Here is a 230,686-nt window from a genome sequence, read left to right on the forward strand (position 1 = left end):
AACAAGGTAACCGTAGGGGAACCTGCGGTTGGATCACCTCCTTACCTAAAATGGAACGACTGCAAGTGTTCACACAGATTGTTTGGTAGATTGTGTCAATGAAGAGACAAAAAACCGAAATCCTTTTGGGTCTGTAGCTCAGGTGGTTAGAGCGCACCCCTGATAAGGGTGAGGTCGGTGGTTCAAGTCCACTCAGACCCACCACTCAAGCGAAAGCAAAAGAGTGAAGCGAAAAGGGATGACGGCGCATTGTAATGATGTGAATGGGGATATAGCTCAGCTGGGAGAGCGCCTGCCTTGCACGCAGGAGGTCAGCGGTTCGATCCCGCTTATCTCCACCAAATCATCATTGCTAAGTGTTTTGTGTAAATGGCATTAGTCTGGATAGGTTAATGGTTTTTACATTAAGAATATTTAGCAATGATGAGCGAAAAATGGCGAAGCCATTTTGACTTGTCTTTATTGTTCTTTAAAAAATTGGAAACAAGCTGAAAAACTGAAGAGATTTTCGAAAGAAAGTCTGAGTAGAAAAAATCTTGCATGAAAAAAGGCATGCAAGTGTTTAGCGTTTAAACACAACATCAAGGTGATGAAACTTGATTAATGCATTAGCAAAGGTTAATGGATTAATTGAGATTAAGTAAGAATACTTGAGGTTGTATGGTTAAGTGACTAAGCGTACAGGGCGGATGCCTTGGCAATCAGAGGCGATGAAGGACGTGCTAATCTGCGAAAAGCTTGGATGAGTCGATAAGAGGCGTTTAATCCAAGATGTCCGAATGGGGAAACCCGATGGATGAAGAATCCATCATTTCATGGTGAATACATAGCGATGAAAGGCGAACCGGGAGAACTGAAACATCTAAGTACCCCGAGGAAAAGAAATCAACCGAGATTCTGTGAGTAGCGGCGAGCGAAAGCGGAAGAGCCAGTAAGTTTTAGCTAGCATATTAGAGGAATTGGCTGGGAAGCCAAATCAAAGAGGGTGATAATCCCGTACTCGAAAGTATGTTAGTGGAACTAAGCTTACGATAAGTAAGGCGGGACACGAGAAATCCTGTTTGAAGATGGGGGGACCATCCTCCAAGGCTAAATACTCCTGATTGACCGATAGTGAACCAGTACTGTGAAGGAAAGGCGAAAAGAACCCCGGTGAGGGGAGTGAAATAGAACCTGAAACCCTGTACGTACAAGCAGTAGGAGCGAGGGCAACCTTGTGACTGCGTACCTTTTGTATAATGGGTCAGCGACTTATATTTTGTAGCGAGGTTAACTGAATAAGGGAGCCGAAGGGAAACCGAGTCTTAACTGGGCGTTGAGTTGCAAGGTATAGACCCGAAACCCGGTGATCTAGCCATGGGCAGGTTGAAGGTTGGGTAACACTAACTGGAGGACCGAACCGACTAATGTTGAAAAATTAGCGGATGACTTGTGGCTGGGGGTGAAAGGCCAATCAAACCGGGAGATAGCTGGTTCTCCCCGAAATCTATTTAGGTAGAGCCTTGAGCGGACACCTTCGGGGGTAGAGCACTGTTTCGGCTAGGGGTCCATCCCGGATTACCAACCCGATGCAAACTGCGAATACCGAAGAGTGATACTCAGGAGACACACGGCGGGTGCTAACGTTCGTCGTGGAGAGGGAAACAACCCAGACCGCCAGCTAAGGTCCCGAAGTCTATATTAAGTGGGAAACGAAGTGGGAAGGCTTAGACAGCTAGGATGTTGGCTTAGAAGCAGCCATCATTTAAAGAAAGCGTAATAGCTCACTAGTCGAGTCGGCCTGCGCGGAAGATGTAACGGGGCTCAAATATAGCACCGAAGCTGCGGCATCAGAATTTATTCTGTTGGGTAGGGGAGCGTTGTGTAAGCGGATGAAGGTGGCTCGAGAGGGTTGCTGGACGTATCACAAGTGCGAATGCTGACATAAGTAACGATAAAACGAGTGAAAAACTCGTTCGCCGGAAGACCAAGGGTTCCTGTCCAACGTTAATCGGGGCAGGGTGAGTCGGCCCCTAAGGCGAGGCTGAAAAGCGTAGTCGATGGGAAACGGGTTAATATTCCCGTACTTGGATAAACTGCGATGTGGGGACGGAGAAGGTTAGGTTAGCAGACTGTTGGATGTCTGTTTAAGGTGGTAGGTGGAAGACTTAGGCAAATCCGGGTCTTTATAAACACTGAGAGCTGATGACGAGGTCTTAAGGGACTGAAGTAACTGATACCCTGCTTCCAGGAAAAGCCACTAAGCTTCAGGTTTATCTAAACCGTACTGAAAACCGACACAGGTGGTCAGGTAGAGAATACTCAGGCGCTTGAGAGAACTCGGGTGAAGGAACTAGGCAAAATAGCACCGTAACTTCGGGAGAAGGTGCGCTTACAGTAATTGTAGTCCCTCGCGGATGAAGGTGAAGTAAGTCGAAGATACCAGCTGGCTGCAACTGTTTATTAAAAACACAGCACTCTGCAAACACGAAAGTGGACGTATAGGGTGTGATGCCTGCCCGGTGCTGGAAGGTTAATTGATGGTGTTATCGAAAGAGAAGCTCCTGATCGAAGCCCCAGTAAACGGCGGCCGTAACTATAACGGTCCTAAGGTAGCGAAATTCCTTGTCGGGTAAGTTCCGACCTGCACGAATGGCATAATGATGGCCAGGCTGTCTCCACCCGAGACTCAGTGAAATTGAAATCGCCGTGAAGATGCGGTGTACCCGCGGCTAGACGGAAAGACCCCGTGAACCTTTACTATAGCTTGACACTGAACATTGAATTTTGATGTGTAGGATAGGTGGGAGCCTTTGAAGCAGTGACGCCAGTCATTGTGGAGGCGACCTTGAAATACCACCCTTTAACGTTTGATGTTCTAACGAAGTGCCTGAAACGGGTACTCGGACAGTGTCTGGTGGGTAGTTTGACTGGGGCGGTCTCCTCCCAAAGCGTAACGGAGGAGCACGAAGGTTTGCTAATGACGGTCGGACATCGTCAGGTTAGTGCAATGGTATAAGCAAGCTTAACTGCGAGACAGACAAGTCGAGCAGGTGCGAAAGCAGGTCATAGTGATCCGGTGGTTCTGAATGGAAGGGCCATCGCTCAACGGATAAAAGGTACTCCGGGGATAACAGGCTGATACCGCCCAAGAGTTCATATCGACGGCGGTGTTTGGCACCTCGATGTCGGCTCATCACATCCTGGGGCTGAAGTAGGTCCCAAGGGTATGGCTGTTCGCCATTTAAAGTGGTACGCGAGCTGGGTTTAGAACGTCGTGAGACAGTTCGGTCCCTATCTGCCGTGGGCGTTGGATGATTGATTGGGGCTGCTCCTAGTACGAGAGGACCGGAGTGGACGCATCACTGGTGTTCCAGTTGTCTCGCCAGAGGCATTGCTGGGTAGCTAAATGCGGAAGAGATAAGTGCTGAAAGCATCTAAGCACGAAACTTGCCAAGAGATGAGTCATCCCTGACTTTAAGTCAGTAAGGGTTGTTGTAGACTACGACGTAGATAGGTTGGGTGTGTAAGTGTAGTGATACATTGAGCTAACCAATACTAATTGCCCGAGAGGCTTAACCATACAACGCTCAAGTGTTTTTGGGTGTTGAGTGAGATGTTAGACGAAGACGAAGAAGAGAAAATTACTTTAGACAGCTTGTTTTTGATTAAAGTGCGAGAGTGAAGAAAGCACGAAGGAAGAACAGAAGAATAGAGAAGACATCAACCGAATATCTTGGCGGCGATAGTGCAGTGGACCCACCTAACTCCATGCCGAACTTAGAAGTGAAACGCTGTAACGCCGATGGTAGTGTGGGGCTTCCCCATGTGAGAGTAGGACACCGCCAGGTCTGAATGAGAAGAAACCTCAAGTAGAGATACTTGAGGTTTTTTTTGTGTTTGGAGAGAGTGGGGATATGGGGAGAGTGTCATTTGCATAAAAAGCATGGAAATGAGGAAAGCTCAGGGGCGCCATGCTGTGATTACATGCACGATGACCCATTGAGTGCTGCTAGATTTATTTTAGAATGTCATCAAGCTCAAAGCCTTTTGTCATCACACTTACACTTGGTGATGCTTCATATTGCCAAAGCATATCTGATGAAGCATTAGACAATTTCACTTCAATACTTTCCCCTTGTTTAAAGGTTATTCTTTTTAAAGAATGGCTATGATTAATTTTTATATGAAATGTTTAATACAATGATAGAACCAGTTTTTTAGCTCAGAATGAGTTTGATGGGATTCTCTTTCCGATTTATCATGACATAAAAAACATTGAATATTGACCGCACTTTAGGTAGTTAATGCGTTTGTATCTTGAATATTTCCTATCTAAATATTCTCGTTTGTTTCTTAGATTCTTTTGTTGTCATTAGAGTAAGCATAGTATGTGCTTATATGAAATGAAAAATAATGTGAATACAGCATGGCTACATCCCAAACTAAAGTGGAAAAGAGGAAAAAAAGACCAATAGAATTGGCGGTAAGATATTTGTTATAAAGCCAAAACTGATCGCCAATGGGACAACTTCAATCCCCCCTGCTTTTTGGATGATCGGTAATGTACAATCTAAAGCTGTCGCGCCTGAAATGCCGACTGCAGAAGAGCGGTGATTTTGCATTAAAAATGGGATGAGAAATAAGCTAACGATTTCACGTGAGAGGTCGTTAAAAAAGGCGATACTACCAAACATTGGTCCCCATGCATCGTTAATGAGGACACTGGACAGAGAGTACCAACCAAACCCAGACGCAATTGCCAGACCTTGGGTGAGGGGTAATTTTAATAGTATTGCAGCGAGTAGCCCACCCAGTAAGGATGTGATAATGAAAATTACCCCAGTTATCAATCCTCGCTTATTGAAAAGTACATCACGTAAAGCAATGCCATTATTCCTTAATTGGATGCCAACGGAAAAAATAAGACAAACTAAGACGTAAGTACTGGCGTGTTCAGGTAGACTGAATTTACCTTTTATTACATAACCGATGAAGGCACCAAGAAGTACCATCGCACAAAGTTTTCCTGAATCAAATAAGAGTTTCCAACGAGAGGGCATCTCACCTGTGACTTTTTTTAATGGTTTAGGGGAAAACCGATCATAAGCGATGAGTCCCACCAAATTGAATGATTGGATCAGAATGGCAAAAGTAGCGGCGGAAATCGCAATGACAGGTAACTTTTTTGCCAGATCATCTAATTGTCCTAATGAAAATCCCATGATGAATAAAATAATATAAAGTAGTATCATCAGGATGTGATTAATTGAGGTTAAGAGTATTTTGTTTTGTGTTTTTATGAGATAACCGACAAAAAGTGGACATAAAACAATGAGAAGCCCTTCGTACATATAAATTTTCCTTAACTAAAACGCTTTCTCCATTCTAGGTAAGGCAAGGAAAAAAACAAGAGGTGTTTATGCATTTACGGCAATTAGACGTGTTGGGATTTCGAGGTATTCACCGTTTATCTATCCATTTTAGTGCGGATATGGTGTTAATCGGTGAAAATATGTGGGGAAAATCCAGTTTACTCTCTGCATTAAGTTTGATTTTTAACCCAGAAAAAGCACTTTATCAATTTACATTGCGTGATTTTCATATTCCAGCTGAACAAACTGAGCCGGTACGCCACCTTATCTTATTATTTACTTTTGCGGAAAGTGAAAAAAACGAAGACAGTATGGAGTATCACTTACCTTATTTACAACATCATTTGCTCGTCGACCATCCAGATGGTTATCAACGTCTTTATTTACGGGTTGAAGGACAGATCAATGCAAACAATGAAGTGAATACGACTTATGCATTTCTTAATGAAAAGGGCGAGCCAATTGTGGTTGATGATATCAATAACTTGGTATTTTCATTAATTGCTCGTCATCCTGTTTATCGTTTCCGTGATGCTCGATTAAATCGCGCACATCATTCCTTCCGATTTATTCGTACTGAAATCCAAGATGAGACTCAAGATGAAATTCGTGCGGTTTCTGATCTGTTATGCTATTACTTCTTGAATCATAAAAATATGACGGAAATTAAACAGGATACGACGTTACTCTGGCATAAAGCGAAGTCACTGTGCACTAAATTAAAACAAGATGAAACGCATCGGCTACGCAAGAAGCTGTTTTTTTCGTTAGCCAGTTTATTTGTTCGCAATCAACGTATTCATTTCGGTCGTTTTACGCGTCCGATTATCCTCTTTGAAGATCCCGATGCGAGATTGCATCCAAGAATGGTAGCGATTATGTGGGAGCTTGTCAGTTATTTGCCGGTACAGCGGATTACAACCACGAATTCGGTTGAATTACTTTCACAAGTCAATTTAAATGCGATTTGCCGTTTAGTGCGTACACCAGAAAAAATCAATTGTTTTCAATTACGCCGAAAAGATCTAGGGAAAGAAGATTTTAGACGGTTAACTTTCCATATTCATCATAATCGCAGTTTAGCGTTATTTTCACGCATGTGGATTTTAGTTGAAGGAGAAAGTGAGGTTTGGATTTTATCCGAGTTAGCCAAATTATTAGAGATTAATCTTGAAATGGAGGGCATTCGGATTGTTGAATTTGCCCAAAGTGGTTTAAAACCGTTATTAAAATATGTACAAGCGATGGGCATTCAATGGTATGTGTTAACAGACGGTGACGAGGCGGGGAAAAAATACGGTGAAATCGTCGAAGATATGCTTGATGAAGAAATGGTCAGGGCAGATAGAATTACCATTTTACCCAAACGTGATATTGAACACTTTTTTTATGCTAATGGCTTTGCGGATGTCTTCATTCGCCTCGCACAGTGGCAAATTAAATCCCATTCCTATCCTATGAGTAAAATTATTCAACGCGCGATTCAACGTACCTCAAAGCCCGATCTGGCGATAGCATTATCTAATGAGATAAAAAAGCGTGGCAGTCAAGCTATTCCGTTGTTGTTTAAACGCTTGTTTTCCAAAGTATTAAGTTTAGCGCGAACGTAGCTGTTTATTTATACAGTATCTTGTGTTAAAGTGCGGTAAAATTTTAAGAAATTTAGCTGACTTGTGGATACGTTTGTTATGGCGCCGATTCGAAAGATCATTCATGTGGATATGGATTGTTTCTATGCCGCAATTGAGATGCGAGATAATCCAACTCTGATCGGAAAACCCATTGCCGTAGGAGGAGAGGCGAAACACCGTGGTGTTCTCGCCACTTGTAATTATGAGGCTCGCAAATTTGGCTTACATAGTGCCATGTCAACAGCACAAGCCTTTAAATTATGTCCTAATTTAATCTTATTACCAGTGAATATGCCTTTATATAAACAAGTATCACAGCAGATTCACCAGATTTTTCGACGCTATACCGATGTGATTGAACCGCTATCTTTAGATGAAGCCTATCTAGATGTGACAGATTCTACAGCCTGTTCAGGCTCAGCAACTTGGATAGCAACAGAAATTCGTCAGGCTATTTTTAATGAACTGGGTTTGACTGCATCTGCAGGCATTGCGCCATTAAAATTTTTGGCTAAAATTGCATCGGAACAGAATAAACCGAACGGTCAATTTGTGATTAAACCAGAACAAATTGAGCATTTTATTGCCAACTTGCCACTAAAAAAAATTCCCGGAGTGGGTAAAGTGACGGCACAGCGCTTAATGGCAATGGGGCTAAATACTTGTGCGGATATTCAGCACATGAATAAAGCGCGATTATTAGAACAATTTGGTAAACTTGGACAGCGGATTTGGGCTTTTAGTCATGGCGTTGATGAACGCCATGTTGAACCACATCGGATCTTGAAGTCGGTCGGCGTTGAGCGAACATTACAGCACAACATTGATGAATTAGCGCAAGCTTATGTCATTTTGGCTGAACTTTATGCATTGTTGATTCAGCGTCTTAAAACTCATTGTCCAACATTGTCTTTTTCTATGTTGCATAAAGTTGGTGTGAAACTGAAGTTTGCAGATTTTCATGTGACGACCTTAGAAAAACGTGGCATGCTGATTACACTTAACTCGTTTGAATTACTGCTTACACAAATTTGGCAACGTGCAGCGGGGAGAGAAATCCGTTTAATTGGTTTACATGTGAATTTGCCTGAAACAACGGAGTCTAAGACACAAGTACAGATGAGTTTGTGGTAAAATTTCTTCGGCTTGCTATTGAATTTAACGATTTTGTTACTATATTACAACACTGAATACTTAACCTAACGATAAGGATTTTACTTATGATGCGAATTTTGCTATTTCTTGCCACGAACATGGCAGTTTTAGTTGTTTTTAACATTATTTTAAGTTTGACGGGGATCCAAGCGCAAGATGCGACAGGGCTATTGCTCATGGCGGCATTATTTGGTTTTTCTGGTTCTTTAATTTCTCTGTTTTTATCTAAAACCATGGCTCTACGCGCTGTGGGGGCGGAAGTGATCAAACAGCCACGTAATGACATGGAACGTTGGTTAGTGAATACAGTTCGTTCGCAAGCTGAACGCGCGAATTTACCGATGCCTGATGTCGCAATTTATCACTCTGAAGATGTGAATGCGTTTGCGACAGGACCAAGTAAAAATAATTCCTTAGTGGCCGTGAGTACTGGCTTATTACGTGCCATGACACAAGATGAAGCAGAAGCAGTACTTGCGCATGAAGTGGCACATATTAAAAATGGTGATATGGTGACAATGACCTTATTACAAGGTGTATTGAACACTTTCGTGATTTTTGTGTCACGCATGATCGCGAAAGTCGTGTCAAGCAATCGAGATGGTGAAAGTAGCACAGGGATTTATTTTCTTGTGTCTATGGTCTTGGAAATCTTATTTGGTTTCTTAGCCAGTATGATCGCCATGTGGTTCTCTCGCTATCGAGAATTTCGTGCGGATGCAGGGTCTGCAGAGTTAGTCGGTAAACACAAAATGATTGCCGCGTTACAACGTTTGCAACGTTTACATGAACCACAAGAGTTAGAAGGGCAGCTTGCCGCTTTTGCGATTAACGGTAAACGTGGTGGTTTAGCCGCTTTATTTATGAGCCATCCGCCATTAGAAAAACGTATTGCGGCATTACAACAATTAGATAGTTTTAAATAACACTGGTAATTTATTGAAGAAAGAGGCATGATCTTGCCTCTTTTTCTTTTTTAAAGTGCGGTCAATTTTCAGAAACTTTTCAATTAGGGTATCTATGGAACATCAACTTTCCGATTTGATAGCGATTTTTAATCAATGTTTTGAACAAGAATATAATACGATTTTAGTTAAAGGTGGTGATGAACCGCTTTATGTCCCCGCAAATGAAAACTGCCCACACCATGTCATTTACTTTGCTCGAGGCTTTTACAGTAGTGGTTTACATGAAATTGCTCATTGGTTAGTGGCAGGGAAAGCGCGTCGTCAATTAGAAGATTTTGGTTATTGGTATGAACCAGATGGTAGAAGCACTGCACAACAGCGTTTATTTGAGCAAGTTGAGGTCAAACCACAAGCAATCGAATGGATTTTGTCCGATGCTGCTGGCTTTCGTTATTTTGCTAGTGTCGATAATTTAAGTGGTGAGCCTGGTGATACCCAACCGTTTAAACAAGCAGTATATGAGCAAGTCAAATGGTATGTTGAGAAAGGGTTGCCAAAACGAGCAGAAACACTACGTAGAGCCTTATGTGCATTTTATGGCACACCAGATCAAATTGATTTGGCAAGGTTTGATGTAAGCCGAATTTAGGACAGAATGAATCATGTTAGCATTAGAGATTAAGCAACTCCGTAAAGTATATAAAAATGGTGTAAAAGCATTACATGGCGTTGATCTGAGGGTGCAAGAAGGGGATTTTTATGCGTTGCTTGGTCACAATGGTGCAGGCAAATCAACCCTGATTGGCATCATCAGCTCGTTAGTAAATAAAAGCAGTGGTGAAGTCAACGTCTTTGGTTATGACTTAGATCGGGATTTAAGTGCGTTAAAACAATGTATTGGCTTAGTTCCTCAAGAGTTTAATTTTCATCAATTTGAGCGAGTCATTGATATTTTAGTCAATCAAGCTGGCTATTATGGTATCCCTCGCCATGAAGCAATAAAACGGGCAGAGATCTGGTTAAAAAAATTAGATTTGTGGGAGAAAAGAACACAGCAAGCCATTCGTTTATCTGGAGGGATGAAGCGCCGTTTAATGATTGCTCGCGCGTTAATGCATCGTCCACGGTTATTGATTTTGGATGAGCCAACAGCTGGCGTGGATATTGAATTACGCCGAACTATGTGGACGTTTTTACGTGAGCTAAACCAACAAGGTACAACCATTATTCTGACCACCCATTATTTAGAAGAGGCAGAAATGCTCTGTCGTCATATTGGGATTATTCAACAAGGTAAATTGGTGATTGATATGCCGATGAAAGCCTTGTTAGCGAAGTTAGAAACAGAAACCTTTGTTCTCGATCTGGCACCCAACTGTCCGCCGCCTCGCATTGAAGGCTATCAGGTGTTGAGCGTGACAGAGAATAGTTTAGAAGTAGAAATTCGACGTGAACAGGGACTAAATTCGCTTTTTGCACAATTATCTACACAAGGTATTCAAGTATTAAGTATGCGTAATAAAGCCAATCGTTTAGAAGAGCTTTTTGTATCGATGTCGTTAAATAAAGGAAAACAGTCTGAACAGGAAGGGGATAAATGAAATTAGCATGGGTTGCATTTCAGACGATTGTGATGAAAGAAATTCGCCGTTTTACGCGGATTTGGGTACAAACTTTGGTACTACCGGTGATCACTATGACTTTGTATTTTGTGATTTTTGGTCAATTAATCGGCAGTCGTATTGGGGAGATGGGCGGGGTCAGTTATATGCAATTTATTGTGCCCGGTTTAATTATGATGTCTTCACTCACCAATGCCTTTGCAAATGTGGCGTCGTCCTTTTATAGCACCAAATTTGCGAAAAATGTTGAAGAATTATTAATCTCACCAACTTCACCACATATTATCATTTTAGGTTATGTGACTGGAGGGATGGCTCGGGGCTTATGTGTTGGTATATTAGTCACTATGGTCGCCTTATCCTTTGTCGCCTTTGAGGTTCATTCTTGGTTTATTATTGTACTCACATTGTGTATGACGACGGCGACATTTGCGTTGGGGGGCTTGATTAATGCCGTATTTTCACGCTCTTTTGATGATATCAGTATTATCCCCACGTTTGTCTTAACACCACTGACCTATTTAGGGGGCGTTTTTTATTCGCTGACACTTTTACCGCCTTTTTGGCAGTGGGTATCAAAATTAAATCCCATTGTGTATATGATTAATGGCTTTCGTTATGGCTTTTTAGGCATCTCAGACGTCACAGTAGGCTATACATTTGGTGTGTTAATTGCTTTTATGGTCTGTTTATATACGCTCGCTTATTATTTAATTAGTCGCGGAATTGGCTTAAGAAGTTAAGATTGCTTTTTATACCACTTGTAGGATGTGATGTGTCACACAGATTTGACAGGCGGTAAAATAAATTGTTGCAAAAACGTAAAATCTTTGCTATTTGTAAGTCCGCTAACAGAAGTGAGTTTCTGGCAAACCAACAAAATCAATAAGGAAAATGACGCTATGAAAAAGTCTCTAAAGCTTTCAATCACTGCAGCATTAATGCTTTGCTCAAGCGCAGTCTTTGCTGCTGATAAAATTGTGACCATTGGTACCGGTGGTCAAACAGGGGTGTACTATGTTGTCGGTCAATCTGTTTGTCAATTAGTCAATCGTGATTCCGCGAAAACCGGCGTAAAATGTAATGCGCCATCAACAGGTGGTTCCGTTGCAAACCTTAACTCAATTGCAAGTCATCAGATGGAACTCGGTATTGCGCAATCAGACTGGCAATATCACGCTTATAATGGTTCAAGCTCGTTTGAAGGCAAAAAAAATGAGAGATTAAGAGCGGTATTTTCTATCCACCCAGAACCATTTACCTTAATGGCACGTACAGATGCAAATATTAAAGGATTTGATGATTTAAAAGGTAAACGTGTTAACGTCGGTGATCCAGGTTCTGGTACGCGTGCAACCATGAATGTGGTTCTAGGTGCAAAAGGTTGGGATGCCTCCGCTTTTAAAGTGGCGTCAGAATTAAAACCGGCTGAAATGGCGTCTGTTATGTGTGATAACAACTTAGATGCGATTACTTATAACGTAGGTCACCCAAATGGTGCATTAAAAGAAGCGGCAGCATCTTGTGATGCACATCTAGTGCCAATTACAGGACCTGAAATTGATAAATTAGTGGCAGAACACCCATATTATGCGAAAGCAACGATTCCAGGTGGTTTATATAAAGGTAGCGATAACCCAACAGAGACGTTTGGTGTATATGCGACTTTAGTAACCTCTTCTGATGTGGATGCTGACAGTGTTTATGCGATTGTGAAAGCAGTTTTCGATAACTTCGATCGTTTTAAACGTTTACACCCAGCATTCTCAAACTTAAAAGAAGAAGAAATGATTAAAAACGCACTTTCTGCTCCATTACATGATGGCGCGGTGCGTTACTATAAAGAAAGAGGTTGGTTGTAATCTTTTTACCTCTCCATTTTTAAGGCAGGCAAGTTTCCTGCCTTTTTCCGTTTTTTATTTTTAGATGACGAGGAGTTTTAGCGTGTCAACAAAAAATATCGATTATGATGATTTACAAGATATCGTCGCTTCAAGTGACACAGGAGGTCGTGATCCTGACGGTTTCCCGAAAAAATTAATTGCTGGTGTCGCGATCTTATGGTCACTTTTTCAACTGTATTATGCTTCTCCTGCGCCATTTTGGTTGCAAGAGTTTTTGCGTAGTATTGGGGTCAATATCAATGTCGTTTTCGATGATACAAAAGCCCGTTCTGTTCATCTTGCCTTTGCTTTATTTTTAGCTTATTTGTCTTACCCCGCCTTTAAATTTTCGCCGAAGCATCGTATCCCGTTAACAGATTGGATCTTTGCTACCGCGGGAGCGTTTTTAGGATCGTACTACTTGTTCTTTTATGACGGCTTAGTGACACGTTTTGGCGCCCCAAACTTACAAGATATTATTGCGGGTTGCATTGGCATTGTCTTATTACTTGAAGCGACACGCCGTAGCCTTGGTTTACCTCTAGTGATTATTGCGAGTATTTTTTTAACCTATAACTATTTTGGGCAATATTTACCAACAGATTGGATCATTAGTCATCGTACAGGTTCACTTTCTCATATTATTAATCAACAATGGATTACTACAGAAGGGGTGTTTGGTGTGGCATTAGGGGTGTCCACTAAATATGTGTTCCTGTTTGTTCTCTTTGGGGCGTTATTGGATAAAGCAGGTGCCGGAAATTACTTCATTAAAAGTGCGTTTGCTTATTTAGGGCATTTGCGTGGAGGTCCAGCAAAAGCTGCGGTGGTGGCATCTGGTTTAACCGGCTTAATTTCGGGTTCTTCTATTGCCAATGTGGTCACAACAGGTACATTCACCATTCCTATGATGAAACGCGTCGGTTTTTCCGCGGAGAAAGCGGGTGCGGTAGAAGTGGCCTCTTCAGTGAATGGGCAAATTATGCCGCCTGTTATGGGAGCTGCCGCCTTTTTAATGATTGAGTATGTCAACATGCCATATAGCCAGTTGATTACGCATGCTTTTTTACCAGCGGTGATTTCATATATTGCACTGGTTTATATTGTGCACCTTGAAGCCTGTAAGATGAATTTACAAGGATTACCACGTACGGATGAACCAAAACCTTTTTTAAACACCTTACTTCGTGCATTAGGTACCTTTATTTTTCTTTGTGTGCTGTATTTTGCGGTTGAGTTTGGGCTAGGCTGGTTAAAAGTCGTCACGCCACATTATGCATTCAGTATTGTGATTGCCTTACTGGCTGTCATTTATCTTTTATTATTGCGCCGTGTCGCGACATTCCCAGATCTTGAAATTGATGATCCGCATTCACCTGTGGTGAAATTGCCGTCTGTTAGACCAACGATTAATGCGGGCTTACATTTCTTATTACCTGTGATTATTTTGATCTGGTGTTTAATGGTAGAGCGCTTATCTCCGGGCTTATCGGCATTCTGGGGCGCCTTATTCCTTATTGTGATTTTATTAACACAACGCCCATTATTAGCCTATTTCAGAAAACAGACTACTTTCCGTCGAGAGTTTAAACTCGGTTGGAACGATTTGGTGGAGGGACTCGAAGCCGGTGCCAGAAATATGATCGGAATCGGGATCGCTACTGCAACGGCAGGGATTATTGTTGGAGTAGTGTCACTAACTGGTTTTGGTGTGCAGCTTGCAACGATTATTGAAACGCTTTCAATGGGTAACATTTTCTTAATGTTATTATTGGTCGCTGGTTTTAGTTTGATTCTGGGGATGGGCTTGCCAACCACAGCAAACTACATTGTGGTGTCTTCTTTAATGGCAGTCGTGATTATTGAGGTTGGACGCCAAAATGGCTTCATTGTGCCGTTAATTGCGGTGCATTTGTTTGTGTTCTATTTTGGTATTATGGCAGATGTCACGCCGCCTGTTGGTTTAGCTTCCTTTGCTGCATCGGCAGTATCAGGGGGAGATCCGATTAAAACGGGATTAACGGCTTTCTCTTATAGTTTACGTACTGCTATTTTACCGTTCTTGTTTATTTTTAATACTGACTTACTGTTAATTGATGTGAGTTTCTCGAAAGGCATTCTCGTCTTTATTACAGCCACGATTGGTATTCTCGCCTTTACAGCAGGGGCCGTCGGCTATTTCTTCCGTCGTAATAAATTATGGGAAAGCCTCGCTTTGTTTGTATTGGCTTTTGCTTTATTCCGTCCTGGTTTCTTCATGGAACATATTTCACCAACACAGCGTTATTTTGAACCAGCACAATTAACGCAAGAAGTACAACAAGCTTCGGTGGGTGATAATTTGACAATTAAAGTGTCGGGCTTAAATCCTTACGGCAAGCAAATTGAATTCTATGCGCAATTGCCAATTGCAGAAGGACAAAGCGGTGAGGAACGTTTACAAAAAATGGGCTTGACCTTATTTGAACAAGAAAAACCAGAAGGCAAACAATTACTGATTGATGCTGTGGAGATTGATTCAATTGCAGCAAAAGTAGGATTGAATTGGGATCAAGTGGTGTTAGAAGGTTCAGTACCTGTCAAAGATGCCCTTGCCAAAGAATGGTTATTTATTCCAACATTACTGTTATTGTTCATGTTAGCAATTTATCAACGTCGTCGTCAGCCAGCGTAAGGAAAAACTATGTTTAAGAAAATTTTAATTACTGCGGATTTAGGTCATTTAGAAGATGCAGAAAAGGCGGTGAAAACCGCCCTAGAAATGACACAAAATAATCCTGATACGGTGTATCGTGTGATGAGTGTGGTGCCACCTTTTGGTAGCAGTTTTGTGTCCTCTTTTTTGCCGAAAAACTTCGATCAAGATGTTCTGAGTGAAGCCAATAAAGCCTTACACGCGTTTACTAAAAAGCATTTTCCTGAAGGGGCGAAAGTCCAACATATTTTAGCGCACGGTCCTGTTTATGAGGAAATTATTCGGATTGCGAAAGAAAAAAATATTGATCTGATTATTATGATGGCAGTACGCGATAATAAAGAAGGATTGAGCTCGAATACTGTCAAAGTTGCGCGTTATAGTGACAAACCGGTGTTGATCTTACGCTAACGAGCCCTCAAAAGAAAATAGCTTGTTGAAAAACAAGCTATTTTTTTCTCAAAAGTGCGGTCTTTTTTTTGCTATTTGACTAATTCATAGCAAGGCACATAATCATTTCCGTCAGGTAATTTCATGCGATGTTGAACAATAAAATCTTGTAAAACCTGATCGATTTTATCCAAGAGTTCTGCATCCCCATGTAATTTAAATACCCCGTATTCTTCAATCGCATCTTGTGTTTCTGGTTTGATATTGCCTGCCACGATACCTGAGAAGGCGCGGCGTAAATTGGCGATCAGACCCAGTGTAGATTGATTACGGTGGAGATCAAGATTTGCCATATTTTCATGGGTAGGAATAAATGGTTGTTGGAAATCCGTTGGAATTTTCAGTGACCAATTAAAGCCATAAGCATCGCCGGTTTGATAGCGTTCCATTTTGACGTCATGCATCGTTTGGCTCATTTTTCTTGCCACTTTTACAGGGTCATCGATAATGATGTCATATAATGCTTGAGCTTCTTTACCTAATGTATCACCAATAAAGCGGTCAATCGTCGCGAAATAATCCGCACTTTCTTTTGGTCCCGTTAAAATTAAAGGTAATGTTTTGCCTTTATTTTCTTCTGCTAATTTGATGCCAAGAATATAAAGTAATTCCTCAAAAGTACCCGGTCCCCCTGGGAAAATCACAATGCCATGTCCCATACGCACGAATGCTTCAAGACGTTTTTCAATATCAGGCATAATAATTAATTCATTAACGATCGGATTAGGTGGCTCGGAAGCAATAATTGATGGCTCTGTAATCCCGATAAATCGGCTATGCTTATAGCGTTGGTTCGCATGACCAATTGCTGCCCCTTTCATCGGGGCTTCCATGACACCTGGTCCACAACCAGTGATAATATTCAATTCACGATGACCCAGTTCGGTGCCTACCGTACGACAATATTGATATTCCACTTGATTAATCGAATGCCCTCCCCAACACACGACAAGATTTGGATGTTCACCAATCGGTAAGGCTTTAGCGTTACGCAAGATAGCAAACACCAAATTTGTGATGTGTTTACTGTCTTGAATATTGTCAGGGTTTAAACGTTGGCTCATCACATTGACAAATAAAATGTCACGCAGTACAGCAAACAAATGATATTGAATACTTCGAATAATGCGATCATCAACAAATGCTTCTTTGGGAGGATTATGTAGCTCAAGGGAAACACCACGTTCTCTTGCCACCAGATGAATATCAAAATCAGGGTATTTATTGAGCAATGCACGGCTATCATCCGTCACGGCACCAGAGTTTAAGACCGCCAGTGAACAATTACGATAAAGGGTATAAAGTTGACTTTTGGCTTTTTTGGTGAGTAGCTCGACCTCTAAATGAGAGAGCTGATCCATGCTTCCGCGTGGATTCACATAATAAATATTTTTATCCATAATTTCTCCTATTGACGAGCCAAACGCTGATTGTCTGGAACCGCTTCAAAGTTAGAACGGAAAGGATTGATATCTAATCCCCCTCGTCGAGTATAACGTGCATAAACAGTGAGCTTGTCTGGTTTAGCAAATTGCATGAGATCACAAAAAATCCGTTCAACGCATTGTTCATGAAATTCATTATGTTGACGGAAAGAAATAATGTAACGTAATAGTTTCTCACGATCAATTTGTTTGCCTTCATAACGAATCTGGAGCGTGCCCCAATCCGGTTGATTGGTAATTAAACAGTTGGATTTCAGTAGGTGGCTGACGAGTGATTCTTTCACCATTTGATCATGAGTGCAATTTGTTAAGATCTCGGGATTAAACTGATAGTCGTTAATTTCAATGTCTTGTTGATCGATACATTCACCGGCTAATTCTACAATGGGTTCATGACAATACTTTGACAACGGGTGCAATTTGACGCTGACTTTCCCTTTAGCACAATTGCTGAGATCTTGCGTTAAATGCTGTTGTACTTCCTCGAATGTGGCAAATTTGCTTTGGTTGAAACTGTTTAAATACAATTTAAAGCTTTTTGATTCGATTAAGTTTTCACTCTGGAAATCAATCGCGACATCGGCAATGGCGACTTGTGGGAGCCCATTTAAGTTTAGCCAAGAAATTTCATAAGCCGTCCAAATATCGGCACCAAAATGAAAGGGCTGTGTATGCGTGATGCCGAGCGTATCCCGATTTAAGTGACGTGGGACGGGTTGTAATAAAGTGCGGTCATAATTTGAAGCATATTGTGTTTGTTGACCCAGTTTGAGTTTGTCTAAGCTATCGTGTTGATACTGCATCTTACCTTCCTTCATACGAATAATTGAGCGCTCATCATTTAATTCATTGCCAATGCCATGATAAATTGGAAACAAGGCGACAATCATCACATTTAAAATAAAACAAGTCAAAAAGTGGTTGGGCTAATTGCCATTTTTTCTGACATTGCGGACAACAACGTTGTTGTTCTTGCGCTAAGCTGTTGCCACCAATACGGTATAAATAATAGTAAGTCGGGATACCGGTATGCCGTTCGATTTCGTTGACCAAATAGCGTCCGTGTTTTGATAAGGTACTCTTAGGTTCTGAAATCTCTGCTAAAGCATATTGTTCTAATATACTGCCATTCATTTGCAGTTGATCACACGCCTGCCAATTCTCTTGCCATTTAATCACATCCATACTCAGATGCGGAATGTCTTTTAAAACACGATACAACGGGATTGGGCACATATCTTCACCGCTATGCAGTGGTGAGCAAGATTGTAAGTGGGTGGTATATAATACTTGCCAACTCACTTTTTCGTGTTGACTGGTTTGATCCGCGTTGAGATCGTCGGCAATCACTTGAAAACTATCGAAAAAGAGACCGCACTTGGTTGCGTGAGTAAGTGCATTTTCTACTGTTTGATTATTGTATTCCGGCAATAAGCTTTGCTGTTCAGGACAGATCAAGCGGATAGCCAAGCCCTGTTGCTCTTCTAGATTGGCAATATATAACGGAATTTCACGCCCAATAATCTGTCCGTTATAGCGCCATTGATCAATGAGTTGATTGAGCAAATAAACGGGATCTTGTGTGACATCATCTGTTGGGGTATAGCGAAAAAATGCTTCGATAAGGTACATAGTGGCATAGGATAATCATAAAAAGTGATTCATTTTAATCAATTTTTGTAAAATTGCCGCCTATTTTTTTACGTGATTGGCTTAAAAGAGGAAAATCCCCTAAAATAGCGGCTCATTTTTAAAGGAAGGAATGCACATGCATCAACAAACAAAAATGCATTTACAACAGCTACAGTTGAATATGCAGTCATTAGGTTTATGGCAAATGACACCACCACCAGAAAGCGCTTTTTTAAGTGAACAACCTTTTGCGCTAGACACCATGAGCCCAACAGAATGGTTACAATGGATCTTTATTCCTCGTATGTATGCGTTAATCGAAAGTGAGGCAGGGTTGCCAAATAAAATCTCAATTACGCCTTATCTTGAGGAGGCGCTGAAAGAAATGGATGGATTGGCTGATTTATTAAGTCCGATCAGCGAAATTGAAAAATTGCTGCAGAAATAAGTCATGACATTAGAGATTTTATATCAAGATCCATATTTGATTGCTGTAAATAAACCAGCAGGTATGCTAGTCCATCGTAGTTGGTTAGATCGGCATGAAACACAATTTGTCATGCAAACATTACGCGATCAAATAGGGCAGCATGTTTATCCTATTCACCGTTTAGATCGACCGACTTCAGGTGTTTTACTTTTCGCATTAAGTAGCGAAGTGGCAAATTTATTGTGTCTTCAGTTTGAAAATAAGCAAGTGCAAAAAAGTTATTTAGCGATTGTTCGAGGATATTTAGTCGGTGAGGGACGGATTGATTATCCACTGAAAGTACAATTAGACAAAATTGCGGATAAGTTTGCCCAAGATGACAAGGCGCCACAAGAAGCGGTGACAGATTATCTCGGGTTAGCTAAAGTTGAAATGCCGTATTGTGTGAAAAAGTACCCAACAACGCGTTATTCGCTTGTGCGTTTAATTCCGCATACGGGGCGAAAACATCAGCTGCGTCGTCACATGAAACACCTTTTTCATCCTATTTTGGGAGATACACAATATGGTGATTTACACCAAAATCGTGCATTAACCACTCATACGGGCGTGCAACGTTTAATGTTACATGCGGAACGATTGATTTTTACACACCCGATAACACAGCAGCAGATCACGATCTGTGCGGGTGTCGATCAACAATGGCTCGATTTGATTAATATTTTTGATTGGGATTTAAATTCCATACATTAAGTATGGGTAACTGAATTTGTTTTTTCTAGGTGAAATGAAATGTTAGATAATGCACTATTAGGTTTAACGCATGAGCAACAACAAGAGGCAGTTGAGAAAATACAACAGCTCATGGCTGAGGGGATGAGTTCAGGAGAAGCCATTGCATTTGTGGCACAAGAATTACGACAAAAACAACAAAAATTAAATAATACACATTCTTAACTCGTTATGATTAAGTGAGGCGAATTGAGAAAACGTTTCCAAAATGCAAAAATTTTGTGATCTCGGTTTGATTTTAAACTATTTTTAATTGCCAAAAAGAGAAAATTCCTAGAAGATTACTCTGAATAAAATTTGGGTGGTAAGACAATCTTGTCTTATTAAAATAAAAATAGTTAAAGTCGTTAGACGATTAGAGGTTTTAATTATGGAAGTTGGTGTAGTTAAATGGTTCAATAACGCGAAAGGATTTGGATTCATTTCTGCAGAAGGAACAGACGCAGATATTTTTGCGCATTACTCAGTCATCGAAATGGAAGGCTACCGTTCATTAAAAGCGGGTCAAAAAGTACAATTTGAAGTCGTACATGGCGATAAAGGATCACATGCGACGAAAATTATTCCAATCGTTGAATAAGGTTTTCTCTTAACATTTAGTCATCGTAACAAAAAAGACAAGGATGTAACCTTGTCTTTTTTTCTCGGTTCATTTTAATAAGTCTTTGAGCCCTGCTTTCATGGCAGAAATTTGGTGTTCATATTGGGCTTTGCTTTCTCGTTCATCGATCATGTAAGTAATGGTTTCAGAAAGCGTCATTTTCATTTTACGTGAATAACGTGAAAGTCTAAGCCAGACAGCATATTCTAAGTCAATGGATTTTTTCTTGGTGGATTGTTTTTCACCATTAAAGAAACGTTTACGACGTGCACGAATCGCTTGATCAAGTTTGATCATCAAGTGAGGCGATAGGTGGGCTTTGATCCAGTTCTCAATTGCTTGGGGCTGATTTTGCTGAGAGAGGAGTTGTTTTACCTTGTCTTCACTTAAACTGCGTTCTTCATAGCGCGTAATGTTTTCACCTTCACGGTGCTTTTTGATTAAATACAACCATTTCCAATGCGCTTCTTGATTCTCAAGTTTTTGATATTTCATGGTATGCTCTCACTTTGGCTTATTCGTGACGTGGTAACTCCGTCAATATACTCTGTTTTAGGCATTTTTTCTAGCAGATTTTTACTATTCAGGGAAATGTGAGATAATGCCGAGCGAATAAATTAAACGGTTTAAAACCACTTAAAATAACGAAGAGAATACGTGTGAATCCATCTTTTTTAGCTGAAAAAGCCCTTTCCTGGCAAGAACTACGCCCAGAACTTCAATTAACTGAATTACCCCATTCATCATTAGATTTCTTTGCTTTGCAGCAGCGAGCAAGTGCGGCTGTGAATCAATTTTTACACAATCCTCATCGCCACCTATGCGTGTTAAAAGCTGATGAGCAAGGGGAATATGCGCATTTACTGGAACAGTTTGTCGCCAGACAGCAACAACATGATGATAAAGTACATGGTGTGCAATACTTTGTTGAGCAAGGTGACTCTTTTTCATTTCCACGCATTTTTATGGAAGTTGCACAAAATCAGAATGATAATTTTGCCGCCAAAAGAAAGGTTGCGAGTGCGTTATACGTTGATCAATTTCAATTACTGGGATCAATACGTATTCATCCGAGTTCGCAAGAAATTCAGTTAAATCCCGGCTTAGTGCATCAACTCAATGGGGGAGTGTTAATTTTAGGTGTTGGTTCCCTTATCAACCAATTTGATTTGTGGATTCGTTTAAAACAACTGCTTTTAACACAGCGTTTTGATTGGTATTCCGCACATCCATTTAAAGCTTTACCTTGTGATATTCCAAGTTATCCTTTGTCATTAAAAGTGATTTTACTCGGTAACCGAGAAGAATTAGCGACATTGGCAGAATTGGATGCAGATTTGTATGATCTGGCAGATTATTCTGAAATTGAAAGCTATTATGCTATTGAAAGTGCTGAACAACGCATGAAATGGGCAGAATATGTGCAATCAATGGCGAGCTATCACCAATTACCCCAATTAACCTTAGACGGTCTGAACAAGCTTTATCAACTCTTAGTGCGTGAAAGCGAAGATCGCGCATTTGTTTCTATCTCTCCATTGAAATTAAAAGCCATTTTATCAGGTAGCGCGATTTTAAAACAAAAAGACACCAATGCGTTGTTAAGTGCGGTGGATTTTGAGCAATTTTTTCAACAGAAAGAAATGCAACAAAGCTTTTTAAAAGAACATACCTATTCGGATATTTTGCATGAACAAGTGTATGTTGCCACCGAAGGGGATATCGTAGGGCAAATTAATGGGCTTTCCGTAATTGAATATCCCGGTACACCAATGGCATTTGGTGAGCCTTCTCGTATTAGTTGTATTGTCCAATTTGGGGATGGTGAGGTGGTGGATGTTGAACGTAAAAGTGAATTGGCGGGCAATATTCACGGCAAAAGTATTATGATTGCACAAGCCTGTTTAGCACATACTTTGGGTTTCCCTTCTCAATTGCCTTTTTCTGCTTCTTTGGTCTTTGAGCAATCCTATGGCGAAATTGATGGCGATAGCGCATCTTTAGCAAGTTTTTGTGTTTTAGCCAGTGCATTAGCGGATTATCCATTACCCCAATCTATCGCTATTACAGGAGCGATCGATCAATTCGGGCTAGTCCATTCAGTAGGGGGCGTGAATGCCAAAATTGAAGGATTCTTCTCTATCTGCGCACGTCGTGGTTTAACTGGACAGCAAGGCGTGATGGTACCGAGCACGGTAATTCATCAACTGAGTTTAAGTGAAGACGTCGTCAATGCCGTGAGGGCTGGACAGTTCTTTATTTATCCTGTTGAAGATGTGTATCAAGCTTGTCATATTTTATTTCAACGGGATTTGGTTGAGGAAACGGGAAAAGTTTACAGCGAAGTGGACTTGCCGCTTTCTCGCTTGATCGCAATACGAATAGAACAACGAGCAGAGCAGCAATTGTATAAAACGAGTGTTTGGGATTGGTTGCTGCGTAAACGATAACTGCTCCGATAAGTTAAGCTTACAAGTGTTAGCTATTTTTATTTTTACTCGACTCTGTTAGAATGCCGACAAGCAGAATTTGCTTGTATATCCTAAAACTGAGGAGAGTTTAAAATAATGAACAGTTGTACACCAAATAAAAAGAGTAGCTACAGCTACGAAGATTTACTCGCATCGGGTCGTGGCGAATTATTTGGCGAAGACGGGCCGCAACTGCCAGCACCAACCATGCTGATGATGGATCGCATTGTCGAAATGAACGAAACTGGTGGGCAATTTAATAAAGGTTATATCGAAGCAGAACTCGATATTAAGCCGGATTTACCGTTTTTTGGCTGTCACTTTATAGGCGATCCTGTGATGCCAGGGTGTTTAGGTTTGGATGCTATGTGGCAACTGGTTGGCTTTTATCTCGGTTGGATTGGCGGCAAAGGCAAAGGTCGAGCGCTAGGGGTAGGAGAAGTGAAGTTCACAGGACAAATTTTGCCAAGTGCGAAAAAAGTGGTATATCGTATTCACATGAAACGTGTTATTAATCGTAAACTTGTGATGGGCATGGCGGATGGTGAAGTGGAAGTAGATGGTCGCGTGATTTATACCGCAACAGACCTCAAAGTCGGGCTATTTCAAGATACGAGCGCGTTCTAGTGATTTTATCGACTTAAATAGAAATAACAAAATTACCAGCTTATTAGGCTGGTAATCTTTTTTCAGGCTTATTCGTCCACAATATCCACAAATTCAGCATTGAGCAGTTTGGCTAAGTCTTGCGGTGCTAATTCCACACTCAAGCCTCGTTTTCCACCAGAAACAAAAATATGTTCAAAGGCTAGCGCAGACTGAGCAATCACGGTTTTTAAGACACGCTTTTGTCCTAATGGGCTGATTCCACCGACTAAATAACCGGTACTTTTCTGGGCAAATTCTTTATCTGCCATTTCCACTTTTTTCACAGCGATCGCTTTTGCGGCTTTCTTTAAATTCAGCATATTCGCAGTCGGTAACACAAAACAGGCTAATTTTTTCTGATCACCATTTTCTGCTACTAACAGTGTTTTAAACGACTGGTTGGGATCAATCCCTAATTTCTCCACAGCCTCATCACCAAAATGGGTGTTATTTGGATCATGATCATAATGATGTAGCACAAAGGCAATCTTATGTTTTTTCAGTAAATCAATTGCTGGTGTCATTGTCTTTTCTTCTTGTTCCAGTAAAATGAGCCCATTATTTTACTGCGGAGAGAAAAATGAACGCAACCTTAAATGTCGCTATTGCGGCAGAATTCGAATTAAGCGAGAAAATTGCTGAAACACTAGAACAAAGTCAATTAAATATTAGTCAATTATCAATTGTTGAAATTTATCCTTTCAATGAAGAACAAGGGATACGTTTTCATAATAAAAGTGTGGTACAACTTAAACCAGAAGAGGTGGAATGGTCATCAATCCATTATCTTTTCTTTGCTGGCGATATTCAGCAAGTCGCTCATCTCGCGAAAGCCGCAGAAATGGGTTGCGTGGTGATTGATATGAAAGGGATTTGTGCCAGCTTGCAAGACGTCCCTGTGGTGATACCGGGAGTAAATCAGGAAAAATTGGTAGATTTACGTCAGCGTAATATTGTGTCCTTAGCCGATCCACAAGTGACACAACTTGCATTAGTCATCGCCTCGTTGATGTCAAATCACGAAATCAAAGACATTGCCGTAACCTCGTTATTACCTGCATCTTATACTAACGGAGAAACGGTAGGTAAATTAGCGGGACAAACAGCGCGATTGTTAAATGGCATTCCACTTGATGAAGGCGAACAACGTTTAGCTTTTGATGTTTTCCCTACGCCTGCATCGCATTTAAATATGCAAATTCACAAGATCTTTCCACAATTAAATAATGTCGTATTTCATTCTATCCAAGTGCCTGTTTTCTACGGGATGGGGCAAATGGTGAGCGTATTATCGGATTATGCATTAGATCCTCAATCTTGCTTAGCGAGCTGGACTGACAATCCGTTGATGACTTATCATGCAGAAAAATATTGCACCCCAGTGACGAATGGCGAACAGGAAATGGCAGAAGAGCAAGCAGCAAAATTACATATAAGTGGGTTAAGTGCGGTGGAAAATGGTCTACAATTTTGGTCGGTTGCAGATGAACAGCGCTTTAATCTTGCTTTATTGAGTGTTACGCTTGCAGAGTTAATTTACTCGCAAGGTTATTAATTTAAATGTGTTTTTGCACGATATTTTTATCTTGAACTTTGAGAGCGCACTCGTTTTTGACGAGTGCGTTTTTGTTAAAACATTCGTTTGAAAGACAGTGAATGAATAGCGGAGTTATTGATAAGAATCAATTTATACAAAAGCAACTGAATGTTATTAATCGAGGCAATAAACCTATTGATAGTTTTAGTTGGCGCCATAATACATAAACTGTACTTAATAATATGCAATCAATACCTAGAAATATTCATGACGTAATCCAACATATCGGGGAGGGGATTTTAAGTGATGGTAGAAAAAACATTTAGAAATCTAAAAATATATGATGATTATGGTTCTGTCTCTCAGGAAATTATTTTTAATTTTGAAAAAGAGTTTGATATAAAACTCCCTTTATCCTATATCTCACTTGTGAAAAAGTATAATGGCGTTTGGTTTAAGGAAAGTGATTTTGAATATTTATCTCAAAATGGGAAAAGAATAATAAGCTCATTGAGTTTTGATAGTTTTGAGACAAAAGATAATATCGAACCAATGAATAATATATTAAGACAATATATTTATGATGATGAAATTTATGGATATAAGAATGTTTATTCCTTTGGTTACACTGGAAATGGTGACTTTGTCTGTTTTGATTATCGTGATGACCCAAAAGGTGATGAGCCCAAAATCTGTATCGTGATTCATGATGAATATGATGAAAAAACAGGCAAGCGTTTGTTATTGCCTGTGGCAGAAAATTTTGAGGCATTTTTAGATATGCTTTACGATTTTGATGAACGCTATCCGAATGGTTATGAATAGGTATTTGTTTAAATAATGTGTTGTATTTTTTAAGCATTATTTACAACTAACATTTTAAGTGCGGTCAATTTTGAAAAAGTTTTGGGCTTTGAGAATTGGGCGCATTTTTTTTGAAATATTCTTCAATGATGAGCACTAATTATGGATTAGATAATGGGAATTATCGAGATATGGATGGTAATAAAGGATGGAGGCTAGATTTTGATCCTGAGAAAGTTGTTCATGTAAATATTTTTGACTTTACTAAAGGTAAAGGACTAGGTAAAGCAGTTAAAAAGTCATTCTTTTTGATAGTACTGAACAAGAGTTTGAAAAATTTTAAAGCAATTAAATAAGGAAGATAAAATGACATTATTTGATGAATGTAAATTAGCTCTTAGAGACGATTTTAATCTAATTTGTGATGAAGAGAAGGATTGTGTAATGGATAAGTTTTATTTCTATTTCTTGGAAAAGAAAGAGGAATTTAATTTTCAAGATTATTCATTTGAAGAAATGTATATATTTTCAAAAATGGAACCTGTGTATGTTTTATGTGATAGCTCTAATATACCTTTGTTTAGGAGTAATTGGGAATTGATTATCAATAATATATATGATGTTGTCTGTTTATCTACAAAAGTATTTTTTCTAGATGATGAAAAGTTAATGATGGAATTATTTCCTGAAGATAAAGTAAGAGTCATCTATAAAAGATAATTACCCCTTGATCGCGCTCGTGTCAGCACGAGTTCGCTTTCATTAAAGCTCTCGTTAAAGACTAGCACTAGCAGTGAGGTTGATCGTAATCAATTTACTGAAGAACAGTTAATTAAAATTAATAAGAGGCTTGATAAAATAGAGGGATTTACATGGCATCATAACTCACAAAGTAGTCCCCAAAATATGTAGTTAATACCTACACCAATTCATAAGGCTGTTCAGCATATAGGTGAAGGCGCTTTAAGTGAAGGAAAGTGATAAAATGAAAAATTTTAGGAATATAAATATTTATAGTGATTATGGAAAGGTTGATAAGGAAATTATATTAGAATTCGAAAATGAATTTAATATAAAGCTTCCTTCTTTATACATAGATTTAATTACGGCGCATAATGCTCCGAAGAGTGAAGAGAATTGCTTTGAATATTACAATGAGCGTAATGAGCCCACGTTTTCTTCCTTTGGATTTGAAGGGTTTGAGACAGAGCGGTCTAGCGCCTCTCTTGAAAATATATATGCTCAGTATATTTATGATGATCCAATCTATGGTTATGAACATGTGTATTCTTTTGGTAGTACTGGCGAGGGACATTTTATCTGTTTTGATTATCGTGATGATCCAAAAGGTGATGAACCCAAAATCTGTATCGTGATTCACGATGAATATGATGAAAAAACAGGGAAAATGCGACTGTTTCCTATAGCAGAGAATTTTGAAGCGTTTTTAGATAGTTTGAAATCATTTGATGAAATGATAGAGAAGTATTCGTAATGTCTCCGTTCATATCTCATAGCGATGCTCTCTCCCCTGATTTTATGGAAATTTTGTTTAAATTAGGAGGGCACTAAAATGAAAAAATTTTATTTAATTTTTTTATTATTCCTAAGTGGATGTTTTTATCATGATGGATGTATCTATACTCCTCAGATGGTAAATTGTTTTGTTGATAAAGGAGATATATTTCCATCAATATCTCGGTATCAAAAGCCTTATAGTCTAGGAAAAACCAATTCAGAACAGCGTTGGAAGGATGTTATGTTTTGTGGAGGTAAATATGGTGATTATAAATTAGAGAATATAAAAACAGTGGAACAATCGGATAAATTACATCATTGTATGACCCAAAAAGGGTATATCCATTTAACTCCCGCAGAATGTGGATACCAAAATCCTAAATGGGATAAAGGCGTTTGTAATTTATAAGTGTTTTGGATTTTACTTTACGAATTTTTTTTGAAAAAAGTTACCGCAGGTATGTTTTTAATCAAAGCCCAGGTGGCGCTTGTTGGATGTGTTATTCGCATAGTAGTTATTATGCGGAAGTGCTAAATGAATTCATTATTAAAAATGGAATTAAAGAGCGTAATTAGCACCGTTTGCGGTGAGTGATTTAATTTCTCCTGATGTTATGGAAATATTATTTAAGTTAGGAGGTGATTAGGATGAAAAAGTTGTTATTGTTCAGTTTATTATTACTTTTAAATGGATGCCTATATTCTTTTGAAGAGGAGTGTTTTAGACCGTTAATTCAGGTGGGGTCATCTGCTTGTCATAAGAATAAAGGAGATATATTTCCATCAATAGCACGTTTCCAAAAAGTAGAGAACATCGGAAAAACTGATGCCAAGCAACGTTGGAAAGATGCGGTTGATTGTGGAAGTAAGTATGGCGATGAAGATTTAATATATATAAATGATAATAATTTATATAGCATTTTTCACTCCTGTATGGTTAAAAAAGGATATAAAAAGTTTCATCCCGCAGAATGTGGATACCAAAATCCTAAATGGGATAAGGGTATTTGTAATTTATAAGTGTTTTGAATTTTACTTTACAAACTTTTTTTGAAAAATGTTACCGCTGGTATGTCTGTTTTTAGGGATAAAGATTCGTTCATTTTCTTTAAATTTAGGCACGGTATAAAAGAGCTTGATTATCAAATAATAATATCGTGTTCGTGTCCACACGAGTAGGGTTTGATTAAAGTACTCCTCAAAAGCGAGTGCTAGCTGTGGGGTAAACGGTGGGAAAGAAAGTAAAGAGTATATAAACCAATTGACCGCATAACGTGCGGTCAATTTCTAAGATTTATGAGTTCCAGAAAAATAGACCGAAAAGTGCGGTAAAGGGGTAACGAAACACAAAAAATAAAAATATGACAGCAAGCTGTGTCATTAAACCCCAGAAAAAAACTTGACCGATTGTTGCACTGCTGAAAATGGCAAAAAGTAAGCCGATTTCATAGGGTAGCATTGCAATAAACCAGATTAATCCACTTGGATGATCACTTTTCATTACGGACTCCTTATTTATGGCTGATAACTTAACACTTGTATTGAAAATTAAAGCAGATTTAAACAATGCGTTGAGCGATTTTAAAGCGCTTAAAACGGAATTGCAACGCGCAGGCGTGGAGTCTATCAGTAAGTAACTCGCCAGTTTTTGCAATCATTTATCATATTCACAAAGCCGTAATGCATATTGGAGAAGGTTAAGTGTAAGTGAAGGAAGATAAAATGAAATTTAGACATTTTGGCATTTATTATGATTATGGCGTAGTTTCCCAAGAGATTATTTTAGATTTTGAGGAAACGTTTGGTATTAAATTACCAAAATTGTATATTGAGTTGATCACAAAACATAATTCCCCAAGATTGAATAGAGATCATTTCAATTATTATGATTTCTCTACGAGTGAGGAAGAAGGAACGGAATTTATATTCAAAGGATTTGAAACAGAAAGTAATAGGCATGCGCCGCCAGAAAATATTTATGCACAATATCTTTATGATGATGAAATATATGGTTATGAACATGTGTATTCTTTTGGCAGTACCGCTAGTGGTGACTTTGTCTGTTTTGATTACCGAGATAATCCGAAAGGCAGTGAACCTAAAATTTGTCTTGTGATTCATGATGAATATGATGAAGAAACAGGCAAGCATTTATTGTTTCCTGTGGCAGAAAATTTTGAGGTATTTTTAGATATGCTTTACGATTTTGATGAACGCTATCCGAATGGTTATGAATAGGTATTTAAATAATGTATTGTATTTTTTAAGCGTTATTTAATAACGTTTTAAGTGCGGTCAATTTCAAAAAAGTTTTGCTTTGAGGAATTGACCGTTTTTGTATCATGGATATGATGTGAGCAATTGATATCCTGTTTGTGTTAACTGGCATGTGGTAAAGCATTCGTCAAAGACGAGCTCTAGTGGTGAGGGACTAATCATGAATGAACTATTGGACTTTTATAGAAATATAACTTTTTTTGAAGAATATGATGAAAACTCATTCATAGGAAGATGGCTTGATTACTCGGAATGGAATGATAAAGAATATTGGAAATTAGAGAAAGATTTACTGAAAATTGCTCAAATGTATAGAACTACTAATGAAGTTTTTCCAGATATTTTAATAGGGGTTATGCGTATCATTGAATTATTAATGATACCTAACTGGAATAGTTTTATAATATCTAATTCAGAAAGTGTTGATATTTATGATAGATATGAACGATTTAAATATATAATTTCAATACTTTTCAATAATAAAGATGTTAGACTAGATGGCTTTTCATATACAGAAAAGAATGATGATGTATTTTATAATGAATAGAAAAATTAAAAGTAAGCTAATTTGTAGAAATAATAAAAGTCTCGCTTGTATTTTTTCTTTGAGATCGTGCTTGAGTCCACACGAGTGCTAGCTGTAGGCAGAGTGTCTTGGTGATTATAAAAAGTTAAGGATAGTATTGTTGATATGAAAGAAAAGACTAAATATTCAATGGGGAATCAAAGTGATAAAAAATAAATTTTATATTTCTTGGTTAGGATTTTCAATATCATTATATGTTTTGCTTTTATGTAGAGATTTGTTTTATTCTCTTTATATGTTTTTTATTATGATGTATTTGTCTTAAAATTTTCTTTTAAGGAGGCGTTTTTTACTATCTTTATTTTTATTGTGCTATGTTTCATTATTCATTATTCATTATTCATTATTTTATATATAAATATGGTAAAAGGTCTGAATGCCCAAAAAAGAAACCATTAAGTGAAAATGTAACATACAATAAAAGGTAGTAGGAATAAATAAAATATTAGGAATAACAGAATGATAAAATATTTAGAGGGAAATATTAACTCGTTTATATCGGCATTAGGTAAAAACGAAAGTAATAAAGATATTTTAAAATTAGTAGAAATAGTTTCTTCAGATTTTGAAGTGGATGAACTAAGTCATAAAGATGAACACGAGATATATTATTTGTTTTATAAGAGGGGTGTTGAATTTTGTTTTAAAAGAATAGATGAAGAGTATGTCTTATATTCGGTTTTCTTTTTCTTGGTAGAGGTTGATAATTATTTTTCATGCCCATTTATTCATGAATTAATATGTGATCTTAAACACGGATTCTCAATAGAGGATATTATAAGGTTTTTAGGGGAGCCAAATTTTAAAGGTAGTGGCTGGGTAAGATATTCTTATAATGGAAGAAATATTCATTTCGAATTTAATGAATCTAATGAATTATCCCAGATTAGCATTTTTATTTAATAATTTAGGATTGGGAACGCTCTCGTGTTCACACAAGTGCGGTTTGATTAAAGCACTTGTCAAAGGCGAGATCCAGCTGTGGGAGATTTGATAGAGAAATGGCTCTCAGGATTGACGTTAGTAGAGGGAGCATAAATCAAGAAAAAACATTTAAAATAGGAACATTAGGTGGTGAGTAATGGAAATCACTCGTTTTAAAATCCTACTTATTGCCTTGATTATATTAGGTAATGGGTATGTGTTTCTTGGTGGACCAGCTAAAAAACAATTCGCTATAGAAGCAGAAACAAGGCGGATTTATCGTACTTTAACGAAAGAAATTATTTTTATGAATGGAGAATATAAACAATTTGGAGGGCGAGTTATTCAAGGATTTACTTTAGTCATTTCTTTTTCTCATTCAAGTACAGAAAACCGCATTAAGATTTTAGAAAAAATTAAAGAGATGGGATTTGATTCAAAAAATAAAACATCAAAACCGAGTCTTCATCTTTTTTGTCAAGGAGAAAGTGGTTTTTTGATCGCAGAAAAACCTGAATTTAGAATAGATTATGAGAAAAAGATGACTTATTGTTTGGAGTAGCAAAGGAAGGCAATGATAAGTGTATTTTCTAATCAGATTTAATTTAAGTATTAAAGTGCGGTCAATTTTGAAAACGTTTTACTTTGAAAAATTGACCGTTTTTTTACATGAGAGAGTGAAAGTACACCACCTTAGGCAATGTGGTTGTGGATAAGGTGATTAAGGAATACCCAAATGGGGGTTATGAAGCGAGGGTGCTGATCCCTAACCCGAAAGCGAAAACCGATCCTGATGCGCCGAAATTTTTGGAGAAAAGGGGAAATGAAGGTGTATCCACAATGTTTCCAAGAACATGGACAGAGGATAGGTTGAAAGTGGAGTTAGAGCATGCGTTTAATAATAGAGTACCAATGGAAAAGTTTGAAAATAAATGGGAAGGTATAACAAAATCAGGCGTGAAAGTAGAATGGGTTCTGGATAGAAATGGTAAAGTGTTGACTGTTTATCCTTCTAGGAAACAAGGAGTTATAAAATGAAAGTAAAATTTGGTTATTATGCTTTGAATGGAGACTGGGATACTTATTGTAAAGTATATGAAAGTGATAATAAGTATGATGATAGTGTTGTTACTGACTATATTGGTACATTAGACGAGCTAAATTGGATAGATAACATATTACAAATGCTTAAAAATCCATCACTTGATAGAGGGTGGATTGATGCAGAGCCTTTTGAAGCTTTGATAGATCATGATCAAATAAAAGTGGGTTTCTATTTATTGGATGATATGGAAGAAGAGGACATCCCTGATGATGTTGACGAAAGAGATACCGATCCCCGTTTCATCCCCCGTAAAGAATTTGCCTATTTACTGGAAAAATGGATCGCTTTTTACCAAAGACCTATTACTGATATGAATTACCAAGAAATTATTGACACCAAGGAGGCGTATTTATGACTGTGATTGTGGGTGGATATTCCACCTTAGGCAAGGTGATAAAAGAATAATAAAATCAGGTGTTGAAGTGATATAACATTTTGATAAAATAATAATATTTCAACAGTTTATCCAGTAATAAATTGATGGAGATAATAAAATGAAAGTTCTTTTTAGTTATGGCACATATAATAATCGCCCACATAAAGCTTGCTGCGTTTATGAAAGTAATAATCGGGAAAATGATGAGGTGATTATTGATTATCTTAGCACGTTGGAACGTTTAAGTTGGATGAGTAAGGTATTAGAGATGCTTCGAGATTCAACGATTACTCGGGATTGGATTAGTTCGCAGTCATTTGATGCCTTGATAGATCATGATCAAATAAAAGTGGGTTTCTATCTGTTAGATGATATGGAAGAAGAGGACATCCCTGATGATGTTGATGAGAGAGATACCGCTCCCCGTTTCATTCCCCGTAAAGAATTTGCCTATTTGCTAGAAAAATGGCTGGATTTTTACCACAGACCTATTACTGATATGAATTACTAAGAAATTATCGATACTAAGGACGCATATTGATAATCAGCTTGAGAAAACATCCTCTGTTCTTTTATGCCTGATATTTAATTAAGCGAACAATAAGAGAGCGGAAACGTGATTTACTTTTCTTTCCAATAACCGAGCCATTCTTTTAACAGCAACATATTTTTGTTCAGGGCACCCGCTTGTGGGATAAAATACATCACATTAAGTCCATAACTTTGGGGTGAAATACCGTGCCCTACACTAGCAGGTAAAACCTCGAATCCTTGTTGTTCAAAAAGCAGTTTAGCACGTTGCATATGCCATTGGTTTGTTACGACAATAACGCGTTTAATGCCTTCTTTTTCGAGAATCTCACGACTAAACAAAGCATTCTCTTTGGTAGTTCTTGCCTTACCCTCCACCCATGTTGTTGGAACAGAAAAGAAAGTATTGAGTTCATTTGCCATGATTTGCGCTTCTGAAATTCCTTTTGGTGAACTACCTGTAATCAATAATGGAAGTTGGGTTTGCTTTTGTAAATAAGCAGCATAACGAACGCGCTCTAGCGGGATCGCACTCACCGTCAGCTTGTCGTATAACTCTTTGCTATCACGTAATCCGCCTCCAAGTAATACAATCGCCTGGGCTTGTTGATAATCAGCTAGGCTTAACTTGTCTTCAATGACTAAGCTATCTTCAATCTTATGTGAAGTATAAGGCAAACTAAAAATATAGAGGATCGTGAGACCTAGGAGTGCACATAAACGGCTGAGTTTTTTATAATGTAAGACAGAAAAGAGCAAAGACAGTAGCCAAAGAATCAGCACATTAAATGGCGGAAGAATAACGACAGTAATGAGTTTTGTGAGTCCGAACATGTTAAGTAAAGATAAGTAAAAGGTGTACTATTATTCATGATCTCCCCTTGGTTGTCTATTGTTTAAAATTGTATTGTTGTTAAAATGGCGCCTTAGTTATTTGACCTAGAGCACAGCATGAAAGCCATTAAAGACAGTGCAATTTATTTATTCGGAGAGTTGATTTCCAGATCGGTGCCTTTCCTTTTATTACCGTATTTGTCCCGTAAATTAGGGGTAGAGGGTTTTGGTGAACTGTCTTACTATCAAACTTATCTTGCCTTATTTCTGATTATAGTTGGGTTAAGCCAAGAAGGTGCCATTGCGCGTTTTTTTTACGTTTATGGTAAACGCGCCTTAAATTTAGTGGTAAATGCGGGATACGCTTATACCTTGTCTATTGGTAGCGTGATCTTAGCATTTTGCCTCTTCTTTAAGGCAGAGATGTTGGCGTATTTAGCACTTTCTGCGATTTTTCAATCTTTCTTGGCGGTCCAATTAAGTGTTCGGCAATGTCAGAAACAGGCTGTGGCGTATTCTGTCATCCAATTTCTTTCAGCAAGTTTATCCGCAGGTATCACCGTTTTCATGTTAGAAATGTATCAAACCGAGTTGGTAGAAAAGCGGATTTTGGCGATTTTATTCAGTAATTTGTTAGTTTTTCTGTTTGCTTATCTTTTATATCGCCAAAAAACACGGATAAAATCGTTTAATTTTCGTCAGTATAAGACCGCACTTTATTATCTATTGGGCTTTGGCTTGCCATTAATCTTTCATAATGTCAGTCTATTTTTACGTGGACAGTTAGATCGGATTTTTATTTATCATGCCTTTAGTGAAGCGGAACTGGGGCTGTACGCGATGGGCGCACAAATTGCAGCAATTGTGATGATTCTGATTCAAGTGTTAAATAAAGCCTTAGTCCCTTATTTTTTTGAGGGCTTAAAACAGCAACGTATCACATTAGTGCAGGTACAACGATGGGCAAGATACAGTTTGTTATTGGTGCCGATCCCTGCTTTGATCATGTGGTTTATTCCAGAGCCATTTGTTGTTTGGTTATTAGGGAACCAATTTGTTGGCACTAAATACTATATTGTGCTGTTTTTGATTGCCACGACCCTCGTGGTGCCTTATCTGATTTTAGTGAATTATCTGTTTTATCATGGTCAGAATAAGTCAATTTCGATTTGTTCTGTGTTAACCACATTGATTTATGTGATCAGCTTATTGGGTTTGACCCTCACCGAGATCCAGTTTGTGCCATTAGCCAGTATTATTGGTGCAATCAGCATTTTACCTGTGTTGTATTGGATGACGGCTAAAGTAGGAAAGTAAAATGAATTTGATTATTTGTTGTACACCGTTACAGGTGTTGATTGCAGAAAAAATTATCGCTAAATTTCCGCATACGTCATTTTATGGTGTCATGCTTTCAACAGTCAGTAATAAAAAATTTGATTTTTATGCAAAGCGGCTTGCGCAACAGTGCCAAGGTTTTTTTTCCATGGTGCAGCATAAGGATCGCTTCAATCTATTAAAAGAAATTCTGTATTTAAAACGAACGTTTTCGGGTAAGCACTTTGATCAGGTTTTTGTGGCAAACATTAATGACTTACAAATTCAGTTTTTATTAAGTGCCATTGACTTTAATCTGTTAAATACCTTTGATGACGGCACAATTAATATTGTACCGAATAGTCTTTTTTACCAAGATGACCCTGCCACGTTGCAGCGAAAACTGATTAATGTGCTGTTAGGTAATAAATACAGTATTCAATCATTACGCGCTTTATCCCATACACACTACACTATTTATAAAGGCTTCAAGAATATTATTGAACGGGTGGAGCCGATTGAATTGGTCGCAGCAGATAACAGTGAAAAAGTCACTTCAGCGGTGATTAACGTATTGCTTGGGCAACCCGTTTTTGCTGAAGATGAACGCAATATTGCCTTAGCGGAACGCGTGATCAAACAATTTAATATTCATTATTATTTGCCTCATCCACGCGAAAAGTATCGTTTAGCCCAAGTCAATTACATTGATACGGAATTGATCTTTGAAGATTATATTCTTCAGCAATGTCAAACCCACAAATACTGTGTTTATACATATTTTAGTAGCGCCATTATTAATATCATGAATAAAAGTGACAATATTGAAGTGGTAGCATTAAAAATTGACACAGAAAATCCCGCCTATGATGCTTGTTATGATTTGTTTGATGAGCTAGGCGTTAACGTTATTGATATAAGAGAGTAATATGCAGAAATGGCTTATTTCATTAGAAAAAGATCACGCGCGTCGTGAGCATTTTTTTGCTCAACCAGATACGGCGGACTTCACTGTCTTTTCTGCAATGAATACCATGCAGGAAAGTTGGGAAAATTTGACCGCACTTTTTGATCTTAACCGTTTTCAACAATATTATGGGCGAGCGGTGACTAAAGGGGAAGTGGGGTGTACGCTCAGTCATTTTGCGGTGTACCAACAGATCGTAGGCGATGCCACGATATCAGAAAATGACTATTGTTTAGTCTGTGAAGACGATGTGCTGTTTAATCAAGGTTTTCAGCGACATCTTGAGACGTTACTGACACAAAAACCGCAGGCAGATGTCATTTTAGTTGGACAATCAAAAATTGATCACTTTGAGGCAAGCGAGCTCGAAATTAATTATCCGACGACATTTGCGTGTTGTGCAAAGAAAATTGCCCATTCGTCATTTTATTACGCATATCCTTATAAAAATTACTTTGCAGGAACCGTGGCGTATTTGATTAAGAAATCTGCGGCTCGAGTATTTATTGAACAATCACAACAAGGACAACGTCCATTCTGGTTAGCGGATGATTTTATCTTATTTGGTCGCGATTTTTGCTTGGACATCATGGTCGTGCGCCCATTATTGGCGATTGAAAACCCCGCATTAGTCAGTAATTTAGAGGCGAGTCGAGGCTCGGTTTCACATCATTTATGGCAGAAATGGCTGAAATATCCGTTGAAAAAATGGTTAGCAATTCAACGTAATTTTCAGATTAAAGGTTAGGTACAGGGTATGTCAGCATTATTGAATTTCTTTTATTTGTACGATCCTTGGTTAGCGCATGTTTTTCGCATGGCCTTTTTTAGCGGTGTGATTGCCTGTGTGGTGTTAGCCTATCGGGTATATCAAAAACAGTTACCACAAGGTATTTTGCTTCCGCTAGACAGTATTGGCGTGATTCTTGCGTTGATTTTATTGAGCCTCATACCGACGCTGATAAACGGGACAAACGAGTTTGCTGTCGCCAAAATGTATGTCAAAACGTTGTTACTGTTTTTGTTTGGAGTGGCGATTTATCATGTATTTTATTGCCATCATCAAGGCAAAACACAGTTGATACGTGATTTAAAAATCGGGATTGTGGTACAAGCCGTCGTGGGTATCGTTGCACTTATGGGCGTGGCTTTTATGATTGATTTTGCGTTATCAACGAATACGCTATTACCTCGCTTTTATCAGTCAGAGCAAGAATACCGTTTATACAATCTCACTTCTTCCGCGTTTTTCCAGCTCAGTATTTTCTATTTGATGCTGTTACATTTTTTATTGGCCTATAATGCAAAAACGAATCAAATATCACCAATATTTGTGTTTTTATTGCTGTTTATTGGCTTAATTTCAGGCCGAACTTTCTTTATGTTGTCTGTTGTTAGTATTTTGATTTATTTTAAATGGCGTTATTTACCAGTCTTGTTCTTGTTTGCTGGTCTTGTGTTGTTCTTCGCCCTGAATTTCCCACAACATAAATATGTCGCACATGCGTTAGAACCGGTGATTAATTTACTGTCACATCAAGACGTAAGCAAGATCAGTTCATCAAGTGAGAATTTGATTAAAAATCAGTTGTTTATCCCAACGTTTAAACAATTTTTGATGGGGGATGGTTATTATTACACCGCCGAAGGGAAATATTATGGTGCTACCGATTCAGGGTTTCTTCGCCAAGTTTTGTATGGTGGGCTAGGTTATTTAGTAGTGTGTTTTTTGTTTACCTTCTATTTTGTCAAACGGGTAGCGGATAACTGGTTTGACGGTAGTTGGCGCTTTATGCTGTCCACAGTATTTATTTTAAGTGTATTACACGTCAAAGCTGACACCTATGCCTTTCCCGGTATTATGCTAGTTTTATTGATGTTCTTATCGTTATTTGGCACGACGGGAAAATACCGTATTTTCTGTCAAGCGCGAGAGGGGGCATAATGTTTAGTATTATTGTGCCGTCTTACAATCGACAAGCGGAAATCCCTGCGTTGTTGGAAAGTTTGCATCAGCAAACCGTAACGCATTTTGAAGTGATTATTGTCGATGATTGTTCCCGTGAACCGGTTGAGATCAATCAAGAATATGCTTTCCCTTGCACAGTCATCCGTAATCCGCAAAATTTAGGGGCAGCAGAAAGTCGTAATGTGGGGGCAAGACAAGCACGTTATGACTGGTTGCTTTTTTTAGATGATGATGATCGGTTTTTAGCAGAAAAATGTGCTGTTTTAGCTCAAGCTATCGTTCAGCATCCGGAAGTGAACTTTATCTATCATCCAGCATACTGTGTGATGGTTAATGAAGGGTTTACTTACCAGACTCACCCTTATGCAGACCCTACGTTATTAACCTTAGAGAATTTGCTCCGTGCCAATAAAATTGGTGGGATGCCGATGATTGCGGTGCAAAAATCGCTTTTTTTAAAGGTTGGCGGGTTATCTTCTTATTTAAGGGCATTGGAAGACTATGAATTTTTGTTAAAGCTGGTGTCTGATGAGGATTTCCAACCTTTATATGTGGAGCAAGCATTGACACGTTGTACTTTTCATACTAAACGTGCCAGTGTATCCACCAATACTTCACATACGGAACAGGCGATTGAAGAAATTAAAGCACGTTATGTTAAAACGACACAACAAGCACAAGCGTTTGAGTTAAATGCGTTATATATGCTGGCGTATCCCCATATGATGAATTTATCACGGGGCGCTGCACGTTATTACGCCGGCATGTTTCGCAAAAGCGGGCAACTTAAATATGGCATATTGGCGTTACTCACTTGTCTTTCGCCTAAATTGGTTATTCAGATGAAAAGGTTTATTTAATGAAATTTTCTGTTTTGATGTCTTTGTATGTGAAAGAAAATCCCTTGTATTTAAGGGAATGTTTCGAGAGCTTACAACAGCAAACTTTACCCGCAGATGAAATTGTATTGGTGTTTGATGGTCCGGTCAGTGAAGAATTAGAAGCGATTGTACAGCAGTTTGAAATGCGCTTACCGATTAAAACAGTGAAATTGGCACAAAATCGTGGCTTGGGTAAGGCGTTAAATGAAGGCTTATTGCATTGTTCTTACGATTGGGTATTTCGCATGGACACCGATGATATTTGTGTGCCGACCCGTTTTGAAAAACAGGTAGCCTATATCCAGCAACATCCCGATGTAATCATTGTGGGTGGACAAATTGCCGAATTTGGGCAGTCGCTTGATGAGATTGTCAGTTATCGAAACGTGCCACTTAGCAAAGCCGACATTGTGCAATTTACCCGAAAGCGCTGTCCATTTAATCATATGACAGTGGCTTATCAAAAACAGGCTGTCTTAGCTTGTGGTGGTTATGAAGATCTGCAAGAAGATTATTATTTGTGGATTAAATTAGTGGCAAGTGGTCACAATGTGGCGAACTTACCTGATATTTTGGTTTATGCTCGTGTCGGAAATGGCATGGTGGGGCGTCGCCGGGGGCTTGCTCAAGCACAAGCGGAATGGCGCTTATTTAAGTTGAAATATCGCGTAAAGTTACAGGGTATGTTATCAGGCTTATTCACCTTTTTATTACGGGCATTACCACGCTTATTGCCCACTTCATTGTTACGTATCATTTATCAATTTTTAAGAAAGTAGGACAGGTATTGTGTTAGTTAAATCATGGTTTCGCCTCAGTGCATTATTGATGAGCCTTATCTTAGTTGGTTGTGCAAATAAGCCGCCTATTACGCCATTAGCGGCAGGAAGCCAATTCCAAAAAGCGCGTCAGGTAGAAAACTTTTCAGATTATGTGCTCTTTTTAAAACGCAAAGCGCGTGCTGAAGGCGTCTCTGAGCAAACGCTCAATGATCATAATGATATCCAGTATATTTCCAGAGCGATTGAGCTTGATAGACAACAAGCAGGTCGTGTTCAAAAACGTGATCCTAATGCGCCCGTTCGTTCCAATCCACATGGCACAACGCATTATCTTGATCGGGTGTTAACACTACGTAAAGTGGATGTGGCGACCTCACGTTATTGGGAGCAACAAGCCCAATTAGAAAAGGCAAGTCAACGTTTTGGTGTGCAAAAAGAATACCTCATGTCTTTATGGGGTATGGAAAGCAGTTTTGGGCATTATCAAGGGCAATATGATGTACTGTCTGTATTGGCTACTTTAGCTTTTGAAGGACGCCGAGAAAGCTTGTTTAGCCGTGAATTTGTTTCTGCCATGAAAATGTTAGAACGTCGTGATATCCCTCGCCAGAAAATGTTAGGCTCATGGGCGGGAGCGATGGGACAAACTCAATTTATGCCAAGTTCTTATTTACGCTATGCCGCCGATGGTAATCATGACGGCGAAAAAGACATTTGGAAAAACCACGATGATGTGTTTGCCTCAATTGCCAGTTATTTGAGTACAGTTGGTTGGGATAAACAATTACCATGGGGGGTAGAAGTGCAGTTGACCAGACCTCTCGATATCGCCTTGTCTGGTATTGAGCATCAGAAAAAACGCCCCTTAACTGCTTGGCAACATTTAGGCGTCGCACTCAAGTCAAATAGCCTTCAAAATCAAGAAAAGCTGAGTGCACTTTCTGGTGCAGATTTATGGCTTGTGCAACCTGATCGTGAAGTAGGGCGCGCCTTTTTAGTGTCAAATAATTACCGCACATTACTCGATTGGAATCGCTCAAATTATTTTGCGGTGAGTATTGGCATGTTTGCTGATCGCATTAAATATCAGTTAGGTTTGTAACGCGATTGATGTAAAACGATTGCCTCCCCGTCATCATTTGCTTTGATGTGTTGATTTTTGAGTGAAAAAACAATGCATCAAGGCTTTTCTTTTGTTAGAATTCGGTGGAAAAACACCTCTCATTTTATCCTGTTTTTCAGCATTTCATTTTCATCATCACTTAGGAATCATAATGGAAAATCAATCTTTTCTTCATCGTTTTTTTAAATTGACTGAGAAAAAAACAACCTTAAAAACAGAAATTATTGCCGGTATCACCACCTTTTTTACTATGGTGTATATTGTTTTTGTTAACCCGTCTATTTTGGGCGACGCAGGCATGGATAAACAAGTCGTATTTGTCACGACCTGTTTAATTGCCGCATTGGGTACTATTGCTATGGGATTGTTTAGCAATCTTCCTATTGCACTCGCACCCGCCATGGGCTTAAATGCATTTTTTGCTTATGTCGTTGTGGGAAAATTAGGCTATTCTTGGCAAATTGGTATGGGTACTATTTTTTGGGGATCGCTCGGTCTATTGGTATTAACTATTTTCCAAATTCGTTATTGGCTCATGGCATCGATTCCGTTGGGATTGCGTGTGGGAATTGGTGCAGGAATTGGTTTATTCATTGCTCTGATTGGTTTTAAAAATATGGGACTGGTGATAGCTAACCCTGTCACATTAGTTGCATTAGGTCATTTACATGATCCTAAAGTCCTTCTCGGTATTTTAGGTTTCTTTATTATCGTGGTCTTAGCTGCACGTAATATTTATTCTGGTGTGTTAGTGTCGATTGCGGTTGTGACCGGTTTAGCCTTTTTTATTGACCCTAATGTGACATTTAATGGGATCATGTCTATGCCACCAAGTTTAAGTACGGTCGTTGGTAAAGTGGATATTGCGGGAGCATTAGATACAGCGTTACTGGGCATTATTTTCTCTTTCTTGCTGGTCAATTTATTTGACTCATCAGGCACATTACTCGGTGTAACCGATAAAGCGGGCTTTAGTGATGAACGTGGGCGTTTCCCTAAAATGAAACAAGCGCTTTATGTGGATAGTGTAAGTGCTGTAGCAGGGTCTTATATGGGGACTTCCGCCATCAGTACTTATATTGAAAGTGGCGCCGGTGTGTCAGTCGGAGGACGTACCGGATTAACTGCAATTACCGTTGGCGTATTATTCTTATTAACCATTTTCTTTTCGCCTTTAGCCAGTGTGGTGCCAGCTTATGCTACAGCAGGAGCATTGGTGTATGTTGGAATTTTAATGGCATCTAGCTTGATTCGTGTTAAATGGGAAGATTTAACAGAAGCGACGCCTGCTTTTATTACGGCTGCCATGATGCCATTTACCTATTCGATTACAGAAGGGATTGCATTTGGTTTTATTAGCTATTGTGTCATGAAAGCCTGTACCGGTCGTGTGAAAGAAATCAATGCGCCAGTTTGGGTGGTGTCTTTACTGTTTTTGATTAAATTTATTTGGGTAGGTTAATGATGAAAAAATTCCTTTTTATTATTAGTGCTGCCCCTTATGGTAATGAAAGTTTTTTTAGTGCCTTACGTTTAGCCTTACAGTTACAAGAGCAACACAAAAGTGCGGTTGAGATTAAATTATTTTTAATGTCCGATGCGGTAACTGGAGGTCTGGCAAAACAAAATCCAGCAGAAGGCTACCATTTACAACAAGCGTTGGAAATTCTCACAGCACAAGGTGCACAAGTGAAGTTGTGTAAAACTTGTACTAATGCGAGGGGGATCTCGGAACTCCCTTTAGCCGAAGGAGTAGAAATTGGTACCTTATCTGAGCTTGCAGATTGGACCTTTGCGGCGGATAACGTCTTAAACTTTTAAGTGAAAAAGTGCGGTAAACTAGACCGCACTTTTCTTATCTTTGATTGATAGCGAGAAAATATGATGGATACAGCTGTTCTCAACCCCGTAACTCTACCGTTAAATAAAGTGTGTTTGATTGAAGCCTCCGCAGGGACAGGGAAAACCTATACGATTGGTTCGCTTTATTTGCGCTTATTATTGCAAGCCGGGGAAAACAGCTTTTCCCAGCCGTTAACGGTTGAACAGATTTTAGTGGTCACTTTTACGGAAGCCGCGACAGAAGAACTGAAAGGGCGAATTCGAGAGCGTATTCATCAAGCCAAAAAAGCCTTGATCGCGTATCAAGAGCAAGGTGAACAAGCCTTGCAAGATGATCCTTTTTTGTTAGCATGTCTTGCTTCAATTTCCGATCTTGATCTGGCGATTCAACGTTTAACTATCGCAGAACAGACCATGGATCTTGCGGCGATTTATACGATTCATGGTTTTTGTCGTCGTATGTTGATGCAATATGCCTTTCATTCGCGAGTTCATTTCAATCTTACTTTAAACAAAGATGAAACAGCGTTACTTGAGCGTTTGTTTAAAGCGTTTTGGCGTGAACATTTTTATTCACAGCCGTTTTTGGTTGCCAATTATATTCACCAAACGCTAGGTTCCCCCCAAGCAGTATTTTCTGAGCTACGCCAATATATTGCACAAGATTTACAGGTTGAACCGGCATATCAAGCGTGGCTGGCGATGCCATTGCAAGATTTTTTACAACAACATATCGCACCACAACAACAAAATATCCAGCGATTAAAACAACAATGGCTTGCACAGGAAGCAGAAATTCAAGCATTGATATTGGCGGAGTTAGAGAAAACCTATCCGAAAGGGGAAAAGAAAAGACTCAAACGTACCACTTTTAAAAAGCCAAATGTCCTCAATTGGTTTAAAGTCATTCATGAGTGGGCAACCTCGCCATTGGTCAGTGGATTAAATGATAAGTTAAGTAAATATTTTAGCCAAAGTGCGTTAAATACTTACGCAGAAGAAGGGGCAACACCGTTGAGCCATCCTGTTTTTGCGTTAGTCGAAGAAGTCAATGCACAACTTGACGTTCAGCCTTTTTACGCAAAATTATTACGCTATTATTATTTACGTGGTGTGCAACAGACCTTGATTGCGTATAAAGCGCAGCATACAGAGAAAAATTTTGACGATTTATTGCGTTTGTTACGTGACGCACTTTATTCAGCGCAAGGCGAAGAACTTGCACAGTTTATTCGCGTGCAGTATCCCTTTGCGATGATCGATGAGTTCCAAGACACCGATGCTCAGCAATATCATATTTTCTCCAAGATTTACTTGCACCAACAAACCACAGAAAATGGTTTCATTATGATTGGCGATCCTAAGCAGGCCATTTACAAATTCCGTGGTGCGGATATTTTCACCTATTTTCAAGCGGCAGAACAAGCGGATGCTCGATTTACATTAGGCACGAACTGGCGTTCGGAACAACGTTTAGTGAATGCTGTCAACAGTTTATTTCAGTTTGAACAAGGCTTACCTTTTTTATATCCGCAAATTCAATTTCTGCCTGTCGCAGCTTGCCAAAATAAGCCAACATTCTGGTTAAATGGGCAACAAGAACCTCCATTCCGTTGTTATGTGGGGGATGTTGGGGTTGCCAAAAAAGCCAGTGGGAACCTGACTTCAGCCCAAAAGCAAACGTTAGCGACGATTTGTGCTCGTTCGATTCAACAGTGGTTACAAAGTGCGGTTCAACATAACGCAATTTTTTATTCTGCCGAGGCAAAACAAGAGGAAGAAAAAAGACAACCTTTGCGCGCGGAAAAAATTGCAGTGTTGGTAAAAGATTGGAAAGAAGCGTCATTTGTCAGCGAGGCGTTACAAAAAGTAGGTATTGCGTCGGTTTATTTATCGGATAAAAGTAACGTATTTGATTGCCATGAGGCGAAAGAATTAGCCTTGATTTTAACCGCATGTTTACATCCTTTTAGTGAGCGCAATATTTTAAACGCCATTGCGACGCGTATTTTTGCCTTAACCACACGTGAAATCAGTGAGATTAAACAAGATGAGCAACGTTGGACACAGGTCGTTGAGCGATTTGTGAATTACCAACGGATTTGGCAATGGCAAGGGATTTTAGTGATGTTGCATCGCCTTTTCCTAGATGAAAAAATCATGGAAAAATTGTTAAGTCAAGTAGGCGGTGAGCGTCAAACAACGGATTTATTGCATCTTGCTGAATTGTTGCAAGAAGCGAGTACTTTGAATGAAAGTGCGGCGAGTTTATTGCGCTGGTTTGAGAAGCAAATTCAAGGTGAAAATCGCCAAGAGGAGCAACAAATTCGCTTGGAAAGTGAGCGTCAGCTTGTCAAAATTGTGACGATCCATAAGTCGAAAGGGTTGGAATATGATTTAGTCTGGTTACCATTTATTGCGGATGCACCAAAACCGAATCGCGCGTTGCTTGATACTTATTACCATCACGAAAAACAGCAGGTACTTTGGGATCTCAACGAAACACATCAAACTGAGATTGAACAAGAACAACGTGCGGAAGCTATGCGTTTGTTTTATGTTGCCTTAACTCGCGCAAAATACCAAGTTGCTATGGCGCTACCTGAAACCTTTGTCAGTCATTGGAATTGCTTACAATATGTGTTAACCCAAGGCGCAATGACACAAACTGATGTCCGTGCGGCACTGACTGCATTCCAGCAACGTGTTGTCTATCCCGATGTTAAGATTCAGGTGGAGGAATTTGAGGCATTACCGATTCATCTGAGCACTAGCATAAAAGAGAATAGCGCGGATCAGGTGCTACAATGTGCAGAATTTCATGGCAATATTGAACGTAATTGGCAAGTGACTAGCTTTAGCGCGATCAGTGCATTGCATGAAAAAACAATGCAGTTACTCACACAGGCAGAGGAAGAAAAAACGCCGGATGTGTCATTCTTGCTCGATCATAAAGATTATGATGTTTCGTTAGGACGCAATGTTGCACTCGGACCTGTGGCGGAGATGGCGGGGTATAGCAAAGGCTATACGCCTTTTGATTTTCCAGCCGGTACAATGGTTGGTAAAGTACTGCACCGTTATTTTGAAAAATTCCCTTTAGATCAACCCGTGGACAGAGCAGCGGTGGCTCAAATGTGTCAGGCATTGCAATTAGAGGAAACATGGCTTGAACCCTTGCAGACATGGCTCACAACCATTTTAAACACGCCATTATTACGCGAACACCCAGTAACTTTATCTGCTCTCAGCGCACAGGATTGCATAAAAGAAATGGAATTTTATTTGAAATTTGAGCATGAATTTCAAGCACATAAATTTAATCAATTGTTACAAAAATACCGTTTTATTTCAGCACCATTACAATTACACACCCTTAAACAAGGTATAAAAGGGTTGTTGCGTGGCTTTATTGATCTGGTTTTCCGCTATGATGGACAGTATTATCTGTTGGATTATAAATCGAATAAATTGGGAACTTCTCCTTCGGACTATACACCCGCGCATTTACAGCAGGTCATGCTGGAACAACATTATGACTGGCAGTATTTATTTTATACTTTGGCGCTACATCGTTATTTAACCTTGCGTGATCCTCATTATCAGTATGCAACCCATTTTGGTGGTGTCTTGTACACCTTTTTACGTGGCATGAATGGAAAGGATCAACAGGGGATCTCTTTTCATAAGCCAGATGCTAATTTGATTCAAGAATTAGAGGAGCTTTTTTAATGCTTGCTACCTTAAAAGAATTAAAACAACACAAGGTGATCAGTGAAGGAGATTACTACTTTGCGCAATTGATCGCGGGTAAGCAACCAGATGAACTGTCGCGGGAACAGAAAAATTTAGCCATATTGCTTGCCGCACTTTGTAGTTACAGCTATCAACAAGGCAATACTTGCTTATTTCTAGAGAAAGGGCTGGAATCTAATTATTTTAATTTGGCTTATCGAACAGCAGAGCAGCATTATCTCCATATTATTCAAGAAAAAATTGCTTTTCTACCGATTGAATGTTGGCAATCAAGCTTGGCGGATCATATAGCGTTTACAGCAACGCCGCTGGAAAAAGTCGCCCCTTTAGTGTTTCAGTTTAATGCGCTTTATTTTTATCGTATCTGGCAAGATGAATACCGAGTTGCTCATTATCTTCAACGTGCAGTACAGCGGGGGGCTGAGACAGCGCCTATTGCTTATGAGCAAATCAACGCGATCTTAATGCACTATTTTCCTGCGGTACAGCAAATAGAAGGGGTGAATTGGCAAAAAGTAGCAGTAGCGACCGCGTTAAAACAACCATTTTGTTTGATTACAGGTGGTCCAGGAACAGGGAAAACCACTACTGTCGCACGTTTACTCTTGGCGTTACAGACACTTTCTGCGTGTCAGCTTAAGATTAAGTTAGTTGCACCTACAGGCAAAGCGGCAGCACGCTTGACGGAGTCAATTAATGGTGCGTTAACGCGTTTAGCACAAGAAAATATGGCGATCTGTGCCGATTTAATTGCCTCTATTCCGACTACAGCGCAGACCTTACATCGTTTATTGGGCATACGTTTTTTTGAAGAAACACCCACCTTTCATCCAAACAATCCATTGCCATTGGATGTATTGGTGGTCGATGAGGCGTCTATGATTGACTTGCCATTAATGGCGAAATTATTACAGGCACTCAAACCGAATACCAAATTAATTTTGCTTGGAGATGAAAATCAATTGTCTCCTGTGGAAGCAGGGGAAATGTTGGGAGCGTTGTCTGAATTTTCTCAACACGCCTATAGTCCTACGTTAACCCAGTATTTAAAAGCAGTGGCGGATATTGAGTTAATTTCGTCAGATCAAGGTTCCCCGTTGCGTGATCATTTATGCCGTTTGCATCATAGTCATCGTTTTTCGGGGGATTCTGGGATTGGACAATTAGCGCAGGCGATTAATCAAGGCAATGTTGAGGTAAGTTGGAACGCATTTACCCATTTTAATGATATCGAAATGGTGGATTTTGATCAGGTTGCCTTATTAAAAGGAGATAACCCGAGTTTATATAGCCAAGCGTGTGCAGCGTTAGTGGTAAAAAGTGCGGTTGAAAAATACACAGATTATTTAGTGAAACTGAAAGCATTACAACAACAGTCACCTATACTGAATGAACAACAAGTTGGAGAAATTTTTGTCTTGTTTAATGCGGTTCGTTTCTTAACAGCATTACGCGTTGGAGAGCTAGGGGTAGAACAGCTAAATCAGAAAATCGCGCAACGCTTACAACAAAAAGGCTTACTTGATTTTAAACACGAACGCGATTGGTATTTAGGTAAACCAATTATGATCCAGCAAAATGATCGCCATATTGGCTTATATAATGGCGACATTGGCTTATTTTTAGGACAAGGTAAAGTCTGGTTTGAGCAGGGACAAGGGCATTATAAAACTGTGCTCGCTAGCCGTGTGCCAAACTATGAGACCGCGTTTGTGATGACGGTACATAAATCACAAGGGTCTGAGTTTGCGCACACGTGTTTGGTATTACCGACCGAACCTAACCCGATTTTATCACGTGAATTGATTTATACAGGCGTGACACGTGCGAAACAGCAATTAACCGTTTTTTCAAGTGCCGAAATTTGGAAAAGTGCGGTGAAAAATCCAGTAAAAAGACAAAGTGGCTTGAACCAATTGTTAGTTGAATTATTTAACAAATCTGATTAGAGTAAACTATTTCATGTAAATTAAAAGGAGTAAAAAATGGAACTCTATGTTTATGATCATTGCCCTTATTGTGTCCGTGCGATGATGATTTTTGGCTTAAAGAACATACCCTTCAAAAAACATGTTCTGTTAAATGATGATGAAGAAACCCCAATTCGTTTAGTGGGAAAAAAAATGGTGCCTATTTTAGTGAAAGAAGACGGTACTGCCATGCCAGAAAGCTTAGATATTGTGAAATACATTGACGCACATTACGGGGAAGCGATTTTACAGACAGCGGTTCGTCCAGAAATTGAGGCATTGTTAGCGGAAATCACGAGTTATTCTAATTATTTATTGATGCCACGTTTCGTAAAACTGGACTTGGCGGAATTTGCTACGCAAAGTGCGATTGATTATTTCACCAAAAAGAAAACCGACTATGTGGGTGATTTTACGCAACATTTCAATAATACGCCGACTTATCTTGCACGTTTAACACAAGATCTTGAAAAATTATCTGCGCTCGTAATGGGGGAAACTTCATTAAATCAGCATTTGTCATTCGAAGATATTTTAGTTTTTCCGTTGCTGAGAAACTTAACTTGTGTCAAAGGACTTCGCTTTCCTGCGCGCCTAGAAAAGTATATCAAACGTTTGTCCGAATTGAGTAAAGTTGAACTCTACACTTCACAGGCAATTTAATTGGTTAAAAAGGTTGCAATTTTCGCCAAAAATTTTATTCTTGTTGATGAGAATTTCGTCTCATGGGAACTTTATAAGAAGGAGAACAATATGGCATTAGGTTGGTATGAACTGAAATTGGCAAAAGATGGTCAATTTATGTTTAATTTAAAAGCTGCAAATAGCCAAGTGATTTTAACTAGCGAACTTTATCGTTCACGCTCTGCCGCTGAAAATGGCATTGCATCGGTCCAAAAAAATGGTCTTGATGAAAAAAATTTTGAAGTCCGTGTTGCAAAAAACGATAAGCCTTATTTCGTTTTAAAAGCAAAAAATCATCAAGAAATTGGTCGTAGTCAATATTATTCCTCGTCCGTCTCTGCTAAAAAAGGGATTGTGTCAGTGACCAAAAATGCCGCTTCAACAGTCATTAAAGATTTGACAAGCGAAGCATAAGCCAATCAAACCGTTTGTGGTGAATCCGTAAGTCGCAGACGGTTTTCTTTTTTCCTTTCTCTTGCTTTTTCTGTGGCAAAATTTAACAAAAAGTAGTCGCTTTTCCTTTTTTTCTCGAGTATAATCTTGCGACCCTGTGAATGTACTGGATTTCCCACCAGACATTATTTTATCGAGATCACACTCGAAGGGGTGCTTGATTAAGATTCATGGTTGTGTTTATGGGTGAATAAACAACATAAACACTGGGTATTAATATTATTTTATTGGTAATTAATTAATGAAAACTTTTGTAGCAAAGCCAGAAACGGTTAAACGCGACTGGTATGTAGTAGATGCGACAGGTAAAACTTTAGGTCGTTTAGCGACTGAATTAGCACGTCGCCTTCGTGGTAAACATAAAGCGGAATACACGCCACACGTTGATACGGGTGATTACATCATCGTAATTAACGCAGAGAAAGTTGCTGTAACCGGTAACAAAGAAAGCGATAAACTTTACCACTGGCACACTGGCTATGTAGGTGGCATCAAACAAGCGACTTTCAAAGAAATGATCGCACGCCGTCCTGAAGCAGTGATTGAAATTGCGGTAAAAGGTATGTTGCCAAAAGGTCCATTAGGTCGCGCAATGTATCGTAAATTGAAAGTGTATGCAGGTTCTGAACATAACCACGCTGCACAGCAACCACAAGTTTTAGATATTTAATCACGAGGTTTAGGATATGGCAGAGAATCAAAACTACGGCACAGGTCGCCGCAAAAGCTCTTCAGCTCGTGTATTTATTAAACCGGGCAGTGGTAAAATCACTATCAACCAACGTGATTTAGACGTGTATTTCGGTCGTGAAACAGCACGTATGATCGTTCGTCAACCGTTAGAGTTGGTTGAAATGACTGAAAAATTAGACCTATACGTTACTGTTAAAGGTGGCGGTATTTCTGGTCAAGCGGGTGCAATCCGTCACGGTATCACTCGTGCATTAATCGAATATGATGAGAGTTTACGCTCTGTATTACGCGCAGCTGGTTTCGTTACTCGCGATGCACGTCAAGTTGAACGTAAAAAAGTGGGTTTACGCAAAGCGCGTCGTCGTCCACAATTCTCAAAACGTTAATTTTTCTTTTACGTTTTATATTCAGATTGCAAGCCCAAAAGGCTTGCAATTTTTTTATCTCAATAAAATTTACGATAATCTTTGGAAATCAGTGGGCGATTTGTGGTAGAATAAACGCCCATTTTTTATATAAAATCATGCCAGAATCAGGCAAAGTTTAATAAATTTTAATTCATTTTAGAGCTGTCGGAGGAATAGATGACAAGCGCTGCAAATAAACGTTCAATAATGACACTTTTTTCAGATAAAACAGATATTTATTGCCACCAAGTAAGGATTGTTTTGGCTGAAAAGGGTGTTGCTTATGAAACGGAAGTTGTAGATCCTCAAGTCGTATCAGAAGATTTAATGGAATTAAATCCGTATGGCACGTTGCCGACATTAGTTGATCGTGATTTAGTGTTATTTAATTCACGTATTATTATGGAATATCTTGATGAGCGTTTCCCTCATCCACCTTTGATGCCTGTTTATCCAGTGGCACGTGGGAAAAGCCGTTTATTAATGTTACGTATTGAGCAAGATTGGTACCCAGTATTAGCAAAAGCTGAAAAAGGCACGGACGCAGAACGTGCTGTCGCATTAAAACAATTAAGAGAAGAGATTTTAGCGATTGCGCCTATTTTCACGCAGATGCCTTATTTTATGAGCGAAGAGTTTAGTTTAGTAGATTGTTATATCGCCCCATTATTATGGCGTATGCAAGAACTGGGTGTGGATTTCAGTGGGGCGGGTAGCAAAGCAATTAAAGCTTACATGGCACGTGTTTTTGAACGCGATTCATTTATGCAATCTTTAGGCGTGTCGGCTCCGAAAAACTTAATGGATGAGAAATAATCAGTATGCTACATAAATCATCACCAAAGCGTCCTTACTTGTTAAGAGCGTATTATGATTGGTTAGTGGATAATGATTTCACCCCTTATTTAGTGGTGGACGCGACTTATGTTGGTGTGAAAGTCCCTGTGGAATATGTCAAAGATGGGCAAATTGTCCTCAATTTATCTGCGAATGCGACAGGTAATCTGGTACTAAGCAATGAAAGTATTCAGTTTAGCGCGCGTTTTCGTGGTATTTCACAAGATATTTTTATTCCTATGGGGGCTGCGTTAGCCATTTATGCTCGTGAAAATGGTGATGGTGTACTGTTTGAACCTGAAGCGATTTATGATGAGCTCGCAACACAAAATATTGGTATTGAGCAGCCACTGAGCTTTGTTGAGGCTGTCGATAAACCAAAAACCAGTGAGAATACTCAAAAAAGCACAAACAAAGACAAAACGACGGAAAAAAAAGCGACTTCTCATTTAAGAATTATTAAATAAAAGAGGTTTTCTTTCTTCATAAAAAAACACGCTTTTACGCGTGTTTTTTTGTTGCGGACAGTTTATTGTGCCATTTTTTTTGCGGCTTTTAAGAAGCCTTGCGCACTCGTGTAGATGTCACTTTTATTCTGTGCCGCTAAAATCATATCCGACATTTCACGAAAGGCCCCTTGTCCACCTTTCAGGCTTAGTACGTGATCAGCGTGCATTTTGATATAAGCCGGCGCATCTTGTACTGCAAAGGCAACACCACAGACGGCAAAAGCAGGCAGATCAACGCTGTCATCACCAATATAAGCCGTTTCTTGCGCACAGACATTGGCTTGTTGTATCAATTCAAGACAGGCGCTTTCTTTTTCCAATTTGCCGAGGAAAAAGTGTTGGATGCCTAGATCTGCAATACGTTTGCGTAGAATCGGGGAATCTCGCCCCGAGAGTACCGCGACTTGAATGCCAGATTCCATTAACATTCTGATCCCCAAGCCATCACGAACATGAAAGGTTTTGAAAGCTTCACCATGGGCATCGTAATGCAAAGAGCCGTCGGTCAGTACACCGTCGATATCTGTAATCACAAATTTAATTTTTTTGAGTTTTTCCGTTAACATTAGCTTGTAAACTCCACTAGGCCAACCACATTTTGTTGATCATTAATCACCACTAAAGAGTGGATTTTCTTCTCTTTCATAAAGGCTTCGGCTTCAGCTAAATAGGCATCTTGATGAATGGTTTTAGGGTTCGATGTCATTAAATCTTGTGCTGTTTTACGTAAGGTTTCTGCACTATTAGCCGTAAGCGCGCGACGAATATCCCCATCAGTGATGATCCCTTTTAATTGATTTTGTTCCATTACTAAAGCAACCCCCATTCGTCCTTCATTCATAATACTCAGACAGTCTGTAAAAGAGGTCTCTAAGCGTGTGACAGGCAGACGTGTCTGCATTTCATCTTTGACGCGACATAATAGACGCCGTCCAAGACTACCGCCTGGATGGAAGCGTGCGAAGTCAGCTGGTTTAAAATCACGCGCTTTAATTAAGGCAACCGCTAAGGCATCGCCTAATGCCATTGTGACCAGCACAGAGGTCGTAGGGGCAAGATTATTAGGGCAGACTTCACGTTCAACACTGATATCTAGGACATAATCAGAGTGTTTGGCGAGGGTTGAATTTGGGTTTCCCGTGAGGGCGATGATTTTATTGCCAAAATTTTTGAGACTAGGAATGAGTTTATTGACATCATCTGTTTCACCGCTATAAGAAATCAACATGACAATATCAATTGGTTTGAGCATACCTAAGTCACCGTGGAAGGCTTCTGTCGGGTGTAGGAAAAAACTGGGTGTTCCAGTAGAAGCAAAAGTAGCGACCATTTTTTTCCCCACTAACCCCGATTTCCCGATCCCGCCGATCACTAAGCGTCCTTGACACTGTAAAATTAACTCAACGATTTCGTTAAAGTGGGTATCAAGCCGCCGACCTAAACGTGCCAGTGCTTGTTCTTCGACCGCTAATGTTTCACGTGCGATTTGCAAATAATTCATTTCTGAGTCCTTTATCGACATAAAAACTGGGGGAATTATAACATAAGATTTTCGTTTGATTTTGAGTTTTCCATTTATTTGGAGTAAGAGAATGTTTTGTATCAAGAAAAGCTCAAAAGTGCGGTAGATTTTTGTGGCGTTTCAAATAAGTTCTGTCTTTTGGGGGAGAATTACGTTATACTGCGCGCCTGAGTTGGTCAGACAATCGCTGGTTTATTGAAGCCCTTAACCGTCTTTATGACGACCTAGTGGGACAAATAGACGAGAGGAAAGTCCGAGCTACACAGGGCAGAGTGCCAGGTAACGCCTGGGAGGCGCGAGCCTACGACAAGTGCAACAGAGAGCAGACCGCCAGTTTCGGCTGGTAAGGGTGAAAGGGTGCGGTAAGAGCGCACCGCATGGCTGGCAACAGTACATGGCAGGGTAAACTCCACTCGTAGCAAGACCAAATAGGAATCCAATGAGTGGCCCGCTCAGGATTCGGGTAGGTTGCTTGAGCGTATGTGCGAATGTACGCCTAGAGGAATGATTGTCCGCGACAGAACTCGGCTTATCGACCAACTCAGTACTTTTCTACACTGGTTTTAACTGCACGAATTGTAGCAAAATCCGTTCGCCAGATTTTTTGGTCATCTTCGCTATTTTCCCCCATTACAGCGTTCGCGTGATATGGCATTTCACTTAAACGATAACCTTTTCCAGATAAATGCAATTCGGTAATTCCCGTATTTTTCACTAATAAGGCGGCATTTTGTGCATTGATGCCGGCACCAGCCATAATACGAATACGGTTTGATGCCTGACTGACAAGCTGTTTGATTAACGGTTGTCCTTCTACTGCGCTGGCTTTTTGTCCAGAAGTCAATACGCGTTCGCAACCTAACTGAATTAATTGTTCTAAGCTCGTGACGGGATCGCGACAGAGATCAAAGGCACGATGAAAAGTGACGCCCAATCCTTCTGCTGCCTGTATTAATGTTTCGCAAACCGAAAGGTCAATGTCTGCATGTTTGGTCAATGCACCGATCACAATGCCTTGAGCGCCGAGCTCTTTAGCAAGGCGAATATCCTCGAGCATCATGTTGACTTCTTGCGTGCTGAACAAAAAATCTCCTGCTCTTGGTCGGATCATGACATAACAAGGAATGTTAGCAAAATCGACCGCACTTTTTATCAACGAATAGGAGGGCGTAACGCCGCCAACGGAGAGGCAAGCACAAAGTTCTAAACGATCGGCGCCAGCATTTTGTGCAATGTGTACCGATTCAATATTATCAATACAGACTTCGATTTTCATGAGAAGTTATCCAAGATTCTGGTTAATAAAAAAGAGGCAAGTTGCCTCTTTCTTGTTATTTTGCTGAGTAATACCCTGCCATGGCGCTATAAATAGTATTTTCTTGCTGAATAAGTTGATATTTTGCATTTAAAATCGCCAATTTCGCATCGTTCTCCGTATTGGCGGCACTTAACCAATCACGTAACGGTGATACGCCTGCATCATAGCGATTTTTGTAATACTGTGTAATGCGTTTGTTATAGGCATCTGCTTTTTGTAGATTCGCTAAATTCGCTTGTGATTGTTGATAGCTGAAATAATGGGTATCAATTTCATTTAATGCCGTGGTGATCGTTTGTTCATAGCTCACTTTGGCGAGTTCATAATTTGCTTCTGAAATTTTGACATTCCATTTTACCGTATTCCAACTGAGGAAAGGCAGATTAATACTGACGAGTCCACTAGCCATAGGGGTATCTAACGCGGTATCAACTTTCGCTCCTGCAGAGGCTAGGCTTGCGCCCAGTGTAATGGTTGGGAACCAACTCTTTTGAACAGCTTTAGCATCTTTGAAGGCGCTGCTTAAACGGTATTGTGCGCTTTTAATATCTGGTCGGTTCGCAATTATTGAGACAGGCACATTAGTATTCACTCCAAGCGTTTTCACATTTAAAATGCTTGGGAATTTGATATTTAATGCTTCATTTGGTTTTAAATTTAATAAATTACGTAAAGTTTGCTCTGCCACTTTTCGCTGCGTTTGGTAGGTGATCAGCTGGTTACGCGCTCTTAATACGGCTTGCTGTGCTTGATCAGAACTCGCACTGTCTGCTACACCGAGTTTAAAACGATTTTGCATGATAGTATTAATCTGCGTGTAATATTTAATTGTTCCTTCTGTCGCTTGTACCGCATCATTTAAGAAAGCAATTTGGTAATAGGTTGCGATGAGAGAATTGATGAGTGATAAACGGGCGGCTTCAAGATCTTGGGCGCTCGCTTTGTATGCCCACTCACCAGCCGAAGCCGCATCGGCTAAGCGTCGCCATAAATCCAATGTATAGCTGACATTGATTGAACCACTATGCTGAATCTTGGAAGGTTGACTGTGTTCTATGTTACGTGTTGCACTGGATTCGACTCTGCCACTAAAGGCTGGAACTAAATTTGCACCTAATAAATTGGCTTGATAAAGTGCTTTATTCACATTGATGGCGGCTTTAGCCAAATTTTTATTGTTGTCTAATCCTTGCGTAATCAATGCATTGAGCTGTGTATCATGATATAGCGCCCACCAACTTTCTTGCACAGAATATTGTTTTGTCACCTCTTCATACTGTTGAAAGTCTTGTTTGGCGAGTTGATAAGAATCATCCAGATTAGCACAACCAACCAAAGCGGTTGATAAGAGTAAAAAAGTGAGTGGGTTTCGTTTTAACATGATTACAATCCTTAGTTAAAAAATGCGAGTTGCCTTTACCATTTGCGAGAATGGATTATAGCAACTTTTCTCTTTACGTGCTAAAACCTTCATTGCAATTCTTGGTTTGCTCTCGTGTGAAAGAAAGTATGGCAATAATAGGAATTGCACAAAAATATGTTTATTAGCACAAGAGAACAATTGTTTTATGGGAGGGAAAGCGGCGGTTATTTCCTCCATGATATTTTGTTCACTGACTAAGTTTGGCGCTGTTTTTTATTTTTCCCTTCATTTATTCATGCGAGAAGTGGAAAGAAGCGCACGACAAATTTTTAAATCGCTATTGAGTGAATGAACGTTCGTTCATTTTATCATTAAAATGAAAAATAGGAAGACGAAAGCCACAAGAAAATGCGGCGTATTTTTGTATTCTGGTGGCAAACAGGGTAGAATAGTGAGTATTTTTATAACAAAACCATTATGGAATTCGAGGTCAGAATGAGTCATCCAGTTGAAAATGTTGTCGCAGCTGAAAATACAGAAAAACGTCCCACCAATTTTATTCGTCAAATCATTGATGAAGATTTAGCATCCGGCAAACATACCGGTGTCCAAACACGTTTTCCACCTGAACCCAATGGCTATTTGCATATTGGTCATGCCAAATCAATTTGCTTAAATTTTGGTATCGCTGAAGATTATCAAGGGTTGTGTAATTTACGTTTCGATGATACGAATCCCGTCAAAGAAGATGTGGAATATGTGGATTCGATTAAACAAGATGTAGAATGGTTAGGTTTCAAGTGGGAAGGAGAGCCTCGTTATGCCTCCGACTATTTTGATCAACTCTATGGCTATGCGATTGAGTTAATCGAAAAAGGGTTAGCTTATGTGGATGAACTTTCGCCAGAAGAAATGCGTGAATACCGTGGTACGTTAACGGAACCGGGTAAAAATAGCCCTTATCGTGATCGTTCTATTGAAGAAAACCTCGCGTTATTTGAGAAAATGAAGAACGGAGAAATTGCAGAAGGCAAAGCCTGTTTACGTGCGAAAATTGATATGGCGTCTCCGTTTATTGTCATGCGCGATCCAGTAATTTATCGGATTAAATTTGCGACCCATCACCAAACAGGTGATAAATGGTGCATTTACCCAATGTATGATTTTACTCATTGTATCTCTGATGCTATTGAGCGCATTACTCATTCGCTTTGTACATTGGAATTCCAAGACAATCGCCGTTTGTATGACTGGGTATTAGAAAATATTTCGATTGCGCGTCCATTGCCGCACCAGTATGAATTTTCGCGTTTAAATTTAGAATCGACCCTCACTTCTAAACGTAAATTATTACAACTGGTGAATGAAGGTATTGTCGATGGCTGGAATGACCCACGTATGCCAACGATTTCGGGCTTACGTCGTCGTGGTTATACGCCAGCTTCATTGCGTGAGTTTTGTCGTCGTATTGGCGTCACTAAACAAGATAATATGGTGGAATTCAGTGCACTAGAAGCTTGCATTCGTGAAGACTTAAATGAGAATGCGCCACGAGCAATGGCAGTGATTAATCCACTTAAAATTGTGATTGAGAATTTCAGTGGCAAAGAAATGCTGACTGCACCAAACCACCCTAATCGTGATGAACTAGGTGTACGCGAATTACCCTTTACGCGTGAACTATATATTGATGAAGCGGATTTCCGTGAAGAAGCAAATAAACAATATAAACGCTTAGTGCTTGGTAAAGAAGTGCGTTTACGTAATGCTTATGTGATTAAAGCCGAACGTGTTGAAAAAGATGCAGAGGGGAATATCACAACCGTTTATTGTACTTATGACCCTGACACGCTAGGGAAGAATCCAGTAGATGGACGTAAAGTGAAAGGCGTGATTCAATGGGTGTCTGCGGAAGATTATTTACCTGCTGAATTTCGTCAATATGGGCGTTTATTTACGGTGGCAAACCCAGGAGCCGCAGAGGATATTCACCAAGTACTGAACCCAGATTCATTGGTGATTAAACAAGGTGTGGTGGAGAAGAGTTTAGCCAATGCACAGCCAGAAAAAGCTTACCAATTTGAGCGTGAAGGTTATTATTGTGCAGACAGCAAAGATAGCAGTCCAGATCATTTGGTCTTCAATTTAACCGTGAGTTTAAAAGAAGGCTTCTAATTTTCTTGCCGTTTGAAGAGCGCTTTTTGAAGCGCTCTTTTTTATGGGCAATTTTTTGTTGATTAAAAAAATAGCATTTTGTTAGAAATTATCTAATTAATTTGTCTTTTTTTAATGAAAAGATAATAAAAATCCCCATTTTTCGTAAAAAAATAATAGAATACGGCTCTTTGTTAATTTTGCTTTTTAACTCAGGAGGAATAATGAGCATATTTTCTACTTTCGAAACAATAGTAGAACAGGCTTTAACGTGGTTTGTTGAAAAAGTAGATGGTCCATTATGGGACATTACGATAGTGACATTATTAGGTGTTGGTTTATTTTTTACAATCACAACAGGGTTAGTGCAATTACGTTTATTACCACGCAGTTTACGTGAAATGTGGTCAGGTCGAAGTGCAGAAGGCAATTCATTAACGCCATTTCAAGCATTCACGACCGGATTAGCCAGTCGTGTTGGCGTAGGAAATATCGGTGGTGTCGCAACAGCAATTGCGATTGGTGGTGAAGGTGCTGTGTTCTGGATGTGGATCACGGCGCTGATTGGCATGAGTAGTGCATTTGCTGAGTCATCCTTAGCCCAATTATTTAAAGTCAAAGAACCTTGTGGTTTGTACCGTGGCGGTCCAGCCTATTACATTACCAAAGGATTAAAAGCACCGCTCTTGGGAGCAGCATTTGCAGTCAGTTTAATTTTTACATTTGGTTTTGCTTTTAATGCAGTACAAGCGAATGCAATTGTCGAAGCAACCAATAATGCTTGGCATTGGAATGCACAATATGTTGGCTGGGTGTTAGTTGCAATTACAGCATTCATTATTTTCGGTGGCGTAAAACGCATTGGCGCAGTGAGTGCGAAATTAGTCCCCATGATGGCGTTATTTTATCTGATTATTGCCGTGATTATTTTAGGCATGAATATTCATGCGATTCCGATGGTCATTTCACGGATTGTGTCGAGTGCTTTTGATTTCAGTGCTATGGCGGGTGGTATGTTTGGTGCCATTTTTTCTAAAGCCATGCTAATGGGGGTGAAACGTGGATTATTTTCTAATGAAGCAGGGATGGGATCTGCGCCAAATTCCGCAGCCTCGGCGGATGTGAAACATCCTGCGAGTCAAGGCTTAATTCAAATGCTTGGTGTTTTTGTTGATACGATTATTGTATGTACTTGTACCGCAGTCATCATTTTACTTTCGGATAACTATGGTAATGAAACATTAAAAGGCATTTCTTTAACGCAGCACGCGTTACAATATCATGTCGGTGATTTTGGTTTACATTTCTTGGCAGCCATTTTATTTCTGTTTGCGTATTCATCCATTATTGGTAACTATGCGTATGCGGAAAGCAATATCCGTTTTCTGCGTAATAAGTCACTCTTTATTTTTATTTTCCGCTTGATGGTTCTCTTTTTTGTGTACTTTGGTGCCATTAATCATGCCAATATTGTGTGGAATTTTGCTGATACAGTCATGGCCATCATGGCGATGATTAACTTGGTGGCGATTGTATTATTATCACCTATCGTTTGGTTAATTCTGAGAGATTATCAACAGCAAATAAAAGCGGGCGTTGAACCGGTATTTAAACTCGAACAACATCCTACTTTGGCAAAGCGTGGTGTTGATAACGATATTTGGTCTTAATGACTTACACGTAAAATTCCTTTATGATTGACCGCACTTTTCAGCAGATGAATTTGAATGAAATTTGTGGTCAATAAATCAAATGAGTGGGAATGAAGTATGGTTAAGATCGTAGAATGTCAGCAACAGCATTTTCGTGCATTATCTTATTCATTATCGCCAGAACAAGCTAAATTTACTGCGCTTCCTTCGGTCTGGTTTGCCGATCTTAATGCAAAAAAGCCTTGGAAAGCCTTCAGCATATTATCCGATGATGAACCTGTTGGCTTTTTTGTGTTAGATCAGGGAGAGGATCGGCAAAAATATTCTGATAATCCTCAAGCTGTTTTATTACGCTCGATGTCAATTCACCCTGATTTTCAGGGACTCGGCATTGCAAAACAAGCCTTATCTCATCAGAGGCTCATGCCTTTATTATTGCACCATTTCCCTAGTAGTCATGAAATTGTACTGGGCGTTAATCATCTTAATCAGCGTGCCTATGCGTTTTATCTTGCTTGTGGTTTCAAACATACACAACGTGATCTAATGGGGATTCGAGGCAAGCAATATATTTTGTCTTTGGATTTTTCAATATGCAAACACTCTTAATTATCCGCGGGCATTCTGGTTCTGGAAAAAGTACCTTTGCCCTGAAAAAAATGGCTGAGTTTAAGCAAAATTTTACAGAGGGTGTGCTTTTTCATGTTGAAAATGATCATTTTTTGCGAGAGAACGGTGAATACCATTGGACAGTCGAGCGCTTTCAACAAGCTAAACAATTGGCACAACAACAATTAGCTGATGCGTTAAACTATTGTGTTGAAAACCCGCAGCACGATGTTTGTATTGTACTCAGTAACGTAGGTGGGAATGCCAAGGAGATTGAAAAGGTTGTTGCAAGGGCGACAAGTTATGGTTTACACACGGAAGTATATCGCTTACAAAATTTTTTTCCAAATACACATGGTGTTGATGCGCAAGTTGTCTATGAAATGTATTTACACTTATGTGATCAGCCTGTCCAAAACGAGATCTTACTTCCTCCCATTCAACCGATGACAAAAGCAATATGCCGTGAAATTAAGAAGTTACAGGCTCAAAAAAGAAAAAACCGCTACACCAAGAAGATGTAGCGGGAGGTCTTAACATAAGAAAGTTAAAAAGACGACTGCATTTGCAGTGCACTAGCATTATCTAAGACCGAGCATTTTTAAAATAGTTCAGAAAAAGTTTTATTTTTTATAAAAAATTTTTTATTTGTGTTTCGATACCGGCTTCGTCTAAATGTAAGTCCGCTAAAATTTCTTGTTGTGTCCCTTGTGGGATAAAGAAATCAGGTAAACCAAGTTGTAATAATTTTGTTTGATGTTGTTGAGAATGTAAGACTTCGGCAACGGCACTGCCAGCCCCACCTTGAATGACGTTTTCTTCTAAAGTCACAATCAGGTCATGTGTTTGTGCAATTTGATGGATACACTCAACATCAATAGGTTTAACAAAACGCATATCGATTACTGTCGCATTTAATTTTTCTGCCACGTTGATGGCGGTAGGTAATAAAGTGCCAAAATTTAAAATCGCAATTTTTTCGCCTTCACGAATCAGGTTGGATTTACCGAGTGCTAACATCGTTAATGGGGTGAGTTCAACACCAATGGCATTACCACGTGGATAACGTACGGCAGCAGGTTGATTGAGTTTGTAACCAGTATAAAGCATTTGACGACACTCATTTTCGTCGCTAGGTGTCATGATCACCATATTTGGGATACAGCGCAGAAAGCTAATATCAAAAGCGCCTTGATGAGTCTGACCATCTGCACCGACCACACCAGCCCGATCAATAGCAAATAAAACCGGCAGATTTTGAATAGCCACATCATGAATGAGTTGATCGTAGGCGCGCTGTAAAAAGGTGGAATAAATTGCTACTACGGGTTTATAACCCCCAATCGCCAAGCCAGCGGCAAACGTGACGGCATGTTGTTCAGCAATGGCAACATCAAAATATTGTTGTGGAAAACGGTTAGAAAACTCGACCATCCCTGAGCCTTCACGCATAGCCGGCGTAATGCCGATCAGTTTAGGATCGTTTTCTGCCATTTCACACAGCCAATCACCAAAAATTTTTGAATAAGTTGGCGTTGTATTTGATTTAGGTAATTGACCACTTAAATGATCAAATTTAGGTACACCATGAAAGCCAATTGGGTCTTTTTCTGCCGGAGCGTAGCCTTTCCCTTTTTTGGTCATGATATGTAAAAATTGGGGACCTTTTAAGGCGCGCATATTTTTCAATGTGCTGATAAGTTCTTCAATGTTATGACCATCAATCGGACCAATATAGTTGAACCCTAGTTGCTCGAACATGGTACCCACAGGGGAAACAAAGCCTTTCACATGTTCTTCAGTCTTTTTGACAAATTCTTTAATCGGTGGCATACCAGAGAGGATTTTTTTACCCCCTTCACGGATAGAAGAATAAAATGATCCCGTTAATAAGCGGGCGAGATGATTGTTTAGCGCCCCGACATTTTCTGAAATGGACATTTCGTTATCATTCAAAATCACCAGCATATCGGTATGCAAGGCACCAGCATGATTCATTGCTTCAAACGCCATTCCTGCGGTAATGGCGCCATCACCAATCACACAGACTGTTTTACGTCCCGCATTTTCACGTTGTGCGGCAACGGCAATGCCTAAGCCTGCACTAATTGAGGTAGAAGAATGCCCAACACTTAACACATCAAATTCGCTTTCTTCACGCCATGGAAAAGGATGAATACCATTTTTCTGACGAATGGTGGACATTTGATCACGACGACCTGTTAAGATTTTATGTGGATAGGCTTGATGACCAACATCCCAAATCAGTTGATCAAAGGGGGTTTTATAGACATAGTGTAAGGCAACAGTTAATTCTACTGTGCCCAAGCCTGATGCCAAATGTCCACTACTTTGACTAACAGACTCTAATAAATATGCACGTAATTCCTGACAGATTTGGGGAAGTTGTTCTTTACTTAATAAACGTAAATCTTCGGGTGAATTAATTAATGATAACAGAGGATAATTTTGCATAGTTGTTAGTCAATTCCAAAATAATTAAAAAACTGACCGCACTTTGATCTTGGTGTATTGTGCGGTTTAACTTTTTCTATTTACCACAAATTCAGCGATAGCACGAAGTGCACTGGTATCAAAAGGAATACTTTCTAATTCCGCGATTGCGCTTTGATACAGTTCTTGCGCTTTTTGTTTGGCACCCGCTAAGCCTAATAATTTGGGGTAGGTGCTTTTATCTGCTAATAAATCAGAACCCACGGTTTTACCAATAATGTCACTTTCGCCTTCAATATCTAAAATATCGTCTTGTACTTGAAAGGCTAAGCCAATGGCTTCCGAATACCGTTGTAATTGTTGTGCTAGCGTATCATTTTTAAAATGCGGAGAACAAATTCGCCCGAGCTGAATCGCAGCGGAAAGCATTGCCCCCGTTTTATTGCGGTGAATTTGTTCTAATTCGATTAAGCTAATGTGTTTTTGCTCAGAAATCAGATCGAGACTTTGCCCCAAACACATTCCTTTTACACCAGCCGCTTGACTTAGCGTTTGCACTAACGCAAGTTTTTGCTCTGCTTGCAGTGCAGGTGCTTGAGTTAATATTTCAAAAGCAAAGGCTTGCAACGCGTCACCGGCTAAAATCGCGGTGGCGTGATCAAAAGCAATATGGCAAGTTGGTTGTCCACGACGTAAATGATCATCATCCATCGCAGGGAGATCGTCGTGAATTAATGAATAGGCATGAACGGCTTCTACACTTGCCGCGGCATAATCGAGTTGGTTTAAGTCTGCGCCGAGCATTCGTCCTGTTGCATACACTAGGAAAGGACGGATACGTTTACCACCAAGGAGCACACCGTAACGCATGGCTTCGGCAAGAGGAGAGGGGCTGCTGTCCACATTCAATTGTTGCGCTAAAAAAGTATTAATACGTTGTTGGAGTTGGGGTAAATCTTGTGAAAGTTGGTACATAACATGCTCGTATTGTTGTTATTCTTCCGCTTGGTAATCGCTTAATTTCGCGCTATCACTTTTTTGTAATAAAATCTGAATGCGTTGTTCGGCTTGTTGTAAACGTTCTTGTCCCAAATGGGCAAGCTTAATGCCACGTTCAAATTCTTCTAAGGCGCTTTCCAAAGGAAGCTCACCACTTTCTAAACGTGTGACAATGGCTTCTAGCTGTTGTAGCGTATTTTCAAAATCTAATTCGGTTTTTTCTGTACTTTTTTTAGCCATTGTATATCCTTTTTACGAAAGCATTAAGGGCACCATTGTACTGTATTTTTGGGCATATGTTAAAATTATTTGCGGATTTTCAACCCACTTTCTTGCCCGCTCATAGGATAGCCAACAAGAAAGTGCGGTCGAATTGACCGCACTTTTGTTTTATTTCCTTAGCATTTCATGCCATTTTTATGCTTTCGCTTGTTTTGGTTGTTTAAATACCGTGATTTCTGGTGCTTCACCTGTGAATTTTTCTATTTGCACAATACAGGTATTTGGAGAGTTACCTTGTGCAAGTTTTGATGTACCAATGTCCATTGTCAAGACATTAGGGCAGCCATTTTTACATAGAGGTTTTTCGCTTACTCCTAAGTCTAATGGGTCATACCAAGCACCTTCACATAAACTGACAGTACCTTTGATGATATCAGGTGTGACAATTGCCCCTGCAAGGACTTGACCACGATTATTGAAAATACGCACAATATCACCGTCAGAAATCCCTCTAGTTTTTGCATCTTCTACATGGATCAGCACAGGTTCGCGATCGTTCACGACGTATTTTTGACGCAGTGAAGTATTTGCTAATTGACTGTGTAACCGATAGTAAGGATGCGGGGTGACTAGCGCTAATGGATGTTCCGTAGTGACATTACCAGCAAACTCTTCTGGTTCAAACCAAGAAGGATAGCCACGGCAATCATCATAGTTCATCTTCGCAATCGTATCGGAGTAGATTTCAATTTTACCAGAAGGTGTGCCCAGTGGATTCAATAATGGATCTTCACGGAATTCACCATAACGAACCCATTTTTTTGCTTTTTCACTGGCATTAAATGTAATAGGTTTATTTTCTTCCCAGAATTTTTCAAATTTAGGCATGAGGACACGATTTTTGCGTGCGGCATCAAAAGCGGATTGGTAAAAATATTTTAACCAATCCATTTCACTTTTGCCTTCTGTGAATTTATCTTCTACGCCCGCACGTTTAGCTAATTCAGCAAAGACATCATAGTCATTACGTGCCTCAAATTGCGGTTCAACCACTTGTTTCATCGGCAGAATGTGCATCATGGAATAATCACCACTCATGGTTAAATCATTTCGCTCATAACTTGTCGTGATCGGTAATACAATATCTGCCATTCTTGCTGTTGGCGTCCAGTTGATTTCATTCACAATGATTGTTTCGGGTTTTTGCCATGCCTTGACTAAAGTATTGGTGTCTTGATGATGGACAAATGGGTTACCGCCTGCCCAATAAATTAATTTAATGTCAGGATAAGTGATTTCGGTACCATTGTATTGGATGGTTTTCCCCGGATTGAGTAAGACATCTGCAATACGTGCAAGTGGGAAACTGATTTTCGCTGATTTAGATAACCAAGATTGACCCGTATTTGAGGTATCGTTATCCAATGTCGCCGACATAGAACCAATGACACCACCAGTTGTGGTTGGTACACCACCATTTGAATAGTGATAACTGAAACCGAAGCCACCGCCAGGTAAACCAATTTGCCCTAGCATTGAGGCAAGTGTGACCATCATCCAATGTGTTTGTTCACCGTGACGTTGGCGTTGCATCCCCCAGCCCCCCATCAGCATCGTGCGTTTTGATGAAAAGTCATTTGCAAGTTGCTTGATGACTTCTACAGGCACACCACTGATTTTACTTGCCCATTCGGCATCTTTTGCTTGTCCATCAATTTTTCCAAGCAAGTATTCTTCGAATTTTGCATAACCTGTAGTATATTTTTTCAAGAAAGCTTTATCATGTTTGTCTTGTGTCACTAAGGTATGCGCAATCCCTAACATTAACGGCACATCTGTTGCTGTATTGGTTGGAATCCATTCGGCATTCAGCATTTTACAGGTTTCATTTTTGATTGGGTCAATACAAATGATACGCTTACCAGTGGCTTGATATTTTTTGAAATATTCAATGCCTTTTTGGTCTGTCGCTGTCCAAGCAATACGCATTGTAGTCAGTGGGTTAGCAGACCAGAGCACGATGATATCAGTACTTTCTAAAATCGTTTCCCAACTGGTTTGTTGTTCGTAAACTTCAATAGTACCAAGTACATGAGGCATGATAACTTGTGCGGCACCAGTGGAGTAGTCACCTTTATGACCGACAAAACCACCTGTTGCATTCAGATAACGATGTAATAATGTACGACTTGAATGGAGTGAACCTGAGCTTTTCCAACCATAAGATCCACCAAAGATATTTTCAAAACCGCCTTCTGAGCGAACACGTTTAAATTCTTTATCAATTAAATCAAGAGCCTGATCCCAAGATACGCGCACCCATTCATCATGACCACGCAGAGTCGTGTCACTTTTTCCTGGATTCGTTAAATAGCCTTTACGAACCATAGGGTATTTGATTCGTGTTTCACTATAAAGTTGATCAGGTACGACGGATTGTAATTCATTTTCAATAGCAGGCAGGATTGCAGGACCAGATTTAACGGCTTTGCCATTTTCAACTACAACACCTAAAGGTCCCCAGTGGGCAGCAGTAACAATTGTTTTACTGTCAGCTGCAATTGCCTTTGGTGACACAAGTGCACCAACGACACCACCGCTTAACGATGCGCCAGCAATACCAAGAGAGGAGCTTTTTAAAAACGCTCTACGTTTAACATCTACTTTGTTCTCTTTTTTCATATAAGGCCTCGCTTATTTAAGTCGTTAATGTTTTGACACCTTTCTAAAGATGAGTGGACAATCAATTTCTTGTTTATCCATGGCATAAGCGAACTTATTGCAGGCTTGTTACCATATCTTTTGACTTAGGTTCACAAGCTCGGCGTCAGTGATGAATTTTTAATGACTAGCACCTGATATATCTTTACTGTTACGTTGTAAATAAATCGTGAGTGCTCTTACTTCTTCAGCCGTTAATGCAGTACGATCTTTCATTGAATTAACGACGCCAATCCATTGATTCGCAGTATAGTGATCTGCTTCAATCACCGCATGGCAGCCACTACAATGAGTTTGATTTAATCGATTACCAAGTTGGTTGAGCCCAACTAAATCGGCAGTTAATTTATCTTGTGGTACAGTGATGTTAAGCATCACTTCTTTCCATTCAGAATCGGTGACTTCATCTTGGATTGTTTTTGTAATCGTGAGCTGTTCTCTCGCTTCCTCTTCCAACAATGCCAAAATAATCCGCTTCCCAAGCGCCATATAGACAATGGATTCAGCGCCTACTTGTTGCCAGCCTTTGAGGGTTGCTGTAGTTTTTCCCTCGTCCGTTTTCCATTCAGTCAATGTGGCGTAAGGCATTAAACGTACTTCGCCTCCCTTTGTTGTTTGTGCGCTAGAAATCGTTTTTACATAGAGTGGTTGAGAATGATCTGTCGTTAAAACCGGTTTGTTTTCAGTTACTGTTGTTGGAGTGATTTCTTCGGGGATATCTGGTAAGAAATGGACAATGCCTTTATGACAATCAATACAGGTTTGTCCATCTGATTTAGCCAATTCATGCATGGTTTGTGCTGATTTTGATTGTAATGAAATTTCCATTGCATCTAAGCTATGGCAACTACGACAGGTTGCTGAATTTGTCGCTTTCATCTCATCCCAAACTTTTTTTGCCATTTCATAACGATGTTTTTCGAAAGCGTCTCTATCTGGTATTTTTCCCTTTAGCTCGTACCATACGTCTTTTAATGCGAAGACTTTGGCTTTGACATAATGCCACCCTTCGGGAGGAACATGGCAATCAGCACAATTTGCGCGGATACCTTTTTGATTGGAAAAATGAACACTTGTCTCCCATTCTTCCTGTGGAAATTGCATTGAATGACAACTTACACAGAATTCAGGTGAGCTAGTTTTATGCATCACATATTGCACTCCCAACAAAGTACCCGCACCCACAAGCATCAAAGCAAAAACTGTTAGGAGAGAATGTTTTTTTATTCTTGACATAAGCCACTCCATGAATGGTTATATATTTATTTATATAGCAAGATGTTATAAAAACAGCAAAATTACCTAAAAAGAGTTATCCTATTGTAGGTGCGTGGGCAGAATTATTTTTGATTTGAATCAAATAGTTGAAGGAAAATGTAGTAAAAGTGCTTTTTTACTGAGTAAAAAGGTTTATTTCTTATTGTTATATAAATTATTTTATAAAGCTTTGAGGTAGGTCGATGAAAGATTTTTGATTCTCGGGCAGATCTGATAGAATGCACCGCTTGTAACTTGAAGACAGAAAATAAATAAACTATGAAATTTGTGATTAAACTGTTTCCCGGAATTATGATTAAAAGTGAATCGGTACGTAAACGATTCGTCAAGATCTTAACTGGGAATATTCGTAATATTTTAACGAAACATGATGAGACCATTGCGGTGGTTCGTCATTGGGATTACATCGAAGTTCGTTCGAAAAAAGAAGAAAATCGACCGCACTTAATTGAATTATTAGGGCGTATTCCGGGCATTCATCACTTTTTAGAAGTAGATGAAAAGCCGTTTACAACGATGCACGATATTTTTGAACAGACTTTGCAAGATATTGGAACAAGTCTTGAGAACAAAACATTTTGTGTGCGGGTTAGACGAAAAGGCAAGCATACGTTTAATTCTTTGGATGTTGAACGTTATGTCGGTGGTGGCTTAAATCAACATATTCCGAGTGCCAAAGTACAACTGAGCAAACCAGATGTCACCGTGCGTATTGATATTGAAAATGACAACATGATGTTGATAAAAGCACGCCATGTTGGCATTGGCGGTTATCCGATTGGGACGCAAGAAGATGTATTATCACTGATTTCAGGTGGCTTTGATTCCGGTGTATCAAGTTACATGCTGATTCGACGTGGTTCACGTGTGCATTATTGCTTCTTTAATCTTGGCGGTGCGGCACATGAAATTGGTGTGAAACAAATGGCATACCATATTTGGCAACGTTATAGTGCATCACACAAAGTCCGTTTTGTGGCAATCAATTTTGAAGGCGTGGTCGGCGAAATTTTGGAAAAAGTCGATAACGGGCAGATGGGCGTTGTCTTAAAACGTATGATGGTGCGAGCGGCGAGCCGTATTGCCGAGCGTTTTGGGATTCAAGCGATCGTGACAGGCGAAGCACTTGGTCAAGTGTCGAGTCAAACCCTCACCAATTTACGCTTAATTGATGAGGCATCAGAGAGCTTAGTACTACGCCCATTAATCACCCACGATAAAGAACAGATTATCACAATGGCGAAAGAAATTGGAACGGATGATATTGCTAAATCGATGCCCGAGTTTTGTGGTGTGATTTCGAAAAATCCAACGGTGAAAGCAATTAAAGCGAAGATTGAGCAAGAAGAACGTCATTTTGATTTTGCTGTATTAGAAAGTGCGGTGCAAAATGCACAATATTTAGATATTCGTCAGATTGCCGAACAGACTGAAAAAGAAGTAGTTGCAGTAGATACGGTCGCTGTTTTGAGTGCGCAAGATGTGATTTTGGATATTCGTAGTCCAGAAGAAACGGATGAAAAGCCACTCAATATGGAAAATGTGCAATTAATGCCATTTTATAAATTATCTTCACAATTTGCCAATTTGGATCAGAGTAAGAATTACCTTTTATATTGTGAGCGTGGTGTAATGAGCAAATTACAAGCCCTATATCTAAAAGAACAAGGATTTTCTAATGTGAAGGTTTTCCGTCAATAGGGGAAAAAGGTGCCGAGCAGTTTACTCGGCATGTTTCACTTATTTTTTCCAAACGACGTGGAATTCACGATCTTCTTCACGATGAGAAATTAAGAATTTAGCAAAAATATCGTCCATTTCATCTTGTTCATTCACTAAGCCAATCCAGACTTCTGCATATTCTTCCGGATCAATTAAAACCCCAATTTCCATCTCCCAATCATCCGCGGTTTCGACAAACTCGACACCTCCGCGCTCTTCAAACTGGAGATTAAACAGCAAAATATCAGCAGGATCGAGGTGTTCTGGCGCCATTTCAAGGAAGATATCATAAGCAAGGTCAATGGCAACATCGGGATCTAATTTTGTTATCTCTGTCATTCTTTATTCCTTTAAGCATGTAATCAAAAATGCATCATAACATGAATTGGGATAAACATTAGGACAATTCAGCCAGTTTGTTGCTTTCTTTTTTCATGTGATTTTGTGTAAGAAGGTGAGTTTGATATCGTCTAATGGTCATATCCATTAAATTAAAAAAACAGAAAAAGAAAGACCGAATTACTTGTCTTTATTGGGGGAATACTATGCATAAATTAAACGAAAATGATGTCACACCGGAACATATCTTTTTCGAACGTCGTAAAATCATTCAAAGTATGGGATTAATGGGGGCGGCTTCATTATTGCCACGTTTCTCATTGGCTGCGGAGAAACAAGATTCTCGTCAAGCCTTACATTTTGCGAAAGATCAAAATCCGCAAAACTTGCTGTTGACGCCTGAAAATAAGGTGATCGGTTATAACAATTTTTATGAATTTGGGGTGGATAAAGCTTCTCCAGCCAAATATGCCTCTGCATTAAAAACGGAGCCTTGGACGTTGCGCATTGAAGGCGAAGTCGAAAAACCGATGACGTTTGATGTGCATCAGTTAATGCAGCAGCTACCATTGGAAGAGCGTATCTACCGTTTTCGTTGTGTTGAAGCCTGGTCGATGGTGATTCCTTGGATTGGTTTTGAACTGAATAAGTTATTGGCGTTAGTTCAGCCAACCAGTCAGGCGAAATATGTCGAATTTGAAACCTTGTATGATCCAGACAGTATGCCGGGACAAAAAAATCACTTTTTTGGTGGTGGCTTGATTTATCCTTATGTAGAAGGGTTAACAATGGCAGAAGCTATGCATCCTTTAACGTTATTATCAGTGGGACTGTATGGCAAAACGTTAGCCCCTCAGAATGGTGCCCCGATTCGTTTAGTCATCCCTTGGAAATATGGCTTTAAGAATATTAAATCCATCGTGAAGATTACGCTTAAATCTGAACAACCGATGACAACCTGGCATCACGCGGCTCCACATGAGTATGGTTTTTATGCTAATGTGAATCCCGAAGTGGATCATCCACGTTGGTCACAAGCAAGTGAGCGCGTGATTGGTTCTGGTGGCTTATTGAGCGTGAAACGTCAGCCAACATTGCTGTTTAATGGTTATGCTGAACAGGTAGCACATTTATATCAAGATTTGGATTTAAGGACTTATTTCTGATGTTAAGTTTGTTCAGAATTATCATTCATGTGTGTTGTTTAGGTCCACTTGCTTGGCTAGCTTGGGTTTTGCTCAGTGGTGATGAAAGCCAGCTCGGTGCAGACCCAATTAAAGAAATTCAACATTTTTTAGGCTTTAGTGCGCTCACTATTTTGTTGATCATGTTCATCTTGGGCAAGGTGTTCTATTTATTAAAACAGCCACAACTTCAAGTGCTACGTCGTGCATTAGGCTTATGGGCATGGTTTTATGTTGTCTTACATGTTTATGCTTATTTGGCGTTAGAGTTAGGCTATGACTTTTCCTTATTTGTGCAAGAGTTAGTAAACAGAGGTTATCTGATTATTGGGGCTATTGCCTTTTTGATTTTGACCTTGATGGCGCTCAGTTCATGGTCTTATTTAAAACTGAAAATGGGCAAATGGTGGTTTTACCTGCATCAATTAGGCTATTATGCGTTGCTTTTGGGGGCAATCCATTACGTTTGGTCGGTCAAAAATGTGACATTTTCTTCTATGTTATATTTGATTTTGTCTGTCATGATACTATGTGACGCCTTATACGGTTTGTTCATAAAAAGAAAAGGACGAGGCACAAGCGCTCATACTGGAAAAGATTGATCTACGAAATAAGTGCGGTAGAATATCGCACTTATTTTTTATGATCTGTTTTAGAGTGTGTCACGAATTGATGAAGTCGTCAATTGAACCTGATTTTTGGAAACATAAAACCTTACTTGAAATGACCGACGCAGAGTGGGAAGCACTCTGTGATGGTTGTGGTAAATGTTGTTATCGAAAATTCATTGAGGGGCATGGTAAACGTAAGAAACTGTATTACACTCGCATTGCATGTAATCTTTTAGACTTAGAAACGGGAAGATGCACTAATTATGCAAAACGTTTTCAGTTAGAAACTGATTGTACGAAACTAACTAAGAAAAATTTACCCGATTTTCATTGGCTTCCCCCGACGTGTGCTTATCGTTTATTAAATGAAAATAAACCGCTCTTTGACTGGCATCCGCTGATTTCTGGTGATCCTCATTCTGTAAAAAAAGCCAATATTTTGATTAAACAGGGTATTCATGAAAAAGATGTCATTGATTGGTTTGAGTTTGTCGTTGATGGACATTAAAACCTGTTTATTTCTATTCGCGATTATCGCCGGGAGAGTCAGGAGCTCAATAAGCAGACGAGCTAGAGATGGCGACTTATTAGAAAACCAGTAGATATAGGTTAGTCCAGTCACAAAATACGTTGATATGTCCTCTTGATGAGGGGATTTATTTTCCCTTATCGGCGTAAAATCACGTTATGTGATTAAAAAACGTGTCAATACCAAAAATATTTGCGCTGTATTTATCACCCTGTCACATTTGATTTTTGAACCATAACCTTTGCACTCAAACCCACTTTTCTGATGTGGATTTTTTATGCACAATTCGGTCCTCAAAATTAGCTTAACACCTTGCAAATCCTGAAAATAAATTATCTTGACGAAGATCACTAATTTAAATAAAAGTCATTGCCTTTGTAGGTTGCTTGGATAGAATAACTATTAATCATTAGTCTAGTTTAGGTTGTTATTAATGGATATTGCATACATCCGGCGGGAGGCTGAAAAGCAAGGCATTGCGCCCTCTCATTATGACATTAATGGGAATTTGATTTACGCCAGCCAAGAGACGTTAACTTATTTTACGGATTTATTGAAATCTTCGTCAGCCACATCAGAGGCACAATTACATTTTGATGATGTTGTCGTGTTTCTTGAAAATGAACCGATTCAGTATGCATTAACGCGTCTTCCTGTGGTTAACCAAACGCCACTGTCTTGCCAAATCATGGATGAAGCGGGTAAACATATTCTGACTCAATCCTGTATTGAGCGTGACGTTATCACCTTACCTGCACTTGAGTTTGGTTATTATCATCTGCGGATCACTTATGAAAATCACGCTTATTCTGTCCGTTTATTGATCAGTCCTAAAACAGCGTATCAACCCCCTGTGTTACAGCAAAGAAAAGCATGGGGATTGAACGTTCAATTATATAGCTTACGCTCGAAGCAGAATTGGGGAATTGGGGATTTTGCAGACCTAGCGTATTTAGTTGAACAGGCGACGAAGTATGGCGTGGATTTTATAGGCATTAATCCGTTGCATTTGATGTATAGTGCGGTACCAGAATGGGCGAGCCCTTATAGCTCATCTTCTCGTCGTTGGTTGAACCCTATTTATTTATCTGTGACCACATTGCCAGAATTTAAATGCTGTAAAAGCGTGCAGCATTGGTTTGCTTCCGACGAGATTCAAGACTTGCTTGAGCAGTTACAAGCAACAGAATTAGTGGATTATGCACAAGTTATGTGGTTAAAGCAGAATGCACTTGAACAATTGTTTGCTTTCTCAAAGCGCAGTCAATCGACTTCTATCATTCAACGCCGTCAAGCCTTTTTGCAATTCATGCAACAGCAAGGTGAACCGTTATTGTTACAAGGCTTATTTGAAGTATTAGACCGTCAATCGCACTCAAATATGCCAACAGAAAAAGAGATTGGCTGGCTAGGTTGGCGTCGTGAATGGCAACAGTTAAGCCCAGCAAAACGCCAAACGTTACTCAAAACGCATCAAGCAGAGATTGAGTTTTACGCTTGGTTACAATGGTTAGCGACAGAACAATTAACGGATATTCAAGCATTGTGTCATCGCCTCGGCATGAATTTGGGGATTTATGGTGATTTGGCAGTTAATAGTTCACGCGGTAGTGCGGATGTGTGGACTGATCCCGAATTGTACTTTGTGAATGCCTCCGTAGGGGCGCCGCCGGATCCTTTAGGACCCGTTGGGCAAAACTGGAACTTACCCCCTTATAATCCTGCGATCTTAACCCGCCGTGGTTTTCAACCTTTTATTGATATGTTGCGCAGTAATATGCAGCATTTTGGGATCTTGCGTATTGACCATGTGATGGGGTTATTCCGTTTATGGTTGATTCCCGAAGAAAAAAGCGCAGCCGATGGTGTGTATGTTCATTATCCCTTTGATGCGTTAATGGCGATTTTAACGATAGAAAGCCAACGCAATCGTTGCTTGATTGTAGGGGAAGACTTGGGCACTGTCCCAGATGAAGTGCGGTCAAAATTAAATCAGTTACACATTTTTTCTTACTTTGTCTTATATTTTGAGCAACGTAATCGTCAATATCCCGCAAGTGAACAATTTCCAGTGAAAGCTTTTGCTACCATTGGCACGCATGACGTACCGTCGTTACAAAGTTTCTGGCACTGTGTTGATTTACAACTTTTTAATCAACTCGGCATTCTAGACGGTGAGATCTTGCAACAAAAATATGAACAACGCGTGATTGATAAACAAGCATTATTGGACACGTTGCATCGTGATGGCTATTTGCCCCCTCATTATGAAGGAAATGCCTTATCAATGGCGATGCATGCTCATCTTAACTATGTGTTACACCAATATTTAGCCAGAAGTTGTACTCAATTGATTGGGGTACAACTGGAAAATGTATTAAGCCAAGAAATTTCATTTAATTTACCCGGTACTGATAGGGAATATCCAAACTGGCGTAAAAAGCTCGCATGTACACTTGAACAAATGTTTAGTGATAAGCATATCACCGCGTTTTTAAGCGCGATTGATCAAGCTCGTCATGCATGAATTTAGTTAAAGTCGAATTTGAGGATTTGTTATGGTTCAATTAGTTTCACCTTCCGTGATCAATCAATTTTTTGAAGGAACGCATGCAGACCCATTTTCTGTGTTAGGGATGCATGAAACAGAGAAAGGAATTGAAATTCGCGCATTATTGCCGGATGCGAGCCGTGTGGTTGTGATTGACAGGGAAACGCATAACGCCGTTTGCGAATTAGAGCACGTCGATGAACGCGGTTTCTTTGCCGCGGTCATACCGAAAACAAGAACGTTTTTTGCCTATCAGTTACAGGTTTTTTGGGGCGCTGAATCACAATTTATTGAAGATCCTTACCGTTTCCATCCGATGCTGGCAGATTTAGACAATTGGCTGTTGAGTGAAGGATCGCATTTACGTCCTTATGAAGTGCTTGGTGCGCATTTTATGGAATGTGATGGCGTGTCTGGGGTGAATTTCCGTTTATGGGCACCAAATGCAAAACGTGTTTCGATTGTGGGCGATTTTAACTATTGGGATGGGCGTCGCCACCCAATGCGTTTTCATCAAAAGAGCGGTGTGTGGGAACTGTTTTTACCGAAAGCCTCATTGGGTCAACTGTATAAATTTGAATTGATAGACTGTCATGGTCAGTTACGCTTAAAAGCGGATCCTTATGCCTTTAGTTCACAACTGCGTCCTGATACGGCCTCACAAATTAGCGCGTTACCCGAAATTGTGCCAATGACAGAACAACGTCGTAAAGCGAATCAATTTGATCAACCTATTTCGATTTATGAAGTCCACCTTGGTTCGTGGCGTCGCAATTTAGAAAATAATTTTTGGTTGGATTATGATCAAATTGCCGATGAGCTCATTCCTTATGTGAAAGAGATGGGCTTTACTCACATTGAATTTTTACCGATTTCTGAATTTCCATTTGATGGTTCTTGGGGCTATCAACCCTTGGGGCTGTACTCGCCAACTAGTCGGTTTGGTACGGCAGAAGGCTTTAAGCGTTTAATTGAAAAAGCACACCAAGCTGGGATCAATGTTATTTTAGACTGGGTACCCGGTCATTTCCCAAGTGATACTCACGGCTTAGCGGCATTTGATGGCACGGCGCTTTATGAACATGCTGATCCGCGTGAAGGCTACCACCAAGATTGGAATACCTTAATTTATAACTATGGACGTAATGAAGTGCGTAACTTTTTATCCAGCAATGCACTTTATTGGTTAGAACGTTTTGGCTTAGATGGTATTCGGGTGGATGCCGTTGCTTCGATGATTTATCGTGATTATAGCCGTGCCGAAGGAGAGTGGATTCCAAACCAATACGGTGGACGTGAAAATTTAGAAGCCATTGAATTTTTAAAACACACTAACTGGAAAATTGATTCTGAAGTACAAGGCGCGATTTCGATTGCTGAAGAATCGACATCTTTTGCAGGCGTTACCAAGCCGTCCACAGAAGGGGGGCTAGGATTCCACTTTAAATGGAATATGGGCTGGATGAATGACACCTTATCTTACATGCAAAAAGATCCGGTGTATCGTCAATATCACCACGATCAAATGACTTTTGGTATGGTGTATCAATACAGCGAAAATTTTGTGTTACCGCTATCCCACGATGAAGTGGTACACGGTAAATGTTCTTTACTCGGTAAAATGCCGGGCGATGCGTGGCAAAAATTTGCTAACTTGCGCGCTTATTATGGTTATATGTGGGGCTATCCGGGTAAAAAATTGCTCTTTATGGGCAATGAATTTGCGCAAGGGCGCGAATGGAATTATCAAGAAAGCCTCGATTGGTTTTTACTGGAAGAAGAACACGGTGGGCGATGGCATCAAGGCGTGCAATTGTTAGTGAAAGATCTCAATCATATTTATCAACAACATGCCTCGTTATTTGAACTCGACGGCTCGCCAGAAGGATTTGACTGGTTAGTGGTTGATGATCGTCAAAACTCGGTGTTTGCCTTTGAACGCCGCAGTAAAGACGGAGAGCGAATTATTGTCGTGAGTAACTTCACGCCAGTACCACGTCATGATTATCGTTTTGGCGTCAATATGGCGGGTAACTATGTGGAAATCTTAAACACAGATTCGGCATTTTATCAGGGGTCGAATGTTGGTAATTACGGTGAAGTAGGCAGTGAAGCGATTCCAAGCCATGCGCGAGCACAATCAATTTGTGTATCTATTCCGCCACTCGCCACGATTTATTTGAAATATCAAGGGGAATAACGGTGCGTGATAGGCTGTCCTATTCCATATATAAGCAGTCAAAATGTGTAGTCAAAGTGATAATGTTGTACAAATGAATACGATCAAAAGTGGGAAACCCTCTCCGTTGGGGTGTTCAAAACAAACGGAAGAAGGGCAAGACGGCTATAACTTCGCGCTTTTTTCTCAAGCTGCGCGACGAGTTGAGTTGTGTTTGTTCAGCGAAGGGCAAGAGCGACGGGTTGATTTACAACCAAGTGATGATGGGATTTGGCATATTTGGTTGAGCGATGTGTCTGTTGGGACAGAATATGCTTATCGAATTTCGGGTAAAACTGACCGCACTTTAGCGAACCCGAATAAGTTGATGCTTGATCCCTATGCTAAAGCGGTTGTGGGCAAACCGGATCTGAGTACAGCGGAAAAACGTGCTTGGTTTGATCTTAATGACCCTCGAGATAACGCACATCTTGCGCCGAAGGCAGTTATTATAGATGAGGCCTTTGATTGGCAAGGAGATAAACCACTACGAACCCCTTGGGCACAAACAGTGATTTATGAAATGCATGTCAAAGGCTTTAGCCAATTACGTGAAGATTTACCTGAAGCCTTGCGAGGGACTTATACGGGTTTAGCACATCCTAATATGATTGCGTATTTGCAAGACTTAGGCGTGACAGCAGTCGAGCTATTACCAGTTCAATATCAAGCGGATGAAGTGCATTTACAAGAAAAAGGTTTAGCCAATTATTGGGGGTATAACCCATTAGCGATGTTTGCGCTAGAACCTCGTTATAGCTCACAGCACAGCAGTATGGGCGCATTGAATGAGTTTAAAACGATGGTTAAAGCATTACATCAAGCGGGTATCGAAGTAATTTTGGATGTCGTGTTTAACCATACAGCTGAGTCAGAAAAGTATTTCCCGACGTTCAGTCAGCGTGGCATTGATGATGAAACTTACTATTGGCAAGACGCACAAGGACATTATCACAATTGGACGGGCTGCGGTAATACACTTAATTTGTCACAGCCGATCACGCGTCGTTGGGTGCTAGATTGTTTATGCTATTGGGTTGAGGCTTGCCATGTAGACGGTTTTCGTTTTGATTTAGGTTCAGTACTTGGGCGTGAGGGAGAAGGGGGCTTTAACCCACAAGCACAATTATTTGCCGATATTCAAGCAGAACCTCGCTTACAAGGCTGCAAATTGATTGCTGAACCTTGGGATATTGGTGATTTTGGCTATCAAATGGGTAACTTCCCCGCTTATTTTGCTGAATGGAATGATCGTTTTCGTGATGATGTGACGCGTTTTTGGTTGTGGAAGAGTGGTGAAAGTGGTGCATTTGCACAACGTTTAGCGGGGTCAAGTGATTTATTCCAACAAACCCGCCAAGTACACAATTCGATTAATTTCATTACCGCACATGATGGTTTTACTTTACGTGATTTAGTCAGTTATAACGAGAAACACAATTGGGCAAATGGTGAAAATAACCGAGATGGGCGTAATCACAATTACAGTTATAACCATGGTGTTGAAGGGATCGACAATGTGCCAAGTGCGGTAGAAAATGGGCGTCTTTTAAGTAGCATTGCCTTATTGATGAATTTACTCTTAGCAAATGGCACGCCGATGCTCCTTGCGGGGGACGAATTTGGCAATTCTCAGTTTGGTAATAATAATGCCTATTGCCAAGATAATGAAATTGCTTGGCTTAAATGGCAAGATTTTAATCCCGTATTATTTAATGCGACTAAGCAAACGATTGCATTGCGAAAACAAATAGCGAGTTTACAACAAGACTGTTGGTGGTCTGAGGTAAATGTGCAATGGCTCAATACAAAAGGGGAGCCAATGACAATCGCGGATTGGCATAATCAAGAAAGCAAAGCCTTACAAGTGCTTTTAGATAACAAATGGCTTTTTTTGATTAATGCGAAACAAAAATTACAAACTTTTTCGTTACCAGAAGGTGATTGGGAAGTTATGTATTGTGCAACAAACTTAACCACTCAAGGCGGTTTTATCGAGTTGGATGATGTCACTTTTGGTGTGTTGCAACAGTTAAATAAGTAGTAATTATATGTAAACAATAATAAGGGTTGTTGATATGAGGTTGTGCAACGTTACCCAATAATGGAGGTCATTATGAATAGTAGCATTGTAAAATTGCCTAATAAATATGAGTTAGTGAAAGATACGTTAGTCTTAATTCTGGCAGGGGGTCGGGGGTCTCGCCTGTATGAGTTGACGGATAAACGTGCAAAACCAGCACTGTATTTCGGGGGGAATCGTCGGATTATCGATTTTGCATTATCAAATTGCTTAAATTCAGGTTTAAACCGCATTGGTGTCGTGACACAATATGCGGCGCATTCTTTGCTACGTCATTTACAAAACGGTTGGTCATTCTTACCCGCTGAGCGCGGCGAATTTATTGATATGTTACCTGCGCGTCAGCAGATTGATGATTCAACGTGGTACCGTGGTACGGCCGATGCGGTTTATCAAAATATGGCGATCATTCGTGATCATTACTGCCCTAAATATATCCTGATTTTGGCTGGGGATCATATTTACAAACAAGATTATAGCCAAATGTTATTGGATCACATTCATAGTGGCGCAAAATGTACAGTCGGTTGTATTGAAGTTGAACGTGAAAAAGCCACGGAATTTGGTGTGATGGCAGTGAATGAAAACTTAAAAGTGAAGTCATTTGTGGAAAAACCAAAAGATCCACCAGCGATGGTCGGTAAACCAAACACTTCACTCGCCTCCATGGGGATTTATGTGTTTGATGCGGATTATCTTTATGATGTGTTAGAACGTGAAGTCAGTTCACCTTATACCTCACATGACTTTGGTAAAGATATTTTACCAAAAGCATTAGAAGAAGGCGTATTGTATGCGCATCCATTTAGCCGTTCGTGCATGGGACGCAATACTGAAGGGGAAATTTACTGGCGTGATGTGGGGACATTAGACAGTTTCTGGCAATCGAATATTGACTTAGTGTGTGAAAATCCACAGTTAGATATTTATGACCAAAGTTGGCCAATTCGTGGGAACCCAGTACAAACCTATCCATCAAAATTCTTCTATAAGAAAGAAAATGCGCGTCCAGTAGATAATTCCTTGATTTCTGGTGGTTGCGTGATTACAGATGCTTCTATTAGTTATTCCGTCTTATTTGACCGGATTAAAATTAATGAAGGTTCTCAAATTGATCACTGCGTCGTGTTACCACAAGTGACGATTGGTAAAAACTGTAAATTAAAACGTTGTATCATTGATCGCCATTCTGTGATTCCAGATGGCATGGAAATTGGCGTGGATTTAGAACTTGATCGTCAACGTTTTAGAGTCAGCTCTGGTGGTGTTGTATTGGTGACACCATCCATGTTAAAGAAGCTTAATGGTGAAGAAGTGGCGTCAGAAGCCCATCTTGATTAATTAAGTATGGCATCTAAGAAAATACGGTGTTTTGTCGTACGCCGTATTTTCTTTTGCAATATCTTCAAAGGAATAAAAAATGAAAGTATTACATGCTTGCTCGGAGTTATACCCCTTGTTAAAAACCGGTGGGTTGGCAGATGTGATGGGCGCATTACCTTTTGCACAAAAAGAGATTGGAATTGACGCACGTATTGTCTTACCGGCGTATCCTGCAATTAAGGCGGGCATTCCTGAGACGACTGTTGTCAGTGAATTTGATAATTTTGCAGGGCATATTGTGTTGCGTTATGGTGAATATAAAGGTCTTGGTGTGTATTTAATTGATGCGCCTCATTTATATCAACGTGAAGGCAATCCTTACCATGATCAATGGTATAACGATTATGCCGATAACTATAAACGTTTTGCATTATTAGGCTGGGTCGCAGCGGAATTAGCCACGGGATTAGACAGTTGGTGGCATGCGGATGTGGTGCATGCACATGACTGGCATGCCGGATTAGCCAGTGCTTATTTGTTTAATAAAGGTCGCCCTGCTAAATCTGTTTTCACGATTCATAATTTAGCCTATCAAGGACAATTTGCTTATCACCATTTAGTTGAAATTGGTTTACCTGCTGGCATGTTCCATGTGGATGGATTGGAATTACACGGTCAGATTTCTTACTTAAAAGCGGGACTTTATTATTCTGATGCGGTGACGGCAGTGAGCCCAACTTATGCAAAAGAAATCACCACCCCTGAATTTGGGTATGGCTTACAAGGGCTATTAACCACATTAAATTCACAAGGGAAATTAGTCGGGATTTTAAATGGTGTGGATGATCAAATCTGGCATCCAAATCATGATGCGTACATTGAGCATCATTACAAATTAAAAGCCATGACGGGTAAACGTAAAAACAAAGAGGCATTGCAAGCTTACTTTAACTTACCACAAGATCCGGACGCGTTATTATTTGTGATGGTGACACGTTTAACAGAGCAAAAGGGGGTGGATCTGTTAATTGACAGTGCCGAAGAAATTGTAAAACAGGGTGGGCAATTAACGATTTTAGGTTCAGGATCGCCGCATTTAGAAGCCGGTATCTTACATTTAGCCCAGCAATATCCACACCAAATTGCGGTGAAAATTGGCTATGATGAAGCCTTATCTCATTTAATGATTGCAGGTGGTGACGTCATTTTAGTGCCAAGTCGTTTTGAGCCTTGTGGCTTAACGCAGTTATACGGTTTGAAATATGGCACCTTACCGTTAGTCAGAGCCACCGGTGGTTTGGCGGATACCGTGGTAAATGCGACAGTAGAAAACATCAAGTCACGACTAGCGACAGGATTTGTATTTGAGCAAGCAAGCCGTGAGGCATTACGCCAAGCCTTAGTAAATGCCTTTGCGTTATGGCAAAAACAGCGCCTTTGGTTTACGGTGCGTAGCGTCGCGATGGAACAAGATTTTAGCTGGCAAATTTCAGCGACGGGTTATCATGCCCTATATCAACGTCTTTTATCGTTCAACTAGTATAGATTGAAGTGTGTAAATTTTTGGTCTGTTGTTATTTTTTTGATAAAAAATTGTTGCATTTTTAGTCAAAAATGACTAAATTGCACCGTTTTCTAAAATAATTAGGAGTGTAAAATAAATTATGATTATGGATAACTTTGATTCACCTTTTCTCTATAATCGCCCTGAAATTACCGTTGACTCGTTGAAAAAAAGTATTGTTTATAAATTGATTTTTTCAATTGGTCGATCACCGAAAGAAGCCAGTCAACGTGATTGGTTGAATGCCACTTTATATGCGGTACGTGATTTTGTGACAGAAGGTTGGATTACGACAGCACGTCAATCAAGAAGTGAAGAAACCCGTCGTGTTTATTATCTGTCAATGGAGTTTTTAATTGGTCGTACGTTGTCTAATGCGATGCTCGCAGAAGGCGTTTATGACGTCGCGAAGCAAGCCTTATCTGAACTTAACGTCAACTTAGAAGATGTATTAGAAAAAGAAGTTGATCCGGGTTTAGGTAATGGGGGATTAGGGCGTTTAGCGGCTTGTTTTATGGACTCTATCGCGACCCTAGCTTTACCTGGTGTAGGATACGGTATTCGTTATGAATACGGTATGTTTAAGCAAGAAATCGAAGATGGTCACCAAGTGGAAAAGCCGGATGCTTGGCTAGATAAAGGCGCCGCATGGGAGTTTATTCGTCCTTCGAAACGTCATACTGTTCGTTTTGGTGGCGGCATTCATTTTGAAGGTAAAAAATGTATTTGGACGAGCAAAGAAGAAGTTGAAGCCTTAGCGTATGACCAAATGATTCCAGGGTATGCGAATGATTCAGCCGCAACACTACGTTTATGGAGTGCTTATGCGGGGGATCGTTTTGATTTAGCAGATTTTAATAAAGGCGATTATTTTGCTGCAGTACAAGATCGCACATTAAGTAAAAATATCTCGCGCGTATTGTATCCTGATGATTCGACTTGGAGTGGACGTGAATTGCGTTTGCGTCAAGAATATTTCTTAGTTTCTGCTTCGTTACAAGACATTATCTATCGCCATAAGCGTATTCATAACACGATGGAAAACTTTGCAGACAAAGTGGCAATTCATTTAAATGATACTCACCCTGCCTTAGCCATTCCGGAATTAATGGTGATTTTAATTGACCAAGAAGGTTACGAATGGAAGAAAGCATGGGACATTACTCGTCGTGTGTTCTCTTATACGTGCCATACGTTAATGTCAGAAGCGTTGGAAACATGGCCAGTCGAAATGATGGCTCATATTTTACCTCGCCATTTACAAATGATTTTTGAGATCAATGACTACTTCCTAGAGTATGTCAGAACCTATGTTTCAACCGATGCGGAATTTATCCGTCGTGTCTCCTTAATTGAAGAAGGCGATCACCGTAAAGTGCGTATGGGCTGGTTATCTGTGGTAGGGTCGAATAAAGTGAATGGCGTGGCGGCAATTCACTCTGAATTAATGGTCACTTCAACCTTTGCGGATTTTGCGCGTATTTACCCAGAACGCTTTACTAACGTGACTAATGGGATTACACCACGTCGTTGGATTGGTGTCGCTAACCCAGAATTATCAGCATTATTTGATCGATACATTGGTAAAGAATGGCGCCGTGATTTAAGTCAATTAACCTTGTTAAAAGACAAAGTGCAAGATCCTGAACTGAAAAAATCCATTGCGCAAATCAAATATAATAACAAAGTCAAACTCGCCAATTACATCAAAAATGAGTTAGGTGTGGAAGTTGATCCAAATGCCTTATTTGATGTGCAAGTGAAACGTATTCATGAGTACAAACGTCAAATTTTAAACGTCTTGCATATTATTGCTCGTTATAACGCGATGTTAGAAAACCCAGAGAAAGATTGGGTACCTCGTGTCTTTATTTTAGCGGGGAAAGCGGCATCTGCGTATTATGCTGCAAAACAAACCATTAATTTAATCAATGACGTAGCGAATATCATTAATTACGATGAACGCTTACAAGGTCGTTTAAAAGTGGTGTTTATTCCTAATTATAGTGTCAGTTTGGCGGAATTGATTATTCCAGCGGCAGACATTTCAGAACAAATTTCATTAGCGGGTACTGAAGCGTCAGGGACAAGTAACATGAAATTTGCCTTAAATGGTGCACTCACGATTGGTACATTAGATGGGGCAAACGTTGAAATTTTAGATAATGTGGGTCAAGACCATATCTTTATCTTTGGTAATACGGTTGAACAAGTGGAATCGTTACGTCGTCACGGATACCGTCCATTTGACTATTATCAAAATGATGAAGAATTGCGTAAAGTGGTTGATCAAATTGTTTCAGGTCGTTTCTCACCAACGGATGCGAACCGTTATCACCAGTTGTTGCAGTCATTACAATACCATGATTACTATCAGGCATTTGCTGATTTCCGTAGTTATGTGGATATGCAACAAAACGTGGATGCGAAATACCAAGATCAAAACGCGTGGATTGACAGTACTTTGCAAAATATTGTCAATATGAGCTATTTCTCTTCAGACCGCACTATCTTGGAATATGCTGAAAAAATCTGGAAGATTAAGCCAGTGAAATAAAAAGCACTTGCTGACATAAAAGTGCGGTAAAAACTAAACGATTTTCACCGCACTTAGTTGAGAAAAGAAAAGTCACAGTAACAAGACTGTGGCTTTTTGTTTGACTTAACCCGTATTACGCATACCGGCTGCGACACCGGTAATGGTGATCATTAACGCTTGTTCCACATCTGGATTTGGATTGTCAGGATTACGTCTTAACCGGCGTAAAAGTTCCACTTGTAACAAATTGAGCGGATCAGTATACACATTACGTAATGCAATAGATTCTGCAATCCAAGGTAAATCGGACATTAATTGATCTTCGTGAGAAAGAGATAAGACCGTTTGAATGTCCTGTTTTAATTGCTCACGCAAAGATTCGCCTAAATACCAGAGTGCGGGGTCAACCAAGTGTTGATCATAATGTTCAGAAAGCCAAGTATCCGTTTTACTAAAGACCATTTCTAACATTCCAATACGCGTGGAGAAAAATGGCCACGTTTTACACATGTCTTCAATAACGGTTTTTTGTCCTTTTTCAATCGCTTGACGAAGAGAGGCGCCTGCCCCTAACCAAGCGGGTAACATCAAGCGGTTTTGCATCCAGGCGAAAATCCATGGAATAGCGCGTAAGCTTTCTACACCGCCATTTGGATTACGTTTAGCGGGGCGCGAGCCTAAAGGTAATTTGGATAATTCTTGTTCTGGCGTCGCTGCACGAAAATAAGGCACGAAATCTTTTTCACCCCGTACGACATCACGGTAAATCTGGCAAGAGATAGTGGACAGCTCATCCATCACTGTCCGCCATTGTGCTTTAGGTTCTGGTGGGGGAAGGAGATTGGCTTCTAAAATTGCACTGGCATATAAGCCCAAACTTTCTACGGCAACGGCGGGTAAACCTAATTTAAAACGAATCATTTCTCCTTGCTCTGTGACTCGTAATCCATTTTTTAATGAGCGAGGCGGCTGTGAAAGTAAGGCCGCATGGGCAGGTGCCCCACCGCGTCCAATGGTACCGCCACGACCATGGAATAAAGTGAGTTCAATATTGCATTTATCGCAGAGGTTGACCAAGGCTTCTTGTGCACAGTATTGTGCCCAAGAGGCCGCCATCATCCCCGCATCTTTGGCAGAATCCGAATAACCAATCATCACCATTTGTTTATTATTGATGACACCACGGTACCAACCAATATTGAAGAGTTCGGACATGACTTGTTCTGAGGCGCGAAGATCATCTAAGGTTTCAAACAACGGCACCACAGGGAGATGGTAAGGCACGCCAGATTCTTTCAGTAATAAATGTACAGCAAGCACATCTGAGGCCGTTTTTGCCATAGAAATAATGTAACAAGAAATTACCCCTTCAGGCTGTTCAGCAATGACACGACAGGTATCCAACACTTCTTGCGTTGCGGCAGAAGGTTGCCATTCTCTTGGTAATAATGGACGACGTGAACTCAGTTCTTTGATTAAAAAGGCTTGTTTATCACTCTCACTCCATTGCGCATAATCGCCTAAACCGATATAGCGTGTGATTTCCGCAATCGCTTCTGCATGACGGGTACTTTCTTGACGAATATCTAAGCGAGAAAGTGTTACGCCAAAGCAACGAATACGGCGTAAACAATCGAGTAATAATCCGTTAGCAATGATGCGCATGCCACAGGCTTGTAAAGATTGATAGCAATCATAAAGCGGTTCCCAAAGTTGCGCATCTTGCGTAATGATGTCTTCTTCAGCAACACGTGGTGTACGGTTAGCTAAGAGATCATCGTAATAGGCTAGTGTTGCAGTAAGCTTGCTCCGTAATGCTTTTACAACAGTGCGGTAAGGTTCCACATGTGAGCCGTATTTGGCTTGGAATTCAGGGGTACATTTTACTACCGAAAGTTCATCAGATAGGGCTTGAATGTCGGTTAAAAAGAGATCGGCAGCTTTCCAACGGGCTAAGCGCAATACTTGACGGGTTACTTCAGCGGTGACAAAAGGATTCCCGTCACGATCGCCTCCCATCCAAGAGGAAAAACGAATTGGATTGAGTTCAACGGGTAAATGAAAACCAAAATATTCGACCGCACTGGTATTTAAATGGCGCAGAAATTCAGGCACCGCCTGCCATAAACTGTTTTCTATGACGGCAAATCCCCATTTTGCTTCTTCAAAGGGGGTAGGACGTTGGGTACGAATTTCGTTGGTATGCCAAGCCTGTGCGATCAACTGTAATAAACGGCGTTCAATGGCTTTACGCTCAGCGTCGGTTAAATCAGTATGTTCTAATTTACTTAAACATTTATTAATTTCGACATGTTTATGGACTAGGGAACGACGCGTTACTTCAGTGGGATGGGCCGTTAAGACCAGTTCAATTAATAATTTTTGCACGGTTTCCATGACGTTTTCTTTGGGCACCTGTTGCGCTTTTAAGCGTTTAAAAAGGGCTGAAATAGAACGCTCAGAGGCAACATGATCGTGGTGGTGACGAGAAATCGTCTGATATTGTTCAGCAATATTGGTTAGATTGAGGAATTGGCTAAATGCGCGAGCCACAGGGATAATGTTCTCGTTAGAGATAGTCGCTAAGGTGTTTAATAACGCATTACGTGCTTGATCATCCCCATGGCGGGAGTTACGTGAAAGGACACGGATGTTTTCAATTAACTCCAGAATGTCACTACCTTGTGCATCACTAATGGTTTCGCCTAAAAAACGCCCTAACATACTGATATTATTACGCATAGTAGAATACTGCTGAATCATAAAAAGCCTCTCTGAATAATCCTCGATTTCAACGAATGAAAGGTAAAATACCTCGACTAAGCAAGATATAAACAAAAATACTTTGAAAGATCAATGATAATTAATTCATAAAATAAAAAAATGGAAATAAGTGGATTTCTTTTGTTTTTAATCAATTTTTTAGATTTTTTATTGAATATTTTTTAATGAATGGCGTTAAATATTAATGCCCTTATATTGTGAAAAAAATAAGGGCATTATGGACGTTAAAGGCGAGATTTGACTGATTTACGGATGACAAGTTCAGGATGCATTTCGATGACGGCACGCTCTTCAGATTTTTCATTAATGCGTTCGAATAATAAGGTCACCGCACGAGCACCTAAACGGGATTTTGATTGGTGTATGGTGGTTAAAGGTGGGGAGTAAAAGCGTGAAGCGTGAATATTATCATAACCAATAATTGAAATATCTTCTGGCACACGTAAACCTTTTTCACCGATTGCGGAAATTGCCCCTAACGCCATAACATCATTACAGCAAAAGACAGCCGTCGGGAGAGTGTCTTGTGCCAAGATTTTATTCATGCACTCATAACCATCCTCAGGCTCAAAGAATCCCTCCATCACCCAATCAGGATTAATCTTTAGCCCTGCTTCATTCATCGCTTTAATGAAACCTTCATAGCGTGTTTTGGCTGTCGTTTTCGTAAGCTCACCTGCAATAATACCGATATCTTTATGCCCGTGATCAATTAAATATTTTGTGGCAAGATAACCGCCCTCAAAACTGTGATCTTGAATGATATCAGTATGTTTATTATCTGGTCCCCAGTCCATCACGACCAGTGGCAAAGAGGTGAAATTCGCTAATAAATCGAGTGAATCTTGAGTATATTCTGCACACATGACTAAGATGCCATCGACGCGTTTTTTAATCAGCATTTCAAGGTGGTTTTTAATTTTTTCCACGTTATTTTGTGTATTACATAAAAACAGTGAGTAACCTTGGCGATAGCAATGTTCTTCCACCGCGTGAATGATTTCTGCAAAATAAGGGGCTTCACTACTGGTGACAATCATGCCAATCGATTTTGTCGTATTGACTTTTAAGCTACGTGCGACCGCACTAGGGGAATAGTTGAGTTCTTGAATTGCTTGCAATACCAGTTTTTCTGTTTCAGCTGCAACAAAGCGGGTTTTATTAATTACATGCGAAACTGTGGTGGTGGACACCCCAGCCATTTTTGCGACATCTTTAATTGTTGCCATAATTCTTTTTCTCCATACAAATGGATTTCATTATAAAGAGTGAATGACAATTGGTTAAGTAATAGATGAGAAATATTTGTCTAACATCACAATTTTCATTTTTAAATGTTGAAAGAGACTTCTATTTCATATCGGTTTATTGATAGAATGGAACTCTATTTGATTAATCCGTAGAGGTAACAATGAGTGAATTTGGTTATGCAATGATGACAGTTGCTTTGGCGCTAGGTTTAATTGTTGTATTGGCGTTCTCAATTTTTTAAGACTAAACAAAATAAAAATAACGAAAGATCGAGGCATAATCGCCTTGGTCTTTTTTATTTGAGTATTGCTTGAAGTGCGGATTTTAATTCAGGGTAATCAAAGACAAATCCTTGAGCGAGAAGTTTTTCGGGCACAATTTTTTGGCTATCTAAAAGTAACTGTGTGCGTTCGCCGAGGAAAAAGCGGAGAAGCAATTCAGGCACAGTGGCAAATGCAGGTCGCTTAAGGATGTTCGCTAAGGTGTTGTTGAATTCAACATGACGAACTGGATTAGGGGAAACCAAATTAAAGGCGCCCTGACATTGGTGATTTTCTAATAAAAATAAAATGCCCTTCACCATGTCGTCGAGTGCGATCCATGCCCAATATTGCTTGCCAGAACCTAACTTTCCCCCAAGCCCTAAACGATAGAGGGGGAGCATTTTCGCTAAAGCACCGCCTGTTTTACTCAGGACAATCCCTGTACGCAATAAACAAACTCGTGTTTTGGCGCATAACGCTTCTGATTCCCAACGTTGGCACAGTTGGCTTGGAAACGTATCTGTTGCTGGCGCGTTTTCCGTGATGATTTCTTCTGCTTTATGTCCATAATAACCAGTGGCTGAGCCTGAAATAAAGGTATGCGGTGGGGTGCGACTGGCATTGATTCGTTGTACTAACTGTGCCGTTAAATTGACGCGGCTTTCTACTAGACGTTGTTTTTGTTGGGCTGTCCAACGTTTTTCAAAAATAGGTTCGCCAGCGAGATTAATAACTGCATCGAAGGTATCTAGCGTTGTATATTGTGCAAGAGAAGAAATGAGTGTGACAGAAGCAGGTAACTTCTGTTTGGCGGCTTTAGGATCTCGAACCAATGCGGTGACCCCATGTGCGTGTTTGATGAGTTGCGAAGTTAGGTGGGAGCCAATTAATCCTGTTGCACCGGTAATTAAAATATTCATGTTAAGCCCCCACTATCATTGTGTTATATACTGCTTTCAAATAAATTTCGGATACTTTTGATTAAATCTGCAATATTGGCATCTAAAGTGGGGGTGACAAAAATCGTATCATCACCTGCGATTGTTCCTAAGATGCCGTCGGCTTTACCAATCGAGTCGAGCAGTCGCGCAATTAATTGGGCTGCACCAGGCGTCGTTCTTATTACGACAACAAAATGGTTGTGATCAATGTCTAGAACTAAATTTTTCAGTGGGCTTTTGGTATTTGGCACACTGAGTTCATTTGGCAAGCAATAAACCATTTCCATGCGGGTATTGCGTGTTCTGACCGCGCCAAATTTGGTTAACATTCGTGAGACTTTCGATTGGTTAATCTGTGTAAAACCAAGCTCTTGTAAGGCTTGTACAATCTCGCTTTGTGAGCCAAATCGTTCCTGGGCAAGAAGATCTTTAAAGGCATTGAGTAAGTTATCTTGTTTCTCGTAATTCATAGTGGGGGTTCCTTTCACCAGATAATGCAATGATCTTGCATAAATTTGCATAAATATGCAAATGAATTCCGCCGTCTTGTTTTGTTTTTATGCAAATAAGAGGCTTTTTTTGTGAAAATTTGAGTTAGATCTCACTATTGCATTTCTTTATTTGAAATTGGTTGTGGTTCATTCTAAAATCATAGGTATTTAGTTTATTAACCCATAAGGAGTAGCAAATGAAAGTTGCAGTTCTAGGTGCCGCAGGTGGTATTGGTCAAGCGTTAGCATTATTATTGAAATTACAATTACCAGCCGGTTCAGAGTTATCATTATATGATATTGCCCCCGTGACACCAGGTGTTGCTGCGGATGTCAGCCATATTCCAACAGCTGTAAAAGTGCAAGGATTTGCCGGTGAAGATCCAACACCTGCATTACAAGGGGCTGATGTAGTATTAATTTCTGCAGGTGTTGCACGTAAACCGGGTATGGATCGTTCTGATTTATTTAATATTAATGCCGGTATCGTGCGTAACTTAATTGAGAAAGTTGCGCAAGTTTGTCCAAAAGCTTGTGTGGGGATTATTACTAATCCAGTGAATACGACAGTAGCAATTGCGGCTGAAGTATTGAAAAAAGCGGGTGTTTACGATAAGCGTAAATTATTCGGTGTAACCACATTAGATATTATTCGTTCTGAAACCTTTGTATCAGAATTGAAAAATTTAGAGCCAGCGCGCACGACAGTGCCTGTGATTGGTGGGCATTCTGGTGTCACCATTCTTCCATTACTTTCTCAAGTCCAATACGCAGAGTGGAATGAAGCGGAAATTGCACCATTAACAAAACGTATTCAAAATGCGGGTACCGAAGTGGTCGAAGCAAAAGCGGGTGGTGGTTCAGCAACGTTATCCATGGCACAAGCCGCAGCACGTTTTGCACTTTCTTTAGTTAAAGGCTTAAATGGGGAAAATGTAGTTGAATGTACTTATGTGGAAGGTGATGGCAAATATGCCCGTTTCTTTGCTCAGCCTGTTCGTTTAGGTAAAGAAGGGGTTGAAGAAATCCTGCCATTAGGACCATTGAGTGCATTTGAACAACACGCATTAGATGCAATGTTAGAAACATTACGTGCGGATATTGAATTAGGCGAGAAATTTGTCAATCAATAATCTGTGACAGGAAAAAGTGATTTCTAAAGAGTATCAAGATTTATTGATACTCTTTTTTTATCACAGCTAAGCCGAAATCATTTTTACTTTTTTATCTTAAAAGCGTGAATTAGTTCACACTATTGAAAATACCCATTTGCTAACTAAGGTTTATTTTCGTATTCTGTGTCTAGCTAAAAATAAGTGCTATAAAAAATAGCCGACATATTTTGCTTTCCGAGTAGTGCCTTGTTTCAAGGCACTTTTTTTTGTTTCAAAAAAAGCTGATATTTCTATCAGCTTTTGTGATTGCCTTCGATGATTACATCTTATCAACAGTCTTAATACCCAACAAATCGAGTCCTTGTTTTAAGGTTTTTTCTGTTAATAATGCCAGTTTTAAGCGACTGCGTTTAATTTGTTCATCTTCATTATTCAGAATTGGGCAGTGTTCATAGAATGAAGAAAAGACACCTGCTAATTCATATAAATAGGTACACAACACATGAGGTGTGCCTTCTTTGGCAACAAATTGGATTGCTTCTTCAAATTGTAACAATTTAATCGCCAACAAGCGCTCTTTTTCATTGCTGAGCACAACAGGACTTTCGCTAAGATCCTGTTCATTTAGTTCACTACGATTGAAGATAGAGCGAATACGGGTATAGGCATATTGCATATACGGTGCGGTATTCCCTTCAAAGCTGAGCATATTATCCCAATCAAACACATAATCTGTAGTTCGATTTTTAGAGAGGTCAGCATATTTGACAGAACCAATCGCAACCGCTTCAATGACCGCCGCTTTTTCTTGTGCGGAAAGTGCGGTGCTTTTTTCCTGAATTAATTGGGTGGCACGTTCAACTGCTTCGTCGAGTAAATCTGCCAGTTTTACCGTTCCCCCAGTACGCGTTTTGAAAGGCTTTCCGTCTTTGCCTAACATCATCCCAAAGTTTTTATGTTCTAATTGGAAGCTGTCTGGCACATAACCTGCTTTACGTGTGATTAACCAAGCCTGTTGCATATGTTGGCTTTGACGTGTATCTGAAAATACCAGTGCGCGATCCGCTTTTAACGTTTCATAGCGGTATTTGGCTGCCGCAATATCTGTGGTGGTGTACAGAAATCCGCCATCTTTTTTCTGGACAATCACCCCCATTGGTTCCCCTTCTTTATTTTTAAACTCATCAAGGTAAACCACGAATGCCCCTTCGTCTTCAACGGCAAGACCTTGTTGTTTCAGATCCGCGACGATATCGGACAACATGGGATTGTATAAACTTTCTCCCATGACATCCTTTTCGGTCAATGTGACATTTAAGCGGTCATAATTGTGTTGATTTTGTTGCATGGTGATATCAACTAATTTTTTCCACATAGTGCGACAATATTCATCACCACTTTGTAATTTCACCACATAGTTACGCGCTTTTTCCGCAAAAACGGGGTCCGAGTCATAATGTTCTTTCGCCGCACGATAGAAGGCTTCTAAATCGCTCAGTTCCATTTCACTGGCACTTTCATTTTCAACTTTTTCTAGGTAAGCAATCAACATACCGAATTGGGTTCCCCAGTCACCCACATGGTTAGCACGAATCACTTTATTACCTAAAAATTCGAGTGTTCGTACGACAGCATCACCAATGATAGTGGAGCGTAAGTGACCCACATGCATTTCTTTGGCAACATTTGGTGAGGAATAATCGGCAACAACGGTTTGTGTTTCTGTGGCTTGGATACCGAGTTTGTCATCGTTGACGGCAAGGCTGATTTGTTCAGCTAACCAATTTTTATCTAAGAAAAGATTAATAAAACCAGGACCCGCGATTTCGATTTTTTCAGCTATTTCGCTTAAATCAAGTTGTTCGATAACTTGTTGTGCGAATTCACGCGGATTACGTCCAAGCTTTTTCGCTGCCGCCATAATGCCATTAGCTTGATAGTCACCAAATTGTACTTTTGCTGATTGGCGAACTAAAGCATCGGATTGGGTATCTGCACCGCTAGCAATCATGGCTTGTTGAATTTTATGAGATAAAATAGATTGAATATTCACCGTTTTATACCTAAGAATAACAATTAATAAAATAATCGGTTATGATACCGTTCTTTCCTTATTCAGAAAAGATAAAGCGAGAAAAAATGATAACTTTTAATCCTTCACATGATTTATGCAATCAATATGCTGAACATTTCGTACAATTTCGTACCTTTGAACACAATATTCAGCAATTAGCAGAAATCATGCACTTAGATCTTTCTCAATATGAAATCGATCACATTGCATTGCGTGTTAACACGGAACAAAGTGCAAAATATTGGCTGACACTCTTATTAAAATACGGTACAATTTTGTCCGATAATCTGGTGAATGGACGGATTATTTATTTGATCAAGTTAGATAGCCCCTTGCTGTTTTTGGGACAATCTATTGATGTTATTGAATTACCTTTTCCTAAAAATAAGAGTTATCTCGTTGAAGGATGGGAACATATTGAAATTGTGATGCCATTTTTGCCACATGAAACGGTAGAAAAATGGGTTGCGCGGATCAATCATACGTTTTTATGGGAACTATCGGATAATTTAAACGTCAAATTGAGTGAACCTCGAGTGGAAGGCGAACAATTACTTAATCCATCGATTGCCGTCAGCTTTGTGGATAAGCAACACAATCCTACTTGTATTAAAGTTCACCCTTATCACATAAAAAAAATTATTGAGGCTGAGTAAAATGAAGAAAGCAGCGGTATTAGCAGTGGTATTAAGTTTAGGATTAGCAGGCTGTAGTAAAAATTATAATGACCAATATCATGGTAATGGTTATCGTGCAGAAATCACTATTTAGTGAATACAATGGCGAAAATTTAACCTTAACTGTGCGTAAAAATAATTGCGAACATGAAGATGGTCCAATTGAAACAATACAAATTGGACATAAATACGATTCAACTTTGGTTGTCGGTGCTTGTGTTCGAGTACTTGACAATAATGAAGGATTAAAGAACATTTCTACCTTTAATCCAAGATCACCTTTATAATAATTCTATTTTTAAAGTAGGAGTTCTATGAAAAAAGTAACATTTGCCTTAGCTATTTTAATGAGTTTAGGCTTAGCAGGTTGCGCTAACACCGACATTTACAGTGGTAATGTGTACGAAGGTAATCAAGCAAAAGAAGTACGTTCAATTTCTTATGGTACGATTGTTTCTAGTCGTCCTGTCAAAATTCAAGCTGATAGCCAAGGAGTTCTTGGTGGCTTTGGTGGCGGTGCGCTAGGGGGTATCGTAGGTTCTGGTATCGGTGGTGGTACTGGTCAAATGATTGCAACGACAGTTGGAGCAATTGCTGGTGCAGTTATTGGCGCGAAAGCGGAAGAAAAATTGAACCAAGTAGATTCTTTAGAATTAGTGATCAAAAAAGACAACGGACAAGAAATCGTTGTTGTACAAAAATATGATCAAAGCTTAGTTCCAGGTGCGCGTGTGCGTATCGTAGGTGGTTCTAAAGTGAATGTATCTGTGATTCATTAAGATTTCTTTTATTCATGAAAAGGCTTTCAGTAACTTAACTGAAGGCCTTTTTCTTTTACTCTTAGAAACAGATTATTGGCAATATTTCTATAATTTCTTTCACAATACATGTTAGAATTATTCGATTTTTTATTTCGTTTTTGTTAATTCAGTAAGGTTAAGGAATGAAACCCACAATTATCAGTAAATTAGAAAGTTTGAAAGAGCGCCACGAGGAGCTAGAAGCACTATTGGGTGAGGCTTCTGTTATCAGTGATCAAGATAAATTTCGAGCTTACTCAAAAGAATATGCACAATTAGAAGATGTGGTGAAATGTTTTGCTCGTTGGAATCAATTAAACAGTAATATGGAAGAAGCGCAACTTTTACTCGATGATCCTAGCATGAAAGAAATGGCGCAAGAAGAAATTGAAGCATGTAAAACAGAAATCGAACAAGTTGAACAACAATTACAAATTTTATTGCTGCCAAAAGATCCAAATGATGAATATAACTGCTATCTAGAAATTCGTGCTGGAACAGGTGGGGATGAAGCCGGGATTTTTGCTGGCGATTTATTCCGTATGTATAGCCGTTATGCAGAAAGTAAACGTTGGAAAGTAGAAGTATTAAGTGCCAATGAAAGTGAGCAGGGTGGTTATAAAGAAATTATTGTGAAGGTCAATGGTGAAGGTGTTTATGGGCAATTAAAATTTGAGTCAGGTGGTCACCGTGTTCAGCGTGTTCCTAAGACCGAATCACAAGGCCGCATTCATACCTCTGCTTGTACCGTTGCTGTGATGCCAGAGTTACCTGAGTCTGAGTTACCAGAAATCAATCCATCTGATTTACGTATTGATACTTACCGTTCTTCAGGGGCGGGTGGTCAGCACGTGAATACCACAGATTCGGCGGTGCGTATTACTCATATTCCAACGGGAATTGTGGTCGAGTGTCAAGATGAGCGTTCGCAGCATAAAAACAAAGCGAAAGCCATGTCTGTATTAGCTTCACGTATTGTTCAGGCGGAAAAAGAACGTCAAGAGCAAGCTCAAGCGGATACCCGTCGTAATTTATTGGGTTCTGGTGACCGATCAGACAAAATCCGCACCTACAACTATCCACAAGGTCGTGTGACAGATCACCGTATTAACTTAACGGTTTACCGCTTAGATGAAGTGATGAATGGTAAAATTGATGAATTAATTCAACCAATTATTACTGAATATCAAGCAGATCAACTTGCTGCCTTGTCAGAGCAAGCCTAATAGATATTAAAGCGAAATCTGTAGGTGATGGATATAAACATATTCAAATGATTAAATAATGACGTATCAAGAATGGCGACAATTCGCTGAACATGTATTGATGAAAAATAAGGAGAACGATCCTTTTTTAGATGTAAAAAGTGAGAGTGTTCTCTTATTACAAACCGTCACTAAACGTTCAAAAGCGAGTATTCTCGCTTTTTCAGAAACAGTGCTAACGGAAGTAGAATTACAGCAGTTAGCACAACTTTTAATGCGTCGTGCTAAAGGTGAGCCGATTGCCTATATTCTCGGGGAAAAAGCATTTTGGTCATTGTCATTGAAAGTGTCAGAACACACGTTGATTCCTCGTCCAGATACTGAAGTTTTAGTGGAGCATGCGTTAGACTTCGCAAAACAACGAGTGACTTCAGCGCACGTTTCCGGCGAACTTTCAATACTCGATTTAGGCACAGGAACGGGGGCAATTGCATTAGCCTTAGCGGCAGAATTGACGCCGTTAACGCAAAAGTGCGGTATCAATTTAAATATTTTGGCTGTTGATCGCATTGCAGAAGCGGTCGCCTTAGCAAAAGACAATGCCAAGCAAAATGACTTAAAGGTTAACTTTTTACAAAGTGTGTGGTTTGATGCACTTAATCCAGAGATTCGCTTTGATTTGATTGTCAGTAACCCCCCTTACATTGATAAAAACGACCCGCATTTGACACAAGGTGATGTCCGTTTTGAGCCTTTATCTGCCTTAGTCGCCGCGGAAGAGGGGTATGCCGATATCCGCCATATTATTGAACAAGCCCCTTTGTTTTTAAAGCCACAAGGGGCGTTATTACTCGAACATGGCTGGCAACAAGCTGAAAAAGTGCGGTCAATTTTTCAAAAAAATTTATGGCATAAAGTTGCGACGCTAAAAGATTATAGTGGGAATGAAAGGGTAACCTTAGGTTGTTGGAGGTGAGTAGAATGAACTATGTGAAAAAAGCCCTATATGATGAAATGTTGAGTTTTTACCATACAACACTCGGTATGGAACATGAAGATCGGTTACGTCTTCGTGGGCAGATAGGCCATTTAGTCCGTGTAGCAAGAAAAGAAATTCCAGATACCTTGGAAACTAAAGCGAAAATTCATCTTCTTTTGCAGCTATTTTATGGCGAGTGGGGATTTCATTGTGATCCAGAGTCGTATTTTTTATCGTCCAATTTATACCTCAATGATGTTTTAGAAACACGTCGCGGTATGCCGGTGAGCCTGGGCGCAATTTTGTTATATATTGCAGATAAGCTCAATTTACCGCTTTACCCTGTCAATTTCCCAACCCAATTAGTGATTCGTGCGGAAGTAGAAGGAGAAGTTGCCTTTATTAACCCGTGGGATGGGCAATATATTTCGCAAGCGTTATTACATAAATGGTACGAAGGAGCGATGGGATTTGGTATGACATTGACACCCGCTGAATTAGCGATTGCGAATGTGGGCGATTTACTAGGGCGTTTCCGTCAACTTGCCAAGAATGCGTTAATTCGGGAAGAAAAAAATGATGAAGCCTTTTGTTATATTGCACGTTTAATTCATTATAATCCTGAAGATCCTTATGAAATTCGTGATAGAGGATTGGTTTTAGCGCAAATGGGCTGCTACCATGTGGCAACAGAGGATTTTCAGTATTTTATCGATCAATGCCCTCAGGACCCAACAGCGCTTTTACTGAAAAATCAGTTAGAAGAGTTAAAACAAGATACTTATCCTATACATTAAGAAGGAAAACATGATGCAAAATAAAGTGATTCGCTTAGGCGAAATTGAGATTTCTAATGATAAACCCTTTGTTTTGTTTGGGGGAATGAACGTATTAGAAAGTCGCGATATGGCGATGCAAGTGTGCGAAGCTTATGTTAAGGTCACGGAAAAATTAGGGGTGCCTTATGTGTTTAAGGCTTCTTTTGACAAGGCAAACCGCTCATCTATCCATTCTTATCGTGGACCGGGTATGGAACAAGGTCTGAAAATCTTCCAAGAGTTGAAAGACACATTTGGGGTTAAATTGATTACAGATGTACATGAAATTTATCAATGTCAACCAGTCGCTGAAGTTGTTGATATCATTCAATTACCTGCTTTTTTAGCACGTCAAACCGATTTAGTGGCAGCGATGGCAAAAACGGGCGCGATTATTAATGTGAAAAAACCACAATTTTTAAGTCCCGGTCAAATGGGGAATATCGTTGAGAAAATTGAAGAATGTGGTAATGATAACGTTATTTTATGCGATCGAGGCACCAATTTTGGTTATGACAATTTAGTTGTAGATATGTTGGGTTTTTCTGTAATGAAAAAAGTATCAAAAGGTTGCCCTGTGATTTTTGATGTGACCCACGCATTACAATGTCGTGATCCATTCGGTGCGGCCTCAGGGGGACGCCGTGGGCAAGTCACGGAATTAGCGCGCGCGGGAATGGCAGTGGGATTAGCCGGGTTATTTTTAGAAGCGCATCCGAATCCGAGTCAAGCGAAATGTGATGGGCCTTCAGCTTTACCGCTATCTGCATTAGAAGGTTTTGTACATCAAATGAAAGCGATTGATGATCTGGTGAAACATTTCCCAGAATTAGATACCGCCAATTAATTTGTGTGAAAAACGAAAGCCCTGCCTTTTCTGAGGTAGGGCTTTTTTATATGTCTATATTATTCATAAAAGTCACTTATTTTTGAATGTATTGCAAAAATTTATTATTGCGCAAATTTCTATTTGCTATCTGAAATTAAATTGGACAGAATAGAAATGCTGATAACAAAAAGGAGTGAATAATGTTAAAAATTGTTTTTCTAGATAGTACCGCGATACCTAAACATATCCCGATTCCTCGCCCAAATTTTCCACATCAATGGGTTGAATATGAGCATACGACACCAGATCAAGTCGTAGAACGTATGCAAGATGTAGACATTGCGGTAACCAGTAAAGTCCTCTTTAGTCGTGAAGTGATGCAACAATTACCTAAATTAAAATTAATCGCGATTACGGCAACAGGGACCAATAATGTGGATTTGGTGGCTGCACAAGAACTTGGAATCACGGTGAAAAATGTGACAGGGTATTCATCTACAACCGTACCAGAGCATGTGATAGGTCTGATATATGCGCTCAAACACAGTATTATGAGCTGGTATCGCGATCAGTTATCTGCAAAATGGGCAGATTGCAAACAATTTTGTTACTTTGATTATCCGATTACAGATGTGAAAGGCTCAACCCTTGGTGTCGTGGGACGAGGCTGTTTAGGTTCTGAAATCGGTCGATTAGCGACCGCACTTGGCATGAATGTACTTTATGCTGAACATAAAGGTGCGAAAACATGTCGTGAGGGTTATACCCCCTTTGAAGACGTGTTAGCACAAGCGGATATCTTGACATTACATTGCCCATTGACGGACACCACACAAAATCTGATCAATCAAGACACGTTAGCTTTGATGAAAAAAGGCGCATTTTTAATTAATACAGGGCGTGGTCCTTTAGTGGATGAACAAGCGTTAGTCGCTGCGTTAGAAAGTGGACATCTTGGTGGTGCCGCGGTTGATGTGTTAGTGAAAGAACCGCCTGAAAAAAACAACCCAATTATCCAAGCTGCCACACGTTTGCCTAATTTAATTGTTACCCCGCATATTGCTTGGGCATCCGACAGTGCGGTTACTACCTTAGTGAATAAGGTGAAACAAAACATTGAAGACTTTGTAAAAAATGAGCAGATTGCTTAACTAAATTAAATATCGTGATGTTGTTGTATGTTGTTTATGCAATAATAGCACGATATTTTTTATGACTTGATTTTGGTAAAAATGAAATTTTCTGTTCCTTTATTCATTGCATTGCGTTACTGGCGAGCAAAAAGTGCGGACCGTTTTGGACGTCTGGTTACCAATCTGGCCAGTATTGGTATTGTGTTGGGCGTGATGGCATTGATCATTGTGTTGTCAGTGATGAATGGCTTAGAACAACATCAAAAGAAGCATGTCTTAGCAAACATTCCACACGCCATTGTTATGCCAGCAACACAACGCATTACATTAACAGATGAAATGATTGTATTACCGCCTTTTGTGCAAAAAGCGGTGCCGATCAATCAAACACAAGTGATTTTACAAACAGCGACAGGCGTGAGTGCAGGTCAAGTCATTGGTGTACAACAATCGGCTGATGATCCTTTATTAATGGATATGTTGAGCCCTGATTTTGAACAAATTCTACCACCAGGTGCCTTTAATTTAGTGATTGGGGTGCAACTCGCACAAAAATTACAGCTACATATTGGCGATAAAGTGCGTTTGATGATGACGGAAAACAGTCAATATACCCCTTTCGGTCGTGTTCCCGTACAACGTCTGTTTACGGTCAGTGATATTTATTATTCAGGAGATGAAGCATCGAGTTATGAAGTTTTTGCTCATTTATCTGATATTGGACGTTTAATGCGCATTCAACCTGAGCAGGCACAAGGCTATCGTTTATTTCTGCAAGACCCTTTCCAAATTACTGAACTTCCACAATATTTTGCTGAGCAATCTTGGCAATTATACGACTGGCGTCAACAAAAAGGCGAATTTTTCCAAGCGGTGCGTATGGAAAAAAACATGATGGGACTCTTAATTAGCTTAATTATTGTTGTGGCAGTTTCTAATATTGTGACATCACTTAGCCTTATGGTCGTGGATAAACAAGGCGAGATCGCGATTTTACAAACACAAGGACTTAATAAACGCCAAGTGCGGTCGATTTTTATTTATCAAGGTTGTTTGGTCGGTTTTGTTGGTACCGTGATTGGTGCCATATTAGGTGTTCTCGTGACGCTAAACTTAGATAGGCTAGTCGGTTGGTTCAATTCTGCGGATATTTATTTACCGACGGCATTTGATCCGCTCCAGTTCATGATTATTTTATTTTTTTCGTTATTATTATCTTTAATTTCCACAATTTATCCTGCTTATCGTGCAGCGCAAATTGATCCGGCAGAAGCACTACGTTATGAATAAGAAGGCAAACTTGGATATGAAATCACACTTATTACATTGTCAGCATATTACAAAATATTATCAAGAAGGGGCGCAACAGACACAAGTTTTAAAAGACGTCTCTTTTTCGATGCAAGCAGGGGAGCTTGTCGCTATTGTCGGGAGTTCAGGGTCGGGGAAAAGCACACTCTTGCACGTGTTAGGGGGATTAGATCAGCCGACGAGTGGTGAAGTCTTTATTCAAAATCAATCATTGCAGAAAATTAATGCGAATCAGTTAGCGCAATTACGTAACCAATATTTAGGGTTTGTTTATCAATTTCATCATTTAATGGCGGATTTTAGCGCGCTTGAAAATGTGATGATGCCCATGTTAATTGGTAAGCAAAATAGATCGGAAGCGCAAGATCGTGCAGAAAAAATGTTAACTGCGGTGGGTTTATCACATCGTATCTCACATCGCCCGTCCGCCCTTTCTGGTGGAGAAAGACAGCGCGTTGCCATTGCGCGCTCATTGGTCAATCATCCCGCTTTGGTGCTGGCTGATGAACCTACTGGTAACTTAGATCGGAAAACCACAGAAAGTATTTTCGATCTGATTAAACAACTCAATCACGAACAAAATATTGCGTTTTTATTAGTCACACATGATTTAGTGCTAGCCGAAAAACTATCGCGTCGTTTAGTGATGCAAGATGGTGTATTACGTGAGGAGCATTAAATGAATACACCGTTTTTTATTAGTTGGCGTTATCAGCGGAGTAAGCAAAAAAATCGCTTAGTTTCTTTGATTTCTGCGTTTTCTAGCATTGGTATTGCACTGGGCGTTGCTGTGCTAATTGTGGGACTGAGCGCCATGAATGGATTTGAACGAGAGTTAAATCAACGCATTTTAGCGGTGGTTCCGCATGTTGAAATAATGGCTTATCCCAATGAAAAAGGTACCAGTAGTATTAAACCTTGGCAACCCTTGGTTAAAACATTAGCGCAGCATGAGCAAGTCGACGGCATTTCGCCCTATGTGACTTTTACTGCTTTAGTTGAAAATGGCACTAAACTCAAAGTGGTGCAAGTCAAAGGGGTAGAAAAGTCCGCACAAGATCAAGTCAGCGCGTTAGGGCAATTTGTATTAGATGAAGGGTGGAAGGTTTTTGAACAGCAGTCTGGTTTGATTTTAGGTTATGGCATTGCTCGTGAGCTGGACGTAGTAGCTGGGGATTGGGTGAGTTTACTGATTTCGCCACCCAATGAGCAAAATCAATTGGCTCAGCCCATTCGTCATCGCATCCAAGTCAGTGGCATTTTACGTTTAGAAGGTCAATTAGATCACAGCTATGCTTTATTACCGCTTACACAAGCTCAGACACTATTAGGTATAAGCACAGACGAAGTACATGGTGTGGAACTAAAAGTGAAACAGCCATTTCAAGTACAAACATTAACGTTTCCGATGTTACAGGACTACCCGCAAGCCCTTTATGCACAACATTGGATTCATAAATTTGGTTATATGTATCGAGATATCCAATTAATTCGTAGCGTGATGTATATCGCTATGGTATTGGTCATCGGTGTAGCTTGCTTTAATATTATTTCGACCTTGATTATGGCGGTGAAAGATAAACAAGGTGATATTGCGATTATGCGTACTTTAGGGGCAAATAATCGCTTTATTAAGCAAATTTTTATTTGGTATGGCTTGCAAGCAGGCATGAAAGGGTGTTTAATTGGCATCTTTTTAGGCATTATTTTGGCGTTAAACTTAACCTCAATCATACAGGGGATTGAATATTTACTAGGGCGGAAACTGCTATCTGATGGGATTTATTTTGTGGATTTCTTACCAAGTGAATTACATTGGCAAGATATTTTGCTCGTATTCTGTTCAGCATTAATTTTGAGTTTACTTGCTAGCCTATATCCCGCAAATCGTGCCGCCAAATTACAACCTGCACAAGTTTTGAGTCATTATTAGATGAATTATTATAAATGATACTGAAAACTAGTTTACTAGTGTGTTTATTGGTGCTGGATTGGCAGTATCAATAATTTTGATAAATAACCTATTGAAAAATAAGATTAAAAAATGAACCGTTTTATAAGAAGTAAGTGAGCGCAGTATGACAGAATATAAAAATGAAATTTATATCGAAAATGATGACACCAGAATTGATAAAATTGAACAAGTTTTACCGCCTGTGGCGTTATTAGAAAAATTTCCTGCCAGTGATGTGGCAGTAGAAACCGTCAGACAAACACGAAAAAAAGCACATAATATTATTCATCGAAAAGATGACCGTTTATTAGTTGTCATGGGACCTTGTTCCATTCATGATCCTGTTTCTGCGCTGGAGTATGCGAAACGGATTAAAATGATGCGCGAAAAATACCAAGATAGCTTGGAGATTATTATGCGTGTCTATTTTGAAAAACCGCGGACCACAGTAGGGTGGAAAGGCTTGATTAATGATCCTCACCTAAATGGTACCTTTGAGCTGAATGAAGGGTTGCGTCTTGCGCGTAAATTATTATCGGACGTTAATGATTTAGGGGTACCGGCTGCGGGTGAATTTTTGGATATGATTACACCACAATATCTGGCTGATTTCATGAGTTGGGGGGCGATTGGTGCCAGAACCACAGAATCACAGGTGCACCGTGAGCTTGCCTCAGGTCTATCTTGTGCAGTTGGTTTTAAAAATGGCACGAATGGCGGGGTCAGAATCGCGTTAGATGCGATTGGGGCAGCAGAAGCACCACATTATTTTCTTTCTGTCACGAAATTTGGTCATTCTGCGATTGTATCTACAAAAGGGAATGAAGACTGCCACATTATTTTACGAGGCGGTGATAAAGGTCCTAATTATGATGCAGAGCATATTGCTATGGTTTGTGCAGAGATCGAAAAAACAGGGCGTATTCCACATGTGATGGTCGATTTTAGCCATGCTAACAGTTGTAAACAATTTAAAAAACAATTGGAAGTTTGTGACAGTGTTTGCCAGCAAATCGCTATGGGTTCTACTCAAATCTTTGGTGTGATGGTAGAAAGCCATCTTGTTGAAGGGCGACAAGATTTAGTAGATGGAAAAGCGGTCACTTATGGGCAGAGTATCACGGACGCTTGTATTGGGTGGGAAGATAGCGAGAAAGTTTTGGAATCGCTTTCAAAGGCTGTCATCCAACGCCGAAATTTGCAGCAATAAATACAGGTTAAAGCGTCAGTGAATCTGGCGCTTTTTCTTTTCCTCTCAGTCAGATAGCATAATTCTCTTTTATCCTCCCTTTATTTTCCTCTTTAACCTTGTTTTTATCCTCTTAATATGCGGTTAACTATTTTTGCATTTCTTAAAGCAAACGTTTGCCTTTCTAAATAAGCGGATTATAATACAGCGATTTTTTATTTTTTGACCAAAAGGAATTAAAAATGAGTTTAGATAACTTTAGTTTGAAACCGGTACCACAACATGAGCGTAAAGGGGGTATTGCGCTGACATTTGTGATGTTAGGTTTGACATTTTTCTCTGCAAGTATGTGGACGGGTGGCACTTTAGGCACTTCACTGCACTATGACGATTTTTGGACCGCTATTTTGATTGGTAACTTAATGCTAGGGGTCTATACCGCTTGTTTAGGTTATATTGGCGCCAAAACGGGGCTAACCACGCATATTCTGGCACGTTATTCTTTTGGGGTAAAAGGCTCATGGTTACCGTCTTTATTGCTTGGTGGAACACAAGTTGGTTGGTTTGGTGTTGGGGTGGCGATGTTCGCTATTCCGGTCAATAAAGTCACGGGAATTGATGTAAATACGTTAATTATTGCATCGGGATTATTAATGACCGTAACGGTGTATTTTGGGATTTCTGCCCTGACAGTATTATCTGCCGTTGCTGTGCCTGCGATTGCTGTTTTAGGTTCTTATTCTGTGTATTTAGCGGTAACAGACGCAGGAGGACTAGATGTACTCAGAAGTATTGTTCCGAAAGAACAAATGCCTCTCTCTATGGCGATTACTCTAGTAGTGGGTTCTTTTATTAGTGCGGGGAGCTTAACTGCGGATTTTGTCCGCTTTGGGCGTGTACCGAAACAAGCGATTCTTATCAGCATGATCGCGTTCTTCCTAGGTAACTCGTTGATGTTTATTTTTGGTGCCGCTGGGGCGTAAGTAAAAGGCATGGCAGATATTTCTGATGTTATGGTCGCGCAAGGGTTAATCTTACCTGCCATTATTGTATTAGGTTTAAACATTTGGACCACTAACGATAACGCGCTTTATGCGTCAGGCTTAGGTTTTGCCAATATTACCGGGTTAAGTAGCCGTATTTTATCCATGGTGAATGGCGTGATTGGCACATTGTCTGCATTATGGCTATATAATAATTTTGTTGGCTGGCTCACTTTCTTATCTTCAGCAATTCCACCTGTGGGAGGCGTTATTATTGCGGATTACTTGCTACGTCGTAAATCTTATCAAGATTTTGAACAAGCCAAATTCGTGACTATTAATTGGACCGCGATTATTGCTGTCGCGATAGGTGTCGCTTGTGGTAAATATTTACCGGGTATTATTCCTGTCAACGCAGTATTGGGTGGGGCACTGTCTTATCTTCTTCTTAATCCATTCTGTGCAAAAATCTTAGCAACCAAATAGGAGTGCATCATGTTAATTAAAAACGTTCATCTTGCTGATCGAGAAGGGCTTTGGCAAATTTTGATTGAGGATCAAAAAATAGTGCAAATTTGTGCCAATGATGAAGTAATAAACTATGTCGGCGAAATTGTTGATGCAGAAAATGGTATTGCTTATCCACCTTTTGTTGAACCCCATATTCATTTAGACGCAACACAAACGGCAGGACAACCGAATTGGAACCAATCAGGCACCTTGTTTGAAGGCATTGAACGTTGGGCAGAGCGTAAATCCTTATTGAGTCATGAAGATGTGAAAGCCCGTGCATGGAAAACGTTAAAATGGCAAATTGCAAATGGGGTGCAATATGTGCGTACGCATGTGGATGTATCTGATCCCACGTTAACGGCACTGAAAGCGATGCTTGAAGTGAAAAAAGAAGTAGCACCTTGGATTGATTTGCAAATTGTGGCTTTTCCACAAGAAGGGATTTTGTCTTATCCTAATGGTGAAGCATTACTTGATCAAGCGATGGCGATGGGGGCGGATGTAGTAGGAGGCATTCCACATTTTGAATTTACACGTGAGTATGGCGTCGAGTCCATGCATATTGCGTTTAAGATTGCGCGTAAATACGGAAAACAAATTGATATTCATTGTGACGAAATTGATGATGAACAGTCGCGTTTTGTGGAAACCGTTGCTGCTTTAGCCTTGAAATATGAAATGGGGGATAAAGTCACCGCGAGCCATACGACTGCAATGCACTCTTATAATGGTGCTTATGCCTCGCGTTTATTCCGTTTGTTAAAATTGTCAGGCATTCATTTTGTGGCGAATCCACTGGTGAATATCCATTTGCAAGGGCGTTTTGATACTTATCCAAAACGTCGTGGTATTACCAGAGTGAAAGAAATGCTGAAAAATAACATTAATGTGTGTTTCGGTCATGATGATGTGTTTGATCCTTGGTATCCATTGGGCACAGCCAATATGCTACAAGTATTACATATGGGGTTACATGTTTGTCAATTAATGGGTTATGGGCAAATTAATGAAGGGCTAAAATTAGTGACTGAAAATAGTGCAAAAGCATTAGGTTTAACGGACTATGGTATTCAGGTTGGGCATTCGGCAAACTTGATTATTCTACCTGCAGAAAATGGTTTTGATGCGGTAAGAAGACAAGTACCAACACGTTATTCTATTCGTGCAGGTAAGATTATTGCAGAAACGAAATTGGCAGAAACGCAAATTTATCTTGCAGAGAAAGTCAGTTACAGCTAAATATAGCGTGATGATATCTCATCAATAAGACATAAAAGTGCGGTCGAAAATCTTGAAGTTTTCGACCGCACTTATGTTTCTTTGCTAAGGGTTAGTTATCTACTTTAACAATCCAACCTTCAGGGGCTTCAACATCACCAAATTGGATACCCACTAATTCATTGTAGAGTTTGGTGGTGATTTCACCGACTTCCGTTTCAGAGTAGAACACATGGAAGTTATCACCATATTGAATACCACCAATCGGTGTGATGACGGCGGCAGTACCACAAGCGCCCGCTTCTTTAAATTGATCTAATTGATCGATATACACATCCCCTTCTTCTGTTTCTAAACCTAACCGCGCTTTAGCGAGATAGAGTAACGAGTATTTCGTGATACTTGGCAGAATTGACGGCGAAAGCGGAGTAATAAATTTGTTATCTTTTGTGATACCGAAGAAATTCGCTGACCCCACTTCTTCAATTTTGGTGTGTGTGGTCGGGTCTAAATAAATACAGTCACCAAAGCCGTTTTGTTTGGCTTCTTTACCAGGATAAAGACTTGCTGCGTAATTTCCACCCACTTTTGCTGCCCCGGTTCCTTGCGGTGCGGCGCGATCATAATTTGAAACTAAGAAATTGGTCGGTTTTAAGCCACCTTTAAAATAAGCGCCAACAGGGCAGCAGAAAATCGAGAAAATATATTCTGGCGCAGGATTGACGCCGACATTGTCACCTACACCAATCAAGAAAGGGCGTAAATAGAGGGTGGCACCAGTACCATAAGGCGCTAACCATGCTTGATTCGCTTTGACCACTTGTTTACAGGCATCAATAAACATGTCTGTTGGCACTTCAGGCATCAATAAACGGCGACAACTGCGTTGCATACGTTCTGCATTTTGATCAGGGCGGAACAAGTTAATCGAACCGTCTTTACAGCGATAAGCTTTGAGTCCTTCAAAGCATTGTTGCCCATAATGAAGTGCGGTTGAACCTTCACTAATATGCAGTACATTATCTTGTGTCAGCTCGCCTTTTGACCACTTTCCGTCTTTCCAATAAGCGATATAGCGATAATCTGTTTTAATATAGCCAAAGCCTAAATTTTTCCAATCAAGATCTTTTATCATTATTATGTCCTTTTATTGTGTTTGGTGATGTTTTTAATCTACACCATTCTTCATGGCTTGCAAGTCTTTATCTGAAAAAAAGATTAAGATTAAAGAAAAAACGGAACAGCAAATATTTAATCGGAACACAAGCAATGTGAGCAGGTCTATGTTAGAATCGAACAGATAAAAAAACACCGCTCGATAGAGCGGTGTTTAACCAAAAGGGTCTAAAATAAATATACAGGAAGTGAAAATAAGTAACTTAAGATAAGTTACTCTGTTTGGTTTCCCAAACAATATGCAAACACAACATCATACTTAAGTCCGAAACTCTTAACCAGTAAGGAATTACCAATCATTAAGTATGCGCGCATTTTAGAGGGAAATAAGAGAGTGGACAATCGATATTTTTTTATATGAAGCATTAGAAAAACTAATGTGAAGAAACACGCTATATTATAGATCAAAAAGTAAACATTGAGAAGAAATATGTATAAACGTTTGCCTCCCTTGAATTCATTGAAAGCATTTGAATCCGCCGCTAGGCATTTAAGTTTCACAAAAGCTGCAGAAGAATTATTTGTGACACAAGCAGCAATCAGCCATCAAATAAAATTATTAGAAGATTTTTTAGGTATAACCTTATTCAAACGTAAAAATCGATCGCTGGAATTAACCGAATTAGGCAAAGCTTACTTCACGGATGTGAATAAAATTTTACGGCGATTGGTAGAAGCAACAGAGAAATTATTAGCCCAGAAAAATGATAAGCACTTAACGATTAGTGTCCCGCAGACCTTTGGTATGCAATGGTTAGTACCACATTTAAGTGAGTTTAATCAACGCTATCCGGAGATTGAAGTACGCTTAAAAGGGGTAGATCAGGATGAAGGGGTTTTAAATAAAGATATTGATATTGCTATTTATTATGGGCAAGGAAACTGGGATAATCTGCAGGTTGAAAAGTTAGTGGAAGAAAATCTTCTTATTCTCGCTTCACCAAAACTCTTAGCGCACAATCCTATTCACAGCAAAGAAGATTTGAAACATCATACCCTGATTCATATCCATACCCGTGATAATTGGCAGAACATGGCAAATTTTTTACAGTTAGAAGATTTAAATATTCAGCAAGGTCCCTTGTTTAGCCATACTTTTATGGCGTTGCAAGCCGCAATTCATGGTCAGGGGTTGGTTTTGGCGAATCGTTTGTTAGCCCAACAGGAAATTGATCATGGTCACTTACAAATTGTGTTACCGACCAATTTACATGATCCTAAATCTTTTTATGTGGTGAATCATTTTGATGTAAATGATGAACGTATCCAAGCATTTCGCGCTTGGATCATTGAAACAATGAAACAAAAATAATGAATAAATTAGTATTATATTGCCGTCCTGGCTTTGAAAAAGAACTTGCCGCTGAAATCAGTGAAAAAGCGGCTGAACTGGGCATATTTGGTTTTGCCAGAGTAGAGGAAAATCAAGGCTATGTGATTTTTGAATGTTACCAAACCGACGATGCCGATCGCCTAGCGCGTGAAATTCCTTTTAATCAACTGATTTTTGCCCGCCAAATGATCGTCGTATCTGACCTTTTAGCCGATCTCCCAGTTCAAGATCGCATTAGTCCGATTATTCAGCAATACCAAGCGATAGCCCATCGAATCAATTTAACATACAGCACCGAATTACTTGTTGAAACAGCCGATACGAATGAGGCAAAATCACTGTCTGCTTTTTGTCGCAAATTTACCGTGCCATTACGCCAAGCCCTAAAAAAACAAGGTTGGTTACAGGGGACTCGACATCATAAACAAGGGCTGACATTACATATTCTGATGTTAGATTCAACTCAATGTTATGTGGGGTATTCTTATAATCATAATCATTCTGAGCATTTTATGGGGATTCCGCGTTTGAAATTTCCGCTAGATGCGCCAAGCCGTTCAACGTTAAAATTAGAAGAAGCCATTCTGACTTTCCTGTCTAGGGAAGAAGAAAAGAAACGTTTGAATGAGCAAATGTATGCTGTGGATTTGGGCGCTTGCCCCGGTGGTTGGACATATCAGCTCGTCAAGCGTGGATTATTTGTTTATGCGGTCGATCACGGCAAAATGGCGGCGAGCTTACACGATACCGGACGTATTGAGCATTGCGCGGAAGATGGCTTTAAATTTCAACCACCGAAACGCAGCAAAATTGATTGGTTGGTCTGTGATATGGTGGAACAACCTAGCCGAATCAGCCAATTAATCCTCAAGTGGTTAGTGAATGGCTGGTGCCATGAAACGATTTTTAATTTGAAATTGCCGATGAAAAAACGCTATCTTGAAGTGAAAAAATGTTTGCAGATGATCGAGGAAAGCTTAGAAAAACAGGGATTCCGTTACCATATTCAAGCGAAACATTTATATCATGATAGAGAAGAAATTACGGTGCATATTGCCGTCAAAGCGTTGGACTAACTGATGGATGAACAACACACCGCCTTGATAAAGTGCGGTGTGTTTTTTTGATTTTTTTATGTAAAAGGTAGGGGAGAGGACACTACTGATTGCCTGTTTTTAAATAGCTTTTTAAGGTTTGTTCAATTTCATAGATCCAATCTAATTCATATTGTGTAAAACCCGCTTGTAAACGTGCATCTGTATTAATGACACCTTTGAAAATCACAATACGATATTTACGCAGTAATTCAGCAAAAGATTGCATCGCATCTAGTCCGCGTTTCTCTGACAGGGCATGATACCAGTGATTACCAATGCCAACATGCCCGATCTCATCACGTAAAATCACATCAAGAATTTCCACTGCTGCAAAATCTTTCCGTTGACGGATTTTATCTTGTAACACTGGTGTGGCATCCAAACCTCGCGCTTCAAGAACACGCGGAACGAGTGCCATACGTTCCCAAATATCATGTGCGGTCGCTTGTGCCATTTCCCATAAACCCGCATGTGCCTCAAAATCACCGTACTGATAGCCTAAGCTTTTCAAATGTTGATTGAGCAAACTAAAGTGGGTACTTTCCTCACGCGCTACCCGTAGCCAATCCTTAACAAATGCCATGCCTTGATTCAGTTCTTGTTGTGCACAGCGACCAAAACGCCAAGCCGCATCCAGTCCAAGATTAATCGCATTAAATTCAATGTGTGCAATGGCATGTAACGTGGCAGCATACCCTTCCTCTGTGGCAAAAGCCCGTTTGGGCACGTCTTTCGGCGCGACACAAAGGGGTCTAGTTGGAAAACCAGCGATATCTTGTGTGGCATTGACCTCAGGAAAATCTGATATACAAGAGAATTGCACTTGAGGCAGTAATTCATCATATAAATGATTGACGAGTGCACATTTCTCTTCTGGGCGTGTTTCAGTTAATGCTTCTGTGATGGCATGCCAAAGTGCGGTCATTTTTCACCTCCTTTTTCAGGTGTATAACGAATTAAGCCTTCTTGCTGCGTCGTAGCAATTAAACGACCTTGGCGGTCAAAAATTTGCCCTCGTGCCAAACCACGTGCAGCAAAAGCATTATTGCTTTCAATGGCATAGAGCAACCAATCATTTAAATCAAAAGGACGGTGGAACCAAATAGAATGATCAATTGTGGCTACTTTCATCCCCGGTTGTAAAAAGCCTTTTTGGTGGGGATGAAGTGCGGTTAATAAACAATGAAAATCGGAAAAATAAGCCAGTAAACATTGTTGGATTTTGTGATCTTGTGGTGCATGACCATTGGCTTTTACCCAAGCAAATTGTTCTGCGGGTAGTTGGCTGCCATGAAAGGGATTGTTGATATATTTGGTGCGGATATCAAAAGGGCGCTCTGCGGTGAATTTGGCACGAATGGCTTCGGGAATATGAGGTGCCAGTTTTTGAATAATCACACTTTCTGCGATCAATTGATCGGGGGATTCTACATCCGGCATTTTACTTTGATGATCAAACCCTTGCTCTGCTTTTTGGAAAGAGGCGGTAATATGGCAAATCGGCTCATTGTGTTGAATCGCTTTGACGCGTAAAGCAGTAAAATTACGTCCTTCGCGCAAGGTTTCCACATCATAAATAATCCCATGTTGACTATCGCCCGGCGAAAGAAAATAAGCATGGCAAGAGTGCAAAACACGATCCGGCGGGGCGACCTGTATTGCCGCGGATAAGGCTTGTGCGACGACTTGACCACCAAATACTTGGCGTAAACCTAAATCTTCACTTTTGCCACGAAAAAGGAAATCATCGAGGCGTTCAAGTTGTAATAAGGCAATTAAATTATTCAGGACATTCGACATATTTTGTTCCTTATTGTGAATAGGGTATAGAATACGAGAACGGTTTTTGTTTAGAAAACCGCTAAACGTTATAAAATATAAGCAATCCCACGGAAATCGCACATCAATGTTTGCAATATCTCAAATCTTGTTGCATAATACGCGACCTAATCACTTGACGAAAGCACAGTGATTATCCTATGGAAACCTTCTCGGTTCCTCGCAATGGTGTCTGGTTTACCCGGTCAGGTTCGGAAGAAAGCAGCCAAAGTCAGAATTTCTGTGTGCCGAGATCAAGCTGGGAAGGTTTCCACCCAACGCTATCCTTCTCTTCCTTAAATCCGTTCAATCAACTGTCTAAAATAACCTTGTTCTAACTGGCTGAGCTCGTGATAATTGCCTTGTTCAATTAATGTTGCTTCATCAATCATACAAAGCAAATCAAATTGATCAATAAAGGTTAATCGATGAGTAACCATTAAAAGAGTTTTGCCTTGCGCGTGCGCTAAAATTAGACGTAAAATTTGGCGTTCAGTTTCACGATCTAGCCCTTCTGTGGGTTCGTCTAATAAAAGAATAGGGGCGTTATTTAATAATACACGTGCCAAGCCTAAACGACGTTGTTCTCCACCAGAAAGCGGACGACCGCCGTCGCCAAGCCAGCTATCAAGCCCTTCATCTTGAGTAAGCAATTTTTCTAGTCCGACTTGCTGTAATACCGCGATCATTTTTTCATCGTCGATCAGATTTGCGTTCGCTATTTGCAAATTATTGCGCAAGGTGTCACTAAAGACATGAACACGTTGGGTCAAAAAGCAAATTTGCTCACGTAATGCTTGTTCACTGTAGTGTTGGATAGGTTTGCCTGCAAGTCGTAAGTTACCTTGTTCTGCATCATAATTACGTACTAAAAGTTGTAAAAGAGTTGATTTACCACTCCCGGTTTTACCTAAAATCGCGACTTTTTGTCCACTTAAAATCCTTAAATTAAGGCGATTGAGCGCAAGATTGTCGCGTGTAGGATAACGGAACGACAGATTTTCTGCCTCAATTAAAGGTTGTTCTGTTTGTTCAAATTGTTCATTTCCATCAAAGCTCACTAATGCCTTTTGTGCAATGATATCATTGACATTTTCCGCTGAAGCAATCACCTGTCCAATATGCAAAAACGCAGCACCAATGGGCATTAAAATTTCAAAAGAAGCCAGTGCCGAAAAGGTAAACAATGCCATCAGTGCGGCTTTATAGGTTCCATTGCCAAGATCGGCTTCTGCAGCAAACCATAAAGTCGCTGACAAAATAAACCCATTTACTAGTAATAAAATTGCACTGGAAAGCCCTGCTAAATTGGCTTCTTTTTGTTGATACGCTTGCCATGCTTGTTCTGTTTGGTTGAGTTTTTGTTGGTGTTGTGTGCTTGCGTTAAATAACAATAATTCTGCTTGGGCTTGAATAAATTCAACAAATTGCGTGCGATAAGTGGCACGTGAGCTAATTAATTTCTCACCAAACTTTGTGCCTAAATGATAAAAAACAGTAGGGATAATCAATAAAAAACAGAGTAAGGTTAAACCAATAAACAGTGCTAACGGGACATGAATAAAGCTTAATCCGAATGTAATCAAACCGATCACGACAATGGCGCTGATAAAGGGGGCAATTAAACGCAAATATAAGCTATCTAGCGTATCTACATCTGCCACTAAACGATTTAATAAATCACTGTTGCGATAACGGTTAAGTACCGCGGGACTGAGGGGAATGATGCGACGAAAAACTTGTACACGCAATTTGGCTAATACACGGAAAGTGGCATCATGGGTCACCACTTTTTCAAAATAGCGTGCTACGGTACGTCCAATTGCAAGTCCACGTACACCAGCGGAAGGGTAGAAGAAATTAAATAATGTCCCCACACCAGCAATTGCCGTTGCAGCTAAAAACCAACCGGATAGGGTGAGCAAACCAATACTGGCGGCTAAGCCAGTAATCATTAATAGGACGCCGAGAAATAGCGTCAACTTAGCATGTTTAAAAAGACGTAAAAAAGGGAAGAGTGCACGCATTAATTTACATCCTGTTTTCGTTGGGTCAATAATTCAGCAAAGAACCCCGTATTTTTTAATTGTTCAAAATGCCCTTGTTGAACAATTGCACCTTGTTGCATGACTAAAATCGTGTCACATTGTTTTAAATCTTCAATACGATGCGTAATCATCAAAGTGGTTTGTTGCTGACTCATGTGTTGTAAAGCTTGCAAAACGAGATTTTCAGACTGTGCGTCTAAACTGGCAGTTGGTTCATCGAGTAAAAGTAAATGACCTTGACGCAGCAAGGCGCGAGCAATCGCTAAACGTTGCGCTTGTCCCACAGAAACACCAAGCCCACCATCCTTAATTTCGCTGTTTAGTCCCAGTTTATCTGTGAATTCTTTGGCTTGTGCTAAACACAAAGCCTGATCAATTTGTGCGTCTGTTGCCTCAATATCGCCTAATAAGAGATTTTCTTTGATGCTTCCTTGTAATAACAGCGGGTTTTGTCCTACCCAAGCAATATGTTTACGCCATTGTGTAATATTCATCTCTTTGAGTTCAATACCATTGATTTTTAAGCTTCCTTGATAGGCTAGAAAGCCGAGAATTGCGTTGAATAAGGACGTTTTTCCTGCACCACTTTGTCCAACAATAGCCGTGTGGCTTCCTGCAGGTAACGAAAAATTGAGGGCTTGAGTTAATGGCTTTCCTTGTGGCGAGAGAATCACAAGGTTTTCTGCGCAGATTTCCACCGCACTTTCGATATGGGGATTCTGTTGTGCTGTTGACTGTGCCGTTGTGTGATTGGCTTCTAAGAAGTCGACAATCACGTCCGCTGCGCCAATTCCAGCGGCACGATCATGGTAATATGTGCCGAGATCACGCAAGGGTTGGTAAAACTCTGGCGCTAAAATTAAACAAAAGAAACCAACAAATAAGGTAAGAGGGGCATCATAGGTACCAAAGTTTAATTCACCTAAATAACTGAATCCAAAATATACCGCCATTAGCGCAATTGAAATGGAAGTAAAAAACTCTAAGACGGCAGAGGAAAGAAATGCCATCTTTAATACGTCCATCGTTGTTTCGCGAAAATCTTCGGTATTTTTTTCGATATGTTGTGTTTGTTCTTCAGTGCGATTAAAGAGACGTAGGGTTTCTAAACCGCGTAAACGGTCTAAAAATTGTCCGCTCAGTTTGGCTAAGGTCGCCATATTTTTCTGACTACTGTCTGCCGCCGCAATCCCAACTAAAATCATAAAAATCGGGATGAGTGGCGCGGTGATCATGAGAACTAAACCTGCCGCCCAGTTTAAGGGAAAAATCGCGATTAAAATGACAACGGGGACAATGGCAGACAGTGCCTGTTGGGGTAAATAGCGCGCATAGTAATTATGGAGGTTTTCCACTTGCTCTAACATAATGGTCGCCCAGCTCCCCGCGGGTTTATTGTTAATGGTGGCGGGACCGACTTGATGGATTTTGTCTAAGATCTTCTGACGCAAAATATTGCGTAAAATTCGACCGCACTTAAAGCCAATTTGTTCACGTACCCATAAAATGATAGCACGTAGAGCAAAGCCAATAACTAAGCCAATAAAAGAAGGGAGTAATTCATGCCTTGCTGTATTGAGCATGATCAAGTGATGGAGAAGATTCGCTAAAAAGTAGGTATTTATCACTAAGATCACCGAAGATACCGAAGCCAGCATAATATTAAGATTTAATAGTCTTCTGATGGGTTTCTGTTGTGACCAAAGCCATTTTTGTAAATATTTTTGGCGAGATTTTTCCATAACTGTCCGATTATTGATTCCGTAAGCGAAAAAAAATTATTCGCCCAAAGGCGAGATTGGACGAATAATATAAAACAATAAAATGTTATTTTTGGGCATCCAAATAGCGTTCTGCGTCAAGTGCAGCCATGCAACCGGTACCCGCTGAGGTAATCGCTTGGCGGTAGTTATGATCCATCACATCACCCGCAGCAAAGACCCCGTCCACTGAAGTCGCAGTGGCATTACCTTCTAAGCCTGACTTGACCACAATATAACCATTGTTTAATTCAAGTTGATCTGCAAAAATATCCGTATTTGGTGCATGACCAATCGCAATAAAGACACCGTCTAGGCTGAGTTCTTCTGTGGCTTCAGATTGTGTATCTTTCAAGCGAACACCCGTCACGCCCATATTATCACCCAATACTTCATCTAAAGTGCGGTTAGTATGGAGGATAATTTTGCCTTCTTCGACTTTTTTCATTAAACGGTCAATTAGAATTTTTTCACTGCGGAAACTGTCACGGCGGTGTACTAAATGCACTTCTGAAGCAATATTAGCGAGATAGAGTGCTTCTTCTACTGCGGTATTACCGCCACCGACGACTGCCACTGGTTTATTGCGATAGAAAAAGCCATCACAAGTTGCACACGCAGACACACCACGACCTTTATACGCTTCTTCAGAAGGCAAACCTAAATAACGCGCAGATGCCCCTGTCGCGATAATTAAGGCATCACAACTGAAGGTATGGACATCACCGTATAATTTGAATGGGCGAGAGGAAAGATCCACTTTATTGATATGGTCAAAGATAATTTCCGTGTCAAATTTTTCAGCATGTTGTAACATGCGTTGCATTAATTCTGGTCCTGTTGTTTCACCAAAATCCCCTGGCCAATTTTCAATTTCAGTTGTGGTTGTTAATTGTCCACCTTGTTGTAAACCCGTCACTAAAACCGGTTTGAGGTTAGCACGTGCCGCATAAATGGCTGCGGTATAACCGGCAGGTCCCGATCCTAAAATTAAAAGTTGGCTGTGTTTCATTGCATTCATATTGTTATCCTTTACTATCACGAAAATTCTGTTTGTATTATAGACCGTTCAGAGAGGGCAATCTATCACTAATCTTGCCTATTAATATAATAGAGAATAGAGTAAACGACGGTATTTATTGCTAACGGGATCATTTTGTCCGATCGCCGTTAACATGGCTAAAAATTGTTGTTTGATTTCTCCGTTCTCCGCATTGAGATCGCGCTTTAAAAAGTCAAATAGAAGGCTTAGTGCTTCTTCATTGCGATTGGCTTGGTGTAATTGTAAAGCAAGTTTCAAAGCAATTTGAGGAGAGGGATTTTTCGCAAACTCACTCTGCAAGTGCTGAATCTCAGGGGTATCTGCCGCTTGAATCAGTAATTCAATTTGGGCTTGTAATCCTTGCCAACGGTTATCACGATCTTGTAATGGGATTTGATTTAAAATGTCTTGCGCTGGCTCGACTTTCTTCATCGCAATATAGGTTTCAGCATAAAGTAAGGCTATATCACTGTTTTTTTTCGCTGACAGTTCCCAAGCTTCTTTGAGGAGAGGAAGGGCTTGTTCAAAGTTTTCTGCTTCAAGCCATTCAAGCGCTTGCATAAATTTTATTTCGTCTTCTTTCGGTAGAATCAGTGCTAAGCGTTGTTGTAAGGCTTGCTCATCTAAAATACCAGGAAAAGCATCTAGCGCTTGTGCTTCTTTAAATAAATAGGTAGTTGGTAAGGTTTGAATACGGAATTGTGCCGCAACCATTTGTTCTGTTTCACAATTGACTTTCGCAAGGATAAATTGCCCTTGATATTGTTCCGCGTAACGTTCTAACAATGCCATAAACGCCACAGAAGGTTGATGACTTGGTGCGTAAAACGTTAAGACCAACGGGATTTGTTGTGATTGTTGTAAAATTTCAGTGAGGTTTTGTGCATTCACTTCAACGAGATGGGGAGACGTTAACATTCATCTTTTCCTATCATAAAGCGTTTCATCATGGCTAGCATTCTAGCAAAAATTAGTTGAGGAAAATAGCGGTCTTGTTTTGCTTAAAAAACAACCCACCCCGTAGGGCACGGCTGTTTCTTTTTGAGAAATTACGCTTCTTCATCTTGATCTTTTTTCAAGATCTCATCTTCATTGAGTTTTAAAAGACGGGCAATCGCATTGCGGTAGGAGATTTCAAGGCTTTCTCGACTAGTAGCAATGACACCTTGATCGATTAAGAAACCGTCATTGACATCATAAACCCAACCATGTAATGAGAGTTTTTTCCCATTTTTCCACGCGGATTTAATGATTGACGAGCGACCTAAGTTATAAACTTGCTCTGCGACGTTAATTTTCGTCAGCATATCAGCCCGTTTTTCAGGCGGTAAATTGCCAAGTAAATGACTATGCTTATACCAAATATCGCGTAAGTGGAGTAACCAGTTATTAATTAAACCTAAATCTTGATCCGCCATTGCGGCTTTAATTCCACCACAGTTTGTATGTCCACAAATAATAATGTGTTCAATATTTAAGACCTCAACGGCATATTGCACAACAGATAAACAGTTTAAATCGGTGTGAATGACTTGATTTGCAACATTACGATGCACAAACAGCTCACCCGGTCCTAAATTTGTTAATTTTTCTGCAGGAACACGGCTATCCGAGCAACCAATCCAAAGATAGCTCGGGGTTTGATGATCAGCCAATTCTTTAAAGTAAGAGGAGTTTTCCTCTTTCATCCGTAACGCCCAGCTATAATTATTGGCAAAAAGTTGTTCAATTTTTTTCATTAGAGTGATTCCTATACCGCAAAAATAAGGGGGCTAGTATAGCTTAGAAATAGACAGTGGGTAAAGAAAGGCAAAAAATTGTATAGGATAACTTGTTTTTTATTGCCATTTATTTAGAATTAGAATCTTTAATAATAAAAATAATTATCATTAAGGTTAATAGTTATGGATAAAAATTTAATGAAGGGATGTGTATTCTTATCAATAGTCGGTTGCGGTATCCAAATAGGGCTAGCATCAAATCCAAATCCTCCAGATGTGGATGAGTTATTACCTATTATTGTGAATGCTGATGAAGATAATAAATTACCAGGTCGTTCTGTATTAAAACAGAAAAATATCGATCAACAACAAGCAGATAATGCCGCTGACTTAATAAATATTTTACCTGGGGTAAATATGGCGGGAGGATTTCGCCCTGGTGGTCAAACATTAAATATTAATGGAATGGGTGATGCTGAAGATGTTAGAGTTCAACTAGACGGCGCAACAAAAAGTTTCGAAAAATATCAACAAGGCTCTATTTTTATTGAACCTGAGTTATTAAGAAAGGTGACAGTAGACAAAGGAAATTATTCTCCTCAATATGGCAATGGTGGCTTTGCTGGTACTGTAAAATTTGAAACAAAAGATGCAACTGATTTTTTGAAAGAAAATCAGAAAATAGGTGGATTATTTAAATATGGAAATAATAGCAATAATAACCAAAAAACTTATAGTACAGCCCTAGTTTTACAGAATGAACAAAAAAATATTGATTTGTTATTATTTGGTTCTGTAAGAAATGCAAGCAATTATACAAGACCTGATAAAAGTAAAATTCTTTTTTCAAAAAACAATCAAAAAAGTGGATTAATAAAAGTAAATTGGCAAATTACTCCTGAACATTTATTAACTTTATCCAGTGTTTATGGCATTCATAAAGGGTGGGAACCTTGGGCAGCAAAAAGAGATGTGATGTCGAGACCAACAGAAACAGAAATAAAACACTATGGGATTGATGTTGCGTGGAAACGTAAACTTGTTTATCGAGATCAAAAAGATGAAAGTTATTCATTGAAATATCGCTATTTACCTGAAAATAATAAGTGGATTAATTTGTCTGTTCAGCTGAGTTATAGTAAAACAGAGCAGAATGATACTCGCCATGAGAAAGTCACTTCTTCATTCCTAGGTACATTAGGAAATAAAAGTTGGATAACTTATTCAGATCTTACTTTTGATATAAGTAACACAAGTACTCTAAATATTGGGCGTGCTGAGCATGAACTACTATTTGGTTTACAGTGGTTAAAAAATAAAAGAAATACCCTTATGTATCATAAAGGGGGAGTCAAGAAGGCAGACTATAATTATGGCTATTTTCAGCCTTATTATATGCCTTCTGGACGCCAGTATACACAAGCATTTTATTTACAAGATCAAATAAAATGGCAGAATTTCCTCTTTACAGGAGGGATAAGATATGACCATATCAATAATATAGGGCAGAAAAATTTAGCGCCACGATATAATGATATCTCTGCAGGACATGATTATAGCCAGAAAAATTATAATGGTTGGTCTTATTATTTAGGTCTTAAGTATGATGTAAATCATTATTTAAGTTTATTTACGAATTTTAGTAAAACTTGGCGAGCCCCTGTTATTGATGAACAGTATGAGACACAATATAGTCAAGCTTCTGTATCTGCGACTTCTTTAAATTTAGAAAAAGAAATGATTAATCAAACCAGAGTGGGTGGAATTATTACTCTCAATCATCTATTTCAGGAAAATGATGCTTTTCAATTTAGAACTACTTATTTTTACAATCGCGGCAAGAATGAAATCTTCAAAACGAGAGGGGTTAACTGCGTAGAAAATGCTTTAGATGTTGATAATAGTGTTTGTCCTAAAATTATTAGTAATTACCGTAATTTACCTGGTTATGTTATTCAAGGAGCGGAATTAGAAGCTTATTATCAATCATCGTATTTATTTGGTGGACTGACATACTCTTATGTAAAAGGAAAACGCGATACTTCACCAAGAAATCCATGGAGTAAAACATCTACATGGATCGCAGAAACACCACCTAGAAAAGCAACCGCTACTTTAGGTTTTAATATTCCGGAATATTATTTTACGGCAGGTTGGCGTGCTGAGTTTGTGAGAAAGCAAGATAGATCACCACTATCTAATGATTCTAAAGCATCATATTGGGCATTACCTTCTTCAAAAGGATATAGCCTACATAGTGTATTCTTCTCTTGGAGTCCTACAAAGATTAAAGGAATGAATTTCAAAGTTACTGTTGATAATTTATTTAACCGACCCTATTATCCTTACTTAGGAGAATTAGCTTCAGGAACAGGTAGGAATGTCAAATTTAGCCTGACTCAGCAATTTTAAAATATAGCCCGATTGAATCCAAATCGGGCTATATTTTTTTATGTGGTCGCTTGTTTCATTTTTTGCGTAAACTGCGCTAGTTCAGCTAAGCAGGCTTGTGGGTCATGGCGATATTTTTCAATAATTTGAACGGTAGCAGAACCCGAAATGGCACCATTGACGCCCATTTTTAACACATCGCTAACTTGCTGTGGTTGCGAAATACCAAAGCCTTGCAAAATAGGGGGAGCTTGATAGGCTTTGAGGCGCTCGACGAGTGTTTTTAAGTTGCCAGCAGATTGTTGATTTTCTACTCCTGTTACACCTGAACGAGAAACTAAATAGGTGTAACCTTGTGTTTGTTGAGCGACACGTTTGATCGTGTCTTCACAGGCATTAGGCGGACAGATAAAAACCTGCTGAATGCTATATTTTTCAGCCATAACCGTAAACTCTCGATGGGCGAATAATGGTAAATCCGCAATTAATACCGCATCCACGCCCACTTCAGCACAACGTTGATAAAAACGTTCAATGCCTTGTGCATAAACCAGATTGGCACAAAGCAGTAAACTTATTGGTAGTGTCGGATAAGTTGATCGTACTTGTGTTAATAACTGAAAACTGGCATCTGTGCTACAACCTGCGGCTAACGCACGTTGGTTAGCGGCTTGAATCACTGGACCATCTAACATCGGATCAGAAAAAGGAAAGCCTAATTCTAAGGCGTCTGCACCATTTTCCACTAAGGTTTGAATAATCTCAAATGACTGTGCCAGATTAGGATCGCATAGCGTGACAAAAGGGACAAATGCACCTTGTTGTTTTTGTTGTAATTGTGAAAAGAGGGTATCAAAACGGCGCATGTGAAACTCCTTTTTGCGATAAAATGCGATCTACGGTGAAAATATCTTTATCACCTCGTCCAGATAAATTGACCACCAAGAGTTGTTCTTTTTCAGGCTGGCGCTGAATCAGTTTTAAGGCATAAGCGAGGGCATGAGCACTTTCTAATGCGGGAATAATGCCTTCATGGCGTGCTAAGGCTTGGAAGGCGGATAAGGCTTCATCATCGGTAATGGATTCATATTGGGCACGCCCAATCGCTTGTAAATGTGCGTGCTGTGGACCAACGGAAGGAAAATCAAGTCCTGCTGAAATCGAATACGATTCTTCAATTTGTCCATCTGGTGTTTGCATTAATGGCGCTTTCATACCAAAGTAGATTCCTGTTGTGCCATGACCTAGCGGAGCGCCATGTTGTCCAGTGGCAATTCCTTTGCCCGCTGGTTCAACACCAATTAAACGTACGCTGGTTTCCTCGATAAAGTCATTGAACATACCAATGGCATTTGAACCCCCACCAACCGCAGCAATGATTGCATCAGGTAAACGCCCTTCGCGTGCTAGAATTTGTTGCTTGGTTTCTTCACCAATGATTTTTTGGAACTCACGCACGATAGTAGGAAAGGGATGAGGACCTGCTGCCGTGCCGAGTAAATAATGGGTGTGTTCATAGTTTTCTGCCCAATCACGCATGGCTTCACAGCAGGCGTCTTTTAATGAGGCTGAGCCTTTCGTTACCGCAGTCACATTCGCCCCCATTAAACGCATACGAAATACATTCGGCGATTGACGTTCAACATCTTTTGCGCCCATGTAGATTTGGCATGGCATGCCGAGCATGGCACAAGCGAGAGCTGTTGCTACGCCATGTTGTCCCGCCCCCGTTTCCGCAATAATACGGGTTTTCCCCATCCGTTTCGCTAATAAGATTTGCCCTAATACTTGATTGGTTTTATGTGCACCGCCATGCAATAAATCTTCACGCTTCAGGTACAGTTTGGTTTTACTGCCTTGAGTGAGATTGCGACAGCGAGTCAGCGCAGTTGGGCGACCTGCATAGTTCTTCAATAAATCGAGGAAGGTTTCTTTAAATGTGGGATCTCGTTGTGCCTCAACAAAGGCTTTTTCGAGATTTTTCAACACCGGCATCAGAATTTCGGGAACATACATTCCTCCAAATTCGCCGAAATAGGGATTAAGTAAGGTTTCTGACATGGTTATTCCTTTAAACAATATAATGATAAATCGTTGTGATGGATAAAATTGAAACTATTTCACTTTTAAATATTGCACTATTAAACTAGTTCAGAATACAAAAAGCAAGTGTTTTATGAAAAATAACGAAAACGTGGTGAAAAAAGAGAAAAAAGGTGCCAATGACTTCGCACCTTAGCATGATGAAAGGAATTGCAGGAATTATTTCGTTTGTTTGACGACATTGAGTGGCGCGCTACTTTGCGCTGTTGGCATCACTTCAATGCGGTTAATGTTGACGTGTTCAGGCTGTTGATTTGCCCACAAGACAATATTGGCAATATCTTCAGGAGTAACAAACTGCACATCTTCATATAATTTTGCGGCGCGTTGATCATCGCCTTTGAATCGCACATTGGAAAACTCCGTCCCTCCGCATAATCCCGGTTCAATATTGGTCACACGAATGGCGGTGCCTGCGAGATCGGCACGTAAGTTTAAGCTAAATTGTTTGATAAAGGCTTTGCTTGCGCCATAAACATTGCCACCCGGATATGGGTAAGTCCCTGCAATCGATCCTAAATTAATAATATGTCCTTGATTGCGACTGACCATTTGCGGTAGCAGTAGGCGAGTGACGGTGACTAATCCTGTGATGTTGGTGTTGATCATTTGTATCCAGTCATCTAATTCAGCTTTATCAGCACGATCAAGCCCTAATGCTAACCCCGCATTATTGACTAAAAGATCTACTGCTTGCCAGGTTTGAGGCAGGTTGTTAATCGCTTTTTCTGTGGCGTGGCGATCGCAGAGATCAAAGGCAAGTGGCAAAAAATCGGCACCAAATTCTTGCTGTAATGCGGCTAAACGTTCAGCACGTCGCCCTGTGCCAATCACGTTGTAATTATGCTGAATTAATGTACGACAAATCGCGGTGCCAAATCCGGCAGTGGCACCGGTCACTAATGCAATTTTTTTCATTTTTACCTCAGGTATAAGTTATCACGCTGTTTAACTTAGCGGAGTTGAGCAAAAGCTGCAACGACTTTTTGGTGTGATTTTACACCAGGATAAGTTTCAAGCCCTGAATTTAAATCCAGTCCTAAACAGCCTTGAGCGAGCGCCAGAGGGATATTTTCTGGTGTAATACCACCAGCTAACATACTTTTTGGTTTTAAGTGATGAGGGATCAATTGCCAATCAAATGTTTTCCCCGTTCCGCCACGTTGTTGATGCGTTTTACTGTCAAAAATATAACGATCAATATTTTCATTTTCTACGATTTGACACGGACTGGTGCCGCTACTCTCAATGCAAATGGCGCGCCAAATTTCACAATTCACTGGCAATTCATCGCGTAATTGGCGAATGAATTCGTGGCTTTCGTTGCCATGTAATTGGACGGCGTGGAGTCTTAATTGAGTTGCAAGGTGACAGATAAACGCTATGGATTGATCTTGAAATACCCCAACAAAGCGCAATGGGGCTTGTGTGACTAATTCTTGGGCTTGACGTAAGCTAATACAACGTTTTGAGTGTGTCACAAAAATCAGTCCACCGTAAAGTGCACCTTGCTGGTAAACCGCTCTTACATCTTGTGGACGGGTGAGCCCACAAACTTTATGTTCCCCAAAAAGAAGTGAGCGTACCGCATGATTTAAATCTGCGTGTTGCATTAAACTACTGCCAATTAAAAAACCGTCGGCAACATGGCGTAAGTCTCGAATTTGTTGGTGTTGATAGATACCAGATTCACTGATAATTTTGGTTCTAGGAGGAATCTGATCGGCATAGTGTTGAGTGATCTGGGCAACACGTTGTATGTCTACACTGAGATCATGTAAATTCCGATTATTGACACCAATCACTTTCGCTTTTAACGCTAATGCGCGCGCAAATTCTGCCTCATTACTGGTTTCAGTTAAAACGCCCATCCCTAATTGGTGTGCTAATGTGGCTAATTGTGTATAGCGTTCATCATTAAGAACGGAAAGCATCAATAAAATGGCATCAGCTTGTGCGTATCGTGCTAAATATACTTGGTATTCGGATAAGATAAAATCTTTACATAAAATCGGTTGTGTCACGCGTTGGCGTACTTGAGCAATATCAGCAAAATGCCCTTGAAAATATTTTTCATCGGTTAAGACGGAAATGACCGTAGCATAGTGTTGATAAACCTCGGCAATCTCGGTTAAATCGAACGCTGCACGAATTAAGCCTTTTGAGGGAGAGGCTTTTTTACATTCTAAGATATATGAAGGGCGTTGTTTTGAGCCTTGTTGCATCGCTTGATAAAAGTCACGATCACTACGTTCTAGCTGATCTTGAAAGCTTGCTAAAGGCAATTGTGCTTGTTTTTCTGCAATCCAAGTGGTTTTATCTTGAATGATTTTTTGCAGAATAGAGGGAAGCGCTTGTGTCATTGTTAGGTTCTCTTAATAATAAGTCATCAAAACGAATTAATATTGGGTAAGTTGTTGTAAAGTCTCAAATGGTTTGCCTGTGGCGATAATATCCATAATCGCTTGTGCATTTTGTTTGAGGTTTGGATAGCCAAATAAGCTCATCAACATGGCACTATTCATTGCCACTGCTTGTTGGTGTGCCAATTTACCTTTGCCTTGTAAAAGTGCGGTCAGAATTTGGGCATTTTCGCTAGGCTTTCCGCCACGTAATGTCTCAAGTGGCTGTGGCTGAAAACCAAAATCTTGTGGGGTAAGTGTATAACGTTCAATTTGTCCTGCTTTGATTTCAGCGACTTCGGTCACACCATGTAGTGCAATTTCATCTAAGCCTGAGCCATGTACCACTACGCTATGCTCATGTCCCAAACGGGCAACCGTTTCTGCATAAGGTTGAATTAAATCAGATGAATACACACCAAGTAACTGCCGTTTGGGTTTGGCTGGATTGATCAAGGGACCTAAGATATTAAAAATAGTGCGTGTTTTAAGTGCTTGGCGGACAGGAATCGCATGTTGAAACCCCAGATGATATTGTGGGGCAAAAAGAAAACATAAGCCAATTTCATCCAACGCTTGTCTGGCTTTGTGAGCTGATATATGGACATTCACCCCTAAGGCAGTTAACAGATCACTGGCGCCCGTTTGACTCGAAACACTACGATTACCATGTTTTGCGACTTTTAGTCCATAACTGGCCGCTACAATTGCTGAAGCTGTAGAAATATTAATGGTATTGGCGCCATCTCCTCCCGTGCCGACAATATCAGCAAAAGGGTAGTCTGGAATGGGAAAGGATTCGGCATCAGCTTGTAATGCGGTGACGGCACCACTGATTTCTTCAGGGGTTTCACCGCGCAGTTTAAGGGCAATTAATGCAGCACTGAGTTGTGAGTTATCCAATTGTCCACGTACGATAGCGGTGAAAAGAAATTCGGTTTGTTGTTGGTTTAACGCTTTTTTTTCAAAGAGTTGGTGAAGTAACTGCTCGGTTTGCATGTTTTTTCCTTTTAAATCTATTTTTATTTTGTAATTTAAAACTATTAAACTAGTACAAAATGATAATGTCAAGGGGGAAATTTTGCATCCAATAGAAAAATACGGTATATCTTGATCAAAATAGTATAAAAACAACGCAGACAAGGATGATTGCAGGAGGAAAACAAATGTCACTTAGTATTTTATCGCCTTTGCTTTATCTGTTCATTGGCATGTTTTTGGCGCGTTTTCCTCTTAATATTAAAGGAAAAATCTCTATTTTTTTGACTAAATGTGTGATCCCAGCTGTCATTGTGTATAACATCGCCACCTATAAAAAAGGCTTCTTAGTTATTATGTTGGGAACCATGTTAATGCTCTTGATATTATTTCTGATTAGCCGTGTTTATCAAGAGAATCCCGTTAAACGCCTTTGTTTCTTTTATTTAAATATTGCTTGGTTCGGCTTACCTATTGGTAATGCTATTTGGGGCAGCGAAGCGGCGATGATTTTGATTAGTGTCTATATTGGGAGTTCACTGTTTTGCAATTCTGCTTGTGTTAGTTTGATGTCAAGCGGTACGACATGGAAAAAGCAACTAAGTCAACTCGCGACATCACCGCCCGTGCTGGCTTTAATGCTCGGTATTGTCGCTATGCCTGTGGGTGAATGGATAGAGCGTCAATGTGTTTTCCTATATGAAAGTTTAAAATTTACTATGACCTTTTTAGGGATGATGCTGTTGGGAATGTGGTTAGCAAGTACAAAACTCAAGCAAGCTGATTTTAAAGAAGCCATGGTCTTGTTTGTGTTTAGAATGCTCACGATTGCGTTATTGGTTTCGGTTTTTCTTCATCTCGCAGACTTTTATGAATTTGAGCTCATTATTCAAAATAAGCCTGTCTTTTATTTATTGAGTTTTCTGCCACCTGCCGCGAATTTGATTATTTTAGAAACCTATTATTTAAACACAGGCACATCGGCTAGCCGAATTGCCTGTGGAACTATTATCAGTCTGATAGCAATCAGTATTTATGTGACAGGGTTACTTATCTTTTCATCACCCACCTAAGTGTGTTCGAAGGTGTTCAGATTTCATGCGCCAACAGCCATTCAATAGACTGCGCTAATAACTGTGAACCTTGCACTGTTAAGATGCTTTCTGGATGAAATTGAAAACTACAAATCGGCAAATGTTTATGTCGAATAGCCATGATAATGTTATGGTAGGTTGCGTTCACAATAAATTCGTCAGATAAATCAACGCCCATTAAGGAGTGGTATCGTGCGACGGGCATTGGATTTGGTAAGTGTGCAAACATCATTTGCTGATCGTGTGTAATGTTTGACACTTTGCCATGTAAGACTTCGCCTGCATGGATTACTTTACCACCAAATGCTTCAACAATCGCTTGATGACCTAAACAAATGCCAATCATTCTAACCTTTTGTTTTAAACGCTGAATCAGGGGTAACATATTACCCGCTTGTTGCGGTGTACTCGGACCAGGTGAAAGCGCTAGAATCGTATTGGGGTGGGCAAGTGTAACCTGTTCTAATACATCGAGATCACAATCATTACGATAGATGTGGACTTGATGTCCTAAACAACGCAACTGATCCACTAAGTTATAGGTAAAGGAGTCAAAATTATCTAAAAATACAATCTTTGCCATACTGCTGTCCTTATGCTTGACGAGGTGTTTGGTGAGTTTGAACAATCGCGTTAATCACGGCTTGTGCTTTGTGTCGTGTTTCATCGGCTTCTTTTTGCGGATCTGAATCGAGCACTTCGCCACAACCGGCTTGGATGTAGGCAATACCTTGTTGCACAAAGGCAGAACGTATCACAATACACGTGTCTAAATCGCCATTCGAAGCGAGATACCCTACCGCACCGCCATAACTATGTCGTTTTTGTTGTTCAACTTGATAGAGCAGTTGCATTGCTTTAATTTTTGGGGCACCAGTGAGTGTCCCCATGTTCATGCAAGCTTGATAGGCATGTAACGCATCTAATTCAGGTCGTAATTTGCCCACCACGCGAGAAACTAAGTGCATAATGTGAGAATAGCGATCTACCTGCATTAAATCCGCCACTTGGCGTGTCCCGGTTTCACAAACCCGTGCAATATCATTACGGGCTAAATCCACTAACATCAAATGTTCTGCGAGTTCTTTTTGATCTAAACGTAATTCCAGTTCTAAGCGAGCGTCCAATTCTGGATCAATCTGACCATTGGGATAAAAACCGCGCGGGCGTGAACCCGCAATCGGATAAATCTCGAGCTGACGGGTTTGCTGTGTATATTTCAATGCACTTTCTGGTGAGGCGCCAAAGAGAGTAAAGTCTTCATCTTGCATAAAGAACATATAAGGGCTCGGATTCGTGTGTTTCAGCTGTCGGTAACTTGCCAATGTATTTGGACAGGCTAACGAAAAGCGACGGGAAGGCACAATTTGAAATACATCACCTTGATAAAGATGTTGTTTTAATACCTGAATAATTTGTTTAAATTGCACGTCATCAAGGTTCGTTGTCAGCGTAGTGTCCGCCGAAACACAATGTAAGTGCGGTTCAATATTTGCAAATTTTTGTATTATCTGATCAGCTTGTTGCTGTAGCGCTGTTTGATATTGTGGCGCAAAACAGAAACTGTGTAGCTGAGCTTGTTGTAATTGATGATCGAGTGTTAATTGATGTTCCGCTAAGTAGAAACAATAGTCAGGGCAATCGAGCCCATCCTCTTGTAATTGAATGTTATCCATAGGGATAAATTGGGTCACTAAATCATAAGCAAATAAGCCGCCTAACAGAACGGGGACCTCACTATGTTGATAAAGTGAGAGCAGGGCACGTAGCGCATCAAAACAAGTTGAAGCATGTAATTTGTTGTCTTCATCAAGGTTTTTGTCAAGTTTTGGAAAGATAACTGAGAATTGACTCTCTGTGACTGCACTAATTTCATAGTGACATTGTAACTTCTCCATAAGTGTATGCAAAACAGCGACGCCATTTTGTGTTTTAGCGCAGAAGGTCACACGTAATCCATGACAGGTAATTTTTAGTGCGGGTTGTATAACTAAGAGGCTTTTTAAACTGTTTTTACTGTGAATTTCAGCAGATTCGAGTAACAGCGTGTTGGTTTTATCCTGACAGAGTGCCGCAAAAACATGTGTTGGATCGGCGTAATAAGGTAATGATTGAGTTAAGGTATGAATAAAAGCGAATGACATAGTATATGTGTGTCCTTTTTTTGTAATTTTGAACTATTAAACTAGTTTATTATTTTTGTGTCAAGATGGAACATGATAAAAAATGGAATAAATAAAAACTTAGCACCGTGAAAATTGAGCTGTTTTATACCAAATTGAAACTCGTTAGAAAGGCGTGAATAAAATATTAGCGCTCAGAGGAGAGTAAGTTGCACTTTCACTTAAATTCGTTATGATTAACCATCATTTATTTTAAGGAGAAAAAACATGTGGTCTGATATTGCAACAGGATATGGGCTTTTTATTTTAGAAATCTTAACAATTTTATTGGTCATTGCAGGCATCGCTTTTATGATTGTGACATTAAAGCAACATAAAGCCAAAAGTACGGGCGAACTTGTGGTGGTGGATTTATCAGAGGAATACCAAGAAAACAGCAAAAGATTACGTGAGTTTAGTTTATCAGAAGAAACACGTAAGCAATTAGAGAAAACACAAAAAAAAGCAGATAAAGAAAAAGCGAAACGTGAAAAAGAAAAGCGTAAAAAAGGTGAGGACATCGCAGACGAGCATAAACCGCGCCTTTATGTCTTACAGTTTAAAGGCGATATTGCGGCTTCAGCGACGAGCGCATTACGTGAAGAAGTGAGTACCATTATTGGAGTTGCCAAGCCAGAAGATGAGGTTTTAGTACGCTTAGAAAGTCCCGGTGGAATGGTACATGGTTATGGGTTAGCGGCGTCGCAGTTGCTACGTTTAAAACAACATGGCATTAAATTAACGGTTGCGGTAGATAAAGTAGCAGCCAGTGGGGGATATATGATGGCTTGCGTGGCGGATACTATTGTTGCCGCGCCATTTGCGATTTTGGGATCAGTCGGTGTGGTTGCACAAATTCCTAACATTCATCGTTTGTTAAAAAAACATGATGTGGATGTCGATGTGATGACGGCGGGTGAATATAAACGCACGATGACTGTGTTAGGCGAAAATACAGAAAAAGGAAAACAGAAATTCCAGCAAGAATTAGAAGAAACCCATCAATTATTCAAACAATTTGTGACCCAAAACCGTCCGCAAGTCAATATTGAGGAAATTGCCACAGGGGAACACTGGTTTGGTCAACAAGCGTTAGGATTGCATTTAGTGGATGCAATTTCAACAAGTGATGATTTAATTCTAAACGCGATCAAAGAAAATAAAACCGTTTTATCCGTGAAATATCATGTAAAACAATCGTTCCTTCAAAAAGTCGGTAAACAGGCAGAAGAAAGTACAGATGCCTTTTTATTACGTTGGCTGAGACGAAATAACAGTACATTACTTTAGCTGAAGCATCTTTACAGTAGTTGACTAAAAGTTTCGAAATATTAAGTATTTGTTGATTTACTTTATGAACAATAGGGCTTACTATATTGAGCTGAATTTTAAGCAATTTTGGATATCACCAGTTGTTTAACGAAAAGTGAAGATAGACGAATTGTTTTTTATTGAGAGTCACTCTCTTCTGTTTTGTTGTTATTTTAGGGATGACGAATTTTAATAATAAAAGGGAACTAAGGTAAATATATGAAATTATCTCGCGTTTTATTAACAGTTGTTGCTGCGACGACATTGGCTGCCTGCGGTAATTTAAGTAAAGTTACTCCAGAAGGTACATCTGACAATTTAGTGTGGCCAAAAATTGATGAATCGGTCTTTAATCATGATGGTAGCCAATTTGGTTCTTGGCCAAACTGGGATAACGTACGCATGGTTGAGCGTGGTATGAATAAAGACCAACTTTATAATTTGTTAGGTCGTCCACACTTCTCTGAAGGCTTATACGGTGTGCGTGAATGGGACTATGTGTTTAACTATCGTGAGAATGGTGTACATAAAGTATGTCAATATAAAGTCTTATTTGACAAAAATATGAATGCACAAAGTTTCTTCTGGTATCCAAATGGCTGTAACGGTAGCTCTGCATTTAGTTTAAGTGGTGATTTCTTATTTGACTTCAATAAAGATTCATTAACAGCAAAAGGTAAAGAAGTTGTTGACAGCGTTGCAACACAATTAAAAGCCTCTGATGCAAAAGAAGTGAAAGTCGCAGGCTTTACTGACCGTTTAGGTTCAGAAGCGTATAACTTAAAACTTTCTCAACGTCGTGCAGATCGTGTTAAAGCGCGTTTAATTGAGCAAGGTGTTGCCGCAAATATCCATGCTGTAGGCTATGGTAAAGCACAACAAGTGAAAGCTTGTGATGATGTACAAGGTGCAGCATTAAGAGATTGTTTACGTCCTAACCGTCGTGTTGAAATTACCGCTTCTGGTACTGTGTTGAAACAAGGTTCACAAGGTATGGAAGCAGGGACAACAGGACCAGCACCACTTTATAGAAAATAATTTTTCTCAATGAAATAGAAGGGCGCTTTAACAGCGCCCTTTGAATTTTTGATTTATCTTGACAGAATATCGTGAATAAATTTTTTGGTTAACTCGACATAATGTTTATTAAAGCGATGACTAAAGTTAAGTAAATAATAGAGTTGATAAATGGCTTTACGCTCAGGATATCCTTCATCAATAGGATAAGTGCGGTCATAACTTTCATAGAATTGGCGTGGGAAAGGTTCAAAGAGCTCACTGAATGCCAAATCACATTCCCGGTCTCCCCAATAACAAGCTGGATCATAAGTAAAAATTTCTTGTTTCACCGTCGCACAGTTTTCAATCCATAAATTGCCATGTAATAACGCAGGTTGAGGCTTATGTTTCGCCAGTAATTCAGCAATTTTCTTCACTAACACCTCAATATCGCCAAACACTAAGTTTTTCTCACGGCAGATCTGCAATTGCCAGCCAATGCGTTGTTCGCTAAAAAAGGTGGCCCAATTTTCTTTCCAACCATTTGGTTGATATTCTGGTCCAAGCCAAGTGTCAAAATCCAATCCATAATTATCTGCGCCTTTTATAAGGTGCAGTTTTGCGAGTTGTTCACCAAATTTGCCCATGGCGTCAACCGGATTGGTTTTATCTAATGGCAGTGCTTCCAGTAGTAAGAAACTGTGTGTATGTGAACAGCCCACAGTGTAAACGTTAGGCACATTAATGGTATTGGTTTTGGCGAGAAGGAGGAGTTGATCGGCTTCTGCACGGAACATGGAACGGAAGGTTTTATCATTCACTTTGAGAAAAACAGGTTGGATACCATCATCAATAATCCATGCTTCATGCATCTCACCTGTATGGATTTTTTCTTTGTGTTTAATGGAATAGTAAGCCCCAAATTGATCCGCTAAGACTTGAGAAACATGTTTCCACATGGCATCCTCCTATGGTTGAGCACAGTCAGTTCTAGTGTAAAAGATTAGGAAAAAATTACTGTGATTGATGTCAAACTTCTTTTATTTTTAATTTAAAATTAAATGGGGTTATTAAAGGAAAAATAACGTTTTACTTCATATGCAGTTAAAGTGTGATCTATGTTGAAAAAATAGAAAACAGTTGTTGAACATTTGTTAATGTTATGTAATTTTTGCCAAGTTTATTTCCCCTCCCTCTCTTTAGGAGCCGATCTATGTTTGGATATAATGCCACCATCATTACATTTACCATTTATATTTTAGGTATGATTTTAATCGGTTTTATCGCTTATCGTTATACCAATAATTTGTCTGATTATATTTTAGGAGGGCGTCGTCTTGGCAGCTTTGTGACGGGACTCTCTGCAGGGGCGTCAGATATGTCAGGCTGGTTATTAATGGGGCTTCCCGGCGCTGTTTATGCCGCAGGTCTGGTTGAAGGTTGGATTGCCATTGGTCTAACGATTGGTGCTTACCTTAACTGGTTATTTGTGGCAGGACGTTTACGTGTTTATACAGAATTTAATCAAAATGCTTTAACTTTGCCAGAATATTTCCAACACCGTTTTCACGATCAGAGCAAAATATTAAAAATTGTTTCCGCAACCATTATTTTATTCTTTTTTGCCATTTATTGTGCTTCTGGTGTGGTCGCTGGGGCTCGTTTATTTGAAAATCTGTTTGAAGTGCCTTATGCCACGGCGCTTTGGTATGGTGCCTTAGCGACAATCCTTTATACTTTTATTGGCGGTTTTTTAGCTGTCAGTTGGACCGATACCATTCAAGCGTCGTTAATGTTGTTTGCTTTATTCCTTACCCCTATTTTTGTGTTAATTCATCTTGGTGGTTTTGAAGCAACACATACCGTGATTGTCAATGCGGGTGTGGCTGCTCAACGGGATTTTACTGATTTATTCACAGGAACTAGCTTTATCGGCTTATTAAGCTTATCCGCTTGGGGCTTAGGTTATTTTGGTCAACCACACATTTTAGCGCGTTTTATGAGTGCAAAAGATGCGAAATCATTAGTGAATGCGCGCCGTATTAGTATTATGTGGATGATTATCTGCTTATTTGGTGCGGTTGGTATTGGGTTCTTTGGTCAAGCTTATTTCTTTGCAAATCCACAGGTGGCAGACACCGTGAACGCGAACCATGAACAAGTTTTTATTGAATTAGCGAAATTGTTATTTAATCCTTGGATTGCAGGGATTTTGTTATCAGCCATTTTAGCCGCGGTAATGAGTACTTTAAGTTGCCAGTTATTGATTTGTTCAAGTGCGATTACAGAAGACTTTTATAAAGGCATGATTCGCCCAAATGCTTCACAAAAAGAATTGGTGTGGTTAGGGCGTATTATGGTCTTAGTCATTGCACTACTGGCTATTTATCTTGCACAAGATCCAAACAGTAAAGTATTGGGACTTGTGTCTTATGCGTGGGCAGGTTTTGGTTGTGCCTTTGGTCCTGTGGTGATTTTCTCTTTATTCTGGAAACGCATGAACATGGCGGGCGCGATGGCAGGCATGCTGACTGGTGCGTTAGTGGTAGTGTTCTGGAATGATGTGGTACCACAGAGCGGTATTTATGAAATGATCCCAGGCTTTATTTTAGCTGCCGTGGCGATTGTCGTAGTGTCGTTAATTACGCCAGCACCAAGCCAACAAACTGTTTCTAATTTTGAACAAGCAGAGTTAGCTTATCAACAGCAAAAATAATCGGTAAAAGAGCGGTATCTTCGGGTGCCGCTTTTTCTATGTTTAATTTGATTATGTGAGTGAGAAAGAAAGATGACATACCAATTACTTCCCAAATTAACTTCATTACGAGAACCATTAAGCCAACATTATCGTATTGACGAAACCACGTTAGTGCAAAAACTTCTCTCCGATGCAGAAATTCCTTCCGATCTCCAAACCAAAATTCAACAGCTAGCCAGAAAATTGGTCGAAAATGTACGCAACGCTCGCCAAAATGCAAGTGGGGTAGATGCCTTAATGCATGAGTTTTCATTATCGAGTCAAGAAGGTGTCGCCTTAATGTGCTTAGCTGAAGCATTATTGCGTATTCCTGATAAAGCCACTGCAGATAAATTAATTCGCGATAAAATTTCAAAAGGGAACTGGCGTTCGCATATCGGACAGAGTCCGTCTATGTTTGTGAATGCCGCCGCTTGGGGTTTATTGATTACCGGTAAATTAGTTTCGACACACAGTGAACAACAGCTTTCATCCAGTTTAACCAAATTGATTGCGAAAGGCGGAGAACCATTGATTCGTAAAGGTGTGGAAGTGGCAATGCGCTTATTAGGTAAACAATTTGTCACTGGGGAAACGATCGAACAAGCGATTAAAAACGGTGAAAAACGTTTCCAACAAGGTTTTCGTTATAGCTATGATATGTTGGGCGAAGCTGCCTTAACGGAAGAAGATGCCGCACGTTATTATCAAGACTATGTGGATTCCATTCATGCGGTGGGGCAACGTTCTTCTGGGCTTGGCGTTTATGCCGCCTCGGGTGTCTCGATCAAACTCTCTGCTATTCATCCTCGTTACAGCCTATCACAACACCAACGTGTGATAGACGAACTGTATCCCAAGGTCAAACAACTCTTTTTATTAGCGAAACAATATGACATTGGTCTGAATATTGATGCTGAAGAAGCGGACAGATTAGATATTTCTTTGGATTTGGTTGATCGTTTATTAGCTGATCCTGATTTAGCACATTTTAACGGTATCGGTTTGGTGGTACAGGCATACCAAAAACGTTGTACTTTTGTCATTGACTATTTAATTGAACAAGCCCGCAAACATCAACATAAAATTATGGTCCGTTTAGTGAAAGGGGCTTATTGGGACAGCGAAATTAAACGTGCGCAAACCGATGGTACCGAAGGTTACCCTGTCTTTACGCGTAAAGTGCATACAGACGTGTCTTACATTGCTTGTGCGAAAAAATTATTAGCGGCACAAGATGTGATTTATCCACAATTTGCCACCCATAACGCGCAATCTTTGGCGACGGTCTATCATTTAGCACAAGGTAAACAATTTGAATTCCAATGCTTACACGGCATGGGCGAAACCTTATATGATCAAGTGGTGGGAAAACACAATTTGAATGTGCAATGCCGTATTTATGCGCCTGTCGGTTCATATAAAACCTTATTAGCCTATTTAGTGCGCCGCTTATTAGAAAATGGGGCAAATAGCTCGTTTGTGAATCACATTGTCGATGACTCAATCCCCGTTGAAGCCTTAATCCTTGATCCAGTGCAAAAAGCGAAAGAAACCGAAGGGACAATGCACCCTAAAACACCACTGCCTCGCGATCTCTTTGCTGGAAAGCGTGTAAATTCTAAAGGTTACGATTTAACCGATGCGTTGCAATTACAACAGTTACAAAATGCATTAACTGAACTGAGTCAAAATGAATATGAAGCCTATCCTTTATTAGAAAATACCACTGCACCAACCGGTAAACCGCGTCTTGTATTTAACCCTGCAAAACGTGCAACGTTAGTTGGTAAAGTGATTGACGCCAGAGAAAAAGATGTCGAACAGGCATTTGAAAACGCGCTTCGTCATAAAGACAACTGGGCAAATACGCCGGTAGAACAAAGAGCGGTCATTTTAGAAAAAATGGCAGATTTAATGGAACAACACATGCCGCAGTTATTTGATTTAGCGGTACGTGAAGCCGGCAAAACCTTAAATAACGCCATTGCCGAAGTGCGTGAAGCAGTGGATTTTTGTCGCTATTATGCACAAGAAGCACGTAAGCTCGGCAATGAGAATCCGCCACGTGGTATTGTGGTGGCAATTAGCCCTTGGAATTTCCCTTTAGCCATTTTTATTGGCGAAGTTTGTTCTGCCTTAGTCACAGGTAATGTGGTGATTGCCAAACCAGCAGAACAAACCTCATTAATGGCGCATTTTGCGGTGAAATTGTTCCAACAAGCTGGCTTACCGATTGGCGTGCTGCAATGTTTATGTGGCTCAGGAAAAGTCATTGGTGAAAAACTCGTGTCTGATCCACGCGTGGACGGTGTAATTTTTACGGGGTCAACGGATACCGCAAAACGCATTAATCAAAATTTAGCAAAACACAACAAACTTATTCCATTGATTGCCGAAACAGGCGGACAAAATGCAATGATTGTGGACAGTTCAGCCTTAGCAGAACAAGTCGTTCTTGATGTACTCAATTCCGCGTTTGACTCAGCAGGGCAACGTTGTTCTGCATTACGTGTGCTTTATGTGCAACACGATGTCGCACCGCATATTTTAACTATGTTAAAAGGGGCGATGGCGGAGTTAAAAGTCGGCAATCCACAGCATTTAACCACCGATGTGGGACCCGTGATTGATGAAATGGCACAAAAACGCTTATTACAACATATTGAAACCATGCGAACAGTGGCAAAAGATTGCTATCAAGTGCCAGTTGAGCCAGAAATGCAACAACAGGGAATTTTTGTCCCACCGACTTTATTTGAACTCGAAAATCTTCATCATTTGAAACACGAAGTGTTCGGTCCCGTGTTACATGTGGTTCGTTTTCATGCTTCAGAATTTAATCAAGTTATTGCACAAATCAATTCTACCGGCTTTGGCTTAACCAGTGGCATACACAGTCGTATTGATGAAAGCATTAATCACTGGCTTGAACAGGTTCACGCGGGGAATCTGTACGTGAATCGTAATACTGTCGGTGCAGTCGTGGGGGTACAAGCCTTTGGTGGAAGAGGTTTATCTGGAACAGGACCGAAAGCGGGAGGACCGTTCTATTTGCAACGTTTAGTCCATGCAAAACATTGGGCATTAACGCCATTGCATTACAATACGCCGCGTGATTTATCTGATTTAGCGGCAAAAGTGCGGTCAATTTTCACTAAATCTGAACAAGCGCCTTTACTCTCGCTTATTGATCAAGTTGCGCAATGTTCGCCACTAAATACGACCTTTAGAATGCAAGGGATTACTGGGGAAGAGAATTATCTTACTTTTACACCACGTTCGTTGATTGCTATTGGGAATGGACCATTAGCACAACAAATGCAAGCGTTGATTGCCGTCGCCGCAGTGGGCGCAACTGCCGTAATCAGTAAATATTCTCAGCTTGCGGCTTATGAAAAACGCTTAGCGGATTATCTGTTTGTTGCTGAAGTGGAGGAATGCGAAGAAATCAGCCAGTTGATTGTTCTCGATCCGATAACGGCTAAGCAAAAAGCCCAATATGCCGACCGTCCAGGCGCGATCTTGACCTATGTGGAGCAGCTAGATTTAGCGTTGTCCTTGTTCCCATTACTGCATGAACAAGCGATCAGCATTAACACCACGGCAGCAGGAGGTAATGCAAGTTTAATGGCAGAAATGGATTAATCAAGACGGCTTTTATTGTGCAAAAAGTGGGTGCGATGCCCACTTTTTTATTGTATATATAGCTCACTGGTTGAAGATGAAAGGAAATAAGAAAATGATCAAAGCGATAGCCTATTTGTTGGGTTTAAGTGTTTGTTTGCCCCTGTCGGTTGAGGCTAATGTTACGACAGAAAAACAGCGCTTATTGGATGAATTACAGTCTTCCATTCAGTATATGCAAGGTATTGCGACGCGTGGCACACGAGAACCCATTGTATTTGAAGCGCTGAAACCGCATCAGGCTTTTGATCCCAAACAGGCAGAACATTTTATTGCCTTGCCTGCACAAACAGAACATACTGTGCCAACTTTACAGACGTTTTTTACGAAAAGTGCCGTGCAACAGCGCTATCAAGCGCCTTATCATTTCTTTAATATTGCGAAACAGGAGGATCAACTCGCGACCTTATTAGGTGTTGATCAAGTCTATTTACGCAAAAATAGGGCATTTCAACCGAATTTTATCCCCACTGTAACACAAGATATCAAGGGGAATGTCGAACATCAGATTGCGTATTTGTCTGTGCCCAAAATCGTGGCAGAACGTGAGCTTGATGGGGAGGTTCCGATCCACCATTTATCTGATATTGAACACGCCGTGTACGCCACTCAAACCGAACCTTATACACAAGTGGCGATTGAAAGCGAGGAACCGCTTAAACGGGTTTCTTTTAACATTGAACTGGCATTACCGCGTTTTACCACACAGCAAATAACACATTTTCCTTATGCAATAGACACTGCTTGGGGAAAAATTGAGTTTTTACAAGTGATTGGTAATGCGTTGGTTTATCGTGTGCCAGCAAACATCGCCGACAAAATGATGGTGTATGCCCTTTATCAAGATGGACGTGCATTAGCCCCGCTTGAAACACTACGTCATCCGTTACTGACTGAGGCAGAAAAAACGTATCATCATCAATTAGCGAACTTATTTACTGAAGTACATCGCTTAGTCAAGTTGGATAAAATCAAAACAGAGGCAGAAATTCGCCAATTTTTCCAATCTCGCCAACCGTTCCCGCCAGAGGTCGATGAAAAACAACAGAGACTACACATAACGAGCTATTACACAGGGGATATTGCCAACGTTGTTCTGTATCTGCCCGAACCCGCAGAAAAACACCAATTTCGTTTAGACTATTCTGTACCTCAGGTGTTGGGGGAAGAAAATGAAGAAGAAAAATAAAAAAACTGAATATGTATGCTTATAAATTTATAAGGAAATTAAAAATGATAAATTGGAAATGTTTAATTAAAGCTACTTTTATTGAAAAATTCAAAGAATATAAAGCTGCTTTTATTGAAAAATTCAAACAACATAAAGCTAATCTTTTTAGCAAACCAAATGAAGAACAAGTTCTTATTATTGGATTATTTTCTTTTCTCTTAGCAATTATTTTTATTATATTATTTATTTGGTTCTTGCCTGAAGATCTTGAAGGTGTAAATGGAATTTGGACATTAATAACCGCTATCATTTCTTCACCTATTCTTTATTTGATATGGCGGTTTAGAGATCAAAATGCCACTAGACAAATCGAAAACCAACGTAAAGACATTAATCTAAAAGAATTTCAAAAAATTGCCGAATGGGTGAGTGGCTTACATTTGATTGAAGATGAAGTGACAGAAAAAATAGCTAACCAACCTCAACAAGAAACAACAAGAAAATATACACAACAAGCTGAGAATTTATCTATTCCCACTTTTAGCAAAAAAGACGGTGCGGTAGGCTTACAAATTGCGGCAATTTATAATTTATTGCCTTTTTATCGTGGGGAGCATGGTGAAAGTTTTAAAAAGCCCGCATTGAATTTATTGCTTTCTGCTTGGTTAGCGTTGCAACAGAAAGAGGTCAAAATTTTAGAGAGTTTAGATATTTGGGCAGATTCGGAAAAATTTGAGACTACCGTTGATAAAATCAAAAAAAATGGACAAAGTCCTATCGGCATTGCGATCACGCAAGTATTACTTGCTGATGGGGGAAAATATTTAGTGCAATTCCCCGAAATTTTCCCAAACTTATGTCTCGCAGGGATGGACTTTCATCTTCCTGGCTTAGATAAAGGCGTTTTAAACATTTTTACCCAAACTAGAAATTGTCAAGGCATAATTTTAATTGGATGTAACTTGAAAAATGCAAATTTACAAATGATAGATTTTAGTTCAGCTAACTTAAATGCTACTAATTTTGAGGGGGCTTGTTTAATAGATAGTCGTTTAATCAATACTAAATTAGATTCTTCTAAACTAAATAAATCAAAATTAAATGGGGCTAAACTTGTTAACTCTAGTGTGAGATTTTCAGATTTAGAATATGTATCTTTGGAAAAAGCATTTTTGAGAAAAAATGACTTTAGTTATTCTAAACTCTTAGGAGTTAATTTCAATGAAGCTGAGTTAAATGACATTCATTTTGAAGGTGTCATCCTTAAGAATAGTACTTTTATTTCTTCATACTTATTACATATAAACTTCTTTAATGCTGATTTATTTAATTCTCGATTTAGACCTTCACAGTTATACAAATTAGAGTTTTCACATATTAATTTTAATGATATAGATTTAGAGATTAATGAAATAAACTTAGTACAGTTTAAATTAGATGGTTGTATTCTATTTTCAGATACGTGCAACGAAGAATATCTAGATCTTTTTAAAAAACAAGGTGGGGTTGTTTTATATAGAACGAACATATTTTCCCCTTCTAGAGTTTGCATAAAGAAAGATAATACCTTACTTGAATATCCAATTACTCAGCAACTTAATTTAGAACAAACCCAACAAGAAAACCCAGATTGGGAAATTTCCATTATTGAATAACCTTATCTTTTTTTCTAAAAAAACACCGCACTTTATCACTAAAGTGCGGTTGTTTTTTGCTAGGTTTTGTTAATCCGCTAACTTAGTGCCGTAGAAGTAGCTATAACCAAATGGGCTTTGTTTATAGTCTTTGACACGCAGACTTAATGCGGTATTGGTGATGGAGTGGGCGACAGTGATCCACGGGGCTTGTTCTTTCGCGATCACTTGCGCTTGTTTGTATAGCTCAGCGCGTTCCGCTTGGTTAGATAAGCTGATTGCTTTGCTTAATAACGCGTCAAACTCTGCATTACTCCAACGGGCATAGTTACTGTTACCGATGTTTTCAGTGCCTAATAACGGGGATAAGAAGTTATCCGGATCGCCATTATCGCCTGACCAACCGTAAGTACCCGCGGTGAGTTCACCTGCTTTGGTGCGTTTAATGTAATCCCCCCATTCATAACTGACCAATTTAGCTTTCACGCCCGCTTTTGCCCAGTCATTCTGAATCACTTCAGCCATACGACGTGGGTTCGGGTTTGAGGCACGCACCACCGGTTGCACCCAAATTTCGGTTTCAAATCCATTTGGATAACCGGCTTCGGCTAAGAGTTGTTTGGCTTTTTCAATATCAAATGGGTAGTCCTGTACATCATCGTTATAGCTCCAAATCGTTGGTGGTAGGACATTTTTCGCCATCACGCCTGCGCCTTGGTACACCACATCAATGATGGCTTTTTTATCGGTAGCATAGTTTAAAGCTTGGCGCACTTTCACATTATCAAACGGCGCTTTTTCGGTATTAAACGCAATATAGGCAATATTTAAGCCTTCTTTTGACATCAACTGAATTTTCGGATCAGCTTTCATTTTGGCTAAATCGGCGATATTCGGGAAGTCGATCATATCACACGCACCAGATTGTAATTTGGCATAACGTGTCCCCGCATCAGGCACAATATCAAAAATCAAACGATCAATTTCGGCTTTCGGTTGCCAATAATCAGGGTTCGCGAGGAAACGGATTTTTTGTTCTAACTGATAACCTGCAAAAATAAAGGGACCCGTACCAATTGGTGTGGTATCCACTTTTTCTGGCGTGCCTGCTTTCATCATTTTATCGGCATATTCCGCAGAATAAATCGAGATGAAGTCCATACCTAAGCTCGCTAAGAAAGTCGCATCGGGCTTGGTTAAGGTGATTTTCACTGTGTAATCATCCACTTTTTCTACTGCTTGCAACAATTTTGGAAACTTCATCGCATTGAAATACGGATAAGTGCCTTTCGATACCTCGTGGTAAGGATGGGTTTTGTCCAACTGACGTTGGAAAGAGAAAATCACGTCATCGGCGTTAAATTCACGGCTCGGCTGATAGTCTTTAGTTTTGTGGAATTTCACGCCTTTACGTAAATGAAAAGTGTACGTCAATCCGTCATCGCTAATTTGCCAACTTTCTGCCAACGCAGGTTCGATATCGGTCGATCCTCGTTTAAATTCAATCAAGCGATTGTACACTTGTTGAGAACTGGCATTATACGAAATACCTTCCATGACGAGGGCAGGGCTAAAGCTACTTGGTGCACGGCTGACGCAGTTAATAAAGGTTTTATTACTGGCTTGTGCACTGTTAAAAATCATCAATCCTGCGGCAATGAATGAGAGTTTGGTTGTCAACTTCATACAGTCTCCTTTTAAGTAAATACATCATTTCCCTGTATACTAAGCGAAATTGCTAGGATAACCCAAAGAATTTGCTGTTTTAATTTATAACAGATTGCTATAAAAATGGCTATTTTTTGTTTGTCATTTAAGCGCTGTGATCTAATAACCTTTTGTGGATTGAGGCTTTTGAGCAAAAATCCAAATCGCCAAACAAAATCAAATATGATACAATTTTCGACCGCACTTTTGCCTTATTCAGAGTAGGAATGAGTCTAAAGTGCGGTTTATTTTTGAAAAATTTTAGCAAAAACAAGTAACCTCTCGTATGGGTTACCACTGTAAAGGAAAACTTATGCCAATTATTACTTTGCCTGACGGTTCACAGCGTCAGTTTGAACAACCTATTTCTGTGATGGATGTTGCTGCCAGTATTGGTGCGGGTCTAGCGAAGGCTTGTATTGCAGGTCGTGTTAATGGCGAGCGGAAAGATGCTTGCGATCTGATTACTGAAGACAGCAAACTAGAGATTATTACCGCAAAAGAGGAAGATGGTTTAGAAATTATTCGTCACTCTTGTGCGCACTTATTAGGTCATGCCATTAAACAGCTATTCCCAAATGTAAAAATGGCGATTGGTCCAACTATCGACAAGGGTTTTTATTATGACGTGGATCTTGATCGTTCTTTAACCCAAGAGGATTTAGATGCACTCGAAAAACGTATGCTTGAACTGGCAAAAACCAACTATGATGTGGTGAAAAAAGTGGTCAGCTGGCAAGAAGCCCGTGATACCTTTGAAGCCCGCGGCGAGCCATACAAAATGGCAATTTTAGATGAAAACATCGATCGTTGTGATACGCCAGCGCTTTATCATCACGAAGAATACGTTGATATGTGTCGTGGTCCACACGTACCTAATATGCGTTTTTGCCATCACTTTAAATTAATGAAAGTTGCTGGTGCATACTGGCGTGGTGACAGCAAAAATAAAATGTTACAACGTATCTACGGTACCGCGTGGGCAGATAAAAAACAATTAAGCGAATACTTAACCCGTTTAGAAGAAGCGGCAAAACGTGACCACCGTAAAATTGGTAAAGCGTTAGATTTATATCATATGCAAGAAGAAGCGCCGGGTATGGTGTTCTGGCACAATGACGGTTGGACAATTTTCCGTGAACTTGAAACCTTCGTGCGTACTAAATTAAAAGAATACGATTACCAAGAAGTAAAAGGTCCATTTATGATGGATCGCGTATTATGGGAAAAAACAGGGCACTGGCAAAACTACGGTGATTTGATGTTCACCACTCAATCAGAAAACCGTGAATATGCGATTAAACCGATGAACTGCCCGGGACACGTGCAAATCTTTAATCAAGGTTTAAAATCCTACCGCGATCTACCAATTCGTATGGCGGAATTTGGTTCATGCCACCGTAACGAACCGTCAGGTTCATTGCACGGTTTAATGCGTGTACGTGGTTTCACCCAAGATGATGCGCATATTTTCTGTACGGAAGATCAAATTGAAAGTGAAGTAACGGCGTGTATCAAAATGGTTTACGACATTTACAGCACATTCGGTTTTGAAAACATTCAAGTGAAACTGTCAACCCGTCCAGAAAAACGTATTGGGGCCGATGAAATGTGGGACAGAGCCGAAGCCGGTCTTGCTGCTGCACTGTCGCACAATGGTCTTGAATATGAAATTCAAGAAGGTGAAGGGGCATTCTATGGTCCGAAAATCGAATTTGCTTTACGTGACTGTTTAGATCGTGAATGGCAGTGCGGGACAATTCAGTTAGACTTCGCCTTACCGGGTCGCCTCAATGCGTCTTATGTGGCAGAAGATAATGATCGCCGTACTCCTGTGATGATTCACCGTGCAATTTTAGGTTCTATCGAGCGTTTCATCGGAATTATCACCGAAGAATACGCCGGTTTCTTCCCCGCATGGTTAGCGCCAACACAAGCGATCGTGATGAACATCACGGATTCACAATCTGACTATGTGCAAAAAGTGGTGAAAACGTTATCTGATGCGGGTTTACGTGTGAAATCAGATTTACGTAATGAAAAAATCGGTTTCAAAATTCGTGAACACACCTTACGTCGCGTACCATACATGTTAGTTTGTGGCGATAAAGAAATCGAAGCCGGCAAAGTGGCGGTGCGTACCCGTAAAGGTGCCGACCTCGGTACATTCACCATTGAAGAATTTTTAGATATTCTGAAAAAACAAGTACGTTCTCGCGAACTGAAATTGTTAGGTGAAGAATAGTTTTTCGCTTTCTTTAAGAAAACAGCAAAGTGCGGTCATATTTGACCGCATTTTTTATGCGGAGAGAATAGCTGAGTAGAGAAATAAATGTTTAAAGAGAGGAAATTTTGAACATGTTTTATTGAGCTGTTTATCGTATCAACAGATTTCCTTATCAAGTCGAAACCATTCATCTTAAATTCATGGCATACTTACGTGGGGCGTATATCAATAAACCAAAATCATAAAAAAGCGAGGACGCCTGAGGCGTCCTGGGTAGAGAAGTGAAAATTTTTGTTAAAACACGCGCACTTTGAAAAGCTTTGGGGTTATTTAAGTAAATGCGCAATCAACATATAAGCCGCAATCGCTAATAAAATCAGTCCGAGCATTTTTCTGGCAACATCGGGGTGCAAAAGTCCGCGGATTTTCATTGAAATAAAGCTAGTAACAAATGAGCTTAATACGACAATTGTGACAACAGAAAAATTCACATAGCCAATTTGCCAACCGTAGTCCAAATGGAATGGCGGGGTTTTGGATAAATAGCCGTACAAGCTACCTAAACCACCGATCACCATCATGTAGTTAGTATAAGGGGCGATTTGATGAGGTTTGACACTATTAAGTTGACCGATTAACGGTGCCATAATCGACCCCCCGCCAATGCCGGTCATTCCCGCCACACCGCCGCCAAATAAACACAATCCCGCGCCTTTTAAATTTTCATGCCGTTCTGCTTGATCAGTTTTGACGATTTTAGAATGAAAAATTGTTCGTATTGCTAAGATCGTTAATACACTAATAAAGACAATCACAATCAGCGTATCGGGTAAATAAAAACTGGCTTCAAAACCTAACTGAACACCAATAATCATCCCAACAGACCAAAGCAACATGGCTTTAAAATTAATCTGAATTTTCTGTTTATAAAAATAAATAAGGTTAATGAGAGAAGAACCAATCACGATAGTAAGCGATGTTGCTGCCACCATTTGTAAGGGGAAATCGGGAAAGAGGGTATATAAAATTGGCACCATCAATACACCACCACCAATGCCAAAAATAGCGGACATGAAATTCGTTAGCACACCACACACAATCAGAATTAAAATTAATTGCAAGCCCATAAATAAAAAGCCTCCATCTTTTTTGTTTCATTATGCCTTGAATCTGAACTGACAATTTATGATCATGCTCATATTGAAAAACATTTTTTCTTTCGCATTTAAAATTTGTGATCTAACTCACCATGACCATATGATAAATATCATAAGCCTTCAATAACGCCTGTATTATTCTAATTACGTATCTTTTTTTAGATATTTTCATTTATTTTAATATAAGCAAGGAGGATATTATGTTTATCACCATCGTCACGTTTCTCCTCGTAACGGGAATTGTGGCATTTATTTCATGGAAAAAAACCAAAAATGATGATTTAAGCACGTCTAAAGGTTATTTCTTAGCTGGACGGGGATTAAGTGGTCTCGTTATTGGTTGTTCAATGGTATTAACATCATTATCAACGGAGCAATTAATTGGTGTTAACGCTGTTTCTTATAAAGGTAATTTCTCAATTATTGCTTGGACAGTGCAATCTGTTATTCCATTATGTTTCTTAGCACTTTATTTATTGCCTAAATATATCAAAAACGGTTATACCACTATTCCAGAATTTTTTGAGAATCGTTTTGACCGTCAAACGCGCTTAATTATGTCTGCGCTCTTTTTGGTATTTTATCTCTTTATTGTTATTCCAACCGCACTTTATACGGGAGCGATTGCTTTTAATAAAATTTTTAATTTAGAGACCGTTTTTGGAATTAGCTATGGTCAATCAATTGTTTATACAGTAATCGCAATTGGTGTGGTCGGCGCAATTTATGCTATTTTTGGTGGTTTAAAAGCAGTTGCGGTATCAGATACAGTAAATGCGGTGCTTTTAGTCGTGGGTGCATTATTAGTCCCAATCTTCGCCTTAATTCATTTAGGTGATGGTAGTATCGCCGCAGGTTTTAAAACGATCACAACAACACATGTGGAAAAATTCAATGCGATTGGTGGTGCAGAAGATGCAGTACCTTGGCCAGCGATTTTTACAGGTATTTTGATTGTGAATTTCTTCTATTGGACCACGAATCAAGCGATTGTACAACGTGCGTTAGGGGCGCGAGATTTAAAATCAGGTCAAAAAGGGATTCTCCTTGCTGCATTATTCCTCTTAACATTACCATTAATTCTTAATTTACCGGGCTTATTAAGTTTCCATATTCTTGGCGAAGGGCTAAATCCTATTGATACCTCTTATCCAGCCTTAGTCAATCGTGTATTACCAACTTTCTTACAAGGTTTCTTCATTGCAGCATTATTTGGCGCAATTTTGAGTACATTTAACTCTTTCTTAAACTCTGCTGCAACGATTTATTGTAAGGACTTATTACCGTCAATCAGTAAAAAACAACGCACAGAAAAAGAACTAATTTTGCATGCGAAAAAAGTCTCTGCGATTATGGCAGTATTGACAATGATTATTGGTCCTTTATTAATGTTCGGTACAGACGGGATTTTCTTATTAACCAAACGCTTTGCAGGTTTTGTAAACATTCCAATTGTGGCGTTATTTGCAGTCGGTTTATTTAATAAAACAGTTTCAGGTTTAGCAGCTCGTATTGCTTTATTGTTACATGTTATTTTATATTTCTCTATCGTTTGGGTGTTCCAAGTGAAAGTCAATTTCGTGTACGTAATGGCAGCATTGTTCGTCTTTGATGTCGTTGTGATGCTAGTATTAGGTCAATTCTTAAAACGCGAACCATACGAAGAAAGTAAAGAAAATAAAGAAGGTGTTGATTTAACCAACTGGGAACATGCTCGTGTCACCGTGGCATCATTAGTGTTAGGTTTGATTTCCTTACACGTCTTACTTTCGCCACTCGGTTTAGCTTCAACAGAAGGTCAACCACTCTTAATTTTAGGTATTTATGCGATCTTACAAGTGATTTTCCTATTTGTATTTCGCAGTAAAAAAGAGGTTTAAATAATGAATATTGTCTATATTCTCTTAGATCAAGTAAGGAAAGATATGCTTGGTGCTTACGGGCACCAAGTAGTTAAAACACCGAATATTGATAGACTTGCACAAGATGGTATTCGGTTTAATAATGCTTTTACGCCAGCTTCGGTTTGTGGACCTGCACGTACTTCTTTATTTACGGGATTAATGCCATCTTCACATGGCATTATCAAAAATGGAGAAAAAGGCGGAACTGGAGAAATTAGTCAACAAGCGCCCAATATTGCTAAATTAGCAGGCTATAATACTTATGTTGTGGGTAAATGGCATGTCGGAACCAAATCTGTGCCTGAAGATTATGATATCAAGGGACATAATTTTGATGGTTATGGTTATCCTGGAAGTGGCGTATATAAAAATTTGGTTTTCAATCAACCGCCTACACATTCTAACCGTTATAAAGAATGGTTAGAGGAAAAAGGCTTTGAATTTCCTGAAGTAAGCAAAGCGTATTTTGGCGATAATCCGCATTTACGGGTACAAGAACTTTGTGGTTTTTTATCAGGGACGAAAGAACAAACCATTCCTTATTTCATCATTGATGAGGCGAAAAGATATATCCAAGAATCACTAGAGGAAAACAAGCCTTTCTTTACTTGGATTAACTTTTGGGGACCTCATACCCCTTGTATTGTGCCTGAACCATATTATTCGATGTATAGCAAAGATGATGTTGTATTGGATGAAAGTTTCTTTAAACCACTAGAAGGTAAACCGGGTCATTTCCGCACCATTTCTAAAATGTGGGGAATGTGGGAAGCAAGTGAAGATCATTGGAAAGAAGTGATCACAAAATTCTGGGGCTATATTACTTTAATTGATGATGCGATTGGCGAGTTATTTGCTTTTCTTGAACAACACAATTTATATGAAAGCACCTTCTTAGTTGCTACGGCTGACCATGGTGATGCAATGGGCGCACATCGAATGATTGAAAAAGGGGAGTTCATGTTTGATACGACCTACAACATTCCTTTAATTATCAAAGATCCAAAATCGAGTCGCGTCAATGAACAAGATGATAACTTAGTTTATTTACATGATTTAACCTCTACTGTTTATGACATTGCAGAGCAAAAAATTCCAACCGAATTCCAAGGGGAAACGTTACTACCGATCACGCGTGAAAAACAACAAAATGACCGAAAAGGGATTTTAGCGCAACTTGCAGGGCATTTTGTGTATTTTGAACAACGGATGTGGCGTCGTAAAGATTATAAATTGGTTTTTAATGCCACCGATGTGTGTGAACTTTACGATGTTCGTCGCGATCCGGAAGAAATGCACAATTTATTCTACGATGAACGTTATAAGGACGTAAAAAAAGAAATGCTTGAAGAAATGCGTGTGGAGATGAAACGCTTGGGTGATCCATTGGAAAATTGGGTTTACCGAATTATTGATGAAATCTAATCGCTGAAAGGCGACATAGGTTCGCCTTTCTTTTCTCCTCTGATTCACGTAAGGTAATGAGGTTAACGTTTTTTAGTGTTTTTTAAGCGTTAACCTCATTATCTTGAAAGATTTAACCATGAAAAATAAATATCACATAAGAAGGAATATATGGACACGTCAATTGGACCAACCAATTTGCAGCATTGCCAACTGACTTATTTACATCAATTAGCTAAAGGGATGACGGTTTATCAACAAGGCGAGGTTGCACAAGAGTTTTATTTTGTCAAAGAAGGGCTAGTCGGTTTATATCATACTTTAGATAATGGTAAAGAGAGCTTAGTTCGCTTATATCGTCAGGGAGACTATTTTGGTTTTCGTACTTTGTTTGGATTAGGTGACAGTCGTTATCACTGTAGCGCAAAGATCTTAATTGAAGCAGAAGTTATTCGAATCAAGCCAGAAAACATCGATCTATTTTTCTTACATAATTTACAACTAAGCAAAGTCTTACTCCAAACGCTTGCCAATGAATTACGGGATGCTGAGCAACGATTAGCGAAAAGTGCCTATTTACGTACTTTAGATCGTGTCATTGATAGTATGTGTTTTTTAACAAGTAATTTTCCGTATTATAACTGGACTTATCGAGAAATCGCCGAATACGCAGGTTGTGAAACAGAAACCGCCATTCGTATTGCAAAAGAATTAAGGCAAAATGGCTTATTTACTGAATTATTACCTCATCACAAGGGAAAATAAAAGGCGTGTAGTATGGCATTTTTCTCACCTAAAACGAATTTCCATTTGATGGCAAAACCAAGTAGTTTTCATTGTAATATTCAATGTGAATATTGTTTTTACCTAGAAAAAGAGCACAGTTTTGGTTCAAAAGCCCCCTTCATGTCAGAACAAACGTTACGTAATTATGTGAAGAATTACATTGAATCACATGCAGGGCAACGCGTGGAATTTGCTTGGCAAGGGGGAGAACCGACCTTATTAGGTTTAGATTTCTTCAAAAGAGCGGTCAGTTTTCAACAAGAATTTGCGAATGGTAAAACCATTACTAATGCCTTTCAAACTAACGGTATTGCCCTTAATCGCCAATGGGCAGCCTTTTTCAAACAACATCAGTTTTTAATTGGTTTATCTGTTGATGGACTCAGTGCCGTACATAATCGTTACCGTATTACGAGTAACGGACAACCGACCTTTGATCGTGTAGTAAAAGCCTTAGCCTTATTAAAAGAATATCAAGTCGATTTTAATACCTTGACGGTCGTTAATGATCAAAATTGGCATAAAGGAAAAGAAACTTATCTGGCTTTAAAAGCGTTAGGCTCTACCTTCATGCAGTTTATTCCTATTGTGGAACAGCATGCTGACCATCTACAGACATTCTCTGTTCCCTCGGAAGGTTACGGACATTTTTTGGTAGATGTGTTTAATGAATGGAAAAAACAAGATGTTGGACGTATTTTCGTTTTGGAGTTTGATAATCTGCTAGGGCAATGGTTAGGTTATCCTTCTAGTAGTTGTATTCATCAGCCAACTTGTGGTAAATCGCTGGTTGTAGAAGCGAATGGCGATGTGTATTCTTGTGATCATTTTGTTTATCCCGAATATAAAATAGGTAACCTTAATCACGCCTCCCTTGCAGAACTTGTTCAATCGCCTAAACAATCTCATTTTGGTTTTGCGAAACAAGGTCAATTGACCCAAATTTGTCGCCAATGTGAATTCAAATCCTTTTGTCATGGGGGGTGTCCTAAGCACCGAATTTCCTCAGTAGAAGGGGAGCATTTTAAGCACAATTATTTGTGTGCTTCTTATCAATATTTTTTCCGTCAGACAGCAGAAGACATGCAACAGATGAGCAATCAGATTCGTTTTGCTAAAACATAATAAAAAATGAAGGAGTCAATCATGATCCAATATAAAAAGATTAAGCAAATTAGCCCTGAATTAACTTTATCTTACTATAACCAAATTCCCGTTTTAGAATTAAATCATCCTCATTTGGGAGAGGCTAAAGTTGCATTACAAGGTGCACAATTATTAAGCTGGAAACCTAAAAGTGAACAACAAGACATATTATGGTTAAGCCCAATAGAACCTTTTTTGCTCGGGCAAGCGATTCGCGGTGGGATACCTATTTGTTACCCTTGGTTTGGTGCAACGAAAAAGCCAATACATGGGACTGCTCGTTTAGCGTTATGGAAACTGGGCCATTTTGATATTGATATTGAACACGCTTGTATTGAGTTAGTGTTGTTAGACCAACAACATATTGTTGAAGCCAAAGTTGTGATGTTGTTTAGTGAAAAGTGCGAACTTATTTTTACGCATTATGGTAAACAAGCAGCACAAGCGGCATTCCATACTTATTTTCATGTGGGCAATATTGAGCAAGTTGAGATAATGCATTTACCAACGGTTTGTTTCAACGCAGTGACACAACAACAAGAACAGGTGCCATCTTCTCGTCGTATTACACAACATACTGATTGTATTTATACGCTAGAAGCACCAACAAATTATATTCTCGATCATCAATTTAATCGCCAAATTGAAGTCACACATCAAAATGCGACAGAAACGGTTTTATGGAATCCATGGCATAGCGTCATGAGTGCAATGCAAGAGCAAGATTATCAAAATATGCTTTGTCTTGAAACAGCTCGAATCTATCAGCTTTTGCATTTTGGTGAATCAATCCGTGTGACCTTAGCAAGGAAAAAATCAAACTAGGGTTGTTGCATAAATACTTAAAATACAGTAGAATTTCGTTCGTTTTTGTTCTTTTAGAACAACATAGACTTTTCTTCTGCTAAGCAGATGAACGCAAGATAAACTAATAGAGGAATACGACTATTAAAACCGTAAAAAAAGCACCCGTAGCTAACCGTCCGAATCGCATTAATGATGAGATTCGAGTAAAAGAAGTTCGTTTGATTGACCAAGATGGCGAACAAGCAGGTATTGTATCAATTCAACAAGCCTTAGAAATGGCTGAGCAAGCAGAATTAGATCTTGTTGAGATTAGTCCAAACGCAGAGCCACCAGTGTGTCGCATTATGAATTACGGTAAATTCCTATATGAAAAAGGAAAAGCGGCAAAAGAGCAGAAGAAAAAACAAAAAGTTGTTCAAGTGAAGGAAATTAAATTCCGTCCGGGTACAGATGAAGGCGACTATCAAGTGAAATTACGCAGCCTGATTCGTTTCTTGGAAGAGGGCGACAAAGCAAAAATTACTGTGCGTTTCCGTGGACGTGAGATGGCACACCAAGATATCGGGTTAGAAGTGTTAGAGCGCGTGAAAAACGATTTAGCTGAGATCTCCGTCGTTGAGTCCGCCCCTGGCAGACTTGAAGGCAGACAGGCTGTTATGGTACTTGCCCCGAAAAAGAAATAGTTTTCTAAAAATGCAATCAAAATAACATTGATTGCATTTTTGCTTTTTACCACTTCTCTTTATATTTAAAGCATAATGAGATTCGCTGTTGTCACTTTGAAGTGCGTTGTTTGAGCGCAAATGGTTTGACAAGCTATGATTGACAGATAAACAGCAAAATCTTGCTCAATTTGAAAAAATGATTTGCTAAAGGCAGACGAATTCTATAGAATTCGTCTGTTTTTCGTTATGAAAAACTCAAAATGGATCAGGCAAACTACGCAGCCTGATTATTTTAGAGAGAATAGCCTGAAATACGGTTACTCAAAGTAAGAAATATTCAGTGCTTTACAAGTAATCTCTTCGGAAATTCGCCTGAATATCGGTGTTTAACAAAACAATGCGGAGTTATTAAACAATGCCTAAAATTAAAACAGTACGTGGTGCTGCGAAGCGTTTCAAAAAAACAGCTTCTGGCGGTTTCAAACGTAAACAATCTCACTTACGTCATATTTTGACTAAAAAGACAACTAAGCGTAAACGTCATTTACGTCATAAATCCATGGTTGCGAAAGCAGACCAAGTTTTAGTAGTAGCGTGCTTACCATACGCATAAGCTGCGTTTTAAGTACAGTCGTACGATTAGTTAAATTTTATTTCAAATTAAGACAATAGGAGATTAAATAATGGCTCGTGTAAAACGTGGTGTTATTGCAAGAGCACGCCATAAGAAAGTTCTTAAGGCTGCTAAAGGTTATTACGGTGCTCGTTCACGTGTTTATCGTGTTGCGTTCCAAGCAGTAATTAAAGCTGGTCAATATGCTTACCGTGACCGTCGTCAACGTAAACGTCAATTCCGTCAATTATGGATTGCACGTATCAACGCTGCAGCGCGTCAAAATGGTTTATCATACAGCAAATTCATCAACGGCTTGAAAAAAGCATCTGTTGAAATCGACCGTAAAATCCTTGCCGATATCGCGGTATTCGATAAAGTTGCTTTCACTGCATTAGTAGAAAAAGCAAAATCTGCACTTTAATTTAAAGTCAGGTATATTAAGATTAGGGCGCGCTCTCGCGTCCTTTTTTATGCCTGTTGTTTAAGGATTCGCAGGTTTATTCGTAATGTATTCACCCATTTCCCTTCTTTCCTCATACACCTCATTCTTATTGCGAAATGAATGCTGTTTTACAATGCTGTTTTTTACTTCGTGTTATACGCTTCTAGCATCAAAGGCATGCGATACATTATATTTATTGATACAGCTAAAATAAGTATACCTTTATTTTAATACCTCAAAAGAGTTATATATTTATATTCATACCTAAAAAGAGGTATATATTCTTTTCTTCTCTGTTAGTTGGTGAAAATAATTTAACTCCTCAAAGTGAGTTGTGTGATGATGATATTTTCACCCTTCGATCAATTTAATCCAACGCTTATTCAATAGCGTAGCGTTATATTCTGTTTTATATTTATAAACACCATCTTAAATTAATATTTTTTATTTTTAAATTATTTGCAAGGTAAGGATTGTCTTAATTTTGTTCTATTTTTTGTTCTATTTTGATTTATATTTATTCTTTTAAAATATAAAATAAATAAAAGGCTTGTAATTTGTGGGGTGTTTTTAGTAGAATTCGTTTTGCATTTAATCTTGCAATAGGATTTTGTATTATTAAATATGTTTAAAGATAAATAATCAGTTGTATAAGTAAGAAGTTTAAGGAGTACTTAATGAATTTATCTAAAATCGCAACAGGGATTGTTGTGTCATTTTGTTTAGTTACTAGCGCCTATTCTAATAGTTATCAATCTATGAGTTTAAAAGAAAAGGCTGAGATCGAAGAGAAGAAATGCGCTCAAGTTTTAACACGCGTTTAAATCATTTAAAACGAGATTTAAAACGTGGTCTTGCTACTCAATCCGCTTTAAATGGTTTATTCCAACCTTATTCCGTCGGTAAATTTAATCTCACAGCAGCCTTTGGTGGTTACCAATCTCAAACTGCCATTGCTATTGGTACAGGTTATCGTTTTAATGAAAGAATTGCCGCAAAAGCGGGAATCGCCAAAAGCGTGAAAGGTGCCGCGTTATCTTATAACGTTGGTGTGAACTATAAGTTTTAATCGTAAAAAGGAGTTTAACGAACAACATTAATATTATTTACCTCTAAACTATCCCAAATTTATTCAAATAGCGCGCTACGTTTTCGTAGCGCGTTGATCCATAGTGATATAAATAATATAGTCTCAGCGATATAAATGGGACTTATGGGGAATGAATGTTACTTAGTGGGATAGAGAAATTGTAAAAGAGTTTCAGTATGTGAAAAAGATTGAGAGGCTATAATCAGCCTCTTTTTTTATGTGAACATGTCCATTTGATTATGCTTTATTACTTGTTTACGAACTCGATTAATCACTTTACGAATACCTGATTCAGTCATATTGTATTTCTTAACTAAGAAAACCCAGTTATTCCCGTTGAAGTCGTTATAAATATCTAAGTCACGTTGTGCGATTTTATAATGAAAATCCTTAGGAAAGGAAATTACCATACCGCCGTAGTGTTCAGCCAAAAAATCAGCGACGTGTATTGAAATCTGTTCACAAATGTCCTGATCGAGATTGTAATTTTTACATAGCGCGCTCACATTATCTTCAATATCGCGTAAAAGCTCGTGTCGCGTTACTTCCATTTGTGTGCTCATTACATACCTCCTAGTTCACGTTGCTGCCACTTCTTTAATCTTTCTAAAACTTTTGTTGCTTGCTCGTTATCAAGCCAGCTGACGAATCGGATTGGCTGACCATCTTTATTTTTAGCAATCTTTGCAACATAAGCGTTTAATGCGTCTTCACTACTATTTCTAATTATACCTTGTGAATACATCTCAAGCCATTTAGCACGTATTTTCTTTGTGATATTGCTTAAAGTGTATTGTTGGCTTGTACCTATTCTGTGTTTTGTAGTGTTTGTTTTGACACTAAAACCGCGAGATTTCATACCATCTAGTACTTTTTCAAGCTCAGAAACGGTCATGTTAGAGCAACTAGATTTTTTTACTGTATTAACGAGGAAAGCTCGGTATGTTTCTTTATCCATACCAAGCTTTGATTGTGCTATATGTATTAATTTAATTAACTGTTTTCGTCTAATTTGATTTTCCATTTTTATCACCATAAAACACATTATTCAGCCCACTTTTTTTGGGGGTAAATGGGCTGTAAATATGCCTTATTTAGTAAGGTAACATGTCATCATCATCTAGTTTTAATTTTTCCTCTTCTTCTATTTCTGAAACTAATTCCTGTAATGCTTTTGAGATTGCGTTTCTTATTCTTTCGTCTGTATTCTCTCTTGCTAATAAAAAAGTCATAGCCTCATGGTCTAATAAGCTTTGATGCCACTCCAATTCTTCAAAAAGACTACCTTCCCAGTTAATACGTTTTACTTTTCCACCCAAGATCTCCGTATCTTTTGAGAACGCTAAGTTATCAGCGGTTACTTCATCAATTTCAATTTCAAGTGTAAGTAACACTTTTGGTTCTTTTTCCGTGCCCATAATCTATTCTCCTTGTAATGCCAAAAATTCACTCTGCTTAATTTCAGTGAGAAAATCTGGAATATTTGGGAAGTTATCACCACCAAATGCTTTTGTTTTAACTGGTATTGATACAAGGAAATGATTGTCTGCGACACCACACACTGTAATATACCCCATGCGATTACCAAGTACCCAACAACGTAGTTTTAATTTACGTAACATAAAATTATTGAAACTTGGGTATTTTTTTAATAACTCTCTAATGTCTTGGATTTTTGCATTGAGCGCTTTTCCTACTTTAGTGCGTCCATCGCCAGTAATTTTTACTCTTTCATTATTTATTTTTTCAATTTTGTAAGAATTGTCATCTTTGATTTTTTCAAATTCTGGATTGTTTATAGTACATGCAATACCAAAGATGCTATTTTCGTCACCATACCAACATTCATAAAAAGGAATTGTCTGAAAAATAGTTTCTAATTCTTTATCTCTTTTTTCGCGATCATCTCGCCATTGTTTATCAAGTGATTTAATAGGCTCTTTATCAAGAGAACATTTGAAATAACGGAATTCTGGTCTCATATTTACTCCTTAATCTTCAATTAATTCGAGGTCTTCAAATTTAATTATATGACCACATTGTCTTGCAGGTGAGCCTGTAGCTATTTGTTCATTGTTCCAATCAATTTGACTTTTTGTCATAACGTTATAGCGCGCAGCTCTGTATTTGTTAATTGCAACAATTGTTCCAATTTTTTCTTCATAAAAACTCGGTAAGCGTACTTTAGCCCCAATAGGAAAAGGAGGTTTAATATCATTATGTTGTATCCATTGGTTCTCTTTTTCGTAAATTTGCCGATTTACAAACAACTCGAATTTTTCAATCTTACACAAATCTTCGTAAGTGAACTCCCAGCCATAATCTTGAATTAATAACGTCATCAATACTTGTGGGTCTTGATAACAGTGAAATTCTGCAATTAGCGACTTATAAATACCATCCCTATATTCTTCTGCAACTAAAGCATCCTCATGATAAGAATCTGGATAATGCTGTTTAATGAATGCATGCACTGTTTCTTCTGCGAATCCATCATCATTAATGGATGGGCGTGGGGGATTAAATGTTACTTTCATAATTCACCTCTTTCTCTGAGTTGCTTCTCTTCGCTGATTTCTGGTGCAATGTTGCGAAGAAAAGCAATTTTGCGCTTAATATTTTTAGCTTCACGCAGTGCACTGTTAAACATAATGGCACTGCTTCTTTCATCGCCATTATTCATAAAGTCAAGCGATGCTTGAAATGCATTGATAATATCTGCAATTTCTGCCGCACAATCTTGCTTTTCTGTTAATGTCATTTACATCTCTCCAATTTCAGTTACATTTCGCACTTCCGAAATCTGTTTTGGTAATTCATCGAGCTTTTCTAAACTAAAATCGTCAGTTAACTTAGATACATCATCGATATTTTCCGCAACCACCAAGACCTCAAGTAAGCATTCAACACGTACAATAAACTTTTTCATTTCACACCCCAGCAATATCAAGTGAAATTGGTTTCCATGTATCAGTATCACCCACGCGCTCATAAATGCGCACATACGCTTTAGAGCTGACAACCTGCACGCTTTCACTAATAGCCTGCATCGCGTTTAACCAACGCTTGTCTTTAATGTCGACACGACGCAAACCAAGAATACGTGAAGTATTGAGATTCCCTTCTTTATCCACATTAAACGCCCGTTCAATTAAAGCTCTAAGTTCTGGGCGAGAACCTTCGGACCATTCATTTAAACACTCATCAATGAGGACTTTTGCCGCTTGAATACGCTCATCGAACTGCAAGTTGTCGTTAATAGCGCGCTGAATTTTGTACTTACCATCGTAGCTAAATAGCGTAATATTGCCCTTATTACCGCCAATTTTGGCATCATATTTCTCAGCTGATAGGTCAATAAATGCTTGAATATCACCAAAAATATGCTCTTTAAATGCTTTCATCTCACCGTGCAGTGCAATGGCTTTTTCCACCCATTCATTGACTAGTGAATCACGTTCTCTATCAATTTCTTTAATGAGTTCTTCCGGCGTGAGATTACCTTTTGCATCAGCCCAGTAGGTTTTACCATTAATGATTTGCTTAGCCATATTTGTCTCCTTGTTATTTTTAATGAATCGTATCTGAATCTTTTGCAAGCTTTTCAAGCTTCGCATGAAAGATGCTTGGGTCTTTTTTAAAGTAAAAACGGATTTCCATTGTTTCCTGTCTTAATTCGATATATGTAATTTCACTTGCAATCATTACCGCCATATTTTCTGGTGTCAGTTCAATTTTTCTCAGCATAAAAACCAATAAGTCCAGGAATCGGTCATCTGTTTTTTCAATTCTGATGAAATTATTTTTCTGCGTTTTTTCCGGCATTTTGATGTTCCTTTAAAATTGCTTTAAACGTGTCATTGTTGTTACTGTTTTTAATGACTTCAAAATAATCAATGCCATTGATTAAAGCATTTGCAATTGTTGCGGGATCTTTTGCTTGTAGAACAAACATCAGACAGTAGCGATAAAACAGATCTTTGTTGTTTCTATTAATTTGTTTTATTGTTTCTTTACCCATAAGCCCTCATTAATGAATTGTTTCTGAACGTGGAAATGAAAAAATAATACGACAACTCGCTAACATGCGTTGTGCTGTTGAAATAAGTTGTTCTGTTGCATCGTGCATATGTGAATAAACAAACGCCTTGTCAGTGTCTAACCACTTTTGCGTAAGCGCGTTGTGCTGTACTTCAAGCGTGGGTACACTTCCATCAAGTCTGACATGTAGAACCGTTAACCCTAATCTTGCGCATGCCATAGTCGCTTTATGTGCGGCAGTTAATTGAGATAACACATGCATATTTGCAATATTGAGTTGCACTTTTTTCTTTTGTGATTGTTGTTTAGTCATGATTACACCCCTTTCACAATATCAGCTGTGACAAGTGGCGAGCCCAGTTCAGCCGCTAAATTCATTGCCGATGTTAGTAAATTACCCACCGCTAATGGATATAACAGGCTGGTTTGTGTCTTATTTCTGCTGTTGGTCATAATTAAACGTTGACGAACGGCATCGAGTGCGTCTTTATCAAAGAAATCTGATGCTTTCTTACCGATAGCTTGTGCTCGAAAATCAACATATTGCTCCAAGCAACTATCTAATGGCTCAAGTGTGACAATTTCACAACGTTGAACGACTTCGCGGACTTCAAGGTTACGCTCTGAAAGCTTTAATTTAAGCTCCGGTTGACCGACAAGTACGATAGACAGTAGCTTTTTAAAGCCATCTTCAAGTTCAAAGAAACGTTTTAGATGTTTCAGTGTTGGCACAGGTAAACTGTGTGCTTCTTCAATAATTAGCACATGTTGATTGCCTGCGCGCGCACTGTCTTTTAAGACGCGGTGAAGTTGGCGAAAACGTGCTTCAGGTGAGCGTTTAACATTTTCAAGTGGTGCTAGAGTATTGATAATGCTTTCAGCAATGTGTGCCGCTTTAAGTGTCTTGCCTTTTAAATCGTTGTCTTCCATGGCGATAATGTAAGGTTCAATCACCACAACTGGCAGGTTTTCACTGTTAATGCGGTCGATTAAATCACGGCGTAGTGTTGACTTACCTGCACCAGATTCACCGACCACAGCGACAAAGCCGCCAAATTTAGCCGTTTGGAAGAGTGCTTCACGGACGTAACGCACGTCTGGTGAACTAAACACTTCAGCAGATGAGCGCACTTCGTCGGTAAATGGATTAGAAAAAAGTGAAAAATGTTTCTTTGTCGCTGGAAATAGAGACTGTTTTGCGAGTAACATAGTATCGTCCTCTGTTGTTGGCTGGTTGCCGTTATTAATAGTGGACACTTCTGCCACTGTTGGCGCAGTGGCAGAAACCTCCGTTAAAAGTTCTTCAAGTGCGATTGAAATACCGAGTTTTTGTAATTCAACCGTCAGTTTTTGCTTAAAAAGCTCGGTATCTGTTTTAATTAACTGACCATGATTGACTAAATTCGTAATCACGGCGGGTGATACATTGAGCTTTCTTGCAAGTTTGCGTTGTGCTACGCCTTTTTGCTCTAAAATTGCTTTGAGTTTTAACATAGTGACTATCCTTAACCATTCACTATACGTAATGGTTTTGCCGTGGTTGGTAAGTGTGGTTGAGCAAGTAATTCTTCTAACTCAGGCTCAGTCATGCCATTTGGGTGGCGTTGATTAAGCCATTGCAATGTGTCTGCGCTATATTCACTTCCAAATTTCGCTTTTAAGCGTTTTGCAACCTCAATTGTGCTGAGTGGAATAAGCTCAACACGTTTTGCATTTTCAGTAAGCTCATGTTGCTGACCTTGTTTTGGCATAAAATCAACATAGTTATGTTCTTCAATGCTTTTGTATGGGTTAATACGACCACCAAAGAGCGGTGTTTTGGCTTTTTGAGCTGCTTTAACTTCATCATCTGTTTTAGCACCATAAGCAATACGTTCGGCTTCTTCCTTGTTATATTCAAACTCGCTTTTATGATGCGGTTTATACTCTTCGCCAATGACTGCCGCTTGTTCTTTAAAACCATGTTCATTAAAGATAACAGGCTCAACAACTGTCCAGTAATGATGTCCTTCTTCATCCACGCGTTGTACTTGAATACACTCTGGTCTATATGGATTTTTACCAATCGTGAGTGTGTTACCAACCATCGCTTCTTTAATGTTACGTACATCAAATACCGCCCCACCAAAATTAACCGTTAATTCTGCAGTGACTTTGCGCGTTACTAATTTTGTGATCATTAATTCGCGACAGATTTCAATGCTTGGTGCCAGTACAAGTTGCTCTTTAGTAATAGAAAGCCAGCTCATGTAACGTGTTTTTCTCGTGCGTGAATGAACTGCAGTACTGTTAAAATAGGTCATCCATTTGCCAGCCAGTTGATTTAAGTTGTCCAACCCAGTAACTCGCATAAAACGCAACCCACTCTCAAATTGGCGTTCTACAATATCGTTGCTCTTCTCAACTTGTCCTTTCGCGCGCGGCTTACCTGGTGCATTAACTTGAAGATGAATGCCAAGTTGGTCGCATAAGTGACGAAACATGGCTGATGTATTCGCAGAGCCGGGGTCTAACATCACCATTTTTGGTACGCCACAAAATGGATTGTTGTTACCACGTTTTTGCATCGCGTTGATGAAGCAATTACAAAGGTTTTCTGCACTTTCACCGCCATACACATATTCGACATAAATCACACCAGAGGTATGGTCGGTGATGACATAGCGCCAAACACGTTGATTTTCGACTTTCTTCACGTTAGCGGGTTTGTTCTTATAGAACTCTTTTTCTTCCATAATGTTTAAGCCATTTCCGCCGTCTGTTTGCTCTTTGAGGTAATACAACACACACAAAGAGGGGTCGATTTGCCAACAGTGGTTTGGATGTAAGCTTTTCATACTGTTAACTGGCGCAGGGCGAGATAGCTGTTCAGGATGTAGGTTATAAGTACGTAATGCCCGACTGACCGCACTTTCTGAAAGTAAGCGTATTTCACCTGTGCTTTCGTCAATGTATTCTGCTTTGATTTCATTGTTTGCACGTAATACATCAAGCACGCTGGCAAGACTGGACATGACTTTGTTATTCACACCACGACGGCAGGCTAACCAGTAAGCCGAAATAATTTTTGCCTCGTCCAAACTCAAGTTCACATTGCCTTTATCTGCACGTTGTTTGCGTTTTGGCTGACTAAATTGTTTTAATTCACGCATTAATGTTGCATAACTGATATTCAACTGTTCACAAGCTTGCGCATAGATTTCACCTTTTTTGCCATGTCCTGCTGCTTGTGCAAGCTGTGAAATCTCTAGCAGTTTTTCAGGTAAAATCGCCATGGTGATTGTCCTTATTCTTGTTCTTCGCCGTTAATGATGGCGTTAAATGCATCACTATAATCGGGCGTTTCATTACCACGCGCCCAGGCAGGTGTGTTATCACCATCCGCAAATTGAGGGAGGTTAAACGTAGTACGTAATTCATTAATAACAAGCTCAATCTCGGCTAATACACCCGTCATAAACTGCTTGTGATCAATGCCACTTTCTTGTGTATGTGCATCTAATGTTTCAAATGCTTTCCACACTTGCCCGCGTAGAATGGCTTCGGATCCATAAACAAGCTGGGATGTTTCTTTACGCAACACACCACCTTTTTCATCTGGCGTTAATGTGTTGATGTATTGCTTTTTCTTCTCAAGTTCTGCATCAAGCTGATCGATACGTTTATTCTTGTTATCAAGAACACGTTCCTGTGCGGTATAATTGTCTTTTGCTGTTTTTAATTGCGCTTCTAAGCTCTCTTTTTCTTTTGCGTGTTTAACCGTCAACTCTTCGATTTTCTCAATCAAATCTTCTTTGTCGGTTGCCTCTGAGTAGTCGGCATCTACGATTTCTGAACGAGCATCTTCTGGGAGTTTACGTAATTTGCGTAAATCACGATAACCAAGACCAAGGCGTTGAGAGGTTTCTAAAAAATCTTCACCTAGAGAATTTAGATTTTGCAAATCCTCATCAACTTTTTGACGGGTTAGTCCGCACATTAAGCAAAACTCTTCCCAAGTGCCGACACGTCGGCAGTTTCCATTATCATCATAGAAATCTAACTCTTTGAATTGCTTGGTTTCTTTGACTTGAGATAGTAATTTCAAAGTGCTGACGGTCAGCAGTTTTTGTGCAAAATCAAAGGCTTTTACCATTCCTAAAACTTCATGAGCTTGTGTTTTAGCTCGAGTCATGGCTTTAGCAGCTAAAGCAACGGCATTTTGTGATTGTTCAATGGTTAAATTTGTCATATTACTTTCCTTAACTTAAGGCGCCAGCGGCAATGCGTTGGTTTAGTTGTTCGACTTTTTCAATAGCAAGATTGCATTCGTTTGCATGAGCTGTTGCAATTTGCAGTACTTGAATACTTAATGCAAAGCGATCTTCGGCTAGTCTTATGACAAAGCCTTCGTCAAGTAATACGGCTAATGCGCGTGAAATATTGACCTGACTTTCATTTAATCTCTCTGCAAGTTGACTGTTACTAAGCCCTGTTAATGAGAATCCTTTTAATGCACGAATGATGTTTAATGCTCTACGGGCTGGCTTGCTATTTGTCCCTTTTAATTCAGTCATAGATACACCTCATTAATTAACTTTGCCTTGTAAGCTTTTAACTTGATTAAGCGGAATATTGTGTTTATCGACGATTTGTTGTGTGTTTTGTTTACGGAACTTATTCAAAATTGCTTGGTTTTTAATGTCTTTGCGTTCGCGTCGTCTGTATTCGCGTGCTAAATACCAGATACAAAATTTAATCAGTAATCTTTTCATTTTGAGCTCCTATTTCGCTACAAGCGGTCAGTTCCGCTTAAACTGTTATCAATTCAAATTGGTAACGAAGAATGTGTGATTAAGCCGCTACTTGTGGGGATTCAGGATCAGGTTTTAACCCTAGTAGCACTGCTGTTTTATGGCTTTCTCCCCAAGTACCCTTCAACTGCCCACGAAGCAAGTCGGAAATGGCTTGCTGACTTACCCCAAAGTGTCTCGCCCATTCACTACGGTTAATTCCATGAAGTAAAAAATAAGCTCTTACACTTTCAGGCGTTTGGGGATAAGGCAAAGGCTTAAATGATGTTTTTGGCATTTCGCCTCCTATGTAAATTGTGGTAAATTATGGCAGTTAGTTTATTCAACCCGAGGAGCTGAAAATGGAAAACCAACTTGCCGAACTAAAAAAAGAAATAGAAGAATTAAAAATTCAAAATCAGCACCAAAACTTACTGCTAACGCTTTTACCTATGGTGCTTGGCGAAGATCAGCGTGCTAAATTTGCTGTGCTGATAAAGGACTTTATTCAGAAGTCCCAAAAACAATTGCCTGAACAGCTCGTAAGGTTTCTGGGGTCATACCTTCAAGTTTTGGAGAAGGCTGAGTAATCTCACGAATAACTGCCACCACCTGTGGCTTTTTTAAAAAATAAATCAATAACCGACTAAACATAAACACCTCCTTTTTTCTGTTGGTTTATGGTTGGCTTGTTGTTGATGTGGTAGATTATTGCATTCAATCGAATGCATTTCAAGTATTTATTTGAGATCATTTTGAGGTTTTTATGACTACAGTTGGTGAGCGCTTAAAAAATGAGCGAGAAAAATTAAAATTGACACAAGAACAATTAGGGGCAATTGGCGGTGTAAAAAGACTAGCTCAAGCAAATTATGAGAGCGGAAAAAGAATACCTGATGCCAGATACCTAGCCGAAATAGCAAAAGTAGGGATGGATATAATGTATGTCCTATTCGGTGAGCGTGCCAACACCGCCATCAACGATGAAGAACTACTCCTGCTCCATAAATTCCGCAACGCCGACCCAGCAGTGCGTAAATTTATGCTTGGTGAAGGTGTTGCAAAGTCAACAATGAGAATTAAAGGAGATAGAAATAAGCAGAACAAACGTACTAATGAGCAATGTTCAATGGAAATTGAAGGTAATAACAATATTCAAATAGCTAATAAAAAATAATTTTCTATGAAATTGGTCTAGGAGGATGCTATGTCGATGAAAATCAAAGGAAACAATAATGTTCAAGTACATTTTAATGAATTTAACATTAACACTATTTTTAGCGATCAACAGTGTCATGGTAATCAGCAAATAGACTTAACTTTGTTTACAGATAAACAATTGAAGGATGTAAAGCGTAAATTACGTAATGAAAGAATTAAAATTTTATTTAGTGCACTATCACAGAAAGACATCAAGAGAGTGTTTTTTGGATATTTCATTTTTATTTTTATTTTGAACTGCATTCCAAGATTTTCAAATGAATATGATGTTGAATTATCTTCTTTTGTCTTAAATATTGGAATTGCTGTGGGTATTTTTGGTGCATTTATCCTTTGGGCTAGTTGGCTTTGTAAAAAAATGTCTTTTTCTAACAAAGCGATAGATGTTTTATTTAAAGTAAATCAAAGAAAACAAGACATTATAGAAAAAGAATTACAGCGACGTTTTAATGAATACTGGGCAAGGAAATGTGGTATTAAGAAAGATATTCTGGAATATTTTGATAATGATTAAAGGGAGTGAAATATGAAAAAAATAGTAATCTTAATTACTTTGCTGTTTCCATTTATGGTTTTGTCTGCACCAGTTGATGGCTATAAGGATTTAAAATTTGGTATGACATTAGAACAAGTACGGAATACTAAACTATGTGATAGTGGATGGCGAACACCTAAACTCAATGAATGGCAGAAAGTGATCAGAAGTCACTGGATGTGCGATCAGTTTCTTTTTAATAATGGGCATACTTTTGCTGTAGTTCGTTTTATTGGAGGTGAACTTAGTGAAATTGAAATTGAGATACCAGAATATCCTAAATATACGATAGATGAGCTATCCAATGCATTAACAGAAAAATATGGAAAGCCCATTATAGAAAAAATAGATTTGATAGAAAAGGATATAAAAGAAGGTCGAACCAAAAAACGTAAAAAAGATGAAAGTAAATTACTTGAACGGCGTAGATTTGCTGACGATACCGTTTCACTACGCTTTTTTACTTATAACGGTAAAGTTGAGCTTCCAACTCTCTTTTACTCAGTACCGAATATAAAAAAATACTCTGATACTGAAGAATCAAATAAAGCTGAAAAGAAAGCTCTCATAGATTCACTTTGAAATAAGTTATAAGCAACAAGTACATACTTAACAGGCTGATTTAATTGAGGTAATGTTATGAATACTGATTTCTTGGAACGTTTGGAATATGCCGTAAATATGGAAGAGAAGAACCTAATGCTTGATAGTAATATTTTTACTGAGTTTCCCAGTATTGAACAATTAAATGCGTTTATTCAAAAAGAGAAACCAACTCTTTCGTTAAATATTACAGTTATTAAACCTCTTGAACATTTTTCTGAAGGAACTAGTCAAGGAATGAGTAAAATTGATGTTATTCATATTGAATGGGAGTAAAAATTACTGTTTTTCTTGTGGTAATGGAGGCAAGTCATAAGGCTTGCCTCTTGGTTTTATATGTGAAAAAGGTTCATAAATCAACATAGTCAATTCTCGCTTGTGTTTTTGTTGTACACTATGCCTAAATCTCTCCTAAAATTATTCTAGACGTGTCCAAAATACATCTGACGCAATAAAAGTCATACTGAAATTCCTTATTAATTGATTTTCAAATCAACCCTAAACCAAGGAGTTTCTTATGTTTTTTAGTGGCTTTATCAAAGCAATCAAAGCTGGGCGTTTACTTTCGTGGTTAGTCTCAGCATTAGCCTTACTCACGTTAATTACACTCATCTCTCCACATCAATTACCTATCGTAGTTTATAAGCTTGCACTGGTTTCTATTGCCGCTATTGTAGGCTATCACTTAGACAGAGCCCTTTTTCCTTATTCAAGCCCTGGTGGCTATTTAAAGCGAAACTGGAAGAATAAATATCGGCTCACACCACGTGTTGACAATGAACCAGAATATGCCGTTTGTGATGGTTATTTAATAGTATTTGCGTTAGTTGTTTTACGGCGTGCTGTGATTGTCGGTGCGGTGATGTTAGGTGTCACGCTAGGGATTTAATATGCGAAGACTTTATGCCTTATTCATCGTTTTGGTTGCACTTGTTATTAGTCCTGTATTTGCAACAAGTACGCAATACAAGCGTGTCTTAACGCAAGAAAGTCATGCAAACTGGGGCTTAAATGCCCCAATTGCAGTCTTTGCGGCACAAGTTCATCAAGAGTCAAACTGGAATGTAAAAGCCATCTCGCCTGTTGGCGCACAAGGCTTAACGCAATTCATGCCATCAACGGCAAAATGGATAGCTCAACGCTATCCCTCACTTGCCATAAATCAGCCATTTAACCCTAACTGGGCGCTTCGAGCTTTAGTCGTTTACAACAAATACCACTACGACAAGATTGCCGCAAAAACGGAATGTGACCGCATTGCATTTACGTTATCAGCGTATAACGGTGGCTTAGGTTGGGTGCAGCGTGACAAGAAGAAAGCCCAAGCACAAGGGTTGGATCCCTTGTTGTACTGGAATAACGTCGAACAAGTAAATGCTGGTCGAAGTCGGGCTAATTTTGCTGAAAACCGTGGCTATCCAAAACGAATTATCTACTACTGGCAGCCACGCTATATAACCTGGGGAAATACCGTATGTTTGCACGATTAATTAAAGGACTGTTTAGTAGTAGCCTTGGTAAGCATTTGATTAATGGCATATTAATTGCTGTAGTCTCTATTTGGGGCTACTACCAAGCCTATAAAAGTGGTTATCAAGCGTCTCGTTTAGAATTTGAAATTATTAAAAACCAAGTGGTACAGGCGCAGTTACTTGCGCTGGATAAACAAATTAAACAAGCCAATCAAGCGAATTTAGCCCTAAGTGAAAATTTAGGGCGTTATCAGCAACTGGGAGATAAGACCACAGATGAATTACAAAAAATATTGGCAAAAACAAATGAACTACGTCGCCATTGCCAGTTTAATGCTGACAGCATGCACGCACTCAATCTCGCCCGCACCCGTGCAGCCCAAGCAGTTACCCGCGGTATTGGCAATACCATGTCAAGCACCAGTGCCATTACCAATGAATCAAAGTGATGCGGTATTCATCGCATTAAAGCAAATGTATGACTTATATGGCGAATGCGCGGGACGGCATATTGAATTAATAAACTATATTATCAGGGAGGAAAAATGATTGAGGTTGGGGGCTGGCAAGTGATCACTTTCTTTGTGAGTCTTGTCATTACAATTATCGGCATGTTGATTGGTTTCGGTAAGCTTTTACTCTCACAATTTGAGGCAAAACTGAATGAAAAATTTAAATTCAGTGAAGAACGATACAGACAACTGCATGATGATATTAAAGCAGCTAAAGACTTATCTGAAGCAGCGAATAAAACAGTGACAGAGTTAAAAACATCATTACCACTTGATTACCAGCGTCGAGAAGACGCAGTGCGTAGTGAAACAGTCAATTCGGCACGTTATGACACAATTAACGAAAAGCTGGATAAAGTCATTTTAATGTATGGACGGAGCTAACATGATTGAATTTGACAAAAACAAACGCGAGCACATTCGGTGGCTTATTTTATTAACACTTGACCACGCACGTCCTATCGGAGCCGCAGAAAGTCTTATTTTAAGCACGATCCAATGTGTGCCAATGCAATTAACGGCATTAGAACTTAGACGTGAATTAGATTACTTAGCAGGTAAAGAACTCATTTGCATCACAGGTCGTGAAACCATGCGTTGGCATGCCAAACTCACAAGTAAAGGTATTGACGTTGTGGAATATACCGCGCCTGTTGGCGCTGGGATTGCTCGTCCAGAAAAATATTGGTAATGGAGGTATCTATGCCAAAACGTTCTACGGTAAAAGCATTACCTCAATCAATTAGAGATTGGCTTGATTCTGCACTAGTTGAAAATAATTTTAGTGGTTATCGTGAGCTTGAAGATGAACTTAAAAAGCGTGGTTATGACATTTCAAAAAGTGCAGTCCATCGCTACGGGCAAAAGCTTGAACAACGTCTCGCGTCAATAAAAGCAAGTGCCGAAGCCGCTAAAGTTATTTCTGAAAATATCAGTAATGAAAAAGGTGTCCAAAGTGATGCGATTTTAGAAATGATCCAAAGCGAAGTGTTTCAGGCGTTAATGAGTCTTGAGGAAATAAAAGAAGAAGACGACCCAATGAAACGCCTGGCGGCATTATCCTTTGTCGGGAAAAACATCAGCCCGTTGATTGGAGCAAGTATCAATCTGAAAAAATACCAAGCTGAAATTAAAGCTCGTGCTGAGGCTGCTGCAAAAGAAGTGGATAAAGTTGTGAAGAAAAACGGCTTAACAGAAGAAACAGCAGAGCAAATTCGAAAACAAATTTTAGGTATTGTGTAATGACTAAACCAAACCAAGGTGCTATTGGCATACTTCCATTTAAACAGTCTGTTGTGTCATTGCAAGTGCAGCATAATTATAAAACTCCGATGTTGTTACTTGGCTATCAACAGCGATGGTGTGCGGATTTAACACCAGTCAAAGTTTGTGAGAAATCTCGCCGTATCGGGTTATCTTGGGGTGAGGCGGCAGACAGTGCATTGCTTGCTGCTTCTCAAAAGGGTATGGATACTTGGTACATCGGTTATAACAAAGATATGGCGCAGGAATTTATCCGTGATTGTGCTGATTGGGCTAAAGTATATGGATTAGCTGCAGGCGAAATTGAAGAAACAGAAGAAATATTCAAGGATGGAGATGAAGAAAAAGCCATTCTTGCTTATATCATCCGTTTTGCTAGTGGCTGGCGCATTACCGCACTGTCCTCCCGTCCGTCTAACTTACGGGGTAAGCAAGGTCGTGTGATTATTGACGAAGCAGCGTTCCATGATGATTTAGCAGAGTTGATGAAAGCAGCCATGGCGCTCCTAATGTGGGGTGGTCAAGTGCATATTATCAGCACGCATAATGGGGTCGATAACCCTTTTAATGAATTAGTAGAGGATGTTAAAGCTGGTAAAAAACCATACAGTTTACACACAATACCATTTGACGATGCGATTGAAGATGGGGTTTATCAACGCATTTGTTTGCGCTTAGGGCGTGAATGGACAAAAGAAAGTGAACAAGCATGGGTTGCTCAAATTAGAGCATCTTACGGTGATGCAGCATCAGAAGAGTTAGACTGTATTCCGAAAAATTCAGGCGGTGCCTGGCTTACTCGTGCACTTATCGAAAGCCGAATGAGTAAAGAGACACCACTTATCCGCTTAACTAAGAATGATGAGTTTAGCTTAATAGATGAGCCAGTCCGTTACGCCGAAGTCGAAGAATGGTGCGAAGAAAATCTCTTACCTGTATTGCAAGCACTACCACAAGGACAGCGCAGTTATCTCGGTGAGGATTTTGCCCGCACTGGTGACTTATCTGTGATTTGTGTGGGGCAAGAGCAATCAGATTTAACACTGAAAGAGGTTCTTGTCGTTGAGATGTCAAAAATCCCTTTCAAACAACAAGAACAAGTTTATTACTATATTGGCGACCGATTGCCGCGCTTTTCTAAAGCAGCGAACGATGGACGCGGCAACGGACAATTTTTATCTGAAGCCGCATTTGACCGCTACGGACAAATCATCGAATCAGTGATGTTAAGTCAGTCGTGGTATGCAGAACATGCACCACCATTTAAAGCGGCACTCGAGGACGGTACATTTCACGGCATCCCACATCACGCAGATATGCTAGACGATTTGCGGGCATTTCAAGTCATCAAAGGCACACCTCGTATTCCAGATAAACGAACGCAAGGTAACAATGGCACGCAACGCCACGGTGATGCTGGCATTGCAAAATTGTTATTGTATTACGCTTATCGTACTGACAGTGGTTTTGAAATTGATTTTAAATCTATTGGTAAACGTGAAACGAGTTCACTTTTTAATAACAGTTATGCAGTGAAAAAAACACGACGTGGCTTTGGCACAATTCGCGGCGGTAATGATTTTAGAGGATATTAGGCATGGCTATAACAGATTGGTTTAAAAGTAAAAATAAAAAACCTGAAGTAAATAGAGAAATCGCCACAACAGGTGATGGACAGGATATTACAAAAGGTTATGTGAATGCACTAGCAGAACCTGAAGATGGCGTGTTACGTCTTCGTGGCGGTGGGGATTTAAGCATATATGAGCAAGTGTTAAGTGACGAAGAAGTAAAGCGAACATTTACACAACGACAAGATGCACTCATTGCAAAAGAATGGATTGTTGAACCTGCATCAGAAGAACCACAAGACATTGCTGCAGCGGATTTCATTCGTGACTGGGTGAATAGTATTGGTTTTGACCGCGTGACTAAATTGATGCACTTCGGTGTGTTTTACGGCTATGCCGTGGCAGAATTAATCTATCGTATCAATGAAGAAGGGAAATATATCGCGGATATTAAAGTGCGTAACCGTCGTCGCTTTCGTTTTACTCCTAAAGGTGAACTGCGCTTATTAACAAGAGATAATCAAACAGAAGGTATTGAATGTCCTGCACCGTATTTTTGGACTTTTTGCACAGGCTCTGATCATGATGATGAACCTTACGGTATCGGTTTGGCTCATTGGCTTTACTGGTCAAGCTTATTTAAGCGTAATGGTGTTAAATTTTGGCTCATTTTTTTAGAAAAGTTCGGTATGCCAACCGCACTCGGACGTTATGGCAAAAATGCCAGTCCAACCGATCAAGATAAATTGCTTGAAGCAATCTATTCCATTCAATCTGATAGTGGCATTATAGTCCCTGCAGATATGCCAATTGAATTATTAAGCGCAGGACGTAGTGGTACAGCAGATTACAAAGCCTTATTTGACACAATGAATGAGTCCATCCAACGTATTGTGCTTGGACAAACGTCCTCATCAGGAGGTACGCCTGGCAGACTTGGTAATGATGAGTTACAAGAAAAAGTATTAGAATCGATTATTAAAGCGGATTCTGATGTCATTTGTGAGTCATTTAATCAAGGACCTGTAACATGGTTAACTCAAATGAACTTTGCTACTGCCAAACCACCTAGGGTTTATCGTATATTTGAAGAAATGGAAGATTTAACGGATAAAGCTAAACGTGATCAGATTGTCTTTGAAACCACAGGTTATCGTCCAACATTGGCACAAATTGAAGCCAATTATGGCGGAGAATGGGAGAAAGCAGAAGTTGAGAGTGACAATCATCCTGCTCCAGAAAAGAAAAATAAGGCGAAAAAAACAGCAGATTTTGCAGAGCACCAGCATCATCATAGCGATATTCCCGCGCAAATGACCGATTTATTGGGTGAGAACTTACAACCTGTTGTGAGTGATTGGATTAAACAAGTAAGAGAATTAGTGAATAACGCCACTTCACTTGAACAAGTGCGCGATGAATTATTGACACTCATGCCTGAAATGTCGCTTGAGCAATATACCAATGCACTAGCAATCGCATTAGGTGCTGCGCATTTAGCGGGGCAAAATGCCGTGATTGATGAGGTTAAAGATGAACACCGTGTATAGTCGTTTACCTTTCCGTGAGCAAGTCGAGTTTTACAAGCGCAAAATTCCAACACCGACAGCCACATGGACTGATATTTATGCGGCAGAGCATGATTATGCTGCCGTAGTTGCAGGAGCTCATCGTCGGGAAATCATTGAAGATTTTGCAGCAGCCATTCAAGATTTTATTGAAAATGGCAAAACCCTTGAGGATTTTCGCCAAGCTTTTGATGAAATCGTTAAAAAACATCAGTGGCAATATAAAGGTGGACGCAACTGGCGCAGTCGCGTGATTTATGAAACAAATTTACGTTCTAGTTATCAAGCTGGGCGGTATGCACAGCTTGATGAAATGCGAGAGTCAATGCCGTACTGGGAATATGTACATTCCGATGCGGTGATCCATCCTCGTCCTGAACATATGGCATGGGATGGGTTAATTTTACGCCACGATGACCCATGGTGGAAAACGCACTTTCCAATTAATGCCTGGGGCTGTCAATGTTCAGTGATCGCCCGTAGTCAACGGTACATGGATAAAATGGGGCTACAAATTGATACTGCCCCACCGTTACAATTAGAGCCTAAAATTGTCGGCGCGCGCTCTGCAAATCCGCGATTAGTTAATGTACCAAAAGGCATTGATCCTGGTTTTGAATACGCGCCAGGTGCATCTAGGCTAGAAAGCCATGTCCCTTTTAATCGTGATAGCGACAATACGAAGCGTGTAAGTGTTTTTCCAGCACGTGCTCAAACAGATATTGAAATGCCCTTACCTCGTAAGTTAAGCAGTGAGAAAATTCTCCCTTCAGATCAAAGTGATGAATTTTATATTCAGCATTTTTTAAGTGAATTTAATGCGACTAGCGGTAAACCTGTTGTCTTTTTTGATGTTATGCAGGAACCTTTGGTGATCAGCAAGTCACTTTTTACTTCACGCAGTGGTCATTCAAAATTGAAAAAGCGAGGTCGTGAAAAATATATGCTATTGCTTGCTGAGGCATTAAAGTTCCCAGATGAGATTTGGGTCCAAACTGAGTATTTTCACGATATTAAACACCTTGTTGTTCGACGTCGTTATATTTCACGTATTGAAATTGAAGAAAATGGCGAAATTATTCCGACACTTGCTGTATTTGAAGTGGGGAAAGATGGCTGGATTGGCATAACTGACTTTGTGGCAGAAAAAGCAGACTATATTAAACAAGTTCGCTCTGGCATATTGCTTTATCGCCGAGAATAAAAAAACCTCACTGGCTGCCACAAGTGAGGTGTGTCGAGGAATTGGAGGACTTGGCAGAGTCGTACTTCCTCGCTTCAAATTAACTATAGGATGAAATATGAGTGGCGTCAAGATTGAAATAAACACAGTACAGCTTAGTAAGATCCTTAATCAAGCAATGAAGACATTGGCTAATCCTAAGTCAATGTTTGCAGAAATGGGGGAAGAATTATTATCAATTCACCGCATTCGCTTTCTTCAACAGCAGTCGCCTGATGGCACGCCCTGGCAGCCTTTAAGTGAAGAATATAAGCAATCTAAGCGTAAAAACCGAGATAAGATTTTAACGCTTGATGGACATTTAAGTGAAACATTACGTTATCAAGCCAGCAATGATGGTGTAGAATTTGGCTCAGACAGAGTGTATGCTGCCATTCACCATTTTGGCGGCAGTATTCAGCCTAAAACGGCACATGCATTACATGTTGGTGGTCGCTTTTTCAAAAATGTCACAATTCCTGCCCGCCCATGGCTGGGTATTTCAGAAAAAGACCAAGCTGAAATGTTAAATATTGCCCGACATCACATTAAAAACGCAATTAAGCCCTCAAACGCGTAATTTCGCATTATTTGCTGAGATGTGATAAGTTATTGCTCAAAATGACTTTGGCGTGTTTATAAACGTTTATAAACGCTTAAAAACACGCTTTTATCTCCAGCTTACTATACCTTTCTCAATATTCTCTCTTTTATTTTTCTAGACGCGTCCAAAATACAAATCTTTTTACATTCTTCATACTGGACCTTGTGATAGTTAAAACAAGGTATTTAGTGCAATGAAATTAACCAAAATGGCGATTATGAAACTCGGCACACATAAAGCAATGGATGGTCGAGAAATCTCATTTACGGCTGACATGCTCAATGATATTGCCGCAAGTTATGATCCTCAACTTTCAGAAGCCCCAATTGTCATCGGGCATCCGAAATTAACAGCACCATCATACGGCTGGGTAAAACAAGCAAGTATTGAGGGCGATACCCTTTATGCACACGTCGGTCAAGTAGAAGCGGCTTTCGCTGATGCTGTTAATGAGGGGCGTTATAAAAAACGCAGTGCTTCAATCTTTTTGCCTGACTCACCTGGCAATCCTAAACCTGGTCATTATTACTTAAATCATATCGGTTTTTTAGGCGCCGCCCCACCTGCTGTAAAAGGATTGGGGGATGTGAATTTTGCCGCAAGTGATGCGGAAAATGCCTTTGCCGAATTTTCATTTGATATTGAATCCATCAACCATCAACCACAGGAGAAACCCATGGATAAAACCCCAGAAGAAATTGCAGCAGAAAAAGCGGCTGCAGATAAACAGCGTGAAGATGAGCTTAAAGCGCGTGAAGCGGCACTTAAAGCGCGTGAGGATAAAGTCGAACAAGCTGAAAAAGAGCAAAAGCAAGCCGCAAAAGCCGCGCTTGAACAAGATGCCGCAAGCTTTGCTTCAGAAATGGTTAGTAAAGGCAAAGTGTTACCCGCGCAAAAGCAAGCGTTAATTGAAGTACTCGTGGCAAATGCTAATCAGCCTATTTCATTCTCAGATGGCTCTCAAACTGTTTCTAAATCATCTGTTGATGTCATTAAAGAAATTATCTCGCAAAAGCCTATGGACTTCTCGGCTAAATCTGATCATGAAGGCGAAGAACAAGGTGCAGTTGATTTTGCGGATGGCGCGTCTATTGCAAATGCTGCCAGTGAATATGCGGCAGAGCAAGCACAAAAAGGTATCGTCATTAGTATGACCGAGGCTGTTAATCACATTATGAAAGGGAAAAAATCATGACACAAATTCAAGGTTTAATCGTGGCATATGTCACTGAAGGCAGTGTTAATCGCTTTACTATCGTTTGTCATGGTGAAGCGAAAGACAGTGCTAAACAAGCAACGGCACACACAGATAAGTTACTCGGGGTGTCCACACGACTACCAAAAGAACCTGGTGAGCATATTGATGTTGTGCGTTCTGGTATCACCCCAGTTGTCTACGGCGATACTGTGAAACGTGGTGATTTTGTTACAGCAGATAGCCAAGGACGCGCGGTTAAAGCTACCAGTGGTCAAGCTTATATCGGTATCGCGGAAGAAGATGGTGTAGAGGATGACTTAGGCAGTATTTTAGTCACAAACGGTGTATTCACTGGCTAACTCGAAATGACTTAGTTTGAATGAAACAACATTTCACTCTTTGAAAAAAGGATAGAACATATGAAAGCAGATTTTCCAACAAATCCAGTATTGACGGCAATTGCGATTGCATATCGCAACCGTCGCATGATTGCAGATCAAGTTTTACCGCGTGTTGCTGTCGGTAAACAGGAATTTAAATATAAAGAACATAATCTTGGCGATCAGTTTACATTACCCAAAACACATGTTGGTCGCACATCACGTCCAAATCAAGTTGAATTTGGCTCAAAAGAGAAAGCCAGTGCGACAGAGGATTATGCATTAGATGCCCCAATCCCAAATGTGGATGTTAAAAATGCACCTCAAGGCACTAATCCAAAAGGTAAAGCAACGGAATACACAACGAATCTTATCGAGTTAGATCGTGAAGTACGCACGGCAGGTCTTGTGTTTAAAAAAGGGTCGTATGCCTCTGGCTTAAGTAAAACATTAAGCGGTGCAGAACAATGGTCGCATGATGATTCCAAGCCAATTATTCAATTAACTGAAGCGCTCGACATTCCAGTGATGCGTCCAAACATCATGATTCTTGGGCAAAAAGCGGCAACAGCATTGCGTATGAATAAAAGCATCGTGAAAGCTTATAACGGTACGCTCGGTGATGAAGGTTTGGTACCACTTGAGTTTATTCGTGAGCTATTAGAACTTGAACAAATTCTTGTTGGTCAAGCATTAGTTAATACCGTTAATGCGAACAAAAAACCTGTACTTGCACGTGCGTGGGGCAATCACTGCTCATTGATTTACCGTGATTCGCTGGCTGATGCAACCAATGGCATTACTTTTGGTTTTACAGCGCAATTTGGTACGCGTGAAGTGCGAGAAATTGAAGATAAAGACATGGGGTATCGTGGTGGTGTCCGTGTGCGTGTTGGTGAGTCTGTTAAAGAACTTATCACTGCACCAGATCTCGGATATTTCTTTGAAAACGTTATCGCATAAGGTCGCCACATGTATATCACACTGCAACAATTAAGCGAAAAACCGGGTGTTGTTGAGTTAGCACAAGTCACTGCGCAGGTGGGGCAACCCCCTGCCGACTGGCGTATTATCAGCAAAATCATTGATGGCGAAGATGTTGCGAGTGAACAACCTGCGGCAGTTGAAAAAGCGCAGCAGTCAATCGCCCGTATCGACGAAGTGATTGTAGACTCCAGCGCGTTAATTGACGGTTATTTGCGTCAACGTGGCTATAAGCTACCGTTTAAGCAAGTACCACGCATTTTAACCACGTGGGCGCGCGCCATTGTTCGCTACTCTCTTCATCAGCATTTGCCCTCTGAAGAGAAAAATAGCCCGATTGTGCGTGACTATCGTGATGCCTTGAAATTGTTGCAGCTAGTTGCAGAAGGTAAGTTTTCGCTTGGGCTTGAAGATACGCTAGCGGAGTCTTCTGGTGAACCCAAATTTATCAAACGCGAACGTGTTTTCACGGCAGAAACACTGAGGGATTACTAATGCAATATGGACCGTTTGACTTAAAGCATGTGCTTGAGCAACTCAAGCCATTACAACCAGAACATATTCACACTTTAGGTTCTACCGCGGAATATCGTTCTCTTTCTGAGTTAAGTATGGCGGGGTTGGCAACCCCCGCTGTCTTTGTTGTACCAAATGGTGAGGTCGGTCATCAAAATGACATTGCGGTACGTCAAATGGTCACCGTGAGTTTTTCTGTCATTGTTATTGTGCAGTCGTATCAATACAGCAACGAAACGCCACATTTTAATGTTAGCAACCCTGTTATTGGCAAAATCCGCGAGCGGCTGATGGGCTGGGTGCCACCGGTGAAAGGTGCAAAAGAAACTTTCTTTGTACGCGGTGACATTGTTGATTACACCAATTCTTATCTAGTCTGGATGGAAACATACCAAACTAAAATCATCATGGGGAGAAATAGATGAAAAAAGTCAAGTTAATTAAATCGCATATTCATGCAGGTGTGAGCCACTCTGCGGGGGATGTGCTTTATGTCACTGATGCAGATGCACAATTTATCACATCTCGTGGTATTGGTGAGTTTGTCAAGAAGAAAAAAGATGACAGTAAAGAGAAGGATAAAAAATCCACATCTGAAAGTGATCAAAAACAAGCCGAGGGTGATAACAAATCACTTGATACAGATAACAACTTAAATGATGGAGAAAATAACGATGAGTAGAGCGGAAACATACAGCTATGGTCAGGGTAAAGTCTACCTTGCAGAGCGTTTGCCAAGCGGTGAAATTGGTGCGCAACGCTGGGTAGGTGATGTGTCTGAATTGAGCATCTCGTTAAACGTCGAAGATTTAACGCATAAAGAATCTTACAGTGGTAATCGTCAAGAAGTACGTAAAATCATCACGGCGAAAACGGGTGAAGTGTCAGCGAAGTTTCATGAGTTAAGTGCGGAAAATCTTTCATTAGCATTGCTTGGTCAGTCGACAAAAATTGAAGCGAGTTCAGTCTCTGGTGAAAAATTACCGGAAGAAATCAAAAAAGGTGATCGCATTGCACTCGCGCATCAAAACGTCAGCTCAGTGACAATTGGTAGTTTAGTTGAAAACACCGATTTCATTGTTGATGCAACATTCGGCGCGGTCGAATTTTTAAAAGAAATTAGCAGCAACAGTGACACAGTATCGTACAGCTATGGTGAAGTGTTAAATGTCGCGTTGCTCACTGAAAACCCGAAAGACTTGTTCTTGCGTTTCGAGGGTGTGAACTTAGCTGAAGATAACGAATGGACGCTAGTTGAGCTGTATAAAGTGAACTTTAATCCGACAGATGCGCTTTCGCTTATCAATAGCGGAAATGAACTTGATGCATTAAATGCTAAAGCGAAGATTTTAGCGGATACAACAAAAACAGGCGATAAAACGCTCGGTCGCTTTGGTCGTGTCGTTAAAATCACCAAGTAATTAACACTCTCGGCAACGTGCCGAGAGCTGTTTTAAATCACATTTAAATGAGTTTTAAAAATGACAAAAACAGTAAAAGACGAGCTTAATATTTTGTTTCCAAACGCCAAAATTAATATTGCTGGCGTGGAAGTTGAAGTTAAAGAATACACGCTACTGCAGCAGCTACAACATCATGAAAAATTAATGCCATTTATTCACGTATTACGCAATGCAATGGCAGACAAAAAGAGCTTTAATCTTGACAAGCTCATGGATTGTATCAGCGCGCATTATCAAGCTGTACTTGAGCTGGTCGCACTATCAACGGATCAGAGCGTTGAGTTTATTCAAAATTTAAAAGGCGAAGATGCAGAATCTTTATTAATGCTTTGGTGGACAGTAAACAGCGATTTTTTTACCCGCAAGGTGTTACAGCCGACACTAGAAAAAATGGCGATGAAGCAAGTCGAGACATTGACTTCGGCGAGCTCATCGAGCACTTAATCGCAAACGGTCATCGTTTTTCAGACGTTAAACACTATACCACACGTCAAATTGCCCTTTTCTATGAAAAGTCATTGCAACGTGAACGCAGAGCACGTGCGGGCAGAACAATGGATACCTGCTATGGCGTAAACGGTGGGAAAGAAATTCAGGACTATATAACCCAATTGACCGCTTGAGAGCGGTCAATTTTTAAAGTGGGCTATGGACTATATTGCGGCAAATAAAATGGCGAGCAAGGCAACTAAAGGCTCTCTAATAATAAACGCGATAATGCCCATCACGGCGATGAGAAACAAGCTTAAAAGAAGGGCTTGAAATGCAGTCAAGACACCGAATAGCGCAAGCAAAAAGCTGATAGATAACGGCAGTGTCATAATAACAGTCACTATTAGCTCAATATAAGCATCATATTTTTTATTCATATAAGAGCTCCTATGTCAAATTTAACACTTGCATTAAAAATTAAAGCAGATTTAAACAATGCGTTGCACAATTTTAAAGCACTTGAAGCCGAATTACAACGCACGGGTAAATCAGCGGGCGCACTGGGTGCTAAAAGCGGAATTGGCGCAAAAGGGCTTGATGCGCTTGGTAAACAAGCCGATAACGTCACAAATAAACTGGGTAAAACCCGTGCAGGCATTGAGTCTATCAGTCGTCAATTATCCCGTTTGCAACAACTTTCCACTGCTTTTATCGGTATTAATCTCGGTACAAGTGGCATTCAGTCGCTTTTAAACACAGCAGATGCATACAATAACTATGAAGCGCGTATTCGTCTGGTTTCGCGTTCAAATAAAGATGCACAGGGCACGTTTCGTGAACTCATGCAAGTAGCAAATGATACAGGTCAACTGTTTGAAGCAACCGCCGAGCTTTATACGCGCGTTTATCGAAGCATGGGCAGTAATGCCAATAGTGCGGAAATTCTTCAATTCACTAAAACTATTCAACAAGCACTCGTCGTCTCGGGTGCGGGCGCACAAGAAGCCAAAGCGGCATTAATCCAGCTATCGCAAGGTTTAGCCTCAGGGACATTGCGCGGTGAAGAGTTTAACTCGGTTGCCGAACAAGCCCCTGTCATTCTTGAAATCTTGCAGAAATCACTGGGTAAAACGCGCGGTGAACTTAGAAAAATGGCAGAAGACGGTGAGCTGACTCCACAACTTATTTTAGCTGCGACAAAAGAAGCGCAAGAGCAAATTCAAGCGCAATACGATCAGATGCCCAAAACCATTAGCCGTGCGGTCAATGAGCTTTCTAACGCATGGCTACAATTTATCGGTCAGGCGGATAACGCAACATCTGCTTCATCACTGATTGCCTCGTCAATATCTGCACTAGCAGATAGCTTAGATGAACTCGGTGCAATCGCTATTGTAGCGGGCGCAGTATTTGGTGTACGACTTCTTGCATCATTAAGAAAAGTGGCTATTGCGTATGTTCAAGAACAAGCTGCCGCAACAAAAAGCACGCTTGCAACAAGGGCGAAAGCACAAATTGATGTCATGGCAGCAAGATCTGCACATATTGCGGCAGTCAAAGAGCTTGAGCTGGCGCGAGCAAAAGACGCTGGTTACGCCTCATCAAAACGTTTAACACTGGCAATGCAAACAGAAGAAGCCGCAAGTAAACGGCTTGCACTGGCTAAAGGCATGCTCGCAAAAGCCGAAGCATCAGCAAAAGGCGTGGGATTGGCATCGCGTATCGGCTCAGGTGCGCTGGCATTTGTTGGCGGTGGTTTTGGTGCGGCTGTGTTAGCAACATTCGGCTTAATCGCGGCTTATCAATATCTCAAAGCAAAAGAAGAGGAATTAGAGGCGCAATACAATCAGACACTCTCGTCTATTCAATCACACATTGACAAGACAGAAGAGCTCATTGAGTCACGTCAAAGACTCGGTGAAATCGGTGGTTTTTCAGACAGAATGGCACAACTAGAGAGCAATAAAAAAGCACTGGATGATGCCAAAAAAGAGCTTGAGTTACTCAAAGCAAAACGTGCTGAAATACAAGAAATCAATCAAATCAGCGGGTTTGGATTTGCAGACACATCTAAGCTTGAAGAATACAACAAGAAAATTCAAGAGCTTGAGAATCAAGCTAACAAGCTCACAACTAACACAAAAAATCTCAGTGAAATCACTGAGTCACAGCTTAACGCTGCATTTGATGCAGCCATAGAGCACGGCGGTGCATTGGCTGAAAAGCTAAGAGAAATCGGTGACGCAAATGCAAAAGAAGCTATCGAATTATTAACGCCCGTCATTAAAGATGCTGAAGAGCAAATGAAATCGGCAAGCTCAGAGCTTGACGAAATCAATGTCAAACTCGGTAAGGAGCTGGTGAATGTCACGCAAACGGCGAAAGAGCAATTGCTTTCACTCGGTGAAAAATTCATGGCAATGGCACGTGATGCGGGTTTAAGCGGACAGGTGCTTGATACATTCAATAAAAAACTTGCGGAAAACTTAAAACTCATTGATGAGATTGATAATGCAAAAATCGCAAAAGATAACGAAAAGTTTTTTGGTGATCTAAGTAAACGTGCACGTCAAGCAAAAATGACAACAGAAGAGCGTTTAGTTGATGATATCAATCACAGAGAGGGAGCGACGCCAGAACAGATTGCACAAGCTCTTAAAGACGCAAAAGCGATTGCAGAAGGTGAAAAATACCGTAAGTCAAAAAACAAAAAGACAAAGTATGACGCTGATGCCAAAAACCTTGAACTGAATATTCAATACTTGCGCTTAACAGGGCAAGAAGTCAAAGCCAATTTAACTGACATCGAGGGACGTTATAACAAGTTGCTTGCCGAGTTTCAAAAGGCAGGGAACGTGGAAGGGATTAATTTAATTAAAAAAGTGCTGCCGCTTGAGCAAGCAAAAGTGCAAATTGATGGTGTGCAGGCTGAAATCAATCGTCTGTTTCAAAATCAAAGCGCACAAGAACAGCGCATTCAATCCCAAGTAAACACAGGGCTTATCTCACATCTTGAGGGGCAACGACAGCTTAAAGAAGTCTATGCACAAACGGTGACCGAGATTGAAAAACAATTGCCACTACTAGAGAAACTCTCAAAAATGCCCGGCGCGCAAGGTGAGCAAGCGCGCAATATGCTTGAGCAAATGAAGTTAAAAATTGTTGAGTTAAAAAGTGCGGGCAATGACTTGGAAAAAGCGTTCAAAGACGGGCTGACACAAGGCATTCAAAGTTCACTGATGGGGCTTGCACAGGGCACCATGACGTTACGTGATGCCATTAAAAATCTCGCATTAACGATTGTGAATTCCATGGCGCAAATCGCCGCACAACAGCTTGCAATGCAGGCAACCAGTGCAATCGGTGGCTTATTTGGCGCGGTCGGGGGCGTGGTGACTGCGGCAACTGGGGGTTATATCACAGGACCAGGCACTGGCACGTCCGACTCTATCCCCGCACGACTGTCAAATGGTGAATACGTGATTCGTGCAGCTTCTGTATCACGCTACGGGGTGGATTTCTTGCATGCAATTAACCGCGGACAACTGCGTAAATACAGTACCGGCGGGCTTGTCTCTATGCCGAAAGTGTCCACAGGCAAAGAGCCGGGCTTGACGCAAGCGATGCAAAATAACACGGGTGTGCACGCGGTGGCGTCACCCGTGCATATTCAACAAACCTTGGCAGTTGACAGTGCAGAGCTTTTTACTGCAGGTATTAATACGTATGACGGCGAACAAGCGGTATTGACGGTCATTCGCGCGAACAAACAAACAATTAAAGAAGAATTGAAATAAGAGGTAAACATGGCATACGAAACAGGCACCGCGCAAAATGAGCGCGATTTACTCGATAAAATCAACACGTTTTTAACCACAAATGAAGAGCTAGTACGTGACGGACAGGCGTGGACAATGTTGTTTGAACGAACGTTAGATGCCACGCCTGTGCGAAAACCTATTCGTCAAATCGCATGGAAATCAACCGGCACCGGCGTTGAGCAAGATATTTATCTGTGTGCATCGACTGACAATTTGATTGCAGAAGATACGTTTAACATTAATTTTTGGGGCGGTACATTCTTTAATAGCCAATTTGTCACCGCAACGGAAATTGAGCGCGGCATGATAAACGCCTCGCCCGGCGTTGTGCTCTTTGCTGACGACCGTCCGGTTGAATATCACATCGTCGCATCAGGTCGCTGTTGCAAGATTATTACACGTATTTCGCAAGTGTGCTCAAGCGCTTACCTCGGCTTTATTTTGCCAACAGTGCCGCCAACGGAATATCCGTATCCGCTTTGTGTGGCAGGCTCTGCCCCGTTAGTGGACATAAATAAAAATAGAAGTTTGACGCGCTATTCACAAAATAACCACTTTGTCTCTTCTATTGTTGATCCACGCTATGGTAATTGCTGGCTAATGACACCTGACCAGGCGTGGCGCGATTTTTTCGGTTCTCGCTATGAAAATATCACATCGGATTCAGCAAAACAGCGTTTATTCCCGACGTGCAATTATCGCCGTGATTGGCATGAAGTCCCTTATTCACAAGACAGACTTGGTGCGGCACCGGGTGAGATTTACCCATTAATTCCCGTTGAATTTATTAGTATGCCAGATTCAAGTCAGGGACTAAATCGCTGGGGAACAATGGACGGCGTGTACTGGGTGCCGGGGTTACAGCGTGCGGCAGGTGATGTCATTGAAAGTGAAACCGAAAACTTTAGAGGAATTGTATTTAACGGCACATTTCGTGTGTCTGTGCGTGATTTTTTTGTAATTGAAACGGGGGCATAAAATGGCTTATCAGACAGGTACAGCAACTTCAGTTGTAATCTTGCTTGAAAAATTAAAAGACTTTGCACAATCTCAAAATTGGACAATTCACAAACATACTGCAACACAATTATTTCTTAAAAATAACGAAGGCTACTGGGCGTTAGAATTTAAAGATAAGTTACTTTTTACGATTGCGTGCACTGGATTTGACGATAGTCGCGATGTATTCAATCAGCCAGGTAGTTCCGCAAACCCACAATCTGCATTTCAACAAGTCAAAACAGCAACATCGCATTTAGAAAATGGCAACTTTGTGACGTATGATTTTTTCGGCACAAGCCAGTATTTACACGTGGTTGTTCAGATTGGAGCTGAGCGTTTTCGACACTTTGGTATCGGTACGCTAGATAAGGAGGGTGTGTACACAGGCGGTCAATATGCTTTTGGCACTTATATGCAAAAAGGTTATGAGCGATATAACAGCTACGATCATAATTTTGGTTTCTCCGCAGGTGCTAAGAGTTTTTTACCTGTTTTGCGTGCAGATGGCTTGGCGGGTGAGACGAAAAGCCCATGGTATTTTTGTCCATTTGATGCCTGGGTAAAAGATATTGCCGAAAAAGATTTTGGCAAAGCATTGTTGACGCTCGGTCGAGCGGCGATGTACACAACAGATAGAACATCACATCCAGATTTAAAATTGGTCGATTGGAGTCAATCAAAATTTGGACAAATGCTCATTCCCTGCCCTCATAGCTTAATTGCGCATTGCAAAGACGGCGTGTTACGTCGTTTAGGTATATTACCAGATAGATATGAATGCACGATGAACGGTATCGCACCGCGTCAAATCTTAACAATGCTTGGTGAACGTTGGATGATAGTGCCGAGTGCACAATATGATCATAGAATTAAATATGACTTAGAAAGTGGATTAGATAATTCAGGCGTGCAAGGCGTCGCATATCGTATTGTTGAGTGAGTAGAAGATGGCAACAATTAAAGGGTATAAAGTCACACATCAAGGCACGGGTTATGGCAGTTTTCTAGTCGGACTGACAACATATCGCGCGGCAACACAGCGTATTATCAAGTCAAAGGCTGTTCAATATGGTACAAAAGGTGCGACAGTTAAGCAAAACTTAACAAAATCAACAAAAGCATACATTGTGCCAAATTACTATAAAACACTTTATAGCCGCGTCTATGTCATCCCGCATATCGTCAATCTTGGCTCTATTTCAATTGAACAAATCTTTAATGTGCAAGTCTGGAATGCAAATCGCCACGCGGTGAACTTAACATCTCTTCAGACACGTGACGCAGAAGGGATTGAGTTTAACGGTGCTGCAGCACCGCTTAAATTTCACTCGCTCGCGTTGAAAAAATGGACGGTTAAAGTGTCAATGAACGGTCCCGCAGTGATTGATGCGCGCGCTTCGTGGCACTTTGTCAATCACTCGCCCGTCACGCTTAATATTACAGGTTCTCGCTCAACTGAATGGTCGTTTTTCCCAGATTGGAGCGAAAATATCATCGAAAACTTGCATTTTTTAACGACAGTACATCAGTCAATTACAGGTGCCGAGCAACGCATTGCAAAACGGTTATCTCCACGCCGCACATTTGAGTTTAAAGTCACGAAAGAAGGTGTTAACCGTCAAATATTTGAAAACATGCTCTATGCGTATGGCTCGCGCATCTGGTCTATGCCGATTTTTACCGATTGTGCAACGCTGTTACAACACGTTGAGCCAGGCGACCTTGAAATCAATATCAAGACTCAAGGCTATGATTTTAGCCCTGGCGGTCGCGTATTATTGATGAACGGGAAAACTAAAGAGATGCTCGAGATTGTTGGGCTTGAAACAGAAAAACTGATTTTAAAACGCCCGACAGTGAATCATTTTGATATTTATACTGCGGTTTATCCTCTACGTGCTGCAGTATTGACTGATATGCCGACACTCACTCGATTAAGTGATGGTGTCTCGAGCGCACAAGTACGCTTACAAGTGCATGAACACAACGCGTACTCTGATGATATCACGCACTTGCCGACATACCGCAATCACCCAGTTTTAGAACCGACAAGCGAATGGTCAGAAGATGTCACCGCACAATATTTGCGCTTGATTCAGACGCTTGATAACGAAACGGGACTGCCGTTTTATCTTGATACGGCACGCAAAGCGTTTCAAATCACAAGTCATCGCTTTGTGCTAGCGAATCGTGAAGAACAGCGCAAATTACGTCAGCTGTTCTACTATCTACGTGGCAGACAGCGCGCAATTTGGGTTGCCACCTCGGCAACAGATATCACGCTGAAATCAGACATTTCTACTAAGACGTTTGATATCTATTTCATACACTACACCGCGATTTTGAAAAATCAAGTCGGTCGTCAAGATATTCGTATCGAGTGCACAGACGGCAGTGTGCACTATCGCAGAATCGTCACATCATCAGTCGTTGACGAGCAAACAGAGCGACTCTCATTTGATGGTGAAGAGTTAAGAATTAAGCAAGAAGAGATAGCAAAAATATCCTTTCTCACGCTCTCTCGACTTGAAAGCGACCAGGTGACATGGACACATCACACCGATGCAGACGGTGTCGCAACAGTGACCGTGAGTTTCCGTGGGTTACGTGATGAACTAGAGGTTTAAAAGAGGTTTAAAGATGAGTTTTTTAGACAAAGAGCACTCTATCGCAGACGGACAGCCTGTCACGCTGTATCAGTTCATCCGCGGCGATAACGAAAAAATCTGGCGGTTTTGTGACGCAGATAAAGACATCGTGGTTAATAACGAAAAGTGGACCGCCATTGCCATCTCGGACACCGGGCGTCGCACGGGTGAAAATATCAATATCACACTACCGAGTAATAACCCTGTGGCACTGCTTTATCGCGGTATGCCGCCAAGCCAAACCGTGAAAGTCATGGTTATGCGTTTGCATTATGAGCAACAAGAAATGCGCGTGGTGTGGGTGGGCACAATCATTGAAGCAAAACGTCCTGATGTGCATAAAACGCAACTTATCTCGGCTGGGCTTTCAGCCACGATGGACAGCGCAGGACTGCGCCTTACTTGGGGGCGCAACTGCCCATATACATTGTATGACCAAGACTGCCAGTTAAATCCGAAAAACTTCGCAGTGGCAGGGCTTACGATTAGTGCGATGGACGGTGTGATGATTGTAGTCAATGTGCCCGATGATTTGCCGGAAGGCTGGTTTAATGCCGGTTTTATTGAGTGGATTGACAGTGACGGGGTGCGTGAAGTGCGCGCGGTTAAAACACATAAAAACAACCAGCTCACACTACTTGGTGGCACACAGAAACTCTCTGTCGGCACAGTGATTAAAGCGTATCCCGGTTGCGATGGTAGACCTGTTACTTGTTTGAAAAAGTTTAACAATATGCTCAATTTTGGCGGCGTCCCGCACATGCCGAATAAATCCCCGTACGACGGTTCAAGAGTATTTTAAATAAGAGGAGGTTGATATGTTTGCAGCAATTGGTTGGGCGATTGTTCGTGCGGTAGCCGTCATGGCAATCAGTTATTTAGTCAACACCGCACTCGCTCCACGTCCGCGCACGGGGCAAAGCATCGAGGCAGTATCAAGCGAGGAATGGAACTTCCCGCAAGTGGATGAAGGTATTCCGCAATGCGTGTTTTTCGGTGATTGCTGGACAGAAGACTGGCAAGTATTAGCTTACGGTAACTACCGTTCAAGCCCGATTAAGAAGGGGTAAATAATGGAAAAGTTGATCATTACAATGCAAGACATGCGTCGCGTCGGTTTTTGTGCATCGGGCGTGGAAACATTTTTTAAACGCGAAAACTTAGATTTTAACGACTTTTTACAAAACGGCATTGAGGCACAGACACTATTAAATACAGGCAGTGTGTTTGCCCGTAAATGTGTGGCAGAAGCTGAAAAAGCAAGAGGTGAATAATGGGTGGTAAAAGACGTGGCGGCGGTCCGGTTACAGTTGGCTACAGATACTATTGGGATATTCAATCGGGCATTGGGCGCGGACCGGTGGATGAAATTGTGGAAATCCGTGTAGATGATAAAACCGCGTATGTAGGCACGCCTGGTGAGCTGACACAATCGAAAGCTATCTATATAGACAAGCCTAACCTTTTTGGTGGCGAGGCGACTGGCGGTGAAGGCGGCATTCAGGGAAGAATGGAAATTTTAATGGGTGACCCGGACCAAAAGCCGACACAAATGCTGATCAATTTACTGAAAAATGTACACAATCCTCCGCTTAATTCGGCATTAAGTGGAAAAGGACGTAAAAAAAGAACAAGGCAGCAACAAGTCGAGCAAAGCACCTTTTTCTCAAACGGTGATATTAGCGCAGGTAATGTCAGTCCCGAGGATGTGATTCCAGGCTTTCGTGGCACCGTCACAACCGTATTTAGCGGACTTATCAGTTGCTATAACGCGTATCCGAAAAAGCACAGTTACCGCGTTCGTCGCACGCACAAGTGGGGCGCGGTTGCACCATGGTATCCGGAAAAAGCCCGGATTTTACTGCGTAATGACAATTTGAAGATTTCAGGCTTAACACCAGAGCAAGAAGAAAACGTGCGTCAGATTCACGCCATGAATCCTGCGCATATTTTGGTTGAGTGTGCAACAAACAAGAGCTGGGGCGGGAAAAAAGACATTACGGAATTGGATATAGAAAGCTATAAGAAAGCGGCAGATACACTCTTCAAGGAAGGCTTTGGGCTGTGTATTCGCTATAATCGTCAGGGCTCAGTTAAAGAGTTCGTGCAACAAATTATCGACCACATCGGTGCGGTGCAATACGAAGATGTTAAAACGGGGAAATACGCCGTTAAACTCATTCGTAACGACTATAAAGTCGATGAGTTGCACACCTTTAACTACGACAACGGCATTTTACGCGTGCAAGACGATGACAATGCGGCAACAGATAATGCGGCTAATCAAGTGGTGGTGAAATACCTCGACCCGGTGACGAATCGTGAAGATAAAGCCATTGCTAATAACATCGCGTCAGTGCGTATGCATGGTGTGATTACAAAAACCGTGGAATACAAAGGTATTCCCACGTTTGATTTAGCCGCACGTGTTGCACAGCGCGATTTAGAGATTGTGGCAAGTAGTTTGACGCGGCTTAAAATCGTCTTTGACATGCGTGCGAGTGAACTCACACACGGCGATGTATTTAAAGTGAGTCTTCCCGACCGCGGCATTGAAAGCGCGGTATTTCGTGTGAGTCACATCGAAAACGGCAACGAAGGTGAGTTTATTGTCACCTGCATGCAAGATGTCTTTGGCTTGCCTGCGGCAAACTATTCAACTCAAAAAGCCGACTCGCTTTACACGCCACCAGATTATAGTGCTAAACCCATTACTCACAGCCACGTGTTTGAAATCCCTTATCATGTTTTTCCACTTGTGTTTAGTGATGCAGAGCTTGCCTTTATTAAACCAACGGATTGCTTTATCGCGGCAATGGCAGATGCACCGACACCACTATCCATTGGTTTTGAGATTTTAACTGATGCAGGCGCAGGTTTTAATGACACAGGTGAAGGCGATTTTACGCCATCGGTGTTGCTATCTGACGATATTAATAAATATCAAACGCACTTTAAATTTAATGAAAGCACGCACAGCTATGCGTTGAAAAACGCGGTTGCGCTGATGATTGATGATGAAATCGTGAAAATTGAATCAGTGGATTTAAAAACGCGGACAATTAATGTAGGACGAGGTTGTGCGGATACGGTCCCGCAAGCACACAGCGCAGGTGCTAGAGCGTGGTGCTATTTGCTCGCAAGTGGCGAAGACAACACGAAATACACGGTCAATGAACAGTTAAACGTCAAACTTTTAACTAAAACAGCACAAGAAACACTCGCAGAAGATGACGCCGAGGTGCTTACAATTACGACACAGCAACGTCAAGCGCGTCCTTACCCGCCAGGCAACGTAAAAGTAGATGGTGCGTTTATTAATAATATTGCAGATAGTTCAGCATTTATCATCAGCTGGGCGCATCGTGACCGCGATGTACAAGCGGATAATCTGATTTCACACACAGAAGACAGCACGATTTTGGGTGATGGCGTCAGTTATGAAATCGCATTATTGAATGATGACACCGTTTTGCGCACTATCTCGACAACAGATAGCCAGTTTAGCTATCCGGACCCGCAAAAAGTGGTGGGCGAAGAGTTTAATAAAATGACGCTTTGCTCGGTAAAAAACGGCTTAAAAAGCTTGTTTAACTATACTTTCAGCGTTGCGGGCGCCATGCAACTATTATATGGCTGGAACTACGCAGAGGAGTTCACGCAAGGTGAGTCGCTTATTTATCACTATAACGATAGTGATATGCCCGGCGGAAAATACATCATGCTTTCATCAAATGCAGATCAGCATTCTGCGATTTATAAATCGTTTGCTGTTGATTCAAGCGTGTACAAGCGTTTTGCACTCTCATATAAAGTCGGCACATATGATAAGCGAAATGGGCTTTGTGTTGTTTCAGTGCAACTTTATCGCGGTGATGAGTTTGTGTCAGCGTTTGTGTCAGAACAGCTTGGCGAATTTGACACAACAGAATGGCGAGTCAAGCAAGTTGAAGGTGAATTACCGGAAGGTGTCACAGAAATCAGGTTCAAAATCAACGTAATCGGCACAATAAGAAATAATGCGATTGCATTTAAAGATATTGTTGTGAAGGGAGGTGAATAGGAAAAGAAGACGAAATCAAACATCTAATAAGCACACATTAACTTTAATAAAAATAAGGAGCAAATATGAAGAATAAATTAACGCTAGAAGATATCAAATCTGTCATTGTTAAAGCCGAATATCATCGTTTAACAGATAAGCTAACCACTTGCGTGTTAACACTAAAAAATGGTTATACAGTGACGGGAGAAAGTGCTTGTGTTGACTCTTCAAATTATGTCAAAGAAATCGGTGAGAAAATCGCATACGACAATGCAGTAAGTAAGGTTTGGACTTTAGAAGGTTATTTATTGCAACAAAAGTTATTTGAAAATCAAAACAGTTAAACACGGGTAGCGAGCACACTTTGCGCAGCGTGCTCGCCTTATCACCCACAGAACGCACCTGTAGGCAATAACTATTGCTAGACCCGCGGTCTCAGCCAAGACATGTAAAGTCTAGCGCATTTTTTCAGTATGTGAAAGAGGCTTACAGTATATGAAAAACAATCAATCATTTTATAAACAAGCGCCGCTCCCATTCGTTGGACAAAAACGACTCTTCTTAAATCATTACATCAATATCATTAACGAACACATTCCTGATGACGGTGAGGGATGGACGATTATTGATGCTTTCGGCGGTAGCGGACTTCTAAGTCATGTCACAAAACACATCAAGCCCAAAGCTCGCGTTATTTATAATGATTTTGATGGCTATAGTGAACGATTGAAACACATTCGAGATCTGAATAAACTGCGTCGTATCTTGCTTGAGTTACTTAAAAATGAGCCACGTAGCAAACAGTTAAGCTGTGATATGAAATACAAAGTGATTCAAGCTATAGAGGCATTTACTGGCTATAAAGATCCGCATGTATTGTCTACTTGGTTATTATTTAGTGGTCAGCAAGTCAGGACATTAAGTGAACTATATCGCTTGTCATTTTATAATCGCATTCGTCTGTCTGATTATAGTGAGGCACAAGATTATTTTAATGGTTTTGAAGTTGCCAATGAGTCATTTCATTCATTATTGCCTCGGTTTGTCGACAAGCAAAAGACGTTATTTGTGTTAGACCCACCTTACTTATGCACACATCAAGCTGCGTATAGCATGGATACGTACTTTGATTTGATTGATTTTTTAAGGTTGATTAATCTGACAAGACCGCCTTTTATCTTTTTCAGTTCAACAAAATCTGAATTTATACGGTTTGTGGATTTCATGCTTGAAACGAAAACACATAACTGGGAGTCATTTACAGATTATAAGAAGATAAGCATTAATACTTCTACAAACTATAGTGGCAAGTATGAAGATAATTTAGTTTATAAGTTCTAAAGCTAAATACACAAAGTTTATCTATGAGAAATTTGTGAATAAAGTATGCCAATTTCTATATAGAAATGACGTTGCAATATCAACAAAAAAGAGAAACTAATAAATGGTTTCTCTTTTTTTGTAACTTAGTTTCAGTATATGTAACAAAGTAAACTTTTATTTATCGCGCTGAACTATGTCAATTTATCGCGCGCGGCATTAGCGCGTCTTATATAAAACGCCCTTTATACACATCAATATCTCATATTGTTATCCCAACACTTTTTATTTTCCTTATTCGCAAATTAAAAAAACGCCACGGCTAACTCCGTGGCGCTATCTCTTTATACGCGTCAAATTGAATGACAATAACCAGATTCAGAGGAACAGTTATTTCCAAATTTCCTCAAATTTCACCTTGGCTTTTAAGAATTTTGGCGTTGCGACTAAATTACAGTAGCTGTTTTGTGGGTTCTGCAATAAATAGCCTTGGTGATAATCTTCTGCGGGATAAAAAGTTTGTGCTGGCAGCACTTCAGTGACAATTTTTTCGGCAAAGTGCGGTTGTAATTCTGCAATTTTCTTATTTGCCAGCTGTTTTTGTTCATCATTTAAATAATAAATCCCTGTGCGATATTGCGTCCCCACATCTTCGCCCTGGTGATTTAATTGGGTTGGATTATGGATAGAAAAGAAGATGTCTAATAATTTTTCATAACTAATCACTGTCGCATCGAATTCCACTTTTACCGCTTCCGCATGACCCGTTTCACCGGTACATACTTCTTTGTAAGTTGGATTTTCAGTCGTCCCGTTAATATAACCTGAAGTCGCTTTTTCAACGCCTTTAATTTGATTAAATACTGCCTCAACGCACCAAAAACAGCCGCCGGCAAAAATTGCTTGTTGTGTCATAGGATTTCCTTTTTTATCGTTTATTCGCTTGAGTTTAATGAATTTCTTTCACATTTATCAGTTCTACTTGGTGAAAATCTTGTTGTTCATCGTCGTCATCAATCGGACTTGTGGCAATAAATTCGGGTTTATCGAACGCAATATCACCTTCAATGTTTTCTAATATTTGTCCACGTTGCAGATCTTTAAAGTTAAATAAATGCGTATCACACAGATGTGATGGCACAATATTTTGTATTGCACTAAACATAGTTTCGATACGTCCGGGATATTGGCGATCCCATTTTTGCAACATTTCTTTGACCACTTGGCGCTGCAAATTGGGTTGAGAACCACACAAATTGCACGGAATAATCGGGAAATGTTTTGCCTGAGCATATTTTTCAATGTCTTTTTCTTTGCAATAGGCGAGTGGACGAATCACGATCTGTTTACCGTCATCACTGATTAATTTTGGCGGCATACTTTTTAGTTTACCGCCATAAAACATATTTAAGAATAAGGTTTCTAACATATCATCACGGTGATGACCAAGTGCAATTTTGGTTGCCCCTAATTCCGTCGCGGTCCGGTATAAAATACCACGTCTTAAACGTGAACAAAGTGAGCAGGTCGTTTTACCTTCAGGAATTTTTTCTTTGACGATGCCATAGGTATTTTCTTCCACGATTTTGTAATCCACTCCGATACTTTGCAAGTATTCAGGCAGAATATGTTCAGGGAAACCCGGTTGTTTTTGATCTAAATTCACCGCCACAATCTCAAAATGGATTGGCGCGTTAAGACGTAAATTTAACAGAATATCTAATAGGGTATAGCTGTCTTTTCCACCAGAAAGACAAACCATGACTTTATCGCCTTCTTCGATCATATTAAAATCGGCAATCGCATTGCCGACATTACGGCGTAAGCGTTTTTGTAACTTATTGAAATTATAAGAGTGTTTTTTATCTTGTTGAGTTGTATCAGTCATCGTCAATTTCGGTTTTGCTTAAAATCTGCGTATAGTAAGGGGTAATTGCAATTTTTTCCATTAGAAATTGTGCTTTTCATGAAGTGCGGTCAGTTTTTGTGAAATTGTTAGCTGAAAGATCCGATAAAGTTGGGTATAATCATGCCAATTTTTTGCTGATTTTATTTGTTGTGAGACATTTTAATGCTGGAAACGTCACAAACCATTCCTGAACTTGTTGCTTGGACGCGAGAGCGAGAGTTCGCCTTAAATTTATCTACTGAACGTTTAGCCTTTTTATTGGCGATTGCGATTTATAATAATGAACGTTTAGACGGCGAAATGCTCGAAGCGGATTTAGTCGATATTTTTCGTCATATTTCTACCGCCTTTGAACAATCCAATGACACCATTGCCACACGCGCCAATAACGCGATCAATGAATTAGTAAAACAACGTTTCTTAAACCGTTTTAGTAGTGAATTTACTGAAGGGCTTTCCATTTACCGTCTAACGCCACTTGGCGTTGGCATTTCGGATTATTACATTCGCCAACGGGAATTTTCTGCGTTACGTTTGTCTGTCCAGTTATCCATTGTGGCAGATGAAATTCAACGCGCTTCAAAGGCGGCAGAAGAGGGCGGTGATGAACATCATTGGCGCCGTAACGTGTTTGCCCCCTTAAAATATTCCGTGGCTGAGATTTTTGACAGCATTGATTTATCTCAACGCGTGATGGATGAAAACCAGCAAAGCATTAAAGAAGAAATTGCGGAACTCTTAACCAAAGATTGGCAGGCTGCGATCGCCAGTTGTGAACATTTATTAGATGAAACCTCTGGCAATTTACGTGAATTACAAGACACCTTGAATGCGGCAGGCGATAAATTACAAGCACAATTATTACGTATTCAAGATTGTGTGATCGGTCAGGAAAATCTCGCTTTTGTTGAGCAATTAATCACAGATTTACAAGCCAAGTTAGACCGTATTATCAGTTGGGGACAACAAGCCATTGATTTATGGATTGGTTACGATCGCCATGTCCATAAATTTATCCGCACGGCGATTGATATGGATAAAAATCGCGTGTTCTCTCAACGTTTACGCCATTCCATTCACCATTATTTTGATCACCCTTGGTTTTTATGGACTGCGCAAGCAGAACGCTTAGTCGATATGCGGGATGAAGAGCTAACCTTACGCGAGGAAGATGCCCTTGGTGAATTACCAGAAGCATTGCAATATGAATCATTAGCCGATTTACATGAACAAATTGTCGAACATATGCAAACCCTATTAATTGCTTACCGTGAACGTAACGAGCCAATTAATTTAAGTTTGGTGTTAAAAGAACAATTAGCCCATTATCCATTAGCGAAACATTTCGATGTTGCACGTATTATTGTGGATCAAGCAGTGCGTTTAGGGTTGGCAAATGATGATTTAAGCGGGCTGTATCCAAATTGGGAAGCAATTAATGATCGGGGAGCAGAAGTGCAAGCGCATAAAATTGATGAGTATAAATAATCCAGTAAGTGCGGTACGTTTTAGCCAAATTTTCAACGAGAGAACAAACAATGACAGATAATCTTCAAGACCTTATTTCAACCAAGCTCGCGGCAGCGATTGCCAATCCGCTCTTTCCTGCTGTGGATAGTCAGTTACGCGCAGGGCGACATATTAGCCTTGATCAATTAGATAATCATGCTTTTTTAATGGATTTCCAAGGCGAATTAGACAGTTTTTATCGTCGTTATAATGTGGAACTGATTCGTGCACCCGAAGGGTTTTTCTATTTACGCCCGAAAGCGACAACCTTGATCGCTCGTTCGGTGTTGACGGAATTAGAAATGTTGGTTGGTAAAGTGCTTTGTTATCTCTATTTAAGCCCAGAACGCTTGGCACAACAAGGGATTTTTTCTACTCAGGAAGTCTATGATGAGTTATTAAATCTTGCGGATGAAAATAAATTATTGAAAGCAGTTAATCAACGTTCTTCGGGATCTGATTTAGATAAGCAAAAATTGGCAGAGAAAGTCCGTGCTGCCTTAAACCGGTTACGTCGTTTAGGTATGATCCATGGTGTCGGTGAACAAAATAGTGGTAAATTTACCATTGCTGAAGCCGTGTTCCGTTTTGGTGCGGAAGTGCGTGCTGGTGATGATCCGCGTGAAGCCCAATTACGTTTAATTCGTGATGGGGAAGCCGCTACACCAGACTCCTTAGCCTTAGAAAAGCAAGCCGATTTGAATGAAGTCGATGACAATGATGAACTTGAAGATGAATTAGATGATGAGGAACACGCATAATGTCTGAAGAATTAGCCCTTGAAAACCTTGAACACGTTGAAACAAGTGTGCCTCATGCTGTATTTTCTCATGCAAATAGTGCGCCCCGTGGTAAATTTCGTTCTTTAACGTTAATTAACTGGAACGGTTTTTTTGCGCGTACTTTTGATTTAGATGAATTAGTCACCACACTGTCTGGTGGAAACGGTGCTGGGAAATCCACCACTATGGCAGGCTTTGTTACCGCCTTAATTCCTGATTTGACCTTATTACATTTCCGTAATACCACAGAAGCGGGAGCAACCAGTGGTTCGCGTGATAAAGGCTTGCATGGTAAATTGCGTCCGGGCGTTTGTTATGCTGCATTGGATACCATTAATTCGCGCAATCAACGTGTTATTGTAGGCGCAAGACTACAACAAGTAGCGGGACGTGATAAGAAAGTCGATATTAAAACCTTCTCTATTCAAGGGCTCAACTTAGCCGAAAATCCGACAACGATTTTTACCGATGTGGTCAATGAACGCCAAGCACGTGTGCTTACACTAAATGAATTAAAAGAGAAAATTGAGCAAGCTGGCGCACAATTTAAACAATATCATTCGATTACTGATTATCATGCAATGATGTTTGATTTGGGTATTATCCCGAAACGCCTGCGTTCTTCCTCTGACAGAAGTAAATTCTATAAACTGATTGAAGCCTCACTTTACGGTGGGATTTCAAGTGCCATTACCCGTTCTTTACGTGATTATTTATTGCCAGAAAATCTTGGCGTGCGTAAAGCCTTCCAAGATATGGAAAGCGCCTTGCGTGAAAACCGCATGACGCTTGAAGCCATTAAAGTGACGCAAGCCGATCGTGATTTATTTAAGCATTTGATTACCGAAACGTCAAACTATGTGGCATCGGATTATATGCGCCATGCTAATGAACGTCGCGGTAACATTGAAAGTGCGGTGCGTTTCCGCCAAGATTGGTATCGTGCGCGCACAGAACAGCATTTGTCACAACAACGTTTAGTCGAATTAAGTCGCGAAGCGGCAGAATTGGCCGAGAATGAAAAAACGTTAGAAGTAGATCATCAAAGTGCAGTGGATTACTTGAACTTAGTGCTGAATGCGCTACGTCACCAAGAAAAAATCGCTCGTTATCAAGATGATGTGGCTGAAATTACGGCGCGTTTAGAAGAACAGAAAATGGTGGTTGAAACGGCAACAGAACAACTTGAGGAAAGCCAAGTACAGGTTGAGCAGGTTGAACAAGAAGTAGATCAGATCCGTGCCCAATTAGCCGACTATCAACAAGCCTTAGATGCACAACAAACCCGTGCATTACAATATCAACAAGCGATTGCAGCGCTTGAAAAAGCCAAAACACTGTGTGGTTTAGCTGATTTAGGCGTAAAAAATGTTGAAGCTTATCACGATGAGTTTGCAGCACATGCTGAAAGTCTTACTGAGCAAGTGCTTGAATTAGAACAAAAAATGTCAATTTCTGATGCAGCAAAATCACAATTTGATAAGGCTTATCAATTAGTTTGTAAAGTTGCAGGTGAGATTCCACGTTCTACAGCCTTTGAACAAGCGAAAGTGCTCTTACGTGAATACCCAACACAAAAAGTACAAGCACAACAAACGCCTCAATTGCGTGCAAAATTACATGAATTAGAACAGCGCTATGCACAACAACAAAGTGCGGTGCGTTTGTTAAAAGAATTTAATCAACGTGCAAATGTCAGCTTAGAAGATGCTGAGGCGTTGGAAGCCTACCATGCTGAACAAGAAGCTTTGCTCGAAGATGTCAGTGCAGAATTATCCGAACAAGTTGAACAACGTTCAACCTTGCGTCAAAAACGTGAGCAACTCACCGCACTTTATCAGGATAATGCAAAAAAAGCGCCTGCTTGGTTAACCGCACAAGCCGCTTTAGAGCGTTTACAAGATCAAAGTGGGGAAACCTTTGCAGACAGTCAAGATGTGATGCAATTTATGCAGGCACAATTGGTGAAAGAGCGTGAGTTAACCATTGAACGTGATCAGCTTGAACAACAACGTCAACAATTAGAAGCCCAAATTTCTCGTTTGAGCCAACCAGATGGGTCAGAAGATGCGCGCTTAAATGTGTTGGCTGAACGTTTTGGTGGGGTCTTGCTTTCCGAATTGTATGATGATGTACCGATTGAAGATGCCCCTTATTTCTCTGCCTTATATGGTCCGGCACGCCATGCCATTGTTGTACGTGATTTAGACGCGGTAAAAGGACAATTAGCTCAGCTTGAAGAATGCCCAGATGATTTATATTTAATCGAGGGTGACCCAACCGCTTTTGATGATAGCGTGCTTTCTGCCCAAGAATTAGCGCATGGTGTCGTTGTACAGGTCTCTGATCGAGAATTACGTTACTCTAAATTCCCTGAGATTCCATTATTTGGTCGAGCTGCACGCGAGCAATATTTAGAGGCATTACAGCAACAACGTGATGACGTGACAGAGCAGCATGCACAACGTGCGTTTGATGTACAAAAATGTCAGCGTTTACACGAACATTTCAGTCAATTTGTCGGGCTACATTTAGCGCTCGCGTTCCAGCCAAATCCTGAAGAGGTGATGGCGGAAATTCAGCAACAACGCAATGAGATTGAGCGTGAATTAAATCAATTTGTGACGACGGAACAACAATTGCGTATTCAATTAGACCATGCAAAAGAAAAAATGCAGTTGTTGAATAAGTTAATTCCGCAATTAAATCTGATTGCGGATGAAAGTTTGATTGATCGTGTAGAAGAGTGCCGTGAGCAACTAGATATTGCAGAACAAGATGAGTTATTTATTCGTCAATATGGCGCGACGTTGTCACAATTAGAACCTATTGCGAACACATTACAAAGTGACCCAGAACATTATGAACGCTTAAAAGCCGATTATGAACAGGCGATTTCACAGCAAAAACAAGTGCAACAACGCTTATTTGCATTAGCAGATGTATTACAACGTAAAGCGCATTTTGCTTATAAAGAGCGTGTTCAAACAGAAAACACCGATTTAAATGAACAATTACGCGCTAAGTTAGACAGTTTGCAACAACAACGTGAAGTGCAAAAAGCGCAGTTACAACAAAAGCAGCAGCAATTTACCAATTACAATCGTGTGTATATTGAGCTACAAACCTCGTTCAATAACAAAATGCAAATGCTACAAGAGTTATTGCAAGAAGTTGGCGAATTAGGTGTACGAGCCGATCAAGGGGCAGAAGAACGTGCCAAACAACGTCGTGATGAATTACATCAAGTCTTATCGGATACACGTCAACGTCGTCACCATGTAGAGAAACAATTAACCTTAATTGAAAGTGAAGCGCAAAGTTTAAATGCACGTATTCGTAAGGCGGAACGTGATTACAAAACACAACGCGAACTGGTGGTTGCCGCGAAAGTGAGCTGGTGTGTCGTCATGCGTTTATCGCGCGGTAGCGACGTGGAAAAACGCTTAAATCGTCGTGAATTTGCCTACTTATCTGCTGATGAATTGCGTTCTATGTCGGATAAAGCCCTTGGTGCATTACGTACGGCAGTCGCGGATAATGAATATTTACGTGATAGTTTGCGTTTGTCTGAAGATAATCGTAAGCCAGAAAATAAAGTGCGTTTCTTTATTGCCGTCTATCAACATTTGCGTGAACGTATTCGCCAAGACATTATTAAAACCGATGATCCAATCGATGCGATTGAGCAAATGGAAATTGAGCTTTCACGCTTAACAGATGAACTTACTCGCCGTGAACAGAAATTGGCGATCAGTTCTGAAAGTGTGGCAAATATCATGCATAAAACGATTCAGCGTGAACAAAACCGTATTCGTATGTTAAATCAAGGGCTACAAAATATTGCCTTTGGTCAAGTCAAATCGGTTCGTCTCGTGGTCAATATTCGGGATACCCATGCGATGTTGCTTGACGCGTTATCGGGCACCCAAGAGGAATACCAAGATTTATTTACTGATCAGCGTATGACCTTCTCGGAAGCAATCGCTAAGTTGTATCAGCGTTTAAACCCGCATATTGATATGGGGCAACGTACTGCGCAAACCATTGGAGAGGAGCTACTAGATTACCGTAATTATCTCGATCTGGAAGTGGAAGTGTATCGTGGCGCAGACGGTTGGTTACGTGCAGAAAGTGGTGCCTTATCAACGGGTGAAGCGATTGGTACCGGTATGTCGATTCTGTTAATGGTGGTACAAAGCTGGGAAGAAGAATCGCGCCGTATTCGCGGTAAAGATATTGTGCCGTGTCGCTTGTTATTCTTAGATGAAGCCGCGCGTTTGGATGCAAAATCCATTTCCACCTTGTTTGAATTGTGCGAGCGTTTAGATATGCAATTATTGATCGCCGCGCCTGAAAACATCAGCCCAGAAAAAGGCACAACCTATAAACTGGTACGTAAAATCGCCGGCAACCAAGAACATGTGCATGTGGTTGGTTTACGTGGTTTTGGCGCAACAGCCTAGTTAAAAAAGAAAGAAAAAGTGCGGTCAATTTATTGAATATTTTGACCGCACTTTTTTATCTCGTCATCGAGGAAGATTATTTTTGAGTGACGACAGCAGGGATTCATTTTTAGCGGAAATAAAAAGGGTGTTATAATCCGCCGTTCATTTTTTTAAGGAAAAATAATATGCATCATCTTATCATTGCTGTCCTTTGTAGCGTGGCAGTATCCGTGTTGCTTAAAGTGGCACGTAAGAAAAACATTGTGATTCAACAAGCGATTGCCTTTAATTATATTGTCGCGCTGAGCTTAAGCTATTTCTTATTAAAGCCTGATTTTAAAGGGTTAGGCTTTTCGGAATTTGTGGCGCAAAGTGACAACGCGCCGGTGTTCTTTGCTTTAGGAATTTTATTGCCGACAGTTTTTATTGTCATGTCGAAGGCGGTAGAGTATGCGGGGATTGTGCGTTCTGACGCCGCACAACGTTTATCATTATTTTTACCCATTGTGGCCGCCTTTGTGATTTTTGGTGAACAACTGAGCTCAGCACGTTTAATGGGTATCATTCTGGCATTTGTCGCGTTATTTTGCTTATTAAATAAACCTACTGATACAGAAAGCAACTTAAAAGGGGTAGTCAGTTTAATTCTGGTTTGGTTCGGCTACGGCATTATTGACATTCTGTTTAAACAAGTGGCGAAAAGTGGCGGGGCTTTCCCAGCAACCCTGTTTATTTCCTTTGTGCTTGCGGCATGTGTAATGTTTGGTTATTTATTATTGAAACGTGAAGTTTGGACCGTGCCAAGTTTTATTGGCGGAATAATTTTAGGTGGTCTAAACTTTATGAATATTTTGTTCTATATTAAAGCACACCAAAGTTTTAATGATAATCCAACATTGGTATTTGCCGGCATGAATATTGGTGTGATTTGCTTAGGAACGATCACCGGCGCCTTGGTTTTTAAAGAAAAAATAAGTAAAATCAATGGGGTAGGTATCGCTATCGGCATTAGTGCTATTTTCTGTCTTTTCTATTTAGATAAATTACTTTAACCACAGTTTCGGATAACAACAGCCGCACAAAAGTGCGGTTTGTTTTTTCTGAATTTTATTGATTATGCTAGAATGACGTTTATTTGTTATTGAGTACGATTATGTCCACATCACCTGATTTTAGCTTTTTCATTTATGATTATGAGAGTTTTGGCGTTGACCCCGCTTCTGATCGTCCCGCTCAATTCGCTGGTATTCGCACTGACATTAATTTCAATATCATCAGTGACCCTGTCATGTTTTATTGTAAACAAACCAATGATTATTTACCCGCGCCTGAAGCGGTTTTAGTCACAGGGATTACACCACAAGAATGTAATGAGAAGGGGATTCCTGAACCAGAGTTTGCGGAACGCATTTTGCAAGAGTTCAGTCGTCCAAATACGTGTGTGATGGGATTTAATAATATTCGTTATGATGATGAAATGACACGCTATACCTTTTATCGCAATTTCATTGATCCCTATGAATATAGCTGGAAAAATGGCAATTCACGTTGGGATTTATTGGATTTGGTCCGTGCTTGCTATGCTTTACGCCCAGAAGGTATTAATTGGGCTTATGATGAAGAAGGGATGCCGTCATTTCGTTTAGAGAAATTGACTAAAGCCAATGGCATTGAACATAGCAATGCACATGATGCAATGGCGGATGTATATGCCACCATTGCGATGGCAAAACTGATTAAAGAAAAACAACCCAAATTATTTCAATATTTCTTTGAAAATCGCGGTAAAAAAGAAGTTGAGAAACTGATTGATACTGCAAATCTGACGCCATTGGTTCATGTTTCAGGTATGCTTGGTAATCATCGTGGTAATACTACCTGGATTGTGCCTTTAGCCTGGCATCCGACTAATCAAAATGCGGTCATTTGTTGTGACTTAGCCGCAAATATAACAGATTTACTCAATAAAGATGCCAACGAATTACGTCAAAATCTTTATACTCCTAAAGCTGAATTAATTGAAAAGGGGATTTTACCGGTACCATTAAAATTGGTGCACATTAATAAGTGTCCAATTCTTGCGCCTGCTAAAACCTTATTACCTGAAAATGCAGCGCGGTTAGGTATTGATCGTACATTTTGTTTGGAAAACTTACAGCGCCTCAAATTATCGCTATCTATTCGTGACAAGGTCACTGAAATTTTCAATGAAGAACGGCATTTTACCCCAAGCATCAATGTAGAAACAGAACTGTATAATGGGTTCTTTGATTACAATGATAAAAACAACATGGCGATTTTACGTCATTTACCAGAAGAAAAGCTGGCCGAGCATGGTTTAGCGTTTAAAGATGCGCGTATCCCCAAATTATTATTCCATTATCGGGCAAGACATTATTTTAATAGCTTAACTCGCGCAGAACAAATTCAATGGCAAAAGTACCGTCATAAAAAGTTGGATCAAGTTGCACTGCAATTTGAGCAGAGTTTACAACGTTTAATCGCAGAGAATAGTGAAAATCCGACTAATTTAACCTTATTACAAAAAGTCTATGAGTATGGCGCAAAAATATTAGCCTAAATAGGTTGTCGAGCGTTAATTTTTGCTTAGCTTACTGCACAAATCATTTCAGATTTCACGTAGCGCGATCAATAAAAATAAAGTCATGGAGAAGTTAATCCGTGGCTTTTTTTATTTATTTTGAAAGTTACTTTTTATTTCATCTTTAATTTTGCCTGACAATAGTATTATTACCGTTCATAACTCAAAAATGTTGATGTGACAACGCACATCATTTCCTTATTTCATCTTGCTTAAGTAGTAAAAGTGATCTGTGTATAAGTCTGTGATTTATTTATATCGTAGTGTTCATTAACTTTGTAACTAACTTCGCATAATGTATATTATGTTAAATTAAATAGAAAAGTGACAAGTAGATTTAACGTGACATGCTCACTCGTGAATGCATGCACTATTCTGTTATTTTTATGTGTAGTTTTTTGGAAGGGAAATATTTTATGATGAGTTATATTTTTTCTTTTCTTTAAAAAGAAATGCTATCTCTTCTACGATTGGAATAATTTCTTCTTATTTCATCACGGCAATTTAAATCAAAATAAGAATATAAATTTATTGTGGTAACGCTACGTGAAATCTGAGTTTTTTTAGGTAGAATAATACTCAGAAAGTAAAAAAGAATGTTATATGGAAAACGTCATTTTATGCTTATGATAAAAAACATGCTCCAAATTAACTTCCTTTAATTATGCCTATTTTCTTTTAAAACAAGGGATTTGTTGCCATTGAGATGTATTATCTTCAATGGTTAATACAGAAAAGTGTTAACAAAAATTTGACATTTTAGGTTAAAAAATAATAAGATGAAGTGGTCTAGCCAGAATCCCCTCGTTAGATTTACCACATTTAGTAGGAGAATTTACAAGAATGAGTAAAGAATTCGATAAAAAACGTGATGAATTATTAAGTGAGATTCGTGAGATCTTAGATAATGCAGAAGAGCTATTCGATGAAAAATCTAAAGCCAGTGTGGATGAATTAAAAAAACTGAAATCGAATCTGGATTCACGTGTTTCTAAATTACAGAAACAATTTGGCGCATTAAAGGATGATGCTGTTGCTGGTACGAAAGAAGTGATTAAACAAACTGACGAGTTAGTCCAAGATAATCCTTATAAAGCAATTGGGGTTGCTGGTGTTATTGGATTATTATTAGGCGTTTTAATCTCTAAGAAATAACGTTTTGCAATTGTAAAAGGCTACACCATGTAGCCTTTTCTTACAATTAGGACGATAAATGCAAATTTTACAGAAAATCAAAAACATCACCCTCACCTCTCTTGAACTTATTCATGTGCGTTTAGACATGGCAAGAATTGAGTTAGTGGAGCAAAAGAATTTTTTAATCACGTTATTGAGTGCATTATTTGTGATTTTTATTCTTTTGTTGGTGTCATTTATCAGTTTATTATTTGGGTTAAATTCGCTACTTGATCCTGAAATCAAACAAATTGTTTTTTTTGCCATTAGTGCGGGCGCATTTTTCCTGATTTTGATTTTATTACTGCTCATGCGAAAGATTCTAAAGAAACAGCGTAATTTTATGGTGGATACTTTAACTGAAGTAAAACATGATATCCAAGCGATAAAAGGTGCACTTGGCTCCCCTTCAAGTAAAGATCAAGAGTAGTAAGGAGCGTTTATGAAAACAGAATTAGAGCAAGAAAAAGAATTATTGATGATGAAAGGTGATGCATTGCGTATGAAACTTTATGCGCAATCTAAACCAAAACAAGTCACTCCCCATTTTACATTTGCAGATTCACTTTCAATGATTGCTTCTTCACTGAATCAACCCGTTGTGCGTTCGTTAGCCGTGTCATTACTCAGTAAAAAATTATTGAGTTCTAAATTTTTAACTTACTCTGCTTTAGGCATGATTGCGCTTTATTTATTGAATCGAAACAATTCAACGGAATAATCTCCCCTATAATGCAAAAGGCTAGAATGATTTCTAGCCTTTTTTCTTCTTGAAGTTTGTGTTGCTTATTTTTTTCGCTCTACCCACTGATTACCAAGGTAATCCACAATCCATTTTGTTGCTTTACCATTCTTTTCAGAAGTAACATATTGACGTTTTTCTTTACGGCTAAAGCGCACAATAGCATCATTACCTTCGGGATCATGTTGTGGTGCATCAGCTAAATAACGTAATTTTTCTGGCAAACGATCACGATATAATGCTAATTCAGCCACTTTCGGTGCGCGGGTTTCACGCGATTTTGGAAAATTATGAGCGGACATAAACACACCACTTGCCCCATCACGTAATACAAAATAAGCATCCGATTTTTCACATTTCAGTTCTGGGAAATGAGTCGGTTCTTCTTTTGGTGGTGCAACTTCCCCACTTTTTAGAATCTTACGGGTATTATCACAGCTGGTGCAGCCCATGTATTTACCAAAACGACCCAATTTCAGATGCATGTCCGCACCGCATTTATCGCATTCGACAATCGGACCATCATAGCCTTTAATCTTGAAACTGCCCTGTTCTAACACATAACCATCACAATTCGGATTATGCCCGCAAATATGAATTTTACGTTCTGGATCAATTAGATAACTGTCCATTGCTGTACCACATTTTGGACAGCGTTTACGTTCCATTAACGCCTTGGTTTCAGAAGCCTCATCTAACACATTGAGCAATTCAGCTTCTGGAATTAAGTTCATTGTAGTTTTACAGCGCTCTTTTGCTGGCAAGGCATAACCACTGCAACCTAAAAACACCCCAGTACTTGCGGTGCGAATTGCCATTTTACGACCACAAGTTGGACAGTTAATATCGGTTGGGACTAAACTATTTGGTTTCATTCCACCTTCTAATTCATCCAGTTCCGCCTGGCTTAACTGTTGCGAAAAATCTTTAAAGAATTGATTAAGTTCGGTTTTCCAATTTTTCTCACCGTTCGCAATTTGGTCCAAGATGTTTTCCATATTGGCGGTGAAATCGTAATTCATCAACGCTGTGAAAGATTGATTTAAACGGTCAGTGACAATTTCGCCCATTTTTTCGGCATAAAAACGACGATTTTCCACTCGTACATAGCCACGTTCTTGAATCGTTGAAATAATTGCTGCGTATGTAGAGGGACGCCCAATCCCACGTTTTTCAAGTTCTTTGACCAACGCCGCTTCACTAAAACGTGCTGGAGGTTTGGTAAATAACTGTTCGGGTAAAACATGCTCTAAATGCAATTTTTCATTCAGCTGCACATCTGGCAACACTTGATCTTCAGCATTTTTACTCATTGTAGGTAAGACTTTTGTCCAACCATCAAAACGTAAAATACGTCCTTTCGCTTTTAATTCATACTCTCCCGCGCGAACCGTAACCGTTGTACTGTCATATTGCGCCGCTGGCATTTGGCAAGCGACAAACTGACGCCAAATCAGATCATATAAACGTACCGCATCTTTATCCATGCCTGTCAATTGCTCTGCTAATGTATTGACATCCGATGGACGAATTGCTTCATGAGCTTCTTGTGCATTTTCTTTACTTGAATAAAACACAGGTTTGCTCGGCAAATAGCTTTCGCCATAATGTGATTGAATATAGCCACGCACCATCTTTAACGCATCTTGACTCAAATTCGTGGAGTCTGTACGCATATAGGTAATATAACCTGCTTCATATAAACGCTGTGCGAGCATCATGGTTTTCTTTACCCCAAACCCTAGACGTGTACTGGCGGTTTGCTGTAATGTCGAGGTAATAAAAGGGGCCTTCGCTCGAGAATGGGTTGGTTTCGTTTCTAAATCGGAAACCACATAGTCAGCATGCTGTAAAAAATCTACCGCACTTTGTGCTTGCGTGGCATTTTTCGGCTCAAATTTTTTCCCTTTAAATTGGGTTACGGCTAAACGTAATGCTTGTTTCGCTTGCGTTTGCGTTAAAACGTCAATTTCCCAATATTCTTCGGGCTGAAAGGCTTTAATTTCACGCTCACGTTCTACTACTAATTTGACAGCAACAGATTGAACACGCCCAGCAGATAAGCCTCGGGCTACTTTTTTCCATAATAAAGGCGACACCATAAAACCGACCACGCGGTCTAAAAAGCGACGGGTTTGTTGGGCATTTACACGATCTAAATTCAGTTGTTCTGGCTTTTCAAAGGCTTGTTGAATCGCGTTCTTCGTGATTTCGTTAAATACGACACGACTAAAACGTGCATCATCCCCCCCGATCACCTCACGCAAATGCCAAGCAATGGCTTCTCCTTCTCTATCCAAATCGGTAGCAAGATAAATATGATCGGCTTTTTTGGCTAATGATTTTAATTCGGCAACCACTTTCTCTTTGCCGGGCAAAATTTGGTAATTGGCTTTCCATTGATGATAAGGGTCAATTCCCATACGTTTGACTAACGCATTGCGATCTTTTTCTTGCTTAATCGCGCTTTTTTCTTCCGCACTTAATCCTTTCGTGGAAATTGCTTTTGCTTTCTCACCATTACTTGAACCGACCGTAGGGAGATCACGGATATGGCCCACACTAGATTTAACAACATAATTACTGCCTAGATATTTATTAATGGTTTTTGCCTTTGCCGGCGACTCCACAATAACCAAGGATTTACTCATTCTCTTACCCAGTTTCACTTAAATTTCTATAAAATAGTCGCTATATTGCTAACTATCTGCTTGTAGGTCAACTCTTTTTTTAAAAAATGACATATAAATGCCTAAACCCACCCCACTTTATCAAATGGCAATTGATAACAAATGATGGCGAGGCAACATCTTAGTTGGGCGATAACTTTGTCCAAATTGGCACGCAATTAGCAGGCAATAGTAACGACTTGCCTAACTCAACCCAACCACAGGGAAAATGAAAATCTGATCCAACAGAGCTCAGTAAACCAAATTCCGTTGCCCATTGGGCGAGAAGCAAACGTTGTTCTGGTGCCTGTCCACAGCCCGCGACTTCAATCGCATCGCCTCCCCATTGTGCAAAATCGGCAATTAATTTTTTGACCCATTTATTGGTTAAGGTATAGCGTAAAGGATGTGCTAAAACAGCGAGTCCACCGGCTTGATGAATGACCTCAATTGCAGTTGGAATATCACACCATTGTGCTTTTACATAGCAAGACTTGCCTTGTGAGAGATACTTTTTAAAAGCTTGTCCCTCATTCGAGACTTTACCCATTTGTACCAACAAACGTGCGTAATGTGCTCTTGTCACTTCTCCCGTTGCTAACATTTTGGCTTGCTCAAATGCATCTGCAATGCCAACTTTTGCTAATTTGTCACTAATCTCAAGCGCACGTTGATAGCGTAATGCCGCTTGTTGACGTAAAAGCGCGGTCATTTTTGCTGAAGTTTCATCAAAACCCAATCCAACAATATGAATAGCACGATTTTCCCAAGTGGTTGAAATTTCGACGCCACTTATCAAGGTTAAATCGGCTTGTTGTACGGCTAAACGGGCTTCTGCAAGCCCTGCCGTAGTATCATGATCAGTCAAGGCAAGTACATTTACTCCCTTTTCAACAGCACGTGCAACGACTTCTGTCGGTGATAATACGCCATCAGAAGCAGTACTATGGCAATGAAGATCATAAATTGTTGTCATCTGTTATCCTAATTTGAACCTGTAAAAGTGGGAAGCGATGAAAGAATCAGGGCAGATATGTGAATCCGCCCTTTATCTTCGTTACCCTATTTAATCTGTTGAACCAATTGTTTAATTAAGTGTGGACCGTGATAAATTAAGCCGGAATAAAGTTGTAGCAACTCTGCGCCAGCCTTGATTTTCTCTTGCGCATTGGCAACACTATCAATCCCTCCACTACCAATAATCGGAATTTGACCTTTCAATTCTTGGTGAAGTCTTGCAATAATTTCTGTGCTTTTTTGTTGTAACGGTTTGCCACTAAGTCCACCTTGTTGTTCGGCATTTTGCAAGCCACTTACGGTATCTCGTGAAATCGTGGTATTGGTCGCAATGACGGCATCCATTTTGTGACGTTGTAATGTATCAGCAATTTGTACGACCTCACCCTCTGTGAGATCTGGCGCAATTTTAACCGCAATAGGCACGTATTTCTGATATTGCTCAGCTAAATCTTTTTGACGCGCTTTCACCCCTTGCAATAAATCCTCTAACGCCTCGCCATACTGTAATTGACGTAAGCCCGGTGAGTTAGGTGATGAAATGTTAATGGTAATGTAATCCGCGTAGTGATAGGCTTTATTTAAGCAAATGAGGTAATCGGCTTTGCCATTTTCTACTGACGTAAAGGTATTCTTGCCAATATTAATGCCTAAAATGCCGTCATATTTAGCTTGTTTCACATTTTCGATTAAATAATCAATGCCGTAATTATTAAAACCATTCCGATTAATAATCCCCTCAGCTTCTGGTAAGCGAAATTGACGAGGTTTCGGGGTACCCTCTTGTGCCAAAGGCGTCACTGTTCCCACTTCGATAAAGCCAAATCCCATTGCTGCAAAACCATCAATAGCTTCGCCATTTTTATCTGCCCCAGCAGCCAAGCCAATTGGGTTTTTAAAGTGCAGTCCCATGATTGTCTTCGGGCTACCCGTCGGACAAGCAAACAAGGTTTTTAACAATGGATTGAACGGGGAACGTCCCAGCGTTTTTAATGTTTTAATCGTGAGATCATGTGCTTGTTCAGCATCAAGGGAAAAAAGGGCTTTGCGGATTAATGCATACATACTCGTTTATCTCTCTGGATAGTTTAACTGTGAAAATCTGCCGGATTATACGCTTTTCAACATAAAATGTAATGAAAAATTGAACTTTGTGTGAGCCATCAGATAAAAAAGTGCGGTCATTTTTTTACATTTTTGACCGCACTTTAAGCTATCTATTGTAAGGCTTTTTCGATTTTCTCATATAAATCACGAGAAATATTTTCCACTTCGCTTAAACGTTCTAACCCACGTTTCATCAAGGTTTGTCGTTGTCCATCATAACGCGAGAAACGAATTAATGGCTCAATTAAACGCGATGCCACTTGTGGATTGCTCTCATTTAAACGAATCAAAATATCGGTTAAGAAACGATAACCTGAACCATCAATAGCGTGGAACGCTTTCAAGTTATGATTGGCGAAACTACCGACTAAGGCTCTTAAACGGTTTGGGTTATTAAAGTTGAAACTTGGATGATCCATTAATTTCATCACATTCAATAACACATCGTCATCTGGACGTGTCGCTTGTAGCGCAAACCATTTATCCATCACTAAGCCATCATGTTGCCATTTGCTTTCAAAGTCCGCTAATAAGGTATCACGGCAAGGTAGCTGTGCTTTAGTCGCCGCACTTAAAGCTGCCAAAGTGTCTGTCATATTATTGGCATAACTATAATGTTTATTCACCAAGTTATTCCCAACCGTCGTATATGCCAAATAACTCACACACAGATTACGCAGGGCACGCAAAGCAATATCTTCTGGGTTAACACGATATACCTCTAAACGAATGTCGTTATACACTTTTAATAACGTTTGTTTCAGACTTTCTGCAATCGTGCGCACCATAAAATCACGCACCACACTAATCCCTTCTGGATCAATAGTTTTGAATAACTCGGCAAACTCAGTGACTTTTGGCAAAGTCAAAATGAGAGTAGCCAATTCAGGATCTTGCTGATAACCGTCTAAAATTTGGTATAACTCCGCCAATACCTCAGCAGAAAATTCTAAACTTTTGCCTTGTTGATAGCGAGTGAGATTACGACGTAATTCTGCGGCATAAAGCATTTGTGCCACATCCCAACGCACAAATTGATTTTCGGCATGGCGTAATAATGTGATTAACTGTGCCGTACTATACTCATAATGCAATTTGACTGGTGCCGAGAAATCACATAGCAAGGCGGGGACAGGTTTGCTTTTTACCCCTGTAAATTGGAAACTTTGCTCCGCTTGTTTAACATCGAGAACGGGGTTAATAATTTGACCATCGTTTTCTAAAACTTGCGCTTGACCGTTTTTATCGTATAACGCGATTTTTAATGGAATATGTAAATTGACTTTTTCCATTTGGTCTGCAGTGGGTGGCGTATGCTGTGCCACATGTAAAGTATAAACCGCCGTTTCGGGATCATAGCTATCTGTAATGGTTAATTCTGGCGTACCTGATTGGCTATACCAATGACGGAACTGTGTTAAATCAATGCCTGATGCACGTTCCATTGCCGATACAAAATCTTCACAAGTTGCCGCTTTGCCATCTTGTTCCGCCACATACAGTTGCATCCCTTTTTGGAATAACGTTTCGCCTAATAAGGTATGCATCATACGAATCACTTCTGCCCCTTTTTCATACACAGTCATGGTATAGAAGTTATTCATCTCAATTACTTTATCCGGGCGAATTGGGTGAGACATTGGACTGGCATCTTCGGCAAATTGTGCTGTGCGTAATAAACGGACATCTTCAATACGCTTACCGGAGCGCGACCAAAGGTCCGAAGTAAATTCTTGATCACGGAAAACGGTTAAGCCTTCTTTTAAGCTTAATTGGAACCAGTCACGACAGGTGATACGGTTCCCTGTCCAGTTATGGAAATATTCATGGGCGATGACACTTTCTACCGCAATATAATCTTCGTCTGTGGCGGTTTGCGGATTGGCTAACACAAATTTCGAGTTAAACACATTTAACCCTTTATTTTCCATCGCTCCCATGTTGAAGAAATCAACCGCCACGATCATATAAATATCCAAATCGTATTCAAGACCAAAGCGATCTTCATCCCATTTCATCGAGCGTTTTAAACTTTGCATTGCCCACTCTGCACGGTCTAAATTACCACGATCAACAAAAAGTTCTAACGCAACCTCTCGTCCACTTTTAGTTGTAAAAGTATCGCTTAATACATCAAAGTCCCCCGCCACTAATGCAAACAGATAGCTTGGTTTCGGAAATGGATCATGCCATTCCACCCAATGACGTCCATCAGGCAGTTCGCCACTGTCAACACGGTTCCCATTCGATAATAAATAAGGATATTTACTTTTATCTGCTGTAATTTTCGTCGTATAGCGTGCTAATACATCCGGGCGATCTAACATATAAGTGATTTGGCGGAACCCCTCTGCTTCACATTGCGTACACATCCCCTCACCTGATTGGTATAACCCTTGTAATGACGTATTTTTTTCTGGGCTTAAAATACTCACCACTTCCAAGCTAAATTGGTCTGCATCAACGGCACTTAAATTTAGGCTTAAACTCTCCCCATCTTGCTCAAAATGTTTAAAATCACGACCATTTAATTTGAGCGATGAAAATTGGAAACTGTGTCCATCTAAACGTAATTTTTGTGCTTGAGGATTTAAACGACGAAATTGGCTCGTGGCAGTAACCACTGTTTTTTTCGGATCAAGTTGAAAATCAAGCGCGATTTCTGTCACGGTGAAGTCTGGAGTACGATAATCTTTTCTGTATTTGGCTTTGGCTTGCATAAAACAACCTATTGTTATTCTTAAGACTAAAAAATGTAGTTAGGATATGATTTTCTTGACAAACTTGCAATCGTCTTTTCGTGTAGAAAAAACAAGGCAATCGTTTGCTTATTAATTATTGTATGCTATCCTAGCCACGCTTTAATTTTTGAATAACATGAAGGAATGACATGTCAAATTGCACACCTCAAATTGCGATTGTAATGGGCTCAAAAAGCGACTGGGCAACCATGCAAGAAGCAACTCATATTCTTGATGAATTACAAATTCCTTACCACGTTGAAGTGGTGTCTGCACATCGTACCCCTGATAAATTGTTCACTTTTGCAGAAACAGCGACGGCGAAAGGTTACAAAGTGATTATCGCAGGTGCCGGCGGTGCTGCCCATTTACCGGGTATGATCGCGTCAAAAACTTTAGTCCCTGTATTGGGCGTACCGGTCAAAAGTTCGATGTTAAGTGGCGTTGATAGTTTGTATTCGATTGTGCAAATGCCTAAGGGGATTCCTGTCGGAACCTTAGCGATAGGTCCCGCAGGAGCGGCTAATGCAGGTTTATTAGCGGCACAAATCTTAGCAGCCTTTGACTCCTCGCTCCTGACAAGATTAACGGCATTTCGAGAAAAACAAACAAATAACGTACTAGAAAATCCTGATCCACGGATGCCATAGCATTTTAGGGCGGACAGTTGTTCGCCCTGTCTCTTTTACTTTCTTTATATAATGGTTTTGAATATGCAAAAAAGTGCTTTATATCCAACAGTGTATGTCCTCGGTAATGGACAGCTCGGGCGAATGTTACGTTATGCGGGTGCCCCTTTAGATATTGATGTCCAACCGCTTGCTTTTAATACCCCACGCTTTGACTTAGCAACGGACAGTATCATCACCGCAGAAATTGAACGTTGGGAAAAAACACCTTTAACAGAAATGCTTGCTCATCACGCCAATTTTGTGAATCAGAGTGTGTTTGCCAAATTAGCTGATCGGTTATCACAAAAAACTTTGCTTGATGCACTCCAATTACCGACTTCCCCATGGTGTTTATTAAAAGACAAAAATCAATGGTCAACGGTATTTGATAGCATTGGCGAGAAAGTCGTCGTCAAACGTCGTATGGGGGGCTATGATGGTCGAGGTCAGTGGATTGTTCAACAACAAAATACCGATGCCATTACTGACGATTTATACGGTGAAACCATTGTTGAAAAATTTATTCCTTTTGATTATGAAATTTCTCTTGTAGGCGCACGTTTTAAAAATGGTGAAACACGCTTCTATCCTGTCACGCACAATTTACAACAAAATGGTATTTTGCGTTATAGCGTGGTCGATGTAGATTTCCCACAACAAGCACAACAGCAAGCCAGCGCCGAAGCCATGCTAAGCAAAATTATGCACCAATTAAATTATGTTGGGGTGATGGCAATGGAATGTTTTGTGGTCGGTGATCAGCTATTAATTAATGAATTGGCGCCTCGTGTTCATAACAGTGGACATTGGACACAACTAGGTTGTGCCATTAGTCAATTTGAATTGCATTTGCGTGCGTTATTGAATTTACCCACACCAACACTTGGCACCTTTGCGCCGAGTGTGATGGTCAATCTGATTGGGACAGAACACAATCTGGCTTGGTTAAATACGCCATTCAGCCAACTACATTGGTATGGCAAAGAAGTGCGTCCCGGACGTAAAGTGGGACACATTAACTTTACACATATTGATAAAAAAGTATTGATCGCAAGCTTAACCACATTATCACAGGCGTTACCTGCGGATTATCAATCTGGTTTAAATTGGGCAATAGAAAAATTACAATAATTCAATTTATTTACTGATTTTTAAGAGATTATTCAAAAAATAGGATTAGTTTTTAAATTCCTTTAAAGCGGGCTTGATAATATTTGCCTCGTGCAGTATAACTAGCTCACCGATAACTAAACACAACATTAAGGATTTCATTATGTTTGAAAATATTACCGCCGCGCCAGCTGATCCGATTTTAGGTTTAGGGGAATCATTCAAAGCGGAAACGCGCGATAATAAAATCAATCTTGGCATTGGTGTATATAAAGATGCTAAAGGCAATACACCAATTATGCGTGCGGTCAAAGAGGCAGAAAAGCGCTTATTTGATCTTGAAATGAGCAAAAATTATTTAGCTATTGACGGGGTTGCAGAATTCAATGCCTGTACGAAAGAATTGTTATTTGGCGCAGATTCAGAGATAGTTAAACAAGGTCGTGCAAAAACCGTTCAAAGTTTAGGTGGTACTGGTGCATTACGTATCGCAGCAGAGTTTATTAAACGCCAAACTAAATCACAAAATGTTTGGATTAGCACACCAACTTGGCCAAACCATAATGCGATTTTTAATGCTGTCGGCATGACGATTCGTGAATACCGTTATTATGATGCAGAGAATAAATGTTTAGATTGGGATAACTTAATTGCTGATTTAAGCAATGCGGGGGAAGGCGATGTTGTTTTACTACATGGGTGCTGTCATAACCCGACAGGAATCGACCCTACTCCAGCACAATGGCAACAATTAGCCAAAATGTCGGAAGAAAAAGGTTGGTTACCGTTATTTGATTTTGCTTACCAAGGTTTTGCAAATGGTCTCGAAGAAGATGCGTTTGGTTTACGTACCTTTGCCAAAAATCATAAAGAATTATTAGTCGCAAGTTCTTATTCTAAAAACTTTGGTCTTTATAGCGAGCGCGTTGGTGCTTTCACGTTAGTGGCAGAAACAGAGCAAGTGGCCGCGACGGCACTCACGCAAGTCAAAACCATTATTCGTACGCTCTATTCTAACCCAGCATCACATGGCGCAACGACAGTTTCTATGGTATTAAAAGACAGTCAGTTACGTGCCGAGTGGGAAAACGAATTAACCGAAATGCGTGAACGTATTAAGCAAATGCGTAGCCAATTTGTTGAATTATTGAAAGCATTTGCTTCAGAACAAGATTTTAGTTTTATTATTGATCAAAATGGGATGTTCTCTTTCTGTGGCTTAAATCCAGCACAAATGGATCGTTTAAAAGAGGAATTTGCTATTTATGCCGTGCGTTCTGGTCGGATTAATGTCGCAGGCATTACTGAACAGAATATTCGTTATCTGTGTGAAAGTATTGCGAAAGTCCTGTAATTATACTTTCATAACAAAGAAAAAACCGCACTATAAAAAGTGCGGTTCTTTTTTTACCAGCGTGCTAAGGCTTGCTGATCAGTATCGCGACTTTCAATCCAGCGCTCACCCTGAGTGGTTTTTTCTTTTTTCCAAAATGGGGCTTTGCTTTTTAAAAAATCCATAATAAATTCATTAGCTTGATAAGCTTCACCACGATGTACAGAACTCACCCCGACGAAAACAATCTCATCACCTGTTTGTAATAAACCAACACGGTGAATGACACAAACACGTTGAATGTCCCAGCGGGCTTTTGCTTGCGCCACAATCTCTGTTAGGGCTTTTTCAGTCATCGCGGGATAATGTTCTAAATACAAACTGGATACTTCATCGCCGAGATTTAAATCCCGTACTTTGCCCACAAAAACCACGGTAGCCCCGACAGAATGTTGTTCTGATAACCAACGATATGCCGCATTTTGATCAAAGGGCTGTTCTTGTACTGCAATTTGAATATCGCTCATTTATCCTCCAGTCACGGGTGGGAAAAACGCGACTTCATCACCCGCTTTCACTTCTGTATCTAAAGGCACTAAAGCCTGATTAATTGCCACTAATAATTTGCCTTTTTCAAGTGCTAACGCCCAACGCTCGCCTTTTTCAGCTAAATGCTGACGAACTTGCTCTGCTGTCTTAAACGTGGCAGGTAATTCAAGGCTATCGACTCCGATAAGTTCTCTGGTTTGAGCAAAAAATAAAATGTTTAGCATATTGTCTCGCTGTTATTTCGCAATAAAATGACCCGATTTTCCACCGCACTTTTCAAGCAAACGCACTTGTTCAATCACGATGTCTTTTTGCACCGCCTTGCACATATCGTAAATCGTCAGTGCAGCAACGCTAGCGGCGGTTAGCGCTTCCATTTCTACTCCAGTTTTGCCAGTCAATCTACACAGACTTTCAATACGCACTTGGTTACGTTCCACAACGGGAGTTAAGCTCACTTCTACTTTAGATAATAACAAAGGATGACACAGCGGAATTAAATCCCATGTACGTTTCGCCGCCTGAATCCCCGCGATACGCGCCGTAGCAAATACATCACCTTTATGGTGTTGTCCAGAAAGAATCATATTCAGCGTTTCTGGTGACATTGTCACTAATGCTTCCGCTCTTGCCTCACGCACGCTCTCTTGTTTGCCTGACACGTCCACCATATTGGCTTCCCCTTGGCAATTAATATGGGTAAATGTACTCATAATTTCTCATGGTTAAGTTGAAAAATAGAAAAAGTGCGGTCAATTTGTAGAAAATATGATTAACCGCCGATACTGGCTAAATTTGCGCGTACACCACTATCACCTTGATGTAAGAAATGATGCTCACGTTTGCCTTGTAGTACAGAAGAAATACGTGCTTGTAATTGCAATTGTTGATCATCCGATTGCAATAAGTCACGTAACGTAATGCCTTCTTCACCAAACAAACATAAGTGCAGTTTGCCTTTCGCTGATACCCTTAAACGATTACAGCTAGCACAGAAATTTTTCTCATAGGGCATAATCAAGCCTACTTCGCCAACATAATCTGGGTGTTTAAATACTTTAGCCGGTCCATCAAGTAATCCCTTGCTTTGTAAGGTCCAACCCGCATTGATTAATTTATCTGCTAACAATTGACCAGATACATGATGTTGCTGAAAGAAATGATCCATTTCACCCGTTTGCATCAATTCAATAAAACGCATTTGGATCGGCTTGTCTTTAATCCAAGTTAAGAACTGATTAAAATCCGCATCATTAAGATCTTTCATTAACACGGAATTGACTTTGATTTTCTGATAGCCCACCTCAAAAGCACGCTCAAGACCACGCATTACGTCTTCAAATTTGTCTATTCCGGTAATACGATGGAACATTCGGGCATCTAAGCTATCAATACTCACGTTAATCGACGTGATCCCCGCCTCTTTCCACGCAGCAACATCTTTTGCCATACGGTAGCCATTCGTGGTCAAAGCAATCTGTTTAATGGTAGGATTTTGAGCAATGGTTTCAACAATAGGTAAAAAATCTTTACGTAAGGTAGGTTCTCCCCCCGTAATACGGACTTTTTCAGTGCCCATGTTAGCAAAACTTTTTACCACTAAACGAATTTCATTTAAGGTGAGAAAACTGGGTTTATTTGACTCAGGTTGATAACCATTCGGCAAACAGTAATTACAGCGGAAATTACACACATCTGTAATTGACAGTCGCAAATAGTAATAGCGACGTTGGAACGCATCCACTAAAGGATCATTACCAACATGTTTAATTGGAATTGTTTGCATGTCACACCTTTCTAAAATACGAGAGGATAAACCGTTTCCAGCGTATCCCTGAATAGCACAAGTTTTATGCTATTGGCATTACCACCCTATTTCTATTGTAGAAACGTAGGTTAAATAAGCTCGGAGTTATGCGATAATAGGTTAATCAAATTGTTAATTGGTATTGTAAAAGATAAGTTTATTCAATTGCAAACAATTAATATGATCTCAGTCATAAAAGCATAAAATTCTTTAAAATCAATTATATAAAAAAATATATAGCGTTGAAATCGACGCTTATTTCGAGCACTTTTCTACTCAATTTGGCGTAGAAAAGAACTTTGGAAAAATAGCGATGTCTTTAGTTATAACGAAAAAAATAAAAGGGTAAACATGTCAGATTTAACTCGTTTTACACAGTATGAGCACTTAGATAAAGTCAAAAAAGTCGTCGCGATTGGCGGAGGGCATGGCTTAGGGCGACTGATGTCTGCATTAAGTTTCATGAAATCACGTTTAACGGGTATCGTGACCACGACTGATAATGGCGGTTCAACAGGACGTATCCGGCTTAATCATGGCGGAATTGCGTGGGGTGATCTGCGTAATTGTTTAAATCAGATTATTACTGAACCCAGTACTGCTTCTAGTTTATTTGAATATCGCTTTACTGGGCAAGGTGAACTCTCTGGGCATAACTTAGGGAATCTCATGCTCAAAGCCTTAGAAAATATGCACATTCGTCCAGTGGAGGCGATTCATTTAGTGAGAGAGTTATTGCATGTCAAATCTCATATTTTTCCGATGTCTGAAAGTCCGGTTCACCTTGCTGCCGTCTTACAATCCGGTGCCAGCATTGTTGGTGAAGTGGGAATTGATAATCTCACTGAATTACCCAAATCCATTTTTTTAGTGCCTTTAGTCAAGGCTACACCAGAGGCAATTGAAGCATTACAGGAGGCAGATGTGATTTTGTTTGGTCCTGGCAGTTTTCTCACCAGTATTCTGCCACCCATTTTATTACCTGAAGTAATCGAAGCATTGCAAAAAAGTCACGCAAAGAAAATATTTATCGATAATTTAGCCCTTGAGCAAAGCCCTGCCGCCTCTCTATCGCTATCAGATCGTATTCAATGGATTCATCATACCGTTGGTAAAGAGATTATTGATGCGACAATCGTTCCAACCAATGCAAACGACTTGTGCGAGAATTTATCCTTGAAAGTGATGGTTCGCCCATTACAGGCAGATGATATTAGCTATCGCCATGATCGAAGTTTGTTATCACAAGCGATTGATGATTTACTTGGCGAATTATAATCTTTCGCCAATCACCGTATTAAATGCGTCTTGCTTGCCAATATTTTTTTGACCAATAGGGACTATTTAAAGAAGAATAGATCACCCCTCCTTTAGTTGAGGCATGCAAAAACAAATCATCTTTGACATAAATACCAACATGATAGCCATTTGGACCTCGACCGGTTTTAAAAAACACTAAATCACCGGTTTGGATATCCTGTTTAGACACTAATTTTCCATAATTAGCTTGCTGTACCGTCATTCTCGGTAAAAGAATATCAAAGCGATCTAAAAACGTTTTTTGTACAAAACCAGAGCAATCAATACCGGCACGACTTTGTCCACCTAAACGATAGGGCGTTCCTGCCCATTCACGTTGTTGCTCACTCAATAAGGCAATCACCATAATCGGATCATTGAGTTGCCCCTTATAACTGATTTTCCCCGTATTGCTATGATGACCACAGGCAGATAGTAGGCAAAACAGACTTACGAATACACATTGCTTTAATAACATCTTCATATTTTTCTACCAAAAGGAAAGCTATCCATAGTTAGCCTACAGATAGCTTAACGATTTGAAAGCGTACTTCAAAAGCGAAAATTAACTCTTTGGTTTCGTTTTTTCTACGCGGGCACGAAGTTTTTGACCAGGTTTGAATGCCACGACACGACGAGCAGAAACAGGAACACTTTCACCCGTTTTAGGATTTCGACCTGGGCGAGATGATTTATCCCGTAATTCAAAATTACCAAAGCCAGAAAGTTTGACATCTTCGCCTGTTTCTAATGCAACTCGAATTTCTTCAAAAAAGTTTTCCACTAATTCTTTCGCATCACGTTTATTTAAATGAAGTTTTTCAATTAAATTGTCTGCGAGTTCTACTTTGGTCAGTGTCATAATTTAATCTCTCAAATAAGCATTAAAACGTTGTTTTAACTCAGACAATACAACAGAAACCACTGCGTTGATATCATCTTCCTCAAGAGTTTTTTCATTATCTTGAATAATCAAACTAATCGCTAAACTCTTGTGGCCTTCAGCCACACCATTGCCTTGATAGACATCGAACAGGTTAACTTGAGTTAATGTTTCGCCAGCAACCTCTCGACACGCGTCAAGCACATCGCTTGCTGCAACACCCTCAGCAACAACGATAGCTAAATCTCGGCGATTTGCAGGAAAACGTGAAATCTCTTTTGCTTGCACTACTTGACGTGTTGCAATCGCTTGCCAAAGAATCTCAAATACCACTGTTTTTCCATTTAAACCCAGTTGTTTCGCGGCATTTGGATGAAGTGTACCAATAAAACCAATTTCTTCACCATTTAACATGATGGCCGCAGATTGACCAGAATGTAATGCTGGATATGATTTTGCTACAAATTTAACCAAATTTCTAGTCCCTGTTAAAGATAAAATGCTTTCTAAATCCCCTTTTAGGTCAAAGAAATCGACACTTTCGGCTTTACCTGCCCAGTGTTCTGCTTTTTTATTGCCCGTCATCACAGCCGCTAAAACAAATTCTTGACGTACGCCAAATTCTGCCTGCGTGTCTGGAATAAAGCGTAAACCTGTTTCAAATAAGCGAACGCGAGTTTGCTGACGATTTTGGTTATACTGTACTGCGCCTAACAAACCACTTAATAGGGATAAACGCATGGCGGACATTTCCACTGAAATTGGATTTGGTAAGACCAGTGCATCTTGTTGTGGATGTAAAATGCTTTGTATTTTTGGATCAACGAAACTATAAGTAATCGCCTCTTGGTAATCGGCATCAACCAGTGCAGTTTTAATTCGGGTCAAATCTAAATCCGCTTCTTTATGCTCGCGCATACGTAAATGTGCTAATGGCGCCTTGTTTGGAATACTGTTGTAACCATAAATACGTGCGATTTCTTCCACTAAATCTTCTTCGATTTCAATATCAAAACGCCAACTTGCTGATGTCACTTGCCATACATCGTTAGCATAGCTCACTTGTAAGCCAAGGCGCGTTAAAATATCCGTGACGGTTTCTGTTTCAATATGGTGACCTAATAAGGCATCTAACTTTTCACGACGTAAACTTACTTGGTTCAGTTTCGGTAAAAAGACGTCACTAGCAACTTCACAAATGTCACCGACTTCCCCACCACAGATTTCCACTAACAAGGCTGTTGCTCTTTCCATCGCTTGACGCTGTAATTCAAAATCAACCCCCCGTTCGAAACGATGAGAAGAATCGGTATGTAAGCCATATTGTCTTGCTCGACCAGCAATGGCTAACGGTGCAAAGAAAGCAGCTTCCAAAATAATGTCTTTAGTTTCTGCATTTACCCCACTGGCTTGTCCACCAAAAATCCCCGCCATCGCTAATGGTCCATTTTGGTCCGCAATTAATAAAGTGTTATCTTTTAATTTTGCCGTAGAACCGTCTAAAAGCACGAGCGCTTCACCTGATTTTGCCATACGGACTTGTACTGGCTGAGCGACTTTGGCTGCATCAAATGCATGCATCGGTTGACCCAGTTCAAGTAAAATATAGTTAGTCACATCGACTACTGGATCAATAGAGCGAATCCCACAACGGCGAAGTTTTTCTTGTAACCACATTGGTGATGGCGCTTGCACATTGACATTTTTCACTACACGTAATAAATAACGTGGGCACGCTTCAGGCGCATGCAGTTGAATATCAACTTTATCAGTAATTGTCGCTTTCACTGATTCAAAGTGCGGTGTATTAACAGCCAGTTTATTGACGACACCGATTTCACGCGCAATACCTGTGATACTTAAACAGTCTGCCCGGTTTGGGGTTAAGCTAATTTCTACCGTATTATCATCTAAGGTTAAATAATCACGTAGATTAGTGCCGACTGGCGCATTTTGTGGTAGTTCAATGATACCGCTGGATTCCACATCAATACCTAATTCGCTGAATGAGCAAAGCATACCTTCTGAAGGTTGACCACGTAATTTGGTTTTCTTGATTTTGAAGTCACCCGGTAAAACAGCCCCTTCTGTCGCACAAGCCACTTTTAAGCCTTGACGACAATTTGGTGCACCACACACAATATCTAATAGGCGATCACCACCAACATTAACTTTGGTCACACGTAATTTATCGGCATCAGGATGTTGGGCGCATTCCACTACCTCACCGACAACCACGCCCGAAAAATCACCCGCGACCTTTTCTACGCCGTCTACTTCTAAACCTAACATCGTGATTTGATCGCATAATTGCGCTGTGCTAATAGCGGGATTTACCCATTCACGCACCCATGATTCACTAAATTTCATCTATTTACTCTCTATATTCTTTCTATTTTAAAATTTGGAATGCTAATCCTTTAAACACAATATCATTAAATTGGAGTTCTAACTGATACGTACCAACGGGATCATTTTTACTAAATTGCCAACATTGTGTAATTGCACCATTTGCGATATTGGCTTTTGGCAAATTAAAGATAATTAAGTTACCAGTCCCATCTTCTGTCGTACGCGTTTCTGCATTTTCTGCTTGCATACGAATGGGAGCCGGTGCCACAAAATATTCTGCCAACAAATTCTGTTCTTTTACCTCAACGTTTTCAACAAAGATACATAATTGGTGTGGTTTAGCGCGCGAAAATTTATTTCCCTCTATTAACTGGGGCGCTTTTCCTGACAGATCAAAAAGACGAAAACCAGCGATCGGCTGTGCTATTTTTTCTTCTTTTTTACTGGCAACCGTATTTTTTGCATTTACTGACATCACAACAGAAAACATAAGCAAACTCATTGCTATGATTTTTTTCATGGCGATTCTCTTATTTAAATTGTTTTAAGAAACGTAAGTCATTTTCAAAGAAAGCACGTAAATCTGTGACGTTGTAGCGTAACATCGTTAAGCGCTCAACCCCCATCCCCACCGCAAAGCCAGCATATTCATTTGGGTCAATCCCAACATTGCGTAAAACATTCGGATGTACCATACCACAACCTAGTACTTCTAACCATTTGCCATTTTTGCCCATCACATCCACTTCAGCGGAAGGTTCAGTGAACGGGAAATAGGAAGGACGGAAACGCACTTGTAAGTCTTCTTCAAAAAAGGCGCGTAAAAAGTCATGGAGTAACCCTTTTAATTCAGTGAAGTTCGCTTTTTTATCCACATACAATAATTCAATTTGGTGGAACATCGGTGTATGTGTTTGGTCGTAGTCGTTACGGTAAACACGTCCTGGTGCCATAATGCGAATTGGCGGTTGCATTTTTTCCATCGTACGAATTTGTACACCAGAGGTTTGTGTGCGTAGTAATAATTCTGGGTTAAACCAAAATGTATCGTGATCCGCTCGGGCTGGGTGATGTTTCGGAATATTGAGGGCATCGAAATTATAATAGTCGCTTTCAATTTCTGGACCACTTTCGACGGAAAAACCTAACTCAGAGAAGAATTTGGTCACACGATCAATCGTCATTGTCACTGGATGTAATCCCCCAGTTTCCACTTTACGTCCCGGCAAGCTTACATCAATTTTTTCTTTCGCTAATTGTGCATTTAATTCCGCTGTTTCAAGCTGTACTTTCTTTTCATTTAATGCATTTTGTGCAAGTTGTTTTGCATCGTTAATTTTTTGACCTACGGCTGGACGTGCTTCTGGTGAAACATCACGTAATCCTTGCATTAATGCCGTAAAAGGTCCCTTTTTACCAAAATATTCCACACGAATCGCATCTAATGCTTTGCCATCTTCCGCACGGGCAATTGCATCCAATGCTTGTTCGGTAATTTGTTCTAGGTTTTGCATGCCTTCCTCTAAATTCAATTATGCTGTGAAAAATACTGTTAATGATAATACTAACTGCCTTAAAAATCACGTTTTTATTGGCGTTTTTTGTGTTTTAATGACGGTCAAGTCCATTAGGGTTTAACCTTGAGTGAAGTGATAAGAAAGAAAGGAAATTGGCATTAATACCATCGTGTCATTATAAACAGTGTTTCTTCCATTTTCTTATTTTTGTTCTAAAGCTCGTAAAGGGGGCAACCGTATTCACATGAATAAATTGAGATACTGTCCATTTGGCATTTTTAGTGGCATTATCCGCCCACTTTCGTTGATGTTGGGAAAAAAGCGTTTCATCGCTCATGGTATCAATTAGATAATAAATTGTTTCTATATTATGTGCTAATCGACTTTTTAATTCGGCTAAGGACAAATGTACATAAGTTTGATTAAACCATTGATAAAGTTCACTTAATTGATTCCACTTGAAGTGTTCAGAAGGGGTTTTAACAAGCAATCCCTTTCGTTCATCTTGTTCCCAGCTGATCAATAAACTTGTCCAACCAACTTGATAAGCTAAGTTTTGCACAGGTGTTCGCTCAACCTCTGTACATCCTGTCTCTTTTAAATCTTCCGGAATGGTTTCAAATTCTGACAAATATTTCTCATACGTTTGTTGTATCGCATTTTTTAAAGCCGTTTTACTCGTATAATGACGCATAAAAATCTCCTCGTGTATCAATAACACCTTACTCTTTAGCCGACGCCACTAATAACTCTGCTAACGGGATTCTCTCAAAAAATTGACCGCACCTTGGCAATGATTGAATATCAAACACCTGTCCTTGATAGTCAAATTGTAAACGATAAGCATGTAAATAAGTGCGGTCTATTTTTGCTGAATTACCTGCATACAATGCATCCCCTAAAATTGGACTGCCTAAACTCTTCATTGCTACACGTAACTGGTGTGTTTTCCCTGTTTGTGGCTTTAAAATAAACAAGCGCAAATTCGGTTCACAATTGATGGAGTGGAAGCGAGTAATCGCAGGATTGGTCTTAGTCGGACAAAGTTTCCAAGCGCCACGACGCGCTTTTTGCATATCACCGACGATCAATCCCTGCTTTTTCTTGGGTTTATGTTGAGATAAAGCAAGATACGTCTTTTGGATACGGTGTTCGGCAAACAATAGAGAAAGTGCGCGAGCAGCGCGTTGGTTTAATGCCAATAAGAGTAACCCTGAAGTAATTTTATCTAAACGATGTACTAACCAAACCTGTGGTACATCAAGTTGCTGTGCGACTAGGGTCGTAAGACCTACTGCTTCCTCATCTTTATGTACACTGATACCACAAGGTTTATCAATCACAACAAAATCAGGATGTTGATAGATAAGATGAAATACAGGCATAAGGTTCTCAATTAATCATAAAGGAAAAACATTATACCATACTTGGCTCCCCTCCATTATCAGGATTTTTTCGCTATAATGGATTGCAGATATAAATGAGGAACAACATGAAAACATTAACATTCTATTTGATACGTCATGGTAAAACGGAGTGGAACGAAAAAAGGTTATTACAAGGAAATGGGGACTCCCCTTTGACACAAGAAGGCATTGAAGGTGCTAAGCGCACAGCAAAAGCATTATCCAACATTGATTTCACTGCCGCCTATAGTAGCGTATTGCCCCGTGCAATTTCCACTGCAAACATGATTTTAGCGCACAAAACCACCCCATTAATTTGTCATGCAGGCTTAAATGAATTGTGTTTTGGCTCATGGGAAGGGCAAGCCATTGAGGAATTAAGTTGCTTACCGGAATACCGTCAAATGCGCGATCAACCTGCGCAGTATTTGGGGTTAACCAATGGCGGGGAAACTTATCAGCAATTAGCAACACGCGCGATGGGCGTCATTGAACAGATTATTCAACGTTATGACACTGGAAATATTCTCATTGTCTCTCATGGTCATACTTTACGTATGCTTTTGGCGTTGTTTCATGGTGCCACTTGGCAAACCCATCGAGAAAAAAGTACCAGCTTAGCGAACACGTCCATTAGCGTTGTACACTATTTACAAACTGAGAATGAAACAGGACGCTTTGTGCTTGAGAAAGTCAATAATATACAGCATTTAACCGATTCATTCGATGAGGAATAAAGGCAGAAGTCTATTCTGCCTTATTGAGTATTAAAGTAACTGTAAGAATTCGCCAACAGTATGGAAAGAGCCAAAGACTAAGATTACATCATGCGCTGTTGTCGTTGCCAACGCTTGTTTTACACCTAACGCCACAGAGCTCGCAGTGTTTGCATGCAGTTGATGAGATTGTCCCTGTGCAATTTGTTGCAACGTCACAAATAATGCCTGTCCGCTTTGACCTCGATACCCTTCTAATGTCACGCAATACCATTCATCAATCACCGGTAACAAAGGAGAAAGCACGCCTTGTGCATCTTTATCTTTTAAAATGCCACAAACAGCGACGATCTTACCTGTTATTTTCGCCTTAAGTGCGGTCAGTTTCTCTGCTAAATAAAGGGCTGCATGTGGATTATGCCCCACATCAATAATCATGTGTGGAAAATCAGCCCATGGTTTCGCTAAATTTTCGGCTAAAGGGAAAAGGACATCTGGTTTTAAGGTTTGAAAACGCCCAACTAATTCCACTTCTTGCAAAGATTGACGAATCACCTCTTCTGAAATCTGAAAAGGCAACTGTTCAAATGTAGCGAGTGCTGTTGCGGCATTAGCGAGTGGAATTTGACAACATGGCAAATTTTTCAACCGCACTTTTTGCCCACACCAATCCCAATGCTCCGCTTGTAAACGGAAATGCCAATCTTGATCACGACAAGAGATTTGGCATCCGAGTGACTTAGCATGCTCCAATAATCTTTGAGGAATATTAGGCTCTCCAATAATCGCTGGTTTATGTGCACGGAAAATGCCTGCTTTCTCAAACCCGATTTGTTCGCGATCTGCCCCTAAAAAATCCACATGATCAATGTCTATACTGGTAATCACCGCCACATCACTATCAACAATATTAGTCGCGTCTAAACGTCCTCCCAATCCCACTTCTAAAATCACCACATCCAATTTCGCTTGCTTAAATAAATGCAAGGCAGAAAGGGTGCTAAACTCAAAATAGGTTAACGATTCACGTTTATGTTGTTCAATAAAGGCAAAAGAAGCCGTATGCGCTTCATCTGGCAATTCTTGGTCTTGAATACGTACGCGTTCATTATAGCGAAGCAAATGAGGGGAAGAATACACACCAACACGGTAGCCTGCCTTTAATAAAACGGTTTCCAATAAACGACACGTAGTGCCTTTACCATTAGTACCACCCACCGTGATGACAAATGGTGCGGGCGTGAGCAAATCCAGCGCCTTGGCAACCGATTTAATTCTATCTAGCCCTAAATCAATGGCTTTAAAATGGCTGTTTTCCAAATAAGAAAGCCACTGCGCAAGAGGCGAAGTGGCTGTTAATGATACTGTAGAATTATTCATTATCGCTTTTACTTTGTTCTTCGTTTTCTACCAATTCAGGTTCCACAAAAGGCGATGGTTTATTGCTTAATTTGCTTAACACACTTGCTAACGTATGACGCATGTCAGCACGCTTCACAATCATGTCAATTGCGCCTTTTTCAAGCAAAAATTCACTACGTTGGAAACCCTCAGGTAATTTTTCACGTACAGTTTGCTCAATCACACGCGGACCAGCAAAACCTATTAACGCTTTCGGTTCTGCGATATTAATGTCACCCAGCATCGCAAAGCTCGCAGAAACACCACCTAACGTTGGATCGGTTAATACGGAAATAAATGGCACACCTTGTTCACGCATTTTGGCTAAGACAGCACTGGTTTTTGCCATTTGCATTAAAGAGAATAAGGCTTCTTGCATACGTGCGCCACCACTGGCAGAGAAACACACAAAAGGACAGTTCTCAGCAATCGCTTTTTCTGCTGCTTGCACAAATTTTGCGCCCACAACTGAGCCCATTGAGCCACCCATAAAGCTAAAGTTAGAGGCAGCGGCGACAATTGGCATACCGTATAAAGTGCCAAACATTGAAATTAATGCGTCTTTTTCACCCGTTTCTTTTTGTGCTGCGGAAATCCGATCTTTATATTTTTTTAAGTCTTTAAATTTTAAGATATCTTTTGGTTCAAGTTCCGCAGATAATTCTTGGCTACTGTCTTTATCTAAAAGTGCCAAAAGACGTTCTCTCGCATCAATACGCATATGATGTCCACATTTTGGACAAACTTCTAAATGACGTCTTAACTCATCACGATACAACACTTGCTCACAAGAAGTACATTTAGTCCAAACGCCCTCAGGAACGTTCGCTTTACGCGAGCTTGTGGAAGAAGTATCTTTATTAAAAATTCGATCAATCCAACTCATGTTAACCCTTTTTATTAACGAGAAAATTCGATGTATTACACCATAATTTAAGGCAATATGCTAGCAATAAAGGTCTGATGTGACTAGCCTAATTCATTTTCTAAAAACAAAGGCCCTAACGCATTTTGAGGTAACTGAAATTGCGTAGGATAACTCACATTAACCAAATAAAGCCCTTCCGGTTTTGCGGTGGGTGCCGCTAATCTGCGATCTTTTTGCGCCAGCAACCACCCTATCCATTCTACAGGTTGATGACCCGCGCCGACTTCAATCAGACTGCCCACAATATTGCGCACCATGTGATGAACAAATGCATTGGCTTGGATATCCACAATAATATATTGCCCACGTCGCACCACTTTTA

General features: G+C 39.9%; 219 protein-coding genes, 2 tRNA genes, 3 rRNA genes, 2 other RNA genes, 2 pseudogenes and 2 riboswitches (2 of these 230 running past the window's edge). Of the genes and pseudogenes, 149 read left to right on the forward strand and 79 right to left on the reverse strand.

Features of this window, described 5'->3' with window-relative positions; all coding sequences use genetic code 11:
• The 5 genes from CKV69_RS02145 to rrf form a co-directional block, all read left to right on the forward strand.
• Positions 1-44 (forward strand): 16S ribosomal RNA (locus CKV69_RS02145) (it extends 1,498 nt beyond the left edge of the window).
• A gap of 83 nt (positions 45-127) precedes the next feature.
• A tRNA-Ile gene (locus CKV69_RS02150) sits at positions 128-204 on the forward strand.
• Between the two features lie 61 nt (positions 205-265).
• A tRNA-Ala gene (locus tag CKV69_RS02155) sits at positions 266-341 on the forward strand.
• Between the two features lie 321 nt (positions 342-662).
• A 23S ribosomal RNA gene (locus tag CKV69_RS02160) occupies positions 663-3,562 on the forward strand.
• Between the two features lie 152 nt (positions 3,563-3,714).
• Positions 3,715-3,830, forward strand: a 5S ribosomal RNA gene (gene rrf, locus CKV69_RS02165).
• Together the 16S, 23S and 5S rRNA genes with 2 tRNA genes alongside form the textbook arrangement of a ribosomal RNA operon.
• Before the next feature lie 594 nt (positions 3,831-4,424).
• Here rrf and CKV69_RS02170 read toward each other — a convergent pair.
• Positions 4,425-5,333, reverse strand: a complete 909-nt coding sequence (locus CKV69_RS02170; protein WP_014325928.1) for a LysO family transporter — start codon at positions 5,331-5,333, stop codon at positions 4,425-4,427.
• 68 nt (positions 5,334-5,401) lie between these two features.
• Between CKV69_RS02170 and CKV69_RS02175 the strand changes: the two genes are divergently transcribed.
• From CKV69_RS02175 to CKV69_RS02215, 9 genes are all read left to right on the forward strand, one after another.
• Positions 5,402-6,964: an ATP-dependent endonuclease gene (locus CKV69_RS02175; protein ID WP_005751356.1), complete on the forward strand. Its 1,563-nt coding sequence runs from the start codon at positions 5,402-5,404 to the stop codon at positions 6,962-6,964.
• Positions 6,965-7,042: 78 nt separating this feature from the next.
• Complete coding sequence (gene dinB / locus CKV69_RS02180; RefSeq protein WP_005756313.1) at positions 7,043-8,119, forward strand: DNA polymerase IV; 1,077 nt, start codon at positions 7,043-7,045, stop codon at positions 8,117-8,119.
• Between the two features lie 86 nt (positions 8,120-8,205).
• On the forward strand, positions 8,206-9,066 hold the full coding sequence (gene htpX, locus CKV69_RS02185) for a protease HtpX (protein ID WP_005756315.1): 861 nt from the start codon (positions 8,206-8,208) through the stop codon (positions 9,064-9,066).
• Positions 9,067-9,160: 94 nt separating this feature from the next.
• A complete protein-coding gene (locus CKV69_RS02190) occupies positions 9,161-9,697 on the forward strand; it encodes an elongation factor P hydroxylase (protein ID WP_005721806.1) in 537 nt (178 codons plus the stop codon).
• A gap of 13 nt (positions 9,698-9,710) precedes the next feature.
• Positions 9,711-10,649: an ABC transporter ATP-binding protein gene (locus CKV69_RS02195; RefSeq protein ID WP_005753848.1), complete on the forward strand. Its 939-nt coding sequence runs from the start codon at positions 9,711-9,713 to the stop codon at positions 10,647-10,649.
• Entirely contained in the window at positions 10,646-11,413 is a 768-nt protein-coding gene (locus CKV69_RS02200) for an ABC transporter permease (protein ID WP_038641843.1), read from the forward strand. Before CKV69_RS02195 ends, CKV69_RS02200 begins: the two co-directional genes overlap by 4 nt.
• A gap of 159 nt (positions 11,414-11,572) precedes the next feature.
• On the forward strand, positions 11,573-12,532 hold the full coding sequence (locus CKV69_RS02205; RefSeq protein WP_014325931.1) for a TAXI family TRAP transporter solute-binding subunit: 960 nt from the start codon (positions 11,573-11,575) through the stop codon (positions 12,530-12,532).
• 64 nt (positions 12,533-12,596) lie between these two features.
• Positions 12,597-15,227 carry a TRAP transporter permease gene (locus CKV69_RS02210; protein WP_014325932.1) on the forward strand — a complete coding sequence of 877 codons (2,631 nt, stop codon included), beginning with the start codon at positions 12,597-12,599 and terminating at the stop codon, positions 15,225-15,227.
• Positions 15,228-15,236: 9 nt separating this feature from the next.
• Positions 15,237-15,659, forward strand: a complete 423-nt coding sequence (locus CKV69_RS02215) for a universal stress protein (RefSeq protein WP_005721812.1) — start codon at positions 15,237-15,239, stop codon at positions 15,657-15,659.
• Positions 15,660-15,730: 71 nt separating this feature from the next.
• Here CKV69_RS02215 and ppnN read toward each other — a convergent pair whose 3' ends face one another.
• From ppnN to CKV69_RS02230, 3 genes are read right to left on the reverse strand one after another with little or no spacing between them, the layout of a single operon-like run.
• On the reverse strand, positions 15,731-17,098 hold the full coding sequence (gene ppnN / locus CKV69_RS02220; RefSeq protein WP_014325933.1) for a nucleotide 5'-monophosphate nucleosidase PpnN: 1,368 nt from the start codon (positions 17,096-17,098) through the stop codon (positions 15,731-15,733).
• Between the two features lie 8 nt (positions 17,099-17,106).
• On the reverse strand, positions 17,107-17,946 hold the full coding sequence (queF, locus tag CKV69_RS02225; protein WP_005751366.1) for an NADPH-dependent 7-cyano-7-deazaguanine reductase QueF: 840 nt from the start codon (positions 17,944-17,946) through the stop codon (positions 17,107-17,109).
• Positions 17,947-17,989: 43 nt separating this feature from the next.
• Positions 17,990-18,775 carry a Zn-ribbon-containing protein gene (locus CKV69_RS02230; RefSeq protein WP_010906670.1) on the reverse strand — a complete coding sequence of 262 codons (786 nt, stop codon included), beginning with the start codon at positions 18,773-18,775 and terminating at the stop codon, positions 17,990-17,992.
• Positions 18,776-18,911: 136 nt separating this feature from the next.
• Here CKV69_RS02230 and CKV69_RS02235 point away from each other — a divergent pair, with 136 nt between their 5' ends.
• The 4 genes from CKV69_RS02235 (at position 18,912) to cspD (ending at position 20,577) form a co-directional block, all read left to right on the forward strand.
• A complete protein-coding gene (locus CKV69_RS02235; RefSeq protein ID WP_005751368.1) occupies positions 18,912-19,223 on the forward strand; it encodes a YqcC family protein in 312 nt (103 codons plus the stop codon).
• A 3-nt stretch (positions 19,224-19,226) separates the two neighbouring features.
• The gene (gene truC, locus CKV69_RS02240; RefSeq protein ID WP_005721821.1) at positions 19,227-19,958 is read left to right on the forward strand and encodes a tRNA pseudouridine(65) synthase TruC; all 732 of its coding nucleotides are present in this window, start codon (positions 19,227-19,229) and stop codon (positions 19,956-19,958) included.
• Between the two features lie 39 nt (positions 19,959-19,997).
• Positions 19,998-20,162: a YoaH family protein gene (locus CKV69_RS02245; RefSeq protein WP_005726226.1), complete on the forward strand. Its 165-nt coding sequence runs from the start codon at positions 19,998-20,000 to the stop codon at positions 20,160-20,162.
• A gap of 205 nt (positions 20,163-20,367) precedes the next feature.
• Positions 20,368-20,577 carry a cold shock domain-containing protein CspD gene (cspD, locus tag CKV69_RS02250; protein WP_005753860.1) on the forward strand — a complete coding sequence of 70 codons (210 nt, stop codon included), beginning with the start codon at positions 20,368-20,370 and terminating at the stop codon, positions 20,575-20,577.
• Between the two features lie 69 nt (positions 20,578-20,646).
• Here the strand turns inward: cspD and matP are convergent, their stop codons facing one another.
• Positions 20,647-21,093: a macrodomain Ter protein MatP gene (gene matP, locus CKV69_RS02255; RefSeq protein WP_010906672.1), complete on the reverse strand. Its 447-nt coding sequence runs from the start codon at positions 21,091-21,093 to the stop codon at positions 20,647-20,649.
• A 164-nt stretch (positions 21,094-21,257) separates the two neighbouring features.
• On the opposite strand from matP, the gene CKV69_RS02260 reads away from it, so the two are divergent.
• Both CKV69_RS02260 and fabA read left to right on the forward strand, forming a co-directional pair.
• The gene (locus tag CKV69_RS02260; RefSeq protein WP_014325934.1) at positions 21,258-23,048 is read left to right on the forward strand and encodes an AAA family ATPase; all 1,791 of its coding nucleotides are present in this window, start codon (positions 21,258-21,260) and stop codon (positions 23,046-23,048) included.
• Positions 23,049-23,165: 117 nt separating this feature from the next.
• Positions 23,166-23,696 (forward strand): bifunctional 3-hydroxydecanoyl-ACP dehydratase/trans-2-decenoyl-ACP isomerase, encoded by a 531-nt coding sequence (gene fabA / locus CKV69_RS02265; RefSeq protein WP_005721830.1) that lies wholly within the window; start codon positions 23,166-23,168, stop codon positions 23,694-23,696.
• A gap of 68 nt (positions 23,697-23,764) precedes the next feature.
• Here fabA and ybaK read toward each other — a convergent pair whose 3' ends face one another.
• Complete coding sequence (gene ybaK, locus CKV69_RS02270) at positions 23,765-24,241, reverse strand: Cys-tRNA(Pro) deacylase (RefSeq protein ID WP_014325935.1); 477 nt, start codon at positions 24,239-24,241, stop codon at positions 23,765-23,767.
• A 56-nt stretch (positions 24,242-24,297) separates the two neighbouring features.
• On the opposite strand from ybaK, the gene CKV69_RS02275 reads away from it, so the two are divergent.
• The 7 genes from CKV69_RS02275 (at position 24,298) to CKV69_RS02310 (ending at position 28,596) form a co-directional block, all read left to right on the forward strand.
• On the forward strand, positions 24,298-25,272 hold the full coding sequence (locus CKV69_RS02275; protein ID WP_025248451.1) for an oxidoreductase: 975 nt from the start codon (positions 24,298-24,300) through the stop codon (positions 25,270-25,272).
• Positions 25,273-25,560: 288 nt separating this feature from the next.
• Entirely contained in the window at positions 25,561-26,079 is a 519-nt protein-coding gene (locus CKV69_RS02280) for an SMI1/KNR4 family protein (protein ID WP_010906676.1), read from the forward strand.
• A 170-nt stretch (positions 26,080-26,249) separates the two neighbouring features.
• Positions 26,250-26,414 carry a hypothetical protein gene (locus tag CKV69_RS10695; RefSeq protein ID WP_016504690.1) on the forward strand — a complete coding sequence of 55 codons (165 nt, stop codon included), beginning with the start codon at positions 26,250-26,252 and terminating at the stop codon, positions 26,412-26,414.
• A 10-nt stretch (positions 26,415-26,424) separates the two neighbouring features.
• Complete coding sequence (locus CKV69_RS02290) at positions 26,425-26,778, forward strand: CDI toxin immunity protein (RefSeq protein WP_014325938.1); 354 nt, start codon at positions 26,425-26,427, stop codon at positions 26,776-26,778.
• Between the two features lie 265 nt (positions 26,779-27,043).
• Positions 27,044-27,553: an SMI1/KNR4 family protein gene (locus CKV69_RS02300; protein WP_014325939.1), complete on the forward strand. Its 510-nt coding sequence runs from the start codon at positions 27,044-27,046 to the stop codon at positions 27,551-27,553.
• Positions 27,554-27,631: 78 nt separating this feature from the next.
• Positions 27,632-27,985 (forward strand): hypothetical protein, encoded by a 354-nt coding sequence (locus tag CKV69_RS02305; RefSeq protein WP_014325940.1) that lies wholly within the window; start codon positions 27,632-27,634, stop codon positions 27,983-27,985.
• A gap of 239 nt (positions 27,986-28,224) precedes the next feature.
• Positions 28,225-28,596 (forward strand): hypothetical protein, encoded by a 372-nt coding sequence (locus tag CKV69_RS02310; protein WP_014325941.1) that lies wholly within the window; start codon positions 28,225-28,227, stop codon positions 28,594-28,596.
• A 274-nt stretch (positions 28,597-28,870) separates the two neighbouring features.
• Here CKV69_RS02310 and CKV69_RS02315 read toward each other — a convergent pair whose 3' ends face one another.
• A complete protein-coding gene (locus tag CKV69_RS02315) occupies positions 28,871-29,077 on the reverse strand; it encodes a hypothetical protein (RefSeq protein WP_016504699.1) in 207 nt (68 codons plus the stop codon).
• Positions 29,078-29,298: 221 nt separating this feature from the next.
• On the opposite strand from CKV69_RS02315, the gene CKV69_RS02320 reads away from it, so the two are divergent.
• From CKV69_RS02320 to CKV69_RS02350, 7 genes are all read left to right on the forward strand, one after another.
• The gene (locus CKV69_RS02320) at positions 29,299-29,814 is read left to right on the forward strand and encodes an SMI1/KNR4 family protein (RefSeq protein WP_014325944.1); all 516 of its coding nucleotides are present in this window, start codon (positions 29,299-29,301) and stop codon (positions 29,812-29,814) included.
• A 199-nt stretch (positions 29,815-30,013) separates the two neighbouring features.
• Positions 30,014-30,400, forward strand: a complete 387-nt coding sequence (locus tag CKV69_RS02325; protein WP_014325945.1) for an Imm41 family immunity protein — start codon at positions 30,014-30,016, stop codon at positions 30,398-30,400.
• Positions 30,401-30,898: 498 nt separating this feature from the next.
• Complete coding sequence (locus tag CKV69_RS02330) at positions 30,899-31,342, forward strand: hypothetical protein (RefSeq protein WP_014325946.1); 444 nt, start codon at positions 30,899-30,901, stop codon at positions 31,340-31,342.
• A gap of 178 nt (positions 31,343-31,520) precedes the next feature.
• On the forward strand, positions 31,521-31,925 hold the full coding sequence (locus CKV69_RS02335) for a hypothetical protein (RefSeq protein ID WP_016504665.1): 405 nt from the start codon (positions 31,521-31,523) through the stop codon (positions 31,923-31,925).
• 146 nt (positions 31,926-32,071) lie between these two features.
• Entirely contained in the window at positions 32,072-32,401 is a 330-nt protein-coding gene (locus tag CKV69_RS02340) for an EndoU domain-containing protein (protein ID WP_016504666.1), read from the forward strand.
• Entirely contained in the window at positions 32,398-32,823 is a 426-nt protein-coding gene (locus tag CKV69_RS02345; RefSeq protein ID WP_014325948.1) for a DUF5376 family protein, read from the forward strand. Before CKV69_RS02340 ends, CKV69_RS02345 begins: the two co-directional genes overlap by 4 nt.
• Before the next feature lie 139 nt (positions 32,824-32,962).
• Positions 32,963-33,355: a DUF5376 domain-containing protein gene (locus CKV69_RS02350; RefSeq protein ID WP_014325949.1), complete on the forward strand. Its 393-nt coding sequence runs from the start codon at positions 32,963-32,965 to the stop codon at positions 33,353-33,355.
• A gap of 110 nt (positions 33,356-33,465) precedes the next feature.
• Here CKV69_RS02350 and CKV69_RS02355 read toward each other — a convergent pair whose 3' ends face one another.
• Positions 33,466-34,209, reverse strand: coding sequence for a YdcF family protein (locus CKV69_RS02355; protein WP_005751382.1), 744 nt, complete (start codon positions 34,207-34,209; stop codon positions 33,466-33,468).
• 117 nt (positions 34,210-34,326) lie between these two features.
• On the opposite strand from CKV69_RS02355, the gene CKV69_RS02360 reads away from it, so the two are divergent.
• The 17 genes from CKV69_RS02360 to CKV69_RS02440 all read left to right on the forward strand — a co-directional run bounded on the left by CKV69_RS02360 (position 34,327) and on the right by CKV69_RS02440 (position 52,357).
• Positions 34,327-35,526 carry a flippase gene (locus CKV69_RS02360; protein WP_014325950.1) on the forward strand — a complete coding sequence of 400 codons (1,200 nt, stop codon included), beginning with the start codon at positions 34,327-34,329 and terminating at the stop codon, positions 35,524-35,526.
• A 1-nt stretch (position 35,527) separates the two neighbouring features.
• Positions 35,528-36,454: a CMP-N-acetylneuraminate:beta-galactoside alpha-2,3-sialyltransferase gene (lst, locus tag CKV69_RS02365; RefSeq protein ID WP_014325951.1), complete on the forward strand. Its 927-nt coding sequence runs from the start codon at positions 35,528-35,530 to the stop codon at positions 36,452-36,454.
• 1 nt (position 36,455) lies between these two features.
• A complete protein-coding gene (locus CKV69_RS02370; RefSeq protein ID WP_014325952.1) occupies positions 36,456-37,241 on the forward strand; it encodes a glycosyltransferase family 25 protein in 786 nt (261 codons plus the stop codon).
• A gap of 9 nt (positions 37,242-37,250) precedes the next feature.
• Complete coding sequence (locus CKV69_RS02375) at positions 37,251-38,438, forward strand: hypothetical protein (RefSeq protein WP_014325953.1); 1,188 nt, start codon at positions 37,251-37,253, stop codon at positions 38,436-38,438.
• Positions 38,438-39,322: a glycosyltransferase family 2 protein gene (locus CKV69_RS02380; RefSeq protein ID WP_014325954.1), complete on the forward strand. Its 885-nt coding sequence runs from the start codon at positions 38,438-38,440 to the stop codon at positions 39,320-39,322. The genes CKV69_RS02375 and CKV69_RS02380 overlap by 1 nt, the downstream gene beginning before the upstream one ends.
• Positions 39,322-40,122, forward strand: a complete 801-nt coding sequence (locus CKV69_RS02385; protein ID WP_014325955.1) for a glycosyltransferase family 2 protein — start codon at positions 39,322-39,324, stop codon at positions 40,120-40,122. The genes CKV69_RS02380 and CKV69_RS02385 overlap by 1 nt, the downstream gene beginning before the upstream one ends.
• Positions 40,123-40,132: 10 nt before the next feature.
• Entirely contained in the window at positions 40,133-41,227 is a 1,095-nt protein-coding gene (locus tag CKV69_RS02390) for a lytic murein transglycosylase (protein WP_016504222.1), read from the forward strand.
• Positions 41,228-41,399: 172 nt separating this feature from the next.
• Positions 41,400-42,710 (forward strand): NCS2 family permease, encoded by a 1,311-nt coding sequence (locus CKV69_RS02395; RefSeq protein ID WP_005751392.1) that lies wholly within the window; start codon positions 41,400-41,402, stop codon positions 42,708-42,710.
• Between the two features lie 2 nt (positions 42,711-42,712).
• A complete protein-coding gene (locus CKV69_RS02400) occupies positions 42,713-43,069 on the forward strand; it encodes a DsrE/DsrF/TusD sulfur relay family protein (RefSeq protein ID WP_005756400.1) in 357 nt (118 codons plus the stop codon).
• Between the two features lie 63 nt (positions 43,070-43,132).
• Positions 43,133-46,822: an exodeoxyribonuclease V subunit beta gene (gene recB, locus CKV69_RS02405; protein ID WP_014325957.1), complete on the forward strand. Its 3,690-nt coding sequence runs from the start codon at positions 43,133-43,135 to the stop codon at positions 46,820-46,822.
• A complete protein-coding gene (gene recD / locus CKV69_RS02410; protein WP_014325958.1) occupies positions 46,822-48,795 on the forward strand; it encodes an exodeoxyribonuclease V subunit alpha in 1,974 nt (657 codons plus the stop codon). Before recB ends, recD begins: the two co-directional genes overlap by 1 nt.
• A gap of 36 nt (positions 48,796-48,831) precedes the next feature.
• Entirely contained in the window at positions 48,832-49,479 is a 648-nt protein-coding gene (locus tag CKV69_RS02415) for a GrxB family glutaredoxin (protein WP_014325959.1), read from the forward strand.
• A gap of 90 nt (positions 49,480-49,569) precedes the next feature.
• Entirely contained in the window at positions 49,570-49,914 is a 345-nt protein-coding gene (locus CKV69_RS02420; protein WP_005726287.1) for a YegP family protein, read from the forward strand.
• 280 nt (positions 49,915-50,194) lie between these two features.
• The gene (rplM, locus tag CKV69_RS02425) at positions 50,195-50,623 is read left to right on the forward strand and encodes a 50S ribosomal protein L13 (protein ID WP_005726289.1); all 429 of its coding nucleotides are present in this window, start codon (positions 50,195-50,197) and stop codon (positions 50,621-50,623) included.
• 16 nt (positions 50,624-50,639) lie between these two features.
• Positions 50,640-51,032 carry a 30S ribosomal protein S9 gene (gene rpsI, locus CKV69_RS02430; RefSeq protein WP_005721962.1) on the forward strand — a complete coding sequence of 131 codons (393 nt, stop codon included), beginning with the start codon at positions 50,640-50,642 and terminating at the stop codon, positions 51,030-51,032.
• Positions 51,033-51,230: 198 nt separating this feature from the next.
• Positions 51,231-51,869: a stringent starvation protein SspA gene (sspA, locus tag CKV69_RS02435; protein ID WP_005726291.1), complete on the forward strand. Its 639-nt coding sequence runs from the start codon at positions 51,231-51,233 to the stop codon at positions 51,867-51,869.
• Positions 51,870-51,874: 5 nt separating this feature from the next.
• Entirely contained in the window at positions 51,875-52,357 is a 483-nt protein-coding gene (locus CKV69_RS02440) for a ClpXP protease specificity-enhancing factor (RefSeq protein ID WP_005721970.1), read from the forward strand.
• A 62-nt stretch (positions 52,358-52,419) separates the two neighbouring features.
• Here the strand turns inward: CKV69_RS02440 and CKV69_RS02445 are convergent, their stop codons facing one another.
• Together CKV69_RS02445 and CKV69_RS02450 are read right to left on the reverse strand one after the other, a co-directional pair.
• Positions 52,420-52,965 (reverse strand): KdsC family phosphatase, encoded by a 546-nt coding sequence (locus CKV69_RS02445; RefSeq protein WP_005721972.1) that lies wholly within the window; start codon positions 52,963-52,965, stop codon positions 52,420-52,422.
• On the reverse strand, positions 52,965-53,900 hold the full coding sequence (locus CKV69_RS02450; protein WP_016504224.1) for a KpsF/GutQ family sugar isomerase: 936 nt from the start codon (positions 53,898-53,900) through the stop codon (positions 52,965-52,967). The genes CKV69_RS02445 and CKV69_RS02450 overlap by 1 nt, the downstream gene beginning before the upstream one ends.
• A gap of 189 nt (positions 53,901-54,089) precedes the next feature.
• Here CKV69_RS02450 and rnpB point away from each other — a divergent pair.
• Positions 54,090-54,469, forward strand: an RNA gene (gene rnpB / locus CKV69_RS02455) — RNase P RNA component class A.
• Here the strand turns inward: rnpB and CKV69_RS02460 are convergent.
• Together CKV69_RS02460 and tdeA are read right to left on the reverse strand one after the other, a co-directional pair.
• Entirely contained in the window at positions 54,463-55,197 is a 735-nt protein-coding gene (locus CKV69_RS02460) for a copper homeostasis protein CutC (RefSeq protein ID WP_014325961.1), read from the reverse strand. The two genes, rnpB and CKV69_RS02460, sit on opposite strands and share 7 nt — an antisense overlap.
• 55 nt (positions 55,198-55,252) lie before the next feature.
• Positions 55,253-56,620, reverse strand: coding sequence for a toxin/drug exporter TdeA (gene tdeA / locus CKV69_RS02465; protein WP_014325962.1), 1,368 nt, complete (start codon positions 56,618-56,620; stop codon positions 55,253-55,255).
• 477 nt (positions 56,621-57,097) lie between these two features.
• Between tdeA and glnS the strand changes: the two genes are divergently transcribed.
• The 4 genes from glnS to CKV69_RS02485 all read left to right on the forward strand — a co-directional run bounded on the left by glnS (position 57,098) and on the right by CKV69_RS02485 (position 61,541).
• The gene (gene glnS / locus CKV69_RS02470) at positions 57,098-58,777 is read left to right on the forward strand and encodes a glutamine--tRNA ligase (RefSeq protein WP_025248454.1); all 1,680 of its coding nucleotides are present in this window, start codon (positions 57,098-57,100) and stop codon (positions 58,775-58,777) included.
• Positions 58,778-58,980: 203 nt separating this feature from the next.
• Positions 58,981-60,426 (forward strand): alanine/glycine:cation symporter family protein, encoded by a 1,446-nt coding sequence (locus CKV69_RS02475; RefSeq protein WP_016504225.1) that lies wholly within the window; start codon positions 58,981-58,983, stop codon positions 60,424-60,426.
• A 99-nt stretch (positions 60,427-60,525) separates the two neighbouring features.
• Positions 60,526-61,017 carry a GNAT family N-acetyltransferase gene (locus tag CKV69_RS02480; protein WP_014325967.1) on the forward strand — a complete coding sequence of 164 codons (492 nt, stop codon included), beginning with the start codon at positions 60,526-60,528 and terminating at the stop codon, positions 61,015-61,017.
• Positions 61,002-61,541, forward strand: coding sequence for a hypothetical protein (locus CKV69_RS02485; protein WP_014325968.1), 540 nt, complete (start codon positions 61,002-61,004; stop codon positions 61,539-61,541). Before CKV69_RS02480 ends, CKV69_RS02485 begins: the two co-directional genes overlap by 16 nt.
• A gap of 106 nt (positions 61,542-61,647) precedes the next feature.
• Here CKV69_RS02485 and dxs read toward each other — a convergent pair whose 3' ends face one another.
• The 5 genes from dxs to CKV69_RS02510 form a co-directional block, all read right to left on the reverse strand.
• Complete coding sequence (gene dxs, locus CKV69_RS02490) at positions 61,648-63,492, reverse strand: 1-deoxy-D-xylulose-5-phosphate synthase (RefSeq protein ID WP_014325969.1); 1,845 nt, start codon at positions 63,490-63,492, stop codon at positions 61,648-61,650.
• A gap of 66 nt (positions 63,493-63,558) precedes the next feature.
• Positions 63,559-64,446: a (2E,6E)-farnesyl diphosphate synthase gene (gene ispA / locus CKV69_RS02495; RefSeq protein WP_005726323.1), complete on the reverse strand. Its 888-nt coding sequence runs from the start codon at positions 64,444-64,446 to the stop codon at positions 63,559-63,561.
• 18 nt (positions 64,447-64,464) lie between these two features.
• Positions 64,465-64,710 carry an exodeoxyribonuclease VII small subunit gene (gene xseB, locus CKV69_RS02500; protein WP_005721990.1) on the reverse strand — a complete coding sequence of 82 codons (246 nt, stop codon included), beginning with the start codon at positions 64,708-64,710 and terminating at the stop codon, positions 64,465-64,467.
• A 177-nt stretch (positions 64,711-64,887) separates the two neighbouring features.
• On the reverse strand, positions 64,888-67,374 hold the full coding sequence (gene torA, locus CKV69_RS02505; RefSeq protein ID WP_014325970.1) for a trimethylamine-N-oxide reductase TorA: 2,487 nt from the start codon (positions 67,372-67,374) through the stop codon (positions 64,888-64,890).
• 20 nt (positions 67,375-67,394) lie between these two features.
• Positions 67,395-67,531, reverse strand: a riboswitch (molybdenum cofactor riboswitch).
• 2 nt (positions 67,532-67,533) lie between these two features.
• Positions 67,534-68,649 carry a NapC/NirT family cytochrome c gene (locus CKV69_RS02510; protein WP_014325971.1) on the reverse strand — a complete coding sequence of 372 codons (1,116 nt, stop codon included), beginning with the start codon at positions 68,647-68,649 and terminating at the stop codon, positions 67,534-67,536.
• 300 nt (positions 68,650-68,949) lie between these two features.
• Here CKV69_RS02510 and thiI point away from each other — a divergent pair, with 300 nt between their 5' ends.
• Positions 68,950-70,392, forward strand: coding sequence for a tRNA uracil 4-sulfurtransferase ThiI (gene thiI, locus CKV69_RS02515; RefSeq protein ID WP_025248455.1), 1,443 nt, complete (start codon positions 68,950-68,952; stop codon positions 70,390-70,392).
• Positions 70,393-70,431: 39 nt separating this feature from the next.
• On the opposite strand, the gene CKV69_RS02520 is transcribed toward thiI, so the two are convergent.
• Positions 70,432-70,752: an HI1450 family dsDNA-mimic protein gene (locus CKV69_RS02520; RefSeq protein WP_005721994.1), complete on the reverse strand. Its 321-nt coding sequence runs from the start codon at positions 70,750-70,752 to the stop codon at positions 70,432-70,434.
• A 206-nt stretch (positions 70,753-70,958) separates the two neighbouring features.
• On the opposite strand from CKV69_RS02520, the gene msrP reads away from it, so the two are divergent.
• From msrP to CKV69_RS02565, 9 genes are all read left to right on the forward strand, one after another.
• The gene (msrP, locus tag CKV69_RS02525; protein ID WP_016504227.1) at positions 70,959-71,918 is read left to right on the forward strand and encodes a protein-methionine-sulfoxide reductase catalytic subunit MsrP; all 960 of its coding nucleotides are present in this window, start codon (positions 70,959-70,961) and stop codon (positions 71,916-71,918) included.
• Complete coding sequence (locus tag CKV69_RS02530) at positions 71,918-72,538, forward strand: protein-methionine-sulfoxide reductase heme-binding subunit MsrQ (RefSeq protein WP_005756439.1); 621 nt, start codon at positions 71,918-71,920, stop codon at positions 72,536-72,538. The genes msrP and CKV69_RS02530 overlap by 1 nt, the downstream gene beginning before the upstream one ends.
• 70 nt (positions 72,539-72,608) lie before the next feature.
• On the forward strand, positions 72,609-73,055 hold the full coding sequence (locus CKV69_RS02535; protein WP_014325974.1) for a YcgN family cysteine cluster protein: 447 nt from the start codon (positions 72,609-72,611) through the stop codon (positions 73,053-73,055).
• Positions 73,056-73,509: 454 nt separating this feature from the next.
• Entirely contained in the window at positions 73,510-75,603 is a 2,094-nt protein-coding gene (gene malQ / locus CKV69_RS02540) for a 4-alpha-glucanotransferase (RefSeq protein ID WP_014325975.1), read from the forward strand.
• A 31-nt stretch (positions 75,604-75,634) separates the two neighbouring features.
• Positions 75,635-77,827: a 1,4-alpha-glucan branching protein GlgB gene (gene glgB, locus CKV69_RS02545; RefSeq protein ID WP_005726331.1), complete on the forward strand. Its 2,193-nt coding sequence runs from the start codon at positions 75,635-75,637 to the stop codon at positions 77,825-77,827.
• Between the two features lie 43 nt (positions 77,828-77,870).
• Positions 77,871-79,889, forward strand: a complete 2,019-nt coding sequence (glgX, locus tag CKV69_RS02550; protein ID WP_014325976.1) for a glycogen debranching protein GlgX — start codon at positions 77,871-77,873, stop codon at positions 79,887-79,889.
• A 72-nt stretch (positions 79,890-79,961) separates the two neighbouring features.
• The gene (glgC, locus tag CKV69_RS02555; protein WP_005722006.1) at positions 79,962-81,269 is read left to right on the forward strand and encodes a glucose-1-phosphate adenylyltransferase; all 1,308 of its coding nucleotides are present in this window, start codon (positions 79,962-79,964) and stop codon (positions 81,267-81,269) included.
• A gap of 79 nt (positions 81,270-81,348) precedes the next feature.
• The gene (gene glgA / locus CKV69_RS02560; protein WP_014325977.1) at positions 81,349-82,791 is read left to right on the forward strand and encodes a glycogen synthase GlgA; all 1,443 of its coding nucleotides are present in this window, start codon (positions 81,349-81,351) and stop codon (positions 82,789-82,791) included.
• A gap of 124 nt (positions 82,792-82,915) precedes the next feature.
• A complete protein-coding gene (locus CKV69_RS02565) occupies positions 82,916-85,372 on the forward strand; it encodes a glycogen/starch/alpha-glucan phosphorylase (protein ID WP_014325978.1) in 2,457 nt (818 codons plus the stop codon).
• Between the two features lie 105 nt (positions 85,373-85,477).
• Here CKV69_RS02565 and ppc read toward each other — a convergent pair whose 3' ends face one another.
• The 4 genes from ppc to argR all read right to left on the reverse strand — a co-directional run bounded on the left by ppc (position 85,478) and on the right by argR (position 91,063).
• Entirely contained in the window at positions 85,478-88,117 is a 2,640-nt protein-coding gene (ppc, locus tag CKV69_RS02570; RefSeq protein ID WP_005726336.1) for a phosphoenolpyruvate carboxylase, read from the reverse strand.
• 245 nt (positions 88,118-88,362) lie between these two features.
• Positions 88,363-89,367: an HTH-type transcriptional repressor PurR gene (gene purR, locus CKV69_RS02575; RefSeq protein WP_005722015.1), complete on the reverse strand. Its 1,005-nt coding sequence runs from the start codon at positions 89,365-89,367 to the stop codon at positions 88,363-88,365.
• Positions 89,368-89,684: 317 nt separating this feature from the next.
• Positions 89,685-90,572, reverse strand: a complete 888-nt coding sequence (locus CKV69_RS02580) for a TIGR01777 family oxidoreductase (RefSeq protein WP_014325979.1) — start codon at positions 90,570-90,572, stop codon at positions 89,685-89,687.
• A gap of 23 nt (positions 90,573-90,595) precedes the next feature.
• Positions 90,596-91,063 (reverse strand): transcriptional regulator ArgR, encoded by a 468-nt coding sequence (gene argR / locus CKV69_RS02585; protein ID WP_014325980.1) that lies wholly within the window; start codon positions 91,061-91,063, stop codon positions 90,596-90,598.
• Between the two features lie 218 nt (positions 91,064-91,281).
• On the opposite strand from argR, the gene mdh reads away from it, so the two are divergent.
• Positions 91,282-92,217: a malate dehydrogenase gene (gene mdh / locus CKV69_RS02590; protein WP_005751419.1), complete on the forward strand. Its 936-nt coding sequence runs from the start codon at positions 91,282-91,284 to the stop codon at positions 92,215-92,217.
• A gap of 301 nt (positions 92,218-92,518) precedes the next feature.
• Here mdh and argS read toward each other — a convergent pair whose 3' ends face one another.
• Positions 92,519-94,252: an arginine--tRNA ligase gene (argS, locus tag CKV69_RS02595; protein ID WP_016532952.1), complete on the reverse strand. Its 1,734-nt coding sequence runs from the start codon at positions 94,250-94,252 to the stop codon at positions 92,519-92,521.
• Between the two features lie 86 nt (positions 94,253-94,338).
• Here argS and CKV69_RS02600 point away from each other — a divergent pair, with 86 nt between their 5' ends.
• The 14 genes and pseudogenes from CKV69_RS02600 (at position 94,339) to CKV69_RS02665 (ending at position 107,903) form a co-directional block, all read left to right on the forward strand.
• Positions 94,339-94,929, forward strand: coding sequence for a VOC family protein (locus tag CKV69_RS02600; protein WP_016532953.1), 591 nt, complete (start codon positions 94,339-94,341; stop codon positions 94,927-94,929).
• 1 nt (position 94,930) lies between these two features.
• Positions 94,931-95,237: pseudogene (locus CKV69_RS02605) on the forward strand (hypothetical protein).
• 27 nt (positions 95,238-95,264) lie between these two features.
• On the forward strand, positions 95,265-95,729 hold the full coding sequence (locus CKV69_RS02610; protein WP_005751422.1) for an outer membrane lipoprotein: 465 nt from the start codon (positions 95,265-95,267) through the stop codon (positions 95,727-95,729).
• 164 nt (positions 95,730-95,893) lie between these two features.
• Positions 95,894-96,976: a peptide chain release factor 1 gene (gene prfA / locus CKV69_RS02615; RefSeq protein ID WP_005751423.1), complete on the forward strand. Its 1,083-nt coding sequence runs from the start codon at positions 95,894-95,896 to the stop codon at positions 96,974-96,976.
• 58 nt (positions 96,977-97,034) lie between these two features.
• Complete coding sequence (prmC, locus tag CKV69_RS02620; protein ID WP_014325983.1) at positions 97,035-97,931, forward strand: peptide chain release factor N(5)-glutamine methyltransferase; 897 nt, start codon at positions 97,035-97,037, stop codon at positions 97,929-97,931.
• A gap of 5 nt (positions 97,932-97,936) precedes the next feature.
• Entirely contained in the window at positions 97,937-98,731 is a 795-nt protein-coding gene (locus CKV69_RS02625) for a SirB1 family protein (RefSeq protein ID WP_005722041.1), read from the forward strand.
• A gap of 13 nt (positions 98,732-98,744) precedes the next feature.
• Positions 98,745-99,599, forward strand: a complete 855-nt coding sequence (gene kdsA / locus CKV69_RS02630; RefSeq protein ID WP_005722043.1) for a 3-deoxy-8-phosphooctulonate synthase — start codon at positions 98,745-98,747, stop codon at positions 99,597-99,599.
• Positions 99,600-99,781: 182 nt separating this feature from the next.
• Positions 99,782-100,732 (forward strand): 2-hydroxyacid dehydrogenase, encoded by a 951-nt coding sequence (locus CKV69_RS02635; RefSeq protein WP_014325984.1) that lies wholly within the window; start codon positions 99,782-99,784, stop codon positions 100,730-100,732.
• Between the two features lie 81 nt (positions 100,733-100,813).
• Entirely contained in the window at positions 100,814-102,004 is a 1,191-nt protein-coding gene (locus tag CKV69_RS02640; protein ID WP_014325985.1) for a lipoprotein-releasing ABC transporter permease subunit, read from the forward strand.
• A gap of 16 nt (positions 102,005-102,020) precedes the next feature.
• A complete protein-coding gene (lolD, locus tag CKV69_RS02645; RefSeq protein WP_014325986.1) occupies positions 102,021-102,704 on the forward strand; it encodes a lipoprotein-releasing ABC transporter ATP-binding protein LolD in 684 nt (227 codons plus the stop codon).
• Positions 102,705-103,958 carry a lipoprotein-releasing ABC transporter permease subunit LolE gene (lolE, locus tag CKV69_RS02650; RefSeq protein ID WP_014325987.1) on the forward strand — a complete coding sequence of 418 codons (1,254 nt, stop codon included), beginning with the start codon at positions 102,705-102,707 and terminating at the stop codon, positions 103,956-103,958. It begins immediately after the preceding gene.
• Between the two features lie 145 nt (positions 103,959-104,103).
• Positions 104,104-105,189: a 3-deoxy-7-phosphoheptulonate synthase AroG gene (gene aroG / locus CKV69_RS02655; protein WP_005726369.1), complete on the forward strand. Its 1,086-nt coding sequence runs from the start codon at positions 104,104-104,106 to the stop codon at positions 105,187-105,189.
• Positions 105,190-105,410: 221 nt separating this feature from the next.
• Positions 105,411-106,637 (forward strand): annotated as a pseudogene (codB, locus tag CKV69_RS02660) (cytosine permease).
• A 9-nt stretch (positions 106,638-106,646) separates the two neighbouring features.
• Entirely contained in the window at positions 106,647-107,903 is a 1,257-nt protein-coding gene (locus CKV69_RS02665; protein WP_014325988.1) for a cytosine deaminase, read from the forward strand.
• A 91-nt stretch (positions 107,904-107,994) separates the two neighbouring features.
• On the opposite strand, the gene CKV69_RS02670 is transcribed toward CKV69_RS02665, so the two are convergent.
• Positions 107,995-109,017, reverse strand: coding sequence for a branched-chain amino acid aminotransferase (locus CKV69_RS02670; protein ID WP_005751429.1), 1,023 nt, complete (start codon positions 109,015-109,017; stop codon positions 107,995-107,997).
• Positions 109,018-109,488: 471 nt separating this feature from the next.
• Between CKV69_RS02670 and CKV69_RS02675 the strand changes: the two genes are divergently transcribed.
• Together CKV69_RS02675 and rlmM are read left to right on the forward strand one after the other, a co-directional pair.
• Positions 109,489-110,370 (forward strand): transcriptional regulator GcvA, encoded by an 882-nt coding sequence (locus CKV69_RS02675; protein WP_005726382.1) that lies wholly within the window; start codon positions 109,489-109,491, stop codon positions 110,368-110,370.
• Complete coding sequence (gene rlmM / locus CKV69_RS02680; RefSeq protein WP_005726384.1) at positions 110,370-111,467, forward strand: 23S rRNA (cytidine(2498)-2'-O)-methyltransferase RlmM; 1,098 nt, start codon at positions 110,370-110,372, stop codon at positions 111,465-111,467. Before CKV69_RS02675 ends, rlmM begins: the two co-directional genes overlap by 1 nt.
• An 82-nt stretch (positions 111,468-111,549) precedes the next feature.
• On the opposite strand, the gene CKV69_RS02685 is transcribed toward rlmM, so the two are convergent.
• Together CKV69_RS02685 and tesB are read right to left on the reverse strand one after the other, a co-directional pair.
• Positions 111,550-112,413 carry a ferritin-like domain-containing protein gene (locus CKV69_RS02685; protein ID WP_014325990.1) on the reverse strand — a complete coding sequence of 288 codons (864 nt, stop codon included), beginning with the start codon at positions 112,411-112,413 and terminating at the stop codon, positions 111,550-111,552.
• The gene (tesB, locus tag CKV69_RS02690; protein ID WP_005751432.1) at positions 112,410-113,288 is read right to left on the reverse strand and encodes an acyl-CoA thioesterase II; all 879 of its coding nucleotides are present in this window, start codon (positions 113,286-113,288) and stop codon (positions 112,410-112,412) included. The genes CKV69_RS02685 and tesB overlap by 4 nt, the downstream gene beginning before the upstream one ends.
• A 188-nt stretch (positions 113,289-113,476) precedes the next feature.
• On the opposite strand from tesB, the gene ffs reads away from it, so the two are divergent.
• Positions 113,477-113,575: signal recognition particle sRNA small type (gene ffs / locus CKV69_RS02695), an RNA gene on the forward strand.
• A gap of 27 nt (positions 113,576-113,602) precedes the next feature.
• On the opposite strand, the gene cydC is transcribed toward ffs, so the two are convergent.
• The 5 genes from cydC to can form a co-directional block, all read right to left on the reverse strand.
• A complete protein-coding gene (gene cydC, locus CKV69_RS02700) occupies positions 113,603-115,333 on the reverse strand; it encodes a heme ABC transporter ATP-binding protein/permease CydC (protein ID WP_005726387.1) in 1,731 nt (576 codons plus the stop codon).
• Entirely contained in the window at positions 115,333-117,096 is a 1,764-nt protein-coding gene (gene cydD, locus CKV69_RS02705; protein WP_014325991.1) for a heme ABC transporter permease/ATP-binding protein CydD, read from the reverse strand. Before cydD ends, cydC begins: the two co-directional genes overlap by 1 nt.
• Before the next feature lie 85 nt (positions 117,097-117,181).
• Complete coding sequence (gene trxB, locus CKV69_RS02710) at positions 117,182-118,135, reverse strand: thioredoxin-disulfide reductase (protein ID WP_014325992.1); 954 nt, start codon at positions 118,133-118,135, stop codon at positions 117,182-117,184.
• An 81-nt stretch (positions 118,136-118,216) separates the two neighbouring features.
• Entirely contained in the window at positions 118,217-119,074 is an 858-nt protein-coding gene (locus CKV69_RS02715; RefSeq protein WP_014325993.1) for a co-chaperone YbbN, read from the reverse strand.
• 131 nt (positions 119,075-119,205) lie between these two features.
• Entirely contained in the window at positions 119,206-119,895 is a 690-nt protein-coding gene (can, locus tag CKV69_RS02720; RefSeq protein WP_005722074.1) for a carbonate dehydratase, read from the reverse strand.
• A gap of 165 nt (positions 119,896-120,060) precedes the next feature.
• On the opposite strand from can, the gene CKV69_RS02725 reads away from it, so the two are divergent.
• Positions 120,061-122,289 carry a TonB-dependent hemoglobin/transferrin/lactoferrin family receptor gene (locus CKV69_RS02725; protein WP_014325994.1) on the forward strand — a complete coding sequence of 743 codons (2,229 nt, stop codon included), beginning with the start codon at positions 120,061-120,063 and terminating at the stop codon, positions 122,287-122,289.
• 38 nt (positions 122,290-122,327) lie between these two features.
• On the opposite strand, the gene trpA is transcribed toward CKV69_RS02725, so the two are convergent.
• The 5 genes from trpA to trpD all read right to left on the reverse strand — a co-directional run bounded on the left by trpA (position 122,328) and on the right by trpD (position 127,772).
• Positions 122,328-123,134: a tryptophan synthase subunit alpha gene (trpA, locus tag CKV69_RS02730; protein WP_005756488.1), complete on the reverse strand. Its 807-nt coding sequence runs from the start codon at positions 123,132-123,134 to the stop codon at positions 122,328-122,330.
• Entirely contained in the window at positions 123,121-124,329 is a 1,209-nt protein-coding gene (gene trpB, locus CKV69_RS02735) for a tryptophan synthase subunit beta (protein ID WP_014325995.1), read from the reverse strand. Before trpB ends, trpA begins: the two co-directional genes overlap by 14 nt.
• 201 nt (positions 124,330-124,530) lie before the next feature.
• Positions 124,531-125,289 carry an SDR family oxidoreductase gene (locus CKV69_RS02740; RefSeq protein WP_014325996.1) on the reverse strand — a complete coding sequence of 253 codons (759 nt, stop codon included), beginning with the start codon at positions 125,287-125,289 and terminating at the stop codon, positions 124,531-124,533.
• A gap of 35 nt (positions 125,290-125,324) precedes the next feature.
• Positions 125,325-126,734: a bifunctional indole-3-glycerol-phosphate synthase TrpC/phosphoribosylanthranilate isomerase TrpF gene (gene trpCF / locus CKV69_RS02745; protein ID WP_014325997.1), complete on the reverse strand. Its 1,410-nt coding sequence runs from the start codon at positions 126,732-126,734 to the stop codon at positions 125,325-125,327.
• A 36-nt stretch (positions 126,735-126,770) separates the two neighbouring features.
• Positions 126,771-127,772 (reverse strand): anthranilate phosphoribosyltransferase, encoded by a 1,002-nt coding sequence (gene trpD / locus CKV69_RS02750; RefSeq protein ID WP_005722087.1) that lies wholly within the window; start codon positions 127,770-127,772, stop codon positions 126,771-126,773.
• A 167-nt stretch (positions 127,773-127,939) separates the two neighbouring features.
• Here trpD and CKV69_RS02755 point away from each other — a divergent pair, with 167 nt between their 5' ends.
• Positions 127,940-128,824, forward strand: coding sequence for an AEC family transporter (locus CKV69_RS02755; RefSeq protein WP_014325998.1), 885 nt, complete (start codon positions 127,940-127,942; stop codon positions 128,822-128,824).
• Between the two features lie 16 nt (positions 128,825-128,840).
• Here the strand turns inward: CKV69_RS02755 and CKV69_RS02760 are convergent, their stop codons facing one another.
• Both CKV69_RS02760 and CKV69_RS02765 read right to left on the reverse strand, forming a co-directional pair.
• The gene (locus CKV69_RS02760) at positions 128,841-129,428 is read right to left on the reverse strand and encodes an aminodeoxychorismate/anthranilate synthase component II (RefSeq protein WP_014325999.1); all 588 of its coding nucleotides are present in this window, start codon (positions 129,426-129,428) and stop codon (positions 128,841-128,843) included.
• Positions 129,429-129,438: 10 nt separating this feature from the next.
• The gene (locus CKV69_RS02765; RefSeq protein WP_014326000.1) at positions 129,439-130,989 is read right to left on the reverse strand and encodes an anthranilate synthase component 1; all 1,551 of its coding nucleotides are present in this window, start codon (positions 130,987-130,989) and stop codon (positions 129,439-129,441) included.
• A gap of 246 nt (positions 130,990-131,235) precedes the next feature.
• Between CKV69_RS02765 and sohB the strand changes: the two genes are divergently transcribed.
• Together sohB and CKV69_RS02775 are read left to right on the forward strand one after the other, a co-directional pair.
• Positions 131,236-132,297, forward strand: a complete 1,062-nt coding sequence (sohB, locus tag CKV69_RS02770) for a protease SohB (RefSeq protein ID WP_005753986.1) — start codon at positions 131,236-131,238, stop codon at positions 132,295-132,297.
• Positions 132,298-132,537: 240 nt separating this feature from the next.
• A complete protein-coding gene (locus tag CKV69_RS02775; RefSeq protein ID WP_005726415.1) occupies positions 132,538-133,356 on the forward strand; it encodes an OmpA family protein in 819 nt (272 codons plus the stop codon).
• 53 nt (positions 133,357-133,409) lie between these two features.
• On the opposite strand, the gene CKV69_RS02780 is transcribed toward CKV69_RS02775, so the two are convergent.
• Positions 133,410-134,276 carry a fructosamine kinase family protein gene (locus CKV69_RS02780; RefSeq protein WP_014326001.1) on the reverse strand — a complete coding sequence of 289 codons (867 nt, stop codon included), beginning with the start codon at positions 134,274-134,276 and terminating at the stop codon, positions 133,410-133,412.
• A gap of 254 nt (positions 134,277-134,530) precedes the next feature.
• Here CKV69_RS02780 and putP point away from each other — a divergent pair, with 254 nt between their 5' ends.
• The 4 genes from putP (at position 134,531) to CKV69_RS02800 (ending at position 142,567) form a co-directional block, all read left to right on the forward strand.
• Entirely contained in the window at positions 134,531-136,033 is a 1,503-nt protein-coding gene (gene putP, locus CKV69_RS02785) for a sodium/proline symporter PutP (RefSeq protein WP_005751445.1), read from the forward strand.
• 72 nt (positions 136,034-136,105) lie between these two features.
• Positions 136,106-139,702, forward strand: a complete 3,597-nt coding sequence (gene putA / locus CKV69_RS02790) for a bifunctional proline dehydrogenase/L-glutamate gamma-semialdehyde dehydrogenase PutA (RefSeq protein ID WP_014326002.1) — start codon at positions 136,106-136,108, stop codon at positions 139,700-139,702.
• A 94-nt stretch (positions 139,703-139,796) separates the two neighbouring features.
• On the forward strand, positions 139,797-140,930 hold the full coding sequence (locus CKV69_RS02795; RefSeq protein ID WP_014326003.1) for a hypothetical protein: 1,134 nt from the start codon (positions 139,797-139,799) through the stop codon (positions 140,928-140,930).
• Between the two features lie 44 nt (positions 140,931-140,974).
• Positions 140,975-142,567 (forward strand): pentapeptide repeat-containing protein, encoded by a 1,593-nt coding sequence (locus tag CKV69_RS02800; RefSeq protein ID WP_014326004.1) that lies wholly within the window; start codon positions 140,975-140,977, stop codon positions 142,565-142,567.
• Positions 142,568-142,636: 69 nt separating this feature from the next.
• Here the strand turns inward: CKV69_RS02800 and CKV69_RS02805 are convergent, their stop codons facing one another.
• Entirely contained in the window at positions 142,637-144,232 is a 1,596-nt protein-coding gene (locus CKV69_RS02805; protein WP_005722138.1) for an ABC transporter substrate-binding protein, read from the reverse strand.
• 334 nt (positions 144,233-144,566) lie between these two features.
• Between CKV69_RS02805 and thrS the strand changes: the two genes are divergently transcribed.
• A complete protein-coding gene (thrS, locus tag CKV69_RS02810) occupies positions 144,567-146,498 on the forward strand; it encodes a threonine--tRNA ligase (RefSeq protein WP_010906743.1) in 1,932 nt (643 codons plus the stop codon).
• 308 nt (positions 146,499-146,806) lie between these two features.
• On the opposite strand, the gene CKV69_RS02815 is transcribed toward thrS, so the two are convergent.
• Complete coding sequence (locus CKV69_RS02815; protein WP_005751456.1) at positions 146,807-147,607, reverse strand: sulfite exporter TauE/SafE family protein; 801 nt, start codon at positions 147,605-147,607, stop codon at positions 146,807-146,809.
• A 230-nt stretch (positions 147,608-147,837) separates the two neighbouring features.
• Here CKV69_RS02815 and CKV69_RS02820 point away from each other — a divergent pair, with 230 nt between their 5' ends.
• From CKV69_RS02820 to CKV69_RS02860, 10 genes are all read left to right on the forward strand, one after another.
• Positions 147,838-149,517: a solute:sodium symporter family transporter gene (locus tag CKV69_RS02820; protein ID WP_014326005.1), complete on the forward strand. Its 1,680-nt coding sequence runs from the start codon at positions 147,838-147,840 to the stop codon at positions 149,515-149,517.
• Positions 149,518-149,520: 3 nt separating this feature from the next.
• Complete coding sequence (locus CKV69_RS02825) at positions 149,521-150,966, forward strand: sulfatase-like hydrolase/transferase (RefSeq protein ID WP_005756507.1); 1,446 nt, start codon at positions 149,521-149,523, stop codon at positions 150,964-150,966.
• A 150-nt stretch (positions 150,967-151,116) separates the two neighbouring features.
• Entirely contained in the window at positions 151,117-151,710 is a 594-nt protein-coding gene (locus tag CKV69_RS02830) for a Crp/Fnr family transcriptional regulator (protein ID WP_005730514.1), read from the forward strand.
• 12 nt (positions 151,711-151,722) lie between these two features.
• Positions 151,723-152,856, forward strand: a complete 1,134-nt coding sequence (locus CKV69_RS02835) for an anaerobic sulfatase maturase (RefSeq protein ID WP_014326006.1) — start codon at positions 151,723-151,725, stop codon at positions 152,854-152,856.
• 21 nt (positions 152,857-152,877) lie between these two features.
• Positions 152,878-153,702, forward strand: a complete 825-nt coding sequence (locus CKV69_RS02840; RefSeq protein WP_016504644.1) for a D-hexose-6-phosphate mutarotase — start codon at positions 152,878-152,880, stop codon at positions 153,700-153,702.
• Positions 153,703-153,824: 122 nt separating this feature from the next.
• Complete coding sequence (gene infC, locus CKV69_RS02845) at positions 153,825-154,367, forward strand: translation initiation factor IF-3 (RefSeq protein WP_071543641.1); 543 nt, start codon at positions 153,825-153,827, stop codon at positions 154,365-154,367.
• A 397-nt stretch (positions 154,368-154,764) separates the two neighbouring features.
• Positions 154,765-154,962, forward strand: coding sequence for a 50S ribosomal protein L35 (rpmI, locus tag CKV69_RS02850; protein WP_005596065.1), 198 nt, complete (start codon positions 154,765-154,767; stop codon positions 154,960-154,962).
• A 70-nt stretch (positions 154,963-155,032) separates the two neighbouring features.
• Positions 155,033-155,386, forward strand: a complete 354-nt coding sequence (gene rplT, locus CKV69_RS02855; protein ID WP_005722169.1) for a 50S ribosomal protein L20 — start codon at positions 155,033-155,035, stop codon at positions 155,384-155,386.
• A 698-nt stretch (positions 155,387-156,084) separates the two neighbouring features.
• On the forward strand, positions 156,085-156,231 hold the full coding sequence (locus tag CKV69_RS10655) for a hypothetical protein (RefSeq protein WP_153574057.1): 147 nt from the start codon (positions 156,085-156,087) through the stop codon (positions 156,229-156,231).
• Positions 156,204-156,476 (forward strand): YadA C-terminal domain-containing protein, encoded by a 273-nt coding sequence (locus CKV69_RS02860; protein WP_014326008.1) that lies wholly within the window; start codon positions 156,204-156,206, stop codon positions 156,474-156,476. Before CKV69_RS10655 ends, CKV69_RS02860 begins: the two co-directional genes overlap by 28 nt.
• Before the next feature lie 236 nt (positions 156,477-156,712).
• Here CKV69_RS02860 and CKV69_RS02865 read toward each other — a convergent pair whose 3' ends face one another.
• From CKV69_RS02865 to CKV69_RS02940, 17 genes are all read right to left on the reverse strand, one after another.
• Positions 156,713-157,060 (reverse strand): Mor transcription activator family protein, encoded by a 348-nt coding sequence (locus tag CKV69_RS02865; RefSeq protein WP_014668273.1) that lies wholly within the window; start codon positions 157,058-157,060, stop codon positions 156,713-156,715.
• Complete coding sequence (locus CKV69_RS02870) at positions 157,060-157,521, reverse strand: gp16 family protein (RefSeq protein WP_014668272.1); 462 nt, start codon at positions 157,519-157,521, stop codon at positions 157,060-157,062. The genes CKV69_RS02865 and CKV69_RS02870 overlap by 1 nt, the downstream gene beginning before the upstream one ends.
• A 70-nt stretch (positions 157,522-157,591) precedes the next feature.
• Positions 157,592-157,915 (reverse strand): hypothetical protein, encoded by a 324-nt coding sequence (locus tag CKV69_RS02875; RefSeq protein WP_014668271.1) that lies wholly within the window; start codon positions 157,913-157,915, stop codon positions 157,592-157,594.
• A gap of 3 nt (positions 157,916-157,918) precedes the next feature.
• Complete coding sequence (locus CKV69_RS02880; protein WP_014668270.1) at positions 157,919-158,479, reverse strand: DUF5420 family protein; 561 nt, start codon at positions 158,477-158,479, stop codon at positions 157,919-157,921.
• Between the two features lie 9 nt (positions 158,480-158,488).
• Positions 158,489-159,034, reverse strand: coding sequence for a hypothetical protein (locus tag CKV69_RS02885; RefSeq protein WP_014668269.1), 546 nt, complete (start codon positions 159,032-159,034; stop codon positions 158,489-158,491).
• Complete coding sequence (locus tag CKV69_RS02890) at positions 159,031-159,258, reverse strand: hypothetical protein (protein WP_005755637.1); 228 nt, start codon at positions 159,256-159,258, stop codon at positions 159,031-159,033. Before CKV69_RS02890 ends, CKV69_RS02885 begins: the two co-directional genes overlap by 4 nt.
• Positions 159,259-159,426, reverse strand: a complete 168-nt coding sequence (locus CKV69_RS10700) for a hypothetical protein (protein ID WP_014668268.1) — start codon at positions 159,424-159,426, stop codon at positions 159,259-159,261.
• 1 nt (position 159,427) lies between these two features.
• Positions 159,428-160,048 carry a DUF3164 family protein gene (locus CKV69_RS02895; protein ID WP_005755634.1) on the reverse strand — a complete coding sequence of 207 codons (621 nt, stop codon included), beginning with the start codon at positions 160,046-160,048 and terminating at the stop codon, positions 159,428-159,430.
• Between the two features lie 19 nt (positions 160,049-160,067).
• Positions 160,068-160,322: a hypothetical protein gene (locus tag CKV69_RS02900; RefSeq protein WP_032851712.1), complete on the reverse strand. Its 255-nt coding sequence runs from the start codon at positions 160,320-160,322 to the stop codon at positions 160,068-160,070.
• Complete coding sequence (locus CKV69_RS02905; protein ID WP_005755632.1) at positions 160,297-160,518, reverse strand: hypothetical protein; 222 nt, start codon at positions 160,516-160,518, stop codon at positions 160,297-160,299. The genes CKV69_RS02900 and CKV69_RS02905 overlap by 26 nt, the downstream gene beginning before the upstream one ends.
• Positions 160,519-160,527: 9 nt before the next feature.
• Positions 160,528-160,851, reverse strand: a complete 324-nt coding sequence (locus CKV69_RS02910; protein WP_014668267.1) for a hypothetical protein — start codon at positions 160,849-160,851, stop codon at positions 160,528-160,530.
• Between the two features lie 2 nt (positions 160,852-160,853).
• Positions 160,854-162,032, reverse strand: a complete 1,179-nt coding sequence (locus CKV69_RS02915; RefSeq protein WP_014668266.1) for an AAA family ATPase — start codon at positions 162,030-162,032, stop codon at positions 160,854-160,856.
• A gap of 11 nt (positions 162,033-162,043) precedes the next feature.
• Positions 162,044-163,813 (reverse strand): DDE-type integrase/transposase/recombinase, encoded by a 1,770-nt coding sequence (locus tag CKV69_RS02920; protein WP_014668265.1) that lies wholly within the window; start codon positions 163,811-163,813, stop codon positions 162,044-162,046.
• 11 nt (positions 163,814-163,824) lie between these two features.
• A complete protein-coding gene (locus tag CKV69_RS02925; RefSeq protein ID WP_014668264.1) occupies positions 163,825-164,769 on the reverse strand; it encodes a hypothetical protein in 945 nt (314 codons plus the stop codon).
• 10 nt (positions 164,770-164,779) lie between these two features.
• On the reverse strand, positions 164,780-165,094 hold the full coding sequence (locus tag CKV69_RS02930; RefSeq protein ID WP_005755623.1) for an IclR family transcriptional regulator: 315 nt from the start codon (positions 165,092-165,094) through the stop codon (positions 164,780-164,782).
• Between the two features lie 12 nt (positions 165,095-165,106).
• Positions 165,107-165,292 (reverse strand): hypothetical protein, encoded by a 186-nt coding sequence (locus tag CKV69_RS02935; RefSeq protein WP_014668263.1) that lies wholly within the window; start codon positions 165,290-165,292, stop codon positions 165,107-165,109.
• A gap of 79 nt (positions 165,293-165,371) precedes the next feature.
• Positions 165,372-165,608 carry a DNA-binding protein gene (locus tag CKV69_RS02940; protein ID WP_005755620.1) on the reverse strand — a complete coding sequence of 79 codons (237 nt, stop codon included), beginning with the start codon at positions 165,606-165,608 and terminating at the stop codon, positions 165,372-165,374.
• A 64-nt stretch (positions 165,609-165,672) separates the two neighbouring features.
• Here CKV69_RS02940 and CKV69_RS10660 point away from each other — a divergent pair, with 64 nt between their 5' ends.
• The 23 genes from CKV69_RS10660 (at position 165,673) to CKV69_RS03050 (ending at position 180,866) form a co-directional block, all read left to right on the forward strand.
• A complete protein-coding gene (locus tag CKV69_RS10660) occupies positions 165,673-165,900 on the forward strand; it encodes a hypothetical protein (RefSeq protein ID WP_025248436.1) in 228 nt (75 codons plus the stop codon).
• A 176-nt stretch (positions 165,901-166,076) separates the two neighbouring features.
• Complete coding sequence (locus CKV69_RS02945; protein WP_005755617.1) at positions 166,077-166,487, forward strand: helix-turn-helix domain-containing protein; 411 nt, start codon at positions 166,077-166,079, stop codon at positions 166,485-166,487.
• A gap of 30 nt (positions 166,488-166,517) precedes the next feature.
• Positions 166,518-167,045 (forward strand): hypothetical protein, encoded by a 528-nt coding sequence (locus tag CKV69_RS02950; protein ID WP_025248437.1) that lies wholly within the window; start codon positions 166,518-166,520, stop codon positions 167,043-167,045.
• Positions 167,046-167,057: 12 nt separating this feature from the next.
• Complete coding sequence (locus CKV69_RS02955) at positions 167,058-167,648, forward strand: hypothetical protein (RefSeq protein ID WP_014668261.1); 591 nt, start codon at positions 167,058-167,060, stop codon at positions 167,646-167,648.
• A 57-nt stretch (positions 167,649-167,705) separates the two neighbouring features.
• A complete protein-coding gene (locus CKV69_RS02960; protein WP_014668260.1) occupies positions 167,706-167,945 on the forward strand; it encodes a hypothetical protein in 240 nt (79 codons plus the stop codon).
• A 241-nt stretch (positions 167,946-168,186) separates the two neighbouring features.
• On the forward strand, positions 168,187-168,558 hold the full coding sequence (locus CKV69_RS02965; RefSeq protein ID WP_014668259.1) for a putative holin: 372 nt from the start codon (positions 168,187-168,189) through the stop codon (positions 168,556-168,558).
• A gap of 1 nt (position 168,559) precedes the next feature.
• Positions 168,560-169,159 (forward strand): transglycosylase SLT domain-containing protein, encoded by a 600-nt coding sequence (locus CKV69_RS02970; protein WP_014668258.1) that lies wholly within the window; start codon positions 168,560-168,562, stop codon positions 169,157-169,159.
• Positions 169,144-169,590 (forward strand): hypothetical protein, encoded by a 447-nt coding sequence (locus tag CKV69_RS10745; protein WP_014668257.1) that lies wholly within the window; start codon positions 169,144-169,146, stop codon positions 169,588-169,590. Before CKV69_RS02970 ends, CKV69_RS10745 begins: the two co-directional genes overlap by 16 nt.
• Positions 169,591-169,686: 96 nt before the next feature.
• Positions 169,687-170,037: a hypothetical protein gene (locus CKV69_RS02980; protein ID WP_005755594.1), complete on the forward strand. Its 351-nt coding sequence runs from the start codon at positions 169,687-169,689 to the stop codon at positions 170,035-170,037.
• A 1-nt stretch (position 170,038) separates the two neighbouring features.
• Positions 170,039-170,344, forward strand: a complete 306-nt coding sequence (locus CKV69_RS02985; RefSeq protein ID WP_005755593.1) for a hypothetical protein — start codon at positions 170,039-170,041, stop codon at positions 170,342-170,344.
• Positions 170,345-170,355: 11 nt separating this feature from the next.
• Positions 170,356-170,895, forward strand: a complete 540-nt coding sequence (locus tag CKV69_RS02990) for a DUF3486 family protein (protein ID WP_014668255.1) — start codon at positions 170,356-170,358, stop codon at positions 170,893-170,895.
• A complete protein-coding gene (locus tag CKV69_RS02995) occupies positions 170,895-172,511 on the forward strand; it encodes a terminase large subunit domain-containing protein (RefSeq protein ID WP_014668254.1) in 1,617 nt (538 codons plus the stop codon). The genes CKV69_RS02990 and CKV69_RS02995 overlap by 1 nt, the downstream gene beginning before the upstream one ends.
• 2 nt (positions 172,512-172,513) lie before the next feature.
• On the forward strand, positions 172,514-174,037 hold the full coding sequence (locus tag CKV69_RS03000; protein WP_014668253.1) for a DUF935 domain-containing protein: 1,524 nt from the start codon (positions 172,514-172,516) through the stop codon (positions 174,035-174,037).
• Entirely contained in the window at positions 174,021-175,259 is a 1,239-nt protein-coding gene (locus tag CKV69_RS03005; protein WP_014668252.1) for a PBECR2 nuclease fold domain-containing protein, read from the forward strand. Before CKV69_RS03000 ends, CKV69_RS03005 begins: the two co-directional genes overlap by 17 nt.
• Positions 175,260-175,356: 97 nt before the next feature.
• Positions 175,357-175,857 (forward strand): phage virion morphogenesis protein, encoded by a 501-nt coding sequence (locus CKV69_RS03010; protein WP_014668251.1) that lies wholly within the window; start codon positions 175,357-175,359, stop codon positions 175,855-175,857.
• 217 nt (positions 175,858-176,074) lie between these two features.
• On the forward strand, positions 176,075-177,076 hold the full coding sequence (locus tag CKV69_RS03015; RefSeq protein ID WP_014668250.1) for a peptidase: 1,002 nt from the start codon (positions 176,075-176,077) through the stop codon (positions 177,074-177,076).
• On the forward strand, positions 177,073-177,438 hold the full coding sequence (locus tag CKV69_RS03020; protein ID WP_014668249.1) for a capsid cement protein: 366 nt from the start codon (positions 177,073-177,075) through the stop codon (positions 177,436-177,438). Before CKV69_RS03015 ends, CKV69_RS03020 begins: the two co-directional genes overlap by 4 nt.
• A gap of 60 nt (positions 177,439-177,498) precedes the next feature.
• Positions 177,499-178,422: a hypothetical protein gene (locus CKV69_RS03025; RefSeq protein ID WP_005755585.1), complete on the forward strand. Its 924-nt coding sequence runs from the start codon at positions 177,499-177,501 to the stop codon at positions 178,420-178,422.
• Positions 178,423-178,431: 9 nt separating this feature from the next.
• Positions 178,432-178,938, forward strand: coding sequence for a gp436 family protein (locus tag CKV69_RS03030; protein WP_005755584.1), 507 nt, complete (start codon positions 178,432-178,434; stop codon positions 178,936-178,938).
• Positions 178,938-179,384, forward strand: coding sequence for a phage tail terminator protein (locus tag CKV69_RS03035; RefSeq protein ID WP_014668248.1), 447 nt, complete (start codon positions 178,938-178,940; stop codon positions 179,382-179,384). The genes CKV69_RS03030 and CKV69_RS03035 overlap by 1 nt, the downstream gene beginning before the upstream one ends.
• Entirely contained in the window at positions 179,381-179,641 is a 261-nt protein-coding gene (locus tag CKV69_RS03040; RefSeq protein WP_014668247.1) for a DUF7210 family protein, read from the forward strand. The genes CKV69_RS03035 and CKV69_RS03040 overlap by 4 nt, the downstream gene beginning before the upstream one ends.
• Entirely contained in the window at positions 179,634-180,380 is a 747-nt protein-coding gene (locus tag CKV69_RS03045) for a phage tail tube protein (protein WP_005755580.1), read from the forward strand. Before CKV69_RS03040 ends, CKV69_RS03045 begins: the two co-directional genes overlap by 8 nt.
• A 60-nt stretch (positions 180,381-180,440) precedes the next feature.
• On the forward strand, positions 180,441-180,866 hold the full coding sequence (locus tag CKV69_RS03050) for a DUF6631 family protein (RefSeq protein ID WP_014668246.1): 426 nt from the start codon (positions 180,441-180,443) through the stop codon (positions 180,864-180,866).
• 209 nt (positions 180,867-181,075) lie between these two features.
• Here CKV69_RS03050 and CKV69_RS03055 read toward each other — a convergent pair whose 3' ends face one another.
• Complete coding sequence (locus tag CKV69_RS03055) at positions 181,076-181,291, reverse strand: hypothetical protein (RefSeq protein WP_014668245.1); 216 nt, start codon at positions 181,289-181,291, stop codon at positions 181,076-181,078.
• Positions 181,292-181,303: 12 nt separating this feature from the next.
• On the opposite strand from CKV69_RS03055, the gene CKV69_RS03060 reads away from it, so the two are divergent.
• From CKV69_RS03060 to CKV69_RS03105, 10 genes are all read left to right on the forward strand, one after another.
• Complete coding sequence (locus tag CKV69_RS03060) at positions 181,304-184,651, forward strand: tape measure protein (protein WP_014668244.1); 3,348 nt, start codon at positions 181,304-181,306, stop codon at positions 184,649-184,651.
• A 9-nt stretch (positions 184,652-184,660) separates the two neighbouring features.
• Positions 184,661-185,653, forward strand: a complete 993-nt coding sequence (locus CKV69_RS03065; protein WP_014668243.1) for a hypothetical protein — start codon at positions 184,661-184,663, stop codon at positions 185,651-185,653.
• Position 185,654: 1 nt separating this feature from the next.
• Positions 185,655-186,617, forward strand: a complete 963-nt coding sequence (locus CKV69_RS03070) for a hypothetical protein (RefSeq protein ID WP_005755570.1) — start codon at positions 185,655-185,657, stop codon at positions 186,615-186,617.
• Positions 186,618-186,624: 7 nt separating this feature from the next.
• Positions 186,625-188,304, forward strand: coding sequence for a hypothetical protein (locus CKV69_RS03075; protein WP_014668242.1), 1,680 nt, complete (start codon positions 186,625-186,627; stop codon positions 188,302-188,304).
• Between the two features lie 13 nt (positions 188,305-188,317).
• A complete protein-coding gene (locus CKV69_RS03080) occupies positions 188,318-189,127 on the forward strand; it encodes a phage BR0599 family protein (protein ID WP_014668241.1) in 810 nt (269 codons plus the stop codon).
• 16 nt (positions 189,128-189,143) lie between these two features.
• On the forward strand, positions 189,144-189,395 hold the full coding sequence (locus CKV69_RS03085; protein WP_005755565.1) for a hypothetical protein: 252 nt from the start codon (positions 189,144-189,146) through the stop codon (positions 189,393-189,395).
• A gap of 3 nt (positions 189,396-189,398) precedes the next feature.
• Positions 189,399-189,599, forward strand: a complete 201-nt coding sequence (locus CKV69_RS03090) for a hypothetical protein (protein ID WP_014668240.1) — start codon at positions 189,399-189,401, stop codon at positions 189,597-189,599.
• Positions 189,599-192,388, forward strand: a complete 2,790-nt coding sequence (locus CKV69_RS03095) for a phage tail protein (RefSeq protein ID WP_014668239.1) — start codon at positions 189,599-189,601, stop codon at positions 192,386-192,388. Before CKV69_RS03090 ends, CKV69_RS03095 begins: the two co-directional genes overlap by 1 nt.
• Before the next feature lie 65 nt (positions 192,389-192,453).
• Positions 192,454-192,714: a Gp49 family protein gene (locus tag CKV69_RS03100; protein WP_005755559.1), complete on the forward strand. Its 261-nt coding sequence runs from the start codon at positions 192,454-192,456 to the stop codon at positions 192,712-192,714.
• A gap of 151 nt (positions 192,715-192,865) precedes the next feature.
• Complete coding sequence (locus tag CKV69_RS03105) at positions 192,866-193,711, forward strand: DNA adenine methylase (protein ID WP_005755558.1); 846 nt, start codon at positions 192,866-192,868, stop codon at positions 193,709-193,711.
• 369 nt (positions 193,712-194,080) lie between these two features.
• Here the strand turns inward: CKV69_RS03105 and msrA are convergent, their stop codons facing one another.
• Positions 194,081-194,605, reverse strand: coding sequence for a peptide-methionine (S)-S-oxide reductase MsrA (msrA, locus tag CKV69_RS03110; protein WP_014326009.1), 525 nt, complete (start codon positions 194,603-194,605; stop codon positions 194,081-194,083).
• A gap of 34 nt (positions 194,606-194,639) precedes the next feature.
• Positions 194,640-195,578 carry a tRNA 2-thiocytidine(32) synthetase TtcA gene (gene ttcA, locus CKV69_RS03115; protein WP_014326010.1) on the reverse strand — a complete coding sequence of 313 codons (939 nt, stop codon included), beginning with the start codon at positions 195,576-195,578 and terminating at the stop codon, positions 194,640-194,642.
• Between the two features lie 183 nt (positions 195,579-195,761).
• Between ttcA and mukF the strand changes: the two genes are divergently transcribed.
• The 8 genes from mukF to CKV69_RS03155 all read left to right on the forward strand — a co-directional run bounded on the left by mukF (position 195,762) and on the right by CKV69_RS03155 (position 206,837).
• A complete protein-coding gene (gene mukF / locus CKV69_RS03120; protein WP_014326011.1) occupies positions 195,762-197,087 on the forward strand; it encodes a chromosome partition protein MukF in 1,326 nt (441 codons plus the stop codon).
• Between the two features lie 50 nt (positions 197,088-197,137).
• Positions 197,138-197,869, forward strand: a complete 732-nt coding sequence (mukE, locus tag CKV69_RS03125; RefSeq protein ID WP_005722179.1) for a chromosome partition protein MukE — start codon at positions 197,138-197,140, stop codon at positions 197,867-197,869.
• Positions 197,869-202,356 (forward strand): chromosome partition protein MukB, encoded by a 4,488-nt coding sequence (gene mukB / locus CKV69_RS03130; protein ID WP_025248459.1) that lies wholly within the window; start codon positions 197,869-197,871, stop codon positions 202,354-202,356. Before mukE ends, mukB begins: the two co-directional genes overlap by 1 nt.
• A 167-nt stretch (positions 202,357-202,523) precedes the next feature.
• Complete coding sequence (locus CKV69_RS03135; protein WP_016533251.1) at positions 202,524-203,390, forward strand: hypothetical protein; 867 nt, start codon at positions 202,524-202,526, stop codon at positions 203,388-203,390.
• 101 nt (positions 203,391-203,491) lie between these two features.
• On the forward strand, positions 203,492-204,919 hold the full coding sequence (gene sbcB, locus CKV69_RS03140; protein WP_014326014.1) for an exodeoxyribonuclease I: 1,428 nt from the start codon (positions 203,492-203,494) through the stop codon (positions 204,917-204,919).
• 864 nt (positions 204,920-205,783) lie between these two features.
• Positions 205,784-206,095, forward strand: a complete 312-nt coding sequence (locus tag CKV69_RS03145) for an ElaB/YgaM/YqjD family protein (RefSeq protein ID WP_005722182.1) — start codon at positions 205,784-205,786, stop codon at positions 206,093-206,095.
• 58 nt (positions 206,096-206,153) lie between these two features.
• Positions 206,154-206,546, forward strand: a complete 393-nt coding sequence (locus CKV69_RS03150) for a phage holin family protein (protein ID WP_005756524.1) — start codon at positions 206,154-206,156, stop codon at positions 206,544-206,546.
• Positions 206,547-206,558: 12 nt separating this feature from the next.
• Positions 206,559-206,837, forward strand: coding sequence for a hypothetical protein (locus CKV69_RS03155; protein WP_005726462.1), 279 nt, complete (start codon positions 206,559-206,561; stop codon positions 206,835-206,837).
• 65 nt (positions 206,838-206,902) lie between these two features.
• On the opposite strand, the gene topA is transcribed toward CKV69_RS03155, so the two are convergent.
• The 4 genes from topA to pepN all read right to left on the reverse strand — a co-directional run bounded on the left by topA (position 206,903) and on the right by pepN (position 214,371).
• A complete protein-coding gene (gene topA, locus CKV69_RS03160) occupies positions 206,903-209,509 on the reverse strand; it encodes a type I DNA topoisomerase (RefSeq protein WP_038641850.1) in 2,607 nt (868 codons plus the stop codon).
• Between the two features lie 160 nt (positions 209,510-209,669).
• Positions 209,670-210,503 (reverse strand): RNase RNM, encoded by an 834-nt coding sequence (gene rnm, locus CKV69_RS03165; RefSeq protein WP_014668029.1) that lies wholly within the window; start codon positions 210,501-210,503, stop codon positions 209,670-209,672.
• An 86-nt stretch (positions 210,504-210,589) separates the two neighbouring features.
• Positions 210,590-211,609, reverse strand: coding sequence for a quinone-dependent dihydroorotate dehydrogenase (gene pyrD / locus CKV69_RS03170; protein WP_014326016.1), 1,020 nt, complete (start codon positions 211,607-211,609; stop codon positions 210,590-210,592).
• A 152-nt stretch (positions 211,610-211,761) separates the two neighbouring features.
• Positions 211,762-214,371, reverse strand: coding sequence for an aminopeptidase N (gene pepN / locus CKV69_RS03175; RefSeq protein WP_014326017.1), 2,610 nt, complete (start codon positions 214,369-214,371; stop codon positions 211,762-211,764).
• 170 nt (positions 214,372-214,541) lie between these two features.
• On the opposite strand from pepN, the gene purE reads away from it, so the two are divergent.
• The 3 genes from purE (at position 214,542) to CKV69_RS03190 (ending at position 217,527) form a co-directional block, all read left to right on the forward strand.
• The gene (gene purE, locus CKV69_RS03180; RefSeq protein ID WP_014326018.1) at positions 214,542-215,042 is read left to right on the forward strand and encodes a 5-(carboxyamino)imidazole ribonucleotide mutase; all 501 of its coding nucleotides are present in this window, start codon (positions 214,542-214,544) and stop codon (positions 215,040-215,042) included.
• 63 nt (positions 215,043-215,105) lie between these two features.
• Positions 215,106-216,194, forward strand: coding sequence for a 5-(carboxyamino)imidazole ribonucleotide synthase (gene purK, locus CKV69_RS03185; RefSeq protein WP_025248462.1), 1,089 nt, complete (start codon positions 215,106-215,108; stop codon positions 216,192-216,194).
• 142 nt (positions 216,195-216,336) lie between these two features.
• Positions 216,337-217,527: an amino acid aminotransferase gene (locus CKV69_RS03190; protein WP_005751474.1), complete on the forward strand. Its 1,191-nt coding sequence runs from the start codon at positions 216,337-216,339 to the stop codon at positions 217,525-217,527.
• 53 nt (positions 217,528-217,580) lie between these two features.
• Here CKV69_RS03190 and moaE read toward each other — a convergent pair whose 3' ends face one another.
• From moaE to moaA, 4 genes are all read right to left on the reverse strand, one after another.
• Positions 217,581-218,033: a molybdopterin synthase catalytic subunit MoaE gene (moaE, locus tag CKV69_RS03195; RefSeq protein WP_014326020.1), complete on the reverse strand. Its 453-nt coding sequence runs from the start codon at positions 218,031-218,033 to the stop codon at positions 217,581-217,583.
• A complete protein-coding gene (moaD, locus tag CKV69_RS03200) occupies positions 218,034-218,279 on the reverse strand; it encodes a molybdopterin synthase sulfur carrier subunit (RefSeq protein ID WP_005722203.1) in 246 nt (81 codons plus the stop codon).
• A 12-nt stretch (positions 218,280-218,291) separates the two neighbouring features.
• The gene (gene moaC, locus CKV69_RS03205) at positions 218,292-218,768 is read right to left on the reverse strand and encodes a cyclic pyranopterin monophosphate synthase MoaC (RefSeq protein ID WP_005751476.1); all 477 of its coding nucleotides are present in this window, start codon (positions 218,766-218,768) and stop codon (positions 218,292-218,294) included.
• Positions 218,769-218,827: 59 nt separating this feature from the next.
• Positions 218,828-219,841, reverse strand: a complete 1,014-nt coding sequence (gene moaA / locus CKV69_RS03210; RefSeq protein WP_014326022.1) for a GTP 3',8-cyclase MoaA — start codon at positions 219,839-219,841, stop codon at positions 218,828-218,830.
• Positions 219,830-219,979: riboswitch (molybdenum cofactor riboswitch) on the reverse strand. Its footprint overlaps the gene before it by 12 nt.
• Before the next feature lie 234 nt (positions 219,980-220,213).
• Between moaA and CKV69_RS03215 the strand changes: the two genes are divergently transcribed.
• The gene (locus CKV69_RS03215; protein ID WP_010906761.1) at positions 220,214-221,140 is read left to right on the forward strand and encodes a gluconeogenesis factor YvcK family protein; all 927 of its coding nucleotides are present in this window, start codon (positions 220,214-220,216) and stop codon (positions 221,138-221,140) included.
• Between the two features lie 19 nt (positions 221,141-221,159).
• Here CKV69_RS03215 and CKV69_RS03220 read toward each other — a convergent pair whose 3' ends face one another.
• From CKV69_RS03220 to CKV69_RS03250, 7 genes are all read right to left on the reverse strand, one after another.
• On the reverse strand, positions 221,160-221,645 hold the full coding sequence (locus CKV69_RS03220; RefSeq protein WP_005722210.1) for a C40 family peptidase: 486 nt from the start codon (positions 221,643-221,645) through the stop codon (positions 221,160-221,162).
• Between the two features lie 81 nt (positions 221,646-221,726).
• A complete protein-coding gene (locus CKV69_RS03225; protein WP_005722212.1) occupies positions 221,727-222,023 on the reverse strand; it encodes an integration host factor subunit alpha in 297 nt (98 codons plus the stop codon).
• Positions 222,024-222,026: 3 nt separating this feature from the next.
• Entirely contained in the window at positions 222,027-224,414 is a 2,388-nt protein-coding gene (gene pheT, locus CKV69_RS03230; RefSeq protein WP_014326023.1) for a phenylalanine--tRNA ligase subunit beta, read from the reverse strand.
• 22 nt (positions 224,415-224,436) lie between these two features.
• Positions 224,437-224,886 carry a hypothetical protein gene (locus CKV69_RS03235; protein ID WP_016504344.1) on the reverse strand — a complete coding sequence of 150 codons (450 nt, stop codon included), beginning with the start codon at positions 224,884-224,886 and terminating at the stop codon, positions 224,437-224,439.
• A 40-nt stretch (positions 224,887-224,926) separates the two neighbouring features.
• Positions 224,927-225,910, reverse strand: a complete 984-nt coding sequence (pheS, locus tag CKV69_RS03240) for a phenylalanine--tRNA ligase subunit alpha (protein WP_005726492.1) — start codon at positions 225,908-225,910, stop codon at positions 224,927-224,929.
• Positions 225,911-226,088: 178 nt separating this feature from the next.
• Entirely contained in the window at positions 226,089-226,607 is a 519-nt protein-coding gene (locus CKV69_RS03245; protein ID WP_014326025.1) for a ClbS/DfsB family four-helix bundle protein, read from the reverse strand.
• A gap of 28 nt (positions 226,608-226,635) precedes the next feature.
• On the reverse strand, positions 226,636-227,298 hold the full coding sequence (locus CKV69_RS03250) for a TIGR01621 family pseudouridine synthase (protein ID WP_010906765.1): 663 nt from the start codon (positions 227,296-227,298) through the stop codon (positions 226,636-226,638).
• Between the two features lie 107 nt (positions 227,299-227,405).
• Here CKV69_RS03250 and CKV69_RS03255 point away from each other — a divergent pair, with 107 nt between their 5' ends.
• Positions 227,406-228,056, forward strand: coding sequence for a histidine phosphatase family protein (locus CKV69_RS03255; protein ID WP_014326026.1), 651 nt, complete (start codon positions 227,406-227,408; stop codon positions 228,054-228,056).
• 30 nt (positions 228,057-228,086) lie between these two features.
• On the opposite strand, the gene folC is transcribed toward CKV69_RS03255, so the two are convergent.
• The 3 genes from folC to truA all read right to left on the reverse strand — a co-directional run.
• Entirely contained in the window at positions 228,087-229,415 is a 1,329-nt protein-coding gene (folC, locus tag CKV69_RS03260) for a bifunctional tetrahydrofolate synthase/dihydrofolate synthase (protein ID WP_014326027.1), read from the reverse strand.
• The gene (gene accD / locus CKV69_RS03265; RefSeq protein ID WP_005751483.1) at positions 229,408-230,322 is read right to left on the reverse strand and encodes an acetyl-CoA carboxylase, carboxyltransferase subunit beta; all 915 of its coding nucleotides are present in this window, start codon (positions 230,320-230,322) and stop codon (positions 229,408-229,410) included. Before accD ends, folC begins: the two co-directional genes overlap by 8 nt.
• Positions 230,323-230,405: 83 nt before the next feature.
• On the reverse strand, positions 230,406-230,686 hold the final stretch of the coding sequence (truA, locus tag CKV69_RS03270) for a tRNA pseudouridine(38-40) synthase TruA (RefSeq protein WP_005726499.1). Its footprint extends 514 nt past the window's final position; only the last 281 of its 795 coding nucleotides appear in the window; its start codon lies off the right edge, out of view — the gene reads right to left on this strand; it ends in the stop codon at positions 230,406-230,408.

It is taken from the genome of Pasteurella multocida (assembly GCF_900187275.1).
Lineage (GTDB): Bacteria > Pseudomonadota > Gammaproteobacteria > Enterobacterales > Pasteurellaceae > Pasteurella > Pasteurella multocida.

Bases quoted from the DNA above. Each gene is read 5' to 3' on its own strand.
- CKV69_RS02170 (WP_014325928.1), bottom strand. From the start codon at position 5,333: ATGTACGAAGGGCTTCTCATTGTTTTATGTCCACTTTTTGTCGGTTAT.
- CKV69_RS02175 (WP_005751356.1), top strand. From the start codon at position 5,402: ATGCATTTACGGCAATTAGACGTGTTGGGATTTCGAGGTATTCACCGT.
- dinB (WP_005756313.1), top strand. From the start codon at position 7,043: ATGGCGCCGATTCGAAAGATCATTCATGTGGATATGGATTGTTTCTAT.
- htpX (WP_005756315.1), top strand. From the start codon at position 8,206: ATGATGCGAATTTTGCTATTTCTTGCCACGAACATGGCAGTTTTAGTT.
- CKV69_RS02190 (WP_005721806.1), top strand. From the start codon at position 9,161: ATGGAACATCAACTTTCCGATTTGATAGCGATTTTTAATCAATGTTTT.
- CKV69_RS02195 (WP_005753848.1), top strand. From the start codon at position 9,711: ATGTTAGCATTAGAGATTAAGCAACTCCGTAAAGTATATAAAAATGGT.
- CKV69_RS02200 (WP_038641843.1), top strand. From the start codon at position 10,646: ATGAAATTAGCATGGGTTGCATTTCAGACGATTGTGATGAAAGAAATT.
- CKV69_RS02205 (WP_014325931.1), top strand. From the start codon at position 11,573: ATGAAAAAGTCTCTAAAGCTTTCAATCACTGCAGCATTAATGCTTTGC.
- CKV69_RS02210 (WP_014325932.1), top strand. From the start codon at position 12,597: ATGACGAGGAGTTTTAGCGTGTCAACAAAAAATATCGATTATGATGAT.
- CKV69_RS02215 (WP_005721812.1), top strand. From the start codon at position 15,237: ATGTTTAAGAAAATTTTAATTACTGCGGATTTAGGTCATTTAGAAGAT.
- ppnN (WP_014325933.1), bottom strand. From the start codon at position 17,098: ATGGATAAAAATATTTATTATGTGAATCCACGCGGAAGCATGGATCAG.
- queF (WP_005751366.1), bottom strand. From the start codon at position 17,946: ATGCAGTATCAACACGATAGCTTAGACAAACTCAAACTGGGTCAACAA.
- CKV69_RS02230 (WP_010906670.1), bottom strand. From the start codon at position 18,775: ATGTACCTTATCGAAGCATTTTTTCGCTATACCCCAACAGATGATGTC.
- CKV69_RS02235 (WP_005751368.1), top strand. From the start codon at position 18,912: ATGCATCAACAAACAAAAATGCATTTACAACAGCTACAGTTGAATATG.
- truC (WP_005721821.1), top strand. From the start codon at position 19,227: ATGACATTAGAGATTTTATATCAAGATCCATATTTGATTGCTGTAAAT.
- CKV69_RS02245 (WP_005726226.1), top strand. From the start codon at position 19,998: ATGTTAGATAATGCACTATTAGGTTTAACGCATGAGCAACAACAAGAG.
- cspD (WP_005753860.1), top strand. From the start codon at position 20,368: ATGGAAGTTGGTGTAGTTAAATGGTTCAATAACGCGAAAGGATTTGGA.
- matP (WP_010906672.1), bottom strand. From the start codon at position 21,093: ATGAAATATCAAAAACTTGAGAATCAAGAAGCGCATTGGAAATGGTTG.
- fabA (WP_005721830.1), top strand. From the start codon at position 23,166: ATGAACAGTTGTACACCAAATAAAAAGAGTAGCTACAGCTACGAAGAT.
- ybaK (WP_014325935.1), bottom strand. From the start codon at position 24,241: ATGACACCAGCAATTGATTTACTGAAAAAACATAAGATTGCCTTTGTG.
- CKV69_RS02275 (WP_025248451.1), top strand. From the start codon at position 24,298: ATGAACGCAACCTTAAATGTCGCTATTGCGGCAGAATTCGAATTAAGC.
- CKV69_RS02280 (WP_010906676.1), top strand. From the start codon at position 25,561: ATGGTAGAAAAAACATTTAGAAATCTAAAAATATATGATGATTATGGT.
- CKV69_RS10695 (WP_016504690.1), top strand. From the start codon at position 26,250: ATGGATGGTAATAAAGGATGGAGGCTAGATTTTGATCCTGAGAAAGTT.
- CKV69_RS02290 (WP_014325938.1), top strand. From the start codon at position 26,425: ATGACATTATTTGATGAATGTAAATTAGCTCTTAGAGACGATTTTAAT.
- CKV69_RS02300 (WP_014325939.1), top strand. From the start codon at position 27,044: ATGAAAAATTTTAGGAATATAAATATTTATAGTGATTATGGAAAGGTT.
- CKV69_RS02305 (WP_014325940.1), top strand. From the start codon at position 27,632: ATGAAAAAATTTTATTTAATTTTTTTATTATTCCTAAGTGGATGTTTT.
- CKV69_RS02310 (WP_014325941.1), top strand. From the start codon at position 28,225: ATGAAAAAGTTGTTATTGTTCAGTTTATTATTACTTTTAAATGGATGC.
- CKV69_RS02315 (WP_016504699.1), bottom strand. From the start codon at position 29,077: ATGAAAAGTGATCATCCAAGTGGATTAATCTGGTTTATTGCAATGCTA.
- CKV69_RS02320 (WP_014325944.1), top strand. From the start codon at position 29,299: ATGAAATTTAGACATTTTGGCATTTATTATGATTATGGCGTAGTTTCC.
- CKV69_RS02325 (WP_014325945.1), top strand. From the start codon at position 30,014: ATGAATGAACTATTGGACTTTTATAGAAATATAACTTTTTTTGAAGAA.
- CKV69_RS02330 (WP_014325946.1), top strand. From the start codon at position 30,899: ATGATAAAATATTTAGAGGGAAATATTAACTCGTTTATATCGGCATTA.
- CKV69_RS02335 (WP_016504665.1), top strand. From the start codon at position 31,521: ATGGAAATCACTCGTTTTAAAATCCTACTTATTGCCTTGATTATATTA.
- CKV69_RS02345 (WP_014325948.1), top strand. From the start codon at position 32,398: ATGAAAGTAAAATTTGGTTATTATGCTTTGAATGGAGACTGGGATACT.
- CKV69_RS02350 (WP_014325949.1), top strand. From the start codon at position 32,963: ATGAAAGTTCTTTTTAGTTATGGCACATATAATAATCGCCCACATAAA.
- CKV69_RS02355 (WP_005751382.1), bottom strand. From the start codon at position 34,209: ATGTTCGGACTCACAAAACTCATTACTGTCGTTATTCTTCCGCCATTT.
- CKV69_RS02360 (WP_014325950.1), top strand. From the start codon at position 34,327: ATGAAAGCCATTAAAGACAGTGCAATTTATTTATTCGGAGAGTTGATT.
- lst (WP_014325951.1), top strand. From the start codon at position 35,528: ATGAATTTGATTATTTGTTGTACACCGTTACAGGTGTTGATTGCAGAA.
- CKV69_RS02370 (WP_014325952.1), top strand. From the start codon at position 36,456: ATGCAGAAATGGCTTATTTCATTAGAAAAAGATCACGCGCGTCGTGAG.
- CKV69_RS02375 (WP_014325953.1), top strand. From the start codon at position 37,251: ATGTCAGCATTATTGAATTTCTTTTATTTGTACGATCCTTGGTTAGCG.
- CKV69_RS02380 (WP_014325954.1), top strand. From the start codon at position 38,438: ATGTTTAGTATTATTGTGCCGTCTTACAATCGACAAGCGGAAATCCCT.
- CKV69_RS02385 (WP_014325955.1), top strand. From the start codon at position 39,322: ATGAAATTTTCTGTTTTGATGTCTTTGTATGTGAAAGAAAATCCCTTG.
- CKV69_RS02395 (WP_005751392.1), top strand. From the start codon at position 41,400: ATGGAAAATCAATCTTTTCTTCATCGTTTTTTTAAATTGACTGAGAAA.
- CKV69_RS02400 (WP_005756400.1), top strand. From the start codon at position 42,713: ATGAAAAAATTCCTTTTTATTATTAGTGCTGCCCCTTATGGTAATGAA.
- recB (WP_014325957.1), top strand. From the start codon at position 43,133: ATGGATACAGCTGTTCTCAACCCCGTAACTCTACCGTTAAATAAAGTG.
- recD (WP_014325958.1), top strand. From the start codon at position 46,822: ATGCTTGCTACCTTAAAAGAATTAAAACAACACAAGGTGATCAGTGAA.
- CKV69_RS02415 (WP_014325959.1), top strand. From the start codon at position 48,832: ATGGAACTCTATGTTTATGATCATTGCCCTTATTGTGTCCGTGCGATG.
- CKV69_RS02420 (WP_005726287.1), top strand. From the start codon at position 49,570: ATGGCATTAGGTTGGTATGAACTGAAATTGGCAAAAGATGGTCAATTT.
- rplM (WP_005726289.1), top strand. From the start codon at position 50,195: ATGAAAACTTTTGTAGCAAAGCCAGAAACGGTTAAACGCGACTGGTAT.
- rpsI (WP_005721962.1), top strand. From the start codon at position 50,640: ATGGCAGAGAATCAAAACTACGGCACAGGTCGCCGCAAAAGCTCTTCA.
- sspA (WP_005726291.1), top strand. From the start codon at position 51,231: ATGACAAGCGCTGCAAATAAACGTTCAATAATGACACTTTTTTCAGAT.
- CKV69_RS02440 (WP_005721970.1), top strand. From the start codon at position 51,875: ATGCTACATAAATCATCACCAAAGCGTCCTTACTTGTTAAGAGCGTAT.
- CKV69_RS02445 (WP_005721972.1), bottom strand. From the start codon at position 52,965: ATGTTAACGGAAAAACTCAAAAAAATTAAATTTGTGATTACAGATATC.
- CKV69_RS02450 (WP_016504224.1), bottom strand. From the start codon at position 53,900: ATGAATTATTTGCAAATCGCACGTGAAACATTAGCGGTCGAAGAACAA.
- CKV69_RS02460 (WP_014325961.1), bottom strand. From the start codon at position 55,197: ATGAAAATCGAAGTCTGTATTGATAATATTGAATCGGTACACATTGCA.
- tdeA (WP_014325962.1), bottom strand. From the start codon at position 56,620: ATGTTAAAACGAAACCCACTCACTTTTTTACTCTTATCAACCGCTTTG.
- glnS (WP_025248454.1), top strand. From the start codon at position 57,098: ATGAGTCATCCAGTTGAAAATGTTGTCGCAGCTGAAAATACAGAAAAA.
- CKV69_RS02475 (WP_016504225.1), top strand. From the start codon at position 58,981: ATGAGCATATTTTCTACTTTCGAAACAATAGTAGAACAGGCTTTAACG.
- CKV69_RS02480 (WP_014325967.1), top strand. From the start codon at position 60,526: ATGGTTAAGATCGTAGAATGTCAGCAACAGCATTTTCGTGCATTATCT.
- CKV69_RS02485 (WP_014325968.1), top strand. From the start codon at position 61,002: ATGCAAACACTCTTAATTATCCGCGGGCATTCTGGTTCTGGAAAAAGT.
- dxs (WP_014325969.1), bottom strand. From the start codon at position 63,492: ATGCAAAATTATCCTCTGTTATCATTAATTAATTCACCCGAAGATTTA.
- ispA (WP_005726323.1), bottom strand. From the start codon at position 64,446: ATGTACCAACTTTCACAAGATTTACCCCAACTCCAACAACGTATTAAT.
- xseB (WP_005721990.1), bottom strand. From the start codon at position 64,710: ATGGCTAAAAAAAGTACAGAAAAAACCGAATTAGATTTTGAAAATACG.
- torA (WP_014325970.1), bottom strand. From the start codon at position 67,374: ATGAAAAAAGAGAACAAAGTAGATGTTAAACGTAGAGCGTTTTTAAAA.
- CKV69_RS02510 (WP_014325971.1), bottom strand. From the start codon at position 68,649: ATGTCAAGAATAAAAAAACATTCTCTCCTAACAGTTTTTGCTTTGATG.
- thiI (WP_025248455.1), top strand. From the start codon at position 68,950: ATGAAATTTGTGATTAAACTGTTTCCCGGAATTATGATTAAAAGTGAA.
- CKV69_RS02520 (WP_005721994.1), bottom strand. From the start codon at position 70,752: ATGACAGAGATAACAAAATTAGATCCCGATGTTGCCATTGACCTTGCT.
- msrP (WP_016504227.1), top strand. From the start codon at position 70,959: ATGCATAAATTAAACGAAAATGATGTCACACCGGAACATATCTTTTTC.
- CKV69_RS02530 (WP_005756439.1), top strand. From the start codon at position 71,918: ATGTTAAGTTTGTTCAGAATTATCATTCATGTGTGTTGTTTAGGTCCA.
- CKV69_RS02535 (WP_014325974.1), top strand. From the start codon at position 72,609: ATGAAGTCGTCAATTGAACCTGATTTTTGGAAACATAAAACCTTACTT.
- malQ (WP_014325975.1), top strand. From the start codon at position 73,510: ATGGATATTGCATACATCCGGCGGGAGGCTGAAAAGCAAGGCATTGCG.
- glgB (WP_005726331.1), top strand. From the start codon at position 75,635: ATGGTTCAATTAGTTTCACCTTCCGTGATCAATCAATTTTTTGAAGGA.
- glgX (WP_014325976.1), top strand. From the start codon at position 77,871: ATGTGTAGTCAAAGTGATAATGTTGTACAAATGAATACGATCAAAAGT.
- glgC (WP_005722006.1), top strand. From the start codon at position 79,962: ATGAATAGTAGCATTGTAAAATTGCCTAATAAATATGAGTTAGTGAAA.
- glgA (WP_014325977.1), top strand. From the start codon at position 81,349: ATGAAAGTATTACATGCTTGCTCGGAGTTATACCCCTTGTTAAAAACC.
- CKV69_RS02565 (WP_014325978.1), top strand. From the start codon at position 82,916: ATGATTATGGATAACTTTGATTCACCTTTTCTCTATAATCGCCCTGAA.
- ppc (WP_005726336.1), bottom strand. From the start codon at position 88,117: ATGATTCAGCAGTATTCTACTATGCGTAATAATATCAGTATGTTAGGG.
- purR (WP_005722015.1), bottom strand. From the start codon at position 89,367: ATGGCAACAATTAAAGATGTCGCAAAAATGGCTGGGGTGTCCACCACC.
- CKV69_RS02580 (WP_014325979.1), bottom strand. From the start codon at position 90,572: ATGAATATTTTAATTACCGGTGCAACAGGATTAATTGGCTCCCACCTA.
- argR (WP_014325980.1), bottom strand. From the start codon at position 91,063: ATGAATTACGAGAAACAAGATAACTTACTCAATGCCTTTAAAGATCTT.
- mdh (WP_005751419.1), top strand. From the start codon at position 91,282: ATGAAAGTTGCAGTTCTAGGTGCCGCAGGTGGTATTGGTCAAGCGTTA.
- CKV69_RS02600 (WP_016532953.1), top strand. From the start codon at position 94,339: ATGATAACTTTTAATCCTTCACATGATTTATGCAATCAATATGCTGAA.
- CKV69_RS02610 (WP_005751422.1), top strand. From the start codon at position 95,265: ATGAAAAAAGTAACATTTGCCTTAGCTATTTTAATGAGTTTAGGCTTA.
- prfA (WP_005751423.1), top strand. From the start codon at position 95,894: ATGAAACCCACAATTATCAGTAAATTAGAAAGTTTGAAAGAGCGCCAC.
- prmC (WP_014325983.1), top strand. From the start codon at position 97,035: ATGACGTATCAAGAATGGCGACAATTCGCTGAACATGTATTGATGAAA.
- CKV69_RS02625 (WP_005722041.1), top strand. From the start codon at position 97,937: ATGAACTATGTGAAAAAAGCCCTATATGATGAAATGTTGAGTTTTTAC.
- kdsA (WP_005722043.1), top strand. From the start codon at position 98,745: ATGCAAAATAAAGTGATTCGCTTAGGCGAAATTGAGATTTCTAATGAT.
- CKV69_RS02635 (WP_014325984.1), top strand. From the start codon at position 99,782: ATGTTAAAAATTGTTTTTCTAGATAGTACCGCGATACCTAAACATATC.
- CKV69_RS02640 (WP_014325985.1), top strand. From the start codon at position 100,814: ATGAAATTTTCTGTTCCTTTATTCATTGCATTGCGTTACTGGCGAGCA.
- lolD (WP_014325986.1), top strand. From the start codon at position 102,021: ATGAAATCACACTTATTACATTGTCAGCATATTACAAAATATTATCAA.
- lolE (WP_014325987.1), top strand. From the start codon at position 102,705: ATGAATACACCGTTTTTTATTAGTTGGCGTTATCAGCGGAGTAAGCAA.
- aroG (WP_005726369.1), top strand. From the start codon at position 104,104: ATGACAGAATATAAAAATGAAATTTATATCGAAAATGATGACACCAGA.
- CKV69_RS02665 (WP_014325988.1), top strand. From the start codon at position 106,647: ATGTTAATTAAAAACGTTCATCTTGCTGATCGAGAAGGGCTTTGGCAA.
- CKV69_RS02670 (WP_005751429.1), bottom strand. From the start codon at position 109,017: ATGATAAAAGATCTTGATTGGAAAAATTTAGGCTTTGGCTATATTAAA.
- CKV69_RS02675 (WP_005726382.1), top strand. From the start codon at position 109,489: ATGTATAAACGTTTGCCTCCCTTGAATTCATTGAAAGCATTTGAATCC.
- rlmM (WP_005726384.1), top strand. From the start codon at position 110,370: ATGAATAAATTAGTATTATATTGCCGTCCTGGCTTTGAAAAAGAACTT.
- CKV69_RS02685 (WP_014325990.1), bottom strand. From the start codon at position 112,413: ATGACCGCACTTTGGCATGCCATCACAGAAGCATTAACTGAAACACGC.
- tesB (WP_005751432.1), bottom strand. From the start codon at position 113,288: ATGTCGAATGTCCTGAATAATTTAATTGCCTTATTACAACTTGAACGC.
- cydC (WP_005726387.1), bottom strand. From the start codon at position 115,333: ATGCGTGCACTCTTCCCTTTTTTACGTCTTTTTAAACATGCTAAGTTG.
- cydD (WP_014325991.1), bottom strand. From the start codon at position 117,096: ATGGAAAAATCTCGCCAAAAATATTTACAAAAATGGCTTTGGTCACAA.
- trxB (WP_014325992.1), bottom strand. From the start codon at position 118,135: ATGAATGCAATGAAACACAGCCAACTTTTAATTTTAGGATCGGGACCT.
- CKV69_RS02715 (WP_014325993.1), bottom strand. From the start codon at position 119,074: ATGTTAACGTCTCCCCATCTCGTTGAAGTGAATGCACAAAACCTCACT.
- can (WP_005722074.1), bottom strand. From the start codon at position 119,895: ATGAAAAAAATTGAACAACTTTTTGCCAATAATTATAGCTGGGCGTTA.
- CKV69_RS02725 (WP_014325994.1), top strand. From the start codon at position 120,061: ATGGATAAAAATTTAATGAAGGGATGTGTATTCTTATCAATAGTCGGT.
- trpA (WP_005756488.1), bottom strand. From the start codon at position 123,134: ATGCGCCGTTTTGATACCCTCTTTTCACAATTACAACAAAAACAACAA.
- trpB (WP_014325995.1), bottom strand. From the start codon at position 124,329: ATGTCAGAAACCTTACTTAATCCCTATTTCGGCGAATTTGGAGGAATG.
- CKV69_RS02740 (WP_014325996.1), bottom strand. From the start codon at position 125,289: ATGAAAAAAATTGCATTAGTGACCGGTGCCACTGCCGGATTTGGCACC.
- trpCF (WP_014325997.1), bottom strand. From the start codon at position 126,734: ATGACACAAGCGCTTCCCTCTATTCTGCAAAAAATCATTCAAGATAAA.
- trpD (WP_005722087.1), bottom strand. From the start codon at position 127,772: ATGCAAACCGAGCAGTTACTTCACCAACTCTTTGAAAAAAAAGCGTTA.
- CKV69_RS02755 (WP_014325998.1), top strand. From the start codon at position 127,940: ATGTCACTTAGTATTTTATCGCCTTTGCTTTATCTGTTCATTGGCATG.
- CKV69_RS02760 (WP_014325999.1), bottom strand. From the start codon at position 129,428: ATGGCAAAGATTGTATTTTTAGATAATTTTGACTCCTTTACCTATAAC.
- CKV69_RS02765 (WP_014326000.1), bottom strand. From the start codon at position 130,989: ATGTCATTCGCTTTTATTCATACCTTAACTCAATCATTACCTTATTAC.
- sohB (WP_005753986.1), top strand. From the start codon at position 131,236: ATGTGGTCTGATATTGCAACAGGATATGGGCTTTTTATTTTAGAAATC.
- CKV69_RS02775 (WP_005726415.1), top strand. From the start codon at position 132,538: ATGAAATTATCTCGCGTTTTATTAACAGTTGTTGCTGCGACGACATTG.
- CKV69_RS02780 (WP_014326001.1), bottom strand. From the start codon at position 134,276: ATGTGGAAACATGTTTCTCAAGTCTTAGCGGATCAATTTGGGGCTTAC.
- putP (WP_005751445.1), top strand. From the start codon at position 134,531: ATGTTTGGATATAATGCCACCATCATTACATTTACCATTTATATTTTA.
- putA (WP_014326002.1), top strand. From the start codon at position 136,106: ATGACATACCAATTACTTCCCAAATTAACTTCATTACGAGAACCATTA.
- CKV69_RS02795 (WP_014326003.1), top strand. From the start codon at position 139,797: ATGATCAAAGCGATAGCCTATTTGTTGGGTTTAAGTGTTTGTTTGCCC.
- CKV69_RS02800 (WP_014326004.1), top strand. From the start codon at position 140,975: ATGATAAATTGGAAATGTTTAATTAAAGCTACTTTTATTGAAAAATTC.
- CKV69_RS02805 (WP_005722138.1), bottom strand. From the start codon at position 144,232: ATGAAGTTGACAACCAAACTCTCATTCATTGCCGCAGGATTGATGATT.
- thrS (WP_010906743.1), top strand. From the start codon at position 144,567: ATGCCAATTATTACTTTGCCTGACGGTTCACAGCGTCAGTTTGAACAA.
- CKV69_RS02815 (WP_005751456.1), bottom strand. From the start codon at position 147,607: ATGGGCTTGCAATTAATTTTAATTCTGATTGTGTGTGGTGTGCTAACG.
- CKV69_RS02820 (WP_014326005.1), top strand. From the start codon at position 147,838: ATGTTTATCACCATCGTCACGTTTCTCCTCGTAACGGGAATTGTGGCA.
- CKV69_RS02825 (WP_005756507.1), top strand. From the start codon at position 149,521: ATGAATATTGTCTATATTCTCTTAGATCAAGTAAGGAAAGATATGCTT.
- CKV69_RS02830 (WP_005730514.1), top strand. From the start codon at position 151,117: ATGGACACGTCAATTGGACCAACCAATTTGCAGCATTGCCAACTGACT.
- CKV69_RS02835 (WP_014326006.1), top strand. From the start codon at position 151,723: ATGGCATTTTTCTCACCTAAAACGAATTTCCATTTGATGGCAAAACCA.
- CKV69_RS02840 (WP_016504644.1), top strand. From the start codon at position 152,878: ATGATCCAATATAAAAAGATTAAGCAAATTAGCCCTGAATTAACTTTA.
- rpmI (WP_005596065.1), top strand. From the start codon at position 154,765: ATGCCTAAAATTAAAACAGTACGTGGTGCTGCGAAGCGTTTCAAAAAA.
- rplT (WP_005722169.1), top strand. From the start codon at position 155,033: ATGGCTCGTGTAAAACGTGGTGTTATTGCAAGAGCACGCCATAAGAAA.
- CKV69_RS10655 (WP_153574057.1), top strand. From the start codon at position 156,085: ATGAATTTATCTAAAATCGCAACAGGGATTGTTGTGTCATTTTGTTTA.
- CKV69_RS02860 (WP_014326008.1), top strand. From the start codon at position 156,204: ATGCGCTCAAGTTTTAACACGCGTTTAAATCATTTAAAACGAGATTTA.
- CKV69_RS02865 (WP_014668273.1), bottom strand. From the start codon at position 157,060: ATGAGCACACAAATGGAAGTAACGCGACACGAGCTTTTACGCGATATT.
- CKV69_RS02870 (WP_014668272.1), bottom strand. From the start codon at position 157,521: ATGGAAAATCAAATTAGACGAAAACAGTTAATTAAATTAATACATATA.
- CKV69_RS02875 (WP_014668271.1), bottom strand. From the start codon at position 157,915: ATGGGCACGGAAAAAGAACCAAAAGTGTTACTTACACTTGAAATTGAA.
- CKV69_RS02880 (WP_014668270.1), bottom strand. From the start codon at position 158,479: ATGAGACCAGAATTCCGTTATTTCAAATGTTCTCTTGATAAAGAGCCT.
- CKV69_RS02885 (WP_014668269.1), bottom strand. From the start codon at position 159,034: ATGAAAGTAACATTTAATCCCCCACGCCCATCCATTAATGATGATGGA.
- CKV69_RS02890 (WP_005755637.1), bottom strand. From the start codon at position 159,258: ATGACATTAACAGAAAAGCAAGATTGTGCGGCAGAAATTGCAGATATT.
- CKV69_RS10700 (WP_014668268.1), bottom strand. From the start codon at position 159,426: ATGAAAAAGTTTATTGTACGTGTTGAATGCTTACTTGAGGTCTTGGTG.
- CKV69_RS02895 (WP_005755634.1), bottom strand. From the start codon at position 160,048: ATGGCTAAGCAAATCATTAATGGTAAAACCTACTGGGCTGATGCAAAA.
- CKV69_RS02900 (WP_032851712.1), bottom strand. From the start codon at position 160,322: ATGCCGGAAAAAACGCAGAAAAATAATTTCATCAGAATTGAAAAAACA.
- CKV69_RS02905 (WP_005755632.1), bottom strand. From the start codon at position 160,518: ATGGGTAAAGAAACAATAAAACAAATTAATAGAAACAACAAAGATCTG.
- CKV69_RS02910 (WP_014668267.1), bottom strand. From the start codon at position 160,851: ATGACTAAACAACAATCACAAAAGAAAAAAGTGCAACTCAATATTGCA.
- CKV69_RS02915 (WP_014668266.1), bottom strand. From the start codon at position 162,032: ATGTTAAAACTCAAAGCAATTTTAGAGCAAAAAGGCGTAGCACAACGC.
- CKV69_RS02920 (WP_014668265.1), bottom strand. From the start codon at position 163,813: ATGGCGATTTTACCTGAAAAACTGCTAGAGATTTCACAGCTTGCACAA.
- CKV69_RS02925 (WP_014668264.1), bottom strand. From the start codon at position 164,769: ATGACAAATTTAACCATTGAACAATCACAAAATGCCGTTGCTTTAGCT.
- CKV69_RS02930 (WP_005755623.1), bottom strand. From the start codon at position 165,094: ATGACTGAATTAAAAGGGACAAATAGCAAGCCAGCCCGTAGAGCATTA.
- CKV69_RS02935 (WP_014668263.1), bottom strand. From the start codon at position 165,292: ATGAAAAGATTACTGATTAAATTTTGTATCTGGTATTTAGCACGCGAA.
- CKV69_RS02940 (WP_005755620.1), bottom strand. From the start codon at position 165,608: ATGCCAAAAACATCATTTAAGCCTTTGCCTTATCCCCAAACGCCTGAA.
- CKV69_RS10660 (WP_025248436.1), top strand. From the start codon at position 165,673: ATGGAAAACCAACTTGCCGAACTAAAAAAAGAAATAGAAGAATTAAAA.
- CKV69_RS02945 (WP_005755617.1), top strand. From the start codon at position 166,077: ATGACTACAGTTGGTGAGCGCTTAAAAAATGAGCGAGAAAAATTAAAA.
- CKV69_RS02950 (WP_025248437.1), top strand. From the start codon at position 166,518: ATGTCGATGAAAATCAAAGGAAACAATAATGTTCAAGTACATTTTAAT.
- CKV69_RS02955 (WP_014668261.1), top strand. From the start codon at position 167,058: ATGAAAAAAATAGTAATCTTAATTACTTTGCTGTTTCCATTTATGGTT.
- CKV69_RS02960 (WP_014668260.1), top strand. From the start codon at position 167,706: ATGAATACTGATTTCTTGGAACGTTTGGAATATGCCGTAAATATGGAA.
- CKV69_RS02965 (WP_014668259.1), top strand. From the start codon at position 168,187: ATGTTTTTTAGTGGCTTTATCAAAGCAATCAAAGCTGGGCGTTTACTT.
- CKV69_RS02970 (WP_014668258.1), top strand. From the start codon at position 168,560: ATGCGAAGACTTTATGCCTTATTCATCGTTTTGGTTGCACTTGTTATT.
- CKV69_RS10745 (WP_014668257.1), top strand. From the start codon at position 169,144: ATGTTTGCACGATTAATTAAAGGACTGTTTAGTAGTAGCCTTGGTAAG.
- CKV69_RS02980 (WP_005755594.1), top strand. From the start codon at position 169,687: ATGATTGAGGTTGGGGGCTGGCAAGTGATCACTTTCTTTGTGAGTCTT.
- CKV69_RS02985 (WP_005755593.1), top strand. From the start codon at position 170,039: ATGATTGAATTTGACAAAAACAAACGCGAGCACATTCGGTGGCTTATT.
- CKV69_RS02990 (WP_014668255.1), top strand. From the start codon at position 170,356: ATGCCAAAACGTTCTACGGTAAAAGCATTACCTCAATCAATTAGAGAT.
- CKV69_RS02995 (WP_014668254.1), top strand. From the start codon at position 170,895: ATGACTAAACCAAACCAAGGTGCTATTGGCATACTTCCATTTAAACAG.
- CKV69_RS03000 (WP_014668253.1), top strand. From the start codon at position 172,514: ATGGCTATAACAGATTGGTTTAAAAGTAAAAATAAAAAACCTGAAGTA.
- CKV69_RS03005 (WP_014668252.1), top strand. From the start codon at position 174,021: ATGAACACCGTGTATAGTCGTTTACCTTTCCGTGAGCAAGTCGAGTTT.
- CKV69_RS03010 (WP_014668251.1), top strand. From the start codon at position 175,357: ATGAGTGGCGTCAAGATTGAAATAAACACAGTACAGCTTAGTAAGATC.
- CKV69_RS03015 (WP_014668250.1), top strand. From the start codon at position 176,075: ATGAAATTAACCAAAATGGCGATTATGAAACTCGGCACACATAAAGCA.
- CKV69_RS03020 (WP_014668249.1), top strand. From the start codon at position 177,073: ATGACACAAATTCAAGGTTTAATCGTGGCATATGTCACTGAAGGCAGT.
- CKV69_RS03025 (WP_005755585.1), top strand. From the start codon at position 177,499: ATGAAAGCAGATTTTCCAACAAATCCAGTATTGACGGCAATTGCGATT.
- CKV69_RS03030 (WP_005755584.1), top strand. From the start codon at position 178,432: ATGTATATCACACTGCAACAATTAAGCGAAAAACCGGGTGTTGTTGAG.
- CKV69_RS03035 (WP_014668248.1), top strand. From the start codon at position 178,938: ATGCAATATGGACCGTTTGACTTAAAGCATGTGCTTGAGCAACTCAAG.
- CKV69_RS03040 (WP_014668247.1), top strand. From the start codon at position 179,381: ATGAAAAAAGTCAAGTTAATTAAATCGCATATTCATGCAGGTGTGAGC.
- CKV69_RS03045 (WP_005755580.1), top strand. From the start codon at position 179,634: ATGAGTAGAGCGGAAACATACAGCTATGGTCAGGGTAAAGTCTACCTT.
- CKV69_RS03050 (WP_014668246.1), top strand. From the start codon at position 180,441: ATGACAAAAACAGTAAAAGACGAGCTTAATATTTTGTTTCCAAACGCC.
- CKV69_RS03055 (WP_014668245.1), bottom strand. From the start codon at position 181,291: ATGAATAAAAAATATGATGCTTATATTGAGCTAATAGTGACTGTTATT.
- CKV69_RS03060 (WP_014668244.1), top strand. From the start codon at position 181,304: ATGTCAAATTTAACACTTGCATTAAAAATTAAAGCAGATTTAAACAAT.
- CKV69_RS03065 (WP_014668243.1), top strand. From the start codon at position 184,661: ATGGCATACGAAACAGGCACCGCGCAAAATGAGCGCGATTTACTCGAT.
- CKV69_RS03070 (WP_005755570.1), top strand. From the start codon at position 185,655: ATGGCTTATCAGACAGGTACAGCAACTTCAGTTGTAATCTTGCTTGAA.
- CKV69_RS03075 (WP_014668242.1), top strand. From the start codon at position 186,625: ATGGCAACAATTAAAGGGTATAAAGTCACACATCAAGGCACGGGTTAT.
- CKV69_RS03080 (WP_014668241.1), top strand. From the start codon at position 188,318: ATGAGTTTTTTAGACAAAGAGCACTCTATCGCAGACGGACAGCCTGTC.
- CKV69_RS03085 (WP_005755565.1), top strand. From the start codon at position 189,144: ATGTTTGCAGCAATTGGTTGGGCGATTGTTCGTGCGGTAGCCGTCATG.
- CKV69_RS03090 (WP_014668240.1), top strand. From the start codon at position 189,399: ATGGAAAAGTTGATCATTACAATGCAAGACATGCGTCGCGTCGGTTTT.
- CKV69_RS03095 (WP_014668239.1), top strand. From the start codon at position 189,599: ATGGGTGGTAAAAGACGTGGCGGCGGTCCGGTTACAGTTGGCTACAGA.
- CKV69_RS03100 (WP_005755559.1), top strand. From the start codon at position 192,454: ATGAAGAATAAATTAACGCTAGAAGATATCAAATCTGTCATTGTTAAA.
- CKV69_RS03105 (WP_005755558.1), top strand. From the start codon at position 192,866: ATGAAAAACAATCAATCATTTTATAAACAAGCGCCGCTCCCATTCGTT.
- msrA (WP_014326009.1), bottom strand. From the start codon at position 194,605: ATGACACAACAAGCAATTTTTGCCGGCGGCTGTTTTTGGTGCGTTGAG.
- ttcA (WP_014326010.1), bottom strand. From the start codon at position 195,578: ATGACTGATACAACTCAACAAGATAAAAAACACTCTTATAATTTCAAT.
- mukF (WP_014326011.1), top strand. From the start codon at position 195,762: ATGCTGGAAACGTCACAAACCATTCCTGAACTTGTTGCTTGGACGCGA.
- mukE (WP_005722179.1), top strand. From the start codon at position 197,138: ATGACAGATAATCTTCAAGACCTTATTTCAACCAAGCTCGCGGCAGCG.
- mukB (WP_025248459.1), top strand. From the start codon at position 197,869: ATGTCTGAAGAATTAGCCCTTGAAAACCTTGAACACGTTGAAACAAGT.
- CKV69_RS03135 (WP_016533251.1), top strand. From the start codon at position 202,524: ATGCATCATCTTATCATTGCTGTCCTTTGTAGCGTGGCAGTATCCGTG.
- sbcB (WP_014326014.1), top strand. From the start codon at position 203,492: ATGTCCACATCACCTGATTTTAGCTTTTTCATTTATGATTATGAGAGT.
- CKV69_RS03145 (WP_005722182.1), top strand. From the start codon at position 205,784: ATGAGTAAAGAATTCGATAAAAAACGTGATGAATTATTAAGTGAGATT.
- CKV69_RS03150 (WP_005756524.1), top strand. From the start codon at position 206,154: ATGCAAATTTTACAGAAAATCAAAAACATCACCCTCACCTCTCTTGAA.
- CKV69_RS03155 (WP_005726462.1), top strand. From the start codon at position 206,559: ATGAAAACAGAATTAGAGCAAGAAAAAGAATTATTGATGATGAAAGGT.
- topA (WP_038641850.1), bottom strand. From the start codon at position 209,509: ATGAGTAAATCCTTGGTTATTGTGGAGTCGCCGGCAAAGGCAAAAACC.
- rnm (WP_014668029.1), bottom strand. From the start codon at position 210,503: ATGACAACAATTTATGATCTTCATTGCCATAGTACTGCTTCTGATGGC.
- pyrD (WP_014326016.1), bottom strand. From the start codon at position 211,609: ATGTATGCATTAATCCGCAAAGCCCTTTTTTCCCTTGATGCTGAACAA.
- pepN (WP_014326017.1), bottom strand. From the start codon at position 214,371: ATGCAAGCCAAAGCCAAATACAGAAAAGATTATCGTACTCCAGACTTC.
- purE (WP_014326018.1), top strand. From the start codon at position 214,542: ATGTCAAATTGCACACCTCAAATTGCGATTGTAATGGGCTCAAAAAGC.
- purK (WP_025248462.1), top strand. From the start codon at position 215,106: ATGCAAAAAAGTGCTTTATATCCAACAGTGTATGTCCTCGGTAATGGA.
- CKV69_RS03190 (WP_005751474.1), top strand. From the start codon at position 216,337: ATGTTTGAAAATATTACCGCCGCGCCAGCTGATCCGATTTTAGGTTTA.
- moaE (WP_014326020.1), bottom strand. From the start codon at position 218,033: ATGAGCGATATTCAAATTGCAGTACAAGAACAGCCCTTTGATCAAAAT.
- moaD (WP_005722203.1), bottom strand. From the start codon at position 218,279: ATGCTAAACATTTTATTTTTTGCTCAAACCAGAGAACTTATCGGAGTC.
- moaC (WP_005751476.1), bottom strand. From the start codon at position 218,768: ATGAGTACATTTACCCATATTAATTGCCAAGGGGAAGCCAATATGGTG.
- moaA (WP_014326022.1), bottom strand. From the start codon at position 219,841: ATGCAAACAATTCCAATTAAACATGTTGGTAATGATCCTTTAGTGGAT.
- CKV69_RS03215 (WP_010906761.1), top strand. From the start codon at position 220,214: ATGTCAGATTTAACTCGTTTTACACAGTATGAGCACTTAGATAAAGTC.
- CKV69_RS03220 (WP_005722210.1), bottom strand. From the start codon at position 221,645: ATGAAGATGTTATTAAAGCAATGTGTATTCGTAAGTCTGTTTTGCCTA.
- CKV69_RS03225 (WP_005722212.1), bottom strand. From the start codon at position 222,023: ATGACACTGACCAAAGTAGAACTCGCAGACAATTTAATTGAAAAACTT.
- pheT (WP_014326023.1), bottom strand. From the start codon at position 224,414: ATGAAATTTAGTGAATCATGGGTGCGTGAATGGGTAAATCCCGCTATT.
- CKV69_RS03235 (WP_016504344.1), bottom strand. From the start codon at position 224,886: ATGTTTTCTGTTGTGATGTCAGTAAATGCAAAAAATACGGTTGCCAGT.
- pheS (WP_005726492.1), bottom strand. From the start codon at position 225,910: ATGCAAAACCTAGAACAAATTACCGAACAAGCATTGGATGCAATTGCC.
- CKV69_RS03245 (WP_014326025.1), bottom strand. From the start codon at position 226,607: ATGCGTCATTATACGAGTAAAACGGCTTTAAAAAATGCGATACAACAA.
- CKV69_RS03250 (WP_010906765.1), bottom strand. From the start codon at position 227,298: ATGCCTGTATTTCATCTTATCTATCAACATCCTGATTTTGTTGTGATT.
- CKV69_RS03255 (WP_014326026.1), top strand. From the start codon at position 227,406: ATGAAAACATTAACATTCTATTTGATACGTCATGGTAAAACGGAGTGG.
- folC (WP_014326027.1), bottom strand. From the start codon at position 229,415: ATGAATAATTCTACAGTATCATTAACAGCCACTTCGCCTCTTGCGCAG.
- accD (WP_005751483.1), bottom strand. From the start codon at position 230,322: ATGAGTTGGATTGATCGAATTTTTAATAAAGATACTTCTTCCACAAGC.